Source organism: Pseudomonas sp. BJa3, assembly GCF_026343815.1.
GTDB classification, from domain to species: Bacteria; Pseudomonadota; Gammaproteobacteria; order Pseudomonadales; family Pseudomonadaceae; genus Aquipseudomonas; species Aquipseudomonas soli.
The window spans coordinates 168,001-394,755 of the sequence record NZ_JAOXMC010000001.1 but is presented as its reverse complement, the minus strand read 5'-3'; the positions used below and the strand labels follow the sequence as shown (position 1 = coordinate 394,755).

Annotated in this window: 207 protein-coding genes and 2 pseudogenes (1 of these 209 only partly in view); 113 read left to right on the top strand and 96 right to left on the bottom strand. The window is 63.1% G+C overall.

Going from position 1 to position 226,755, the window contains the following annotated elements; all coding sequences use genetic code 11:
* Positions 1 to 425 precede the first annotated feature (425 nt).
* Both OH705_RS01825 and OH705_RS01820 read right to left on the bottom strand, forming a co-directional pair.
* Complete coding sequence (locus OH705_RS01825; RefSeq protein WP_094010762.1) at positions 426 to 1,646, bottom strand: CaiB/BaiF CoA transferase family protein; 1,221 nt, start codon at positions 1,644 to 1,646, stop codon at positions 426 to 428.
* Positions 1,647 to 1,661: 15 nt separating this feature from the next.
* Positions 1,662 to 2,843 carry an acyl-CoA dehydrogenase gene (locus OH705_RS01820; RefSeq protein WP_023630017.1) on the bottom strand — a complete coding sequence of 394 codons (1,182 nt, stop codon included), beginning with the start codon at positions 2,841 to 2,843 and terminating at the stop codon, positions 1,662 to 1,664.
* A gap of 163 nt (positions 2,844 to 3,006) precedes the next feature.
* On the opposite strand from OH705_RS01820, the gene OH705_RS01815 reads away from it, so the two are divergent.
* The 5 genes from OH705_RS01815 to OH705_RS01795 all read left to right on the top strand — a co-directional run bounded on the left by OH705_RS01815 (position 3,007) and on the right by OH705_RS01795 (position 8,918).
* Entirely contained in the window at positions 3,007 to 3,906 is a 900-nt protein-coding gene (locus OH705_RS01815) for a LysR family transcriptional regulator (RefSeq protein WP_104444640.1), read from the top strand.
* Positions 3,907 to 4,344: 438 nt separating this feature from the next.
* Positions 4,345 to 5,466, top strand: a complete 1,122-nt coding sequence (locus OH705_RS01810) for a Re/Si-specific NAD(P)(+) transhydrogenase subunit alpha (protein WP_104444641.1) — start codon at positions 4,345 to 4,347, stop codon at positions 5,464 to 5,466.
* 11 nt (positions 5,467 to 5,477) lie between these two features.
* The gene (locus OH705_RS01805; protein WP_023631272.1) at positions 5,478 to 5,792 is read left to right on the top strand and encodes an NAD(P) transhydrogenase subunit alpha; all 315 of its coding nucleotides are present in this window, start codon (positions 5,478 to 5,480) and stop codon (positions 5,790 to 5,792) included.
* Positions 5,793 to 5,794: 2 nt separating this feature from the next.
* A complete protein-coding gene (locus OH705_RS01800) occupies positions 5,795 to 7,231 on the top strand; it encodes an NAD(P)(+) transhydrogenase (Re/Si-specific) subunit beta (RefSeq protein WP_023631271.1) in 1,437 nt (478 codons plus the stop codon).
* A gap of 193 nt (positions 7,232 to 7,424) precedes the next feature.
* Entirely contained in the window at positions 7,425 to 8,918 is a 1,494-nt protein-coding gene (locus OH705_RS01795; RefSeq protein ID WP_023631270.1) for an acetyl-CoA hydrolase/transferase family protein, read from the top strand.
* Between the two features lie 101 nt (positions 8,919 to 9,019).
* Here OH705_RS01795 and OH705_RS01790 read toward each other — a convergent pair whose 3' ends face one another.
* Positions 9,020 to 10,687, bottom strand: a complete 1,668-nt coding sequence (locus OH705_RS01790; RefSeq protein ID WP_267300726.1) for a putative bifunctional diguanylate cyclase/phosphodiesterase — start codon at positions 10,685 to 10,687, stop codon at positions 9,020 to 9,022.
* A 256-nt stretch (positions 10,688 to 10,943) separates the two neighbouring features.
* Between OH705_RS01790 and rep the strand changes: the two genes are divergently transcribed.
* Both rep and OH705_RS01780 read left to right on the top strand, forming a co-directional pair.
* Positions 10,944 to 12,953 carry a DNA helicase Rep gene (rep, locus tag OH705_RS01785; protein ID WP_023629135.1) on the top strand — a complete coding sequence of 670 codons (2,010 nt, stop codon included), beginning with the start codon at positions 10,944 to 10,946 and terminating at the stop codon, positions 12,951 to 12,953.
* Between the two features lie 221 nt (positions 12,954 to 13,174).
* Positions 13,175 to 13,747: a xanthine phosphoribosyltransferase gene (locus tag OH705_RS01780; protein WP_011536381.1), complete on the top strand. Its 573-nt coding sequence runs from the start codon at positions 13,175 to 13,177 to the stop codon at positions 13,745 to 13,747.
* A 39-nt stretch (positions 13,748 to 13,786) separates the two neighbouring features.
* Here OH705_RS01780 and OH705_RS01775 read toward each other — a convergent pair whose 3' ends face one another.
* The 5 genes from OH705_RS01775 to dadA all read right to left on the bottom strand — a co-directional run bounded on the left by OH705_RS01775 (position 13,787) and on the right by dadA (position 19,550).
* On the bottom strand, positions 13,787 to 15,649 hold the full coding sequence (locus OH705_RS01775; protein WP_094010768.1) for an acetyl-CoA hydrolase/transferase C-terminal domain-containing protein: 1,863 nt from the start codon (positions 15,647 to 15,649) through the stop codon (positions 13,787 to 13,789).
* A gap of 145 nt (positions 15,650 to 15,794) precedes the next feature.
* Entirely contained in the window at positions 15,795 to 16,199 is a 405-nt protein-coding gene (locus tag OH705_RS01770) for a c-type cytochrome (protein WP_038707641.1), read from the bottom strand.
* A 154-nt stretch (positions 16,200 to 16,353) separates the two neighbouring features.
* On the bottom strand, positions 16,354 to 16,902 hold the full coding sequence (locus OH705_RS01765) for a cupin domain-containing protein (protein ID WP_023629132.1): 549 nt from the start codon (positions 16,900 to 16,902) through the stop codon (positions 16,354 to 16,356).
* A 108-nt stretch (positions 16,903 to 17,010) separates the two neighbouring features.
* Positions 17,011 to 18,084, bottom strand: a complete 1,074-nt coding sequence (gene alr / locus OH705_RS01760; protein ID WP_038707133.1) for an alanine racemase — start codon at positions 18,082 to 18,084, stop codon at positions 17,011 to 17,013.
* Between the two features lie 164 nt (positions 18,085 to 18,248).
* Positions 18,249 to 19,550: a D-amino acid dehydrogenase gene (gene dadA, locus OH705_RS01755; RefSeq protein WP_094010769.1), complete on the bottom strand. Its 1,302-nt coding sequence runs from the start codon at positions 19,548 to 19,550 to the stop codon at positions 18,249 to 18,251.
* Positions 19,551 to 19,706: 156 nt separating this feature from the next.
* Between dadA and OH705_RS01750 the strand changes: the two genes are divergently transcribed.
* Positions 19,707 to 20,195: an Lrp/AsnC ligand binding domain-containing protein gene (locus OH705_RS01750; RefSeq protein ID WP_267300724.1), complete on the top strand. Its 489-nt coding sequence runs from the start codon at positions 19,707 to 19,709 to the stop codon at positions 20,193 to 20,195.
* Between the two features lie 4 nt (positions 20,196 to 20,199).
* Here OH705_RS01750 and OH705_RS01745 read toward each other — a convergent pair whose 3' ends face one another.
* The gene (locus OH705_RS01745) at positions 20,200 to 20,553 is read right to left on the bottom strand and encodes a YkgJ family cysteine cluster protein (RefSeq protein ID WP_023630241.1); all 354 of its coding nucleotides are present in this window, start codon (positions 20,551 to 20,553) and stop codon (positions 20,200 to 20,202) included.
* A gap of 117 nt (positions 20,554 to 20,670) precedes the next feature.
* Here OH705_RS01745 and OH705_RS01740 point away from each other — a divergent pair, with 117 nt between their 5' ends.
* Positions 20,671 to 21,963 carry an NAD(P)/FAD-dependent oxidoreductase gene (locus OH705_RS01740; RefSeq protein ID WP_267300723.1) on the top strand — a complete coding sequence of 431 codons (1,293 nt, stop codon included), beginning with the start codon at positions 20,671 to 20,673 and terminating at the stop codon, positions 21,961 to 21,963.
* On the opposite strand, the gene OH705_RS01735 is transcribed toward OH705_RS01740, so the two are convergent.
* Positions 21,960 to 22,190, bottom strand: coding sequence for a DUF1127 domain-containing protein (locus OH705_RS01735; protein WP_031314941.1), 231 nt, complete (start codon positions 22,188 to 22,190; stop codon positions 21,960 to 21,962). The genes OH705_RS01740 and OH705_RS01735 overlap by 4 nt on opposite strands.
* 176 nt (positions 22,191 to 22,366) lie before the next feature.
* Between OH705_RS01735 and OH705_RS01730 the strand changes: the two genes are divergently transcribed.
* From OH705_RS01730 to OH705_RS01720, 3 genes are all read left to right on the top strand, one after another.
* Positions 22,367 to 23,797 (top strand): PLP-dependent aminotransferase family protein, encoded by a 1,431-nt coding sequence (locus tag OH705_RS01730; RefSeq protein WP_023630244.1) that lies wholly within the window; start codon positions 22,367 to 22,369, stop codon positions 23,795 to 23,797.
* A gap of 60 nt (positions 23,798 to 23,857) precedes the next feature.
* On the top strand, positions 23,858 to 25,408 hold the full coding sequence (locus tag OH705_RS01725; protein WP_031314943.1) for a phospholipase D family protein: 1,551 nt from the start codon (positions 23,858 to 23,860) through the stop codon (positions 25,406 to 25,408).
* A gap of 204 nt (positions 25,409 to 25,612) precedes the next feature.
* A complete protein-coding gene (locus OH705_RS01720) occupies positions 25,613 to 26,524 on the top strand; it encodes a LysR substrate-binding domain-containing protein (protein WP_023630246.1) in 912 nt (303 codons plus the stop codon).
* Positions 26,525 to 26,608: 84 nt separating this feature from the next.
* On the opposite strand, the gene OH705_RS01715 is transcribed toward OH705_RS01720, so the two are convergent.
* From OH705_RS01715 to ycaC, 3 genes are all read right to left on the bottom strand, one after another.
* Complete coding sequence (locus OH705_RS01715; RefSeq protein WP_267300722.1) at positions 26,609 to 28,579, bottom strand: amidohydrolase; 1,971 nt, start codon at positions 28,577 to 28,579, stop codon at positions 26,609 to 26,611.
* Positions 28,580 to 28,789: 210 nt separating this feature from the next.
* Entirely contained in the window at positions 28,790 to 29,341 is a 552-nt protein-coding gene (locus tag OH705_RS01710) for an antibiotic biosynthesis monooxygenase (RefSeq protein WP_038707131.1), read from the bottom strand.
* Positions 29,342 to 29,398: 57 nt separating this feature from the next.
* Complete coding sequence (gene ycaC, locus OH705_RS01705; protein ID WP_046853656.1) at positions 29,399 to 30,028, bottom strand: isochorismate family cysteine hydrolase YcaC; 630 nt, start codon at positions 30,026 to 30,028, stop codon at positions 29,399 to 29,401.
* 242 nt (positions 30,029 to 30,270) lie between these two features.
* On the opposite strand from ycaC, the gene OH705_RS01700 reads away from it, so the two are divergent.
* On the top strand, positions 30,271 to 31,698 hold the full coding sequence (locus OH705_RS01700) for a mechanosensitive ion channel family protein (RefSeq protein ID WP_267300721.1): 1,428 nt from the start codon (positions 30,271 to 30,273) through the stop codon (positions 31,696 to 31,698).
* A 123-nt stretch (positions 31,699 to 31,821) separates the two neighbouring features.
* Here OH705_RS01700 and OH705_RS01695 read toward each other — a convergent pair whose 3' ends face one another.
* Both OH705_RS01695 and OH705_RS01690 read right to left on the bottom strand, forming a co-directional pair.
* Positions 31,822 to 33,108 (bottom strand): NAD(P)/FAD-dependent oxidoreductase, encoded by a 1,287-nt coding sequence (locus OH705_RS01695; RefSeq protein WP_267300720.1) that lies wholly within the window; start codon positions 33,106 to 33,108, stop codon positions 31,822 to 31,824.
* 143 nt (positions 33,109 to 33,251) lie between these two features.
* On the bottom strand, positions 33,252 to 34,742 hold the full coding sequence (locus OH705_RS01690; protein ID WP_094010773.1) for an aldehyde dehydrogenase family protein: 1,491 nt from the start codon (positions 34,740 to 34,742) through the stop codon (positions 33,252 to 33,254).
* 136 nt (positions 34,743 to 34,878) lie between these two features.
* Here OH705_RS01690 and OH705_RS01685 point away from each other — a divergent pair, with 136 nt between their 5' ends.
* Both OH705_RS01685 and OH705_RS01680 read left to right on the top strand, forming a co-directional pair.
* Positions 34,879 to 35,778 (top strand): LysR family transcriptional regulator, encoded by a 900-nt coding sequence (locus OH705_RS01685; RefSeq protein WP_094010774.1) that lies wholly within the window; start codon positions 34,879 to 34,881, stop codon positions 35,776 to 35,778.
* Positions 35,779 to 35,923: 145 nt separating this feature from the next.
* Positions 35,924 to 37,309 carry a VOC family protein gene (locus tag OH705_RS01680; RefSeq protein ID WP_267300719.1) on the top strand — a complete coding sequence of 462 codons (1,386 nt, stop codon included), beginning with the start codon at positions 35,924 to 35,926 and terminating at the stop codon, positions 37,307 to 37,309.
* Positions 37,310 to 37,370: 61 nt separating this feature from the next.
* On the opposite strand, the gene OH705_RS29180 is transcribed toward OH705_RS01680, so the two are convergent.
* The 3 genes and pseudogenes from OH705_RS29180 to OH705_RS01670 form a co-directional block, all read right to left on the bottom strand.
* A complete protein-coding gene (locus tag OH705_RS29180; RefSeq protein WP_371041516.1) occupies positions 37,371 to 38,102 on the bottom strand; it encodes a methyl-accepting chemotaxis protein in 732 nt (243 codons plus the stop codon).
* Between the two features lie 135 nt (positions 38,103 to 38,237).
* A pseudogene (locus tag OH705_RS29175) lies at positions 38,238 to 39,350 on the bottom strand (Cache 3/Cache 2 fusion domain-containing protein); the annotation flags it as partial.
* Between the two features lie 182 nt (positions 39,351 to 39,532).
* Positions 39,533 to 40,462, bottom strand: coding sequence for a LysR substrate-binding domain-containing protein (locus OH705_RS01670; protein ID WP_267300718.1), 930 nt, complete (start codon positions 40,460 to 40,462; stop codon positions 39,533 to 39,535).
* 155 nt (positions 40,463 to 40,617) lie between these two features.
* On the opposite strand from OH705_RS01670, the gene OH705_RS01665 reads away from it, so the two are divergent.
* The 6 genes from OH705_RS01665 (at position 40,618) to OH705_RS01640 (ending at position 45,878) form a co-directional block, all read left to right on the top strand.
* On the top strand, positions 40,618 to 42,006 hold the full coding sequence (locus OH705_RS01665) for a NorM family multidrug efflux MATE transporter (RefSeq protein ID WP_094010777.1): 1,389 nt from the start codon (positions 40,618 to 40,620) through the stop codon (positions 42,004 to 42,006).
* A 353-nt stretch (positions 42,007 to 42,359) separates the two neighbouring features.
* The gene (locus tag OH705_RS01660) at positions 42,360 to 42,572 is read left to right on the top strand and encodes a DUF1127 domain-containing protein (protein WP_011531561.1); all 213 of its coding nucleotides are present in this window, start codon (positions 42,360 to 42,362) and stop codon (positions 42,570 to 42,572) included.
* A 297-nt stretch (positions 42,573 to 42,869) separates the two neighbouring features.
* Positions 42,870 to 43,187, top strand: a complete 318-nt coding sequence (locus OH705_RS01655) for a DUF2388 domain-containing protein (protein WP_046853647.1) — start codon at positions 42,870 to 42,872, stop codon at positions 43,185 to 43,187.
* A gap of 86 nt (positions 43,188 to 43,273) precedes the next feature.
* Complete coding sequence (locus OH705_RS01650; protein ID WP_110604057.1) at positions 43,274 to 43,567, top strand: DUF2388 domain-containing protein; 294 nt, start codon at positions 43,274 to 43,276, stop codon at positions 43,565 to 43,567.
* 35 nt (positions 43,568 to 43,602) lie between these two features.
* A complete protein-coding gene (locus OH705_RS01645; protein WP_038707122.1) occupies positions 43,603 to 43,923 on the top strand; it encodes a DUF2388 domain-containing protein in 321 nt (106 codons plus the stop codon).
* Positions 43,920 to 45,878 (top strand): DUF4105 domain-containing protein, encoded by a 1,959-nt coding sequence (locus tag OH705_RS01640; RefSeq protein ID WP_267300717.1) that lies wholly within the window; start codon positions 43,920 to 43,922, stop codon positions 45,876 to 45,878. The genes OH705_RS01645 and OH705_RS01640 overlap by 4 nt, the downstream gene beginning before the upstream one ends.
* 37 nt (positions 45,879 to 45,915) lie before the next feature.
* Here the strand turns inward: OH705_RS01640 and OH705_RS01635 are convergent, their stop codons facing one another.
* Positions 45,916 to 46,317, bottom strand: a complete 402-nt coding sequence (locus tag OH705_RS01635) for a GFA family protein (RefSeq protein WP_267300716.1) — start codon at positions 46,315 to 46,317, stop codon at positions 45,916 to 45,918.
* A 269-nt stretch (positions 46,318 to 46,586) separates the two neighbouring features.
* Between OH705_RS01635 and OH705_RS01630 the strand changes: the two genes are divergently transcribed.
* From OH705_RS01630 to OH705_RS01590, 9 genes are all read left to right on the top strand, one after another.
* Entirely contained in the window at positions 46,587 to 47,894 is a 1,308-nt protein-coding gene (locus OH705_RS01630) for a CitMHS family transporter (RefSeq protein ID WP_094010781.1), read from the top strand.
* A gap of 72 nt (positions 47,895 to 47,966) precedes the next feature.
* A complete protein-coding gene (locus tag OH705_RS01625) occupies positions 47,967 to 48,737 on the top strand; it encodes a TerC family protein (RefSeq protein ID WP_023629725.1) in 771 nt (256 codons plus the stop codon).
* Positions 48,738 to 48,962: 225 nt separating this feature from the next.
* Positions 48,963 to 50,621: a Na/Pi cotransporter family protein gene (locus tag OH705_RS01620; RefSeq protein WP_267300712.1), complete on the top strand. Its 1,659-nt coding sequence runs from the start codon at positions 48,963 to 48,965 to the stop codon at positions 50,619 to 50,621.
* Positions 50,622 to 50,652: 31 nt separating this feature from the next.
* Positions 50,653 to 52,056 (top strand): M16 family metallopeptidase, encoded by a 1,404-nt coding sequence (locus tag OH705_RS01615; protein WP_267300710.1) that lies wholly within the window; start codon positions 50,653 to 50,655, stop codon positions 52,054 to 52,056.
* A gap of 136 nt (positions 52,057 to 52,192) precedes the next feature.
* On the top strand, positions 52,193 to 53,203 hold the full coding sequence (locus tag OH705_RS01610; protein ID WP_023631340.1) for a DUF5924 family protein: 1,011 nt from the start codon (positions 52,193 to 52,195) through the stop codon (positions 53,201 to 53,203).
* 109 nt (positions 53,204 to 53,312) lie between these two features.
* Positions 53,313 to 54,437, top strand: coding sequence for an ABC transporter permease (locus OH705_RS01605; protein ID WP_094010785.1), 1,125 nt, complete (start codon positions 53,313 to 53,315; stop codon positions 54,435 to 54,437).
* Positions 54,434 to 55,219 carry an ABC transporter ATP-binding protein gene (locus OH705_RS01600; protein WP_094010786.1) on the top strand — a complete coding sequence of 262 codons (786 nt, stop codon included), beginning with the start codon at positions 54,434 to 54,436 and terminating at the stop codon, positions 55,217 to 55,219. Before OH705_RS01605 ends, OH705_RS01600 begins: the two co-directional genes overlap by 4 nt.
* Before the next feature lie 3 nt (positions 55,220 to 55,222).
* A complete protein-coding gene (locus OH705_RS01595; protein ID WP_023632377.1) occupies positions 55,223 to 56,161 on the top strand; it encodes an MlaD family protein in 939 nt (312 codons plus the stop codon).
* Positions 56,158 to 56,772, top strand: coding sequence for an ABC-type transport auxiliary lipoprotein family protein (locus OH705_RS01590; RefSeq protein ID WP_267300704.1), 615 nt, complete (start codon positions 56,158 to 56,160; stop codon positions 56,770 to 56,772). Before OH705_RS01595 ends, OH705_RS01590 begins: the two co-directional genes overlap by 4 nt.
* Here the strand turns inward: OH705_RS01590 and OH705_RS01585 are convergent.
* The 6 genes from OH705_RS01585 to OH705_RS01560 all read right to left on the bottom strand — a co-directional run bounded on the left by OH705_RS01585 (position 56,754) and on the right by OH705_RS01560 (position 62,234).
* Entirely contained in the window at positions 56,754 to 57,983 is a 1,230-nt protein-coding gene (locus OH705_RS01585) for a nucleoside recognition domain-containing protein (protein ID WP_267300702.1), read from the bottom strand. The genes OH705_RS01590 and OH705_RS01585 overlap by 19 nt on opposite strands.
* 229 nt (positions 57,984 to 58,212) lie before the next feature.
* Positions 58,213 to 59,547: a glutamate/aspartate:proton symporter GltP gene (gene gltP / locus OH705_RS01580; protein ID WP_023629390.1), complete on the bottom strand. Its 1,335-nt coding sequence runs from the start codon at positions 59,545 to 59,547 to the stop codon at positions 58,213 to 58,215.
* Positions 59,548 to 60,274: 727 nt separating this feature from the next.
* Positions 60,275 to 60,745 (bottom strand): inhibitor of vertebrate lysozyme family protein, encoded by a 471-nt coding sequence (locus OH705_RS01575; protein ID WP_031314662.1) that lies wholly within the window; start codon positions 60,743 to 60,745, stop codon positions 60,275 to 60,277.
* Positions 60,746 to 60,750: 5 nt separating this feature from the next.
* Positions 60,751 to 60,912 (bottom strand): DUF1328 domain-containing protein, encoded by a 162-nt coding sequence (locus tag OH705_RS01570; protein ID WP_008092060.1) that lies wholly within the window; start codon positions 60,910 to 60,912, stop codon positions 60,751 to 60,753.
* A gap of 39 nt (positions 60,913 to 60,951) precedes the next feature.
* A complete protein-coding gene (locus OH705_RS01565; RefSeq protein WP_267300695.1) occupies positions 60,952 to 61,239 on the bottom strand; it encodes a hypothetical protein in 288 nt (95 codons plus the stop codon).
* A 173-nt stretch (positions 61,240 to 61,412) separates the two neighbouring features.
* A complete protein-coding gene (locus OH705_RS01560; RefSeq protein WP_023629393.1) occupies positions 61,413 to 62,234 on the bottom strand; it encodes a BON domain-containing protein in 822 nt (273 codons plus the stop codon).
* A 210-nt stretch (positions 62,235 to 62,444) separates the two neighbouring features.
* Here OH705_RS01560 and algB point away from each other — a divergent pair, with 210 nt between their 5' ends.
* Both algB and OH705_RS01550 read left to right on the top strand, forming a co-directional pair.
* Positions 62,445 to 63,791, top strand: a complete 1,347-nt coding sequence (gene algB, locus OH705_RS01555) for a sigma-54-dependent response regulator transcription factor AlgB (protein ID WP_267300694.1) — start codon at positions 62,445 to 62,447, stop codon at positions 63,789 to 63,791.
* Complete coding sequence (locus OH705_RS01550; RefSeq protein WP_267300692.1) at positions 63,788 to 65,566, top strand: KinB sensor domain-containing domain; 1,779 nt, start codon at positions 63,788 to 63,790, stop codon at positions 65,564 to 65,566. Before algB ends, OH705_RS01550 begins: the two co-directional genes overlap by 4 nt.
* Positions 65,567 to 65,592: 26 nt before the next feature.
* Here the strand turns inward: OH705_RS01550 and OH705_RS01545 are convergent, their stop codons facing one another.
* The 8 genes from OH705_RS01545 to OH705_RS01510 form a co-directional block, all read right to left on the bottom strand.
* Positions 65,593 to 67,221, bottom strand: coding sequence for an EAL domain-containing protein (locus OH705_RS01545; protein WP_416383561.1), 1,629 nt, complete (start codon positions 67,219 to 67,221; stop codon positions 65,593 to 65,595).
* A gap of 99 nt (positions 67,222 to 67,320) precedes the next feature.
* Positions 67,321 to 68,097 carry an N-acetylmuramoyl-L-alanine amidase gene (locus tag OH705_RS01540; protein WP_267300688.1) on the bottom strand — a complete coding sequence of 259 codons (777 nt, stop codon included), beginning with the start codon at positions 68,095 to 68,097 and terminating at the stop codon, positions 67,321 to 67,323.
* Positions 68,098 to 68,168: 71 nt separating this feature from the next.
* Positions 68,169 to 68,564, bottom strand: coding sequence for a hypothetical protein (locus OH705_RS01535; RefSeq protein WP_267300687.1), 396 nt, complete (start codon positions 68,562 to 68,564; stop codon positions 68,169 to 68,171).
* Positions 68,565 to 68,661: 97 nt separating this feature from the next.
* Positions 68,662 to 70,653, bottom strand: a complete 1,992-nt coding sequence (locus OH705_RS01530; RefSeq protein ID WP_267300686.1) for a diguanylate cyclase — start codon at positions 70,651 to 70,653, stop codon at positions 68,662 to 68,664.
* Positions 70,654 to 70,749: 96 nt separating this feature from the next.
* Positions 70,750 to 71,604, bottom strand: a complete 855-nt coding sequence (locus OH705_RS01525; protein ID WP_023629399.1) for an endonuclease/exonuclease/phosphatase family protein — start codon at positions 71,602 to 71,604, stop codon at positions 70,750 to 70,752.
* A gap of 12 nt (positions 71,605 to 71,616) precedes the next feature.
* Positions 71,617 to 72,252: a thiol:disulfide interchange protein DsbA gene (gene dsbA, locus OH705_RS01520; protein ID WP_023629400.1), complete on the bottom strand. Its 636-nt coding sequence runs from the start codon at positions 72,250 to 72,252 to the stop codon at positions 71,617 to 71,619.
* A 165-nt stretch (positions 72,253 to 72,417) separates the two neighbouring features.
* Positions 72,418 to 73,035, bottom strand: coding sequence for a c-type cytochrome (locus OH705_RS01515; protein WP_023629401.1), 618 nt, complete (start codon positions 73,033 to 73,035; stop codon positions 72,418 to 72,420).
* A gap of 31 nt (positions 73,036 to 73,066) precedes the next feature.
* Positions 73,067 to 73,369 (bottom strand): c-type cytochrome, encoded by a 303-nt coding sequence (locus tag OH705_RS01510; protein ID WP_031314666.1) that lies wholly within the window; start codon positions 73,367 to 73,369, stop codon positions 73,067 to 73,069.
* A gap of 208 nt (positions 73,370 to 73,577) precedes the next feature.
* Between OH705_RS01510 and yihA the strand changes: the two genes are divergently transcribed.
* Entirely contained in the window at positions 73,578 to 74,210 is a 633-nt protein-coding gene (gene yihA / locus OH705_RS01505) for a ribosome biogenesis GTP-binding protein YihA/YsxC (RefSeq protein ID WP_046853620.1), read from the top strand.
* A gap of 382 nt (positions 74,211 to 74,592) precedes the next feature.
* Here yihA and polA read toward each other — a convergent pair whose 3' ends face one another.
* A complete protein-coding gene (gene polA, locus OH705_RS01500; RefSeq protein ID WP_267300682.1) occupies positions 74,593 to 77,343 on the bottom strand; it encodes a DNA polymerase I in 2,751 nt (916 codons plus the stop codon).
* Positions 77,344 to 77,417: 74 nt separating this feature from the next.
* Here polA and OH705_RS01495 point away from each other — a divergent pair, with 74 nt between their 5' ends.
* The gene (locus tag OH705_RS01495; protein WP_023629405.1) at positions 77,418 to 77,705 is read left to right on the top strand and encodes a DUF2782 domain-containing protein; all 288 of its coding nucleotides are present in this window, start codon (positions 77,418 to 77,420) and stop codon (positions 77,703 to 77,705) included.
* A 71-nt stretch (positions 77,706 to 77,776) separates the two neighbouring features.
* Complete coding sequence (locus OH705_RS01490) at positions 77,777 to 78,727, top strand: homoserine kinase (RefSeq protein WP_267300681.1); 951 nt, start codon at positions 77,777 to 77,779, stop codon at positions 78,725 to 78,727.
* A gap of 75 nt (positions 78,728 to 78,802) precedes the next feature.
* On the opposite strand, the gene OH705_RS01485 is transcribed toward OH705_RS01490, so the two are convergent.
* A complete protein-coding gene (locus tag OH705_RS01485; protein ID WP_267300680.1) occupies positions 78,803 to 79,759 on the bottom strand; it encodes a zinc ABC transporter substrate-binding protein in 957 nt (318 codons plus the stop codon).
* Between the two features lie 18 nt (positions 79,760 to 79,777).
* On the opposite strand from OH705_RS01485, the gene zur reads away from it, so the two are divergent.
* The 4 genes from zur to OH705_RS01465 all read left to right on the top strand — a co-directional run bounded on the left by zur (position 79,778) and on the right by OH705_RS01465 (position 82,645).
* Positions 79,778 to 80,263 (top strand): zinc uptake transcriptional repressor Zur, encoded by a 486-nt coding sequence (gene zur / locus OH705_RS01480; protein WP_046853615.1) that lies wholly within the window; start codon positions 79,778 to 79,780, stop codon positions 80,261 to 80,263.
* Positions 80,260 to 81,033, top strand: a complete 774-nt coding sequence (znuC, locus tag OH705_RS01475) for a zinc ABC transporter ATP-binding protein ZnuC (RefSeq protein ID WP_023633007.1) — start codon at positions 80,260 to 80,262, stop codon at positions 81,031 to 81,033. Before zur ends, znuC begins: the two co-directional genes overlap by 4 nt.
* A complete protein-coding gene (gene znuB, locus OH705_RS01470; protein ID WP_267300678.1) occupies positions 81,026 to 81,808 on the top strand; it encodes a zinc ABC transporter permease subunit ZnuB in 783 nt (260 codons plus the stop codon). Before znuC ends, znuB begins: the two co-directional genes overlap by 8 nt.
* A 129-nt stretch (positions 81,809 to 81,937) precedes the next feature.
* Positions 81,938 to 82,645, top strand: a complete 708-nt coding sequence (locus tag OH705_RS01465; RefSeq protein WP_094010794.1) for a PA5502 family lipoprotein — start codon at positions 81,938 to 81,940, stop codon at positions 82,643 to 82,645.
* Positions 82,646 to 82,758: 113 nt separating this feature from the next.
* Here OH705_RS01465 and katE read toward each other — a convergent pair whose 3' ends face one another.
* On the bottom strand, positions 82,759 to 84,903 hold the full coding sequence (katE, locus tag OH705_RS01460; protein WP_267300677.1) for a catalase HPII: 2,145 nt from the start codon (positions 84,901 to 84,903) through the stop codon (positions 82,759 to 82,761).
* Between the two features lie 222 nt (positions 84,904 to 85,125).
* Here katE and OH705_RS01455 point away from each other — a divergent pair, with 222 nt between their 5' ends.
* From OH705_RS01455 to OH705_RS01445, 3 genes are all read left to right on the top strand, one after another.
* Positions 85,126 to 86,133 (top strand): methionine ABC transporter ATP-binding protein, encoded by a 1,008-nt coding sequence (locus OH705_RS01455; RefSeq protein WP_094010796.1) that lies wholly within the window; start codon positions 85,126 to 85,128, stop codon positions 86,131 to 86,133.
* On the top strand, positions 86,133 to 86,804 hold the full coding sequence (locus tag OH705_RS01450) for a methionine ABC transporter permease (protein ID WP_023632566.1): 672 nt from the start codon (positions 86,133 to 86,135) through the stop codon (positions 86,802 to 86,804). Before OH705_RS01455 ends, OH705_RS01450 begins: the two co-directional genes overlap by 1 nt.
* A gap of 64 nt (positions 86,805 to 86,868) precedes the next feature.
* The gene (locus OH705_RS01445) at positions 86,869 to 87,639 is read left to right on the top strand and encodes a MetQ/NlpA family ABC transporter substrate-binding protein (protein ID WP_023632565.1); all 771 of its coding nucleotides are present in this window, start codon (positions 86,869 to 86,871) and stop codon (positions 87,637 to 87,639) included.
* Between the two features lie 129 nt (positions 87,640 to 87,768).
* On the opposite strand, the gene OH705_RS29170 is transcribed toward OH705_RS01445, so the two are convergent.
* From OH705_RS29170 to OH705_RS01415, 6 genes are all read right to left on the bottom strand, one after another.
* Positions 87,769 to 88,533 carry an RHS repeat-associated core domain-containing protein gene (locus tag OH705_RS29170; RefSeq protein ID WP_416383560.1) on the bottom strand — a complete coding sequence of 255 codons (765 nt, stop codon included), beginning with the start codon at positions 88,531 to 88,533 and terminating at the stop codon, positions 87,769 to 87,771.
* A gap of 315 nt (positions 88,534 to 88,848) precedes the next feature.
* Positions 88,849 to 89,481: an SCO family protein gene (locus tag OH705_RS01435; RefSeq protein WP_094010798.1), complete on the bottom strand. Its 633-nt coding sequence runs from the start codon at positions 89,479 to 89,481 to the stop codon at positions 88,849 to 88,851.
* Positions 89,478 to 90,377, bottom strand: a complete 900-nt coding sequence (gene cyoE, locus OH705_RS01430) for a heme o synthase (protein WP_263159660.1) — start codon at positions 90,375 to 90,377, stop codon at positions 89,478 to 89,480. The genes OH705_RS01435 and cyoE overlap by 4 nt, the downstream gene beginning before the upstream one ends.
* Entirely contained in the window at positions 90,362 to 91,435 is a 1,074-nt protein-coding gene (locus OH705_RS01425; RefSeq protein ID WP_267300670.1) for a COX15/CtaA family protein, read from the bottom strand. The genes cyoE and OH705_RS01425 overlap by 16 nt, the downstream gene beginning before the upstream one ends.
* Positions 91,436 to 91,444: 9 nt before the next feature.
* Entirely contained in the window at positions 91,445 to 92,023 is a 579-nt protein-coding gene (locus OH705_RS01420; RefSeq protein WP_046853607.1) for a hypothetical protein, read from the bottom strand.
* Positions 91,989 to 92,732, bottom strand: coding sequence for an SURF1 family protein (locus OH705_RS01415; protein ID WP_267300667.1), 744 nt, complete (start codon positions 92,730 to 92,732; stop codon positions 91,989 to 91,991). Before OH705_RS01415 ends, OH705_RS01420 begins: the two co-directional genes overlap by 35 nt.
* A 62-nt stretch (positions 92,733 to 92,794) precedes the next feature.
* On the opposite strand from OH705_RS01415, the gene OH705_RS01410 reads away from it, so the two are divergent.
* On the top strand, positions 92,795 to 92,998 hold the full coding sequence (locus OH705_RS01410) for a twin transmembrane helix small protein (RefSeq protein ID WP_023628968.1): 204 nt from the start codon (positions 92,795 to 92,797) through the stop codon (positions 92,996 to 92,998).
* A 15-nt stretch (positions 92,999 to 93,013) separates the two neighbouring features.
* On the opposite strand, the gene OH705_RS01405 is transcribed toward OH705_RS01410, so the two are convergent.
* Genes OH705_RS01405 through coxB form a run of 4 tightly spaced genes read right to left on the bottom strand, consistent with a single transcriptional unit; the run spans position 93,014 to position 97,246 of the window.
* Positions 93,014 to 93,901 (bottom strand): cytochrome c oxidase subunit 3, encoded by an 888-nt coding sequence (locus OH705_RS01405; protein ID WP_031314487.1) that lies wholly within the window; start codon positions 93,899 to 93,901, stop codon positions 93,014 to 93,016.
* Positions 93,902 to 93,917: 16 nt separating this feature from the next.
* Entirely contained in the window at positions 93,918 to 94,475 is a 558-nt protein-coding gene (locus OH705_RS01400; RefSeq protein ID WP_038707108.1) for a cytochrome c oxidase assembly protein, read from the bottom strand.
* Between the two features lie 10 nt (positions 94,476 to 94,485).
* Positions 94,486 to 96,075: a cytochrome c oxidase subunit I gene (gene ctaD, locus OH705_RS01395; protein WP_023628965.1), complete on the bottom strand. Its 1,590-nt coding sequence runs from the start codon at positions 96,073 to 96,075 to the stop codon at positions 94,486 to 94,488.
* 43 nt (positions 96,076 to 96,118) lie between these two features.
* Positions 96,119 to 97,246 (bottom strand): cytochrome c oxidase subunit II, encoded by a 1,128-nt coding sequence (gene coxB, locus OH705_RS01390; protein WP_023628964.1) that lies wholly within the window; start codon positions 97,244 to 97,246, stop codon positions 96,119 to 96,121.
* A gap of 381 nt (positions 97,247 to 97,627) precedes the next feature.
* Here coxB and OH705_RS01385 point away from each other — a divergent pair, with 381 nt between their 5' ends.
* Positions 97,628 to 98,269 carry a hypothetical protein gene (locus OH705_RS01385; RefSeq protein ID WP_023628963.1) on the top strand — a complete coding sequence of 214 codons (642 nt, stop codon included), beginning with the start codon at positions 97,628 to 97,630 and terminating at the stop codon, positions 98,267 to 98,269.
* Positions 98,270 to 98,365: 96 nt separating this feature from the next.
* Here the strand turns inward: OH705_RS01385 and OH705_RS01380 are convergent, their stop codons facing one another.
* From OH705_RS01380 to prlC, 6 genes are all read right to left on the bottom strand, one after another.
* Positions 98,366 to 99,901: a SulP family inorganic anion transporter gene (locus OH705_RS01380; RefSeq protein WP_023628962.1), complete on the bottom strand. Its 1,536-nt coding sequence runs from the start codon at positions 99,899 to 99,901 to the stop codon at positions 98,366 to 98,368.
* A 188-nt stretch (positions 99,902 to 100,089) separates the two neighbouring features.
* The gene (locus OH705_RS01375; protein WP_023628961.1) at positions 100,090 to 100,809 is read right to left on the bottom strand and encodes a carbonic anhydrase; all 720 of its coding nucleotides are present in this window, start codon (positions 100,807 to 100,809) and stop codon (positions 100,090 to 100,092) included.
* Positions 100,810 to 101,113: 304 nt separating this feature from the next.
* Positions 101,114 to 102,169: a PA0069 family radical SAM protein gene (locus OH705_RS01370; RefSeq protein ID WP_267300666.1), complete on the bottom strand. Its 1,056-nt coding sequence runs from the start codon at positions 102,167 to 102,169 to the stop codon at positions 101,114 to 101,116.
* A 63-nt stretch (positions 102,170 to 102,232) separates the two neighbouring features.
* On the bottom strand, positions 102,233 to 104,227 hold the full coding sequence (locus OH705_RS01365; RefSeq protein WP_267300665.1) for a M3 family metallopeptidase: 1,995 nt from the start codon (positions 104,225 to 104,227) through the stop codon (positions 102,233 to 102,235).
* Between the two features lie 113 nt (positions 104,228 to 104,340).
* Positions 104,341 to 104,622 (bottom strand): YheV family putative zinc ribbon protein, encoded by a 282-nt coding sequence (locus OH705_RS01360; RefSeq protein WP_023628738.1) that lies wholly within the window; start codon positions 104,620 to 104,622, stop codon positions 104,341 to 104,343.
* Positions 104,619 to 106,706, bottom strand: coding sequence for an oligopeptidase A (gene prlC, locus OH705_RS01355; protein ID WP_267300664.1), 2,088 nt, complete (start codon positions 106,704 to 106,706; stop codon positions 104,619 to 104,621). The genes OH705_RS01360 and prlC overlap by 4 nt, the downstream gene beginning before the upstream one ends.
* A 66-nt stretch (positions 106,707 to 106,772) precedes the next feature.
* Between prlC and OH705_RS01350 the strand changes: the two genes are divergently transcribed.
* A complete protein-coding gene (locus OH705_RS01350) occupies positions 106,773 to 107,321 on the top strand; it encodes a gamma carbonic anhydrase family protein (RefSeq protein WP_023628737.1) in 549 nt (182 codons plus the stop codon).
* Between the two features lie 20 nt (positions 107,322 to 107,341).
* Positions 107,342 to 107,989, top strand: coding sequence for an HAD family hydrolase (locus OH705_RS01345; protein WP_267300733.1), 648 nt, complete (start codon positions 107,342 to 107,344; stop codon positions 107,987 to 107,989).
* A 7-nt stretch (positions 107,990 to 107,996) separates the two neighbouring features.
* On the opposite strand, the gene OH705_RS01340 is transcribed toward OH705_RS01345, so the two are convergent.
* Complete coding sequence (locus OH705_RS01340; RefSeq protein WP_267300663.1) at positions 107,997 to 109,115, bottom strand: aminopeptidase; 1,119 nt, start codon at positions 109,113 to 109,115, stop codon at positions 107,997 to 107,999.
* Between the two features lie 88 nt (positions 109,116 to 109,203).
* Here OH705_RS01340 and OH705_RS01335 point away from each other — a divergent pair, with 88 nt between their 5' ends.
* Together OH705_RS01335 and OH705_RS01330 are read left to right on the top strand one after the other, a co-directional pair.
* Positions 109,204 to 109,617 carry a hypothetical protein gene (locus OH705_RS01335; protein WP_023628734.1) on the top strand — a complete coding sequence of 138 codons (414 nt, stop codon included), beginning with the start codon at positions 109,204 to 109,206 and terminating at the stop codon, positions 109,615 to 109,617.
* Between the two features lie 55 nt (positions 109,618 to 109,672).
* Positions 109,673 to 110,086: a hypothetical protein gene (locus tag OH705_RS01330; protein WP_023628733.1), complete on the top strand. Its 414-nt coding sequence runs from the start codon at positions 109,673 to 109,675 to the stop codon at positions 110,084 to 110,086.
* 39 nt (positions 110,087 to 110,125) lie between these two features.
* On the opposite strand, the gene OH705_RS01325 is transcribed toward OH705_RS01330, so the two are convergent.
* On the bottom strand, positions 110,126 to 110,359 hold the full coding sequence (locus OH705_RS01325) for a DUF1161 domain-containing protein (RefSeq protein ID WP_023628732.1): 234 nt from the start codon (positions 110,357 to 110,359) through the stop codon (positions 110,126 to 110,128).
* A gap of 75 nt (positions 110,360 to 110,434) precedes the next feature.
* Positions 110,435 to 110,860: an OsmC family protein gene (locus tag OH705_RS01320; RefSeq protein ID WP_028688713.1), complete on the bottom strand. Its 426-nt coding sequence runs from the start codon at positions 110,858 to 110,860 to the stop codon at positions 110,435 to 110,437.
* A gap of 153 nt (positions 110,861 to 111,013) precedes the next feature.
* Here OH705_RS01320 and OH705_RS01315 point away from each other — a divergent pair, with 153 nt between their 5' ends.
* Complete coding sequence (locus OH705_RS01315; RefSeq protein ID WP_038707101.1) at positions 111,014 to 112,018, top strand: LLM class flavin-dependent oxidoreductase; 1,005 nt, start codon at positions 111,014 to 111,016, stop codon at positions 112,016 to 112,018.
* Between the two features lie 50 nt (positions 112,019 to 112,068).
* Here the strand turns inward: OH705_RS01315 and OH705_RS01310 are convergent, their stop codons facing one another.
* Together OH705_RS01310 and OH705_RS01305 are read right to left on the bottom strand one after the other, a co-directional pair.
* Positions 112,069 to 112,284, bottom strand: a complete 216-nt coding sequence (locus tag OH705_RS01310; protein ID WP_267300662.1) for a DUF1161 domain-containing protein — start codon at positions 112,282 to 112,284, stop codon at positions 112,069 to 112,071.
* A gap of 102 nt (positions 112,285 to 112,386) precedes the next feature.
* The gene (locus tag OH705_RS01305; protein WP_023632599.1) at positions 112,387 to 112,602 is read right to left on the bottom strand and encodes a dodecin; all 216 of its coding nucleotides are present in this window, start codon (positions 112,600 to 112,602) and stop codon (positions 112,387 to 112,389) included.
* Positions 112,603 to 112,751: 149 nt separating this feature from the next.
* On the opposite strand from OH705_RS01305, the gene OH705_RS01300 reads away from it, so the two are divergent.
* Positions 112,752 to 113,075, top strand: a complete 324-nt coding sequence (locus OH705_RS01300; protein WP_023632598.1) for a DUF883 family protein — start codon at positions 112,752 to 112,754, stop codon at positions 113,073 to 113,075.
* Here the strand turns inward: OH705_RS01300 and OH705_RS01295 are convergent.
* Positions 113,072 to 113,968 (bottom strand): LysR family transcriptional regulator, encoded by an 897-nt coding sequence (locus OH705_RS01295; protein ID WP_046853594.1) that lies wholly within the window; start codon positions 113,966 to 113,968, stop codon positions 113,072 to 113,074. The genes OH705_RS01300 and OH705_RS01295 overlap by 4 nt on opposite strands.
* Positions 113,969 to 114,079: 111 nt before the next feature.
* On the opposite strand from OH705_RS01295, the gene trpB reads away from it, so the two are divergent.
* Positions 114,080 to 115,297, top strand: a complete 1,218-nt coding sequence (trpB, locus tag OH705_RS01290) for a tryptophan synthase subunit beta (RefSeq protein ID WP_267300661.1) — start codon at positions 114,080 to 114,082, stop codon at positions 115,295 to 115,297.
* A complete protein-coding gene (gene trpA / locus OH705_RS01285) occupies positions 115,294 to 116,103 on the top strand; it encodes a tryptophan synthase subunit alpha (protein WP_104444667.1) in 810 nt (269 codons plus the stop codon). Before trpB ends, trpA begins: the two co-directional genes overlap by 4 nt.
* Before the next feature lie 74 nt (positions 116,104 to 116,177).
* Here trpA and OH705_RS01280 read toward each other — a convergent pair whose 3' ends face one another.
* Positions 116,178 to 116,510 carry a DOPA 4,5-dioxygenase family protein gene (locus OH705_RS01280; protein ID WP_023631190.1) on the bottom strand — a complete coding sequence of 111 codons (333 nt, stop codon included), beginning with the start codon at positions 116,508 to 116,510 and terminating at the stop codon, positions 116,178 to 116,180.
* A gap of 51 nt (positions 116,511 to 116,561) precedes the next feature.
* Positions 116,562 to 117,458 carry a choline sulfate utilization transcriptional regulator gene (locus OH705_RS01275; protein WP_267300657.1) on the bottom strand — a complete coding sequence of 299 codons (897 nt, stop codon included), beginning with the start codon at positions 117,456 to 117,458 and terminating at the stop codon, positions 116,562 to 116,564.
* A 109-nt stretch (positions 117,459 to 117,567) separates the two neighbouring features.
* Between OH705_RS01275 and betC the strand changes: the two genes are divergently transcribed.
* From betC to OH705_RS01260, 3 genes are all read left to right on the top strand, one after another.
* Positions 117,568 to 119,085, top strand: coding sequence for a choline-sulfatase (betC, locus tag OH705_RS01270; RefSeq protein WP_038707098.1), 1,518 nt, complete (start codon positions 117,568 to 117,570; stop codon positions 119,083 to 119,085).
* Between the two features lie 14 nt (positions 119,086 to 119,099).
* Positions 119,100 to 120,023, top strand: coding sequence for a choline ABC transporter substrate-binding protein (choX, locus tag OH705_RS01265; RefSeq protein ID WP_104444668.1), 924 nt, complete (start codon positions 119,100 to 119,102; stop codon positions 120,021 to 120,023).
* A 132-nt stretch (positions 120,024 to 120,155) separates the two neighbouring features.
* Positions 120,156 to 121,721, top strand: coding sequence for a SulP family inorganic anion transporter (locus OH705_RS01260; protein ID WP_267300656.1), 1,566 nt, complete (start codon positions 120,156 to 120,158; stop codon positions 121,719 to 121,721).
* Between the two features lie 33 nt (positions 121,722 to 121,754).
* On the opposite strand, the gene aroE is transcribed toward OH705_RS01260, so the two are convergent.
* A complete protein-coding gene (gene aroE, locus OH705_RS01255) occupies positions 121,755 to 122,579 on the bottom strand; it encodes a shikimate dehydrogenase (protein ID WP_104444669.1) in 825 nt (274 codons plus the stop codon).
* A gap of 25 nt (positions 122,580 to 122,604) precedes the next feature.
* Positions 122,605 to 123,516 carry an oxygen-dependent coproporphyrinogen oxidase gene (gene hemF, locus OH705_RS01250; protein WP_267300654.1) on the bottom strand — a complete coding sequence of 304 codons (912 nt, stop codon included), beginning with the start codon at positions 123,514 to 123,516 and terminating at the stop codon, positions 122,605 to 122,607.
* A gap of 289 nt (positions 123,517 to 123,805) precedes the next feature.
* On the opposite strand from hemF, the gene OH705_RS01245 reads away from it, so the two are divergent.
* The gene (locus tag OH705_RS01245; protein ID WP_267300653.1) at positions 123,806 to 124,783 is read left to right on the top strand and encodes an NADPH:quinone reductase; all 978 of its coding nucleotides are present in this window, start codon (positions 123,806 to 123,808) and stop codon (positions 124,781 to 124,783) included.
* Positions 124,784 to 124,909: 126 nt separating this feature from the next.
* Here the strand turns inward: OH705_RS01245 and OH705_RS01240 are convergent, their stop codons facing one another.
* Positions 124,910 to 125,227, bottom strand: coding sequence for a hypothetical protein (locus tag OH705_RS01240; protein WP_094010813.1), 318 nt, complete (start codon positions 125,225 to 125,227; stop codon positions 124,910 to 124,912).
* Between the two features lie 406 nt (positions 125,228 to 125,633).
* On the opposite strand from OH705_RS01240, the gene OH705_RS01235 reads away from it, so the two are divergent.
* Positions 125,634 to 126,629, top strand: a complete 996-nt coding sequence (locus tag OH705_RS01235) for a type II toxin-antitoxin system PemK/MazF family toxin (protein WP_267300652.1) — start codon at positions 125,634 to 125,636, stop codon at positions 126,627 to 126,629.
* 215 nt (positions 126,630 to 126,844) lie between these two features.
* Here OH705_RS01235 and OH705_RS01230 read toward each other — a convergent pair whose 3' ends face one another.
* Positions 126,845 to 127,402, bottom strand: a complete 558-nt coding sequence (locus tag OH705_RS01230) for an L-threonylcarbamoyladenylate synthase (protein ID WP_094010815.1) — start codon at positions 127,400 to 127,402, stop codon at positions 126,845 to 126,847.
* Between the two features lie 38 nt (positions 127,403 to 127,440).
* Entirely contained in the window at positions 127,441 to 128,538 is a 1,098-nt protein-coding gene (gene dprA / locus OH705_RS01225) for a DNA-processing protein DprA (protein WP_267300651.1), read from the bottom strand.
* A 209-nt stretch (positions 128,539 to 128,747) separates the two neighbouring features.
* Here dprA and def point away from each other — a divergent pair, with 209 nt between their 5' ends.
* From def to OH705_RS01200, 5 genes are all read left to right on the top strand, one after another.
* Positions 128,748 to 129,254 (top strand): peptide deformylase, encoded by a 507-nt coding sequence (gene def, locus OH705_RS01220; protein ID WP_038707094.1) that lies wholly within the window; start codon positions 128,748 to 128,750, stop codon positions 129,252 to 129,254.
* A 62-nt stretch (positions 129,255 to 129,316) separates the two neighbouring features.
* The gene (fmt, locus tag OH705_RS01215; protein WP_038707093.1) at positions 129,317 to 130,249 is read left to right on the top strand and encodes a methionyl-tRNA formyltransferase; all 933 of its coding nucleotides are present in this window, start codon (positions 129,317 to 129,319) and stop codon (positions 130,247 to 130,249) included.
* A complete protein-coding gene (gene rsmB / locus OH705_RS01210) occupies positions 130,246 to 131,553 on the top strand; it encodes a 16S rRNA (cytosine(967)-C(5))-methyltransferase RsmB (RefSeq protein ID WP_267300650.1) in 1,308 nt (435 codons plus the stop codon). Before fmt ends, rsmB begins: the two co-directional genes overlap by 4 nt.
* A 24-nt stretch (positions 131,554 to 131,577) precedes the next feature.
* Entirely contained in the window at positions 131,578 to 132,951 is a 1,374-nt protein-coding gene (gene trkA, locus OH705_RS01205; protein WP_023629849.1) for a Trk system potassium transporter TrkA, read from the top strand.
* An 11-nt stretch (positions 132,952 to 132,962) separates the two neighbouring features.
* Complete coding sequence (locus tag OH705_RS01200) at positions 132,963 to 133,271, top strand: tetratricopeptide repeat protein (RefSeq protein WP_023629850.1); 309 nt, start codon at positions 132,963 to 132,965, stop codon at positions 133,269 to 133,271.
* Between the two features lie 34 nt (positions 133,272 to 133,305).
* On the opposite strand, the gene OH705_RS01195 is transcribed toward OH705_RS01200, so the two are convergent.
* The gene (locus OH705_RS01195) at positions 133,306 to 134,193 is read right to left on the bottom strand and encodes a lysophospholipid acyltransferase (RefSeq protein WP_267300648.1); all 888 of its coding nucleotides are present in this window, start codon (positions 134,191 to 134,193) and stop codon (positions 133,306 to 133,308) included.
* 41 nt (positions 134,194 to 134,234) lie between these two features.
* Positions 134,235 to 134,786, bottom strand: coding sequence for a DNA-3-methyladenine glycosylase I (locus OH705_RS01190; protein ID WP_038707091.1), 552 nt, complete (start codon positions 134,784 to 134,786; stop codon positions 134,235 to 134,237).
* Positions 134,787 to 134,869: 83 nt separating this feature from the next.
* On the opposite strand from OH705_RS01190, the gene glyQ reads away from it, so the two are divergent.
* The 4 genes from glyQ (at position 134,870) to OH705_RS01170 (ending at position 139,233) form a co-directional block, all read left to right on the top strand.
* On the top strand, positions 134,870 to 135,817 hold the full coding sequence (gene glyQ / locus OH705_RS01185; RefSeq protein WP_023629852.1) for a glycine--tRNA ligase subunit alpha: 948 nt from the start codon (positions 134,870 to 134,872) through the stop codon (positions 135,815 to 135,817).
* Positions 135,814 to 137,865 carry a glycine--tRNA ligase subunit beta gene (gene glyS, locus OH705_RS01180; RefSeq protein ID WP_094010818.1) on the top strand — a complete coding sequence of 684 codons (2,052 nt, stop codon included), beginning with the start codon at positions 135,814 to 135,816 and terminating at the stop codon, positions 137,863 to 137,865. Before glyQ ends, glyS begins: the two co-directional genes overlap by 4 nt.
* A 4-nt stretch (positions 137,866 to 137,869) precedes the next feature.
* Entirely contained in the window at positions 137,870 to 138,397 is a 528-nt protein-coding gene (gmhB, locus tag OH705_RS01175) for a D-glycero-beta-D-manno-heptose 1,7-bisphosphate 7-phosphatase (RefSeq protein WP_038707089.1), read from the top strand.
* Between the two features lie 65 nt (positions 138,398 to 138,462).
* The gene (locus OH705_RS01170; RefSeq protein WP_094010819.1) at positions 138,463 to 139,233 is read left to right on the top strand and encodes a lysophospholipid acyltransferase family protein; all 771 of its coding nucleotides are present in this window, start codon (positions 138,463 to 138,465) and stop codon (positions 139,231 to 139,233) included.
* Positions 139,234 to 139,438: 205 nt separating this feature from the next.
* Here the strand turns inward: OH705_RS01170 and OH705_RS01165 are convergent, their stop codons facing one another.
* Both OH705_RS01165 and OH705_RS01160 read right to left on the bottom strand, forming a co-directional pair.
* On the bottom strand, positions 139,439 to 141,058 hold the full coding sequence (locus OH705_RS01165; protein ID WP_023630523.1) for an MFS transporter: 1,620 nt from the start codon (positions 141,056 to 141,058) through the stop codon (positions 139,439 to 139,441).
* Positions 141,059 to 141,154: 96 nt separating this feature from the next.
* The gene (locus tag OH705_RS01160) at positions 141,155 to 142,804 is read right to left on the bottom strand and encodes a GMC family oxidoreductase (RefSeq protein ID WP_267300645.1); all 1,650 of its coding nucleotides are present in this window, start codon (positions 142,802 to 142,804) and stop codon (positions 141,155 to 141,157) included.
* Positions 142,805 to 142,978: 174 nt separating this feature from the next.
* Between OH705_RS01160 and OH705_RS01155 the strand changes: the two genes are divergently transcribed.
* Positions 142,979 to 143,866, top strand: coding sequence for a LysR family transcriptional regulator (locus tag OH705_RS01155; RefSeq protein WP_023629882.1), 888 nt, complete (start codon positions 142,979 to 142,981; stop codon positions 143,864 to 143,866).
* On the opposite strand, the gene OH705_RS01150 is transcribed toward OH705_RS01155, so the two are convergent.
* From OH705_RS01150 to OH705_RS01140, 3 genes are read right to left on the bottom strand one after another with little or no spacing between them, the layout of a single operon-like run.
* A complete protein-coding gene (locus tag OH705_RS01150; RefSeq protein ID WP_038707087.1) occupies positions 143,855 to 144,673 on the bottom strand; it encodes a sulfite exporter TauE/SafE family protein in 819 nt (272 codons plus the stop codon). The genes OH705_RS01155 and OH705_RS01150 overlap by 12 nt on opposite strands.
* Positions 144,670 to 145,947 (bottom strand): NAD(P)/FAD-dependent oxidoreductase, encoded by a 1,278-nt coding sequence (locus OH705_RS01145; protein ID WP_094010824.1) that lies wholly within the window; start codon positions 145,945 to 145,947, stop codon positions 144,670 to 144,672. Before OH705_RS01145 ends, OH705_RS01150 begins: the two co-directional genes overlap by 4 nt.
* 41 nt (positions 145,948 to 145,988) lie before the next feature.
* Entirely contained in the window at positions 145,989 to 146,873 is an 885-nt protein-coding gene (locus OH705_RS01140; protein ID WP_023629230.1) for an MBL fold metallo-hydrolase, read from the bottom strand.
* A 244-nt stretch (positions 146,874 to 147,117) separates the two neighbouring features.
* Between OH705_RS01140 and OH705_RS01135 the strand changes: the two genes are divergently transcribed.
* Positions 147,118 to 148,416 (top strand): sigma-54 interaction domain-containing protein, encoded by a 1,299-nt coding sequence (locus tag OH705_RS01135; protein WP_267300641.1) that lies wholly within the window; start codon positions 147,118 to 147,120, stop codon positions 148,414 to 148,416.
* 104 nt (positions 148,417 to 148,520) lie between these two features.
* A complete protein-coding gene (locus OH705_RS01130; protein ID WP_146229499.1) occupies positions 148,521 to 149,189 on the top strand; it encodes a hypothetical protein in 669 nt (222 codons plus the stop codon).
* A gap of 83 nt (positions 149,190 to 149,272) precedes the next feature.
* Here OH705_RS01130 and gyrB read toward each other — a convergent pair whose 3' ends face one another.
* The 4 genes from gyrB to dnaA are packed head-to-tail and all read right to left on the bottom strand — an operon-like array spanning position 149,273 to position 155,490.
* Positions 149,273 to 151,693 (bottom strand): DNA topoisomerase (ATP-hydrolyzing) subunit B, encoded by a 2,421-nt coding sequence (gyrB, locus tag OH705_RS01125; RefSeq protein WP_023628552.1) that lies wholly within the window; start codon positions 151,691 to 151,693, stop codon positions 149,273 to 149,275.
* 4 nt (positions 151,694 to 151,697) lie between these two features.
* Positions 151,698 to 152,801: a DNA replication/repair protein RecF gene (gene recF, locus OH705_RS01120; RefSeq protein WP_094010826.1), complete on the bottom strand. Its 1,104-nt coding sequence runs from the start codon at positions 152,799 to 152,801 to the stop codon at positions 151,698 to 151,700.
* Positions 152,802 to 152,816: 15 nt separating this feature from the next.
* On the bottom strand, positions 152,817 to 153,920 hold the full coding sequence (gene dnaN, locus OH705_RS01115) for a DNA polymerase III subunit beta (RefSeq protein WP_038707084.1): 1,104 nt from the start codon (positions 153,918 to 153,920) through the stop codon (positions 152,817 to 152,819).
* A 43-nt stretch (positions 153,921 to 153,963) separates the two neighbouring features.
* Positions 153,964 to 155,490 carry a chromosomal replication initiator protein DnaA gene (gene dnaA / locus OH705_RS01110; RefSeq protein ID WP_023628553.1) on the bottom strand — a complete coding sequence of 509 codons (1,527 nt, stop codon included), beginning with the start codon at positions 155,488 to 155,490 and terminating at the stop codon, positions 153,964 to 153,966.
* Between the two features lie 594 nt (positions 155,491 to 156,084).
* On the opposite strand from dnaA, the gene rpmH reads away from it, so the two are divergent.
* The 26 genes and pseudogenes from rpmH (at position 156,085) to hcnC (ending at position 185,877) form a co-directional block, all read left to right on the top strand.
* A complete protein-coding gene (rpmH, locus tag OH705_RS01105; protein ID WP_003253163.1) occupies positions 156,085 to 156,219 on the top strand; it encodes a 50S ribosomal protein L34 in 135 nt (44 codons plus the stop codon).
* 13 nt (positions 156,220 to 156,232) lie between these two features.
* Entirely contained in the window at positions 156,233 to 156,634 is a 402-nt protein-coding gene (gene rnpA, locus OH705_RS01100) for a ribonuclease P protein component (RefSeq protein ID WP_031314399.1), read from the top strand.
* Entirely contained in the window at positions 156,627 to 156,872 is a 246-nt protein-coding gene (gene yidD / locus OH705_RS01095) for a membrane protein insertion efficiency factor YidD (RefSeq protein WP_011536514.1), read from the top strand. Before rnpA ends, yidD begins: the two co-directional genes overlap by 8 nt.
* A 2-nt stretch (positions 156,873 to 156,874) precedes the next feature.
* The gene (gene yidC / locus OH705_RS01090; protein WP_038707083.1) at positions 156,875 to 158,557 is read left to right on the top strand and encodes a membrane protein insertase YidC; all 1,683 of its coding nucleotides are present in this window, start codon (positions 156,875 to 156,877) and stop codon (positions 158,555 to 158,557) included.
* Positions 158,558 to 158,640: 83 nt separating this feature from the next.
* Positions 158,641 to 160,014, top strand: a complete 1,374-nt coding sequence (gene mnmE / locus OH705_RS01085; protein WP_023628555.1) for a tRNA uridine-5-carboxymethylaminomethyl(34) synthesis GTPase MnmE — start codon at positions 158,641 to 158,643, stop codon at positions 160,012 to 160,014.
* A gap of 537 nt (positions 160,015 to 160,551) precedes the next feature.
* On the top strand, positions 160,552 to 162,444 hold the full coding sequence (gene mnmG, locus OH705_RS01080; protein ID WP_267300629.1) for a tRNA uridine-5-carboxymethylaminomethyl(34) synthesis enzyme MnmG: 1,893 nt from the start codon (positions 160,552 to 160,554) through the stop codon (positions 162,442 to 162,444).
* Positions 162,441 to 163,091, top strand: coding sequence for a 16S rRNA (guanine(527)-N(7))-methyltransferase RsmG (rsmG, locus tag OH705_RS01075; RefSeq protein WP_023628557.1), 651 nt, complete (start codon positions 162,441 to 162,443; stop codon positions 163,089 to 163,091). The genes mnmG and rsmG overlap by 4 nt, the downstream gene beginning before the upstream one ends.
* Positions 163,092 to 163,109: 18 nt before the next feature.
* Positions 163,110 to 163,901: a ParA family protein gene (locus OH705_RS01070; protein WP_023628558.1), complete on the top strand. Its 792-nt coding sequence runs from the start codon at positions 163,110 to 163,112 to the stop codon at positions 163,899 to 163,901.
* Between the two features lie 9 nt (positions 163,902 to 163,910).
* Positions 163,911 to 164,783, top strand: a complete 873-nt coding sequence (locus OH705_RS01065) for a ParB/RepB/Spo0J family partition protein (protein WP_023628559.1) — start codon at positions 163,911 to 163,913, stop codon at positions 164,781 to 164,783.
* 149 nt (positions 164,784 to 164,932) lie between these two features.
* A complete protein-coding gene (locus OH705_RS01060) occupies positions 164,933 to 165,340 on the top strand; it encodes a F0F1 ATP synthase subunit I (RefSeq protein WP_011536507.1) in 408 nt (135 codons plus the stop codon).
* A gap of 16 nt (positions 165,341 to 165,356) precedes the next feature.
* Positions 165,357 to 166,226, top strand: a complete 870-nt coding sequence (gene atpB, locus OH705_RS01055) for a F0F1 ATP synthase subunit A (protein ID WP_023628560.1) — start codon at positions 165,357 to 165,359, stop codon at positions 166,224 to 166,226.
* A gap of 144 nt (positions 166,227 to 166,370) precedes the next feature.
* Positions 166,371 to 166,628, top strand: coding sequence for a F0F1 ATP synthase subunit C (gene atpE / locus OH705_RS01050; RefSeq protein ID WP_003097235.1), 258 nt, complete (start codon positions 166,371 to 166,373; stop codon positions 166,626 to 166,628).
* A 57-nt stretch (positions 166,629 to 166,685) separates the two neighbouring features.
* A complete protein-coding gene (locus tag OH705_RS01045) occupies positions 166,686 to 167,156 on the top strand; it encodes a F0F1 ATP synthase subunit B (protein ID WP_023383136.1) in 471 nt (156 codons plus the stop codon).
* A gap of 12 nt (positions 167,157 to 167,168) precedes the next feature.
* Positions 167,169 to 167,705, top strand: a complete 537-nt coding sequence (locus OH705_RS01040; RefSeq protein WP_023628561.1) for a F0F1 ATP synthase subunit delta — start codon at positions 167,169 to 167,171, stop codon at positions 167,703 to 167,705.
* A gap of 21 nt (positions 167,706 to 167,726) precedes the next feature.
* Positions 167,727 to 169,271 (top strand): F0F1 ATP synthase subunit alpha, encoded by a 1,545-nt coding sequence (gene atpA / locus OH705_RS01035; RefSeq protein WP_038707082.1) that lies wholly within the window; start codon positions 167,727 to 167,729, stop codon positions 169,269 to 169,271.
* Positions 169,272 to 169,319: 48 nt separating this feature from the next.
* On the top strand, positions 169,320 to 170,180 hold the full coding sequence (atpG, locus tag OH705_RS01030) for a F0F1 ATP synthase subunit gamma (RefSeq protein WP_023628562.1): 861 nt from the start codon (positions 169,320 to 169,322) through the stop codon (positions 170,178 to 170,180).
* Between the two features lie 27 nt (positions 170,181 to 170,207).
* Positions 170,208 to 171,584 carry a F0F1 ATP synthase subunit beta gene (gene atpD / locus OH705_RS01025; RefSeq protein ID WP_023628563.1) on the top strand — a complete coding sequence of 459 codons (1,377 nt, stop codon included), beginning with the start codon at positions 170,208 to 170,210 and terminating at the stop codon, positions 171,582 to 171,584.
* A 44-nt stretch (positions 171,585 to 171,628) separates the two neighbouring features.
* On the top strand, positions 171,629 to 172,048 hold the full coding sequence (locus tag OH705_RS01020; RefSeq protein ID WP_011536500.1) for a F0F1 ATP synthase subunit epsilon: 420 nt from the start codon (positions 171,629 to 171,631) through the stop codon (positions 172,046 to 172,048).
* 121 nt (positions 172,049 to 172,169) lie between these two features.
* On the top strand, positions 172,170 to 173,537 hold the full coding sequence (gene glmU, locus OH705_RS01015) for a bifunctional UDP-N-acetylglucosamine diphosphorylase/glucosamine-1-phosphate N-acetyltransferase GlmU (protein WP_267300621.1): 1,368 nt from the start codon (positions 172,170 to 172,172) through the stop codon (positions 173,535 to 173,537).
* 143 nt (positions 173,538 to 173,680) lie between these two features.
* Positions 173,681 to 174,448 carry a DeoR/GlpR family DNA-binding transcription regulator gene (locus OH705_RS01010; RefSeq protein WP_046857650.1) on the top strand — a complete coding sequence of 256 codons (768 nt, stop codon included), beginning with the start codon at positions 173,681 to 173,683 and terminating at the stop codon, positions 174,446 to 174,448.
* Between the two features lie 12 nt (positions 174,449 to 174,460).
* A complete protein-coding gene (gene glmS / locus OH705_RS01005; protein WP_267300620.1) occupies positions 174,461 to 176,296 on the top strand; it encodes a glutamine--fructose-6-phosphate transaminase (isomerizing) in 1,836 nt (611 codons plus the stop codon).
* A 262-nt stretch (positions 176,297 to 176,558) separates the two neighbouring features.
* A complete protein-coding gene (locus OH705_RS01000) occupies positions 176,559 to 179,558 on the top strand; it encodes an autotransporter domain-containing protein (protein ID WP_267300618.1) in 3,000 nt (999 codons plus the stop codon).
* A gap of 149 nt (positions 179,559 to 179,707) precedes the next feature.
* Positions 179,708 to 182,707: pseudogene (locus OH705_RS00995) on the top strand (autotransporter domain-containing protein).
* 211 nt (positions 182,708 to 182,918) lie between these two features.
* Complete coding sequence (gene hcnA / locus OH705_RS00990) at positions 182,919 to 183,233, top strand: cyanide-forming glycine dehydrogenase subunit HcnA (protein ID WP_023629670.1); 315 nt, start codon at positions 182,919 to 182,921, stop codon at positions 183,231 to 183,233.
* Positions 183,230 to 184,624 (top strand): cyanide-forming glycine dehydrogenase subunit HcnB, encoded by a 1,395-nt coding sequence (hcnB, locus tag OH705_RS00985; protein WP_046857637.1) that lies wholly within the window; start codon positions 183,230 to 183,232, stop codon positions 184,622 to 184,624. Before hcnA ends, hcnB begins: the two co-directional genes overlap by 4 nt.
* Positions 184,625 to 184,626: 2 nt before the next feature.
* The gene (hcnC, locus tag OH705_RS00980) at positions 184,627 to 185,877 is read left to right on the top strand and encodes a cyanide-forming glycine dehydrogenase subunit HcnC (protein ID WP_267300617.1); all 1,251 of its coding nucleotides are present in this window, start codon (positions 184,627 to 184,629) and stop codon (positions 185,875 to 185,877) included.
* 85 nt (positions 185,878 to 185,962) lie between these two features.
* Here the strand turns inward: hcnC and lpdA are convergent, their stop codons facing one another.
* Positions 185,963 to 187,363 (bottom strand): dihydrolipoyl dehydrogenase, encoded by a 1,401-nt coding sequence (gene lpdA, locus OH705_RS00975; protein WP_023629673.1) that lies wholly within the window; start codon positions 187,361 to 187,363, stop codon positions 185,963 to 185,965.
* Positions 187,364 to 187,578: 215 nt separating this feature from the next.
* Here lpdA and cfaB point away from each other — a divergent pair, with 215 nt between their 5' ends.
* A complete protein-coding gene (cfaB, locus tag OH705_RS00970; RefSeq protein WP_263159710.1) occupies positions 187,579 to 188,763 on the top strand; it encodes a C17 cyclopropane fatty acid synthase CfaB in 1,185 nt (394 codons plus the stop codon).
* A 39-nt stretch (positions 188,764 to 188,802) separates the two neighbouring features.
* On the opposite strand, the gene cls is transcribed toward cfaB, so the two are convergent.
* Positions 188,803 to 190,242, bottom strand: coding sequence for a cardiolipin synthase (cls, locus tag OH705_RS00965; protein ID WP_038707076.1), 1,440 nt, complete (start codon positions 190,240 to 190,242; stop codon positions 188,803 to 188,805).
* 129 nt (positions 190,243 to 190,371) lie between these two features.
* Between cls and OH705_RS00960 the strand changes: the two genes are divergently transcribed.
* Positions 190,372 to 190,899 carry a DUF3617 domain-containing protein gene (locus OH705_RS00960; RefSeq protein ID WP_023629675.1) on the top strand — a complete coding sequence of 176 codons (528 nt, stop codon included), beginning with the start codon at positions 190,372 to 190,374 and terminating at the stop codon, positions 190,897 to 190,899.
* Between the two features lie 8 nt (positions 190,900 to 190,907).
* On the opposite strand, the gene folE2 is transcribed toward OH705_RS00960, so the two are convergent.
* Positions 190,908 to 191,789 carry a GTP cyclohydrolase FolE2 gene (gene folE2, locus OH705_RS00955; protein ID WP_267300615.1) on the bottom strand — a complete coding sequence of 294 codons (882 nt, stop codon included), beginning with the start codon at positions 191,787 to 191,789 and terminating at the stop codon, positions 190,908 to 190,910.
* Positions 191,790 to 191,813: 24 nt separating this feature from the next.
* Positions 191,814 to 192,191, bottom strand: a complete 378-nt coding sequence (locus OH705_RS00950) for a hypothetical protein (protein WP_023629677.1) — start codon at positions 192,189 to 192,191, stop codon at positions 191,814 to 191,816.
* Between the two features lie 109 nt (positions 192,192 to 192,300).
* Here OH705_RS00950 and zigA point away from each other — a divergent pair, with 109 nt between their 5' ends.
* From zigA to OH705_RS00935, 3 genes are read left to right on the top strand one after another with little or no spacing between them, the layout of a single operon-like run.
* Positions 192,301 to 193,509 carry a zinc metallochaperone GTPase ZigA gene (zigA, locus tag OH705_RS00945; protein ID WP_023629678.1) on the top strand — a complete coding sequence of 403 codons (1,209 nt, stop codon included), beginning with the start codon at positions 192,301 to 192,303 and terminating at the stop codon, positions 193,507 to 193,509.
* Positions 193,506 to 194,123, top strand: a complete 618-nt coding sequence (locus OH705_RS00940; protein ID WP_094010882.1) for a DUF1826 domain-containing protein — start codon at positions 193,506 to 193,508, stop codon at positions 194,121 to 194,123. The genes zigA and OH705_RS00940 overlap by 4 nt, the downstream gene beginning before the upstream one ends.
* A 52-nt stretch (positions 194,124 to 194,175) precedes the next feature.
* On the top strand, positions 194,176 to 195,153 hold the full coding sequence (locus OH705_RS00935; RefSeq protein ID WP_038707075.1) for a CobW family GTP-binding protein: 978 nt from the start codon (positions 194,176 to 194,178) through the stop codon (positions 195,151 to 195,153).
* On the opposite strand, the gene OH705_RS00930 is transcribed toward OH705_RS00935, so the two are convergent.
* The gene (locus OH705_RS00930; protein WP_023629680.1) at positions 195,154 to 195,546 is read right to left on the bottom strand and encodes a DUF3301 domain-containing protein; all 393 of its coding nucleotides are present in this window, start codon (positions 195,544 to 195,546) and stop codon (positions 195,154 to 195,156) included.
* A gap of 120 nt (positions 195,547 to 195,666) precedes the next feature.
* Between OH705_RS00930 and pdxY the strand changes: the two genes are divergently transcribed.
* Positions 195,667 to 196,539 carry a pyridoxal kinase PdxY gene (gene pdxY, locus OH705_RS00925; protein WP_023629681.1) on the top strand — a complete coding sequence of 291 codons (873 nt, stop codon included), beginning with the start codon at positions 195,667 to 195,669 and terminating at the stop codon, positions 196,537 to 196,539.
* Here the strand turns inward: pdxY and OH705_RS00920 are convergent.
* A complete protein-coding gene (locus tag OH705_RS00920; RefSeq protein WP_023629682.1) occupies positions 196,536 to 197,021 on the bottom strand; it encodes an acyl-CoA thioesterase in 486 nt (161 codons plus the stop codon). The two genes, pdxY and OH705_RS00920, sit on opposite strands and share 4 nt — an antisense overlap.
* Positions 197,022 to 197,347: 326 nt before the next feature.
* On the opposite strand from OH705_RS00920, the gene OH705_RS00915 reads away from it, so the two are divergent.
* Positions 197,348 to 199,108 (top strand): cation:proton antiporter, encoded by a 1,761-nt coding sequence (locus OH705_RS00915; protein WP_023629683.1) that lies wholly within the window; start codon positions 197,348 to 197,350, stop codon positions 199,106 to 199,108.
* Positions 199,109 to 199,251: 143 nt separating this feature from the next.
* Here the strand turns inward: OH705_RS00915 and OH705_RS00910 are convergent, their stop codons facing one another.
* The 3 genes from OH705_RS00910 to uvrD all read right to left on the bottom strand — a co-directional run bounded on the left by OH705_RS00910 (position 199,252) and on the right by uvrD (position 202,966).
* Positions 199,252 to 199,659, bottom strand: a complete 408-nt coding sequence (locus OH705_RS00910; protein WP_023629684.1) for an SMI1/KNR4 family protein — start codon at positions 199,657 to 199,659, stop codon at positions 199,252 to 199,254.
* Between the two features lie 113 nt (positions 199,660 to 199,772).
* Positions 199,773 to 200,621: a Tim44 domain-containing protein gene (locus OH705_RS00905; protein ID WP_038707074.1), complete on the bottom strand. Its 849-nt coding sequence runs from the start codon at positions 200,619 to 200,621 to the stop codon at positions 199,773 to 199,775.
* Positions 200,622 to 200,782: 161 nt separating this feature from the next.
* On the bottom strand, positions 200,783 to 202,966 hold the full coding sequence (gene uvrD, locus OH705_RS00900) for a DNA helicase II (RefSeq protein WP_038707073.1): 2,184 nt from the start codon (positions 202,964 to 202,966) through the stop codon (positions 200,783 to 200,785).
* A 253-nt stretch (positions 202,967 to 203,219) separates the two neighbouring features.
* On the opposite strand from uvrD, the gene OH705_RS00895 reads away from it, so the two are divergent.
* Positions 203,220 to 206,081 carry a putative bifunctional diguanylate cyclase/phosphodiesterase gene (locus OH705_RS00895; RefSeq protein ID WP_267300605.1) on the top strand — a complete coding sequence of 954 codons (2,862 nt, stop codon included), beginning with the start codon at positions 203,220 to 203,222 and terminating at the stop codon, positions 206,079 to 206,081.
* Here the strand turns inward: OH705_RS00895 and zwf are convergent.
* Positions 206,078 to 207,520, bottom strand: a complete 1,443-nt coding sequence (gene zwf / locus OH705_RS00890; protein WP_217867708.1) for a glucose-6-phosphate dehydrogenase — start codon at positions 207,518 to 207,520, stop codon at positions 206,078 to 206,080. The genes OH705_RS00895 and zwf overlap by 4 nt on opposite strands.
* Positions 207,521 to 207,623: 103 nt before the next feature.
* On the opposite strand from zwf, the gene hexR reads away from it, so the two are divergent.
* Positions 207,624 to 208,490: a transcriptional regulator HexR gene (gene hexR, locus OH705_RS00885; RefSeq protein WP_023630201.1), complete on the top strand. Its 867-nt coding sequence runs from the start codon at positions 207,624 to 207,626 to the stop codon at positions 208,488 to 208,490.
* A gap of 136 nt (positions 208,491 to 208,626) precedes the next feature.
* Positions 208,627 to 208,845: a PA3496 family putative envelope integrity protein gene (locus tag OH705_RS00880; RefSeq protein WP_081941302.1), complete on the top strand. Its 219-nt coding sequence runs from the start codon at positions 208,627 to 208,629 to the stop codon at positions 208,843 to 208,845.
* Here the strand turns inward: OH705_RS00880 and OH705_RS00875 are convergent.
* The gene (locus OH705_RS00875; RefSeq protein ID WP_267300602.1) at positions 208,787 to 209,734 is read right to left on the bottom strand and encodes a LysR family transcriptional regulator; all 948 of its coding nucleotides are present in this window, start codon (positions 209,732 to 209,734) and stop codon (positions 208,787 to 208,789) included. The genes OH705_RS00880 and OH705_RS00875 overlap by 59 nt on opposite strands.
* Before the next feature lie 204 nt (positions 209,735 to 209,938).
* Between OH705_RS00875 and OH705_RS00870 the strand changes: the two genes are divergently transcribed.
* A complete protein-coding gene (locus OH705_RS00870) occupies positions 209,939 to 211,354 on the top strand; it encodes an acetyl-CoA carboxylase biotin carboxylase subunit (protein ID WP_023630199.1) in 1,416 nt (471 codons plus the stop codon).
* Positions 211,355 to 211,365: 11 nt separating this feature from the next.
* On the top strand, positions 211,366 to 213,174 hold the full coding sequence (oadA, locus tag OH705_RS00865; protein WP_102685427.1) for a sodium-extruding oxaloacetate decarboxylase subunit alpha: 1,809 nt from the start codon (positions 211,366 to 211,368) through the stop codon (positions 213,172 to 213,174).
* Positions 213,175 to 213,242: 68 nt separating this feature from the next.
* Here oadA and OH705_RS00860 read toward each other — a convergent pair whose 3' ends face one another.
* Genes OH705_RS00860 through OH705_RS00850 form a run of 3 tightly spaced genes read right to left on the bottom strand, consistent with a single transcriptional unit; the run spans position 213,243 to position 215,009 of the window.
* Positions 213,243 to 213,914 (bottom strand): GNAT family N-acetyltransferase, encoded by a 672-nt coding sequence (locus OH705_RS00860; RefSeq protein WP_267300600.1) that lies wholly within the window; start codon positions 213,912 to 213,914, stop codon positions 213,243 to 213,245.
* A gap of 7 nt (positions 213,915 to 213,921) precedes the next feature.
* Entirely contained in the window at positions 213,922 to 214,368 is a 447-nt protein-coding gene (locus tag OH705_RS00855) for a GNAT family N-acetyltransferase (RefSeq protein ID WP_023630196.1), read from the bottom strand.
* 11 nt (positions 214,369 to 214,379) lie between these two features.
* Positions 214,380 to 215,009: an FMN-binding negative transcriptional regulator gene (locus OH705_RS00850; RefSeq protein ID WP_267300599.1), complete on the bottom strand. Its 630-nt coding sequence runs from the start codon at positions 215,007 to 215,009 to the stop codon at positions 214,380 to 214,382.
* A gap of 90 nt (positions 215,010 to 215,099) precedes the next feature.
* Here OH705_RS00850 and OH705_RS00845 point away from each other — a divergent pair, with 90 nt between their 5' ends.
* Positions 215,100 to 216,629 (top strand): PLP-dependent aminotransferase family protein, encoded by a 1,530-nt coding sequence (locus OH705_RS00845; protein ID WP_267300598.1) that lies wholly within the window; start codon positions 215,100 to 215,102, stop codon positions 216,627 to 216,629.
* A gap of 28 nt (positions 216,630 to 216,657) precedes the next feature.
* Here the strand turns inward: OH705_RS00845 and OH705_RS00840 are convergent, their stop codons facing one another.
* The 4 genes from OH705_RS00840 to aspA all read right to left on the bottom strand — a co-directional run bounded on the left by OH705_RS00840 (position 216,658) and on the right by aspA (position 221,598).
* On the bottom strand, positions 216,658 to 217,761 hold the full coding sequence (locus OH705_RS00840) for an extracellular solute-binding protein (RefSeq protein ID WP_110604100.1): 1,104 nt from the start codon (positions 217,759 to 217,761) through the stop codon (positions 216,658 to 216,660).
* A 2-nt stretch (positions 217,762 to 217,763) separates the two neighbouring features.
* Positions 217,764 to 218,804, bottom strand: coding sequence for a histone deacetylase family protein (locus OH705_RS00835; protein WP_267300597.1), 1,041 nt, complete (start codon positions 218,802 to 218,804; stop codon positions 217,764 to 217,766).
* A 113-nt stretch (positions 218,805 to 218,917) separates the two neighbouring features.
* Positions 218,918 to 219,910 (bottom strand): AraC family transcriptional regulator, encoded by a 993-nt coding sequence (locus OH705_RS00830; RefSeq protein WP_023629862.1) that lies wholly within the window; start codon positions 219,908 to 219,910, stop codon positions 218,918 to 218,920.
* A 263-nt stretch (positions 219,911 to 220,173) separates the two neighbouring features.
* Positions 220,174 to 221,598: an aspartate ammonia-lyase gene (gene aspA, locus OH705_RS00825; protein ID WP_031314847.1), complete on the bottom strand. Its 1,425-nt coding sequence runs from the start codon at positions 221,596 to 221,598 to the stop codon at positions 220,174 to 220,176.
* A 181-nt stretch (positions 221,599 to 221,779) separates the two neighbouring features.
* Between aspA and OH705_RS00820 the strand changes: the two genes are divergently transcribed.
* From OH705_RS00820 to OH705_RS00800, 5 genes are all read left to right on the top strand, one after another.
* On the top strand, positions 221,780 to 222,709 hold the full coding sequence (locus tag OH705_RS00820; protein WP_023629864.1) for a LysR substrate-binding domain-containing protein: 930 nt from the start codon (positions 221,780 to 221,782) through the stop codon (positions 222,707 to 222,709).
* A 172-nt stretch (positions 222,710 to 222,881) separates the two neighbouring features.
* Positions 222,882 to 223,373 carry a 5-(carboxyamino)imidazole ribonucleotide mutase gene (gene purE, locus OH705_RS00815; protein WP_031314848.1) on the top strand — a complete coding sequence of 164 codons (492 nt, stop codon included), beginning with the start codon at positions 222,882 to 222,884 and terminating at the stop codon, positions 223,371 to 223,373.
* Positions 223,374 to 223,384: 11 nt separating this feature from the next.
* On the top strand, positions 223,385 to 224,467 hold the full coding sequence (locus OH705_RS00810; protein WP_023629865.1) for a 5-(carboxyamino)imidazole ribonucleotide synthase: 1,083 nt from the start codon (positions 223,385 to 223,387) through the stop codon (positions 224,465 to 224,467).
* 96 nt (positions 224,468 to 224,563) lie between these two features.
* Positions 224,564 to 224,809 (top strand): GlsB/YeaQ/YmgE family stress response membrane protein, encoded by a 246-nt coding sequence (locus tag OH705_RS00805; protein WP_023629866.1) that lies wholly within the window; start codon positions 224,564 to 224,566, stop codon positions 224,807 to 224,809.
* Positions 224,810 to 224,858: 49 nt separating this feature from the next.
* Positions 224,859 to 225,392 (top strand): DUF3299 domain-containing protein, encoded by a 534-nt coding sequence (locus OH705_RS00800; RefSeq protein WP_267300592.1) that lies wholly within the window; start codon positions 224,859 to 224,861, stop codon positions 225,390 to 225,392.
* 51 nt (positions 225,393 to 225,443) lie between these two features.
* On the opposite strand, the gene OH705_RS00795 is transcribed toward OH705_RS00800, so the two are convergent.
* Together OH705_RS00795 and OH705_RS00790 are read right to left on the bottom strand one after the other, a co-directional pair.
* Positions 225,444 to 226,340: a D-hexose-6-phosphate mutarotase gene (locus tag OH705_RS00795; RefSeq protein WP_023629868.1), complete on the bottom strand. Its 897-nt coding sequence runs from the start codon at positions 226,338 to 226,340 to the stop codon at positions 225,444 to 225,446.
* 73 nt (positions 226,341 to 226,413) lie between these two features.
* Positions 226,414 to 226,755, bottom strand: partial view of an acyl-CoA thioesterase gene (locus OH705_RS00790; RefSeq protein WP_003253317.1) — the 3' portion only. The gene runs 57 nt beyond the window's last position; 342 of the gene's 399 nt are visible here — the last part of the coding sequence; its start codon lies off the right edge, out of view — the gene reads right to left on this strand; its stop codon occupies positions 226,414 to 226,416.

The following is a 226,755-nucleotide window of genomic DNA, read 5'->3' as shown; positions in this document are numbered from 1 at the left end:
TGATTCAATTTGTTAAAGAGCGTTTGGTTAAGAGCGTTTCGTCTCAACCGAGGCGCGCATTCTACGCTTTCCTCATTGGCTGTCAAGCGTTTATTTTGAAGTATTTTGCGAGAAACCCGTTCAACTTCAAACACTTGACTCGCTGCGATCTCTCGTAGCGGGAGGCGAATCATACAGCGTTACAACCTGCTGTCAACTGCCTTTTTCACCGCTGCCGATCTGACGACCGAAGCACCTCCGCAACCCTCTTGATCGATCAACTCATTGATATTCAAGGAGTTTTTCGTTCCGATGTCGCTGGAAGTGGGCGCATTATAAGGGGATCTGAAAGCCCGTCAACCTTTATTTCACAAAACCTTCAGATTGTTGAAAAGCAAAGCGGGGCGGCCTGCCGGCCGCCCCGCTTCTTACATCTATAGCGCGTATTACAGCACCCCTGCGCCCCGAAGGCTCTGCACCGCTTCCCCGCTCAGCCCCAGCACATCCATGAGCACCGCCTCGGTGTGCTCCCCCAGCAATGGAGGCGCATGCCGATACTCCACCGGCGTCTCCGACAACCGAATGGGGCTGGCCACCTGCGGCACGCTGCCCGCCAGCGGATGTGGAACATTCACCGCCAGCCCACGCGCCAATACCTGTGGGTCCTGGAACATCTGCGCCAGGTCATTGATCGGCCCGCATGGAACACCTGCCTTCTCCAGCTCAGTGACCCATTCAGCCGTGGTCTTGAACACCGTAGCCTGGCGAATCAACGGAATCAGCTCCGCACGATTGGCTACCCGCTGCTTATTAGTAGAGAACCGCGGGTCATCCGCCCACTGTGCCTGCCCCGCCACTTCAGCAAACTTGCGGAACTGCCCGTCATTACCCACGGTGAGAATGAAATTGCCATCCGCCGTCGGGAAGTCCTGGTAGGGCACGATATTGGGGTGCGCATTGCCCAACCGCCGGGGTGGGTTGCCTGTGGTGAGGTAGTTCATCGCCTGATTGGCCAGGCAGGCAACCTGCACATCCAGCAACGCCATGTCGATATGCTGGCCTGTGCCCGCCTGATCACGATGCGCCAAGGCCGCAAGAATCGCCACGGTGGAATACAGCCCGGTCAGGATGTCAGTGAGCGCCACCCCAACCTTCATCGGCCCCGCACCCTCCTCCCCCTCCGGGCGCCCGGTCAGGCTCATCAGCCCGCCCAACCCCTGGATCATGAAGTCATAGCCGGCACGCTTGGCATACGGCCCGGTCTGACCAAAACCGGTGATCGAGCAATAGATAAGCTTCGGATTGATGGCCTTCAGGCTTTGGTAATCCAACCCGTATGCCGCCAACCCTCCCACCTTGAAGTTCTCAATGACGATATCCGACTTCGCCGCCAACTCACGCACCAGGCGCTGGCCTTCGGGCTGAGTGAAGTCGATGGTCACCGAGCGCTTGTTGCGGTTGGCCGACAGGTAGTAGGCCGCCTCGCTGGTATTCTCGCCCTGGGCATCGCGCAAGAAAGGCGGCCCCCAGGAGCGGGTGTCGTCACCTGCGCCGGGGCGCTCCACCTTGATTACATCCGCTCCAAGGTCGGCAAGGATCTGGCCGGACCAGGGGCCGGCCAATACCCGGGAAAGATCCAGCACCCGCAGATGGGAAAGCGCGCCCATGGCCTGGCTCCTCTATTAATAGAACGCCTGGATGCCGGTCTGCGCACGCCCAAGGATCAGCGCATGCACGTCGTGAGTACCTTCATAGGTGTTGACTACCTCGAGGTTGACCAGGTGGCGGGCGACGCCGAACTCGTCGGAAATACCATTGCCACCCAGCATGTCCCGCGCCAGGCGAGCGATGTCCAGGGCCTTGCCGCAGGAGTTGCGCTTCATGATCGAGGTGATCTCGACCGCCGCGGTCCCTTCGTCCTTCATCCGGCCCAGGCGCAGGCAGCCTTGCAGGGCCAGGGTGATCTCGGTCTGCATGTCGGCCAGCTTCTTCTGGATCAACTGGTTGGCAGCCAGCGGGCGGCCAAACTGCTGACGATCCAGGGTGTATTGGCGAGCGGTGTGCCAGCAGGCCTCGGCGGCCCCCAGCGCACCCCAGGAGATGCCGTAGCGGGCCGAGTTCAGGCAGGTGAACGGGCCTTTGAGGCCGCGCACGTCGGGGAAGATGTTCTCTTCCGGCACAAACACGTTATCCATGACGATCTCGCCGGTGATCGAAGCGCGCAGGCCGACCTTGCCATGGATGGCCGGAGCACTGAGGCCGTCCCAGCCTTTCTCCAGCACGAAGCCGCGGATATCGCCGGCATCGTCCTTGGCCCAGACCACGAATACATCGGCGATCGGGCTGTTGGTGATCCACATCTTGCTGCCGCTCAGGCGATAACCACCGTCGACCTTGCGGGCGCGGGTGATCATCGAGCCAGGGTCGGAACCATGGTTGGGCTCGGTCAGGCCGAAGCAGCCAATCCATTCGCCACTGGCCAGCTTTGGCAGGTACTTCTGCTTCTGTGCCTCGGTACCAAACTCGTTGATCGGCACCATGACCAGCGATGATTGCACGCTCATCATCGAGCGGTAGCCGGAGTCGATACGCTCCACCTCGCGGGCGATCAGGCCGTAGCAGACGTAATTCAGGCCGCTGCCGCCGTACTGCTCGGGAATGGTCGCGCCGAGCAGGCCGACTTCGCCCATCTCACGGAAGATCGCCGGATCCGTCTGCTCGTGACGGAACGCCTCCAGCACACGGGGTGCCAGCTTGTCCTGGGCGAACTGATAGGCGCTGTCACGGACCATGCGCTCTTCTTCAGTGAGCTGCTGATCCAGCAGCAGCGGGTCGATCCAGTTGAAGCTTGCCTTGCCAGCCATGTGCGGATTCCTCGAAAGATGGGAACGAATTGTTGTGCTGGATTGATCCTAGGCCTGTTTGGCGTGAGGGACAAACGAGGATTGCGCACCGTTTAGTGATATTTTCTCACTTCGTAATCATCAAAATGCCCTGCTCAACGCCTGACATGTGAGGTTCACGTACATGCGCCGCAAGATTCCCAGCACCACTGCCCTGGTCTGCTTCGAGGCGGCCGCACGTCACGAGAGCTTCACCAAGGCCGCTCAGGAACTGGCCCTGACCCAGGGTGCCGTCTGTCGGCAGATCGGCAGCCTGGAGACCTTCCTCAATGTCGAACTGTTCCGCCGTTCGCGCCGGGGCGTGAAAATGACCGAAGCCGGGCTCTCCTATAGCCGCCAGGTAGCCGCACAGCTGGATGCGGTGGAGCGCGACACGCTTTCGGTGATGCGCCAGCAAGGCGCCAATGTGATCGAACTGGCGGTGGTGCCGACCTTCGGCACCCAGTGGTTGCTGCCGCGCCTGAAGGACTTCCAGCAGCGTCACCCCGAGGTCACGGTCAACCTGACCAACCGCACCCGCCCCTTCCTGTTTGCCGACACGCCCTTCGATGCCGCCATTTACTTCGGCGACGCCGACTGGTCGGGCACCCAGTCCCACCGACTGATGGGCGAGAACCCCATGCCGGTGTGCAGCCCTTCCCTGCTGGAAGGGCAAGCCAGCCTCGACGCCCAGCGCATTGCCGGCTTGCCGCTGCTGCAGCAGACCACCCGCCCCTATGCCTGGAGACAATGGTTCGACGGCTTGGGGATGAGCGTCGAACGCGACATGACCGGCCCGCGCTACGAGCTGTTTTCGATGCTGGCCCAGGCCGCCATGCATGACATGGGCATTGCGCTGATTCCACCGTTCCTGATCCAGCGTGAGCTGCAGGAGGGCCGACTGGTGGTCGCTAACAGGCATGCCCTCTCCAGCGACAAGGCCTACCATCTGATGATCCCCGAGCGGAAGGTCGAGTCCGCCTCGCTACGGGCGTTCCGCGACTGGCTGGTGGCGCAGGCGCAACAGTACACCGCCACGGAATAGGGTGAAACGGCCAAAGCTGACCCCGTAGTCAATTATTTTGAACACCTACAGATATATGGATTTGTCGCAAATCCGTAATCTGTTCCGTTCACCCTGAAAAACCTAGCAACCCTAGTTACTGCGCGGGTTTGCAGCTAATTTTGCGACATTCAGCAAACTGAGAACGAAAATAGCGGAATTTTTTTCAAATTTTCTCCTAAGCTCCGCATAGCGCGTGCTTGACGGGTCGAGGGCAGGTCGTTGCGACATACGGTCACAGGGTGACTTGTAGTTTTAACTTCGTTTCGCTTCAGAACCGGTTGAAGGCCCTCGGGTTCGTCTGCAAAATGCCTCCCCCGCCCCGGATCCGGCGGGGTCGTGCTCTACGACCACCCAGCCGCACCACCCGAAGTGCGCTGGTTCCTATAAAGACAAAAGGTCACCGCAGGAGACAAAGTCGTGCACATTGGTGTTCCTCTCGAGACGCAGACGGGTGAGACAAGGGTCGCCGCGACCCCGGAAACCATCAAGAAATTGGTTGGCCAGGGCCATCAGGTCACCGTGCAACGGGGGGCAGGGCTCAAGGCCAGCATTCCGGACAGTGCCTATGAGGCCGTTGGCGCCAACTTGGGCGAAGCCGCCGACGCCTTCGGCGCTCAGCTGGTGCTCAAGGTGGTCGCGCCGAGTGATCAGGAACTGACGCTGATCAACAGCGGCAGCCTGCTGGCAGGCATGCTCAACCCGTTCAACAACGAACTGATCGCCAAGATGGCCGAGCGCGGCATCACCGCCTTCGCCCTGGAGGCTGCACCGCGCACCTCACGCGCGCAAAGCCTCGACGTGCTGTCGTCGCAAGCCAACATCGCCGGCTACAAGGCCGTGCTGCTGGCAGCCCACCACTACCCGCGCTTCATGCCCATGCTGATGACCGCCGCCGGCACCGTGAAAGCCGCCCGTGTGCTGATCCTCGGTGCCGGTGTGGCCGGCCTGCAGGCCATCGCCACGGCCAAGCGCCTGGGCGCGGTGATCGAGGCGTCCGACGTGCGCCCGGCAGTGAAGGAGCAGATCGAGTCGCTCGGCGCCAAGTTCATCGACGTGCCCTACGAGACCGACGAGGAACGTGAGTGCGCCGAAGGTGTGGGCGGCTACGCCCGGCCAATGCCGGCCAGCTGGATGCAGCGCCAGGCCCAGGCCGTGCACGAGCGTGCCAAGCAGGCTGACATCGTCATCACCACCGCACTGATCCCCGGACGCAAGGCACCGACCCTGCTCAGCGCCGAGACCGTGGCGCAGATGAAACCCGGTTCGGTGGTCATCGACCTGGCCGCGGCCCAAGGCGGCAACTGCCCGCTGACCGTGGCCGACCAGGTGGTGATGGCGCACGGCGTGACCCTCGTCGGCCCGACCAACCTGCCGGCCCAGGTCGGTGCCGACGCCTCGGCGCTGTACGCGCGCAACCTGCTGGACTTCATGAAGCTGCTGTTCGACAAGGACGGCAACCTGGTCATCAACCTCGAAGACGACATCGTCGCCGCGTGCCTGATGTGCCGCGACGGCCAGGTCGTGCGCAAGAACGGCTGAGGAGCACGACAATGGAAGACATGCTGATTTCCCACGGCATCTACAACCTGATTATCTTCGTGCTGGCCATCTACGTGGGCTACCACGTGGTGTGGAACGTCACCCCGGCCCTGCACACGCCGTTGATGGCAGTCACCAACGCCATTTCCGCGATCGTCATCGTCGGTGCCATGCTGGCTGCCGCGCTGACCGTCACCCCGGCCGGCAAGGTCATGGGCACCCTGGCGGTGGCGCTGGCCGCGGTCAACGTGTTCGGTGGCTTCCTGGTCACCCGCCGCATGCTTGAGATGTTCAAGAAGAAAACCAAGAACGAGGGGCAGAAGTAAGCATGAGCATGAATCTGGTAACGCTCCTCTACCTCGTCGCCTCGGTGTGCTTCATCCAGGCGCTCAAGGGCCTGTCGCACCCGACCACTTCGCGGCGCGGCAACCTGTTCGGCATGATCGGCATGGGCATCGCCATCCTCACCACGGTTGGCCTCATCTATAAGCTTGGCGCCGAGCTTGCGACTGCGGGTATCGGCTACGTGATCGTCGGCCTGTTGGTCGGTGGTACTGCCGGTTCGATCATGGCCAAGCGTGTCGAGATGACCAAGATGCCGGAGCTGGTCGCCTTCATGCACAGCATGATCGGCCTGGCCGCGGTATTCATTGCCATCGCCGCCGTGCTCGAACCACAGTCGCTGGGCATCGTCGCCGCCATCAGCGACCCGATCCCCACCGGCAACCGCCTCGAGCTGTTCCTTGGCGCGGCCATTGGCGCCGTCACCTTCTCAGGTTCCGTGATCGCCTTCGGCAAGCTGTCGGGCAAGTACAAGTTCCGCCTGTTCCAGGGCGCACCGGTACAGTTCGCCGGCCAGCACAAGTTGAACCTGATCTTGGGCCTGGCGACCATCGCCCTGGGGCTGCTGTTCACCTTCACCGGCCACTACAGCGCCTTCACCCTGATGCTGGCCCTGGCCTTCGTCATGGGCGTGCTGATCATCATCCCGATCGGCGGCGCCGACATGCCGGTAGTGGTGTCGATGCTCAACAGCTATTCGGGTTGGGCAGCAGCCGGTATCGGCTTCTCGCTGAACAACTCGATGTTGATCATCGCCGGCTCCCTGGTCGGCTCCAGCGGTGCGATCCTCTCGTACATCATGTGCAAGGCGATGAACCGTTCGTTCTTCAATGTGATCCTCGGTGGCTTCGGTGCCGACGTCGATGCCGGTGCCGCGACGGGTTCGAAAGAGCAGCGCCCGGTGAAATCCGGCTCGGCCGACGACGCTACCTTCCTGCTGAGCAACGCCGACAGCGTGATCATCGTCCCGGGCTACGGCCTGGCGGTGGCCCGCGCCCAGCACGCGCTCAAGGAACTGACCGAGAAGCTGACCCACAACGGCGTGACCGTGAAGTATGCGATCCACCCGGTAGCGGGGCGCATGCCCGGGCACATGAACGTGCTGCTGGCCGAGGCCGAGGTGCCGTACGACCAGGTGTTCGAGATGGAGGACATCAACGCCGAGTTCGGCCAGGCCGACGTGGTGCTGGTGCTGGGCGCCAACGACGTGGTCAACCCGGCAGCGAAGAATGATCCGAAGTCGCCGATCGCCGGCATGCCGATCCTCGAGGCCTTCAAGGCCAAGACCATCATCGTCAACAAGCGCTCCATGGCCAGCGGCTATGCCGGCCTGGACAACGAGTTGTTCTACCTGGACAAGACCATGATGGTGTTCGGTGACGCGAAGAAGGTCATCGAGGACATGGTCAAGGCTGTGGAATAGGTCCAAGGACCGCATCACGACCGCTTGTACAAGACAAACCCCGGGAAGCCATTTCCGGGGTTTGTCGCATTTGCCTGATCCAGATCAACGGCTCTATTTCCGGGCCGCTCATACGACCATGGTCGCGGGACGGCACCGGGCGAAATCTCTAGACTGCGCTTCCAGTAGCTTCAGTAGCCTGAGATAACAATCCATGTACCGTGATCGTATCCGCTTGTCCTCGCTGCACAGCAAGGTAATGAGTGCGGCTGACGCCGCTGGCCTGATCGAGGATGGCATGACCGTCGGCATGAGCGGCTTTACCCGCGCCGGTGAAGCCAAGGCCGTGCCCCACGCACTGGCCGAGCGCGCCAAGCAGTCGCCGCTGAAGATCAGCCTGATGACCGGCGCCAGCCTGGGCAACGACCTGGACAAGCAACTGACCGAAGCCGGCGTACTCGCCCGGCGCATGCCGTTCCAGGTCGACAGCACCCTGCGCAAGGCCATCAACGACGGCAAGGTAATGTTCATCGACCAGCACCTGTCGGAAACCGTCGAGCAGTTGCGCAACAAGCAACTGACCCTGCCGGACATCGCGGTCATCGAGGCAGTGGCGATCACCGAGCAAGGCCATATCGTGCCGACCACCTCGGTGGGCAACTCGGCCAGCTTCGCGATCTTCGCCAAGCAGGTCATCGTCGAGATCAACCTGTCGCACAACGCCAACCTCGAAGGCCTGCACGACATCTACATCCCGACCTACCGTCCGACCCGCACGCCGATCCCGCTGGTGAAGGTCGACGACCGCATCGGCAGCACTGCGATCCCGATCGACCCTGCGAAGATCGTTGGCATCGTCATCAGCGACCAGCCAGACTCGCCGTCCACCGTGCTGCCGCCGGATCACGAGACCCAAGGCATCGCCGACCACCTGATCGCCTTCCTCAAGGGCGAGGTGGACGCCGGCCGCATGAGCAACAACCTCGGCCCGCTGCAGGCCGGCATCGGCAGCATCGCCAACGCGGTGATGTGCGGCCTGATCGAGTCGCCGTTCGAAAACCTGACCATGTACTCCGAAGTGCTGCAGGATTCGACCTTCGACCTGATCGACGCCGGCAAGCTGAGCTTTGCCTCGGGCAGCTCGATCACCCTGTCGAGCCGACGCAATGCCGATGTGTTCGGCAATCTGGAGCGCTACAAGGACAAGCTGGTGCTGCGTCCGCAGGAGATTTCCAACCACCCTGAAGTCGTGCGTCGATTAGGCATCATCGGCATCAACACGGCGCTGGAGTTCGACATCTACGGCAACGTCAACTCCACCCACGTCTGCGGCACCAAGATGATGAACGGCATCGGCGGCTCGGGCGACTTCGCCCGCAACGCCCACCTGGCGATCTTCGTCACCAAGTCAATCGCCAAGGGCGGCGCGATTTCCAGCGTGGTGCCGATGGTCAGTCACGTCGACCATACCGAGCACGACGTGGACATCCTGGTGACCGAGGTGGGCCTGGCCGACCTGCGCGGCCTTGCGCCACGCGAGCGCGCCCGGGTGATCATCGACAACTGCGTGCACCCGGACTACCGCGCCGCGCTGAACGATTACTTCGAGCGCGCCTGCCAGCGTGGCGGGCATACCCCGCATATCCTGCGCGAGGCGCTGAGCTGGCACGAGAACCTGGAGGAGACCGGGCGCATGCTCGCCGGTTGATCCAAAGGCGACAGGCGCCGCTGACGCGGCGCATCGCCGGCAAGCCACCTCCCACAAGGACGGCACAAAACCTATGGGAGCCGGCTTGCCGGCGATGGGGGCTAAAGGGTCTGCACCAGGCCCGGAGCCGGCACCTGCAACAGGTACTCGATCAACGCCTCCACCGGCAACGGCCGACTGACCAGGAAGCCCTGCACCTGGTCGCAACCGAACGCCCGCAGCAGCGCCAGCTGCTCCTCACTCTCCACACCTTCTGCCACCACCTCCAGGTTGAGGTTGTGCGCCAGGTTGATCATCGCGTGGACCAGCTTGGCGTTCTCTTCGCGTTGCTCCATGCCGCCGACGAAGCTGCGATCGACCTTCAGCAAGGTGATCGGCAAGCTGTTCAGGTGCACGAACGATGAAAAGCCGGTGCCGAAGTCATCCAGCGAGAAACGCACCCCCAGCCGCCCGAGGGCATCCATGGTCTGGCGCACCAACTCGTTGCGCCGCATCACGGCGGTCTCGGTCAGCTCGAACTCCAGCCAGCGCGCATCGACCCCGTGCTCGACGATCAGCCGGCTCAGGGTTGCCAGCAACTGACTGTCCTGGAACTGGCGAAAGCTCAGGTTCACCGCCATGTGCAGCGGTGCCAGGCCACGTTCGCGCAGGGCCTGCATATCGCTCAGGGCCCGCGAGATCACCCAGTAACCCAGTGGCACGATCAACCCGCTCTGCTCGGCCAGCGGCACGAACTCGCTGGGCGCCAGCAGGCCGCGCTCGGGATGGTTCCAGCGCACCAGCGCCTCGAGCCCGACGATACGGCCGTCGGCGAGGTTGAGCCGCGGCTGGTAGTGCAGCTCCAGCTCGTCGCGGCGCAGGGCGCGGCGCAACTCGCTTTCCAGGTCGGCGAGGCTGCGGGCGTTGCGATTGATACGCTCATTGAATACGTGGAAGGTGCAGCCCTGGCTGCCCTTGGCCTGGCGCATGGCGATGTGGGCGTGCCACATCAGCGGGTCGGCGCCGGCCTGGGCGCGGGCATGGGCGATCCCGAGGCTGCAACCGAGCAGCAGGCTCTCGCCGTCGATCCAGTAGGGCTCGGTGAGCGCCTCGGTGATGCGCTCGGCCATCCACTCGGCGCGGTTGGGATCACGCCGGGTGTCGATCAACAACGCGAACTCGTCGCTGCCCAGACGCGCCAGTTGGTCGCTTGCCTCCAGCTGGTGCTTCAGGCGGGCGACCACCTGCAGGATCAGGCGATCGCCCCCCTGGTGGCCGAGGGCGTCGTTGACGTGGCGGAAGTTGTCCAGGTCGAGGTGGCCGAGGGCCAGGCCACGCCCTTCGTTCTCGGCCAAACGTGCGGTCAGCAAGGCCTGGAAGCCCTGGCGGTTGGCGATGCCGGTCAGCGGGTCTTGTTCGGCCAGGCGCTGCAGGGTGGCCACCAGCACGCCGCGCTCACGCACGTGACGCAGCGACCGACGCAGCGTGTCGGTGGTCAGTTGCGCCAGCACCAGCCAGTCGCTGGCGCCCAGCGGCGCGCTGGCCGGTTCCTGCTCGAGCAGCAGGATCGTCGGCAGCTCGCAACGCCCCGGCGCGGGCTGCAGCTCGGGCGTCGCCAGCACCACGGCCTGACGGTCGTTGGCGAACAGGCTGTCCACCGCCGCCCAGTTCGGCGCGGTCAGCAGCACGACGCTGCCACCCATCGGTTGCAGGCATTCGCGCAGGTGCACGGCCCACTCCGGCTCATCAGCCAACAGCAGCAAACGCAGGGGTTCGACAGGCGTGGACAAGCGGGCTCCTTAGATGTGGGCGGTGGAACGGCGAGCGCGGGCAATCCTACCCGATTAATTGGAAATGATTTTCACTTTTAGTCGTTGCCTGTCCCTGGCCGCCATCCCGACGCAATCTGACGTGCATCCTGCGCGAAAGTAGCAGATGCGGCAAATCCGATTCGCGCCCTGCATCACAACGTCAGACGGTCGCGCATTAACCAGCCCATGCCTGCTAGAATGCGCGGCTATTTTCTGGTTACCCCCGGTTTCTAGCATGTCCCGACTCAATCCCCGGCAACAGGAAGCCCGCGACTACGTCGGCGGCCCTCTTTTGGTGCTCGCCGGTGCAGGCTCCGGCAAGACCAGCGTGATCACGCGCAAGATTGCCCACCTCATCCAGAACTGCGGCATCCGTGCCCAGTACATCGTCGCCATGACCTTTACCAACAAGGCCGCGCGCGAGATGAAGGAGCGAGTCGCCACCCTGCTGCGTCCGGGGGAAGGCCGTGGCCTGACCGTGTGCACCTTCCACAACCTGGGCCTGAACATCATCCGCAAGGAGCATGACCGCCTGGGCTACAAGCCGGGGTTCTCGATCTTCGACGAGTCCGACATCAAGGCATTGCTGTCGGACATCATGCAGAAGGAATACTCCGGCGACGACGGCATCGACGAGATCAAGAACATGATCGGTGCCTGGAAGAACGACCTGATCCTGCCGCCCGAGGCCCTGGAAAAGGCGCGCAACCCGCGCGAGCAGACCGCGGCCATCGTCTACACCCACTACCAGCGCACGCTCAAGGCCTTCAACGCGGTGGACTTCGACGACCTGATCCTGCAGCCGGTGAAGCTGTTCCAGGAACACCCCGACGTGCTCGAACGCTGGCAGAACCGCGTGCGCTACCTGCTGGTGGACGAATACCAGGACACCAACGCCAGCCAGTACCTGCTGGTGAAGATGCTGATCGGCATGCGCAACCAGTTCACCGTGGTCGGCGACGACGACCAGTCGATCTACGCCTGGCGTGGCGCCCGCCCCGAGAACCTGATGCTGCTCAAGGAGGACTACCCCTCCCTGAAGATCGTCATGCTCGAGCAAAACTACCGCTCCACCAGCCGCATCCTGCGCTGCGCCAACGTGCTGATCGCCAACAACCCGCATGCCTTCGAAAAGCAGCTGTGGAGCGAGATGGGCATCGGCGACGAGATCCGCGTGATCCGCTGCAAGAACGAGGAAGCCGAGGCCGAACGCGTGGCCATGGAAATCCTCACCCTGCACCTGCGCACCAACCGCCCGTACAGCGACTTCGCCATCCTCTACCGCGGCAACTACCAGGCCAAGCTGATCGAATTGAAGCTGCAGCACCACCAGGTGCCGTATCGCCTGTCCGGCGGCAACAGCTTCTTCGGCCGCCAGGAGGTCAAGGACCTGATGGCCTACCTGCGCCTGCTGGTGAACCCCGACGACGACAATGCCTACCTGCGCGTGATCAACGTGCCGCGCCGCGAAATCGGCTCGACCACGCTGGAAAAGCTCGGTAACTATTCCACCGAGCGCGGCATCTCGATGTACGCCGCCAGCGAGGAGATGGGCCTGGGCGAGCACCTCGACGCCCGCTACACCGAGCGCCTGCAGCGCTTCAAGCACTGGCTCGACGGGGTACGCCACAAAGTCGCCCTGGACGACCCGATCGCCGCGCTGCACGAGATGATCCGCGACATCGACTACGAGAACTGGATCCGCCAGCAGACCGCCAGCGACAAGGCCGCGGAGTTCCGCATCAGCAACGTCTGGTTCCTGGTCGAAGCGCTGAAGAACACCCTCGAGAAGGACGAAGAGGGTGACATGACCATCGAGGACGCCATCGGCAAGCTGGTACTGCGCGACATGCTCGAGCGCCAGCAGGAAGAGGAAGAAAACGCCGAGGGCGTGCAGATGATGACCCTGCACGCCTCCAAGGGCCTGGAATTCCCTTACGTGTTCATCATGGGCATGGAGGAGGAGATCCTCCCCCACCGCTCGAGCATCGAGGCCGACACCATCGAGGAAGAACGCCGTCTGGCCTACGTGGGCATCACCCGCGCGCGCCAGACCCTGGCCTTCACCTTCGCCGCCAAGCGCAAGCAGTACGGCGAAATCATCGATTGCACACCGAGCCGGTTCCTGGATGAACTGCCGCCGGACGACCTGGCCTGGGAAGGCCTGGACGATGCGCCCGTGGAAGTGAAAGCCGCGCGCGGCAACAACGCCCTGGCCGATATCCGGGCAATGCTCAAACGCTGATCAACCATTATTCTTAAACTTTGCCGCTATTTGCGGCCACGGTGGCTTGTATGGCCGATTTGTGAGTTCAAATTCGAGTGCCAGGGTTCGGCACACAAGGCGACACGACGAGTCGTAGCCCAGCTACGGCGAGGAGTGGCAACGCAGTGTGACGAAGTCTGGCGCCGAAGTTGGACTTACAAATCGGCCATACAGGCCACTCATTACATCGGAGACACACAGTGGAAGCACTGCAGCAGAAGATTCGCGAAGAAGGCATCGTGCTTTCCGACCAGGTACTCAAAGTCGATGCGTTTCTCAACCACCAGATCGACCCGGCGCTGATGCAGCTGATCGGTGACGAGTTCGCCCGCCTGTTCGCCGACTCCGGCGTGACCAAGATCGTCACCATCGAAGCCTCGGGAATTGCCCCGGCGGTGATGACCGGCCTGAAGCTCGGCGTGCCGGTGATCTTCGCCCGCAAGCACCAGTCGCTGACCTTGACCGAGAACCTGCTGACTGCCTCGGTGTATTCCTTCACCAAGCAGACCGAGAACACCGTGGCCATCTCGCCGCGCCACCTCAACAGCAGCGACCGCGTGCTGGTGATCGATGACTTCCTGGCCAACGGCAAGGCGTCCCAGGCGCTGATCTCGATCATCAAGCAAGCCGGCGCCACCGTGGCCGGCCTGGGCATCGTCATCGAGAAGTCGTTCCAGGGCGGCCGCGCCGAGCTGGACAGCCAGGGCTACCGCGTCGAATCGCTGGCCCGGGTGAAGTCGCTGGAAGGTGGCGTGGTCACCTTCATCGAGTGATGGATCCGTGGGAGCGGGCTTGCCCGCTCCCACGTAGCCTCACGGCTTGGTAGCCTGAAGCCCCGCCAGCAGCAGCCGCTGGTACAACTCCTCCTTCAGCCCCTGTGGCTCCCCCAGCCCCATGCGCGCCAACTGCGCTGCATAGGCCTCGGGCGCCGGCGCATCCAGCGCCGCCTTGCCCAGCTCCAGCACCTCGCTCAGCTTGAACTTGCTCTTGAGCCAATTCAGCGCCCGCAACAAGTCACGCTCCTCGGCCGTGAAATCGCTGCCCAGCGGATATTCCGGAAACAATCGCGCATGCCGCGCGCGGGTTGCCTCCAGGCGCTCGGGAGTGTTGTCGGTATAGCGCGCATCCAGCACGAAGTCCTTCGCCAGCTTGCCCGCCGACTTGGCCCGCTCCATCAGCTCGCGCTGAAAACGAGAATCACTGATCGCCAGCAGCCGCGCAATCACCTCGCTGTCGGTCTGCCCGCGCAGGTCGGCGATGCCGTATTCGGTGATCACGATGTCTCGCAAGTGCCGGGGTATGGTGCAGTGGCCGTAGGTCCAGTAAAGGTTGGAGGTCACCTCACCACCGGCCTCGCGCCAGCTACGCAGCAACAGGATCGAGCGACCGCCCTCCAGCGCATGGCCCTGGGCGACGAAGTTGTACTGCCCGCCCACGCCGCTGAGCACCCGGCCATCTTCGAGCTGGTCGGCGACACCGGCCCCCAGCAAGGTCATGCCGAATACCGTATTAATGAAACGCGCATCTCGGCGCTGACGGCGCTTGCGCTCTTCCTGGCCGTACAGCTCGTTGATGTAGCTGATGGCGGTCATCGCGAAGCGTGCGCGCTGCTCCAGCGGCGTCTCGCGTAGGCGCTGGTAGAACGCCCGTGGGCCAAGGAAAAAGCCGCCATGCACCAGCACGCCGTGCTCGTCCGCGGGGCGGCGCACTACCCCGGCTTCGGCCAGGGCCAGCAACCCGTTGACGAACATTTCGCTGCAGCCATATAGCCCCTGGGCGAAGGTATCCAGCCCCCCTTCCCGCTCGATCAGAGCCTGCCATGGGCCCACATCCAGCTCATCGAGCAGCGCACGATAGCCTTCGTTGTCGCCCTGGCGTGCCAGCAGCGCCGCCGCCACCGCATCGCCCATGGCGCCGATGCCGATCTGCAGGGTACCGCCGTCGCGCACCAGGGTGCTGGCATGCAGGCCGATGCAATGGTCCTGGGTGTTCACCGGCATGTTTGGCGTTGAGAACAACCGGCGACTTTCGGGCTGGTCGATCAACAGGTCGAACTGCTCCAGGCCCAGTTCCGCGTCCCCTGGCATGTAGGGCAGTTCGTCATGGACCTGGCCAAGCACCAGGATGGTCTCGCCCTCAGCACGGCGCCGGGCGATCATCGGCAGCAGGTCCAGGGTGATATCGGGATTGCAGGCCAGGCTCAGGTGATCGGGCCGCTCGGGCGTGGCCGCCACTAGCTGCGCGATCAGGTTCAACCCCTTGGCGTTGATATCCCGTGCTGCGTGGCTGTAGTTGCTGCTGACGTAGTCCTGCTGGGCCGTATCGCTGTGCAGCAGGCTGCCGGGCTGCATGAAGAACTGCTCGACACGGATGTTCGGCGGGAGCTTGTCGCCACGCAGGTCGGCCAGGTATGCGAGCTCCTCATAGTCGGCGAATACACGCTCGATGAAAGGCTCAAGGAAGCGCCGTTGCAAGCCATCGCCCAACGGCGGGCGGCCAAGTGACAGGGCGGTGTAAAGGGTCAGACGACGCTCGGGCAACTCGCTGATGCGGGTGTACAGCGCGTTGACGAAGGCATTGGGTTTGCCCAGGCCAAGCGGTAGGCCCATGTGAATATGGCTGGGCAGTCGGGCCAGGGCCTGTTCGACAGCCTGGTCGATGGAGCAGCGATACATCTGGGCCTCCTGAGTCATCCGTGGGTTCAGGGGTTGGACACAAGGCACAGCGGGTTGGTTGCCTGTCCCGTCCTCGCAATAGGGCTATCGGCCCAAAAACAAAAGCCCGCCATCAGAGGCGGGCTTTATACAAGTCAGGCCTGGCTCACAGCCCGGACATCTTCTTGATCGCACCCTTCAGGTCATCATCCGAGCAATCGGCGCAGGTGCCCTTCGGTGGCATGGCGTTGATACCTGTGATGGCCTTGGCCAGGATGCCATCGAGTCCGCCCTGGTGGTCGGCACGCTCTTTCCACGCGGCGGTATCACCGATCTTCGGCGCGTTCAGCAGGCCGGTGCCATGGCAGGCATTGCAATGCTTGGCGATGATCTCGTCTGGCGTCTTGGCACCGCCGCCACCGGCGCTGGCGGCCACTTCCATGCCCTTGCATTCCTGGCCCTGGACGCACACCTGGCCGACCGGCTCGAGACGCTTGGCGATGTCGTCGTTGGTTGCAGCGGTTGCGCTCATTGCCCAAAGGGCGAATACGGCTGCTGGTACGGCCAGCATCTTCTTGATTTGGTTCACGCGAACACCCTCATGGTGGCTAATCACGCCCGCGGCCACGGAATTGCGAGCGTTGAAAAGTATAGCGGGAACCTGGAAGGCGTGAAACGACCACACTCAGGGAAAGGGTATTGACCCGTCAATGCACTGCGCTGGATCAAAAGTTCGACGGGGTGGCGGCGCTGATCAGCCGGGCCGGCTCCTCGAACGGGTTGCGGAAGCGGTGCGGGCGGGTGCTTTCGAAGTAGTAGCTGTCGCCGGCCTCGAGGATGAAGATCTCGGTGCCGACCACCAGTTCCAGGCGGCCTTCGAGAAGAATGCCGGTCTCTTCGCCATCGTGGGTGAGCATTTCCGCCCCCGTGTCGGCGCCCGGTGGGTAGACCTCGGTCAGAAACGCGATGGCGCGATTGGGGTGCGACTTGCCGACCAGCTTCATGGTGACCGCGCCGTCGGAAATGTCGATGAGCTCGTGGGCCTTGTAGACGATCTGGGTCGGGCTTTCCGGGGCCAGCTCCACCGAGAAGAACTCGACCATGGACATGGGGATACCGCTGAGCACCTTGCGCAGGGAGCTGATCGAAGGGCTCACGCTGTTCTTCTCGATCATCGAGATGGTGCTGTTGGTCACCCCCGCGCGCTTGGCGAGTTCGCGCTGGGACAAGCCCTTGAGCTTGCGGATGGCTTGCAGTCGTTCACCGACGTCCAAAGCTTGCGCCTCCAGAAACGGTCGAGGTTGGGGGAGTGTGAACGATATGATGGCAATGCCGTTCAGTATTTACAACACACAGCCCCGCAGCCTGTCCGCTTTGGCGCTTTATTCGCCGATATAGTCCAGCGGCACGCGCTTGAGATTGCAGAAGATCTGGTACGGGATGGTCCCGGCCTGCATGGCCACGTCGCTGGCCAGTACTTGCTTGCCCCACAACTCGACCGGGCTGCCGACAGTGGCTTCGGGCACGTCTGTCAGGTCGACGCAGAGCATGTCCATCGACACGCGGCCAATCAGCTGGGTGCGTTTGCCGGCCACCACCACTGGCGTGCCGGTAGGTGCCTGGCGCGGGTAGCCGTCGGCATAGCCCATGGCGACCACGCCGACCCGGGTCGGGCGCGGACTAACGAATTTGGCCCCGTAGCCCACCGGCTCGCCGGCCGGCAATTCCCGTACGCTGATGATACGCGATTGCAGGGTCATCACCGGCTGCAGGCGAGCTGCTTCGGCCTGCTCCACCTCGAACGGGGTGGCGCCGTAGAGCATGATGCCCGGGCGAACCCAGTCGCTCTTGATGCTCGGCCAGCCCAGCACGGCCGGCGAGTTGCGCAGGCTGCACTCGGCGGCCAGGCCCTGGCGAGCAGCCTCGAACACAGCGACCTGCTGTGCGGTGGCGGCGGCATCGAGCTCGTCGGCGCGGGCGAAGTGGCTCATCAGCACAATGCGCGAGACCTTGCCGCTGGCCAGCAGGCGCTGGTAGGCATCGGCGTAGTCCTTGGGGTGCACGCCGACACGGTGCATGCCGGTGTCCATCTTCAACCAGACGGTCAGCGGCTTGTGCACCGAGGTCTTCTCGATCGCTTCCAACTGCCATGGCGAATGCACCACGCACCACAGATCATGTTCGGCGATCAGCGAAAGCTCGCTGGCCTCGAAGAAGCCTTCGAGCAACAGAACGGGTGCCTTGATGCCTGCCGCGCGCAGCTCCAGGGCCTCCTCGATGCAGGCCACGGCAAAACCGTCGGCCTCGGCCTCGAGCGCCAGGGCGCACCGCACCGCGCCATGACCGTAGGCGTCGGCCTTGACCACGGCCAGGGCCTTGGCGCCGGTCAGCTCACGGGCGAGGCGGTAGTTGTGTCGGAGGGCTTGGAGGTCGATCAAGGCACGGGCGGGACGCATGGCGGCAGCCTTCTGGCAGTTCTGGTTATCGATAAAGCCCCGGCGCGGCAGATGGGGGTAGGTACCCACCGCGCCGGGGTGAGGGAACAGGTCAATCGGTTTCGGGCCTCATCGTGGGGCAAGTCGCATCGGCGCACCACGATGAGGCCAACAGCATCGAATGCTTACTGGTGCGCAGGCGCCGGCTGTCCGTGCTTGGCAGTCTCGCGGCTATTGCCATAACGCGAGATGTCCAGGCCTTCGGCACTGATCTGTGGCTTCTTGCGCGCGATCAGGTCGGCCAGCAGGCGACCGGAACCGCATGCCATGGTCCAGCCCAGGGTGCCGTGACCGGTGTTGAGGAACAGGTTACGGAACTTGGTCGCCCCGACGATCGGGGTACCGTCCGGGGTGGCCGGGCGCAGGCCGGTCCAGAAGCTCGCCTGGCTCAGGTCGCCGCCGCGAGGATAAAGGTCGTTGACGATCATCTCCAGCGTTTCGCGTCGACGCGGGTTCAGCGACAGGTCAAAACCGGCGATCTCAGCCATGCCGCCGACACGGATGCGGTTGTCGAAACGGGTAATCGCGACCTTGTAGGTCTCGTCCAGGATGGTCGAGGTCGGCGCCATGTCGCCGTTGGTGATCGGCACGGTCAACGAATAGCCCTTGAGCGGGTAGACCGGGGCCTTGATGCCCAGCGGCTTGAGCAACTGCGGCGAGTAGCTGCCCAGCGCCAGCACGTAGCGGTCGGCGGTTTCCAGCTTGCCGTCGATCCATACGCCGTTGATGCGGTCACCGGCGACGTCCAGGCGCTGGATATCCTGGCCGAAGCGGAACTCGACACCCAGCTTGATGGCCATCTCGGCGAGCTTGGTGGTGAACATCTGGCAGTCACCAGTCTGGTCGTTGGGCAGGCGCAGGGCGCCAGCGAGGATACCCTTCACGCTCTCCAGGGCCGGTTCGACCCGGGCAATACCGTCACGGTCGAGCAGCTCGTACGGTACACCAGACTGTTCCAGCACTGCGATGTCCTTGGCCGCGGCGTCCAGCTGCGCCTGGGTGCGGAACAACTGCGTGGTGCCCAGGCTGCGGCTTTCGTAGGCAATGCCGGTTTCGGCGCGCAACTCGTCGAGGCAATCGCGGCTGTACTCGGACAGGCGCACCATGCGCTCCTTGTTCACCGCGTAACGGCTGGCGGTGCAGTTGCGCAGCATCTGCGCCATCCACAGGTACTGGTCGACGTCGCCGGTCAGCTTGATGGCCAGGGGCGCGTGGCGCTCCAGCAGCCACTTGATGGCTTTCAGCGGCACGCCCGGGGCGGCCCAGGGCGAGGCATAGCCGGGCGAGATCTGGCCTGCGTTGGCGAAGCTGGTTTCCATGGCCACCGCTGGCTGGCGATCGACCACCGTCACCTCGAAACCTTGCCGGGCCAGATAGTAGGCACTGGCGGTACCGATCACACCGCTACCAAGTACCAGAACTCGCATTGTTGTATCCCTCGCACGCGGCTTGCCGCAGTCTTTTGTTGAAATGGCATGGATGCGCGCAGTATAAGAATCTCCGACCAGTGCTATTCACTATATAAGCAGCTATATTTGGCGAGAATTGTCGGCAAAATTGCCTTTCACGGAGGGGCATCCCCTATGAGAACCCATCACCAGAGCAAGCGTGAGCTGGACAAGATCGACCGCAACATCCTGCGGATCCTGCAGAATGACGGGCGCATCTCCTTCACCGAACTGGGCGAGAAGGTCGGGCTGTCCACCACCCCGTGCACCGAACGGGTGCGGCGCCTGGAGCGCGAGGGGATCATCATGGGCTACAACGCCCGGCTCAACCCGCAGCACCTGAAGGGCAGCTTGCTGGTGTTCGTCGAGATCAGCCTGGACTACAAGTCCGGCGACACCTTCGAGGAGTTCCGCCGCGCCGTACTCAAGCTGCCCCATGTACTGGAATGTCACCTGGTATCGGGCGATTTCGACTACCTGGTGAAAGCGCGGATCTCGGAGATGGCGTCGTATCGCAAGCTGCTCGGCGACATCCTGCTCAAGCTGCCCCATGTGCGCGAGTCGAAGAGCTACATCGTGATGGAAGAAGTGAAAGAGAGCCTGTGCCTGCCGATTCCGGACTGAAGCCTTACACCAGCACCTGGCGGGTACTGGCTATATAGGTGTGAACCAGCTGCTCGGCCGCCGGGTCGATAGGCTGCTCCGGGCCCCGCCCCCTGGGGCAGGCCAGGCGCGGTGTGGTGCCGAACAGGCGGCAGATCATCGGGCGCTCTTCATACACGGTGCAGCCGTTCGGGCCCAGGTGCACGCAGTCCAGGCGCTCCAGCGCGGCGTCCTGCTCGGCCTGGGTCTTGCGCGGCAGGCGGGCCATTTCCTCGGCCGAGGTGGTGACCGGGCCGCAGCAATCATGGCAGCCGGGCTCGCACTCGAACGAAGGGATGAGCTCGCGCAGGAAATGGATCTTGTGGCGGTTGCAGGACATAAGCGGCGCATCTTGAACATTAGTGCTGGATTATAAGGCAATCGCGGGAACGGGCTTGCCCCGCGATTGGCCGGTTGCCTATCCTCGCCTTTTCGCCTTGCCCCCAGGAAACGACACATGGTCTACAGCGCGCAACACGCCGCCTCCTACTACGCCGCCAGCAGCGCGCCACACCCTGACCAGCCATTCCTGCAAGGCGAGCACAGCGCCGACGTATGCATCGTCGGCGGTGGCTACTCGGGCTTGAACACCGCTATCGAACTGGCCGAACGCGGACTGTCAGTGATCCTTCTGGAAGCACGCAAGCTCGGCTGGGGCGCCAGCGGCCGCAACGGCGGCCAGCTCATCCGGGGCGTCGGCCACGGTCTGGAGCAATTTCTACCGGTGATCGGTGAAGAAGGCGTGCGCAGCATGAAGCTGATGGGCCTGGAGGCGGTGGAGATCGTCCGCGAGCGCGTCGAGCGCCATGGCATCGACTGCGACCTGACCTGGGGCTACTGCGACCTGGCCAACAAGCCCGCCGAACTGGAAGGCTTCGCCGAGGACGCCGAGGAACTGCGCAGCCTGGGTTATCGTCACGAACTGCGCCTGGTGCAGCCCGGCGACATGCACTCGGTAGTAGGTTCTGATCGCTATGTCGGCGGCCTGATCGACATGGGTTCCGGTCATCTGCACCCACTCAACCTGGCGCTGGGCGAAGCCGCCGTGGCCAGGCGCCTGGGTGTCGGCTTGTACGAGCAGTCGGAAGTGACCCGCATCGAGTACGGCCCGCAAGTGAAGGTGCATACCGCCCAAGGCCGGGTGCGCGCCAAGACGCTGGTGCTGTGCTGCAACGCCTACCACAACGACCTCAACCGCGAACTGGGCGGCAAGGTGCTGCCCGCCGGCAGCTACATCATCGCCACCGAGCCCTTGGGTGAGGAACGCGCCCGCCAGTTGCTGCCGCAGAACATGGCGGTATGCGACCAGCGCGTGGCACTGGATTACTATCGCCTCTCTGCCGACAACCGCCTGCTGTTCGGCGGCGCCTGCCACTATTCCGGGCGCGATCCGCAGGACATCGCTGCCTACATGCGCCCGAAAATGCTCAAGGTGTTCCCGCAACTGGCCGATGTGCGCATTGATTACCAATGGGGCGGCATGATCGGCATCGGGGCCAACCGCCTGCCGCAGATCGGCCGCCTGGCCAGCCAGCCCAACGTCTACTATGCGCAGGCCTACTCCGGACATGGCGTCAACGCCACCCACCTCGCCGGACGTCTGCTCGGCGAGGCCATCAGCGGCCAGCAGAGCGGGCGCTTCGATCTGTTCGCCAAGGTCCCGCATACCACCTTCCCCGGCGGCAAATTGCTGCGTTCGCCGCTGCTGGCACTGGGAATGCTCTGGTATCGACTCAAAGAGCTGGCCTAGTCACGCCAGAAGGGCTTGCTCGCCTCATGCCGAGCCTGCTCCCAGCTGATGCCGATATCGCGCAGTTGGTAATCCTCCAACTGCAACAGGGCCCTGCGGGTGCGCCAGCGATGCAGCATCAGGCCCCAACGACCCATGCCTTGAGGCGCGCTGAAGACCCGGGGACGCTGCTCCGACTCCAGCTCACTGGCCAACAGTTGCAAGCGCACATCGCTCATGCCACCCATCACCACGTCCTCCGTTAAGTACCTGACGTAGAGACAGCATGCGGGTATGCCTCGCACCAATACAGAGCCAAAATCGACTTATTATTCCCATACAGAATTGGCGAAAATAGGGCTGCATGCAGTATTTTTCGCCTATCTGTACCGGTCCTTGGTCATCAGCTGAGCAGGAGTATGCAGTGACCCTCTATTTCAACCTCGCCGAACTGCTCGGTTCACGCATCGAGCAGGGCCTGTATCGCCCCGGCCAGCGCCTGCCGTCAGTGCGCGCCCTGAGTGTGGAGCACGGCGTCAGCCTGAGCACCGTGCAGCAGGCTTACCGCCTTCTGGAGGACAACGGCCTGGTCTCGCCGCGCCCCAAGTCCGGCTACTTCGTCGCCGAGGACCGCCAGCTACCAGCCCTGCCAGCCATCAGCCGCCCCGCACAACGCCCTGTGGATATCTCCCAGTGGGAACAGGTGCTGGAGCTGGTGCGCGCCACCCCTCGCCCGGATGTGATCCAGCTTGGCCGTGGCATGCCCGATGTCGACAGCCCCACGCTCAAGCCGCTGCTGCGTAGCTTGGCGCAGATCAGCCGGCGCATGGATATGCCCGGCCTGTACTACGACAACATCCACGGCAACGCCCTGCTGCGCGAACAGATCGCCCGGCTGATGCTCGACTCCGGGTGTCGTCTGGGCCCGGCGGACCTGGTGGTGACCACCGGTTGCCACGAGGCGCTGTCGTGCACCATTCGCGCGGTATGCGAGCCCGGCGACATCGTCGCGGTCGATTCACCCAGTTTCCACGGTGCCATGCAGACGTTGAAAGGCCTGGGCATGAAGGCCCTGGAAATCCCCACCGACCCCATCACCGGGATCAGCCTGGAAGCCCTCGAACTGGCCCTCGAGCAATGGCCGATCAAGCTCATCCAGATCACCCCAAGCTGCAACAACCCGATGGGCTACATCATGCCCGAGGCGCGCAAGAAGGCCCTGCTCACCCTGGCGCAGCGCTACGACGTGGCGATCCTCGAGGACGACGTGTACGGCGACCTGGCCTACACCTACCCGCGCCCGCGCACCATCAAGTCGTTCGACGACGATGGCCGCGTGCTGCTCTGCAGTTCGTTTTCCAAGACCCTGGCGCCAGGCCTGCGGGTCGGCTGGGTGGCTCCGGGGCGCTATCTGGAGCGGGTACTGCACATGAAATACATCAGCACCGGCAGCACCGCCTGCCAGCCGCAGCTGGCAATCGCCGACTTCATTGCGCAAGGCCACTACCAGCCCCACCTGCGCCGGATGCGCAGCCAGTACCAACGCGGCCGCGACCAGATGTGCGATTGGGTAACCCGACATTTTCCGTCAGGCACCCGCGCCAGCCGCCCCCAGGGTGGTTTCATGCTGTGGGTGGAATTGCCGGAAAGTTTCGATACGCTGCGCCTGAACCGCGCTTTACTCGAACAGGGTGTGCAGATCGCGGTGGGCAGCATCTTTTCTGCCTCGGGCAAGTACCGCAACTGCCTGCGCATGAATTTCGCCGCGCGGCCCACCGCGCAGATCGAAGGCGCCGTACGCAGCGTCGGTGAAACCGCCCTTCGTCTACTGGATGCCGAACACGCTGGCGAGTAACTTTGCCCCGCCTGCCACGGTCCAACCTCTTAAGCCCTTGCCGCACAGGACGATTCACCCTTGAGACCCCAGCGAGCCTTGCCCCTGCTGCTGGCGCTGCTGCTTGGCCTATCGGGCTGTACCAGCGTCGTCACACCGCGTGAAGTCAGCCACGCACTGCCAGCAGCCGACTCGGCCTTTGGCCGTTCGGTACAACGCCAGGCCGCCCCGTACGAGGGGCGCTCGGGCTTTCGACTTCTGCCCAACAGCAACGAGGCCTTTCGTGCCCGCGCCGAACTGATCCGCAACGCCCAGGCCAGCATCGACCTGCAGTACTACATCGTCCATGACGGCCTCAGCACCCGTGCCTTGGTACACGAACTGCTGCGCGCCGCCGACCGCGGCGTGCGTGTACGCATCCTGCTTGACGACACGACCAGCGATGGCCTCGACGACCTCATGGGCACCCTCGCTGCCCACCCGAACATCCAGATCCGCGTATTCAATCCGCTGCACCTGGGACGCAGTACCGGGCCAACTCGCGCGGTAGGTCGGCTGTTCAACCTGTCGCGCCAGCACCGACGCATGCACAACAAGTTGTTCCTGGTGGACAACAGCATGGCCATTGTCGGCGGTCGCAACCTGGGTGACGAGTATTTCGACGCCGAGCCCAACCTCAATTTCACCGACATAGACCTGCTGGGCGTGGGGCCCGTGGCCGAGCAGTTGGGGCACAGCTTCGACCAATACTGGAACAGTGCCCTGAGCCGCCCCATCGGCGACTTCCTCTGGCGCAAGCCCGACGCCGACGACCTGTTTATCAGCCGTCAGCGCCTGGAGGTTTCCCTGGCCGAGGCCCGGTTCAAGCGCAAGGCGCTATACGACCGGCTGATGGCCTATCAGTCGCAGCCGCGCCTGGACGTCTGGCGCAATGAGCTGATCTGGGCCCACAGCCAGGCTTTGTGGGACGCCCCGAGCAAAGTCCTCGCGGACGGCGAACCAGACCCACAACTGCTCTTGACCCAACAACTGGCCCCCGACCTGAACCACGTGCACAAGGAGTTGATCCTGGTGTCCGCCTACTTCGTACCCGGCGAGCCCGGCCTGCTGTATCTGACCAGTCGGGCCGACGCCGGCACCTCCGTCAAACTGCTGACCAACTCCTTGGAAGCCACCGATGTTCCGGCGGTTCATGGCGGTTACGCGCCTTACCGCCGAGCCCTGCTGGAGCATGGCGTGCAGTTGTACGAGTTGCGTCGCCAACCTGGAGACCCACGGCCACGGTTGGGCTTCCACGGCAGCTCCGACTCAAGCCTGCACAGCAAGGCGATGGTGTTCGACCAACGCAAGACGTTCATCGGCTCGTTCAACTTCGACCCGCGCTCGGTGCTGTGGAATACCGAGGTCGGCGTGATGGTCGATAGCCCGGAGCTGGCCGAGTATACCCGTGTGCTGGCGCTGCAGGGCATGGCGCCTGCACTGAGCTACCAGGTGAAGCTGCTGGAGGGGAAAATGGTCTGGGCGACCGAGGACAACGGCCAGCGCCATATATTGGTAACCGAACCTGGCGGCATATGGCGGCGGTTCAATGCCTGGATCAGCAAGGCCGTCGGATTGGAGAAGATGCTCTAGCCAACGATTCTCGCTTGATGGGTGTCGCTCACCAGGGATTTGCCGCACGAGCGGCGCTCGATCTCACAAGCGCTGCAAAACTGTCGTGGAATACGTGGCCGCCCTCGCACGATAGCCGTCAAGACCTTAAAAGCTCCTGCAAACTTATCGTAAATACCGCCACCCGGTAGACTGCGCCCCCTGCACCGCTGCGGAGATCGCCATTTGGAAGACCTCAACTCCCTCTACTACTTTACCCAGGTGGTCGAGCACGGTGGCTTCGCCCCGGCCGGACGCGCGCTGGACATGCCGAAGTCCAAGCTCAGCCGGCGCATCGCCGACCTGGAGGAGCGCCTCGGCGTACGGCTGCTGCATCGCACCAGCCGGCATTGCTCGCTGACCGAGATCGGCCAGGCCTACTACAACCGCTGCCTAGCCATGCGCGTCGAGGCCGAGGGTGCCGCCGAGATCATCGAGCGCAACCGCAGCGAGCCGAGGGGGCTGGTGCGCATCAGTTGCCCGACCACCCTGCTCAACTCCTGGGTCGGTCCGATGCTCACCCGCTACATGCTCAAGTACCCGCAGGTGGAGCTGTTCATCGAGAGCACCAACCGCCGCGTCGACCTGCTGCACGAGGGTTTCGACGTGGCGCTGCGGGTGCGCTTCCCGCCGCTGGAGAACACCGACATGGTGATGAAGGTGCTGAGCAACAGCACCCAGTGCCTGGTCGGGCATCCGTCGTTTCTCGAACAGCTTGCCGAAGGCTTCGACCCGCAACAGCTCAGTGAGCTGCCCAGCGTCCATTGGGGCAGCGCCCAGCGTGAATACCAGTGGGAGCTTTTTCAGGGCGAGGACATGAGTCGCAGCCTGGTGATCCCGCACAGGCCGCGAATGGTCACCGATGATCTGTTTGCCTTGCGGCACTTCGTGGTGGCGGGCGTGGGGATCGCGCACCTGCCAAGGGTGGCGGTGCGTGAGGACCTGGCGGCGGGGCGCCTGGTGGAGATTCTGCCGGACTGGCACCCGCGTTGCGGCATCGTGCATGCGATCTTCCCGTCGCGGCGCGGGCTGCTGCCATCGGTGCGGTCGTTGATCGATCATCTGGCGGAAGAGTTCGCGGTCAGCGACATGGCGTAGCACGCCATCGCCGCTCCCACGAAGGTCAGTTACCTTGCGTGGGAGCGGCGATGCGGCGACCCGACCTGCTCCGCGATCAGGCCATCAGAAGGCGAAGCAGGAACAGCCCAATGCGCCCCAGAAGCCCTGGTAATCGCTCACCGGCACACTGGAGTGCCGCGCTTTCTCATGGCTGTGAGCATGCACCCCGCACGGCCCCACGCACTGGTGCAGGGCCGCCGCCATCGGTGCCCCGGCGCGCCAGTGCCCCGGAACCTTGGCCACCGGCGACCACTCGGGCAACACCGGCACCTGCGCCGGGCCCAGCGTGTTGAACTCGGCGGCGCCGTACACCACCTTGCCGTCGACAACAGTGAGCACCGACTCGATGCCCTTGATCGCCTCTTCATCGACGCTGAAGAAGTCCAACGACAACGCCGCCAGGTCCGCCAGCTGGCCGACCTTGATCTGCCCCTTCTTGCCCTGCTCGCTGGAGAACCAGGCGCTGCCGTGGGTGAACAGCTGCAGCGCGGTCTCGCGGCTCAAGCCCTCCGGGTACAGCTCCAGGCCACCGACAGTCTTGCCGCTGACCATCCAGTACAGCGACGTCCACGGGTTGTAGCTGGACACCCGGGTCGCGTCGGTACCGGCACCCACCGGCACGCCCATGTCGAGCATGCGCTTGATCGGTGGGGTGTGCTCGGCGGCCTTGGCGCCGTAGCGATCGACGAAGTATTCACCCTGGAAGGCCATGCGGTCCTGGATGGCGATACCGCCGCCCAGCGCCCGCACCCGCTCGATGTTCTGCGGGGTGATGGTCTCGGCATGGTCGAAGAACCATGGCAGGCCATTGAACGGAATGTCGCGGTTGACCTTCTCGAACACGTCGAGCATGCGCGAGATCGACTCGTCGTAGGTGGCGTGCAGGCGGAACGGCCAGCGCTGCTCGACCAGGTGGCGCACCACCGGCTCCAGCTCCTGCTCCATGGTCTGCGGCAGGTCCGGGCGCGGCTCGAGGAAGTCCTCGAAGTCGGCGGCGGAGAACACCAGCATCTCGCCGGCACCGTTGTGGCGGAAGAAGTCGTTGCCGTCGCCCGGCTTGACCTTCTGCGTCCAGTTCTTGAAGTCGGTGAGCTCTTCCTTGGGCTTCTGGGTGAACAGGTTGTAGGCAATGCGCACGGTCAGCTGGTCGTTGTCGGCCAGCTCCTGGATCACCTGGTAGTCGTCCGGGTAGTTCTGGTAGCCGCCGCCGGCATCGATGGCGCTGGTCAGGCCGAGGCGGTTGAGCTCGCGCATGAACTGGCGGGTGGAGTTGACCTGGTACTCCAATGGCAGCTTCGGTCCCTTGGCCAGGGTGGCGTAGAGGATCGTGGCATTGGGCCTTGCGATGAGCATGCCGGTGGGGTTGCCGAACTTGTCACGCTGGATCTCGCCACCCGGCGGATTCGGCGTGTCCTTGGTGTAGCCCACGGCCTTGAGCGCGGCGCGGTTGAGCAAGGCGCGATCGTACAGGTGCAGCAGGAATACCGGGGTGTCCGGCGCGGCCTGGTTGATCTCTTGCAAGCTGGGCATGCGCTTTTCGGCGAACTGGAATTCGTTCCAGCCACCAACCACGCGCACCCACTGCGGGCTCGGCGTGCGCTCGGCCTGGTCCTTGAGCATGCGCAGGGCGTCGGCCAGGGACGGTACGCCTTCCCATCGCAGTTCGAGGTTGTAGTTCAGGCCGCCGCGGATCAGGTGCAGGTGCGAGTCGTTCAGGCCCGGGATGACCGTGCGCTGTTTGAGGTCGATGATCTGAGTAGCGGCGCCCTTGTGGGCCATGGCTTCGGCATCGCTGCCCACTGCGAGGAACTTGCCGTCCTTGATGGCGACGGCGCTGGCGGTGGGTTTCTCGCGGTCAACGGTGTGCAACTTGCCATTGAACAAAATGAGGTCGGCGTTCATGGGATCTCCTGAAAGGGCGGCATGGGCGGAATCGGTGAACGGCAATGCGCTCCACAGCGCGCCGGCGGCACCGAGCACGGTGCTGGTGGCAAGGAACTTGCGGCGGCTCTGGTCGGTAGGGTCCTGACTCATGGTGCTTTCCGTCCGGGTGGGTGATCGGCAGGCGGTTGAAGGATAGGCTTTGTACGAAAAGTGCCTGCGCGACGATCATGCGGCGTTGAAAACAGGCTCGGAATGCTCATTTGCAACCAGCAAACTCCGCTTCCTCGCCTGTTTTCGCCTTACCTGATCGCCGCTCGGCGACTTTTCGTACAAACCCTAGCAATGGATCACGGCGGGTGCTCAGCGGCGCAGCCAGCCGGCACAGCGGCGGGTCACCCAAGGCATGATGTAGAACACCACGGGCAGGATGACGAACAGGTTGGTGATCAAGTTGCCGGTGATCTGGCCACCCAACAGCGGATAGCGGGCAAACAGCGGCGCCAGTAATTGCGGAATGACCAGGGTCATCGGGCAGATCACCAGGTAAGTGAGCACAGCCTGCTTCCAACGCGGTGGCTGCGAAGCGCCTGTAGCGCTTGGGGTGAACCAGAACTCCGGATCGTCATGCACCTGGGTCTGATCGCCCTCCTCCAGCAGCGGCAGCACTTCGGCCACCAGCGCTTGGCGCTCGGTGGAGTCGACCCAGGCCTGCAGCTGGCTGGCCTCGGCAAAGCGCACCACGGTGGTGAACTGGCGACCACCGTCGTCAGGGCGAATCACGTTGACGTCCAGATGGCCCGGTTGCCGACGGGCCACGCCGACGGTGTGGCGCAGCCAGGTTTCATAGCGTGCCAGGGCTTCGGCGCGGACCTTGTGCTGGATGACCAGCGTGACCACGGTGCTGTCGTTCATCGCGGCGTACCTGAAAGGGGTGGGGCCAGGCACCGGGCCGGTGCCTGGCGGAGCGGCTTACTTGCCGGCGGTCAGGGCGTTGTAGCTGGTGATCAGGTTGCGGTAATCAGGGATGTGGTTGGAGAACAGCGCCGCCAGCCCTTCGACATCGTTGCGCCAGTCGCGGTGCAGCTCACAGGCCACGCCGAACCAGGTCATCAGCTGGGCACCGGCCTGGCTCATGCGGTCGTGGGCAGCGTCGCGGGTCATTTCGTTGAAGGTGCCGGAGGCGTCGGTGACCACGAACACATCGAACTCTTCTTCAAGGGCCGCCAGGGCCGGGAAGGCCACGCACACTTCGGTCACCACGCCGGCAATGATCAGCTGCTTCTTGCCGGTGGCCTTCACTGCCTTGACGAAATCTTCGTTGTCCCAGGCGTTGATCTGGCCGGGGCGGGCAATGTACGGGGCATCCGGGAACAGCTCTTTGAGTTCCGGCACCAGCGGGCCGTTGGGGCCTTGCTCGAAGCTGGTGGTGAGGATGGTCGGCAGGTTGAAGTACTTGGCCAGGTCGGCCAGGGCCAGTACGTTGTTCTTGAAGCGGTCCGGCTCGATGTCGCGGACCAGGGACAGCAGGCCGGCCTGGTGGTCGACCAGCAGTACGGCGGCGTCGTCTTTGTTCAGGCGGTTGTATTTGAAGTTGTTCATTGCCGGTACTCCTTGGGTTTCGATCTTCAGTGGTTTAGGTGTTTCGCGTTGATGGGAGAAGATTAAAACCAGGACCTTTTTGGCGGTAGATAGTGAAATTTGGCTTTAGCGTTCTATTTTACGAACGATAGATTGGCATTGCCTGTTCTGGCCTTATCGCGGGGCAAGTCGCATCCAGTCATTGCCCGCCACCCCAACCTGCTCTATTACTACCCACAGCCCTCCCCTGCACCGAGACCACCATGCTGGCGTTCATCCAGTCGTACCCGCTGTTGCTCGGCACCTTGCTGATCTTCTTCGACTTGTTGCTCTGGCAGCTGATCCCGCTGCAGCACAGGTTCTGGCGCATCGCCACGCGGCTGGTGATCTTCCTGTTGTTCAGCGCGGTGTTGCTGACGGCCGGCATGAGCCCGCTGCAACCGCCACCCTGGGCCGACGACGTGTCACGCAACCTGATGGCCACGGTGCTGGCGATCGGCTGGTGGCTGTTCGGCGCGCGCACGGTGACCGTGGTGTTCGGCCAAATGCTGGTGGCCCGCGGCAGTCACGGTGGGCGCCTGCTGCAGGATGTGCTGGGGGCATTGATCTTCCTCGCCGCGGTGGTGGCTGCAGCGGCCTATGTGATGCAACTGCCAGTCAAGGGGCTGCTGGCCACCTCAGGGGTCATGGCCATCGTCATCGGCCTGGCGCTGCAGAGCACCCTGGCCGACGTATTCTCGGGGATCGTGCTGAACACCACGCGGCCCTACCAGATCGGCGACGCGATCTCCATCGACGGCACCGAGGGCAAGGTGGTCGATATCGACTGGCGGGCCACCCGGCTGATCACTGGCAACAGCAGCCTGGCGGTGATCCCCAACTCGGTGGCGGCCAAGGCCAAGATCCTCAACTTCAGCCGCCCGGCCGAGGTGCACGGGGTGTCGATCAGCGTGGTGGTGCCGGCCAAGGTGCGCCCGCAACGGGTGTTCGACGCGCTGGAGAAAACCCTGCAAGGCACCAGCATCCTGCTGGACAAGCCGGCGCCCAAGGTCACGGTAAAGGCTTCGACACTGGAGTCAGTGGAGTACGAGGCCAGCGGCTTCATCGCCGAGATGTCGCGCAAGACCGAAGTGCGCAACCAGTTGTTCGACCTCGCCCACCGCCACCTGGAAGCCAGCGGCGTGACCTGGAACACCGAGCTGGGCGCCCCGGTGCGCAGCCGCCAGCGCGAGCTGCTGGACGAAGTGCGGGTGTTCCGTTCGCTGAGCAACGAAGAGCGCGACGCCCTGAGCCAGCGCATGACCACGGTGGAATACCTCGCTGACCAGGTGATCCTCGACATCGGCGAGCGCTCGGAGCATGTGCTGCTGATCAGCCGCGGCGTGGTGCTGGCGTCGGTTCGCGATGGCGAGCGGCTTATCGAGGGTGGCCGCATGGGGCCCGGCGAGGTGCTCGGGCTCGAGGGCCTGGTGGATGACGAAGCCTCGCCTGTCGAGTTTCGTGCCTTGAGTGGCTGCATGCTGTATCGCATCGACAAGGAACAGGTGCGTGGGTGTCTGGCCGAAAGCGGCGATGTGAAGTCGGCACTGACCAAACTGCAGCGGTTTCGGCGGCAGAAGCGCGAGTCGCTGTTGTTGCAGAAACCGGCGGTTGTGAAGAAGGGTGGGTTCCTCAGCTGGTTACACAAATGACCTAGCTTCGTCGCCCGCACGGGCCCTATCGCCGGCAAGCCGGCTCCCACAGGGCACGTGGAAAAGCCTGTGGGAGCTGCGGTTCGCCGCCGCGATTTGCCGGCGATGAGGCCGGAACAGGAATTACAGCACCACCCGCAGGCACTGCCCGGCGTGATACAGCGAGAACCCCGACTCGTAGAACGCCGTGCGCAACGATGGCGCGCTCACCGGCCTCATCGGCGAGAACGGAATCGGCAGGCTGTCCGGGTCATCCTTGAGCAGAAATTCCGCAAAGGCCCGGCCGATCACCGTCCCGGTGGTGTTGCCCCGCCCGTTGTAGCCGGTGACCGCCACCAGCCCCGGCGCCGGTTCGAACAGGCGCATCAGGTGGTCCGGAGTGAAGTCGATGCAGCCGGTCCAGTGCATCTCCCATTCGACCTTGCCCAGCGCCGGGTAGTAGTGGCTCTGGATGCGGTCGGCCCAGCTGCGCACGAACCAGGCTGGCTTGTTGTCGACCCGGCCGAGGCTGCCGAGCAGCAGCCGGCCCTGTTCGTCGCGGCGGATGCTGCTGAGCACCGTGCGGGTGTCCCACGAGCCCTGGCCATGGGGCAGGACCTGGTCGGCGGCGGCGCCGTGCAACGGCTTGGAAGCGACCTGGTAGTAGTAGCCGCGGAAGAAGTGCTTCTGCAGGTTGCTCCAATCGCCTTCGGTGTAGGCACCGGTGGAGATCACCACCTTGTCGGCACGCACTGCGCCCTGTGCTGTGCGCACCCGCCAGGCATCGCCATCGCGCGCCAGGCCTTCGACCGCGGACTGCTGGAACAGCTTGCCGCCCAGCCGGGTCACGGCAGCGGCCAGGCCCTGGGTGTAACCCATGGGGTTGATGGTGCCGGCGCGGCGGTCGAGCAGCGCGGCGGAAATCTTGTCGGTACCGCAGTATTCCTGGCATTGCGCGCCGGTCAGCAGCTCGACGTCGGCGCCGCGCCGGGTCCACTGCTGGTGGCGGGCTTCGAGGTCGGCGATGCCGGTGGCATTGTGTGCCATGTGCAGCGTGCCCTGGTGCCGGGCCTGGCAGTCGATACCCAGGCGCTCGATCATGGCGAACACTTCGCCCGGCGCCTCACCGAGCACCTTGTTCAGGCGTCCGCCCTGCTTGTGCCCGAGGGTGGCCTCGACGTCGTCGGGGCGGATCCAGGTGCCGGCGTTGACCAGGCCGACGTTGCGCCCGGAGCCGCCATGGCCGATTTTCCAGGCCTCCAGCAGGATCACCGACTTGCCCTGCTCCAGCAGATGGATGGCCGCCGACAGGCCGGTGATGCCGCCGCCGATCACGCAGACATCGGCCTTGTGCTCGCCGGCCAGGGCCTGGGCGGCAACGGTCGGCTGGGTGACGTGTTCCCACAAGCATTCTTGACGCAGTTCGGACATGACCGGCTCCAGCAGATTTTATTCTTGTTGCGGCCCATCGTCGCGGTTCGTCGCCACGACAAGCCGGCTCCCACAGAGATCGACGCGGTCGCTGTGGGAGCCGGCTTGCCGGCGAAACGGGGGCAAAGCCCCCGCGACGATCATCAGTCGAACACGATCCCTTGCGCCAGCGGCAATTCGCGAGAGTAGTTCACGGTGTTGGTCTGACGGCGCATGTAGCCTTTCCAGGCATCCGAACCAGACTCACGGCCACCGCCGGTTTCCTTCTCGCCACCGAACGCCCCGCCGATCTCCGCGCCGCTGGTACCGATGTTGACGTTGGCGATGCCGCAGTCGCTGCCCGCGGCGCTCTGGAAACGTTCGGCCTCGCGCAGGTCGGTGGTGAAGATGCACGACGACAGGCCTTGCGGCACTTCGTTGTTGAGGCGCAGGGCCTCTTCGAAGTCGTCGTAGGCCAGCACGTAGAGGATCGGCGCGAAGGTCTCGTGGCGCACCACCTCGCTCTGGGCCGGCATCTCGGCAATGGCCGGCGACACGTAGTAGGCGTTCGGGTACTGCTCGGCGAGCTGGCGCTCGCCACCGAATACCTGCCCACCTTCGTCGCGGGCCTTGGCCAGCGCGCCCTGCATGGCATCGAACGACTGCTTGTCGATCAGCGGGCCGACCAGGTTGTCCTTGCGCGGGTCACCGATGCGCACCTTGCCGTAGGCGGCTTTGACACGGGCGACCACGTCGTCCTTGATCGAACGGTGCACGATCAGCCGGCGCAGGGTGGTGCAGCGCTGGCCAGCGGTGCCCACGGCAGAGAACAGGATGCCGCGCACGGCCAGGTCGAGGTCGGCGCTCGGAGCCAGGATCATCGCGTTGTTGCCACCCAGTTCGAGGATGCTGCGGCCGAAACGCGCCGCCACACGGGGGCCCACTTCGCGGCCCATGCGGGTGCTGCCGGTGGCACTGACCAAGGCCACGCGTGAATCGTCGACCAGAGCTTCGCCGGCGTCACGGCCACCGATCACCAGTTGCGCTATGCCTGCAGGGGCATCGCCGAAGGCTTTCAGCGCTTTGTCGAACAGCGCCTGGCACGCCAACGCGGTGAGCGGGGTCTTCTCGGACGGCTTCCACACCACCGCGTTACCCGCCACCAGCGCCAGCGCGGTATTCCACGCCCACACCGCCACCGGGAAGTTGAAGGCGCTGATCACCCCGACCACGCCCAGCGGGTGCCAGGTTTCACGCATATGGTGGCCCGGACGTTCGGAGGCGATGGTCAGGCCGTACAGCTGGCGCGACAGGCCGACGGCGAAGTCGCAGATATCGATCATTTCCTGCACTTCGCCCAGGCCTTCCTGGGTGATCTTGCCTGCTTCGATGGACACCAGCTCGCCGAGGTCGGCCTTGTGCTCGCGCAGCACCTCGCCGAACAGGCGCACCAGCTCGCCACGACGAGGGGCCGGCACGCTGCGCCAGGCTTCGAAGGCCTGTTGCGCCTGGTCGATGCGGGCAACGGTGTCGGCCTTGCCGAGCAACTTCACCGAGGCGATCTGGCTGCCGTCGATGGGGGTATGGACAGGGTAATCGCCCTGGGTGTGAGCCGCGGCGGCAACGCCAAGGCGCTCGAGCAATCCAGCAACCATCGTGCTTCTCCTTACATCGGGTGAAGGGGTTGAAAATGTCGTGGGTCAGTATTAATCCGATTACTCGGGTGCAACAAACGACCTTTATTCCGCATATCATTCCACCAGGTAATGATTTCAGCCGCCGAGACCGCTTATGTCCAAACGCCTGGTACCGTCCATGACCGCCCTGCAGTGCTTCGAGGCCGCAGCCCGTCACCTGAGCTTCACCCGCGCCGCCGAGGAACTGCACCTGACGCAGAGCGCGGTGAGCAAGCAAGTGGCGCAGCTAGAGGAGATGCTGCGCCATCACCTGTTCCTGCGCATCCGCCGCCGCCTGCAACTGACGCCGGCCGGCAGCCTGTACCTGGCCGAGGTGAACAAGATCCTCACCCAGGTGGATATGTCCAGCCGCTATGTCCTGAGCTACGGCTCGCAGACCGAAGTATTGAAGGTAGCCACTCAACCGAGTTTCGGCGTGCGCTGGCTGATCCCGCACCTCAAGGGCTTCGGCAAGCGCCACCCCAACCTGCACCTGGACATCCGCAACGAGATGGAACCTTTCGCCCTGCTGCAGGGCTCGGCCGACGTGGTGTTCTTCTATGGCCAGGGCACCTGGCCCGGGGCGACCTGCATCGAGCTGTTCGGCGAAGAAGTGGTGCCGGTGTGCGCGCCGGAGCTGTTGCAAGGGCGCACGCTGCCTGACGCCGGCGCGGTGGCGGAGCTGGTGCTGCTGCAGAGCACCTCGCGACCGCAGGCATGGCACGAATGGTTCCTGGAGCAAGGGCTGCATACCGACAACAGCTATCATGGGCCGCGCTTCGATACCTTCTACATGGCGTTGAGCGCGGCGCAGGCCGGCTGCGGGGTGGCATTGGTGCCCAGTTACCTGGTGGCCAAAGAGCTGGCCGAGGGCGCCCTGGTGCTGGCCTGGGACCATGCGATGAAAAGCAATGGCGCGCATTACCTGGCGTATGCCGAACATGCGGCGGAAGTGCCCAAGGTGCGGGCGTTGGTGGAGTGGGTTGCCGAGCAGATCCAGCGGCGCGAACACTGACGCCATCGTGAGAGCGGGCTTGCCCCGCTATGGAGTCGTCAAGGTCGATCAAAAAAGGAATGAAACCCGCACTTTTTTTCGCTTGTACGGCATCTCCATTCCCAGCTTTCATGTAAGTGTCCTCCACTCACCCAGGAAGCTTGCGATGCCCGCCCACGATTTCGTCAGCCCCGACAGCATCCGTGCGCAGTTCTCTGCCGCCATGTCGCTCATGTACAAGCAGGAAGTCCCCCTGTACGGCACGCTGCTTGAACTGGTGAGCGAAACCAACCGGCAGGTCATGGCCGCGCAGCCCAAGGTGGCTGAGGCCCTGCGCTGGACCGGCGAGATCGAACGCCTCGACCAGGAGCGCCATGGCGCCATCCGCGTGGGCACCGCCGAGGAGCTCGCCACCATCGCCCGGCTGTTCGCGGTCATGGGCATGGCGCCGGTCGGCTACTACGACCTGAGCTCGGCCGGCGTACCGGTACATTCCACCGCGTTCCGCGCCGTGCATGAGCAGTCGCTGCATGTCAGCCCGTTTCGGGTGTTCACTTCGCTGCTGCGCCTGGAACTTATCCACAACCCGCAACTGCGCAAACTGGCCCAGGGCATTCTCGACAAGCGGCAGATCTTCACCTCCCGTGTGCTGGAAATGATCGTCCAATGCGAACGCGATGGTGGCCTGAACGCGAGCGATGCCGAGACCTTCGTCCAGGAAGCGCTGCACACATTCCGCTGGCACCAGGACGCCACCGTCACTGCCGAGCAGTACCAGCAACTGCACGACCAACACCGCCTGATCGCTGATGTGGTGGCGTTCAAAGGCCCCCACATCAACCACCTGACCCCGCGCACCCTGGACATCGACGCCATCCAGCTCGGCATGCCGGCCAAGGGCATCCCACCCAAGGCCGTGGTCGAGGGGCCGCCCACCCGTCGCCAGCCGATCCTGCTGCGCCAGACCAGCTTCAAGGCCCTGCAGGAAAAGGTCGCTTTCAGCGATGCCCAGGGCAGCCACACGGCGCGCTTCGGCGAGATCGAACAACGCGGCGCGGCGCTGACACCCAAGGGGCGCCAGCTGTACGACCGTCTGCTGGACGCGACCCGCGCGGCCCTCGGCGGCGCGCCGGCCGAGGCCAATGCCGAACGCTACATGACCCTGCTCGCCGAGCATTTCGCCGAATTTCCGGACGACCTGGGGCAGATGCGCGAACAAGGGCTGGCCTACTTCCGCTATTTCGCCACCGACAAGGGGCTGGCGGCGCGCGGGCAGCCCGGCCGCCCCACTACCCTGCAAGGGCTGATCGACGCCGGGCATGTGCATTACGAGGCGCTGGTGTACGAAGACTTCCTGCCGGTGAGTGCGGCGGGGATTTTCCAGTCCAACCTGGGAGATGATGGCCAGGCCGACTACGGCAGCAATGCCAACCGCGAGGCCTTCGAGCAGGCGCTGGGGCTGAAGGTGCAGGATGAATTGGCGCTGTATGCGCAAAGCGAGCGTAGGTCGTTGCAGGCGTGTGCGCAGGCGTTGGGGCTGTCGGCGCTATAAACGTCATCGCGAGCAAGCCCGTTCCCACAGGGTCGGTGGGAGCAGGCTTGCCGCGTAAGTCTTAGCGGCCCACTCGGAACCGATCCACTTCCTGGCGCAACTGCCCCGCCAGTCCTTCCAGTTCGCGGGCCGTCGTGGCCAGCTCATTGGCCACATCTCGCTGCTCGCTGTTGGCCTGGGCGATGCTTTGCAGATTGCGGCTGAGCACCGTCGCGGTGCTGCTCTGCTCCTGGGTCGCGGTGCTGATCACCGCGAACTGCTCGCCCGCGACCCGGCTCTGCTCGTCGATGCGCGCCAGGGCTTCGGCCACCTTGTCGTTGCGCGCCAGGCCTTCCTGCATCAGCTGGTTACCCTGCTCCAGCGTGCTGATGGCATGGCCGGTCTGCTGCTGGATGCTGGCGATCATGCCCGAGATCTCGTCGGTGGCCTGGCGGGTGCGCGCGGCCAGGCCGCGCACCTCGTCGGCGACCACGGCGAAACCCCGGCCCTGCTCGCCAGCCCTGGCCGCTTCGATGGCGGCATTAAGCGCCAGGAGGTTGGTCTGCTCGGCAATCGAGGTGATCACGCCGACTATGCCGCCGATCTCCTGCGAGCGAGCGCCCAAGGTGTCCATCACACTGGCGGTTCCACCCAGTGCTTCGGCGATCTGCCGCAGGGAAACCGAGGCTTCGTCCATGGCGCTGCGACCGATTCGGGTCTGCTGGGCGTTGTCGCGGGCCATGCGCTCGGTCCCGGCCATGTTGTCGGCAATGTTCATCGAGGTGGCGCTGAACTCCTCCACCGCGCCGGCCATGCTGGTGATCTCGCCGGACTGCTGGTCCATGCCCTCGCAGGCGCCGGACGACAGACCCGACAGCGAGCGGGCGCGGCCACTGACCTGGTCGGAGGCGCTGCGGATATGCTCGACCATGGTCGCCAGCGCATCGCCCATCTGGTTGAAGCTGCGGGCGAGCTGGCCGATCTCGTCATGGCTGGTGACGCTCAGGCGGGCGTTGAGGTCGCCGGCACCCAGTGCCTCTGCCTGGCGCACCAGATCGCCGAGCGGGCGCAGTTTGCGGCGCAGCAGCCAGAGAGTCGCGGCCACGGCCAGCAACATCGCCAGCAGGCTGCCAATGGCCAGGCGCAGGCCGACGCTCCAGGTCACTTCGCGGATTTCGCCCTCGGGCATGCTTGCCACCACGGTCCAAGGGCCTTCGGCGAACGGCTCGGTGACACTGAACAGTTGCTCGCCGGCACTGCTCCAGAACCGCCCTGCCCCCGGCGTGATCGCCTTGATCGCCTGGGCCGCCGCCTCGCCGTCACGCACCTCGGCCGGTGGCACCAGCCACTTGCCCTGCTCGTCCAGCAACGCCAGCGAGCCGGTCTGGCCAATGCGGAAACGCTTGAGGTTGGCGAACTGGGCATTCTGCGCGTCGGTGTAGTCGAAGCCGACGAACAGCACCGCGATCACCCGGCCACTGCCATCGCGCACCGGCACGTAGCGGGTCATGTAGTTGCGGTCGAACAACACGGCGCGGCCGACGTAGGTCTGCCCGGCCATCAGTTTCGGATAGGCCGGATGCTGGCGGTCGAGCTGGGTGCCGATGGCGCGGCTGCCGTCCTGCTTGGTCAGGCTGGTGCTGATGCGCACGAAGTCGTCGCCGCTGCGCACGAACAGGGTCGCGACGCCGGCGGTCATCTGCTGGAACTCGTCGACCTGGTGGAAATCGTTGTTCAGCAGGTGATCACCCAGGTACAACGCGGGCGTCGCGGCGCCTGCGACGCTGACCGTTTCCCCCGCGTGCAGCGCCAGGCCGGTGGCGAACCGGCGCTCGAACAGGCCGCTCAAACGCTGGGTGTTGTCCTTGAGCGAGCCATGAAAGGTGTCGAGCTGGTCGGCCAGCAGCCGCGCCTCGCTGGCCAGGTGCGCCTGACGGGTGGTGAGGTTGGCGTCGTCCAGCGAACGCAGGGCGAACAGGGTACTACCGGTGATCACCAGCGCCAGCACTATGGCGAGGGCGATCCCGAGTTGCGAAGCGATTCGGGCACGCGGTTGAGACATGGCAAGGCTCCTGGCAAGAGGCCGGGATCGTCCTGATCACGCTGACCGCCCGCTTCCTATCAACGGGGAATCGCGTCCTCTTCCGGGACGCTGGTGCAAGTTGATCGGCGTCTGTAGGAAATACTTGAGTGTGGGGCCGGGATATTCGCAAACGTTTTCTTTCCGTGGCTTTTCGAACATTGCTAGCCCTGCGGCGAAAGGATCTGCACAGCCGGCAAATCCATCGCCTCCGCCTCCTCCTGCAGAAATACGCTGAGCCTGCGCAAGCGCTCCCCGCCCGGCCGGGTCCGTGGCCACACCAGGTAGTAGTCCATGCCACTGGCCACCGCGGTCGGCCAGGGCAGGCTCAACCGCCGCTGCGCCACATCCTCGGCCACCATCAGCAGGTCGCCCATAGAGATCCCGTAGCCCCGCGCGGCGGCGATCATGCCCAGCTCCAAGGTGTCGAACACCTGCCCGCCCTTGAGCGAGACCTTGTCGGTCAGGCCCATGCGCGCCAGCCAAGCCCGCCAGTCGCGCTTGTCCGGTGTGGGGTGCAGCAACTCGATGCCGGCCAGGCGCCGTTCGTCCAAAGGCGCGTCATCGAGCAGGTCCGGCGCACCTACCGGAATCAGCAACTCGGAAAACAACCGACGCACTTCCCAGTCCGCCGGGAAGCTGCCATCACTGAGCAGCACCGCGCAGTCGAACGGCTCCTGGTTGAAGTCGACATGATCGACATCCATCCAGGCGCTGGTCAGTTGCACCTCGTTGCCCGGCTGCAGATGGCGGAAGCGACTCAGGCGCGCCAGCAGCCAGCGCATGGTCAGGGTCGAGGGGGCTTTCATGCGCAGGATGTCATCTTCACCGCGCAAGGTTTCGCAGGCCCGCTCCAGGGAAGCAAAACCATCACGCACACCGGGCAGCAACATGCGCGCGGCTTCGGTCAGCTGCAGGCTGCGACCATTGCGCACGAACAGGCGGCAGGCGAAATGCTCCTCCAGGGTGCGGATATGCCGGCTGACCGCGCTCTGGGTAATCGCCAGCTCTTCGCCGGCACGGGTAAACGAGCTCAGCCGAGCAGCGGCTTCAAATGCGCGCAGCGCATAGAGCGGAGGCAGTTGGCGGATCATGATGCACCTGTCATACGGGAGCTGGGCCGGTGCAGAGGATCATACAGGCATGAGCCATACTCATGGCACTGATCGCATTTATCCTTTTGTGCAAAGCTGACCGAAGCCTCAGAATCGACGGCTCGCTTCCAGAATCACCAACAAGGACCGCCCCCATGCACGTCGCGCCCACCACCGAACTCAAGGCTTTGCTGCGCCTGGCCGGGCCGCTGATCGCCTCGCAGTTGGCGCACATGCTGATGGTGCTCACCGACACCCTGATGATGGCCCGCATCAGCCCGCAGGCCCTGGCCGGTGGTGGCCTTGGCGCGGCAAGTTATTCGTTCGTGTCGATCTTCTGCCTGGGCGTGATCGCCGCGGTCGGCACGCTGGTGGCCATCCGCAAGGGCGCCAACGACATCGAGGGCGTCACCCGCCTGGCGCAGAGCGGCCTGTGGCTGGCCTGGGGCCTGGCGCTGGTCTCGGCGCTGGTGATGTGGAACCTCAAGCCGGTGCTACTGCTGTTCGGCCAGAAACCGGAGAACGTCGACTCGGCGATGCAGTTGCTGACCCTGCTGCCGCTTGCCCTGCCCGGCTACATGACGTTCATGGCCCTGCGCGGTTTTACCAGCGCCCTGGGCCACTCCACACCGGTGATGGTCATCAGCCTGGTGGGCACGGTGTTCAACTACCTGTTCAACCACGCCCTGATCGAGGGCATGTTCGGCCTGCCCAAGCTGGGCCTGATGGGGATCGGCCTGGTCACGGCGGTGGTGACCCTGGGCATGGCTATCGCGCTCGCACTGTATATCCGCTTGCACAAGGCCTATGCCGCCTACCCGCTGCGCAAGGGCCTGCTGCGCCCTTCCCTGCCGGCACTGCGCGAGCTGTGGCGGCTGGGCCTGCCGATCGGCGGCACCTATATGGTCGAAGTGGGCTTGTTCGCCTTTGCCGCCCTGTGCATGGGCGTGCTCGGCAGCACGGAGCTGGCGGCGCACCAGATCGCCCTTCAGATCGTCTCCACCGCGTTCATGGTGCCGACGGGCCTTTCCTATGCGGTGACCATGCGCGTTGGCCTTTACTACGGCGCCGGCAACTTGCTGGCGGCCCGTAGCGCCGGGCGCGTGGGCATTGGCTTTGGCGCATCGCTGATGTTCGCCTTCGCCGCACTGTTCTGGTTGCTGCCGGATGCCCTGGTCGGGCTGTTCATCGACCGCAACGACCCGGCCTTCGCCGCTATCTTCATGCTGGCAGTGCAATTGGTGATGGTGGCGGCGTGGTTCGAACTGTTCGATGGCGTGCAGACCATTGCCATGGGTTCGATCCGCGGGCTGAAGGACGCCAAGACCACGTTCCTGATTGGCCTGGTGTGCTACTGGCTTGTGGGTGCGCCAAGTGCCTGGCTATTCGCCTTCACCTTCGGTGGCGGTGCACAGGGTATCTGGTGGGGGCTGGCCCTGGGTCTGGCCTGCGCGGCGGTGGCGCTGACGTTCGGCTTCGAATGGCGGATGAAGCGGCTGCTGGGCAAGGCTGAGCGTGCACGGCGGGCAGCATTGTCGGTCTGATACACCCGAAGCCGCTGCGCGCGCCATAGCCGCGCGGGCGGCGCTCGATATCACAAGCGCCGCAACTGTATCGCTGAACACTTTGAACCCAGCACCCATCAAAAACTGTACTACTGTACTGCTATATACCTCACTTCCTGCCGACCATTTCCCTGCCGACACCACAAAACCGCACCAAAAAAGTGCGCACCAGTACAGTTCCCTCAATAACCGGTGCAACAGTCGCTTTCAACAGTTAACTGGCCCATCACATTACACCTGAACTGTACCTACTGTTCTGGACGAGAGAGGAGGAAGATGGGCACCAGTTAAATCACTCCCTAATGCCGCCACAAGCGGAAGGATGACACATCATGGAACGTACCCTCAGTTCCGACCTGGTTTTTGAAAACGCCCAAGCTTCCAACGCCGCCCTGCCGCTGCGCGTCCTGTCCACCCTGGTACTGTGGCAGCGCCGCATGGCCAGCCGCCGCCAGCTGGCGCGCCTGGACTCCCGCCTGCTGGCCGATGCCGGTATCAGCGAGTCGCAGCGCTACGAAGAGCTGAGCAAGCCTTTCTGGCGCTAAGCGCCGGCCGCCGGCCCAGGCCGGCACCGTGAATTCTCAAGAACCCGCCGCAGGCAACTGCGGCGGGTTTTTTGTTTTAAGCCGCGCAGTAGAGCACTTGTGCACGCAAGCGTAACAGTTTTATAGAACTCAAATTCTATAGATACAGTTACGATTTGATCTGTTTTTCGCGCCCAGGCGTCAGAACCGCCGCGTGTTACGCTTGTCTTACGCGCCTGGCATATAAAGTACCGTGACGAGCCAAGCGAGCGTCCGATAACCAGAACCACCCTTGACCCTGTGCAGGAGTCCACCAACATGTCCCGTTATCACCTGATTGGCGCCGCCTTGCTGCTGTCCCTCGCCGGTGCCGCAAACGCCACCAGCTTCGTCGTCACCACCGACGCCGTCGTCGGCGCCGTAGCCGCCTCGACCGACGCCACGTCCGATATCTCCTCCTCGTTCCGCGACGACAAGATCGTCAAGGCCGCCCGTGACGATGCCGCCAGCTTCGTCGGTAGCGATGGCGCCATCCGCGGCGCCAAGCTGGAAAGCGCATTCGTGCACATCCGCCAGCAGCTGCCGGCCCTGCAAGCCAGCGATGCGCAGCTGGCCCGCGCCATCCTCGCCATCTGACCCTGCCCTTGCCCCGGATTCACTGGCCCCGAACCGTGCATCCGGGGTAGCCTTCGCAGCCCGAGACAATCGCCACTTCAAAGCCCATGCGTTACCTATTGCTTTCCCTTGTCGCCCTGACCTGTATGAACAGCGCCCATGCGATGGATGCCACCACCCAGAGCCTGGTCATCACGGGCTACGTCACCAGCCAGGTGACGGCCGCCCCCTTCGACCGCAAACGGATCGTCGCGGCCCGTGACGATGCCGCCGTGTTCGTCGCCAGCGACGGCCTGATCCGTGGCGCGCGCCTCGAGGCGGCGTTCGACGCCCTGCGCCACGGCTGCGCCCGACACTCTGTCGGCGACCGTGAACTGGCCGAGGCGATACTCGTCCAATAACTACACCCGCTCCCTTGTATTTCCGGAGATGCTCCATGCGTAAACCGCTGATCGCCGCCACCCTCGGTATGCTGCTGCTAGCCGACTTGGCCCAGGCACACACCCTGGTGGCCACCAGCAATATCATCGTCCGCGCCTTTGGCCGGTCGATCGACTTCACCTCCGACACCACCACCTCGATCCGTGATTCGAAATTGGTGCGTGAAGCCCACGACGACGCCGCCAGCTTCGTAGCCAGCAATGGCGACATCCGCGGCGCGCAGCTCGAAGCCGCCTTCGACACCCTGCGCGCCCGCGTGCCCGAAGCCCGCGACGCCAGCGACCAGGTACTGGCCGAAGCCATCCTCGCCCTGTGAAGCGCATGCGTGCCTGGCTGCTGGGCTGCGCCCTGACGCTGCTTGGCACGCCCGCCCTGGCCGATCTGCAGCTGGTGCTGCAGACCGACGGCCTCGACCCTTCGCAACAGCAGGCCAGCCAACTGCTGCTCGACGAAGCCATGGCCAAGTTGCCACCGCGTTTCAAGCAGCAGCTCGACCGGCAGATCCTGGTCAGCTGGACCTCGCGCATGCCCGAGGATGCCTACGGCCAGGCTTCGCCGGTCGCCAGCCTTGATCTCAACCGGCACCTGCTGCCGGGCCTCGTAGACGGCAGCGCCGCCCGCGAGAAGACCAACCGCCCCCATGGCACGGTCCGCGAAGAACTGCTCGCCACCGTGCTCCACGAGCTGACCCATATCTATGACCGCGCCCGCCTGTGGCCGCAGGCCGAACGCCAGCTGATCAGCCGCTGCAAGCGCCAGCAGGGCGCGCTTGGCAAGGTCGGCCTGCCGCAGGATTGTCGCGGCCAGGCCGAACGCCGCTTCACCTTGAGCGACGACCCCCGCCTGCTGGACCTGGCCGGCTGGCCGCAGTACGTCGGCCGGCGCGGCGAGCGCGAGCAGCACAATGGCCAGCTGGTGCGCAGCCCGGATCCCTACGAGCTGAGCAGCCCGAAGGAGTTTGTCGCGGTCAACATGGAGTACTTCCTCCTCGACCCCAGCTACGCCTGTCGCCGCCCGGCGTTGAACCAGTACCTGCGCGACCACTTCGACTGGGCGCCGCAACAAGATGCCTGCGCCAAGGGCCTGCCGTTCCTCAACGCCGGCAACGACTTCGCCCGCCAACCCTTGGGCGAGATCGACCCGGAGCGAGTCTACGAGGTCGACTACCTGCTGGCCGAAGCCAACCAGAACTGGGTCAGCCGCTGGGGCCATAGCATGCTGCGCCTGGTGATCTGCGCCCCGGGCCGTCCACGCGGGCCGGCCTGTCGCCTGGACCTCGACCAGAGCCTGGTGCTGTCATACCGCGCCTTCGTCAACGATGTGCAGCTGTCCAGCTGGGACGGCCTGGTCGGCGCCTACCCGTCGAGGCTGTTCGTGCTGCCGTTGGGGCAGGTGATCGACGAGTACACCAAGACCGAGCTGCGCAGCCTGGCCTCGGTGCCGCTCAGGCTCAGCCGCGCCGAGATCGAAAACCTGGTGCGCCAGGCCGCGGAGATGCACTGGAGCTACGACGGCAACTACTACTTCCTGTCCAACAACTGCGCGGTGGAGTCGCTCAAGCTGCTGCGCAGCGGCACCGGTAATGCACGCCTGAACGACTTGGACAGCATCATGCCCAACGGGCTGCTCGAGGTCATGAAGGGCAGGGGACTGGCTGATACCAGCGTGCTCGACGACCCACGCGAAGCGCTGCGCCTGGGCTATCGCTTCGACTCTTACCGCGACCGCTACCAGGCGATGTTCGAGGTACTGCGCAAGCAGCTACCAATCAAACAGACGACGGTGGAAGACTGGTTGGCGCTGGACGCCGAGCAGCGCCGCCAGTGGTTCGACCGCGCCGACCTGCGCACCAGCGCGGCCTTGCTGCTGCTCGAACAGGCCGGGCTACGGCGCCAGCTGCTGCTGGCCCAGGATGAGGTCAAGCAACGCTACCTGAACGGGCGGGCGCTCAAGGACGGCAGCTTCGACAAAGCCAACGAAACCTTGCAGGCGATGCTGGCCAACAGCGGCTTCCTCAGCCGCCCGGCGGAGTTGCTCGGGGCAGGGGGCTACGGCCTGCCGCAGCCGGACGAGCGCAAGCAACTGGAGCAGGTGAGCAGCGAGCGCCAGGGGCAGCTGCTGCGCCTGAGTACCGACCTCGACCAGCAGGTGAGGGCGCTGCTGGGGCCCGAGCGGGGCAGGGAGATCAAAGCCGTGGAGGCCAATATCAAGCAGGTGGGCGAGCACCTTCGGGCGTTGCACAAGGCGGCCGGGGGGTTGCAGTTGCCCTAGTACATGGCGATAGGGCCAGAAGAGGCAGCACAATGCCCTACAGGTTTTCCTCGTCTTCCTCCGGCAACCCTTGATCCACCTGCAACCACGGCAAGCGGCTCCCCACCCAGATATGCCGATTGGCCGGCACCCGCTCCGGGTGATCCAGCGTCGCCACGGTTACGTCGATCGAATCCGGGCTATGGGCCGTCACCAGTGCCACGTGCGCCCCGCAATTGCCACAGAAGTACCGACTGCAGGTTTCCGGCGCCATGTAGCGCTGCGGTGAGCCCGCCAGCCACTGGAAAGCCTCGAAGGGCAGGGTGACCCAGGTTACCAGAGTGCCCCCGCTGACCCGCCGGCAGATCGAGCAATGGCAATGGGCGACATCGCCCAGGGCGCCCGACAAGCGATAACGCAGGGCACCGCAATGGCACCCGCCTTCTTCGACATCCACCATCGAAACGACCTCCCGTCGCCTGGCACCAGCCGAAAGCTGGCTGAAAGCTTGCCCACATAGGATAGCGCCACCACCGGCAGCAGACCGGCCAGCCAGGGCACCCGGAAACTTCCGCGCCCTGGCCCAATCAACAACAACAATGGTGATTCTGATGTTTTCCTGTGCCCGCCTTTTCGCAGTCCCTCTCCGCCAGCTCCTCGCGCAGCGCCTGACGCGCTGATCCGCCCGAATCGTCCTTCCTTTCGCCGCGCCACGCCTGGAGTACCGCCATGCTGACCTTCCTCGGCTTCGCCATGGTCATCACCTTCATGTACCTGATAATGACCAAGCGCCTGTCGGCCTTGATCGCGCTGATCCTGGTACCGATTTTGTTCGCCCTGTTCGGCGGCTTCTACAGCGACATCGGCCCGATGATGCTGCAGGGCATCAGCAAGCTCGCGCCCACTGGCGTGATGCTGATGTTCGCCATTCTCTACTTCGCCCTGATGATCGACTCCGGCCTGTTCGACCCGGCCGTGCGCAAGATCCTCAAGCTGGTCAAGGGCGACCCGCTGAAAGTCTCGATCGGCACCGCGGTGCTGGCCCTGGTGGTGTCCCTGGACGGGGACGGCGCCACCACCTACATGATCTGCTGCGCCGCCATGCTGCCGATGTACAGCCGCCTGGGGATGAGCCCGCGAATCATGGCTGGCCTGATCATCCTCGCCGGCGGGGTGATGAACATGACCCCATGGGGAGGGCCGACGGCGCGCGCCGCCAGCGCCTTGCACGTTGACCCTTCGGACATCTTCGTGCCGATGATTCCGGCCATGGCATTCGGCGTGGTGGCGATCCTGGCCATCGCCTACTGGTATGGCCTGCGTGAACGTGCCCGCCTCGGTGAACTGCACCTGCCGACCGACGACCTCGACCACAGCGAAATCAGCGTGTCGCAGTTCCCGGAAGCCCGCAGGCCCAAGCTGCTGTGGTTCAACGGCGCCCTGACCGCCGCGCTGATGGTCGCGCTGATCGCCGGCGTGCTGCCACTGCCGGTGCTGTTCATGATCGCCTTCAGCATCGCCATGATCGTCAACTACCCGTGCCTGCAGCAGCAGAAGGACCGCATCGCCGCCCACGCCTCCAGCGTGCTGGCCGTGAGCGGGCTGATCTTCGCCGCGGGCATCTTCACCGGCATCCTGTCGGGTACCGGCATGGTCGATGCCATGTCCAAGAGCCTGCTGGCGGTAATCCCGGAAGCGTTCGGCCCCTACATGGCGGTGATCACCGCCCTGGTCAGCATGCCGTTCACCTTCTTCATGTCCAACGACGCCTTCTACTACGGCGTGCTGCCGGTACTCTCGGAGTTCGCCAGCCATTACGGCGTCACCCCGGTGGAAATGGCCCGTGCGTCGATCGTCGGGCAACCGGTACACCTGCTCAGCCCGCTGGTACCCTCCACCTACCTGCTGGTGGCCCTGGCCGGCATCGAGTTCGGCGATCACCAGCGCTTCACCCTCAAGTGGGCAGTGCTGGTATGCCTGTGCATAATGGCCGGCGCGCTGGCGCTGGGGACTTTCCCGCTGTTCAGCAGTCTGTAATACAAGCGCCTCATCCAACCGCAAAGCGCCCGTCACCAGGGCGCTTTGCCTTTACCGCTCGAAGGAATACACATGGAATGGCTGACCAGCCCGGAAATCTGGGTTGCCTTTTTTACCCTCACCGCGCTTGAGATCGTGCTCGGGATCGACAACATCATCATGATCTCGATCTTGGTCAGCCGCATGCCCAAGCACATGCAACCGCGCACGCGGATCTTCGGCCTGGCCCTGGCCATGGTCACGCGGATCATGCTGCTGCTGTCGATCACCTGGGTCATGCGCCTGACCGACGACCTGTTCCATGTACTGGGCGAGGGTATCTCCGGGCGCGACCTGATCCTGTTCTTCGGCGGCCTGTTCCTCCTGTGGAAAAGCTCTCAGGAGATCTACCACGGCCTGGAAGGCGAGGACGAGAACCCCGACGAGCCGAAAGGGGCAGGTGGCAAGTTCTTCTACACCATCATCCAGATTGCCATCATCGACATCGTGTTCTCGCTGGACTCGGTGATCACCGCGGTGGGCATGGTCTCCCACGTGCCGGTGATGATCGCCGCGATCATCGTCGCGGTACTGGTGATGATGCTCTGCGCCGGCACCATCAGCGATTTCATCGACAAGCACCCATCGCTGAAGATGCTCGCGCTTTCGTTCCTGATCGTCGTAGGCACCGTGCTGATCGCCGAATCTTTCGATGTGCATGTGCCGAAAGGCTACGTCTACTTCGCTATGGCTTTCTCGCTGGCGGTGGAGGCGATCAACATCCGCATGCGCACGGCGATGGCACGCAAGAAGGGCAAGGAGCACGATCCAGTGAAACTGCGCAAGGACATCCCGGGTCAATAAGCCCAGGAAGCGCGGTAGCGAAAGGGCCCTTCGGGGCCTTTTTTGTTGCCGACGATGAGGCCAGAGCATGTTTCAAATACGTTTCACCCATGCCAAGCTGGCACCAGCCAGGCAAAACAACTAAAGCTTCAGTGAGCACTGGGAAAAACAGCCCACCCCCGGGCCAGGCTCACCGCTGCACCCATTGGCCCCGCCCAGGGGCATAGAAGAAAAGGGGGCCCGACCATGCTGACCCTGCTCAATCTGCTCTCCGCCGTGGCGTTGCTGGTGTGGGGCACCCATATCGTGCGTACCGGCATCCTGCGGGTCTATGGCTCGAACCTGCGCCGCGTGCTCGGCCAGAACATGGACAAGCGCCCGCTGGCCTTCATTGCCGGGATCCTGGTCACCGCCATGGTGCAGAGCAGCAACGCCACCGCCATGCTGGTCACCTCGTTCGTCGGCCAGGGCCTGATGGCCATGACCCCGGCCCTGGCGATCATGCTCGGCGCCGACGTCGGGACCGCGCTGATGGCGCGGGTGCTGACCTTCGACCTGTCCTGGCTGTCGCCGCTGCTGATCTTCCTCGGGGTGATCTTCTTCCTCTCGCGCAAGCAGACCCGCGCCGGCCAGCTGGGCCGCGTCGGCATCGGCCTGGGCCTGATCATCCTGGCGCTGCAACTGATCGTCCACGCCGCCGCGCCGATCACCCACGCCCAAGGGGTGAAGGTGCTGTTCGCCTCGCTCACCGGCGATATCCTCCTCGACGCCCTGATCGGCGCGCTATTCGCCATGATTTCCTACTCCAGCCTGGCCGCCGTGCTGCTCACCGCCACCCTGGCGGGCGCCGAAGTGATCAGCCTGCCGGTGGCCATCGGCCTGGTGATTGGCGCCAACATCGGCAGCGGCCTGCTGGCCTTCCTCACCACCAGCCTGCAAAACAGCGCCGGTCGCCGGGTGGCGCTGGGCAGCCTGTTGTACAAGGTGGTCGGCCTGCTACTGATCATCCCGGTGCTGCACCCGCTGGTGGCTTGGATGGACAGCCTGAGCTTCAGCCCGCAAGAGCTGGTGATCGGCTTCCACCTGCTCTACAACACCTTGCGCTGCCTGCTGATGCTGCCGACGGTCAAACCCATGGGCCGCCTGTGCAGCTACCTGCTGCCCGAACGCGACAACGGCAATGGCCGCCACCAGCCACGCCACCTGGACCCGACGGCGTTGAACACCCCCAGCCTGGCGCTGGTCAACGCCGTGCGCGAGACCCTGCGCCTGGGCGATATCGTCGACAGCCTGCTCGAGGCCATGCTTGGCGCCCTGCGCGGCACCCAGACAGCCTTGCCGCAACAGGTTAGGGCCCTCGGGGAGGATGCCGAGGCGCTGTACAACGCCATCAAGCTTTACCTGGCGCAGATGCCCCGTGAAGACCTCGCCGAGCAGGACAACCGGCGCTGGGCAGAGATCATCGAGGTGGCGATCAACCTCAAGCTGGCCAGCGACCTGATCGAACGCATGCTGCGCAAGGTGCAGCAGCAGAAGACCTCGCAGCGTCGGGAGTTCTCCCAGGTTGACTTGGAGGAGCTGACTGGCCTGCAGGAACAATTGCTGGCCAACCTGCGCCTGGGCCTGTCAGTGTTCCTCAGCGCCGACCCGCAGAGCGCGCAGCAGTTGCTGCGCGAGAAACGTCGTTTCCGCGCCCAGGAGCGGCGCCTGGCCCACGCCCATGTCAGCCGCCTGCAACGTAAAGTGGTGCAGAGTATCGAGACCAGTTCGCTACACTTGGAGCTCATTGCCGACATGAAGCGTTTGAACTCTTTGTTCTGCAGCAGTGCCTATGTGGTACTGGGCGGCACCGACACCGGCGGGCTGATGCTCGACAGCGTGCCGGACGAAGCCCGTCAGCCTTGAGCCAAGACACTCCGGAGACCTGAGCTCGCCTATGCGTTGCCTGTTGTTCGTTTGCCTGCTGATTTGTAGCCTGCCCACGCTTGCCCTCGACCGCTCGCGGGTCGAGGGCTACCTGTTGCCCAACGGCCTGCAGGTCATCCTCAAGTCCGGCTATGAGCGTGATCATGTGTCGATCCGCCTGGTGGTGGGCGTGGGCCTGGACGACTTCGACTGTGACCAGCGCGAGCTGCCGCACCTGCTCGAGCACCTGCTGTTCAGCGGTATCGACGAGACGGGCGAGGGCGGCCTGGAGGAGCGCATCCAGGCCCTGGGCGGGGAGTGGAACGCCTTCACCAGCAGCGCCGACACCACCTTCGTCATCGAAGCCCCGGCGCGCAACCAGCGCAAGGTGCTCGACCTGCTGCTGGCGGTGGTCCGCGATACTCAAATCGACACGAAGGCGCTGGCCACCGCGAAAAAGATCATCGAGCGCGAGGACGGTGGCCATTACGGCCGACTGCAGCGCTGGCTGGACCGTCAGGACATCGGCCACCCAGCCAGCGACCAGCTGGCTACCGAGCTGGGCCTGAAATGTCCCGAGCGCTCCAACTTCGACGACATGACCCTGGAACAGGTCCAGCAGTTGCGCGAGCACTGGTATGTGGCCAACAACATGTCGCTGATCGTCGTCGGCGGCCTCGACCGCCTGCTGCCAGCCTACCTGGAACGCACTTTTGGCGAGCTGCCGGCGACCGAGCCCGAAGAACGCCGCAACCTCGAAAGCATCAGCCAGCAGGCCGAGCAGCGCCGCGACCTGACCCGCGGCTGGCTGGGCGACAGCGTCAAGTTGCACTGGCTGTTCATCGAGCCGACCCTGGAGGAGGGGCACGACCAGACCCTCGAGCTGCTGTCGCGCTACCTGGACTGGGCGCTGTACGACCAGTTGCGCCTGCGGCACGGGTTGTCCTACGGGCCGTCGGTACAACGCGAGAGCTTCGGCGACAGCGGGCTGCTCACCCTGAATGCCGACCTCGAGCGCCAGGACCTCGACAAGGCACTGAAGGTACTCGAGCAGTTGTTCGACCATCTGCGCAAGCATGGCCTGGACCCGGACACCTTCGCCCGCATCAAGGAGGCGACGATCGCCCGGGAGAGCTGGACCACCCAGGGCAACGCAGCGCTCGCCGACTACTACTGGGGGGCGCTCAACGCCTACGAGGACGGACGTTTCACCGATCCGGTGCGAGAACTTCGCCAAGTCAGCCTGAAACAGGCCGATGCGGCGCTGCGCGAGCTGCTCAAGGAGCCGGGGTACCTGCGCATCGAGAAGCCGTTGCTGGGGTATGACGAGCTGTATGGGTTGGTGGCCTTGTTGCTGGGGTTGGTCCTGGCAGTCGGGCTGATCCGCCGCCGCGGGCCTCGCGCCAAGCCCAGCGGTGCTACACGGGCGCCCTGATTCGGCGGTATCCTGTAAGCCTTTCGCTAGCACTCATCGCGGGGCAAGCCCGCTCCCACGACGATTCATGCGTGGGAGCGGGCTTGCCCCGCGATGAAGCCGGCACAGCCATCCACCGCTCCCTGTTGCTTGCCTCATGCCCCCAATCCCCAGCTTCATCCTGCGCATCATCGAGCTGCTCAAGCGCTACCCCGGCATCATCGCGCTCTACGGTTTCCTCTCGGGCATCGGCAGCTTCATCCTGGTCGACCGCCAGGCCGGCCTGGCAAGGTGGATCGCCATCGCGATGCTGGTCAGCTGGGTCTGGCTGATGCTGGAGAACACCCTCACCGAGCTGTTCGCCCGCACCTTCAAGCGCGAGATCCCGCAACCGTTGCTGCGCTTCGCGACACAGATGATCCACCAGGAAAGCCTGTTCTTCGTCCTGCCGTTCTTCTTCATCACCACCACCTGGAACAGCGGCCAGCTAATATTCACCGGCCTGCTCGGTGCCGCGGGGCTGATCTCGATCATCGACCCGCTGTACCACAAGTGGCTGGCGCCGCGGCGCTGGCTGTTCCTGGCGCTGCACACCCTGACACTGTTCGCGGCCATGCTCACGGCATTGCCAATCATCCTGCATCTGACCACCGCGCAAAGCTTCAAGCTGGCACTGATCGCCGCCATGGCGCTGTCGTTCCCGAGCCTGGCCAGCAGCTTCCCGATCAACAGCTGGCGCCGTGGCGTGGCCCTGGTGCTGGTGACCCTGGCGGTGGGGGGCGGCGGGTGGCTGCTGCGCTCGTGGGTGCCGCCGGCCACACTGTGGATGACCGACGTGGCGATCAGTACCGAGGTGCTCAACCGCCAGCCAGGCGAATCACTGGACGAAGTGGCGGCCAGCCGTATCCGCAGTGGTGGGCTGTATGCCTACACCGCCATTAACGCACCGCGCGGTCTGAACGAGCGCATCTACCATGTGTGGCAGCTCGATGGCAAAGAGGTCGACCGTATCGCCTTGGACATTCACGGCGGACGCAAGGAAGGCTACCGGGCCTGGACCCACAAGCAGAACTTCCCACCCAATCCCGTAGGCAAGTGGCAGGTGAGGGTGCTGACCGAGGACGGGCAGGTGATCGGGGTTCTGCGCTTCAAGGTGGTGGAATCCTGACAAGGATCGCGGGGCACGCCCGCAACCATCATCGTGGTGGGGAAGCGGGCCGGCCCCGCGATGGGCTATGATCTGACTCGCCGATTCGCCAGTCAGATGCAGGGAGCCTATGACCGCCCCGAGCGCCACCTTGGACACCCGGCAGCAGCCCACTCGCCTGCGCATCGCCGGAGACTGGACCCTTGCCCACTACGCCAGCCTCAAGCGCGAGTGCGAGCGACTGCGCGACCAGTACGGTGACGAAACCCTCGCCGACCTCAGCCAGCTGGGCCGCCTGGACACCGCCGGCGCCTCGCTGCTGGCCGAACTGCTGGGCTCCGAACGCCTGTCGCGCTGCAGCGACGAACTCCCCGATGCCAGCCGGGCCTTGCTGAAGAACGTCTACTGCTCGGTGCAGGACTACTGCATCCCGGTCAAGGAACCGGAGCAGCCAGTGCTGCTGCTCCTGCTGGCGCGCATCGGCCGCGCCGTCGACCAGCTGTGGCAGGACACCACCCAGGTGCTGGGTTTCATCGGACTGATCCTGCAGACCTTGTTCCTGCGGCTGTTCCAGCCGCATCGCTGGCGGGTCACCCCGGTGGTCGCGCACCTCGAGCAGACCGGCCTGGACGCCGCGCCCATCGTCGCCTTGCTGACCTTTCTGGTCGGCGCTGTGGTGGCCTTCCTTGGCGCTACGGTGCTGGCTGACTTCGGCGCAACGATCTTCACCGTCGACCTGGTAGCGTTCTCCTTCCTGCGCGAGTTCGCCGTGCTGCTGACCGCCATCCTCATGGCCGGGCGCACCGCCAGCGCGTTCACCGCGCAGATCGGCTCGATGAAGGCCAACGAAGAGATCGACGCCATTCGCACCCTGGGCCTCAACCCGATCGAGCTGCTGGTTGTGCCCCGAGTGCTGGCACTGTTGATAGCATTGCCATTGCTGACCTTCGTCGCGATGCTCTGCGGCATGATCGGCGGCGCGGTGGTCTGTGCCCTGACCCTGGACATCTCGCCGGCCATGTTCCTCTCGCTGCTGCAGAGTGACATCGGCGTGCAGCATTTCCTGGTGGGCATGGCAAAGGCGCCGTTCTTCGCTTTCCTGATCGCCGCCATCGGCTGCCTGGAAGGCTTCAAGGTCAGCGGCAGCGCCGAGTCGGTGGGTGCCCACACCACCTCCGCCGTGGTGCAATCGATCTTCGTGGTCATCGTGCTGGACGCGGTCGCCGCGCTGTTCTTCATGGAGATGGGCTGGTGACTGAAGCCGTGATCGAAGCCCGGGGGCTGTGCAACCGCTTCGGCAGCCAGAGCGTGCACGAGAATCTCGACCTGGACCTGTACCGCGGTGAAATCCTCGCCGTGGTCGGCGGTTCGGGCAGCGGCAAATCGGTGCTGCTGCGCAGCATCATCGGCCTGCGCCGGCCCAATGAAGGCACGGTCAAGGTATTCGGCCAGGACCTGGCCACGCTCGACGAAAACCAGCGCTCGCTGGTCGAACGCCGCTTCGGCGTGCTGTTCCAGAAGGGCGCGCTGTTCTCCTCGCTGACCGTTACCGAGAACGTCGCCCTGCCGCTGATCGAGCATGCCGGGCTGTCGCGGGCCGACGCCGAGCACCTGGCCGGGGTCAAGCTGGCGTTGGCCGGGCTGCCGATCAGCGCTGCCGACAAGTACCCGGCCTCGCTGTCCGGCGGCATGATCAAGCGCGCCGCCCTGGCCCGCGCCCTGGCCCTGGACCCGGACATCCTGTTCCTCGACGAGCCCACCGCCGGCCTCGACCCGATCGGCGCCGCCGCCTTCGACCAGTTGATCCTTACCCTGCGCGACGCCCTGGGCCTGTCGGTGTTCCTCATCACCCACGACCTGGACACCCTCTACACCATTACCGACCGGGTGGCGGTGCTGTCGCAGAAGAAGGTGCTGGTAGCCGGGCCCCTGGCCGAGGTCGAGCAGACCGTTGATCCCTGGATTCACGAATACTTTCACGGCCCGCGTGGCCGGGCGGCCGAAGACGCCGCCCTGCGCGCCCGCCAGGAGCGCTGAACGATGGAAACCCGAGCTCATCATGTCCTGATCGGCCTGGTCACCGTGCTGGTGGTGGCGGGCGCCATGCTATTCGGCCTGTGGCTGACCAAGTCCAGTGTCGACGATGCTTTCAAGGACTACGAAGTGGTGTTCAACGAGGCGGTGTCGGGCCTGTCCCGCGGCAGCCCGGTGCAGTACAACGGCATCAAGGTCGGTGATGTCAGCAACCTGCGCCTGGACCCGAAGGACCCGCGTCGGGTCCTGGCTCGCGTGCGCCTTAGCGGCGACACGCCGGTCAAGGAGGACACCCAGGCCAAGCTGACCCTGGCGGGAGTGACCGGCAACTCGTTCATCCAGCTCAGCGGCGGCACGCCGCAAAGCCCGGAACTCAAGGGCAAGGACGGCAAGCTGCCGGTGATCGTCGCCTCGCCATCGCCAATCTCGCGCCTGCTCAACGACAGCAGCGACCTGGTGACCAACATCAACCTGCTGCTGCACAACGCCAACCAGATGTTCTCTTCGAGCAATATCGAGCGCCTCAGCAATACCTTGGCCAACCTCGAGCAGACCACCGGCGCCTTCGCCAACCAGAAGGGCGGGATTTCCGAGGCCATCGAACAGCTGGCTCAGGTCGGCAAGCAGGCCAATGCCACCCTGGCCGAGACCCAGGCCCTGATGCGCAATGCCAACGGCCTGCTGGGCACCCAGGGCAAGCAGGCCATCGGCAGCGCCGAGCAGGCCATGCAGTCGCTGGCCGAAAGCACCGCGACCATCAACAGCCTGTTGCAGGACAACCGCCAGTCCTTGGACGATGGTGCCCAGGGCCTGAACCAGATCGCCCCGGCAATCCGCGAACTGCGCGAGACCCTCAACTCGCTCAAGGGCATCTCCCGGCGCCTGGAAGCCGACCCCAGCGGCTACCTGCTGGGCCGCGACAACAACAAGGAGTTCCAGCCATGAAGCTGTCGCTGCGCCTGGCCGCACTCGCTACCGCCCTGAGCCTGGCTACGGCCTGCTCGATCCTGCCGCAGTCCGAGCCTGTGGATATCTACCGCCTGCCGGTGAGCCAGACCGCCCGCAGTGCCGCGCCGCTGGACTGGTCGCTGCGCCTGAACAAGCCACTGGCCAGCGAAGCCCTGGCCGGGCCGCGTATCGCGGTCATTCCCCAGGGGGATGTGATCAGCAGCTACAAGGGCGCCCGCTGGAGCGACCCGACGCCAATGCTGGTGCGCAATCGCCTGCTCGACGGCTTCCAGCGCGATGGCCGGGTGCAGCGCCTGAGTGCCGACGACAGCAACCTGCAGGCGGACTACGAGCTGGGTGGCGAACTGCAGGCGTTCCAGAGCGAGTACCGCTCAGGCGGGGCTGTGGAGGTGGTGATTCGCTACGATGCACGGCTGGTGCAGGGCCGCAGCCAGCGCATCCTCGCGAGTAAACGCTTCGAGGTACGCCAGCCGCTACGCAGCCAGCAAGTGCCGGCAGTGGTCGCCGGCTTCGGTACGGCCAGCGACCAGCTGGCGCGCCAGGTAATCGACTGGACCGTCAGTCAGGCTCAGGCAAAGAACCAGTAGCAGACGAAGATCGCCGCGATCACCCCGGACAGCTCGGCCAACAACGCGCAGCCCACCGCATGGCGCACGCGCTGGATACCCACCGCGCCGAAGTACACCGCCAGCACGTAGAAGGTGGTTTCGGTGCTGCCCTGGATCGTCGCCGCCACCAGCGCCGGGAAGCTGTCCACGCCCTGGGTCTGCATGGTCTCGATCAGCATCGCCCGCGCCGCGCTGCCGGAGAACGGCTTGACCAGCGCCGTGGGCAGGCCCTCGACGAAGCGCGTATCCAGGCCCATCCAGGTCACCGCTTGACGGATGCCGTCCAGGGCCAGCTCCAGGGCGCCGGAGGCACGCAACACGCCCACGGCCACCAGCATCGCCACCAGGTAGGGCAGCAGCCCCTTGGCCACGTCGAAACCTTCCTTGGCGCCCTCGACGAAGGCCTCGTACACCTGCACCCGCCGCAACGCGCCGATCACCAGGAACAGGATGATCACGCCGAACAGCGTCAGGTTGCCCAGGATCGAGGACAGGCTGGCCAGCGCGGCCGCCGACAGCGTGCCGAGAAAAGCCATGAAGCCACCCAGCAACAGCGCGCCGGGGATCAGGTAGGCAAGCACCACCGGATCCCACAGGCGCAGGCGCTGCATCACCGCCACCGACAGCAGGCCGACCAGGGTCGAGCAACTGGTGGCCAGCAGGATCGGCAGGAACACCATGGTCGGGTCAGGTGCGCCTTGCTGGGCGCGGTACATGAAGATGGTCACCGGCAGCAGGGTCAGCGATGACGCATTGAGCACCAGGAACAGAATCTGCGCGTTGCTCGCCGTGGTGCTGCTGGGGTTGAGCTCCTGCAGCGAGCGCATGGCCTTCAGGCCGATGGGCGTGGCGGCGTTGTCCAGGCCCAGGCCGTTGGCGGCGAAGTTCATGGTGATCAGGCCCAGGGCAGGGTGGCCCGGCGGTACCTCCGGCATCAGCCGGGCAAACAGCGGCCCGAGGACCTTGGCCAGCCATTCGACGATACCGGCCTTCTCGGCAATCTTGAGAAAACCCAGCCACAGGGTCAGGGTACCGAACAGCAGGACCATCACCTCTACCGAGAGCTTGGCCATGGCGAAGATGCTCTCGACCATCGCGGCGAAGATACCGGCATTGCCGCCCACCAGCCATTGGCCCAGGGCGCTGATGGCCGCAATCAGGAAAAAGCCGAGCCAGAGGCCGTTGAGCATCCGTGTGTTCCCCCGTGAAAAAATGCCCGAATGATAGCGCAATCAACCGGCGCGCTGTTGGGGGCGCTTCGCACCCCATCGCCGGCAAGACGGCTCCCAAAGGGATTTGCGATACCCGTGTGGGAGCCGGCTTGCCGGCGATGGGGCCAGTGTGGGTAACACGACCGCGGTCAGCTTTCAGACAGCAAAAAGCCCCGACAAGTCGGGGCTCTTCGTTTAGCTCAGCGGCTTACTGGTTGACGGTCTTGCCCGCCACCACGGCCTCTTTCTTGCCTTTTTCCAGCACCAGCGACTTGTAGTACGCCTCGCCTTTCTCGGCGTCGTACATGCCCTGCCACTTGGCGATGACCACTGCGGCCAAGGCGTTGCCGACCACGTTCAGCGCGGTACGAGCCATGTCCATGATGCGGTCGACACCGGCGATGAAGGCCAGGCCTTCCAGCGGGATGCCCACGCTGCCCAGGGTGGCGAGCAGTACCACGAACGATACACCCGGCACGCCGGCGATACCCTTGGAGGTGACCATCAGGGTCAGCACCAGCAGCAACTGCTGGCTCCAGGACAGGTCGATGCCATACAGCTGGGCGATGAAGATCGCCGCGATGCTCTGGTACAGGGTCGAGCCGTCAAGGTTGAACGAGTAGCCGGTCGGAACCACGAATGAGCAGATCGACTTCGGCGCACCGTACTTCTCCATTTTCTCGATCACGCGCGGCAGCACGGTCTCGGAGCTGGAGGTGGAGTAGGCGAGGATCAGCTCATCTTTCATGATGCGCATGATCTTGATCACCGAGAAGCCGAACAGGCGAGCCACCAGGCCCAGCACCATGAAGGCGAAGAAGGCGATGGCGAAGTACACCAGCAGCACCAGCTTGGCCAGCGGCAGCAGCGAGCTGAAGCCGAAGTTGGCGACAGTCACGGCGATCAGGGCGAACACACCGATCGGCGCGTAGTTCATGATCATGTGGGTGACCTTGAACATGGTCTCCGACACGCCCTGGAAGGTACGCACCAGCGGCTCGCGCAGATCGGCGTTGAGGCTCGACAAGCCCATGCCGAACATCACCGAGAAGAAGATGATCGGCAGCATCTCGCCACGCATCAGCGCCGCGAAGATATTCGACGGGATCAGGTTGAGCAGGGTCTCGATGAACGCATGCTCATGCTGCACCTCGGCTGCGGTGGCCTGGTACTTGGAGATGTCGACGGTGCCCAGGGTGCTCATGTCGATGCCGGCGCCCGGGTGGAACACGTTGGCCAAGACCAGGCCGACCACGATGGCGATGGTGGTCACCACCTCGAAGTAGATGATGGTCTTCAGGCCGATACTGCCCAGTTTCTTCGCGTCGCCTACCCCGGCGATGCCCACGATCAGCGACGAAATCACGATCGGGACGACGATCATCTTGATCAGGCGAATGAAGATATCGCCGGCTGGCTGGAGGACGTTGCTGATCCACCATGCCTTTTCTGCACTGAAATGATTCAGTAGCGCGCCGACTGCAACGCCCAGCAACAGACCGATGACGATCTGCCAGGCGAGGCTCAGTTTTGCCTTCTTCATGTCATTACCCTTTGTTGTAGTGGTCACGGGCACCTGACGGAAAGTCGCTTTCCAGAGCGCTTCAAAGCTGCTGGGCGGCTGCGTGTTCCGTTCCGGGCCCCTCTGTAAGGACACCGCGAGCGAGCATTTCTGGCGCTCGGGCCAAGGAAAAAGGCGGCAACTATTGCGACGTGGGCAGGGGCAGTCTAATGCCGGAAACGAATACCATATGCCGAATCGGCATGATACCAGAAGGCCAAATCGAGCATCGCCAAAGCCTTGATTTTCAACGTTCGGATTTCCGAACAAGGCCAATGCGCCATTTTTCGGCAGATTTGCAGGTATGACAGAAGGGAGTTTGATGGCGTGTTCGACAATCCGAATGGCTGAAATGCCACACGGGCTGACCTGTCGGACAACTAAAAAAATTTCGATATACGGTAGCGACAAAATGTGTCTGAAGTGAAAAGTCGCTCGTATGGATAGACAAATCCCTACAGGCGCTTCGGAAGCCAGATCGATCACGTCCTCAACTCGACCTGATCGACCTGCAACTTCCGATGCCACCCTCTCCTGACCCGGCCCATGATGGAGGCACTCCCTGTACCCCTAGGCCACTCCGACCCTGCAACAGTCAGAACGGCCCGGCCCCCTGGTCATGCGCCGCCCCTCCTCGGGGCGGCGCATCATAGAAGCCTGAAAGATAAAAAGGTTCAGCTTCTATAGCGTTACAGTGCGCGACCGCTGGTCAGTACCAATTCGGGTCACGCTTGAGCTGCTCCTGCAGCAAAGCTTTCATGCCTTCGTCCGGCTTGCCCAACCAGCGGTAGTCCGCATGGCGTGTCGGCGACTTGTCCGCAGGCAGGCCCTCAGGCACTTCCACGAGCATGCCGTAGGCTTCGTCCTTGTCCCAGCTGAAGGCCACGACCAGGCGCTTGTAGGTGCAGTTGCCCTCGGATTCGCAGAGCGGACCAACCAGATACTGGTCGCCGTCCTCGGTCACCGCCGACATCTGCTGTGCCGAACTGCCGCTGAGGTTGATCACCCATTCGGGCAAGCGCTCTTCTTTCTTTATCGTCTTCTGCCAGGTCTTCTGGTATTCAGGGTCCGAGCCAAGCAATTGGTTGACCCGGACCTGGCCGTCATTGGCGGCCAGCGCCGACGCACCACTGCCCAGCAGCAGTGCGACGGCCAAGGCTTTCGGGAGCATCCTGCTCATGGTCGTCAACCCCTACCGCGGCCGAAGAAGAAGGAGGCAACGAACAGCACCAGGAAGACGATGAACAGGATCTTCGCGATACCGGTCGCAGCGCCGGCGATACCACCAAAGCCCAGGACTGCGGCGATAATGGCGATGATGAGGAAAGTGATAGCCCAACTCAGCATGATGTTTCTCCTTTTCTTGTACGAAATCGGTTAACAGTGTCAGAACACCCAACGTTCCTGGGGCTCGACACGTTCAAGAACAGCAGGAGCGTTTTCAGCACTAGCCAGTGGCTCTGCAGCCTTGACCAAGGTGCTGGCGTGAGGCGTTGCCCGCAGTTGCGTCAACAGCGCGGTCTGCGCGGCCACTTGATCGGCCAGCCGAGCGGTCTGCCAGCTGTGGTGGAACAAGCCCACCGCCAAGGTCAGGAGCAGAGCCATGCCGAGGAACAGCAGTTGCTGCATAGGTACTACAGCGCTCTGCGTGCGATTGACATTGTGGCGATTCATGCCGGCTCCTCCTGCGAACTTGTTATTCGTGCTTGGAAACATCAGTGCAGCCTGCATGCCAGTCGTAAGCCTACAAAAAAATCCTTTTAAATCAATAACATATGAAATTTAGAAACCTTTACCTGGTGCGTATACTGCACGATACCCGTTATAGGGTCGTGCGATTTGCACGATTAGCCCTCCACCTTGGTAGCGATCTTGAGCAGGTCGGCGTCGACGCCACGTACCCCGACAATTTGCCTCGCGACTTCCACGGCAATCGTTTTCTGCTCACTACTGACCACCTCACCCGACAACCTGACCAGCCCCTCATCACTGGCTACCTTGATGTTCAATCCGTCAAGGTTGCGGCTGAATCGGTAGCTGGCCTGAATCTTGTCGACGATCCAGCTATCGCTGGGCTGCGGTCCTGCTGGCGCATCAAGGGGTTTTTCCCGGGCCTTGGCAAGGGCAGTGCTGTCCAGGCTGACAAGGTTGTTGACCAGATGCACTCCATCGGTTGTGCGCGCCAGCACCCCTGCTAGCTCCTTGGCTTCGGGGCTGTCTACTTTGCCCCGCAGAGTCACCACACCTTCGCGGCTTTCCACCTCAATGAACGCTTTCTCGGTGATTCGGCTCCACAGCAAGCGTGCGCGCACCACCGCGCCGAGGGTGGCGTCTTCCAGGCGCTGGGCGTAGGCGCGCAACTCCAGGGGCCTGTCCACCAGGCGGGGATCGATCCGCAGTTGATTGTCGACCCGCTCGATACCTTTGGTGGCCAGAGCCACCTGCTCGGCCAGCGCCTGCTCCACCGGATTCTCAACATCCCCGGAGAGTCTCGCCTGCTGGCCATCGACTTCCACCTTTATAGAAAACGGGTTGAGCATGGGATTGAGGGACAAGGCTGTCTGCAACGCCCCTTCCAGACGAGCATCCTGCACGGGGTCGGCCTGGGCCGGCGCGATCATCGAAAGGGCACAGGCAGCAAGTACAACCATTCGAGGGTAGGTGGACATAAGAGAATCTCCTTGCGCATAGCTCAACCAATCAAACTGGCAACCGTCGTGCCAGCCATTTGATGACAATGAACTTCATATTTTTCAGTCACTTAGACATCATTAAGGCATGCGGCTAGCATGCATGGCGCAGAATCAATCAGAATTGACCATGCAACTTGCCCGATTTTTCCGACACTAATTGAGATCAATCCCAAAGGAGCGCAGGAAATGGAATCAGCCCAGGACAACCAAGGCCGCATTCTGCTGGTGGACGATGAGTCCGCCATCCTGCGTACTTTCCGCTACTGCCTTGAGGACGAAGGCTATACCGTGGCAACCGCCAACAGCGCCGCACAGGCTGAGACTCTGCTGCAACGCCAGGTGTTCGACCTATGCTTCCTCGACCTGCGCCTTGGCGAGGACAATGGCCTGGACGTACTGGCGCAGATGCGCATTCAGGCGCCGTGGATGCGGGTGGTCATCGTCACCGCCCATTCCGCCATCGATACCGCGGTTGACGCTATCCAGGCTGGCGCCGCCGATTACCTGGTCAAACCCTGCAGCCCTGACCAACTGCGCCTGGCCACGGCCAAGCAACTGGAAGTGCGCCAGCTGTCGGCGCGACTGGAGGCACTGGAAGGTGAAGTACGCAAGCCCAAGGACGGGCTGGACTCCCACAGCCCGGCAATGATGGCCGTGCTGGAAACCGCCCGCCAGGTGGCAACCACCGATGCCAACATTCTAATCCTCGGCGAATCCGGTACCGGCAAAGGCGAATTGGCCCGCGCCATCCATGGCTGGAGCAAGCGAGCACGCAAGGCCTGCGTGACCATCAACTGCCCGTCGTTGAATGCTGAGCTGATGGAAAGTGAATTGTTCGGCCACACCCGCGGCGCTTTTACGGGTGCTAGCGAGAGCACCCTGGGACGGGTCAGCCAAGCCGATGGCGGAACGCTGTTCCTCGATGAGATCGGCGATTTTCCTCTCACACTGCAACCGAAGCTGCTGCGTTTCATCCAGGACAAGGAATATGAGCGGGTCGGTGACCCGGTCACGCGCAGGGCGGATGTGCGAATCCTGGCAGCCACCAACCTGAACCTGGACGAGATGGTGCGTGAGAACCGTTTCCGTGAAGACCTGCTGTACAGGCTGAACGTCATCACCTTGCACCTGCCCCCTCTGCGCGAACGCAGCGAAGATATCCTGACCCTGGCCGACCGTTTCCTGGCGCGCTTCGTCAAGGAGTACTCGCGCCCGGCGCGTGGCTTCAGCGAAGAAGCCCGCGCCGCGCTGCTCAACTACCGCTGGCCGGGCAACATCCGTGAACTGCGCAATGTGATCGAGCGCGCCAGCATCATCTGCCCGCAGGAGCGCGTGGAGATCAGCCACCTGGGCATGGCCGAGCAACCCACCGGCAACGCACCCCGTGTCGGCGCGGCGCTGAGCCTGGACGAGTTGGAGCGTGCCCATATCGGCGCGGTACTGGCCACCAGCGAAACCCTCGACCAAGCCGCCAAGACGCTGGGCATCGACGCCTCCACCCTGTATCGCAAGCGCAAGCAGTACAACCTATGAAATGGCCGATGAAGCTGCGTACGCGACTGTTCCTGAGTATCTCGGCGCTGGTAACCGTGGCCTTGCTGGGGTTGCTGCTCGGGCTGTTCAGCGTGCTGCAGATGGCGGCCCTGCAGCAGCGAGTCGTACAGGACACTACCCAGACCCTGGAACTGGCCCTCAAGCTGCGCCAGAACCTGGGCGAGCAGCTCAACCTCATCCTCGACGAGGACACCGCCCCCAGCAACCTCGTCACACTGCAGGATCAGTTCCAGATACTGCTCAAACAGGGGCTGGAACAAGGTGGCGAGCGTACCGGTTTCAGCAAGGCTGCCAGCAACTACCAGGCATTTGTCCAGGCCTACCGGCAGAGCCCGATGCCCGCTCGCAGCATGGGCGTGGACCAACCCCTCGGCGCTGCTTTCAACCAGGTACGCACCGACCTGCTCGACTCGCACCGCCAGGCTCTGGAACACATTACCCGCAGCGAGGAGACATCGCGCGCGCACGCCTTGCTCATCAGCGGCTTGCTCGGCCTGATGGGCCTTATCGTGCTGGTACTCGGTTTCATCACCGCGCACAACATCGCGCGCCGCTTTGGCCAGCCAATCGAGGCACTGGCCAAGGCCGCCGATCAGGTCAGCCAAGGCAACTTCGACGTCACCCTGCCGGTGACCCAGGCCACCGAGCTCAATCTGTTGACCCGTCGCTTCGGCCTGATGGCTGACGCTCTGCGCAAGCACCAGGCCACCAATGTCGATGAGTTGCAGGCTGGCCAGCAGCGCCTTCAGGCGGTACTGGACAGCATCGACGATGGCCTGCTGATCATCGACCGTCAAGGGCGCCTGGAGCACCTCAATCCGGTGGCCCAGCGCCAGCTGGGCTGGGACCCAAGCCGCCTGGGCGTAAGCCTGGCCGAAGCCTTGCACCGCCCCGAACTGGAACAACAGCTGCGTCAAGTGCTGCGCGGAGGCAGCCTGGACCGACTGCCTGAAGACCTGAGCCTGGAGGTGGATGAAGAGACCAGGCTGCTGACCTATAGCCTGACCCCGGTCAGCCACCCCGAAGGCCCCATCCTTGGCGCGGTGATGGTGTTGCACGATGTCACCGAGCAACGCGCTTTCGAGCGGGTACGCAGCGAGTTCGTATTACGTGCCTCCCACGAACTGCGCACCCCCGTCACGGGGATGCACATGGCATTTGGGCTGTTGCGCGAACGTATCAGCTTTCCCCCAGATGCACGGGAGAACGACCTGCTCGAAACCATTGCCGAAGAAATGCAGCGCCTCACTCAATTGATCAACGATCTGCTCAACTTTTCCCGCTATCAAAGCGGTTTGCAGAAGCTGGAATTGGCCCCCTGCTCATTGGAGGAACTGTTCGAGCGCGCCCAGGCGCGTTTCATCGAACAAGCCTCGGGCAAGCAGATCGAGATCATCCGCGAGCTGGAGCCACCACTGCCACGCATCCAGGCCGATGTCGCCCAACTCGAGCGCGTGCTGGACAACCTGCTGCACAACGCCATTCGCCACACCGGCTCCGGCGGGCGTATCCGCCTGCATGCAAGGCGGCATGCCGAGCGGGTGATCATCAGCGTCGAGGATAACGGCGAAGGTATCGCTTATGGTCAGCAGGGGCGGATCTTCGAGCCTTTCGTGCAGGTCGGGCGCAAGAAGGGCGGGGCCGGGCTGGGATTGGCGCTGTGCAAGGAAATCGTGCAACTGCATGGCGGGCGGATGGGCGTGTTCTCACGGCCGGGTCAGGGGACACAGTTCTACATGGCACTGCCGGTTTGACCTGTTCACCCTCAACGCGCCCAGCCTCAAGGCTCATCATCGATCCGCCGCCCTGCCACACGCCGCCCACGAGTGATCAACTCGACAAACTGGCTGGCATTCAGCGGATGGGCGAACAGCCAGCCCTGTCCGTAGTTAACCCCCTCGCTGTTGAGCAGCTGCGCCTGGTCCTCGCACTCGATCCCCTCGGCGATTACCCGCAGGTGCAGGTCGTGGGCCATGCGAATGATGTGCGGCGCCACGCCGCTGCTGGCGGCGTCATGGCCCAAGGCATCGATAAACGACTTGTCAATTTTCAGGCAGTCCACCGGCAGGGTCTGCAAGTAAGCCAAGCTGCAATAGCCCGTGCCGAAATCATCAATCAGCACTTGGTGTCCGACGGCACGCAGTGCTTGCAGATTGTCTCGCGCCACGACTACATCAATCAGGCCACGCTCGGTCACCTCGAAGGCGATCTGGCTGGGTGCAACACGATGATGCGCCAGTAAGCGCGCCGCCACCCTTCCGATCCGCGGTGCCATGACATCGCAGGCCGCCAGGTTGACCGAGATATAGAGCTGGCGGTTGGCCCGCAGCAACTGGCCCAGTTGCTCGAGGACCCGTTGCAGAACAAAGTCGGTGATCTGTCGAATCTGGCCGGTATTTTCAGCCAGCGGAATGAACAGCTCCGGGCTGGTCAGGCTGCCGTCCGGGCGGCGCCAGCGCACCAGTGCCTCGGCACCGACGCAGCGACGGCTGTCCAGTTCGAAGATCGGCTGGTACAGCACCTGCAGCTCGCCACGGCGCAGCGCATGCTGCAGCTCAGAGCTCATCGAGCGACGTTGCAGGATCAGTTGCAGTACCAGCCAGCCGATGCAGCCGGCCAACACCAGGCTTCCAGGGAACAGCAACCAGAGCAGGCCATTGAGCTTCAATGGCAGGCTCGCCCTCGGCGCGATCAGCACCAACTGGTAGTCCGGGGATTTGGTGGACATGCGATAGACCAGGCGATCAGGCAGCTCGATCAACGATTTGCCCTGGGCGGGCGGCCATTCGGTGGTCGGAGGCCAGGGTTGCGTCGGGCCAAGCACGGGGATGGCACGGGTACCGCGATCGAGCACCACCAGCAGGCTGCCACCGGGCGGCAGGTCGACGACGTCTGTGAGGTGGCCACGGGAGGTGGAGACCACGAAGCGGCCACGGCCCAGCATCAGGGCCGCGAGGTTCTCGTTGGGCTCGGTGGTGGTATTGAGCCAGTAGCTGTAGGTCGGCCCTTGGATATCAGGGCTGCGCAAGGGCTCGATGATCCGCTCGTCGCCGCGGTTGGAACAGGCCCGCGTACCCTCCACATAGGACGCTTCGTAGATGAAACGCGACTTCAGCGCTACCTGTTGCAGCTGTGTCAGCATCAACGGATCGCAGCCGCGCAGAGGCTGCGCCTGCAGCTGGTCCACCGCCTCGCGCAACTGGCCGAACACCTGCTCCAGACGTTCGAGGAAACGCTCGCCCTGGGCATTCATCTGCGCGCTTTCACTTTGTTTCATCTGTTGCAGGGCAACGTTGACGCTGATTGCAAGCAACAGCCCCGCGCTGGCAAGCGCCGCAAGCGCGGCCAACAGCCAGGGACGGTGGAAAAATTGACGCACCGTAGCGAAGAGGGCGGGCATGCGTGGCATCCAGTTGAATACCAAAGGTATAGCAACGGATTTAAAGCTTGGCGCTGCCACTGGGCGTGTGGATTGGCCCGCACCCGCACCAAGCGCCCGAAAACCGGATCAGCGCTTGCGGTTGAGCACCTGCAGCATCGCGGCGGTCTGCGCATCCGGCGTGCCATCGAACAGCCGCGGGCGGAAACGCATCTGGAAGGCCGCGATCACATGCCGGGTAGCTACGTCCAGATCACCGGTCTGGTCGACGGCATAGCCAAAGTGCGCCAATTGCTGCTGATACCAGCTGATGCTTGGCGGGTTGACCTCAAAAAAGGCCTGTTGCCGCGCTACCGCAACGCTATTAGGCCACACCCCCAGGCCCGCGTCGGCCAGACGTTTCCAGGGAAACAGAGGGCCAGGGTCGAGCTTGCGCAGCGGGGCGATATCGCTATGGCCAATGATGTGGCGCGGGTCGATGTTGTTGCGCTTGACGATGTCTTTGAGCAAGGCAATCAGCGCTTGCACCTGGGCCTCACTGTAAGGGTGCCAAACTCGCCCGGTCGGCGTGTCCGTGTAGCCCTCGTTGACGATCTCGATACCGATGGAGCTTGAATTGAGCCAGGTGCGGCCCTGCCACTGACTATCCCCGGCGTGCCAGGCGCGGCGGTTTTCGTCCACTAGCTGGTAGACCTTGGCCGGGCCATCTCCGATGAGGTAATGGCTGCTGACCTCGCCATGGGTCAGCAGGGCGAGGGAGCGCTCCAACGACGCGTTGGTGTAGTGCACCACGACGAACTGAATGCGACTGTCCTGATTGGCCGAGGGGTGGCTGCGGTCGATGCGCAGGCCACTGGAACAGCCTGCCAAGGCCAACAGGAGCAGAGCGGTAAAAAGTCTTTTCATTGCGGGGAGCACGTCATTGAGTAGGCGAGACAAGCGCTACAGTATAACGTGCTCTTGCGGCATCGTTGCGTTCAGCGTACGCACAGCACCAGAAATTCCAGCGAGTTGTCAGCGCTGGCGCTTTTCATGTCCACCAACTGGGTCATCACGCTCAGATGCTCGACCAATGGTTTACCGATCACTTTGGCCTGGCCGTGCATCTGCCGGTCGTAGCTGCTGACGTCGATCGACGACACCGAGCAGAAACCTGGAGCCTGATGCACGATACGTGGATTGAGCTTCAGCTTGTACTGGGAGAAGTAGTTGGCCTGCACCTCGCGCTCCACGTGGCTGATCCATTCCGGCCACTGGCGCAGTACCTTGCCGTCTGCTCCCACATGCGCGGTGAAAATCATGTCCTTGCCCGCGGCACTGGCCTGGAAGGCCAGGCCGAGCACGGCCAACATCAACCATCTAGTTACATTCATCCTCAACTCCTTTCACAATCGATCTATCGGCGATGCGCTGAAGAGTCAGCGCTGCGAAAAGTGTCGATTGGTCGGGGGGCTGGGGGGCGTTAACTATCTATGCCTGCTCGACACGATTGCGCCCATCGGCCTTGGCTCGATACAGCGCTTCGTCGGCCCGCTTGAGTACCTGGTCGCTACGCTCGCCGGAGCGGAAAGCGCTGATACCGATGGACGTGGTAATCACCACGCGCTCACCCTTGAAATGGAAGGGGCACGCCTCGATCGCCGCACGCAGCGTCTGCGCTACCTGGACAGCCGCCGGCGGCGAGGTCTGCGGCAGCAGCATGACGAATTCCTCACCACCGAAACGGGCGATGAAGTCGCGCCCGCGCAGGCGCTTACGCAGTTGATCGGCAACGATCTTCAGCACCTTGTCGCCTGCCAGGTGACCATAGCCATCGTTGATGCGCTTGAAATGGTCCAGGTCGAGGATGGCCATGGCCAGGTGGCCACCGTTTTCCTGCCAGTCGAGCACCTCGCGCTCGACCTGTTCACTCCAGGCCGCTCGGTTGGGCAGGCCGGTGAGCGGATCGATCATCGCTTTTTGCCGCTGCTCCTCGAGATGCTCACGATAGCCCAGGGCCTCCTGCTCCATGCTCGCCACACGCTCGGCCAAGCCTTGCAGGCGGCTGGCCATATCATGCTCGCGGCGATCGCGCTCGTGCTGGTGATCATCCATCGTCACAAGCAGGCCTTCGAGGCGGCTCTCCAAGATATGCTTGAGGCTGTCAACATCAACAGCCCCCTGCACACTGCTCTGCAAACCATCAACCTGCTCGCGCAGCTGGCTGTCGAGCTCCCGGGCGGCGAAGCTGTTATCGGCGTGGCCGGCGCTGGCTTCGTGAAGGTGGCTCTGGAAGGTTTCCAGGCGCTCGTTGAGTTGCTGCAGGTAGGCCTCGAACTCGTGCTGGCCGCTGTCGGTAATCGCCAGCATGAGCACGGCCAGGTCATCCAGCACAGGGATCAGTTCGTACCAGTTCAGCCCCCGGGAAACCCGCTCACGCATTTCCAGAGCCTGTGCCTTATGGCGCTCAGGCAAGCTCAGGTCGTCGAGCAGGCCGATCAGGGTCTGCTCGATATGGGCGGCAACCTGGCTGTAGGGCGGCTCCACCGCATCGGGCAGGGCATAGGGGCCATCATCGTCGGCGTCCAGTTCTGCCACTGTATCCGGCTCAGCCGTTGCGCCTTGCTCCGTCTCGATGACGGTCGATGGCTCGAGTACAGGCTCGGCAACCGGCGGTTCGAGTTCGGGGCGGGGATCGGCAACGACTGACGGCGTGGTTTCAACCAGCGCCGGGCCAGCCAGTTCCACTTGCGCGCCAGCGAGATCGACGGGCACCGTTTCATTCACGGCCTGTGCCGCCTCGGGCAAGGCTTGAGGCGCAGGTTCCAGGGCGTGCAGCTCGTCGACATCCCCATGGTGTGGCTCAGCTGCGATGCCTGGGCCTGCAGCGGCCGGCTGCGGCGCAGGCGATGCCGCCTCGACCGCAACGGGTGCGGGCGTCAATTCGTCCATGGGCTCGTCACGGCCCCCGAACAGGCGCTGCAGAAACCCGGGACGGGTTTCATCATCGGGCTTTTGCACGGCGTTGAGGGCGCGCCCCTGCAAACCACTGAGCTCGCCCAGCAAGGGCGGCAACTCCCGGGACTGGCTGACGCCACCGTCGAGCTTTTTCGCCAGTTTTTTCAACGGACGGGCCACATCGCCCGGCAGCGGCAAGGTCTGCAACTGGGTAACCAGCGCGGTCAGCGCCTCGCTGACCTGATTCATGCGGGTTTCGCGGCGCTGCTCGGAGTCGAGCACGGCTTTTTCCAGGCGCGGAATCAACCCAGCGAGGCCGGCGTCCATGTTGTCGCTGCGGATGACCTCGCGCATCTCCTTCATGCACTGGTCCACGATCTTGTCACTACCTTCGGCCGCCAAGGTGCTGCGCACCAGGCCACGACGCAGCAAGTCGAGACGGGCTTCCCAGCGCCGCTCGAGCTTTTCCTGCTGCTCGATGCTCTTGAGGTATTTTTCTTTCCAGCGCTCGGCTTCTTCGGTCATGCCTGGATCCGCAACGGGTAGTGGCATCTAGTCCTGCAATCACTGGATTTCGGCGGAAAAGCCCAACACTTGAGTGCAGGATTCGCCCAGGCAGGACTAACTCAGGACCGGCAGGGTATCCACAGTCAGGGCGTCAGGCAATCGGATCTCGACGGCGACGGGCAGGTGATCGGAAATTGGCTGTGCCAGCACCTCGACGCGCTCCAGTGTAAGACTCGGGCTGAGCAGGATGTGGTCAAGACAGCGTTGGGGGCGCCAGCTGGGAAAAGTGGCCTCGACCTGGGGCGCGATGAGACCTAGATCACGCAAGGGCGAATGATCGAGCAGGTCGTTGGCGTGGGTGTTCATGTCACCCATGAGGATCTGGTGACGATAGCCGCCGATCAGCTCGCGGATGTAGGCCAACTGCCGGGCGCGCGTCTTGGAGCCGAGCGCCAGGTGCATCATCACCACGATCAGGGCGTCGGCACCTTCGCCGAAACGCACGAGGATCGCCCCTCGCCCAGACGGGCCAGGCAGGGGATGGTCTTCCAGGTGCTGGGGCTTCAGACGGCTGAGCACGCCGTTGCTGTGCTGGGCGAAACGCCCCAGATTGCGGTTGAGCTGCTGGTACCAATAGGGGAAGGCCCCCAGTTGGGCGAGATGCTCCACCTGGTTGACGAAGCCGGAGCGCAGGCTGCCTCCGTCGGCTTCCTGCAAGGCCACCAGGTCGAAGTCGTTGAGCAGGTCACCGATCTTCTGCAGGTTACCGGCGCGCCCGTTGTGCGGCAGCAGGTGTTGCCAACTGCGGGTCACGTAGTGGCGGTAGCGCTCGGTACTGATACCGACCTGGATATTGAAACTGAGCAGCCGCAGGCGACCATCGGCCGGCAGGCCGCTGGCCTGCAGGTGATGTTCGTTGACCTGCGGCTGGTGCAGGCCGACGCTTCGGGTTGAGCGAAAGCGGCCCATGGCATTCGCCGCTTACTTAGCGGCGCGCTCCTTGGCGATCAGCTGGTCGGCGACGTTCAGCACGCCTTCCGGACCACCGGCAGTGCCCAGGTCGAAGCGATACTTGCCGTTGACGACCATGCTCGGAACGCCGGTGATTTCGTACTTCTTGGCCAGTTCCTTGGCCTGGTTGACCTGGCCCTTGATGGCGAAGGAGTTGAAGGTGGCCAGGAACTTGTCCTTGTCCACGCCCTGAGTGGCCAGGAAGTCGGCCATGTCGTTCGGGTCAGTCAGGCGCTTGCGCTGATTCTGGATGGCGTCGAATACCGCGGCGTGAACCTTGTGCTCCACGCCCATGGCTTCGAGGGTCAGGAACATCTGGCCATGGGCATCCCATGGGCCGCCGAACATGGCCGGGATGCGTTTGAAGTTGACGTCCTTCGGCAGTTTTTCAGCCCAGGGGTTTATGACCGGTTCGAAGTGGTAGCAGTGCGGGCAGCCGTACCAGAACAGCTCGACGACTTCGATCTTGCCAGGCACCGACACCTGAACGGGGTTGCTCAGCTCGATATATTCCTTACCAGCGGTTGCAGGCTCCGCAGCCTGTACGGCGGCCATACCGAACACGCTGGCGGCGACCAGCGCGGCGCTGAGAATCAGTTTACGCATGCTTTACTCCTGAGCAGTCTTTGGTCGCCTCGACGCGACCTGTGTAGGACAGGTCGGGAAGGGCTCGAGTTCTGTAGTGTAACGGCTACGGACAGAAAAAAGGGCAGCGTGGGCTGCCCTTTTCATCTTTAGCGCTGAAGCATTAACCGAGTGTTAACGCGTAATTCAGTGCAGGCCCTGGATGTAGCTGGACAGCGCTTCGATGTCCTTGTTGCTGAGCTTGCCGGCGATGGTGCGCATGGTCATGGCGTCGCCGTCGTTGGTGCGGTTGCCTTCGCGGAAGTCGGTCAGCTGCTTGCTGACGTACTGCGCGTGCTGGCCGCTGAGGTGCGGGAACTTCGCCAGGGCGATGCCTGCACCATTGGGGGAGTGACAACCGGTGCAGGCCGGCATGCCTTTCTCCAGGTTGCCGCCGTTGAACAAGGCACGACCATGCTCGACGAGCTTCGGATCGGCGGCACCTACGCTGCCTTTCTGGCTGGCGAAGTAAGCGGCGATGTCGGCCAGGTCCTGGTCGTTGAAATTGGCCAGCATGCCGGTCATCTCAAGCACGGTACGCTTGCCGTCCTTGATGTCGTGCAGCTGCTTGTTCAGGTAGGGCTCACCTTGGCCGGCGAGTTTCGGGAAGTTCGGTGCCAGGCTGTTGCCGTCCGGGTTGTGACAGGCCCCACAGACAGCTGTCTTGGCCTGACCGGCGGCGGCATCGCCTTTGATGGGTCCCGCAGCAGTTGCCGCACCTGCGACCCCCATGGTCAACAGCAGACTCACGACTAGTTTGTTCATCAGCTAATCCAACACGGCTAAGGGTGAAATGTTATGTATCGGGACTGCCGCTCATCCAAAGGATGACCAAACGGTAGTCCTCGGCACTGCAGTCCATGCACAATCCACGCGGCGGCATAGCCTTGAAACCCTGTGTAACATGTACCACCAGTTGCGCCATGCCTTGCGCCAGCCTTGGCTCCCAGGCCGCCCGGTCACCGCTTCTGGGTGCCTGAGGCAGTTGTCCGGCGTGACAGGCCGCGCACGTGCGGTTGTACAACGCCTCGGGATCCTGTGTAGCCTGTGCGCTGAAAAACGGCAGGAACATACCGACAGCAAGCAGCCATTTCGCCATGCGAAACGACCTGACAGGGTTGGGGGCCGCGCTGCGTTCTGTTGCGCGAGCTATTGTTCGACACCCCATGCTCAATTGCCTTCGCTGGGCGAATGAGCACACAAAAACTGGGGCATTATATACTTCCGCCAGCCAAACGGAAACGACACCGCTTGCCAGGCCTGGTCCTACGCCTCCAGCGCTGGGCAACACCCACATCGGAAATCCCATGCAAGTCAAGAACCCCATCCTCGGCCTCTGCCAGAAAGCCAAATTCGCCCTCAGCGCCGCCAAGGTCGAACAATGCCCCGAAGACCAGGGTTACGAAGTGGCTTTCGCCGGCCGTTCCAACGCCGGTAAATCCAGCGCCCTCAACACCCTGACCCACGCCAGCCTGGCGCGTACCTCGAAGACCCCCGGCCGCACCCAGCTGCTGAATTTCTTCAGTCTGGACGATGAACGGCGTTTGGTCGACCTGCCGGGCTACGGTTATGCAAAAGTGCCGATTCCGCTCAAGCAGCACTGGCAGAAACACCTGGAGGCCTACCTGGGCAGCCGCGAGTGCCTGCGCGGGATCATCCTGATGATGGACACCCGCCATCCGATGACCGACTTCGACAAGATGATGCTCGACTGGGCCAAGGCCAGCGGCATGCCGATGCACATCCTGCTGACCAAGGCCGACAAGCTGACCCACGGCGCGGGCAAGAACACCTTGCTCAAGGTGCAGTCGGAGATTCGCAAGGGCTGGGGCGATACCGCGACCATCCAGCTGTTCTCGGCGCCCAAGCGCCTGGGCCTGGAAGAGGCCTATCGCGTGCTGGCGGACTGGATGGAGCTGGAAGACAAGCCGGTGGCCTGAGGTCGAGTGAGGCTTTCGTGGGAGCGGGCTTGCCCCGCGATGGCCCTGGCGCAGGGCCAACCCGTGCCCACGAGCCCAGGCAGACATGACGCCGAATTGCGGGCAAAAAAAACCCCGGACTTCGTATGGGGAGGGGGAAGTTCGGGGTCCAAGTCCGGACCGCTAGGGCGGGGTCCAGATATCTGCCAACACTTAACACAACATAGGAGCATCGAAAGGCTTCACCAGCCATTCAGTACCTCTGAGTGGCGGTTCACCGGTTTAGTTCCGAGCCCCTGGAAACTATTTGCGATAGTTTCATGAAACTCTCGATCTAAGGCCCGAGGCCTGCACCGGATCCGCGACACTACGCCGCAGATCCTACACAGCTTTCACGCGGAGTTTAGTGAGCTTCGTCCCAATTCGAGCCAACGCCCGCTTCCACCAGCAACGGCACATCCAGTTGCGCCGCGCCGCTCATGTGGACCCGAATCTCGGCTTTCACCTGTTCGACCAGGTCTTCGCGCACCTCGAGCACCAGTTCGTCGTGCACCTGCAGGATCACCCGCGCATCCAGCCCGCTCTCGGTCAGCCAGTTGTCCACCGCCACCATGGCGCGCTTGATGATGTCCGCCGCGGTGCCCTGCATCGGCGCGTTGATCGCGGTGCGCTCGGCGCCTTTGCGCAAGGCCGGGTTCTTGGCGTTGATGTCCGGCAGGTACAGGCGACGCCCAAACAGGGTTTCGACGAAGCCCTTTTCAGCGGCCTGGGCGCGGGTGCGCTCCATATAGGCCAGCACGCCTGGGTAACGGGCGAAATAGCGGTCGATGTAGTCCTGCGACTGCTTGCGATCGACGCCGATCTGCTTGGCCAGGCCGAATGCGCTCATGCCATAGATCAGGCCGAAGTTGATCGCCTTGGCGCTGCGGCGCTGGTCGGTGGTGACCTCTTCGAGGGCGACACCGAACACTTCCGCGGCAGTGGCGCGGTGCACGTCCAGGTCGTTGCGGAAGGCGTGCAGCAGCCCTTCGTCCTTGGCCAGGTGGGCCATGATGCGCAGCTCGATCTGCGAATAGTCCGCCGCCAGCAATTTGTAGCCGGGGCTGGCGACGAAAGCCTGGCGAATGCGCCGGCCCTCGGCGGTGCGGATCGGGATGTTCTGCAGGTTCGGGTCGCTGGACGACAGGCGACCGGTGGCAGCCACAGCCTGCTGATACGAGGTATGGATGCGGCCGGTACGCGGGTTGATCTGCCCCGGCAGCTTGTCGGTATAGGTGCTCTTGAGCTTGCTCAGGCTGCGGTACTGCATCAGCACCTTGGGCAGCGGGTAGCCCTGCTCGGCAAGGTCATCCAGGACCGCCTCGGCGGTGGACGGCTGGCCCTTGGCGGTCTTGCTCAGCACCGGCATGCCCAGCTTGTCGTAGAGGATCGCGCCGAGCTGCTTGGGCGAGCCCAGGTTGAATTCCTCGCCGGCAAGCGCATATGCCTCACGCTCCAGCTCGACCAGCTTCGCCCCCAGCTCGCCACTCTGCACGCCGAGCAGCCTGGCGTCGACCAGCGCGCCCTGGCGCTCGATCTTCGCCAGTACCGGCACCAGCGGCATCTCGATATCCATCAGCACCGGCAGCACGCTGGGCGTCTGGGCCAGGCGCGTCTGCAGCGCATGGTGCAGACGCAGGGTGATATCGGCATCCTCGGCGGCGTAGGGGCCGGCCTTTTCCAGCGAGATCTGGTTGAAGGTCAGCTGCTTGGCGCCCTTGCCGGCGATATCCTCGAAGGCGATGGTAGTGTGGTCCAGGTACTTCTGCGCCAAGCTATCCATGTCGTGACGGGTGGCGGTGGAGTCGAGCACGTAGGACTCGAGCATGGTGTCGTAGGCCACGCCGCGCATGTGGATGGCCGGGCTGCCATTGGCCAGGATGCTGATGTCGTACTTGGCGTTCTGGCCGATCTTGCCCTTGGCCGGATCCTCCAGCAGCGGTTTGAGCGCCAGCAGCACGCGCTCGCGGTCCAGCTGGGCCGGAGCGCCTTCGTAGTCGTGAGTCAGGGGCACATAGGCGGCTTCATGGGGCTCGACGGCGAACGACAGGCCGACGATCTGTGCCTGCTGGGCATCCAGGCCAGTGGTTTCCGTATCGAAGGCGAACAGCGGCGCCTGACGCAGCTTTTCCAGCCAGGCGTCGAAGCGAGCCTGGTCGAGGATGGTTTCGTACTTTGGCTCGACCTTCTCAGCCACAGGAGACTCGGCGGCAGCGGCGCCATCACCGGCCTGGGGCGCGCTGCGCTGGACTTCGGCGACCCAGCTCTTGAACTCCATCTCGGTGTACAGCGCCAGCAGTGCTTCACGGTCCGGCTCGCCGCAGACCAGGGCGTCCACCTCGACATCCAGCTCGACATCGCACTTGATGGTGGCCAGCTCGTAGGAGAGGAAGGCCGCGTCGCGGTGCTCCTCGAGTTTGACGGCGAGGGTCTTGGCACCTCGAATCGCCAGGCCCGGCACCTTGTCCAGGTTCTGGTACACATCGCTCAGGCCACCACCGATACCGGTCAACAAGCCGACCGCGGTCTTCTCGCCAACGCCCGGCACGCCGGGAATGTTGTCGACCTTGTCGCCCATCAGGGCGAGAAAATCGATGATGTGTTCGGGACCTACGCCAAACTTCTCGTGCACGCCAGCGACGTCGAGCACGCTACCGGTCATGGTATTGACGAGGGTAACGTGGCCGTCCACCAGCTGGGCCATGTCCTTGTCGCCGGTCGAGATGATCACCGGGCGGCCGGCGGCGGCGCTGCTGCGCGCCAGGGTGCCGATCACGTCGTCGGCCTCCACGCCTTCGATGCACAGCAGCGGGTAGCCCAGGGCGCGGACGCTGGCGTGCAGCGGTTCCACCTGCACCCGCAGGTCGTCGGGCATGCTCGGGCGGTTGGCCTTGTACTCGGCGAACATGGCATCGCGGAAGGTCCCGCCCTTGGCATCGAAGACCACTGCGAACAGGCTGTCCGGATACTGCTTGCGCAGGCTCTTGAGCATGTTCAGCACGCCCTTGACCGCGCCGGTGGGCATGCCTTTGGAGGTGGTCAGCGGCGGCAGCGCGTGAAAGGCGCGGTAGAGGTAGGACGAACCGTCCACCAGGACGAGGGGCGCTTGGCTCATGAGGAGAATCAACCTTTTCGACGGGTCCGGCGCTAGAATAACCGGATCAATGACGACAAAAGGACTAGGTTATCATGCGCACACTCAATCGCCTGTTACTGCTCGGTCTGCTGGCCACCATGCCAGTCGTCACCCAGGCGGCGGACGAAGCCCCATCGGCCGATCCCGATGTAACCATTCGCACGGAAGGCGATAAGACCATCCAGGAGTACCGTCAAAACGGCTTCCTGTATGCGATCAAGATCACGCCGAAGAACGGCAAACCTTATTTCCTGGTACGCGCCGATGGCTCCGAAGGCAATTTCATTCGTTCCGACCAGCCGGATATGCTGATTCCGTCCTGGAAGATCTTCGAGTGGTGAGCTAGTAACGCGTATCGTTCTTATCAACCAGGCACTTCCGGCGGAAGTGCCCGCATGGGCAATTCTTCAACATGTCAGTCTTCACCCCTGTGTCCCGGCCTGAGCTGGAAACCTTTCTGGCGCCATACGAGCTGGGCCGCCTGCTCGACTTCCAGGGCATCGCCGCCGGTACCGAGAACAGCAATTTCTTCGTCAGCCTGGAAAAAGGGGAGTTCGTCCTCACACTGATCGAGCGTGGGCCGGCTGAAGACATGCCGTTCTTCATCGAACTGCTCGACGTGCTGCACGATGCCGACATGCCCGTGCCCTATGCCCTGCGCGACCGCGAAGGGCATGGCCTGCGCGAACTGTGCGGCAAGCCTGCGCTGCTGCAACCGCGACTGTCGGGCAAGCACATCAAGCTGCCGAACAACCAGCACTGTGCCCAGGTCGGCGAGCTGCTGGCGCACATTCACCTGGCCACCCGCGAGCGCATCATCGAGCGCCGCACCGACCGGGGCCTGGACTGGATGCTGGAATCGGGCGCCGAACTGCTGCCGAGCCTGAACCAGGCGCAAACCGCGCTGCTGCAACCGGCGCTGGCGGAAATCACCGCGCACAAGCCGCAGATCCTCGCCCTGCCCAAGGCCAACCTGCACGCCGACCTGTTCCGTGACAACGTGATGTTCGAAGGCACTCACCTGACCGGGCTGATCGACTTCTACAACGCCTGCTCCGGGCCAATGCTGTATGACATCGCCATCACCGTGAACGACTGGTGCCTGGACGAACAGGGGGGTATCGACCTGCCGCGGGCCCAGGCCTTGCTGGGCGCCTACGCGGCACTGCGACCGTTCACCGCTGCTGAAGCGGAGCTGTGGCCGGTGATGCTGCGGGTGGCTTGCGTGCGCTTCTGGCTGTCGCGCCTGATCGCGGCGCAGGCGTTCGCCGGGATGGACGTGATGATCCATGACCCCAGCGAGTTCGAAGTGCGTCTGGCGCAACGCCAGCAGGTGGCGCTGAAGCTGCCGTTCGCGCTCTGAAGGGCGATAACACCGCGATCACCCGCGGCGCGGGTGCCACACAACGTGGCGCCCGTTTCGCGGCTGAAGCCGCTCCTACAGCTGCTCCAAGCAGCCGACCAGGTCGCCACCGAGCTTCTCCAGCAAGCGCTCATAGCCCTTGCCATCCGCCTTGTCGGTGCCACCCAGCGCATCCAACTCGGCCAACCGCACCGGCAACCCGGCCGTCAGCGTCTCGGCCAGGCGCGGCCTCAGCGGCGGCTCGCTGAACACGCAGGTCTTGCCCACCGCCTGCAAGCGCTTGCGCATGGCGGCAACGTGCTGCGCGCCCGGCTGCACCTCGGAGGCCACGCTGAACACGCCGGTGTGCTTCAGGCCATAGGCGGCCTCGAAGTAGTCGAACGCCTCGTGAAACACGAAGTAAGGCTTGCCGGCGATCCCCGCCACACGCTGCTTGATGCGCGCATCAAGGGCATCCAGGCGCTCGACGAACTGCTTGAGGTTGGCCTGGTAGCGCGGGGCATTGGCCGGGTCGGCCGCTGCCAGGTCGCCGGCCATCTTCGTCGCGATCACCCGGGCATTCAGCGACGACAGCCACAGGTGTGCATCGAGACTGCCCGGGCGGTGGTCGTGGTCATGGTCGTCGTGGTCTTCCTCATCATGGGAGTGGCTGTCCTCGCCGAAATGACGCAACTGCATGCCCGGCAGCGACTGCACGGCCACGGTCGGCTTGGCGCGGCTCTTCAGCACGCGGGGCAGGAAACCTTCCATGTCCGGGCCGATCCAGTACAGCAGGTCGGCATCGGCGACCTTGCGCACGTCGGAGGGGCGCAGTGCGTAGTTGTGCGGGGAGGCGCCCGGTGGCAGCAGCACATCGGGGCTGCCGACACCGTCCTGGACGGCGGCGGCGATCTGCTGCAGGGGCTTGATGCTGGTCAGCACACGCACGTCGGCGTGCGCCGAAAAAGCGATGAAAGCGACAAAGAGGGCAAGGATTCGGGACACGGTGGATACTCGGGTCGTCAGAAACAGGTAACATAATAACGTCTCCATCCTGAACCGTCGCTGCCCATGTCCATCACGCCGCTGGCCCACCGTCCCCACGATCACTCCCATTGCGTCCACAGTGCGCTGGCCGAGGCCGACGCGCTGTGCAACCGTCAGGGCCTGCGCCTGACCGCCCTGCGCCGCCGCGTGCTGGAGCTGGTGTGGCAGAGCCACAAGCCGCTGGGCGCCTACGATATCCTCGCCGTGCTCAGCGAACAGGACGGCCGCCGCGCTGCGCCACCGACCGTCTATCGCGCCCTGGACTTCCTTCTGGAAAACGGCCTGGTGCACCGCATCGCCTCGCTCAATGCCTTTATCGGCTGCAGCCATCCCGAGCACGCGCACCAGGGACAGTTCCTCATCTGCCGCGAATGTCACGTGGCCATCGAGCTGGAGCAGAACAGCATCAGCGACGCCATCGTCAGCAGCGCCAATGCCGTGGGTTTCGCGGTCGAGACGCAAACCGTCGAAGTGGTCGGCCTGTGCGGCAACTGCCGGGGCAAGGCATGAGCGATGCCCTGATCCGCCTCGAGCAGGTCGGCGTCAGCTTCGCTGGCGAAGCGGTGCTCGACAGCATCGACCTGGCGGTGGCGCCGGGCCAGATCGTTACCCTGATCGGTCCCAACGGCGCCGGCAAGACCACCCTGGTGCGCGCCGTGCTGGGTCTGCTCAAGCCGCATCGCGGCAAGGTGTGGCGCAAGCCCAGGCTGCGCATCGGCTATATGCCGCAGAAGATCCAGGTAGACGCCACATTGCCCTTGTCGGTGCTGCGCTTCCTGCGCCTGGTGCCCGGTGTAGACCGTGCGGCAGCCTTGGCGGCGTTGCAGGAAGTCGGCGCCGAGCAAGTGATCGACAGCCCGATCCAGACCATCTCCGGTGGCGAGATGCAGCGCGTGCTGCTGGCCCGCGCGCTGCTGCGCGAGCCCGAGCTGCTGGTACTCGACGAACCGGTGCAGGGGGTCGACGTGGTTGGCCAGACCGAGCTGTACAACCTGATCACCCGCCTGCGCGACCGCCACGGCTGCGGCGTGCTGATGGTCAGCCACGACTTGCACCTGGTCATGAGTGCCACCGACCAGGTGGTCTGCCTCAACCGCCACGTGTGCTGCTCGGGCCACCCGGAGCAGGTCAGCAACGATCCGGCCTTCGTCGAGCTGTTCGGCCAGAACGCCCCGAGCCTGGCCATCTACCACCACCATCACGATCACAGCCACGACCTGCACGGTTCGGTGATCGCCCCCGGCGCCCATGTTCACGGAGAGCACTGCAAGCATGGCTGATTTTCTTCTCTACGCCCTGCTTGCCGGTGTATCGCTGGCGCTGGTCGCCGGCCCCCTGGGCTCGTTCGTGGTGTGGCGGCGCATGGCCTATTTCGGCGACACCCTTTCCCATGCCGCGCTGCTCGGCGTGGCCCTGGGCTTCGCCCTGGATGTCAGCCCGGCGCTGGCAGTGACCGTTGGCTGCCTGCTGCTGGCGATCCTGCTGGTGACCCTGCAGCAGCGCCAGCCCCTGGCCTCGGACACCCTGCTCGGCATCCTCGCCCCCAGCACGCTGTCGCTGGGGCTGGTGGTGCTGAGCTTCATGCACGATGTGCGCATCGACCTGATGGCCTACCTGTTCGGCGACCTGTTGGCGATCAGCCCAACCGACCTGGCCTGGATCCTCGGTGGCAGCACCTTGGTGCTGGTGCTGCTGGCGATGTTCTGGCGCCCCTTGTTGGCGGTGACCGTGCACGAGGAACTGGCGATGGTCGAAGGCTTGCCGGTGACCGGCCTGCGCCTGGCGCTGATGCTGCTGATCGCCGTGGTGATTGCGGTGGCGATGAAGATAGTCGGTGTGCTGCTGATCACCTCGCTGCTGATCATCCCGGCCGCCGCGGCACAGCGTCACGCCCGCTCACCGGAGCAGATGGCCCTGGGCGCCAGTCTGCTGGGGGTTGCCGCGGTCTCCGGGGGCCTGGCGCTGTCCTGGTTCAAGGACACCCCGGCCGGGCCTTCGATCGTGGTCTGTGCGGCAGTGCTATTCTTGCTGAGCCTGGCGTTGCCGAAACGCTGAATTTTCAGGGTGCGCGCAGGCGCATCCTGCAACCTTTTCGCAGCTTTCGAGTCTGAGAAGACCAGTTTTCGAGCGTGCGCACCTGGGTGTAGACTTGCTCGCTTTTTGCGCAAATAGAGAGTCGCAGGAATGAAGCCGTTCGCCTCACGTTATCTGCTTGTTGCCGCGTTTTCCCTGTTCCTGGCTGCCTGCTCCAGCAAGCCGGCCGAACAGCCGGTGGCGCCTGCCCAGCCCGATGCCTGGCAGCAGCTCGAGCAAAGCATCGCCAGCAACGAGCTGGCCACCGCCGAGGATCAACTGGTCGCCTTGCAGGGCCAGGCGCCGGATGATGCCCGCCTCGAACCGCATCAGCGTCAGCTGGCCGAGGCCTACCTGCGCCGTAGCCAGATCGTCCTGCAGAAGGGCGATGTGAATGCCGCTGCCACGGCATTGGCCCGCGCCCGCGCGCTGATGCCGCAAGCCCCGGCCCTGACCGGCGGCGATGCCGTGGCCCAGGCCCGCAAGGCCGAACTGGAAAAGGCCGAAGCGGCGCTCAAGGCTGCCGAGTCCAAGCCCAAGGCCCGGGTGATCGACCCCACCGCGCCGACCACCGTCGTGGCACTTAAAACCACCGATAGCCGCGCCATGCGTCGCCAACTGGACGATATCGCGGCGGACGTGGTGAGTTATCAGTGCGATGTAGTGTTCCAGGTGCCGCGCACCGAGGATGCGCCTTGGCTCAAGACCCTTCTGCAGAAGCGGGTGCGCAAGCTCGACAGTGGATTCGAGCTGAAGCAGAAGCATGAGATCCAGCGTTCATTGCCGGCGCAGGTGGTGTTGATTCCCCATCAGCAATAAACCTGTCCGGGCCTCATCGCCGACAAGCCGGCTCCCACAGGGAACGCCTACAATCTGTGGGAGCCGGCTTGTCGTGGACGGACCGCGGCGATAGGCTGCAGAGCAGCCCTCGATTAAGCAGGAATAGCTTCGGCAGCCGCCTCCCGCGCCCACACCCGGTGCCCCTCGACTGCTTTGAAGAAGGCCTCGAACGCCTTCTGGTCATCGCCCAGTAGCAGCCCCGCATCCTCCTTGAGCCCCAGCTTGTTCAGCAGCAGCTTGCCTTCACTGGCTACGCCCATGGGCTTGAGATGCTTGTAGGCCTCGAGCAGGAAGTGCTTGGCCACGCCGCTGTTTTCCAGCGCCTCCAGCGAAGCCTTGCCCGCCGGCACCCACACGCCGTCGAACATCACCGACGGCATCCCCTCCATCGACGCATCCACCGGCAGCTGCTTGCCACCGGCAGTCTTGACCGGTGCCGAGGTCGCCCCCAGCAGCATCGGACGCGCACGCTGTGCCTCCAGCGCCTTTACCACCTTGTCGACGCTCGTATCGTCCACGCCGTCAGCCATCAGGATGGCAATCTTGCGCCCACTGATACCGATGTCACCGGGGTGATTCATCTGGCTCAGTGCCTCGGATTGCGCCGGCTTGCTGGTCTTGACCGTAACCGTCCCGGCCTTCGGCGCCGGCAAGCCGAGGTTGGCCGCCACGGCAGCTGCCAGCTTGAGGTCGATATTGGCCAGGATCTCGTTCACCTCCCGCGCCCGGATCGTCTCGCGCTCCACCTTGCCCAGCTCGAAGCTGTAGGCCTTGATGATGTGCTGCTGTTCGGTGGGGCTCATGCTCTGGAAGAAAAGCCGCGCCTGGGAGAAATGATCGCCGAACGACTCGCTGCGCTGGCGGATCTTATGAGCGTCGATGCGCTCTTGATAACTTTCGAAACCGCCATCCTGCGCGGCGGGGGGCGTTTCCTTCGGCCAGCCGCCATCGATCGAGTTGGGCTCGTAGGACGCCCGACCCTTGTCGATGGTCATTCGATGCATCGCATCGCGCTGGCCGCTGTGGTTGGGCGCAACAGGACGGTTGATCGGGATCTCATGGAAGTTCGGCCCACCCAGACGGCTGATCTGGGTATCGGTGTAAGAAAACAGCCGGCCCTGCAATAACGGATCGTTGCTGAAATCGATGCCCGGCACGATATGCCCGGGGCAGAAGGCGATCTGCTCCACCTCGGCAAAGAAGTTGTCTGGGTTGCGGTCGAGGACCATTTTGCCCAGCGGGGTTACCGGCACCAGCTCCTCGGGAATGATCTTGGTCGGGTCGAGCAAGTCGAAGTCGAACTTGTGCTCGTCCGCCTCCGGCACAATCTGCACGCCCAGCTCCCATTCCGGGTAATGACCGGTCTCGATCGCTTCCCACAGGTCGCGGCGGTGGTAGTCGGTGTCCTTGCCGGCAAGCTTCTGGGCTTCGTCCCACAGCACAGAGTGCACGCCCTGGCGCGGCTTCCAGTGGAACTTGACGAAGCTGGCCACGCCTTGGGCATTGATCAACCGGAAGGTATGCACGCCAAAGCCTTCCATCATGCGCAGGCTGCGCGGAATGGCCCGGTCGGACATCGCCCACATGACCATGTGCGCGGATTCCGGCACCAGCGAAACGAAGTCCCAGAAGGTGTCGTGGGCAGAGCCACCGGTGGGCATCTCGTTGTGCGGTTCGGGTTTGACCGCGTGGACGAAGTCGGGGAACTTGATCGCGTCCTGGATGAAGAACACCGGCATGTTGTTGCCGACCAGATCGAAGTTGCCTTCATCGGTGTAGAACTTCACCGCAAAGCCGCGCACGTCGCGCACCGTGTCGCCCGACCCGCGTGGACCCTGCACGGTGGAAAAGCGCACGAACACCGGGGTGATTTTCTCGGGATCTTGCAGGAAACCGGCCTTGGTCAGTTCGGCATGGCAGCCGTAGCTCTGGAAGTAGCCATGGGCGCCGGTCCCGCGGGCATGGACGATGCGCTCGGGTATGCGCTCATGGTCGAAGTGGGTGATCTTCTCGCGCATGATGAAGTCTTCGAGCAGCGAAGGCCCGCGAGCTCCAGCCTTAAGGCTGTTCTGGTTGTCGGCGATCTTCACCCCCTGGTTGGTACGCAACGCCTGGCCGCTGGCGTCACTGCGAAACGCTTCCAAGCTCTGCAGTTTGGCGTTGGTGTTGGCCTTGTCCGGGGTGTCGGTGCCGGCGACCGTGCTCGGCTGCGGCGCCAGGGGCTTCTTGCTGGGCATCTTCGGCTCTCCTCATCAGTCTTCAGGCTGCCCATTCGGGCTAGTTGAAGTAGTGACTGGGCCGCCCTTGAATGCGTTCAATCGGATTGCCGACCGTCGCGTTATGCCGATTGGATTGGAGCGTGACGAAATAAATGCTAAGAACACGCAGGGGAAAAGGCTAAAATGCGCGCCCCGGCTAACCGCTGACCCAAATTCCATGCGCCCCACAAGGTTCGCTCAGTGATCGAGTTTCAAAATGTCCACAAGACCTACCGCGTCGCCGGTAGGGATATCCCGGCCCTGAACCCGACCAGCCTGACCATCGAAGATGGCCAGGTGTTCGGCCTGATCGGCCACTCCGGTGCCGGCAAGAGCACCATGCTGCGCCTTATCAACCGCCTCGAGGAGCCGTCCGGCGGCAAGATCGTGGTCGACGGTGAAGACGTCACCGCCTTCGACTCGAACCAGCTGCGGCGCTTCCGCCAGCAGGTCGGCATGATCTTCCAGCACTTCAACCTGCTGGCCTCCAAGACCGTCGCCGACAATGTCGCCCTGCCGCTGGTGCTGGCGGGCGAGCTGTCGCGTGGCGAGATCGACAAGCGCGTCACCGAGCTGCTGGCCCGTGTCGGCCTTTCCGAGCATGCCCGCAAGTACCCGGCGCAACTGTCGGGTGGGCAGAAGCAGCGCGTCGGCATCGCCCGCGCCCTGTCCACCAACCCCAAGATCCTGCTGTGCGACGAGGCCACCAGCGCCCTGGACCCGCAGACCACGGCCTCGGTCCTGCAATTGCTGGCCGAGATCAACCGCGAGCTGAAGCTGACCATCGTGCTGATCACCCACGAGATGGACGTGATTCGCAGGGTCTGCGACCGCGTGGCGGTGATGGATGCCGGGCAGATCGTCGAGCTGGGCCCGGTGGCCGACGTGTTCCTGCACCCGCAGCACGCCACCACCAAGCGTTTCGTCCAGGAAGACGAGCAGGTCGACGAGAACGAACAACGCGACGATTTCGCCCATGTGCCGGGGCGCATCGTGCGCCTGACCTTCCAGGGCTGCGCCACCTACGCGCCGCTGCTGGGCACCGTGGCCCGCGAAACCGGCGTGGACTACAGCATCCTTGCCGGGCGCATCGACCGCATCAAGGACATTCCCTATGGCCAGCTGACCCTTGCCCTGATCGGTGGAGACATGGAGGCGGCATTCGCCCGCTTCACTGCAGCTGACGTACATATGGAGGTACTGCGTTGATGGACATCCTCAGCTATTTCGCCAACGTCGACTGGGTCGAGATCTGGCAGGCGACCAACGACACCATGGTCATGCTGTTCATCTCTCTGGCCTTCATCATCCTGCTGGGCCTGCCACTGGGTGTCGTGCTGTTCCTGTTCAGCCCACGGCAGATGTTCGAGCACAAGAAGGTCTACGCCGTGCTGGCGACCATCGTCAACATCGTGCGTTCGGTGCCGTTCATCATCCTGCTGATCGTGATGATCCCGATCACGGTGCTGATCACCGGCACCTCGCTGGGCGTTGCCGGTGCCATCCCGCCGCTGGTGGTGGGGACCACGCCGTTCTTCGCGCGGCTGGTGGAAACCGCCCTGCGTGAGGTGGACCGCGGCATCATCGAGGCGACCCAGTCGATGGGCGCCACCACCCGCCAGATCATCTTCAAGGCCGTGCTGCCTGAAGCGATGCCGGGCATCATCGCCGCCATCACCGTGACCGCCATCACCTTGGTGTCCTACACCGCCATGGCCGGCGTGGTCGGGGCCGGTGGCCTGGGTGACTTGTCGATCCGTTTCGGCTATCAACGCTTCCAGACCGACGTGATGATCGTCACCGTGGTGCTGCTGGTCATTCTGGTCCAGGTACTGCAAATGATCGGCGACAAGCTAGTCGTGCATTTTTCCCGTAAGTAACCCCAATGGGGTCGGCCCAGCCGACCCGTTCGGGGGCCATCGCGGCCCTCACAAGGAGTGATCAATGAAGAAGCTGCTTGCTGTTGTCGCCGCGGTAGCGGCCTTCTCGGCCCACGCCGAGACCCTGACGGTCGCCGCCACCCCGGTGCCGCACGCCGAAATCCTCAACTTCGTCAAGCCGCAGCTGGCGAAGGAAGGCGTGGAACTGAAGGTCAAGGAGTTCACCGACTACATCCAGCCGAACGTGCAGGTGTCGGAAAAGCGCCTGGACGCCAACTTCTTCCAGCACCAGCCGTACCTGGATGAGTTCAACAAGGCCAAGGGCACTCACTTGGTAAGCGTCGCCGGCGTGCACATCGAGCCGCTGGGTGTGTACTCGACCAAGGTCAAGGAGCTCGACAAACTGCCTTCCGGCGCCGCCGTGGTCATTCCCAACGACGCCACCAACGGCGGCCGCGCCCTGCTGCTGCTGGACAAGGCCGGAGTGATCAAGCTCAAGGACAACACGAACATCCTGTCGACCATCAAGGACATCGCCGAGAACCCGAAGAACCTGAAGTTCCGGGAGCTGGAAGCCGCGACCATCCCGCGTGTGCTGACCCAGGTCGATGCCGCCCTGATCAACACCAACTACGCGCTGGAAGCCAAGCTCAACCCGGAAAAAGACGCCCTGGCCATCGAAGGCAAGGACTCTCCGTACGTGAACATCCTGGTGACCCGCGAGGACAACAAGGACGCGGACGCGGTGAAGAAGCTGGTACAGGCCCTGCACTCGCCTGAGGTGAAGCAGTTCATTACCGAGAAGTACAAGGGCGCTGTGGTTCCTGCGTTCTAAGCTGAAATTCCCAGGGCCGCTCCCACAGTTGCAGTGCCAGCTCAACCCTAGCACTGCAACTGTGGGAGTGGGCTTGCCCGCGATGCATCTACAAAGGCTGGACTGCGTTTTGTCACCTGATAACTCAGCCTAGTTGTCTGTTCCACCGCGCAACACCGCCAAAGCGTCCAGGTAATTGTTGTACGTCAAACCCTGGGCCGGATCTGCGAAAGAACCAGTAACACCGCCCAAAGCCACTGAAGTTCTCCTGAGTTCAACCATAACTGCCTGCGCACGGGCTGGATTCACTTCAATGGGTATCGCCGTTGCCGTCGTGAGCCTCTGCTCCACTGCCGCCTTCATGGACGCTTTGATTGATTCCCTATTGGGACGTGGTGCCGAACTACTTGGTCCGGTTACTGTGTTTGGAGAGCTTGCTCCATGTACTGCGTGTTGTGGCTGTAGAGCGGTATTGGTGTCAGGGAGTGGTAGCTGATCAAAGTGGGCCATCATTCCCTCCAGCACCTGGGAAGGTGACATCCCGCTTTCAGAAATTCGTCTAGCAGTGTTACCCGCTCCTGAATGACGGCCGGGCGAAGAGGATCTGAGCATATGGCCAGTCGGGTCGCTGAAATTCACAGGATCGCCATTGCAGTAGACATAACAATTGATGCCGCCCTCCAAGAAAGGGCTCAGCGAATCTGGTGAATGGAAGCGCATGAATGTCGTGCTGTACAAGCGGTACCCATTTCCGAGCAAGTAGCCTTGTAGCTCGGTGGACCTCAACTGGCCCGTGAAGCCCAGGCGCGATTGCAATACAGTTTCCAGCCCGTAGGGCGTGTAGGCTCCAACACGTCTACCGTTCATATCAGTTTCGCAAAGCGGCGAAGCTTGCTGATTGGTACTAAGCAGCATTGTCAGCGCCTGGGGGCGATGTGTACTGCCCTGCGCCAAAGATCTGGTGTTGCAAACTCGGCTTTTGTCCGTAGATGGCATTTCGGGCACTCCGAACTAATGGTTCGGGCGCTAGCCTGTAAGGGATGAGACATTCGTTCAACTGGTAGAATTACCAGGTCTGATAGCCTGCGTGCTACTTCGGAACTGCTGGGGACGCTCTGCGGCTCTTTCGCAGCTGGCCCAAGGATTGAATGCCAATCGCGGGGCAAGCCCGCTCCAACGCAAGTTATGTCCGGCGTGGGAGCGGGCTTGCCCCGCGACTCATTTCAACGGTCAGTCGCGCTTCACAAGCCCCGGCAACTGCGCCACCAGCTTCTGGTTGTTGAACGGCGCACGGATGAACCCGCGCTGACGCCCGTCAGGCCCGACCACCGCCAGGTTGCCGCTGTGATCCACGGTATACCCCGGCTTGCTGGTATCGGCCGGGATGAACGGGATGCTCAAGGCGTTGGCCAGCTTCTGGGTGTCCTCGATCGACCCCGCCACCCCGACGAAATCCTTGTCGAAATAGCCCAGGTACTGCTTGAGCTGGTTCGGCGTGTCGCGGTTCGGGTCGACGCTCACCAGCACCACCTGCAGACGCTCCAGCGCCTCCTTGGGCAGCTCGCTCTTCACCTGGCGCAACTGGGCCAGGGTGGTCGGGCAGATGTCCGGGCAGTAGGTGTAGCCGAAGAACAGCAATGACCACTTGCCCTTGAGCTGGTCCAGCACCAGCGGCTGGCCGTCCTGGTCGGTCATGGTCACGTCCGGCACGGTACGGCTCTGCGGCAGCAGGATGATGCCGGCATCGATCAGTTCGGTGGGGTTCAACTGACCACGGTCGTTGAGCACCTTGTTGACGGTCAGGCCCATGATCAGCGCGACCAGGGCAACGAGGATGAAGACGGTTTTCTGGGTTCGGGTCATAGGTTCAGCAACAGGTAGTGGTCTACGAGCAACGCGATGAACAGGGCGAACAGGTAGCCGATAGAGTACTTGAACGTCTTGATCGCCGCGTGCGGCCGGGTGCCACGGTACAACACCCAGGCCCAGTGCAGGAAGCGCAGGCCCAGCACCAGGGCACAGGCCAGGTACAGCGGGCCGCTCATGTGAATGGCGTAGGGCAACAGGCTCACGGCCAGCAATATCAAGGTGTAGAGCAGGATATGCAGGGCCGTGTAACGCTCGCCATGGGTAACGGGTAGCATGGGAATATCAGCTTTTGCGTACTCCTCCTTGCGATGAATCGCAAGGGCCCAGAAGTGCGGCGGTGTCCAGGCGAAGATGATCAGCACCAGCAGCAGGGGCTCGGCGCCCAGGTGCCCGCTGACCGCCACCCAGCCCAGCAATGGCGGTGCTGCCCCGGCCAGGCCGCCGATCACGATGTTCTGCGGCGTGGCTCGCTTGAGAAAGCCGGTGTAGAGCACCGCGTATCCCAGCAGCGAGGCCAGGGTCAGCCAGGCGGTGAGGGGGTTGGTGAACGCCAGCAGCAAAACCATACCTGCCACGGCCAGCAGCAAGGCGAACAGCAGTGCCGGCAAGGGCGCGACCCGGCCCTGGGCCAGTGGGCGCTTATGGGTGCGGGCCATCAGCGCATCGACGCGGCGATCGACCACGTGGTTGACCGCCGCCGCCGCCCCCGCGCACAAGCCAATCCCCAGGTTGCCGAACAGCAGGACGCTCCAGGCCACCCCTGCGCGGGTGGCGAGAAACATCCCCACCAGCGAGGTGATCAGCATCAGCACCACCACCTTCGGCTTGGTCAGTTCCAGATAGTCGCGCCACCCGGCGCGCTGGCGCTCCGTGCTCAGAACCGTCGCCACGAATCGTTCCTCATGTGATGAGTGAGTTGCCCCCCGACCACCGGTGTCAGGCGCCAGCCATGGCCCACGCGAACCTTGTCGACCACGCGGATACGGTAGTTCACCAGCACCATGCTCAGCAGCAGCAGCACACCGCCGGCGTTGTGGGCAACAGCCACGCCCAGCGGCAGGTGGAACAATACGTTGCTGATGCCCAGGCCCAACTGCAGCGCCAGCGCCAGCAATACCAGGCGCGCCAGGCCGCTCAGGCCATGGCGGTGCAGCTTCCAGCCGAGCATCGATAGAACCGCCAGCACCAGCATTGCGCCGAGCCGGTGGCTGACATGGATCGCCGTGCGCGCATCGCTGTCCAGTTGCCCGCCCAGGTAATTGGGGCCGACATGCTGGGTCAGGTGGAAGCCGTTGCTGAAGTCCGCCGCCGGCCACCACTGGCCATGGCAGGTAGGCAGGTCGATGCAGGCCACCGCCGCGTAGTTGGCGCTGACCCAACCCCCCAGGGCGATCTGGCCGATCACCACCAGCAGCGCCAACGCCGCGATCCGCCGTAGGCTAAGCGGCAGTTTCGGCAAGGGCGCAAAGGCCCGGGATAGACGCAGGGATAGCAGGAAAAGCAGGCTCACCGTGGTGAAACCGCCAAGCAGGTGCGCGGTCACCACCTGGGGCCACAGTTTCAGTGTCACGGTCCACATGCCGAACGCCGCCTGGGCCAGCACCACCCCCAGCAGCAACACCGGCAGGCGGTAGGGCTGGCCGTCATGGGCATGCCGACGTACAGCCTGGAAGGCAAGCAGTGCGATCACCAGCGCCAGGGTGCCGGCGAAATAACGATGAACCATCTCCGCCCAGCCCTTGGCTTCTTCCACCGGGTGCTCAGGGAAGTGCAGCTCGGCATGGGCCAGTTGGGCATCGGTCTTGGGCACGCTGATGAAGCCGTAGCACCCCGGCCAGTCGGGGCAGCCAAGACCGGCGTGAGTCAGGCGAGTGTAGGCGCCGAGCAGCACGACCAGCAGCGCCAGCAGCGTGGCGAACACAGCAAGGCGGAATCCGGGTCTGGCCATGGCAGCCTCCTAGCCGATGTTGGACAGCTTGAGCAGGTGGCGCAGGTCGTCCAGCACATGCTTGCCCTTGACCTTGGCGTCGTAGCGCAGCACCAGGTTGCCGTGAGGATCGACGATCCACAGTTGCGGGGCAGTGTCGCCGACCTTCTGGATATAGCGCTGGGCATCCAGCGGGTAGCGTTGCAACTGCGGGTACTCGCGGCCCAGCAGCGCCTGGTAGTCGGCGGCCAGCGGCTGGGCCGCCGCCAGGGCATGGCTGGCGCGACTGGCATCACGACCCAGGCCGACCTGAATCTGCCGGGCCAGGTACACCAGTTGCTGGCATTCCTCGACACAGGCGCCCGGAGCGCTGACCAACAGCTGCCAACGCTCGTCCTGGGCATCGATGCCGATATCGGCCCGGCCCTCGCCATTGCCGATCATCACACCGTGATAGCTGCGACCTTCCGGTACCCAGAACTTGAGCTTGTACATGCTGGTGGCAAGGATCATCGGTCCGAGCACGACGAACAGGATCAACAGCAGTTGCAAGCGCCCGCGGGGCTTGCGGCGGTCAGGCACGTCCAGTGGACTCGTGGCGGCGGCCATGGCGGTTCTCCTTGTCGTTGTGATGCCAGCCGAAATACAGGTAGAGCAGGACCAGCGCGCTGGCCAGGGCGAACCACTGCACGGCGTAGCCCTGGTGCTTTTCCGGGCCCATGGCGACCACCGGCCAGTCCAGGCGGTAGGCGGCAGGGCCTGGCTGCAGGCGTAGTTCCTGAGCAAAGCCGTCACGGCCCAGCTGCTGCCAGAGCCCGGCCGGTTCGATTGCCGTCAGCAGTTGCGGCCACTGTCCGTCGGGGTTGTCCGGGTGCAGTTGGAAGGTCTTGCCCGGCGGCACGTAGACCGTGGCGTCCAGCGCCAGCGCCTGGCTCGGCGTGTCGAAGCGCACCGGCACGCGGCGGTCGGGCCACGGCAGCCAGCCGCGATTGACCAGCAACCACAGGCCGCTGGCCTGGTCGTGGAAGGGCTGCAACAGCTCGACGCCGGCCTTGCCGTCGCGCATCTGGTTGTCCAGCAGCAGGCTGTGACCGGCATCGAACCGGCCATACAGGTGCACGGGGTAGAACGCCGGGTCCGGCAGCTGGCGCAACCGGTCAGCGGTGACCGGCGCCTCGATCTGGCGCTCGGTGTAGGTAGCCAGCAGGTCACGCTTTTCGTCGGCGCGCCGCAGTTGCCAGCAGCCGAGCGCGATCAACCCCGGCAGCAGCGCAAGCACCACCAGGGTCGGTACCAGGCCTGGGCGAAAAGGCTTCACCAGGGCCTCGTGAGGTCGAGCGCTATACTTGTATCCATCACCGCATCCCCCGGAGTTTCGCCATGCTCAAGGCCGCAATTGTCCTGATGCTGCTGGCCACCATCGCCAGCCTGTTCAGTGGCCTGGTGTTCCTGGTCAAGGACGACGACCAGTCGACCCGCCTGCTCAAGGCCCTTACCGTGCGCGTCGCCCTCGCCACCCTGACCATCGCCCTGGTGGCCTGGGGCCTGATCAGTGGGCAACTGGTGTCGCACGCACCTTTCTAAGTGTTCCCACCGTGTTCAAAGCACATACACGAAGATGAACAGCCCCACCCACACCACATCGACGAAGTGCCAGTACCAGCTCGCCGCCTCGAAACCGAAGTGTTTGTCCGGCTCGAAGTGCCCGCGCAACACCCGGCAGAACATCACGAACAGGATCAGCGTGCCCAACGTCACGTGCGCGCCATGGAACCCGGTCAGCATGAAGAACGTCGCGCCATAGATGCCCGAGCCCAGGGTCAGCCCGAGTTTGTTGTAGGCCTCGTGGTACTCGTAGGCCTGCAGGGCGAGGAACGCCAGCCCCAGCAGGATCGTCAGCCCCAGCCACAGCTTCAGCGTGCCGCGGTGCCCCTTGCGCAGGGCGTGGTGTGCGATGGTCACGGTCACACTGGAGCTCACCAGCAGGATGGTATTGATCAGCGGCAGGTGCCACGGATCTATAACCTCCTTGGGCGGTGGGAACAGTTTCGGGTCCGGTGTGTGCAGCAGCGGCCAGACGAACTCGAAGTTGGGCCAGAGCATGTGCGTCACACCCTTGGCCCCGTCGCCCCCCAGCCACGGCCCGGCCAGCACCCGCACGTAGAACAGCGCGCCGAAGAAAGCCAGGAAGAACATCACCTCGGAGAAGATGAACCAGCTCATGCCCCAGCGGAACGAGCGGTCCATCTGCGCGCTGTAGAGCCCGGCGTGGCTTTCCTTGACCACCGCGCCGAACCAGCCGAACAGCATGTAGGCCAGGAAAAGCGCGCCGACGAAGAAGATCAGCGGCCCATGGGACTCCGGGTGGCCGGCCTTGAGGTCGTTGAACCAGGTGCCGAGCCCGAACACGGTGATGAACATGCCGATCGTGGCAATGATCGGCCACTTGCTCTGCGCCGGTACGTAGTAATGCTCGTGGCTTGCCATGATGTATCTCCTTCCCTCAGCGGGCGCCCTCGGTCGCGGCGTGGGCGACCGGGGGGTGGCGAGCGGTGATGTCGAACAGGGTGTAGGCCAGGGTCAGGTGTTTCACCGACTCCGGCAGGTCGCGGTCGACGATGAAGCGCACCGGCATCTCGATGCGCTCGCCCGGCTGCAGGACCTGCTGGGTGAAACAGAAGCACTCGGTCTTGTGAAAGTACGCCGCGGCCTCGGCAGGGGTGATGCTGGGGATGGCCTGGGCGCTCATGGGCTGGTTGGTCGGGTTGCGGGCCACGAAGATCATCTGGTTCACCGCCCCCGGGTTGACCTCGATCTGGTCGGCGGTGGAGTGGAACTCCCAGCTCATGTCGCCGGCATTGGTCGACATGAACTGCACCCGCACCGAACGGGTCGGGTCGCTCACCTGGGTGCCCGCGTACTGCCCGCCGGTCTTGCCATTGATACCGAAGGCCTTGCACATCACGTCGTAGATCGGCACCAGGGCAAAGCCGAAGGCGAACATCACCACGGTCAGCATCAGCAGGCGACTGACCAGGCGCTTGAGCGACAAGCCGTCCATGGGCAGGCTCCTACTTCACTTCCGGCGGTGTCTGGAAGGTGTGGTAAGGCGCTGGTGAAGGGATCGACCACTCGAGCCCCTCGGCGCCGTCCCAGGGTTTGGCTGGTGCCGGTGCGCCACCGCGAATGCACTTGATGACGATGAACAGGAAGAAGATCTGCGTGGCGCCGAACATGAAGGCGCCGATCGACGAGACCATGTTGAAGTCGGCGAACTGCAGGTTGTAGTCGGGGATGCGCCGGGGCATGCCGGCCAGGCCGACGAAATGCATGGGGAAGAAGGCCAGGTTCATGCCGACGAACGACAGCCAGAAGTGCAGCTTGCCCAAGGTTTCGTCGTACATGTGCCCGGTCCATTTCGGCAGCCAGTAGTAGGCTGAGGCAAAGATGCCGAAGATCGCCCCGGGCACCAGCACGTAGTGGAAGTGCGCCACCACGAAGTAGGTGTCGTGGTACTGGAAGTCCGCAGGCGCGATGGCCAGCATCAGCCCGGAGAAGCCGCCGATGGTGAACAGGATGACGAAGGCGATGGCGAACAGCATCGGCGTCTCGAAGGTCAGCGAGCCTTCCCACATGGTGCTGACCCAGTTGAATACCTTCACCCCGGTGGGTACGGCGATCAGCATGGTGGCGTACATGAAGAACAGCTCGCCCACCACCGGGATGCCGACCACGAACATGTGGTGGGCCCAGACGATGAACGACAGGAAGGCGATGGCTCCGGTGGCGTAGACCATCGAGGTGTAGCCGAACAGCGGCTTGCGCGAAAACGCCGGGATGATCGAGCTGACCGCGCCGAAGGCCGGCAGGATCATGATGTAAACCTCGGGGTGACCGAAGAACCAGAACACATGCTGGAACAACACCGGGTCACCGCCGCCGGCGGCGCTGAAGAAGCTGGTGCCGAAATGGATGTCCATCAGCATCATGGTCACCACGCCGGCCAGTACCGGCATCACCGCGATCAGCAGGAACGCGGTGATCAGCCAGGTCCAGACGAACAGCGGCATTTTCATCAAGGTCATGCCGGGGGCGCGCAGGTTGAGGATGGTGGCGATCACGTTGATCGCGCCCATGATCGAGCTGATACCCATCAGGTGGATGGCGAAAATGAAGAAGGTCACGCTGGCCGGGGCGTAAGTGGTCGACAGCGGGGCATAGAAGGTCCAGCCGAAGTTCGGCCCGCCACCGGGGCTGAACAGGGTCGAGACCAGCAGCAGGAACGCCGCTGGCAGCAGCCAGAAGCTGAAGTTGTTCATCCGCGGCAGGGCCATGTCGGGCGCGCCGATCATCAGCGGGATCATCCAGTTGGCCAGGCCGACGAAGGCCGGCATCACCGCGCCGAACACCATGATCAGCCCGTGCATGGTGGTCATCTGGTTGAAGAATGCCGGCTCGACGATCTGCAGGCCGGGCTGGAACAGCTCGGCGCGGATCACCATGGCGAACGAGCCGCCAAGCAGGAACATGGTGAAGGCGAACCACAGGTACATCGTGCCGATGTCCTTGTGGTTGGTGGTCAGCACCCAGCGCATCAGGCCCTTGGCCGGGCCGTGGGCATGTTCATGACCGTGGGCGTGGTCGTCGATCACTGCACTCATGTCCTGTCTCCTGCAATCCACTGACTGCCGCGGGTAGCCCGGCTCATTGCGCTTCGGCCTGCTTGAGCGCCAGCACGTCCTTCGGCGTGACCATGTCGCCCTTGTTGTTGCCCCAGGCGTTGCGCTCGTAGGTGACCACCGCGGCGATATCGACTTCCGAAAGCTGCTTGCCGAATGCCGCCATGGCGGTGCCCGGCTTGCCGTGGAAGACGATGCCCAGGTGCGCTTCCTTGGGCCCGGTGGCGATCTTCGAGCCCTTGAGGGCAGGGAACATCGGCGGCAACCCCTGGCCTTCGGCCTGGTGACAGGCCACGCAGGTGGTGTGGTAGACCTTGTCGCCACGCGCCACCAGCTCTTCGAGGGTCCATTCCTTGCTGGTCAGCTCCTTGAGCTTGGCCGCCTCGGCCTTGCGCTCGCCGAGCCAGGTGTCGTAGTCGGCCTTGGATTTCACTTCGACCACCACCGGCATGAAGCCGTGGTCCTTGCCGCACAGTTCGGTGCACTGGCCACGGTAGATCCCGGGCTTCTCGACCCGGGTCCAGGCTTCGTTGACGAAGCCGGGGATGGCATCACGCTTGACCGCGAAGGCCGGCACCCACCAGGAATGGATGACGTCGGCGGCGGTCACCAGGAAGCGCACCTTGGCGCCCACCGGCAGCACCAGCGGCTGGTCGACTTCGAGCAGGTAGTGCTCGTCCTTCGGTGAATTGTTGTGGATCTGCTCGGCGGGGGTGGCCAGGTTGCTGAAGAACTCGACGTCCTGGCCCAGGTACTTGTAGTGCCACTTCCACTGGTAGCCGGTGACCTGGATATCGATGTCCGAGTCGCTGGCGTCGTAGATGTCGATCAGGGTCTTGGTGGCCGGGATGGCCATGGCCACGAGGATCAGGAAGGGCACGACGGTCCAGAGGATCTCGACCCAGGTATGCTCGTGGAAGTGCGCGGCCTGCTGCCCGGTGGAACGGCGGTGGACGACCATCGACCAGAACATCGCGCCGAACACCACGATGCCAATGATCACGCAGATCCAGAAGATGGTCATGTGCAGGTCGAACACCGCGTGGGAGACTTCCGTCGCCCCGGGCGCCATGTTCACCGTCCATGCTGCCTGTGCCTGACCAAACAATGACCACAGCAACAGGCCCATCCAGACATGTGGATGTCGCATCATTGCGGGTTCCCCTTATCGTTCTTGTAGTCCCGGAGGCGTGGACGACCTGCTACGACAAAGGGGGGAACGGTGGCCAAGACTGCCTGGCTTCGACGACCGAGCCCCCTGCTTAAGGCAGTCGGGCCTCATCAACGAATCACGTTTCAAGCGGAGTATAGACACCGACGAATGGGGCGCAACGCAGGGACTGAAATGATCTTCACGCAACCAAACGTTTGCGCTGAAAGGCCCATGGATACTGGGCCGGGACACAATAATGGCACATTGATATAGCCAATTTCCTACACGTGCCTCAGAGATATAACAAATGCGTCTTAGCGATTCTCGTAAGCAAGCTAACTTAGTGTCTTCCGTTTGTAACGCCTTGTCCCTGGAGTTGTCATGAACATCGCTGCTGTACGCGAGCAGATCGAAAACGCCCATCAACATGAGAGCCGCACAGGCCAACTGAAAAACCGTCTCGAGAAGCAACTGCCACACCTGCACCCTTCGATTCACCTACCCCAGCAGGACGCCCAGGGTACTTTGGCCCGCTTCGTCGGCGCCTATATCAACGAGGTTCCAGAACTGCTCGAAGCCGCGCACACCGTGGCCCTCGAGGCCGGCATCGAATCGCAGATCAAGCCAGTGCTGAAGATTGCCGAGGCCTATTTCCTGCAGCCACCGAGCGTGATGGCGGGGCAGGTCGGGCTGGACTGCCTGTTGGACGAGGCCTACCTGGCGCATCGCTTGGTCGAGGAGGTCAACGACCTGTATATCCGCCATTTCCAGCAGCCGCTGATTCCGGTGGATACCACGGTCGCCAACCTGATCGCCCACCAGCTGATCGGCGAGACCTTCGCCAACCAGCTGGATGAGGTGGTGCATCACTCGGTGGACGAGATGCTCGATGACGAGAGCTTTGCCGTGGAGTCAGTCGAGCACTATCGCGACAAGCTGTCGAACCCGGAAACCGGAGAGGCCTGGAAACGCTGGCCATGCCTGTCGCGCCAGCTGGGCGTGGAGTTGAGCCAGTCGGCCTGAGTTGACCTGATCCGACCCTATCACGGGGCAAGCCCGCTCTCACGAACTCGATCATGGGAGTGGGCTTGCCCCACGATAGGCCGCTACAGACTTACCCTAAGCGCCAACCCCCGCCGTAGTCCGCAACCTTCCCTCGACCCGCCGCTTCAGACGCCGCTGCTCCAGCACCAGCCGCGAGCCCTTGGCCGCGCCGCTGCGGCCCCAGTCCTCCAGCAGTTCCAGGCAGGAATGGTCGATATAGCTCAGGTTGCCGAGCGGCACGTGCAGCGTGGTTCCCTCCGGCACGGAATCCAGCACCTGGGTCAGCGCCGGCACCTTGAGGAAGGTGGCCGCGCCGCCAAGGCGAAGCTCCATGTGCCCCGGCTCGTCCAGCGCCACCAGGTTGATCTTCAACCGCGCCGCCTTCAGCGCCAGTTTCAGCAGGGTCAGGGCAAAGCCCAGCAGCACGCCGGTCAGCAAGTCGGTAAAGATGATTGCCAGGGCCGTCGCCGCATAGGTGAACATCGGCATCCGCCCGTAGCGGCCCAGGCCGCGGAACGCCTTGAAGTCCACCAGTTTCACGCCGGTGTAGACCAACACCCCGGCCAGGCTGGCCACCGGGATCTGCTGCAGCACACTGCTCAGCGCCACGACGAACGCCAACAACCACAGGCCATGCAGGATCGCCGAGGCGCGGGTCTGCGCACCGGCCTGGACATTGGCCGAACTGCGTACGATCACACCGGTCATCGGCAATGCGCCGAGCACGCCGCAGAGCATGTTGCCGATACCCTGCGCCGACAGCTCTCGGTCGAAATCCGAGCGCTGGCCACTGTGCATGCGATCGACTGCCGCCGCGGACAACAAGGTCTCGGCGCTGGCGATGAAGGCCAGGGCGAAGGCCGCCACCAATAGGGTCGGGTCGGCCAGCTTGAGCAGGTCGTCGGGGCGCAGCCAGTCAATGGCCTCGGACAGGTCCGCAGGTACCTGCACGCGGTTGACCGGCAGAGCCAGCCACAAGCTGACAGCGGTCATTGCCGCCACACCGAGCAAGGCACCGGGAATGAAGCGCAGGCGTTGCGGGCGCCAGCGCTCCCAGCCCCACATGATGGCGATGGTGCCCAGGCCCAACGCGCCGGCCTGCCAACCGGCGCCTGCGCTTTCCAGCGGCAGGGCCGAGGCCAGCGTCGCCGGGAAGCCCAGCAGGTTGTCCACGCCCGATGGCTGGGGCGCCGTGTCGAACATCACGTGCACTTGGGACAGCACGATCAGCACGCCGATCCCGGCAAGCATGCCGTATACCACCGCTGGTGCGGTGACCCGGAACCAGCAGCCCAGGCGCAAGCGCCCGGCCAGCAGTTGCAGCAGGCCGGCCAACAGCAGGATCGGCCCGAGCATGGCCACGCCATGCTGGCGCACCAGCTCGAACACCAGCACCGCCAGGCCCGCCGCCGGGCCGCTCACCTGCAACGGAGAACCGGCGAGGAAGCCCACGACGATGCCACCGATGATCCCGGTGATCAGCCCTTTTGCGGGCGGCATGCCCGAGGCGATGGCGATACCCATGCACAAGGGCAGGGCTACCAGGAAGACCACCACCGAAGCCAGCAACTCACGCGGCATGGCCGCCTTTATCTGTGTCATGTTCACCATGTAGCTCCTTTCTAGATTCACGGCCATTCCGCTGGCCGCTAGCACGGGGAAGCCTGAACGACGCGCAGGCGTGGGCCGCCAGCGGGTCTGCCGGCACGGCATTCAGGAAGATTCAAGGCAGGCGAAGGCCGCGCCGCACCCATCGGGTGCAGCCGGCAATCAAGGCTTGTTCAGCGTGTTGGGGTCGCTTAGTAGCGGCCTCTCGGTGTGGCAGAAGGGATCGACTCGCCTGCGGTCAGCGGCAGGAAGCGGTCGCTGGCGGCATCGTAGGCTTCGATCTGGCTGGTTTCGATGTCGTAGATCCAGCCATGGATGTGCAACTGGCCGGCCGCCAGGCGCGAGGCGACCGAAGGATGGGTGCGCAGGTGGTGCAGCTGGGCGATGACGTTTTCCTTGGTCAGCAGCTGCATGCTTTCGTGCTCGCTGCCGCAGGAGCAGTTGTCTTCGATCACGGTCCGAGCCACTTCGGCATGGCGCAGCCAGGCGGAGACGGTCGGCATCTTGGCCAGCGATTGCGGGTTGAGCACCGCGCGCATGGCGCCGCAGTCGGAGTGACCGCAGACGATGATGTGGTGCACGCCCAGGGCCAGCACCGCGTACTCGATGGCGCTCGACACACCGCCGTTCATCTGCCCGTACGGCGGTACTACGTTACCGACGTTACGGGTGACGAACAGATCGCCGGGCGAGCTCTGGGTGATCAGCTCAGGGACGATGCGCGAATCGGCGCAGGTGATGAACATGGCCCGCGGCTTCTGCGCGGTGGCCAGTTTCTTGAACAGCTCTTGCTGCTCGGGGAAGACTTCGGTGTGGAACCGCAGGAAGCCGTCGACGATATGCTTGAGGGCGGCATCGGCGCTTTCGGCGGGTGCGGCCGGGACAACCTTGGATGGGTCCTTGACGGGCATGATTCATCCTCTGGACGGTTTGAAAGTGAATTCCATGTTACCGGGGAAAGATCAGGGTGACGCGGGGATTTAGATGACGCGCACGGGTAAATAATCACAGTCACCGCTGACTCATGACTCACGCTAGCGTAGGAAACTTAACTGAAACTTAATTGCGCAGGCTCTAGAACGGGCGTTCTGGATAGGAGAGGGGAGAACTGGATAATAGCAAAAAAGCATCAGATGCCAAGCTGCATGAGTGAAATTGTTGGGTTGCTTTAGTTGTACTTATAGAGCTCGACTTCCCGATTGAACGAGCCGCTGGCTAGAACAGCGCCATCTGAGCACCGGGAGGACAGAATGCGCTGCAGTCCAGCGCCAACTCCTCACGCCCTTCGAACCCCAGCCGCCTGGCCGCCTTGCGAAAGCGCTGCTCCAGCAAGTCCGCGAATACCCCTTCACCGCGCATCCGCGCACCGAAGCGGCTGTCGTACAGTTCACCGCCCCGGCTCTGACGAATCAGGCTCAGCACATGCGCGGCCCGCTGTGGGTAGTGATCGTGCAGCCACTGCTCGAACAACGGCGCCACCTCCAGCGGCAAGCGCAGCATCATGTACGCCGCGCTCTGCGCGCCGGCTTCCTTCGCCGCCTGCAACAGGTGCTCCAGTTCGCTGTCATTGATCATCGGGATCATCGGCGAGCACAGCACGCCCACCGGCACACCGGCCTCACGCAGCACGCGAATAGCGCGCAGGCGCGCCTTTGGAGCGGCCGCACGTGGTTCGAGGGTGCGCTTGAGCTCATCGTCCAGGGTGGTGAGGCTGATCATCACCCGCGCCAGGCGCTGGCTGGCCAGCTCGCTCAACAGGTCCAGGTCGCGCAGCACCAGCGAGCCCTTGGTGACAATGGTCACTGGGTGGCGGTAGCGCAGCAGAACTTCGAGCAGGCGCCGGGTCAGCTGTTGTTCGCGCTCGATGGGCTGATAAGGGTCAGTGTTGGACCCCAGGTTGATCGGCGCACAGACGTAGCCAGGCTTGCTCAACTGCTGCTCGAGCACCTCGGCGGCGTTGGTCTTGGCGATCAGCTTGGTTTCGAAGTCCAGGCCGGGGGAGAGGTCCCAGTAGGCGTGGCTGGGACGGGCGTAACAGTAGATGCAGCCATGCTCGCAACCGCGATACGGATTTATGGAGCGGTCGAAGGGCAGGTCAGGGGAGGTATTGCGGGCGATGATGGTCTTCGCCACCCCGATCCGTACCTCGGTGCCCTGGGTTATCGGCACCTCCTGGTACCACCCGTCATCCTCGGCCACCGCACGACTCGGGGCGAAACGGTTGTGCGGGTTGCTGGCGGTGCCGCGGCCGCGGATGGGAGGAGTAGACATGACGACAACCCATTTACTGTATTTTTGTACAGTACAATGAGTCGTCATCGATAACCAGTACCGTCAGGCAGGCTGATGCCAGTCACGGTATGCTGCCAGGGAAAGCCCCCTGCCGACAAACGCGTTGAATGAAGCGGAAAGCCCGCGCAAAGCAATCTTGGTCATGAGTTCCCGCCGCATTATCCGCGCGACCTCCCGCTGATCGACACCTTGTTCCTCGAAGCGGGTGAACGCATCGATGGCATGCGCCTGGGCCCATTTGTAGCTGTAGTACCCGGCCTCATAACCTGTCACCAGATAATCGAAAGACTCGACGAAACGCTCCTGCGCGAACGCCGCAGTGAGCCCGACCAGATGGCTGGCCTGGCGCGCCAGGTCTTGCAGGTCGAGACGTGCATCCCTATCGCGATGCGCGATGAAATCGAACCAGGCACGACGCAGCTTCTCGGCCTCGGCCACGCCTCGCAGCCGCCGTCGGCTCGCCAGCCAGCGCCGCAAGGCTTCCAGGGGAACCGGGGCAGTATCCGCCATGAGGGCAGTGACGCCTTGCAGAGCCGGTGCGGACCAGCACCATTGCTCGAACAGGATGCCAACGAACTCACAGCTGTCCGGGCCGAGCATCGCCGGCAAGGTGCGATTGAGGCGACGGTGACGATGGGTCACGAGAATCTGGTGCAGCGCATGGCCGAACTCATGGTGGAGCTTGCACAAATCGCTGTGGCCAAGGTGCGACGTAAACCCATCGGGGCCGTGTGCGAAGGAGCACGACAGCAGTGTGGTTGGCAATGTCATCGCACCGTCGGCATCGACATGGCGCTGACGCATGGGGTAGCAGTACGGCCAGGACAATTTGCCAGGACGCGCGTGAAGGTCGAGGTAGATGTACCCCAGGACGCTACCCTGTTCGCGTACCTCCAGCACTTGCACATCTGCGTGCCAGACCGCGACGGCACGCGGCACCATGCGGATATCGAACAATCGTTCGTGCAGCTCGCGCAAAGCGGTCAGGGCTGTATCGAGTGGGAAGCGATCACGCAGTTGCAGCCCGGCGACAGCATCGTCCCTGAGTTGCCTGGTCAGATAAGCGATATCCGAAGGCTCAAGCGTCCCCATACCCAATTGGTCAGCCCGCTCCTGCAGTTCCTCGAGGTCGGCCTGCAGCCTGGGACGGTTCTCTTCGATCAGACCCTTGATGAATGCTTCGACCTCGCTTGTGGTACGAGCAGCTTTCAGCTCGAGCCCGAACTCGGCAGCGTTGGACAAGCCCAGCAGCTGGGCCCGCTCGTGTCGCAAACGCAACAGCGCTTGCATTACCTGGGCATTGTCGTGGTCAGGGTCCGTCGCCAGTGACCGGGAAGCACGGTAGATCCAGGCACGCAGCGAGCGATCATCAGCCGATTCGAGAATCGCCTCGACGGTCGTTTCCCCCAGGTCGATCAGCCAGCCATCCAGCTCCTCTTCCCGGGCTTTGTCACTCAGGCGCTGCCGTTGGGGTCCGTCAAGGCCACTCAATTGCGATTCATCGGACAACAAACGTGCACCGGCACTTCGGGCGCCGCTGAGATTGTCCATGAACTGCCGTTCGAGCCCGCTTATGGCGGCTTCGGTCGCGCGCAATTGGGCTCGTTCAGCGCCACCCAGTTGAAAGCCACCCAGGCGAAAGTCCCTGAGAATCCTCGACAGCACCACACGTTGCTCAGTGTCGAGTGTCGCCTCGTCGATGCGTTGATAGGCCTGCAACAGCCCCGGATATTCATGCTTAGACCGCTTCCAGCCGCCGAGCAAACCATGGCAGGCATGCACGGCATCGGCCCAATCCTCGCCCTCGTAAGCGAGGGGGACCAGTGAGTGAAAAGTGTCCTCCAGCCGCTGGTCGAGCCGCTCGATTGCCAGGACCAGGTCATTCCATCCAGGAAAATGCGCCTGATCGGCAACGATCCGCTCAAGCGCTACCAGGTTGGCATCATGAATCTGACGAACAGCCGGTTCGAGCTGCTCGGGCCGCAACGACGCGTAATCAAGCAGCCCGCCAGGAAGAAAAACAAATGGATGGGTCATCGTGCATCTCGGTGCGGGTCAAAGGACCTACACCTTAGTGACCCACCCAAGCGGGACAGGCAGCAATATCTACCCTGCCCCCAAAGAGCGTCCCGAGGGCGCCCGAAAGGTCGTTATTCCGAAGGCTTCTTCAGCTTCGGATTGGGGAAGAACTGCACGGTCTGCACCTTGGCCGGCGGCGCTTTCGGCGCCAGGTGATTGACCCGGGTGCCGAGCTCGCTGGGTACCGACAGGCCTTGTTCGTTCAGGGTGTCAGTGAACCCGCAGGCCACGCACTCACGGTGCGGCACGCCGTCCTCGTTCCACATCATCAGCTTGTCCATCTCGCTGCATGCCGGGCATACCGCCCCGGCGATGAAGCGTCGCTTGCTCTTGCTCAAGGCTACCTCACTCATGCCACAGCGTCCTCGGTGAGGCCGCTGTGGCGCAACAATGCATCGATGGAAGGCTCGCGGCCACGGAAGTCGACGAACAGCACCATCGGCTCTCGGGAACCGCCAAGGGCCAGGATGGCTTCGCGGAAGGCGCGACCGGTCTCGGCGTTGAGCACACCTTCTTCCTCAAAGCGCGAGAAGGCGTCGGCCGACAGCACTTCGGCCCACTTGTAGCTGTAGTAACCCGCCGCATAACCGCCGGCGAAGATGTGCGCGAAGCTGTTGGGGAAGCGGTTGTAGGCCGGCGGACGCATCACCGAGACCTCGTCACGCACGCCCTCGAGCACCTGCAGCACGCTGCGGCCGTCGCCATGGGTGGCGTGCAGCTCGAAGTCGAACAGCGAGAACTCCAGCTGGCGCACCATCATCATGCCGGACTGGAAGTTCTTCGCCGCGAGCATCTTGTCCAGCAGGTCCTGGGGCAATGCCTCACCGGTCTCGTAGTGGCCGGAGATCAGCGCCAGGCCCTCGGGCTCCCAGCACCAGTTCTCCATGAACTGGCTCGGCAGCTCCACCGCATCCCAGGCCACGCCGTTGATGCCGGACACGCCGGCATGCTCGATACGGGTCAGCAGGTGGTGCAGGCCGTGACCGAACTCGTGGAACAGGGTGGTGACTTCGTCGTGGGTGAGCAGCGCGGGCTTGCCGGGCGTGGCCGGGGTGAAGTTGCACACCAGGTTGGCCACCGGGCTCTGCAGGCTGCCATTGGCGGTGCGGCGATGGTCGCGGGCGCCATCCATCCAGGCACCGCCACGCTTGTTGGCGCGGGCATAGAGGTCGAAGAAAAAACGGCCGACGTGCTGGCCGTTTTCCTTGATCTCGAACAGGCGCACGTCCGGGTGCCAGCTGTCGAAGCCCTTGAGCTCGTTGATCTCGATGCCGTACAGGCGTTGCACGATGACGAACAGGCCGGACAGCACCTTGTCGATCGGGAAGTAGGCGCGCAACGCTTCCTGGGACACGCTGTAGCGCTGCTCGCGCAGCTTCTCGCCGAAGTACCCGGCGTCCCAGCTGGCCAGCTCGGCGGTGCCCTGCTCGGCGGCATAGGCCTTGAGCTGCTCCAGGTCCTGGGCGGCGAATGGCTTGGAACGCTTGGCCAGGTCGCGCAGGAAACTCAGCACCTGGTCGCTGGACTCGGCCATCTTGGTGGCCAGGCTCAGCTCGGCGAAGTTCTTGTAACCCAGCAGCCCGGCCAGCTCCTGGCGCAGGTCGAGGATCTCTTCCATCACCGGGCCATTGTCGAACTGGCCGGCGTTCGGGCCCTGGTCGGAGGCACGGGTGCAGTAGGCGGCATACACCTCTTCGCGCAGTGCGCGGTCGCTGGCGTAGGTCATCACTGCGTAGTAGCTGGGGAACTCCAGGGTGATCAGCCAGCCGTCCAGGCCCTTGGCCTGCGCTGCGGCGGCCATCTGCGCCTTGGCCGAGTCGGTCAGGCCGGCCAGCGCGGCTTCGTCGGTGACGTGCTTGGTCCAGGCCTGGGTGGCGTCGAGCAGTTGGTTGGAGAAGCGGCTGCCCAGTTCGCTGAGCTTGCTCTGCACCTCGGCGTAGCGCTGCTGCTTGTCGGCCGGCAAGTCGATGCCCGACAGGCGGAAATCGCGCAGGGCGTGGTCGATGATGGTTTTCTGCGCCACGTCGAAGCTGGCGGCTTCAGGGCTGGCGGCCAGGGCTTCATAAGCTTCGAACAGGGCACGGTTCTGGCCCAGTTCGGTGGAATAGGCGCTCAGGGCCGGCAGGCACGACTCGTAGGCCTCGCGCAGTTCCTGGCTGTTGCACACCGCGTTGAGGTGGCTGACCGGGCTCCAGGCGGCGCCCAGGCGGTCGTTGAGTTCGTCCATTGCCAGCACCAGGCCGGCCCAGGTCGGGTTCTTGCCCTGCTTCTCAAGGATCTCGGCGATGGCCTTGCGGTTGTCGGCGAGGATCTGCTCGATCGCCGGCAGCACATGCTCGGCGCGGATCGCCGAGAAGGGCGGCAGATCATGGGACTGCAGCAGCGGGTTGTTCGCACTCACGGTTCGGGTACCTTGGCAGGAGAAACACGGGACCATCTTAATTACAATCGACGCCGACCGCAGCAGGCAGCCTGCCTATCGGCATTGCAGAGGAACACTATCATGGCCATCCGCACGTTTCGGGAACACACGCCGAAAGTGGGACCACGGGCCTTCGTCGACCGTTCGGCGGTGGTCATCGGCGACGTCGAGATCGGCGAGGACAGCTCGATCTGGCCGTTGACCGTAGTACGCGGCGACATGCACCGGATCCGTATCGGCGCGCGTACCAGCGTGCAGGACGGCAGCGTGCTGCACATCACACACGCCGGGCCGTTCAACCCCGATGGCTACCCACTGATCATAGGCGACGAGGTGACCATCGGTCACAAAGTCATGCTGCATGGCTGTACCCTGGGCAATCGCATCCTGGTCGGCATGGGCAGCACCATCATGGACGGCGCCATCGTCGAGGACGAAGTGATCATCGGCGCCGGCAGCCTGGTGCCACCCGGCAAACGCCTGGTCAGCGGCTACCTGTACATGGGCAGCCCGGTGAAGCAGGTGCGCCTGCTGAGCGAGCAGGAACACGCGTTCTTCCCCTACAGCGCCGGCAACTACGTCAAGCTCAAGGACCAGCACCTGGCCGAAGGCTACGACCTCCCGGAATGAATCCGACTGCAGAGAACACCATGCACCAGCAGAACATCCTCTTCGACCTCGACGGCACCCTGACCGACCCGCGCCAGGGCATCACCCGCTCGATCCAGTACGCCCTGGCCAAGCTGGGCATCGACGAGCCAGACCTTACCCGCCTTGAGCACTTCATCGGCCCGCCCTTGCTGCAGGCGTTCATGCAGTTCTATGCCTTCGACGAGGCCAAGGCCTGGGAAGCGGTGAACTTCTACCGCGAGCGCTTCAAGGTAACCGGGCTGTACGAAAACCTGGTGTTCGACGGCGTGCCCGAGTTGCTGCAAGCGCTCAATGGCCAGGGCCGCACCCTGTACATCGCCACCTCCAAACCTTGGGAGTTCGCCCGTGAAATCGCCCGGCATTTCGCCTTCGACCATCACTTCAAGGTGATCTACGGCAGTGAGCTCGATGGCACGCGGACCAACAAGGTGGAACTGATTCGCCACCTACTGGACGAGGAGGGGCTGGATCCGACGCAGACCTTGATGATCGGGGATCGCAAGCATGACCTGATCGGTGCGCGCAGCAACGGTTTGCAGGCCGTCGCGGTGGGCTATGGGTTCGGCAGCCGGGAAGAACTCGAGGCCGAGGCGCCGGCGTTCCACTTCGAGACGCTGGCCGAGTTGCACCAGGCATTCGTGCGCTGATCCCGCTTTATCGCGGATCAGGCCCGCACCCACGCGCTGTCGTGGCAGCGGGCTTGCCCCGTGATGAGGCCAGCGCTGCCAACGCCAATTTGCGCTGCTCGATCGGCAATTTTCCAAGCGCTTCCACCCGCTCATAAAACCGCAGCCAATCCCCACCAACCTCTTTGAACAACTGCGAAAAAGCCGGCACCCACTGATCATACAGGCCAAATGGCAACAACTTCGCATTGGTCATCGGCCCGTACATCCAGGCATCGAAACGCCGATCCCCAGCCCAATCCCGAACCCGCACCTCTCGGTATTCGCGCCGCAACCGTTCGAACTCCGCCTGCTTGGCCGCCCGCTTGCCCGCTGCATCCAGCGGCCCGGCATAGATCGCCTGCAGACGCTCGCGGCTGGCGAGCACCAGGCGTATGAAGGCGTCGCGTTGCCCGGCGCCATGCTCCTCGACCGCCGCCAACCCGCGCGCCGCGCGCCATTGCCGGGTGCCTTCCTGCTCGACAAACGACGCGAACGATTCGTTGAACTCGGTATCGTCCTGTACGTAGAAGCGTTGATGCGCCAACTCGTGGAAAATCACCGTGGCCAGGCGCTCCTCGCCCCAGCCGGTCATGGTCGAAAGAATCGGGTCGTCGAACCAGCCCAGGGTGGAGTAGGCCTCCACGCCCCCGACATAGACATCCAGCCCGTCCTGGCGCATCAGCGCCGCCGCTCCGCGGGCGGCACCCTGGCGGTAGTAACCGCGATAGGCCACGCAACCGGCGATGGGGAAACAATGGGTCACCGGCTGCAATGACAGCTCCGGGGTGGCGAACACGTTCCACACCACGTATGGCCGGCCGAGATCGGCATACACCCGATAACTGCCGTTGTCCGGCAACTTCAGTTGCGCGCTGGCGAAGGCCCGGGCTTTTTCGGCGAACAGCAGGCGCTGCCGCAAGGCCGGGTTGGTGGCAGGGTCTGCAATCACCCGATCCAGCGGCTGGCGTGCCCGCAACAGCTGCCATTGCCCCTCGGCCAGCTGACCGTAATAGCCCACGCTGGAGCAACCGCTCAGCAGGACAGCCAGCGTCACGGGAACAAACCGGGTGAAAACGCGGTCGAGAGCCCGACGGCTGCAGCTCATGAAAAGAAAAAGTCCAAACATCGAGGCTGTCTATCTCGCTCGTCGGCCGAATGCGACCAAGACTATCTCGCCAAGGGGAAGCTTTGCCATGCGTACACTGTTTGCGGTCGGCACGCTCGTGCTGTTGTCCGGGTGTTCCACCTTGCCCGACCCGGACCCGAATCAAGCCTGGGTAGACCTGGCACCGGGTGACAACGATTCGCTGCACGCCCTGCAAGTGGATGAACGCGACTGGGCTGACAGCCGCTATTTCGAGGTACAGCCCGGCAACCATGAACTGACCGTGCGCTACCAGTTCGCCGTGACGCCCAGCAACATCGGCCCGGTAGAGGAGCCGCTGTGGCGCGACTGCCAGCTCAACCTCACCTTCAAGGACTTCACCGCCGGCCAGCGCTACCAGATGCAAGCCGGCAGCATCGGCTTCCGGCCGTGGATCAAACTCTACGACCAGCGCCAGAAGCTGATCGGCCAGGGCGAACCGGCAGGCTGCCAGCGCACCTGAACACCGCGAACGGCGCTATGCTTGTAGCCTGTGAACCGCGAGCGGGAGTTTCACCATGCGCCAGCCCATGATGCTGATGGCCCTCAGTGCTTTGGGGGCTTGCGCCAGCCCCTTGCCCCCCGCCGACCCCGGCAAGGCCTGGATCGACATGTACACCATCACCCCTGGTCGCACCCTCATGGCCGACCGCCTGGACGGCAAGCGCCTCGACGACGGCCGCTATTTCCAGGTGACGCCGGGCCGGCATGAACTGGTGGTGCGCTTCGACTACGAGATCTACGCCGGTGGCTTCAGTACCGACCCGACCGAGCGGACCTGCTACCTGACCGTGCGCTACAACGATTTCAAGGCGGGCGAGCGTTACCGCCTGGAGGCCCGGGCTCCGGCGATGCAGCCGCAGGTGTTGCTGTACGATGCCAGCCGAAAGGTGGTGGTGAACGAACCGAGCAACGTCACCTGCATTCCTTGATCGATGGTGGGGCTGCTGTGCAGCCCCGACTGTCGAGCCTTACCGATCATTCTTCTGGTAGATGATCTTCTTCGTGCCGCCATCGCAGCTGCCAACGATCATATTGGGGTCACTGACCTCGCCATTGGGCACGACCTCCAGCGTGTAGGAGGAAACCTTGTTCGCCTGGATCTTCGCTTCGATCTCGGCCTTCAGTTCCTCGCACGGCTTGGGCGCGGCCAGGGCGGCGGTGGCCAGCAGGGAAGCCAGCACACCAAATGCTACGCGGATCATGGAACGGCTCCTGAGGCAGGGCAGACGAGCTGCCAACGCTGGTTAGACTACAGGAAACCGCCGCCGTTGCGCCGCCTAGGAAAGCAGCGTGGCATCAAGGCTGATAGTTGCGTTCAGCACCTTGGACACCGGGCAGCCAGCCTTGGCCTTGTTGGCGATCTCCTGGAACTGCGCCTCGCTGGCCCCAGGCACGGTGGCCTTGAGGGTCAGGTGAACGGCGGTGATGGCAAAGCCATCAGCCTGCTTGTCCAAGCTTACCTCGGCGTGAGTGTCGATCCGTTCAGGCGTGAATCCCGCCTCGCCCAACATCATCGACAACGCCATGGAGAAGCAGCCGGCATGGGCAGCGCCGATCAGCTCCTCCGGGTTGGTCCCGGGCGTGCCTTCGAAACGGGTGTTGAAGCCGTAGGGCGCTTGCTTGAGCGCGCCGCTTTCAGTGGAGATCTGGCCCTTGCCATCCTTCAGGCCACCTTGCCAGACCGCCGATGCTGTCTTCTTCATGCTGCCTCCTGTCACAGGGTTGGGGTGTCTAAGGTTCTGAGGACCAGGCCCACGCCAAGTTCAGATCAATCTGCAAGAAGGCATTGAATCCAGCGAATATGCCCATACAGAGTCCAGAAGGCCCATGGCCAACCACCTGTAGCGGAGGCTCCAATGACGCACCTGCGAGACCTGAAGATTTCCACCCTCGACCTGGTGCCCGTACGCGCCGACGGCAGCCCGGCGCAATCGCTGCGCAATTCGCTGGACCTGGCGCAACACGTCGAGGGTTTCGGCTACAACCGCTTCTGGGTCGCCGAGCATCACAACATGGACGGTATCGCCAGCTCGGCCACCGCCGTGCTGATCGGTTACCTCGCCGGGGGTACCTCGACCATCCGCATCGGTTCTGGCGGGGTGATGCTGCCCAACCACGCACCGCTGGTAATCGCCGAACAATTCGGCACCCTCGCCAGCCTGTACCCAGGCCGCATCGACCTGGGCCTGGGCCGCGCCCCGGGCTCCGACCAGATGACCGCCCGCGCCTTGCGCCGCGAGCGCTCCGGCAGCGCCGACGACTTTCCGGACGATGTCGAGGAACTGTCACGCTACCTGGGCCCGCGCACCGACGACCAGAAGGTCATCGCCGTACCCGGCCACGACACCGAGGTACCCATGTGGCTGCTCGGCTCCAGCCTGTTCAGCGCCCAGCTCGCCGGCATGCGCGGCATGCCCTACGCCTTCGCTTCGCATTTCGCGCCGCGCTACATGCACGAGGCGATCCGCATCTATCGCGACCATTTCAAACCGTCGACGACGCTGGACAAGCCTTACGTGATGCTGGGCATTCCGATGGTGGTGGCTGAAACCGACGAAAAGGCCGAATACCTGGCCACCTCGGTGTACCAGCGCATCCTCGCGCTGATCCGTGGCCAGAGCCTGATGCAGCGTCCGCCCGTCGAGAGCATGAATGGCCTTTGGCTGCCCCATGAACGTGATGCGGTGAGCAGCTTCCTGGGCCTGGCGATGATCGGCAGCCCGCAGAAGGTGCGGGCGAAGGTCGAGGTGTTGCTGGAGCAGACGGGGGCGGACGAGCTGATCTTTACCAGTGACCTGTATGAGCACGCGGACCGGATCAAGTCCTATGAGCTGATGGCGCAGGCACTCAAGGCCGAGTGAACTCAATCGCGGGGCAAGCCGCTGCGACTTGCCGCGCGATAAGGATTCGATCAGCCGCGGCGGTAGACGATTTCCTTGGTCCCGCCCTCGCAGCTGCCGATTACCTTGCCGGCCGGCTCGCCCTTGTTGACGATCTCCAGCGAGTACCCCTTCACCCCTTTGGCATCGAGCTTCGCCGCAATCTCAGCCTTGAGTTCCTCGCACGGCTTGCCCGCCGCCATCGCACCGCCAGCCATCAGCCCCACGGCCAGAATCAATTTCTTCATCGATCGCTTTCCTTGTACAGATCAAAGACAAAAAGGGCGCGAAGCACGCGCCCTGCAACCTTGATACCCCAACACGCCGGGCGAGCCTAGCCCAGCTTGGTTTCAGCTGTTGGCGATGCGGAACCCAACCTTCAGCGTCACCTGGAAATGCGCGGCTTTGTTGTCACGGATATGCCCGCGGGTATCGATCACTTCGAACCATTCCAGGTGCTTGATGCTCTTGCCGGCCTCGGCCAGGGCATTGTTGATCGCTTCTTCGATGCTGGTGGGCGAAGACCCGACCAGCTCGATCTTCTTGTAGGTGTGATGATCCGACATGAGCGCTCTCCTTGAGTGGTAGTGGCTTGAGCCTAGCAGCACAGGCCCGGTTTACCTGCGAGCGATCGCCGCAGGGGAAAGTTCGATCGCACTTTCACCCAGCTGCGCAGTCGCAACCTGTACATCCCCACTCAGCAAGGAGAGTCGACATGGCACGCAATGCGTTGCGCAAAACCTCACTGGAAAGCATGGAAGCCGAGATCGAAAGCCTCCTCAAGACTCTGGAAGGCCTCAAGCACGATGCGTCGGAAGAAACGCAGAAGACCATGAAGACGCTGCGCGGCAACGCCGAAAGCGCCCTCAAGCACTCACGCAGCCTGCTCAGCGATGCCTACGAGGAAGTGAAGACCCGCACCCGCGAAACCGGCGTAGCCACCCGCGACTATGCCCAGGAACACCCTTGGACCACCGCAGGTGTCGCGGTAGGCGCCCTGGGCCTGCTGGCCGCCTACCTGATGTGCCGCCGTAACTAACCCGTCTGTCGCTGCAGCTCCTGGCGCAGCCATTGCGCCAGTTGCTCGGCGCGCCCGTCTGCGGCGCGCCGGGGTACCCACAAGGCCAGTGCCGCATTGGTGGGGGAAAAGCCCCATGGCGCGGCCAGCCGCCCGGCCTTAAGGTCGTCCGCCACCAGCGGTTGCGGGGCGATGGCCACACCCAGCCCGGCCACCGCTGCTTCCAGCAAGTAGTAGAGATGCTCGAAGGCTTGCCCGTAACTCAGCGCCTCGGGCGCCAGCCCATGCTGTCGCGCCCAGGTAGGCCAAGCCTGCGGCCGCGAAGTCGTATGGAGTACGGCAACATGCTGCAAAGCCACGGCCGGCAAGGCTTTCAAACGATCGAAAGCGTCAAAGCGCGGGCTCATCACCGGGCCGATGCGCTCCTCGGCGAGCACATGTACCTGCATGTCCGCCGGCCACGGTGGCTCTGCGTAGACCAGCAGTGCGTCCAGCCCCGGGCGTCGCGGATCAAGGTCACCTTCGCCCGCTGACAGGTGCAGGCGCAGCTCCGGCAGGTCGGCTTTCAGGCGCCCCAGGCGGGGGATGAACCAACGCGCCAGCAAGCTGCCGGAGCAACCGAGCACGAACGGCGCTTCGTCGGCATCGCGGGAAAGCTCGGCGCAGACACCGCGCAGCCGGTCGAAGGCCTCGAAGCTGGCATCGCGCAGACGCACACCGGCATCTGTGAGTTTGACGCCACGCCCATCCTTGACGAACAAGGCTACCCCAAGATGCTCCTCAAGCACCTTGATCTGCCGGCTGACCGCGCCATGGGTGACATGAAGCGCTTCTGCTGCCTGGCTGACGCTGTTCAGCCGGGCTGTCGCCTCGAAGGCCCGCAACGCATTGAGGGGAGGAAGGTCCTGAGCCATCTTACTTGTGAGTTTTCCTGACAGGTTTGCGCAATCTTATCGGTTTTCAGCCGACCACGTCGTGGTTAGAGTAAAGCTCATCGAATCTCTACTTCGCCTACGGAGCGCCCCATGACCCAGACCCAATACCGCCCCGGCCCCGACGCCAACGGCCTGTTCGGCTCGTTCGGCGGCCGCTACGTGGCCGAAACCCTGATGCCGCTGGTACTCGACCTTGCCCGCGAATACGACGCCGCCAAGGCCGACCCCAAGTTCCTTGAAGAGCTGGCCTACTTCCAGCGCGACTACATCGGCCGGCCCAACCCGCTGTACTTCGCCGAGCGCCTGACCGAGCACTGCGGCGGCGCCAAGATCTTCTTCAAGCGTGAAGAACTCAACCACACCGGCGCGCACAAGGTGAACAACTGTATCGGCCAGGTGCTGCTGGCCAAGCGCATGGGCAAGAAACGCCTGATCGCCGAGACCGGCGCCGGCATGCACGGCGTGGCCACCGCCACCGTCGCCGCGCGCTTCGGCCTGCCCTGCGTGATCTACATGGGCGCCACCGACATCGAGCGCCAGCAGGCCAACGTGTTCCGCATGAAGTTGCTGGGCGCCGAGATCGTTCCGGTCACCGCTGGCACCGGCACGCTCAAGGACGCCATGAACGAAGCCCTGCGCGACTGGGTGACCAACGTCGATGACACCTTCTACCTGATCGGCACCGTGGCAGGTCCCCACCCGTACCCGGCGATGGTCCGCGACTTCCAGTCGATCATTGGCAAAGAGACCCGCGCCCAGTTGCACGAGAAGGAAGGGCGACTGCCCGACAGCCTGATCGCCTGCGTCGGCGGCGGCTCCAACGCCATGGGCCTGTTCCACGAGTTCCTCGAAGAGCCCAGCGTCAAGATCATCGGCGTCGAGGCCGGCGGCCACGGCGTGCACACCGACAAGCACGCGGCCAGCCTGAACGGCGGCGTACCAGGCGTGCTGCACGGCAACCGCACCTACCTGCTGCAGGACGACGACGGCCAGATCACCGACGCCCACTCGATTTCCGCAGGCCTGGACTACCCCGGCATCGGCCCGGAGCACGCTTACCTGCACGAAGTGAAGCGCGTGGAATACGTCAGCATCACCGACGACGAAGCCCTCGACGCCTTCCACACCAGCTGCCGCCTGGAAGGCATCATCCCGGCGCTGGAAAGCTCCCACGCCCTGGCCGAGGCGATCAAGCGCGCCCCGACCCTGCCCAAGGACCACTTGATGGTGATCTGCCTGTCCGGTCGTGGCGACAAAGACATGCAAACCGTGATGAACCACATGGCCGCCCAGGAGAAACAGGTATGAGCCGTCTCGAACAACGCTTCGCCGATCTCAAGGCCGAAGGCCGCTCGGCACTGGTCACCTTCGTTACCGCTGGCGACCCCGGCTACGATGCCTCGCTGCAAATCCTCAAGGGCCTGCCGGCCGCCGGTGCCGACGTGATCGAGCTGGGCATGCCGTTCACCGATCCGATGGCCGATGGCGTGGCGATCCAGCTCGCCACCCTGCGCGCCCTGGAAGCCGGCCAGACCCTGGCCAAGACCTTGCAGATGGTGCGTGAATTCCGCGTGGATAACCAAACCACTCCGATCGTGCTGATGGGTTACTACAACCCGATCCATCGCTTCGGCGTGGAGCAGTTCGTCGCCGAAGCCAAGGAAGCTGGTGTCGATGGCCTGATCATCGTCGACCTGCCGCCCGAGCATGACGCCGAGCTGGCCACACCGGCCCAGGCCGCGGGCATCGACTTCATCCGCCTGACCACCCCGACCACCGACGACGCGCGCCTGCCACGCGTGCTGGAGCGCAGTTCCGGATTCGTCTACTACGTCTCGGTGGCCGGTGTGACCGGTGCGGGCTCGGCGACCACCGAGCATGTGACCGAGGCCATTGCGCGCCTGCGTCGGCATACCGACCTGCCGATCAGCGTTGGTTTCGGTATTCGCACGCCGGAGCAGGCTGCGGCTATCGCCCGCCTGGCCGATGGCGTGGTGGTGGGCTCGGCGCTGGTCGACAAGATCGCCCAGGCCAAGGGTGCCGAGCAGGCCGTGACTGATGTGCTGAGCCTGTGCTCGGCGCTGGCCGAAGGTGTGCGCGCGGCACGCAACTAAGCGCGAGGGCTCCGCCCTCGATCGCCGGCAAGCCGGCTCCCACACGACTCGTGGGAGCTTGCCGGCCCAAGCAACTAGCCTTCGAAAATCGACAGGTCCAACGGCCTGATTGCCCCCATCCAGATCGCATGATCGCGGTGATCCGCCAGTTCATCCCCGGTTTCCGGGTGCAGGAACACCACCAGCCCCTTGCGATACAGCGCCAGCCACGGCAGTACCACCCCCACGACCTCCGGCCCGAACGCCAGCTGGCAGCTCCAGTCCGGGTGCGGCCCGACCGGCTTCTGGTGCATGCGACCCATGGTCACGGGAAACAGCCGCGTCGCCTCCTCGCAGAGTTCACGGGCCTGTTGCATGGTCGATGCGTCGTAGTACACGTGGGCGTGATAGCCCTTGATCCTTTGCACGGTGGCTCCTGATTGCAGTAATGCGAACATCTTGAAGTCTACGCCATCTCATTACAGGCGCTCCTGCTCCAGCCAATCCACAAACCGCTCGATCAACGCCCCACGCCGCTTGCGTGGCGGCAGCACCACGTAATACCCCCGCTTCGAGCGCAAACTGCCTTCCAGCGGCCGGCACAGCAGCCCCTGCTCGACCAGCCCATCCACCAGGTGCGCCCAGCCGATCGCCACGCCCTGGCCGGCAATCGCGGCCTGAATCAGCAGGGTGTAGTTGTCGAACCGCAGTTGACCGGACGGAGGAGGGCTGTCCACACCAAGACCACGGAAAACTCCGGCCCAATCGAACCAGCGACTGGCCTGCTCGCCCTTCAGATGCAGCAATGGCAATCTCTGCAAAGCCACGGCTGACAAGGGTTTGCCATGAATCAGCCGAGGGCTGCACACCGGAAAAACTTCCTCATCGAACAGCCAGCGGCTCTCGCCCTGATGGAATCGCTCATCACCGAACAGCACCGCCACATCGATGTCCGGACGCAGCATCGCCTGGCTGCGCTCGCCGGTCACCAGGCTCACGTCCACCTGTGGATAAGCCTCGTGGAAACGCTGCAGGCGTGGCATCAGCCAGAACGCCGCAAAGGCGAAGTCGGTAGCTACCTGCAGCACCTCGCGCTGGCCGCGCCCACTGGCTTGGGCAACGCCATCGTCCATCGCCTGCAAGCCCTGGTGCACCTGCTCGAACAACAGCAACCCCGCCTCGGTCAGCTCGATACCGCGGTAGATCCGGTCGAACAACCGCGTGCCCAGCTGCGCCTCCAGGCGCTTCATCTGCTGGCTGACCGCCGGCTGGGTCGTGCCCAGCTCCACGGCGGCAGCGGTGAAACTGCGCAGGCGGGCGGCGGCCTCGAACACGCGCAAGGTGTCGAGGGGCAGGTCGGCAAGGTGCTCAAACATAAGCTTGGCTAATCCCAGTCATTGCCCGGCATGGGCTTTACCACTGTTATCCGCAGCCGCATGCTGGATTGCAAGCGGTACCCATAACTCTCGACGATGGAAGGCTCCCATGAAGCGACCCAACATCCTGTTCATCATGGCCGATCAGATGGCCGCGCCCTTGCTGCCCATCTACAATCCATCGCCGATCAAGATGCCCCACCTGGCTCGCCTCGCCGAAAAGGCCGTGGTGTTCGACAGTGCCTACTGCAACAGCCCCCTGTGTGCGCCGTCGCGCTTCACCCTGGTCAGCGGTCAGTTACCCAGCCGTATCGGCGCCTACGACAACGCTGCCGATTTCCCCGCCGACGCGCCCACCTACGCCCACTACCTGCGCCGCCTCGGCTACCGCACAGCGCTATCGGGCAAGATGCACTTCTGCGGCCCGGACCAACTGCACGGCTACGAAGAACGCCTGACCAGCGATATCTACCCGGCAGACTACGGCTGGGCGGTGAACTGGGATGAACCGGAGGTGCGCCCGAGCTGGTACCACAACATGTCCTCGGTGTTGCAGGCCGGGCCCTGCGTGCGCACCAACCAGCTGGATTTCGATGAAGAGGTGGTGTTCAAGGCGCGCCAGTACCTCTATGACCATGTGCGCGAGGACGACGGCCGGCCGTTCTGCCTGACCGTCTCCATGACCCACCCCCACGACCCCTACACCATTCCCAAGCACTACTGGGACATGTACGAGGATGTGGATATCCCCCTGCCGCAGGACGAGATCGCTCAGGGCGAGCAGGACCCGCACTCGCAACGGCTGCTCAAGGTCTACGACCTGTGGAACAAGCCACTACCTGTGGACAAGATCCGCGACGCCCGCCGCGCCTATTTCGGTGCCTGCAGCTACATCGACGACAACATCGGCAAGCTCCTGCAGACCCTTGAGGAGTGCGGCCTGGCCGACGACACCCTGATCGTGTTCTCGGGCGATCACGGCGACATGCTTGGCGAGCGCGGACTCTGGTACAAGATGCACTGGTTCGAGATGTCGGCGCGGGTACCGTTGCTGATCCACGCGCCCAAGCGCTTCGGGCCAGCTCGCGTCAGCGCCAGCGTTTCCACCTGCGACCTGTTGCCGACCCTGGTCGAACTGGCCGGCGGCGCTGTGGATAACCACCTGCACCTGGACGGCCGCTCGCTGCTCGGCCACCTGCAAGGGCAGGGCGGGCATGACGAGGTAATAGGCGAGTACATGGCCGAAGGCACGGTCGGCCCGCTGATGATGATCCGCCGTGGCCCCTACAAGTTCGTGTACAGCGAAGACGACCCATGGCTACTCTACGACCTGAGCCGCGACCCGCACGAGCGGGAGAACCTCACCGGCAGCCCGGACCACCAGGCGCTGCTGCAGGCATTTGCCGATGAAGCCAGGCAGCGCTGGGATATCCCGGCCCTGCGCCAGCAGGTGCTGGCCAGCCAACGGCGCCGCCGCCTGGTGGCCGAGGCACTGGCCATCGGCAAGCTGAAAAGCTGGGACCACCAACCGTTGGTGGACGCCAGCCAACAGTACATGCGCAACCATATCGATCTCGACGACCTCGAGCGCAAGGCACGTTATCCACAGCCCGCACCCCTGGATTGAGAAGAGAGGCCGCCATGCAGAAGTTCTCCACCGCCGTGCTCACCCTGGCCCTGAGCCTGGGCACGGCCCACGCCGCCGACAACGACGCGCAATGCAGCACCGTGAAGATGGCCGACCCCGGCTGGAGCGATATCGCCAGCACCAACGCCGTGGCCCGGCTGCTCCTGGAAAGCCTGGGGTACCAGGTGAAGATCGACAGCCTGGCCGTGCCGATTATCTATGGCGGCCTGAAAGATGGCCGGGTGGATGCTTTCCTCGGCAATTGGATGCCGGCGCAGCAGGGCTTCCATGACAAGTTCATCGCCAATGGCGATGTGCAGCAACTGGCGAAAAACCTGGAAGGCACCGAGTTCACCCTGGCGGTGCCCGATTACGTATGGAACGCGGGCGTGAAAGACTTCGCCGACCTGCACAAGCACGCTGCGCAGTTCGACAAGAAGCTCTACGGCATTGGTTCAGGCGCACCGGCCAACTTGTCGCTGAAAGAGATCATCGACAAGAATGAGTTCGACCTGGGCCAGTGGAAACTGGTCGAGTCCAGCGAGCAGGCGATGCTCGCTCAAGTGGACCGGGCAGTGAAGAAGCAGCAGTTCATCACCTTCCTGGGCTGGACTCCGCATCCGATGAACGTGAAGCTGAAGATGCATTACCTTACGGGCGGGGAGAAATGGTTCGGCAGCAAGGGCGATGTCTACACCCTGACCCGCAAAGGTTATCCACAAGCCTGCCCGAATGCGGCGAAGCTGCTGGGGAACTTGAAGTTCTCGCTGGAGATGGAGAACAGCATCATGGCCGAGGTTGTGGATAAGAAGGTGAGCTTCGATGAGGCGGCCAAGGCTTGGGTGAAAGCGCATCCGCAGTTGTTGGAAGGGTGGTTGGCTGGAGTGACCACCAAAGCCGGTGGTGACGCGCTAGAGGCTATAAAGGCCAAACTATGACTTAACAAGCGACACAACACCTGTAGGAGCGGCTTTAGCCGCGATTACCCGCGCAGTGGGTACCAGACACCGCGTTGCCTGCATCGCGGCTGAAGCCGCTCCTACAGCGATCATGCACCTCAAGGACACCCCATGCCCCGCCTGACCCACCTGCTGCCCTTCCTCACCTGGCTGCCCCGCCAATCGGGCCGCAGCCTGCGCCAGGACCTGCTGGTGGGCCTGAGCGGCGCCATCCTCGCCCTGCCGCAGTCAATTGCCTACGCCCTGATCGCCGGGCTGCCCGCCGAGTACGGCCTGTACGCCGCCATCGTCCCCGTGCTGATCGCCTGTCTGTGGGGCTCGTCCTGGCACCTGATCTGCGGGCCCACGGCCGCCATCTCCATCGTCCTCTACGCCAGCATCAGCCCCCTGGCCGTGGCCGGCAGCGCCGACTATGTAACTCTGGTACTGCTGCTGACCTTCCTTGGCGGCATCTTCCAGCTGCTGCTGGGGCTGTTGCGCTTCGGTGCGCTGGTCAATTTCGTTTCCCACTCGGTGGTGCTGGGCTTCACCCTCGGCGCCGCCATCGTCATCGCCCTTGGGCAGTTACCGAACCTCCTGGGGATGGACCTGCCGAGCCAGGCCACGGCGTTGAAGACTGTGCAGGACCTGGCTGGACACATGGGCGAAGTTGATCTGTCATCGCTGGCCCTGGGCCTGGCCACGCTGGTCATCGGTATTGCCCTGAAGCTGTGGCGCCCGCGCTGGCCGAGCCTGTTGATAAGCCTGCTGCTGGTCAGCCTGGTGGCTTGGCTATTTCCCAGCGTGTTCGGCCATGTGTCCAGGGTGGCTGCGTTCACCGGGCAACTCCCGCCCTTCAGCCCGCTGCCTCTGCTGGATGTGGAACTGATGCTGCGGCTGCTGCCCAGCGCTGTGGCGGTGGGCATGCTAGGGCTGGTCACCAGCCTGTCGATTGCCCGCTCGTTGTCGGCACGTTCGGAGCAACTGATAGATCCTGACCAGGAAATCCGTGCACAGGGCCTGTCTAATATCGGCGGCGCGTTTTTCTCCGGTTATCTGTCCGCAGGTTCCTTCACTCGCTCGGGCCTGAGCTACGATGCCGGCGCCCGCTCGCCACTGGCCGGGGTGTTCTCAGCGCTGTGGGTCGCACTGTTCGCGGTGACCGGCGCCGGGCTGATCGCCCACCTGCCGGTCCCGGCGATGGCAGGGAGCATCCTGCTGATCTGCTGGGGACTGGTAGACCATCGCGGCATTCGCGCGCTGTTCCGGGTCAGCCGCTCGGAGTTCCTGGTGATGGCACTGACGGCGACGGCGACGCTGCTGCTGGAGTTGCAGACGGCGATTTATGCCGGGGTGCTGGCCTCATTGTTCTTCTACCTCAAGCGCACCTCGAGGCCACGGGTGCAGCAAAGCCGGGAAGGGGAGGCGGACGTATTGCGGGTGGGTGGGTCGATCTTCTTTGGCGCGGCGCATTACCTTCAGGTGCGCCTTCAGCGCTGCCAGGGACCACACGTGGTGATCGATGCAAGGCAGGTGAATTTCATCGATTACTCAGGTGTGGATATGTTGCACCGTGAGGCGCGGCGGTTGATGCGCAGTGGCGGGAGCCTGACGTTGCAACGGGCACGACCGCAGGTGGTGGAGGAGTTGCAGAAGCTGGAGGGGGTTGAACTGTGCCCCATTCGCTTTGAGGAATGACTGGGGCTGCTTCGCAGCCCCAAAATTGCAGCCTCAGCCGCGAGCCAATTGCCGACGCAGCTCATCCAGCACCGGCCCGGTCTCAGGCCGAACCCCACGCCAGATAAAGAACGCCTCGGCCGCCTGTTCCGCCAGCATCCCCAATCCATCCAGCACCTTGGCCGCGCCCAGCTTGCTCGCCCACTGGCAGAACGGCGTCGGTTCCTTGCCGTACATCATGTCGTAGCAAACGGTACGCCTCGCCTCGACCAGGCTGTCGGCAATCGGCGGCAGCTCGCCGGACAGGCTCGCCGAGGTGGCGTTGATGATCACGTCAACCGGCTCCTGCAACCAGGCAAAACCGCTGGCCACAACCGGCCCCAGCTCATCGAACTCACGGGCCAGCTGCTCGGCCTTCTCCACCGTGCGATTGGCGATCACCAGCGACTGCGGCTTGTGCGCCAGGATCGGCTCCAGCACGCCACGCACCGCCCCCCCGGCACCGAGGATGAGGATGCGCTTGCCGGCCAGCTCGACCCCGGCGTTGATGGTGAGGTCGCGTACCAGCCCGGCGCCATCGGTATTGTCACCTTGCAACGTACCGTCGGCCAGCTTGCTCAAGGTGTTCACCGCGCCGGCACGCTTGGCACGTGGGGTGAGGCTGTCGCACAGGCGGTAGGCCTCTTCCTTGAACGGCACGGTGACGTTGGCGCCGCAGCCTTGCTTGAAGAAGCCACGGGCGCAGTCGCTGAACTCGTCCAGCGGCGCCAGCAGGGTGGCGTACTCCAGGTCCTCGCCGGTCTGGTCGGCGAACAGACGGTGGATCAGCGGTGATTTGCTGTGGCCGATGGGGTTACCGAAAACGACGTACTGGTCCATGGGTGATCCTCAGGTTTCCACAGGCTTACTGGGCAAGCCAGTCGCGGTCTTGCAGGAAGTACTCGGTCAGGCGCGCTTCTTCGCTGCCTGGTTCGGCTTTCCAATCGTAGCCCCAGCGCACTTGCGGTGGCAGCGACATCAGGATCGATTCGGTGCGGCCACCGGACTGCAGGCCGAACAGGGTGCCACGGTCATAGACCAGGTTGAACTCCACGTAGCGGCCACGGCGGTATTCCTGGAATTCGCGCTGGGCGGGGGTGTACGGGGTGTCCTTGCGGCGCTGGACGATCGGCAGGTAGGCCTCGACATAGGCGTCACCGATGGCGCGGATGAAGGCGAAGCAGGTGTTGAAGTCCCACTCGTTCAGGTCGTCGAAGAACAGGCCGCCGATGCCCCGTGGCTCGCCACGGTGCTTGAGATGGAAGTAGCGGTCGCACCAGGCCTTGTAGCGCGGGTACACGTCGGCGCCGAACGGCGCGCAGGCCTGCTCGGCCACGCGGTGCCAGTGCACGCAATCTTCTTCATTGCCGTAGTAGGGGGTCAGGTCGAAGCCGCCGCCGAACCACCATACAGCCTCTTCACCCTCTTTTTCGGCGATGAAGAACCGCACGTTGGCGTGGGAAGTCGGCACATGCGGGTTGTGCGGGTGGATCACCAACGACACGCCTAGCGCCTCGAACCCACGGCCCGCCAGCTCGGGACGGTGGGCACTGGCCGACGGCGGCAATCCGCTGCCAAACACGTGGGAGAAGTTCACGCCGCCTTTCTCGATCACCTTGCCGTCGCCGATCACCCGCGTGCGACCGCCGCCGCCGGCATCACGCACCCAGGCATCCTCGACGAAGCGGGCGCCGCCGTCTTCGTTCTCGAGGGCAGTGCAGATGCGGTCTTGCAGGTCGAGCAGGTAGGCTTTCACGGCCTCGGTGCGGCTGGTCATCGGGTCACCTGGAAGGAGCGGGGAAAATTCGCCGCGTAGCATACCACCGGCAAACCCCGCGCCGCAGTTGACGGCGATCAAGCAAAGGCGTCCGATAGAAGGCCTTTAAGGTTTGTACGAAAAGTCGCCGAGCGGCGATCAGGCAAGGCGAAAACAGGCGAGGAACGGTCGGAGTCGCGTTCGACTTTGCTGGTTGCAAATGAGCATTCCGAGCCTGTTTTCAACGCAGCATGATCGTCGCGCAGGCACTTTTCGTGCAAACCGAGCGACCCAAAGACAGGAGTGTGTGATGGCCAAGCATATTCAGTTCAGCCAGCATGGCGGCCCGGAAGTGTTGCAGTTGGTAGAGTTCGACCCGGCCCCGCCCGGCCCGCAGCAAGTGCGCGTGCGCAACCATGCGATCGGCCTGAACTTCATCGACACCTATTTCCGTGGCGGGCTGTATGCGCCGCCGTCGCTGCCTTCCGGGCTGGGTACCGAAGCGGCGGGGGTGGTCGAGGCAGTGGGCGAGGGCGTCAGCCGGATCAAGGTCGGCGACCGCGTGGCCTATGCCGGCGGGCCGCTGGGGGCCTACAGCGAGGTGCATACACTGCCGGAGGCCAACCTGGTCAAGCTGCCGGATGCGATCAGCTTCGAGCAGGCGGCGGCGGTGATGCTCAAGGGGCTGACCACGCAGTACCTGCTCAAGCAGACCTATGCTGTGCAGCCGGGGGATTTCGTGCTGTTCCATGCGGCTGCCGGTGGGGTGGGTTCGCTGGCTTGCCAATGGGCCAAGGCGCTGGGGGCCAAGCTGATCGGCACTGTCAGCTCCGCCGAGAAGGCCGAACGGGCCAAGGCGCTCGGGGCCTGGGCGACCATTGACTACAGCCATGAAGACGTGGCTAAACGCGTGCTGGAGCTGACCGACGGTCAAAAGTGCGCGGTGGTGTATGACGGCGTGGGGGCCGATACCTGGCTGACTTCGCTGGATTGCCTGAGGCCGCGAGGGTTGATGGTGAGTTTCGGCAATGCCTCCGGCGCGGTAAGCGGGGTCAACTTGGGGATCCTGTCGCAGAAGGGGTCGTTGTATGTCACCCGGCCGACGCTGGGGAGCTACGCCAACAATGCCGAGAACACCCAGGCCATGGCCGATGACCTGTTCGCGATGATCGCCAGTGGCAAGCTGGTTGTGGATATCCAACAGCGGTATCCATTGAGTGAGGCGGCCAAGGCGCAGGCGGAGTTGTCGGCGCGGCGGACCGTTGGCTCGACGGTATTGCTGCCTTGAGGGTCAGCCCTGCGTGGTGTTCGCCGCAAGCGTTGCAGCGCCTATGAAATCGAGCGCCGCGCGGGCGGCGCTCGATCTCAAGAGCACTGCAAAACTATCGCCCTGCACTTGCCCGCCAACACGCGATCAACCGCCCTGCCGGGGCCTCCCAGGTGCTGGCGCCGACTCGATGCCATCGAGCATCGCCTCCACCAACCCCTCCGCCATTTCCAGCGAATGCAGACTCGACCAGTACATGCCACGCCCCTCGTCGCGTAGATGGTCAAGGGCCTTGATGCCGGTGTCATAGGCACAGCGCAGGTAGAGCGCGACGTGTACCAGGGCATCATGGGCTTCGATGTTGGGGTTTACGGTGAAGAGCGGTGGGTGACCGGCATCGCAGCGGCCGAAGGGGTGGGTGGTGGTGTTTGGGAGGGGGGGATCGGGGACAATCTTCTTGGTCATGGCAACCTCTACCAGAGTAGGGCTGACACCTCGTCCGTTACCACACGAATGGGTGGCAGCTGTACACGGGGTGGTAAACCGGGGAGGTACCAGACCCGGCAGGCTCGAAAGCCTCCCGCGCACAGCCGCCATAGACGACTCTGATACCTTCCTGTTACCGGGTTACCACACCCGATCGCCAAGTTATTCGGCGACGGTCTGGAGCCTAGAGGCAGGAGTTCCCACTGAGAAGGTAATGGCAGTCGACAATCTGCGTAGGATATTTCTCTGAATAGAAAACTCCAGCTATTTCAATATTTTTCAGAAAAGTCCTGCAAAACAGTCTCGAGAGAACAAACAAGCGAACGCTCTAAGCTACTAACCCCGCCCCCCTGTGTACGCCGATGCTTGAGGGACCAAGACATTAATGATTATTCAATATTTCGAGTTATCGAGTGATAGGCCTGATCAGCCTCACATGCTGGGATTCGAATCCTATTCAGGTATCCAAGAAACGCTAATAGCATTAGAGCCTAACCTCAGCGCAAGTAAATCACTCTACCCTGTATTTCTTACCAAACGCTTTGAGCTTCGGGCCAGTCATGTCTGGAGACTTCATGCAACCGAACGTATTTCCCCGCAGCTACCTTCGCCCGCTATCTTTAAAATCTATCTCTGGCCTCATGATGTAACGCGAGAAGAATTCTTATTCAAAACACTGAGAAAGAATCCCTGTGTAAAAATTCACAAGCTCATTCGACAAGGAACTCTCGTAAAGGTTGATTTTGGCTTTGTGCAGCAGGTAGCACGTGCAAGCTCCGAGGTTAGAAGCAACAAGCGATACATGGACACAGTTCTTTTCGGAGAGATGCATAAGCGACGCCTGGCAGTCGTGACCAAAGTAATATCTAAACATATTGTCCAAGTCGCACCTGTCACGTCTTCCGAGCTCCCCGAAAAAGACAAAAGCAGTTTCATGATAAATCGCAATTTGTTAAGCGAGATGCCAAGGTACAAGCACAGCGAAAAAAACTGCACTGTGCTTTGCAGTATGCTTCAAAGCGTTTCAACACAGCGCGTACTTCCACCAATGAGCATTCATCGCGGAAGTGTCGGCCGAAATCCAAATTACGCCATCGTCCTGAAGGGCTCCGATAAAAGCGCTTTGAAAGAAGCATTGGTGCATGCAGTGGGCTCGGCCAACTACATCCCCGCCCAAGATCTCATGGATCTGAAAAAAGCGTTTTCCGAAGCTGAAACATCAATACTGACTCAGTCGGCTGCACTGAATGCATACAAATCGAAAGTCCGTGATTTCGATACGCTCCAACGCCTAGCACAGCGCTGGGCCGAGAGCATGGGCTTGACTCTGAGCGAGGAGATTGCGTTTCAAGAGGCCTTGGATGCTGAAAATGGACTCTGACCCGCCCTGGAAACAGGAGCCGGTCAAAGCAATCTTTTACAGCGTTTTGCATGAGGCATGCCGTTTATTGACGAGGTGGCCATGCAGGCATAGCATGCAGCCTACATGACCTGGCGAAGAGAGCAGAACTCTACCCAGGCGACAGGGCTGAAACCCTCTTCTGCATCAAAAAACCGCCAGCATGGCGGTTTTTTTTGGTCGGTCAAAATAGAGAGTCACCCCGGACGCACAACCTCACCGGTCGCCAAATCCCGAATCACACTCGGATTCTTCCTCCCACCCAACGCCCCACCCAGCACCATGTCCAGCTGCTTGTGGAAATACTGCTCCACCCGCAACCGGCTCTTTGCCGCCGGGCGCCCGGCCGGGTTGCAGGACGTGGAAATCAATGGGCCCACCAGCGCGCACAGCTCCCGCACCTGTGGATGATCGCTGACCCGCAGCGCCACGCTGTCATGCTGCCCGGTCACCCACTCGGGCAGCAGGTCCTGGTGCGGCACCAGCCAAGTGTTCGGCCCCGGCCAGGTGGCGGCCATGCGGTCGATCCAGTCCTGGGGGAAGTCTTCGAACAGGAAATCGAACTGGTGGATGCTGTCGGCGACCAGGATCAGGCCTTTATCCACAGGCCGCGACTTGAGCGCCAGCAGGCGATACACCGCGTCCTCGTTCCACGGGTCGCAGCCCAGGCCCCAGACCGCTTCCGTCGGATAGGCGATCACCGCACCCGCCTTCACCTCACGCGCGGCTTGTTGCACACGCCAACTGCTCACCATTTCCGTCTCTCCGCATAAACGCCGTGTGCGCAGTGTACTTAGCCGGAACGGGCAAACCAACGCCCGGCTTCATTGCTGACCCGGCCCTCGAGCTCCAGCTCGGTGAGGCTGGCCAATACCTGGGCCAAAGGCTGACCGCTGCTGTGCGCCAGGCCCTCGCTGGTGTGGGGTGCGGCGTGGAGCAAGGCGAGCAGGGGATGGTCGGCTTTGCCCATAGGCGCGCCCGGCAGGTTCTGCCAACCGCGCAGGCTGTCGAGGATCTGTTCCACGCTTTCCACCAACAGCGCACCGTCGCGAATCAGTTGGTGGCAGCCCTTGGCGCCGGGGTGGTGGATCGAACCCGGAATGGCATACACCTCGCGCCCTTGCTCCGCGGCAAGGCGCGCGGTGATCAATGAGCCGCTGGCGATGCTCGCCTCGACCACCAGCACGCCGAGCGACAGCCCGCTGATGATGCGGTTGCGCCTGGGGAAGTTACCGGCCAGCGGCCCGGCATCCAGCGGGTACTCGGAGACCAGCGCGCTGCCACTGTCGAGCATCGCCCGGGCAAGGTCACGGTGGCGCTGTGGATAAAGTTTTTGCAACCCCGTGCCGAGCACTCCAATGGTCTGCCCTCCGGCTTTCAGCGCGGCCCGATGAGCGGCACCGTCAACGCCCAGCGCCAGCCCGCTGGTGATGGTGAACCCGGCTTGCGCCAGGCAGCGCGAAAACGCAGCCGCAGTATCCAGCGCCGGTGGTGAAGCACGCCTGCTACCCACAATCGCCAGCTGCGGATGCTCCAGCAAAGCGGGGTCACCGGCGACGAACAGCAGGGGTGGCGGGTCGTCGATTTCACTCAGCAATGCGGGGTAGCCAGGCCCGTCCCACATCAGCAAATGCTGGCCAGGGCGCTCTATCCAGGCCATTTCAGCCAATGCGCCGTCGCGCACTTCAGGGCTGCGACGGGCATCGATACTGGCGGCTGGCAACCCCAGCGCACGCCAGGCACTGGCCGGCGCACTGAGTGCCGATGAGGCATTGCCAAAGGCTTCGAACAGGGTAAGAAAGCGGCGCAGGCCGATGTCGGGGAGGCGATGCAGACGCAGCCGCGCCTCCAGTTCGGCAGGCGAGCAAGGCGAAGAACGGAGTGTGCTCATGGGTGATCCTCCTCGATCGACAGGGGGCCATCGGCGTGGCACAGCCTGTGGATAACTTTGTGGGTAATACTTTGAAAAGCTGTCCATTAAATGGCAGCTATCAAGCCCATAAAGACCCTAGCCGAGCTTTCACAGGTGCCTTGTCCACCGTTTCCCTTTATTATGTGTGCTCAGTTTTCAACCGACCGCACAGTGACTGCCTGACCGCCATGGCCATTTTGAACATTCTCGAATTTCCCGATCCGCGCCTGCGTACCATTGCCAAACCGGTAACGGTGTTTGACGACGCCTTGCGCCAGCTGATCGACGACATGTTCGAAACCATGTACGAGGCCCCGGGCATCGGCCTGGCGGCCACCCAGGTCAACGTGCACCAGCAAGTCGTGGTGATGGACCTGAGCGAAGATCGCAGCGAGCCGCGCGTCTTCATCAACCCCAGCGTCGAAGAGCTGACCCACGACATGGGCCAGTACCAGGAAGGCTGCCTGTCGGTGCCGGGCTTCTACGAAAACGTCGACCGCCCACTGCGCGTCCGGGTCAAGGCCCAGGACCGCGACGGCAAGCCGTACGAGCTGGAATGCGAGGGCCTGCTGGCGGTGTGCGTGCAGCACGAGTTCGATCACCTCAACGGCAAGCTGTTCGTCGACTACCTGTCGCAGCTCAAACGTGACCGGATCAAGAAGAAGCTGGAAAAGCAGCACCGCCAGCAAGCCTGATCCCCACCTTCCAGAAGGCTTGCTCCGGCAAGCCTTTTTCTTTTTCAAGAAGCGAGAACTCCATGCGCATCGTCTTCGCAGGCACCCCAGAGTTTGCCGCCGAACACCTCAAGGCTTTGCTCGACAGCCCGTACGAGATCGTGGCCGTCTACACCCAGCCCGACCGCCCGGCCGGGCGTGGCCAGAAGCTCATGCCAAGCGCGGTCAAGGCGCTGGCCGTGGCCCATGACATCCCGGTGTACCAGCCGCAGACCCTGCGCAACGCCGACGCCCAGGCCGAACTCGCCGCACTGAAGCCGGACCTGATGGTGGTGGTCGCCTACGGCCTGATCCTGCCGCAAGCTGTGCTGGATATCCCACGCCTGGGCTGCATCAACAGCCACGCCTCGCTGCTGCCGCGCTGGCGTGGTGCGGCGCCGATCCAGCGCGCCGTTGAAGCCGGTGACGCCGAGAGCGGTGTGACCGTGATGCGCATGGAAGCAGGTCTGGACACCGGCCCGATGCTGCTCAAGGTGGTCACCCCGATCAGCGCCGAGGACACCGGCGGTACCCTGCACGACCGCCTCGCCGCCATGGGCCCGGGCGCCGTGGTGCAGGCCATCGCCGGCTTGGCCGATGGCAGCCTGCAAGGTGAAGTGCAGGACGATGCCCTGGCCACCTACGCCCACAAGCTGAACAAGGACGAAGCGCGCATCGACTGGAGCCGCCCGGCCGTGGAGCTTGAGCGCCTGATCCGCGCCTTCAACCCCTGGCCGGTGTGCCACAGCACCCTGGACGGCGAAAGCGTGAAGGTGCTGGCCGCCAACTTGTCCACAGCCCAGGGCGCCCCCGGCGAAATCCTGTCGGCCAGCAAAGATGGCCTGGTGGTCGCCTGCGGTGACCAGGCCCTGAGCCTTACCCGCCTGCAACTGCCGGGTGGCAAGGCCCTCAACTTCGCCGACCTGTTCAACAGCCGCCGCGAGAAATTCGCCAGTGGCAAGGTGCTCGGCCAATGAACCCACGCCTGGCTGCCGCCCGTGCCTTGGCCGCTGTGCTCAGCGGCAAGGCTTCGCTGAACAGCTCGCTGCCGGCGCAACTGGACAAGGTCGAGGAACGCGACCGTGGCCTGACCCAGGACCTTGCCTTCGGCACCGCCCGCTGGCAGCCGCGCCTGGACCTGCTGGCCGCGCAACTGTTGCAGAAGCCGTTCAAGGCTGCCGACGCCGATGTGCAGGCGCTGCTGCTGGTCGGCCTGTATCAACTGTTCTACACCCGCATCCCAGCCCACGCCGCCATCGGCGAAACCGTCGGCTGTGCCGACAAGCTGAAGAAGCCGTGGGCCAAGGCCCTGCTCAATGCCGTGCTGCGCCGCGCCCAGCGCGAAGGCGAGGCACTGCTGGCCGGCATGGAGCGCGATCCGGTAGTGCGCACCGCCCATCCGCGCTGGCTGCAAAAGGCGCTCAAGGCCTTCTGGCCGGAGCAGTGGGAAGCCATCTGCGCCGCCAACAACGCCCACCCGCCGATGATCCTGCGCATCAACCGCCGCCACCACGGCCGCGACGCTTACCTCGCGCTGCTGGCCGAGGCCGGTATCGGCGCCAGCGCCTGCCAGTACAGCCGTGACGGCATCGTCCTGGCCGAGGCTTGCGACGTGCGCGGCCTGCCAGGCTTCGCCGACGGCTGGGTGAGCGTGCAGGACGAAGCCGCGCAGCTGTCCGCCGACCTGCTGGAACTGGCCCCCGGCCAGCGCGTGCTCGACGCCTGCTGCGCCCCGGGCGGCAAGACCTGCCACCTGCTTGAAGCCGAACCGGGCTTGGCACACATGGTCGCCATCGACCTCGAGGCCAAGCGCCTGACGCGCGTGCGCGAGAACCTCGACCGCCTCAAGCTCGATGCCGAGCTGATCGCCTGCGACGCCCGCGACACCGCCAACTGGTGGGACGGCAAGCCCTTCCAGCGCATCCTGCTCGACGCCCCCTGCTCGGCCACTGGGGTGATCCGCCGCCACCCGGACATCAAGCTGACCCGCCAGGCCGACGACATCCCGGCCCTGGCCGCGCTGCAAGGCGAGCTGCTCGACGCCCTGTGGCCGACCCTGGAAGTGGGCGGCATGCTGCTGTACGCCACCTGCTCGAGCCTGCCGACCGAGAACACCGAAGTGATCGACGCCTTCCTCGCCCGCACCCCCGGTGCCCGCGAGCTGGACCTGGCCACCGAGGCCGGTCTGCGCCAGCCCCACGGGCGCCAGCTGCTGGCCCAGGAAGGCGGCCACGACGGCTTCTACTATGCCAAGCTGATCAAGATCGCCGCCTCGCGGTAAGCACAAGAATGTAGGGAGTAGTGGATGAAGATCATCATCCTCGGCGCAGGGCAGGTGGGCGGCACGCTGGCGGAACACCTGGCCAGCGAAGCCAATGACATCACCGTGGTCGATACCGATGGCGAGCGCCTGCGCGACCTCGGCGACCGCCTCGACATCCGCACCGTGCAAGGCCGCGCCTCGTTGCCGACGGTGTTGCGCCAGGCCGGCGCCGACGATGCCGACATGCTGGTGGCGGTGACCAACAGCGACGAGACCAACATGGTCGCCTGCCAGGTGGCGTACTCGTTGTTCCACACCCCGACCAAGATCGCCCGGGTGCGCGAGTCGGCCTACCTGACCCGCGAAGAACTGTTCGACAACGACCATATTCCGGTGGATGTGCTGATCAGCCCCGAGCAGGTGGTGACCAACTACATCAAGCGCCTGATCGAACACCCCGGCTCCCTGCAGGTGATCGACTTCGCCGAGGGCAAGGCCCAGCTGGTGGCGGTCCGGGCCTACTACGGCGGGCCGCTGGTGGGCCAGCAACTGCGCCAGATCCGCGCCCACATGCCCAACGTCGACACCCGCGTGGCGGCCATCTTCCGGCGCGACCGGCCGATCACCCCACAGGGTGACACGGTGATCGAAGCTGACGACGAGGTGTTCTTCATCGCAGCGAAAAAGGACATCCGCGCGGTGATGGGCGAACTGCGCCGTATCGACGAGAGCAACAAGCGCGTGGTCATCGCCGGTGGCGGGCAGATCGGCGAGCGCCTGGCCGAGGCCATCGAGAGCCGCTACCAGGTGAAGATCATCGAGATGAACCCGGCCCGTTGCCGCCAGCTCTCCGATACCCTGGAAAGCACCGTGGTGCTGCAGGGCAGCGCATCGGACAAGGACCTGATGCTCGAAGAGAACATCGCCGACGCCGACATCTTCCTGGCCCTGACCAACGACGACGAGGCCAACATCATGGCGTCGCTGCTGGCCAAGCGCCTGGGCGCGCGCAAGGTGATGACCATCATCAACAACCCGGCCTATGTCGACTTGGTGCAGGGTGGCGACATCGACATCGCCATCAGCCCGCAATTGGCCACCATCGGTACCCTGCTGGCCCACGTGCGCCGTGGCGATATCGTCAGCGTGCATTCGCTGCGCCGCGGCGCGGCCGAGGCCATCGAAGCCGTGGCCCATGGCGATTCGAAGTCGAGCAAGGTGGTCGGCAAGGCCATCGAGGACATCAACCTGCCGCCAGGCACCACCATCGGCGCAATCATCCGCGAGGACGAAGTGATGATTGCCCACGACGACACGGTGATCGAGTCGGGCGACCATGTGATCCTGTTCGTTGTGGATAAAAAGCATATTCGGGACGTGGAGAAGCTGTTCCACGTGGGCTTGAGTTTCTTCTAGGAGGGAAGGGCATGCGTGAATCGCTGGAGAAGATGCTGGCCAAGGGTGTGGATAACCCGCTGCTGCGCTTTGGCCTGGGCAAGGCCTGGCTGGACGAGGGCAATGGCGCTGAGGCGGCGGTGCACCTGGCCAGCTGCGTGAAGCAGGACCCCAAGTATTCGGCGGCATGGAAGCTGCTGGGCAAGGCGTATCAGCTCAGCGGAGATCTGGCTGGCGCGCGCAAGGCCTGGGAAGAGGGGATCGAGGCGGCGCAGGCCCATGGGGACAAGCAGGCCGAGAAAGAGATGACGGTGTTCCTGAAAAAGTTGAACAAGGTCTGAGAATGCCGGGGCTGCTTTGCAGCCCCCAAAAATCTCAGTACCAGCGCGCCTCACCCGCCGGGCGCTTCTTGAAGCGCTTCATGCTCCACATGTACTGGCTCGGGTACTCGCGCACGTAACGCTCGACCACCTTGCTCATGGCTGCCGCCGATTCATTCACATCGGTGCTGTACATGGCCTCTGGCGCCGCTTCCAGGAATACCTTGAAGCCTGAACCATCCGGCAGGCGCAGCGCATGCAGGAACACCCCGACAGCCTTGCCACCGGCGAGCATGTTCGGCACGAACTTGCTGGTCAGCGCCTGGGTACCCAGGAACGGCACGAACACCCCGGCCGACTCGGCCGGCTCCGGGTCGGCGGGAATCCCCACCTGGCCACCCCGGCGCACTTCCTTGATCACGCTGAGAATGCCTTCCTTGGTCGAAGGCGCCACGCGGTTGCCCATCTGCACCCGCTGCTCACGCAGCAGGTCATCCACCGCCTTCAACTTCGGCGGGCGATAGAAGATGATCGGTTTGCACTGGTTGCAATAGAAGTGGTTGAGCACCTCCCAGTTGCCCAGGTGGCTGGTGATGCCGACCACGCCCTTGCCCGAGGCCAGGGCCTGCTCCAGCACTTCCAGGCCGTGCACTTCCTTGACCAGGTCGAGCGAGCGTTGCGGCGGCCAGATCCAGGCACAGGCACTTTCGACGAAAGACTTGCCGATGTCCTTGAGCGCGCGACCGACCAATTGCTCACGCTCGGCCGGGTCCATCTCCGGGAAGCACTTGGCCAGGTTGATGCGCACGACATTGCGCGAGCCGTTGGGGATTTTCCACATCAGCCAGCCGATAACGGCGCCGACGCGCTGCACGGCGCCCCAGGGCAGCTTGGCAAACAGGCGCAGCACCCCGACCATCAGGGCGCCCTTGAACTTTTCCACAGGCGAATTCCTTATTTCAGCAAGGCGCGCATTGTACCCCGTCAGCGCACCAGCGCGGCGTAGCGATCGCAGTCGGTGGTATGGTCCATGACCATGCCGGTGGCCTGCATGAAGGCGTAGCAGATGGTCGGCCCGACGAAAGTGAAGCCAGCCTTCTGCAAGGCCTTGCTCATCGCCTTGGCCTCGTCGGTGACCGCCGGCACGTCGCCACGGCCCTGGAAATGGTTGATCTTCGGCGCGCCGCCGACGAACGACCATAGCCACTCGGCGGGGTTATCCACAGCCAGCCAGGCTTGGGCATTGCGGCGCACGGCCTTGAGCTTGAGGCGGTTGCGGATGATGCCAGCATCCAGCATAAGCTCCTCGATGCGTTCATCGCTGAGCTGCGACAGTTTCAGCGGATCGAAGCCGTCCAGCACCTCGCGATAGCGCTCGCGCTTCTTCAATACCGTGATCCACGACAACCCCGCCTGGAACCCTTCGAGCAAAAGCATCTCGAAGAGCAACGCCGGGTCGCGCTGCGGCGTTCCCCACTCGTGGTCGTGATAGGCCTGATACAACGGATCGTCGGAACACCAAAAGCAGCGTGGCATAAGGCTCCAATAACGTAGAGGGCGAGGCGAATCGGGTATACTCCCGCTCTTTACATCCGCATCCCCAGATACAGGTGAATTTCGTGAGCCAGCCTACGCCAGCCGTGCGTACCTTCCAAGACCTGATCCTCGCCCTGCAGAACTACTGGGCAGCTCAAGGTTGTGTGGTGCTTCAGCCCTACGATATGGAAGTAGGCGCCGGCACTTTCCACACCGCTACCTTCCTGCGTGCCGTGGGCCCGGAGACCTGGAACGCCGCCTATGTGCAGCCCAGCCGTCGCCCAGCCGACGGGCGGTATGGCGAAAACCCCAACCGCCTGCAGCACTACTATCAGTTCCAGGTGGTGCTCAAGCCAAACCCGGCGAACTTCCAGGAGCTGTACCTCGGCTCGCTGAAGGCCATCGGCATCGACCCGCTGGTTCACGACATTCGCTTCGTCGAAGACAACTGGGAATCGCCAACCCTCGGCGCCTGGGGCCTTGGCTGGGAAATCTGGCTGAACGGCATGGAGGTGACTCAGTTCACCTACTTCCAGCAAGTCGGCGGTATCGAGTGCTACCCGGTCACTGGTGAAATCACCTACGGCCTGGAGCGCCTGGCCATGTACATCCAGGGCGTGGACTCGGTCTACGACCTGGTATGGGCCGACGGCCCGTTCGGCAAGGTTACCTACGGCGACGTGTTCCACCAGAACGAGGTGGAGCAGTCGACCTACAACTTCGAGCACGCCAACGTCGAGAAGCTGTTCGAACTGTTCGACTTCTACGAAAGCGAAGCGAACCGTCTGATCAAGCTGGACCTGCCGCTGCCCACCTACGAAATGGTCCTGAAGGCCTCACACACCTTCAACCTGCTGGACGCCCGCCGCGCCATCTCGGTGACCGAGCGCCAGCGCTACATCCTGCGCGTACGTACCCTGGCCCGGGACGTGGCGCAAAGCTATCTGCAAGCTCGCGCACGCCTGGGCTTCCCGATGGCCACCCCTGAACTGCGTGACGAAGTGTTGGCTAAGCTGGAGGCTGCACAATGAGTGCTCAAGATTTCCTGGTTGAACTGGGCACCGAAGAGCTGCCACCCAAGGCCCTCGCCACGCTGGGCGACGCTTTCCTCGCCGGCATCGAGAAAGGCCTGCAGGCCGCCGGCCTGAACTACACCGGCAAGCAGGTCTACGCCGCGCCGCGCCGCCTGGCCGTGCTGATCCGCCAGCTGGATGTGCAGCAGCCAGACCGCAGCATCAACATCGACGGCCCGCCCGTGCAGGCTGCCTTCAAAGACGGCGAACCTACCCAGGCCGCCCTGGGCTTCGCCAAGAAGTGCGGCGTCGAGCTGTCGGACATCGACCAGAGCGGCCCGAAGCTGCGCTTCTCCCAGCACATTCCGGGCAAGGCCACTACCAGCCTGCTGCCAACCATCGTCGAGGATTCGCTCAACGACCTGCCGATCCCCAAGCGCATGCACTGGGGCGCCAGCCGTGAAGAGTTCGTGCGCCCGACCCAGTGGCTGGTGATGTTGCTCGGCGATCAGGTCGTCGACTGCACCATCCTGGCCCAGAAAGCCGGCCGTGAATCCCGTGGCCACCGCTTCCACCACCCGGAAAACGTACTCATCACCACCCCGGCAAACTACGTCGAGGACCTGCGCAAGGCCCACGTGCTGGCTGACTTTGCCGAGCGTCGCGAGCTGATCAGCAAGCGCACCGCAGAGCTGGCCATGCAGCAGGAAGGCACGGCCATCGTGCCGCCGGCGCTGCTGGACGAAGTAACCGCCCTGGTCGAGTGGCCGGTGCCGCTGGTGTGCTCGTTCGAGGAGCGTTTCCTCGAGGTGCCGCAGGAAGCGCTGATCACCACCATGCAGGACAACCAGAAGTACTTCTGCCTGCTGGACAGCGAAGGCAAGCTGCTACCGCGCTTCATCACCGTGGCCAACGTCGAGAGCCGTGATCCCAAGCAGATCGTGCAGGGCAACGAGAAGGTCGTGCGCCCGCGCCTGACCGACGCCGAGTTCTTCTTCAAGCAGGACAAGAAGCAGCCCCTGGAAAGCTTCAACGAACGCCTGAAGAACGTGGTGTTCCAGGCTCAGCTGGGGACCGTGTTCGAAAAGGCCGAGCGCGTCTCCAAGCTGGCCGCCTTCATTGCCCCGTACATCGGTGGCAGCGCCGCCAATGCTGGTCGTGCCGGTCTGCTGTCGAAGTGCGACCTGGCCTCGGAAATGGTCGGCGAATTCCCTGAAATGCAGGGTATTGCCGGCTACTACTACGCCCTCAACGACGGCGAGCCGCAAGACGTCGCCCTGGCGCTGAACGAGCAGTACATGCCGCGCGGCGCTGGCGCCGAGCTGCCGCAGACCCTCACCGGTGCCGCCGTGGCCATTGCCGACAAGCTAGACACCCTGGTCGGCATCTTCGGCATCGGCATGCTGCCCACCGGCAGCAAGGACCCATACGCCCTGCGCCGTGCTGCCCTGGGCGTGCTGCGTATCCTGATCGAGAAGCAGCTTGATCTGGACCTGAATGTCGCGGTCGAGTTCGCGGTCAAGCAGTTCGGTGCCAACGTCAAGGCCGCCGGCCTGTCCGAGCAGGTGCTGGAGTTCGTCTTCGACCGCCTGCGCGCGCGCTACGAGGATGAAGGCATCGACGTCTCCACCTACCTGGCGGTGCGTGCCCTGAAGCCCGGCTCGGCGCTGGACTTCGACCAACGCGTACAGGCCGTGCAGGCCTTCCGCAAGCTGCCGGAAGCCGACGCGCTGGCTGCAGCGAACAAGCGCGTGTCGAACCTGCTGGGCAAGGCCGAAGGCGCCATCGCCGATCAGGTCGAACCCAAGTACTTCGACAACGCCAACGAGTTCTCCCTGTACTCGGCCATCCAGCAGGCCGACCAGGCTGTGCAACCGATGGCCGCGGCGCGTCAGTACAGCGAAGCCCTGGCCCGTCTGGCCGCCCTGCGAGACCCGGTCGACGCCTTCTTCGAGGCGGTGATGGTCAACGCCGAGGACGCCAAGGTACGCGCCAACCGTTATGCCCTGCTCAGCCGCCTGCGCGGTCTGTTCCTGGGCGTGGCCGATATCTCGCTGCTGGGGTAAGTCGTTGAAACTGCTGATTCTTGATCGAGACGGAGTGATCAACCACGACTCCGACGCCTACATCAAGTCGCTGGAGGAGTGGATCCCCATTCCCGGCTCGATCGAGGCCATCGCGCAGTTGAGCAAGGCGGGCTGGACGGTGGCCGTGGCCACCAACCAGTCCGGCATCGCCCGCGGCTACTACCCGCTGCAAACCCTCGAGGCCATGCATGCGCGCCTGCGCGCTCTGGTGGCCGAGCAGGGCGGCGAGGTCGGCCTGATCGTGCATTGCCCGCACGGCCCGGACGAGGGCTGCGAATGCCGCAAGCCCAAGCCCGGCATGCTGCGGACCATTGCCGAGCATTACCAGGTGTCCCTGGCCGGCGTGTGGTTCGTCGGTGACAGCAAAGGTGACCTGGAGGCGGCCCTGGCCGTCGATGCACAACCCGTGTTGGTAAAAACCGGCAAGGGCGAGAGGACCCTGGAAAAAGGCGTCCCGCAAACTACACTGATTTTCGACGATCTGGCGGCTATCGCCAGAGAACTTATTTAAATGAGTGCGCCAGAAACGGCGCACTTTTCATTAGGCGGGCACGCCCCGCAACGGTACATGCCACTATGTCGATCCTGCAGGCGATCAGAATCTTTCTTTTTTACCTGCTGTTGGGCACCAGTTCACTGCTGTGGTGCTCGCTGAGCTTCTTCGTCGCGCCCTTCCTGCCGTTCCCCAAGCGCTACAAGTTCATCAACGTGTACTGGTGCCGCTGTGCGTTGTTCCTGGCCCGCACGATCCTGCGCATCGACTACAAGATCACCGGTGCCGAGAACGTACCGAAAGTACCTTGCGTGATCCTGTCGAACCACCAGAGCACCTGGGAAACCTTCCTGCTCTCCGCGTATTTCTCGCCGCTTAGCCAGGTGCTCAAGCGCGAACTGCTGTACGTGCCGTTCTTCGGCTGGGCCATGGCCATGCTGCGGCCGATCGCCATCGATCGCAAGAATCCCAAGGAAGCGCTGCGCCAGGTCGCTAGCCAGGGCGACGAGCTGCTCAAGCAAGGCACCTGGGTGCTGATCTTCCCCGAAGGCACCCGCGTGCCTCATGGCCAGATCGGCAAGTTCTCCCGTGGCGGTACCGCCCTGGCGGTCAACGCCGGCCTGCCGGTACTGCCGATTGCCCACAACGCCGGCAAGTTTTGGCCGCGAGAAGGCTGGGGCAAACGCCCGGGCACCATCGAGGTGGTGATCGGTGAACCAATGTATGCCGTGGGCACTGGCCCACGCGCCATCGCCGAGCTGAACGACCGCGCCCAGGCCTGGAACGAAGCGACCCAGCGGGCCATGGGTTCGCTGCCGCCGCTGGCGGAAAACCCGGAGCAGCAGCCAGCCTGACGATCTGTGGATAACTTGTTAGCAAGTTTTGCATGGATGATCGTGAAGACATGCTAAGTGATTGAATTAGCTGTTTATTTCAATGTATGACGTTTTTTCGAAAATCGTGCATAAGTTTTTTCGCGCTATAAAAAAACCGGCTTTTACGCCGGTTTTTTTGTGCCCTTCTCAGACGCGTGGGAGCGGGCTTGCCCGAGAGCAATCCTCACACCTTATCGATATCCACGTCCTTGGTCTCTTTCAGGCAGAAGATCCCCACCACTAGGCTCACCCCGGTGATCAGCACCGGATACCACAGTCCATAGAAGATATCCCCGGTGTACACCACCAACGCGAACGATACCGTTGGCAGGAAGCCACCGAACCAGCCGTTACCGATATGGTAGGGCAGGGACATCGAGGTATAGCGGATCCGCGTCGGGAACAGCTCGACCATGACCGCCGCCAGTGGCCCGTAAGTCATGGTGGCGATCAGGATCATGGCAACGATCAGCACCACCACCATCACCTGGTTCACATGCGCCGGGTCGGCCTTGGCCGGATAGCCAGCCGCTTCGATGGCGCTGCGCATGGCCGCCTCGTCGAAGCCGTTGATGGTCTCGTCACCGATGCTCACCTGCACTTCGCTACCGGCAGCCTCGACCGAGCTGTAGGGCAGGCCTTGTTTGACCAGGAAGGTCTTTACCTTGTCGCAAGGGCTGTCGAAACGGGCCTTGCCCACCGGGTCGAACTGGAAGGTGCAGCCTTGCGGGTTGGCGCTGACGACGATGGGCGCTTCCCGGCTGGCGGCGTCGATCTGCGGGTTGGCGTAATGGCTCAGCGCCTTGAACATCGGGAAGTAGCACACGGTGGCCAGCAACAGCCCAACCATGAGGATTGGCTTACGTCCGATACGGTCCGACAGCCAGCCGAAGAACACGAAGAACGGCGCGCCGATCACCACGCTGATGATCAACAGGGTATTGGCCTGGGCCGGGTCCATCTTGAGCATCTGGGTCATGAAGAACAGCACATAGAACTGTGCGGTGTAGAAGGTCACCGCTTGTCCGGCGTTGATGCTGAACAGCGCGGTCAGGACCACCTTGAGGTTTGGCCAGGAGGTGAACGATTCGCGGATCGGCGACTTGCTGATCTTGCCCTGGGCTTTCATTTTCACGAATGCCGGCGACTCGTGCATGCTCATGCGGATCCAGGTGGAGATCGCCAGCAGGACGATCGACAGCAGGAACGGCAGGCGCCAGCCCCAGGTCTCGAACTCATCGCCACTGATGTAGCGACTGGCCAGGACCACGATCAACGACAACAGCAGGCCGAGCGTGGCGGTGGACTGGATGAAGCCAGTATGGAAACCGCGCTTGCCGGGCGGAGCGTGTTCGGCCACGTAAGTAGCAGCACCGCCGTATTCGCCACCCAATGCCAGTCCCTGGAGCATGCGCAGTATGACGAGGATAATCGGCGCGGCGATACCGATGCTGGCATAGGTGGGAAGCAGACCGACGGCAAAGGTCGAGAGGCCCATCAGTACGATGGTCACCAGGAAGGTGTACTTGCGCCCGATCATGTCCCCCAGACGGCCGAACACCAAGGCGCCGAACGGGCGCACCAGGAAACCGGCGGCGAAGGCCATCAAGGCGAAGATGAAGGCGGTGGTGTCGTTGACGCCAGCAAAGAACTGCTTGCTGATGACCGCCGCCAAGGCGCCATAGAGAAAGAAGTCATACCACTCGAACACTGTCCCGAGGGATGACGCGAAAATGATCTTGCGTTCCTCACGGCGGCTCGGGCTGCTCGCCACCGCACCCTGTTCCTGGATGTAATCCGACATCGTTGCTGTCCTCGGCCCTTGGGGCCACAGTGATTATTCTTGTTGTTCCACTGCCGGCAGCCGCTGACCGCGCTGCCGCTGTTGCACACACCCGGGTCAGGGCGTCGGTATCGCGTTGCTGTCGCTGAGGTTGGTCTGGGTGTTGGCCCCCTTGAGGATCAGTTGTGCCGCCTTTTCGGCAATCATCAACGTGGGTGAACAGGTATTGCCGGAGACTATCTGCGGCATGATCGAGGCATCCGCCACACGTAGGCCCGGAATGCCATGCACGCGCAGCTGGTTATCCACAACATCGAGCACACCACTGCCCATGCGACAGGTACCCACCGGGTGGAAGATGGTGGTGCCGATCTGACCGGCGGCCTGGTGCAGGTCTTCTTCGCTCTGCAGGGCAGGGCCTGGCAGGTACTCGCGGGGTTCGAAGGCGGCCAGGGCAGGGGCATGGACGATGCGCCGGGTAAGGCGGATGGCGTCGGCGGCCACGCGCAGGTCCTCGGGGGCGCTGAGGTAGTTGGGGTCTATCAGCGGCGCGGCGTTCATGTCCGCCGAGCGGATATCGATTCGACCTCGACTGGCCGGGCGCAGGTTACATACCGACGCGGTGAAGGCCGGGAACCGGTGCAGCGGCTCGCCGAAGCGCTCCAGCGACAAGGGCTGGACGTGATACTGAAGATTGGCGGTCTCTTGCTCTGGGCTCGAACGGGCGAAGGCGCCCAACTGACTCGGCGCCATGGCCAGTGGTCCACTTCGGTCGTATGCATAGCGCAGGCCCATGCCCAGCTTGCCCCACAGGCTGTTGGCCATCTGGTTGAGGGTGCGCGTGTTCTGGATCTGGTAGATCAACCGCAGCTGCAGATGGTCCTGCAGGTTGCCGCCGACACCAGGCATATCGTGGCGCACGGCGATGCCCAACCCTTCGAGCAGTTTGCGTGGGCCAATCCCCGAGCGCTGCAGGATACCGGGCGAACCGACCGAACCTGCACAGAGAATAATCTCCCGGCGTGCCGCGAACTCATGCCATGCACCTTGCCACTGCGCCCTTACAGCCCGGGCGCGGGTGTTGCCGAGCAACACCTGGTCGACCTGCACGCCGGTAAGCACGGTCAGGTTCGGGCGCTTGAGAATGGGCCTGAGAAATGCCTTGGCCGAGTTCCAGCGCACACCGCTGCGCTGGTTGACCTGAAAATATCCACAGCCGGCGTTGTCGCCCGTATTGAAGTCGTCGATCCTGGCGATGCCGCTCTGTTCGGCCGCATCGCGAAAGGCATCGAGGATCGGCCAGCTGTAGCGCTGCTGCTCGACCCGCCACTCACCGTCGGCGCCATGGCTGTCGCTGGCACCGGCATAGTGGCTCTCGCTGGCCTTGAACAGCGGCAGCACATCCTTCCATGCCCAGCCCTCGTTGCCTTGCTCGGCCCAACGGTCATAGTCGGCGGCTTGGCCGCGCATGTAGATCATGCCGTTGATGGACGAACAGCCACCCAGCACCTTGCCCCGCGGATAACCCAGGGCACGCCCGTTCAGCCCAGGCTGGGCCTCGGTCTTCATGCACCAATCGGTGCGTGGATTGCCGATGCAGTAGAGGTAACCGACGGGGATATGAATCCAGGGATAGTTGTCACGACCACCCGCCTCGAGCAGCAACACGCGGCAGGATGGATCGGCGGACAAGCGATTGGCCAGTAGGCAACCGGCGGGACCGGCACCCACGACCACGTAGTCGTAGACAGAATCGGCTGATGGCATGTGCAACCTCGCGCCTGATTATTATTCTTGTCCCGATCCATCTTATTGATTAATTTCGCGGAGGAAACACGAGATTTCGCGCAGCCGTTGTGCGTTTTAGCACAGCGACTATCCGACTGTGAGAGCGGGTTCATCCCGCGGTGGCTTCAACAGCCAGCACATCCAAGGACGCCCATGTTCGACTGGAACGATCTGCGGTTTTTCCTCGAGTTGCAGCGCAGCGGCCGCCTGCTCAGCGCCGCCAAGCGCCTCAACACTACCCACAGCACCGTCGCCCGGCATATCGAGAGCATCGAGAAGCACCTGGGCACCGCGCTGTTCGTCCAGCACGCTCAGGGTTACGAGCTCACCCCCTCGGGCCAGGCCCTGCTCAAGCATGCCGAAGCCATGGAGAACGTCGCCTTGCTGGCGCAGGAAGAGATCACCCAGGCCATCACACCACTGGGCAAGATCCGCCTTGGCGTGACCGAGGGTATCGGCATCATGTTCTTTACTCCACGCATGAAGGCACTGTTCCAACGTTACCCGGGGCTGGAAGTGGAACTGGTGGCGGTGCCTCGGTTCGTGAGTATCCTCAACCGCGAAGCCGAGATCAGCATCCACCTGGAACGACCCAACGCTGACCTGCTGATCACCCGCAAGCTCACCGACTACCGTCTGGCCCTGTACGCCAGCCAGGAATACCTGAATCAAGCGCCACCGCTCGACACTCGTGAAGATCTGGCCCGGCACAACTGGATCGGTTATGTCGACGACCTGCTGTTCAGCCAGGAACTGCTGTTCCTCAACAGCTTCTGCCGAGCGCCGAACGTGGTGTTCCGCAGCACCAGCGTGATCGCCCAGCAGCACGCCGCCCAGGCCGGGCTGGGTATCGCCGTGCTGCCCAACTATATGGCCCGGCACGATCCGAAGCTGGTACGCGTGCTGCCCGGCGAGACCATCCAGCGCAGCTACTGGATCTGCACTCGCCGCGAGCTGCACAAGTCGGTGCGCCTGCGCGTGGTGTGGGACTACCTGCTGGCGCTGTGCGCCGCCGAACAGGAAGAGTTGCTAGCCGAGTAGCGCCTTGCCGACGAGCAGCACGGCAGCGCCGCAGCCCACTGCGGCGAACAGCTGCTGAAGACGCGGACCGGCAAGCTTGCTAGCCAACGGCCGCGCCAGCAGCAAGCCCAGCACCGCCCCTGCGGCGAATGGTGCGCCGACCCACCAATGCATCACACCCGCCACGCTGGCGCTGACCACACTGCCAGTGGACACCAGGGCGATCACCGCCAGCGAGGTGGCGACGATACTTTGCATGTTCAGGTTGGTGTAGCGGTTCAAAGCAGGAATGATCACGAAGCCGCCACCGACGCCCAGCAGGCCAGACAGCAACCCCGACAGCATCCCGGTGAACGCCAGTGCCCGGGCGCAGGGCAGGGTCCAGCGCAAGCGCCCCTGCAGCGGGTTGAGCACGCAGGGCATGATCTCCCGTTCGCCGCAGGGTGACTCGCCACGCAGCTCACGTGCTGCCTTGCGCCATATCCGCAAACAGGCGTACACCAGCACCCCGGCGAAGACCAAGGCCAACGGTGTATTCGGCACACGGTGAGCGAGCATCAAGCCGAACGGCGCACAGGCAATCCCGATCAGCGCGATGAACAGTGCCGCCCGATAACGCACCAGCCCCTGGCGCAGGCCGAGCACCGCACCGACTGCCGCCGCCAACCCCACGGCCAGCAGGCCGATCGGAGCCGCCTCGACCATGCTCAGACCCAAGCCGAACACCAGCAGCGGCACCGCGAGGATGCCGCCACCGGCGCCGGTCAGCGCCAACACCGCACCAATGATCGCACCAAGCCCGGCGCCCAGCAGTTGGTGCTCGATCACTGTTGCGCCTCGACCACCAGAGGTTGCGGCCGGGCCAGCCACTCGCGGCCCTTGAGCATGGCTTTCCAGTACAGCGGCGGCAGGATCTGCGCCTTGAGCAGCCAGGCCAGGCGGGTTGGCTTGCGGCCATCGAGCAGCCAACGCGGGAAGCTCGGTGCCAGCTTGCCGCCGTAGGTGAACTCGGCCAGGACGATCTTGCCCCGCTCCACTGTCAGCGGGCAGGAGCCATAGCCATCGTATTGCGCGAGGGTCGCGAGTCGACCAAGCGCCACCAGCACATTGTTGGCCACCACCGGTGCCTGCTTGCGGGCGGCGGCGGCGGTCTTGGCGTTGGTGGTGTTGGCCACGTCGCCCAAGGCATGGATATTGCCAAACTGGCGATGGCGCAAGGTTTGCGGGTCGACGTCCACCCAACCCGCCGCATCAGCTAGCGGGCTCTGGCGGATGAAATCAGGCGCCACCTGGGGCGGAACCACATGCAGCATATCGAAGGCCTCGACGCGGGTCTCGGTAGTGCCGTCGGGGAGGGTGCGCACAAACGTAGCGCGCTTGTTCGCGCCATCTACTGCCGTCAGGCGATGCTGATAGTTCAGGTCGACGCCGTACTTGTCGATGTAGCTCATCAGCGCCGGTACATAGTCCGGCACGCCGAACAGCACCGCGCCGGCATTGAAGAAGCTGGCCCTCACGTTGCCCAGTTGGCCGCTGCGCAGCCAGTGGTCACATGACAGGTACAGCGCCTTCTGCGGCGCCCCGGCGCACTTGATCGGCATCGGCGGCTGGGTGAAAAGGGCGCGCCCCTGCTTGAGGTTCTGTACCAGTTGCCAGGTATAGGGCGCCAGGTCATAGCGGTAGTTGGAGGTGACGCCGTTGCGCCCGAGGGTCTCACTCAAGCCTTCGATGGCATTCCAATCGAGCTTCAAACCCGGGCAGACCACCAGCTGTTCATAACTGACAGCGCGACCACCCTCGAGCAGCACCAGTTGGCCCTGGGGATCGAAGCCGTCCACCCGCGTCTTGATCCAGCGCACACCGCGCGGCAGGGTGGCGGCCATGGTGTGGGCGGTACTCGACGCCTTGAACACACCGGCACCGACCATGGTCCAGCCTGGCTGGTAGTAGTGCACATCGGCGGGGTCGATCAGGGCAATATCCAGCGAAGGATCACGGGCGATCAGGCTGGAGGCGGTAGCGATACCGGCGGCACCGGCGCCGACGATCACCACCTTGTGGTGGTCGGCACGGGATGAATCGGCAGGGGACAGGGCAGGCATGGCGGTGTTCCTTGGAAATCTCGTTATGGGTAAAGCGTGACTTACAGCTTGTTCAGCGGGATCTTCAGGTAGCTCACACCGTTTTCTTCAGGTTCGGGGAATTGCCCGCTGCGCATGTTGATCTGCACCGAGGGCAAGATCAGCACGGGCATGTCGAGGGTCTTGTCACGGGCTTCGCGCATCTGCACGAAGCTGTCTTCGCTGACCCCTTGATGAATATGGATGTTGTCGGCGCGTTGCTCGGCCACGGTGGTGACGAAGCACAGCTCACGGCCACCAGGCAGGTAGTCGTGGCACATGAACAGCCGGGTCTGGTCCGGGAAGGCGAGCAGGCGACGGATCGACTTGTACAGGGTTCTTGCGCTGGCGCCCGGGAAGTCGCAACGAGCCGTGCCATAGTCGGGAGTGAACAAGGTGTCGCCGACGAACACGGCGGTCTCACCAGCATCCTCGATCATATAGCTCATGCACGCCGGGGTATGCCCAGGGGTGTGCAGGGCACGGGCATGCAGGTTGCCAATGCGGAATCCTTCTTCATCTTCGAACAGCACGTCGAACTGACTGCCGTCCCGAGCAAAGCCCGGTTCGGCGTTGAACAGGGAGCCGAAGACTTTCTGTACCTGGGTGATCTGCGCACCGATCGCGATGCTGCCGCCCAGCCGGGATTTGAGGTAGGCCGCCGCGGACAGATGGTCGGCGTGCACATGGGTATCCAGGATCCATTGCACCTTGGCATCCAGCTCCTCGACGCGAGCGATCAGCTTGTCCGCCGAATCGGTACAGGTACGCCCGGACTTGGGGTCGTAATCCAGCACGCTGTCGATCAACGCGCATTGTCGCGTCTCGCCATCCATGACCAGGTAGCTGATGGTCCAGGTCGCCTTGTCGAAAAACTCTTCGACGTGAAGGTTGTTGCCGATGATCATTGCACTCTCCAGTTGTCCCAAGCCTCCTTGAAGGCATAGGCAGTGGGAGGTGCTTTATCAAGATACATGCCAGCCTTTCAGATAGACGCCTTCCCCCTGCAGGAACGGTCTCGTGCCGCGAAGGACGCGCAGCAGCCGTCATTCCAGCAACCCAAAGGTGACAGTTCCTGGCAGTCGACTGTCAGTCGATGGCAGTGTTTGGCAGTCCTTGCTACGCTCGCAAGGTCCTTCCTCTGGTGCTGTCATGCTAGCCGCTTCCCATCCCGCGATCATCGCACTGGTGTCATACCTTGAACACGATGTGCTGCCCAGCATCGTGCTGGACACCGACTACAACATCCTCGCCGCCAACGCCGCCTACCGTCGCCAGTTCGGCAATGAGGAGCACGCGCCAATCGGCGATAAGTGCCATCGGGTTTCCCATCACTATGCCGTTCCCTGCGACCAGGCGGGTGAACACTGCCCGCTGCGCAAGTCGCTGGACAGCAAGGTGCCCGAGCGTGTGCTGCACATTCATCACACTCCACGCGGGCCTGAACATGTGGATGTAGAACTGCGTCCGATCCTCGACGACGAGGGCAGTGTGGTGGCGTTCGTCGAGCGGCTGACCAGTGTCACCCTGGCATCGGCACAACCTCAACAACAGGGTTTGGTTGGCCGGGCTCCGTCCTTCAAGAGCGCCGTTTCCAGTCTGCAGCGTGCCGCCCCCGCGCAGATCCCGGTCTTGCTCCAGGGTGAATCCGGGACGGGCAAGGAGCTGTTCGCCCGGGCGTTGCACCTGGGTAGCCCACGAGCCAATGGCCCCTTAGTGGTGGTGGACTGCACCGGGCTGACCGAGTCGCTGTTCGAAAGTGAACTATTCGGTTATGAGAAGGGCGCCTTCACCGGCGCGATCCAGCGCAAGATCGGCCTGGCAGAAGCGGCTCACGGTGGAACCTTGTTCCTCGACGAGATCGGTGAGGTGCCGCTGGCCATGCAGGTGAAGTTGCTACGCCTGATCGAGTCCGGAAGCTTCCGTCCGGTCGGCAGCACTCGCACGGTCCATTCAGACTTCCGTCTGATCTCGGCAACGCATAAGCCATTGAAAGAGATGGCCGCCGAAGGGACGTTCCGCGAAGACCTGTATTACCGCATCAGCGGATTCCCGATTCGCCTGCCGTCACTACGTGAGCGAGTCGAGGATTTACCGTTACTCTGTGAGAGCCTGCTGCAACGCATGGCCGGCAAGCATGCGCCCAAGGTTACCGCCGAAGCCCTTGAGCGCCTCAACCTGCATACCTTCCCAGGCAACATTCGCGAGCTCAGGAACATCCTGGAACGGGCCCGGCTGTTTGCCGATGATGGTTTCATTCGTCCGGAACATCTGCCCGAAGACATCCATCCACTATCAGATCAGAGTCATTTCGGCCGTCGCGGACGTAATGAAATGGCCGAGCTGGCGCATGCCTTGGAGACCTTCAAAGGATCACGTAATGAGCTGGCAGCACATCTGGGCATGAGTGAGCGGACTCTCTATCGCCGTCTCAAATCACTAGGGCTTTGAGCGTTCCACGTGGAACATTCAACGAGAACACTGCTGAATGGTATTGTTTTGATATCGCCGCTCAAGGAAGATTGCGAGCTTTGCCCTGGGTCACGGAGAGAGTGTTGAAAAAGATCATCGGTTTGACCTTAGTTGCAGCAGGCCTGCATGGCTGCAGCTTCTACGAAAAAACCAACATTCGAAATGAGGCCGAGACGGCCAAGTACGACCCCGCTACCACGGCTCGCATTCGCGCCTTTACGTCTCCTGAGATCACCGGGTCCTATCAGGCCAATGCAACCTGTGAACAGTATCGCCCTCTCCAAACCAAGGAAGGTACACCGCTCACTGTAACGTTCAAAGATCGAACCTCTACCAAGCAGTACATGCTTTGGAGAAGGGTTGATCTGTTAGGTATGGTTGAAGAAGATTACATCAACCGCACCATTGGTGTTCCTGCTTCGACAACGACAGAAGAGCTGAAGAACGACCGGGTAGGTTACAACGAGCATGTGATCCCGGCTGGTAAACCCATCGTCCTGAGCTTGGGTTTCCACGCTGTATCTGATCAGGGCAAGGCCTGGTGTTACCCAAAACCCGTCTACTTGGTACCACAAGCAGGGAAGGACTATGAGGTCAGATACATCACAGTAAAGGAAAGCTTCATGTCCTCTTCTTGCAAAGTCGCAGTCAGCGAGCTGACTGGCAATGGTCCGGTCAAGACGCCCCAGCCTGTGAAAACCGGAGTCTGTGTGCCGGACAAAGGCTACCTGTACAGAACCGTAGGGCCGTGACGTAACAGTCGATCACCATCAGACGGGCAAAAAAAAGCCAATACTTACGTATTGGCTTTTTCTATTGCGTATCGCCTGAGTAATCAGAAGTCCAGGTTGGACACCGACAACGCGTTGCTTTCGATGAAGTCGCGACGTGGCTCGACCGCATCACCCATAAGGGTGTTGAACAGTTGGTCGGCGGCGATAGCGTCCTCGATGGTTACCTTGAGCATGCGGCGCACGGTCGGGTCCATGGTGGTTTCCCACAGCTGGTCCGGGTTCATCTCACCCAGCCCTTTATATCGCTGGATGGTGTGGCGCTTGGTGCTCTCGTTCATCAGCCAGTCGAGGGCTTCCTTGAACTCGGTGACCGCCTTGCGACGCTCACCGCGCTGAACGTAGGCACCTTCGCCCAACAACGTACCGAGGTTTTCGCCGAGGGCGACGACACTGCGGTAGTCATTGCTACCGAAGAAATCACGGTTGAAGGTGACGTAGCTGGCCAAGCCGTGAGAGGTGGTTTCCACCACCGGCAACCAGATATTACGTTCCTTGTCCTCGTGCAAGGCAGCCTTGTAGGTCAAACCAGAACGCTGGCTGTTGTCCAGGCGCTGCTGGAACGCTTTGAGCCAATCATCCATCTGCGCCTTGTCAGCCAATTGCTCGACAGTAACTTTAGGCAAGTAGATGAAGTTCTCGGTCAGCTCTTCCGGATACAGGCGTGACAGACGCTTCAGCGTTTTCATCACTCCGCGGAACTCGTTTACCAGTGCTTGTAGCTGGACACCAGATACTGCTGGCGCTGCCTCATCCAGGTGCAGGCTGGCATCTTCCAGGGCCGATTGGGTCATGTATTCTTCCATGGCCTCGTCGTCCTTGATGTACTGCTCCTGCTTGCCTTTCTTCACCTTGTACAGTGGTGGCTGGGCGATGTAGATGTAGCCGCGCTCGACCAGCTCCGGCAGCTGACGGAAGAAGAAGGTCAGCAGCAGGGTACGGATGTGCGAACCGTCGACGTCAGCATCGGTCATGATGATGATGTTGTGATAGCGCAACTTGTCGATGTTGTACTCTTCGCGGCCGATGCCACAGCCCAGTGCGGTGATCAACGTGCCGACCTCCTGCGAGGAGATCATCTTGTCGAAGCGTGCTTTCTCGACGTTGAGGATCTTGCCCTTCAGCGGCAAGATAGCCTGGGTGCGACGGTTGCGGCCTTGCTTGGCCGAGCCACCCGCGGAGTCACCCTCCACCAGGTACAGTTCGGAAAGGGCAGGGTCCTTCTCCTGGCAGTCGGCCAGTTTACCTGGCAGGCCAGCGATATCCAGGGCGCCTTTGCGACGAGTCATCTCGCGCGCTTTACGCGCCGCTTCACGGGCACGTGCGGCATCGATCATCTTGCCGACTACGGCCTTGGCTTCGTTGGGGTTCTCCAACAGGAAGTCGGCGAAGTATTTGTTCATCTCCTGTTCCACGGCGGTCTTCACCTCCGAGGAAACCAGCTTGTCCTTGGTCTGCGAGCTGAACTTCGGATCCGGCACCTTGACCGAAATGATCGCAGTCAAGCCTTCACGGGCGTCGTCACCGGTGGTGGCAACCTTGTTCTTTTTCGCCAGGCCTTCCTGCTCGATATAGCTGTTCAGGCTACGGGTAAGCGAGGAACGGAAGCCGACCAGGTGGGTACCACCATCGCGCTGGGGAATGTTGTTGGTGAAGCACAGCAGGTTTTCGTTGAAGCTGTCGTTCCACTGCAGGGCAATCTCAACGCCCACGCCATCTTCACGCTGGACATTGAAGTGGAATACCTGGGAGTTGACCGGAGTCTTGTTGGTATTCAGGTACTCAACAAATGCACGCAGGCCACCCTCGTACTTGAAGAACTCTTCCTTGCCGCTGCGCTCATCCTTCAACAGGATACCGACGCCGGAGTTCAGGAACGACAGCTCGCGGATACGCTTGGCGAGGATGTCCCAGCTGAAGTGGATGTTCTTGAAAGTTTCAGCCGAAGGCTTGAAGTGAATGTGGGTACCGGTGGTTTCGCTGTCACCCACGACCGCCATCGGCGCTTGGGGCACGCCATGGACGTAGGTCTGTTCCCAGATCTTGCCGCTACGACGAACGGTGAGCACTAGCTGTTCCGACAGGGCATTCACAACCGATACACCTACACCGTGCAGACCGCCGGACACCTTGTAGGAGTTATCGTCGAACTTACCGCCGGCGTGCAGCACGGTCATGATGACCTCGGCTGCAGAAACGCCTTCTTCTTTATGCACATCGACCGGAATACCACGGCCGTTGTCACGGACGCTGATAGATTCGTCCGGGTGAATGATGACGGTGATGTCATCGCAATGTCCGGCCAGGGCTTCGTCGATCGAGTTGTCGACCACCTCGAATACCATGTGGTGCAGGCCGCTGCCGTCATCGGTGTCGCCAATGTACATGCCGGGACGTTTGCGTACGGCATCCAGCCCTTTCAGCACTTTGATGCTGGAGGAGTCGTACGTTTGATTTTCGCTCATGCCTTCACTCCCGATGGTCGTGGGTCTGGGTGATACGGCCTTGTTCCACGTGGAACAAGGCAACTGGCGTTTCCGTTTGCCAGCCTTCCCTCAGAAATTCGTGGTCTACACAGGTGATGAACACCTGGCAGTTCAATTCTTCAAGCAAGCGGCACAGGGCGCGGCGATGCTGCTCGTCCAGCTCGGACGGCAAGTCATCCACCAGATAAATACACTGACCGCGACGAACCTGGCTAACCAGGTGCCCCTGTGCAATGCGCAGGGCGCAGACCACCAACTTCTGCTGCCCACGCGAAAGAATGTCGGCCGCATTGTTCGCGCCCAATCGAAGGCGCAGATCAGCACGCTGTGGCCCGGCCTGGGTGTGGCCCATCTGCTGATCACGAAGGAGGGAGGCGGCGAGAACTTCATTGAGTTCCCGGTCCTTGTCCCAGCCTCGGTAATAGCTCAGGGTCAGCCCGTCCAGTTCGACCAGTTCGCTCAGGGTCTGCTCGAAGACAGGCTTCAAGGCCTTGATATAGTTGCGACGGTATTCATCTATCTCCGCACTGGCGAGACATAACTCTCGATCCCAGGCGGCTTGCGAAACGGCGTCCAGTGTACCATGCCGCAGCCATGAGTTCCGCTGCCGCAGGGCCTTCTGCAGGCGCTGCCAGGTAGCCATGAAGCGGGGTTCCACGTGGAACACGCCCCAATCGAGGAACTGCCGACGCACTTTAGGAGCACCTTCGAGCAGCCGGAAACTGTCCGGATTGATCAACTGCAACGGCAGCATCTCTGCCAGTTGCGCGGCGCTGCGCGCGTTCTGTCCATCGATGCGAATGGTGAAATCCCCCTGGCGCTCCCGCGACACACCAAGGTTGCTCATACCGCCCTCAGCCAATTCGACCTGGCCGAACACCGTGCAGGTCGGCTGATCGTACTGGATCACCGGGTTTAACCGGGTGCTGCGGAACGAGCGCGCAAGACCGAGCAGGTGCACAGCTTCGAGCACGCTAGTCTTGCCGCTGCCGTTGGCGCCGTAAAGGATGTTGATGCGAGGGGAGGGTGAGAGGGTCACCGGGTGCAGGTTGCGCACCGCGGTGACCGAGAGACGTCGAAGGGACATGTCGCCTGCTACGGGTTACAGACGCATCGGCATGACAACGTAGGACGAGTCGTCATTGCCGGCTTCCTGCAACAGGGCGCTGCTGTTGGAGTCCGACAGAATCAGGCGCACCTGCTCTGTAGTCATGACACCCAGCACGTCCAGCAGGTAGCTGACGTTGAAACCGATCTCCAACGAGCTGCCGCTGTAGTCAACGCTGATCTCTTCTTCCGCCTCTTCCTGTTCCGGGTTATTGGCCTGGATCTTCAGCTGACCAGCGGCCAGTTGCAGGCGGATGCCGCGGTATTTCTCGTTGGACAGGATCGCGGTGCGGCTGAACGCTTCGCGCAGTGCCTGACGATCACCGACCACCAGCTTGTCGCCACCTTTAGGCAGAACGCGCTCGTAGTCCGGGAACTTGCCGTCCACCAGCTTGGAGGTGAAAGTGAATTCACCGGTGGTGGCACGGATGTGGTGCTGGCCCAGAACGATGCTGACCATGCCTTCTGGGTCTGTCAGCAGGCGCGCCAGCTCCAGGATACCTTTGCGCGGCACGATGACCTGATGACGATCAGCTTGGTCGATCGGTGCCTGCATGGCACACAGCGCCAGGCGATGGCCATCGGTGGCCACGGCACGCAAGGTGCCGGGGGATACTTCCAGCAGCATGCCGTTGAGGTAGTAGCGCACGTCCTGTTGGGCCATGGCGAAGCTGGTGCGCTCGATCAGGCGGCGCAATTTGCTCTGCTCAAGCTGGCAGGTCAGCGAGCCCGGCCCTTCTTCCACAGTCGGGAAATCATTGGCAGGCAAGGTGGAAAGGGTGAAACGGCTGCGCCCGGCCTTGACCAGCAACTTCTGCTCGTCGACCTTGATGTCGATCAGCACATCGCTGGGTAGGCTTTTGCAGATGTCCATCAGCTTGCGCGCTGGGACGGTGATCTCGCCCGGTTCAGCCGGTTCTTCCAGCTGGACGCGGCCAACCAGTTCGACTTCCAGGTCGGTACCGGTCAACGACAGCTGCTGGCCTTGCACGACCAGCAGGACGTTGGACAGAACCGGCAAGGTCTGGCGGCGCTCGACGACGCCTGCGACCAGTTGCAGAGGTTTCAACAGGGCTTCGCGTTGAATGGTGAAATGCATGGTCTAGTCCCTTGCCTTCAAATAGCTGCGCAGACGACGGTCATCAAGTCGTCAGCGTACGCAGCAGGTTCTTGTAGTCCTCGCGGATATCCGCGTCGGATTCCTTCAATTCGTTGATCTTCCGGCAAGCGTGCAGGACGGTGGTGTGGTCACGGCCGCCAAACATATCGCCAATCTCCGGCAGACTGTGGTTGGTCAACTCTTTCGACAACGCCATCGCCACCTGCCGAGGCCGCGCCACCGAGCGCGAGCGACGCTTGGACAGCAGATCCGAAATCTTGATCTTGTAGTACTCGGCCACCGTGCGCTGGATGTTATCCACACTGACCAGTTTGTCCTGTAGGGCCAACAAGTCCTTGAGCGACTCGCGAATCAGCTCGATGGTGATATCGCGGCCCATGAAGTGCGAGTGGGCAATCACTCGTTTCAGTGCACCTTCCAGTTCACGCACGTTGGAGCGAATGCGCTGGGCGATGAAGAAGGCAGCATCGTGTGGTAACTCGACCTTGGCCTGGTCGGCTTTCTTCATCAGGATCGCAACACGAGTTTCCAGCTCTGGCGGCTCGACGGCGACCGTCAGACCCCAACCAAAGCGCGACTTCAGTCGCTCCTCCAGGCCTTCGATTTCCTTCGGGTAGCGGTCACTGGTGAGGATCACCTGCTGGCCGCCTTCAAGCAGGGCATTGAAGGTGTGGAAAAACTCCTCCTGGGAGCGCTCCTTGCGGGCAAAGAACTGAATGTCATCGATGAGAAGCGCGTCGACCGAGCGGTAGAAACGCTTGAACTCATTGATGGCGTTCAACTGCAGCGCCTTGACCATATCGGCCACAAAGCGCTCGGAATGCAGGTAGACCACCTTGGCATTCGGGTTCTTCTTCAGCAGGTGGTTACCCACAGCGTGCATCAAGTGAGTCTTACCCAGACCTACGCCGCCATAAAGGAAGAGCGGATTGTAGCCATGCTTTGGGTTGTCGGCGACCTGCCAAGCCGCGGCGCGGGCCAGTTGGTTGGATTTACCCTCGACGAAAGTCTCGAAGGTAAAGGTTCGATTCAGGTAACTGGTGTGCTTCAACGCACCTTCGACCTGAACCGTGCGCTGCTCGGTGCGCCCACCGGCCTTCGGCGGCGTGATGGTGTCGCTCATGCTGTCGAAGCTATCACGACTCGATGGCTCCTCGACCTCGGCAACCTCCGCCAGCTCGACCACAGGGGCATTCGTATGCTGGACCGCCGCCACCGGAGGCTGCACTTGGCTCTGTTGAGCAAGGGTCGCGGCAACGGCAGCGCTGACAGGTGCGTTGGGGGCAGCACGCGCCGCGGAGCTGCGACGGCTACCTATCAACAAGGAAAGCGCAGGGGCAATGCCGCTGCCCTGTTCACCCAGCAGTTCGAGCAGGCGGCCAAGGTACTTCTCGTTGACCCAATCAAGCACGAAGCGGTTGGGCGCATAGACGCGCAACTCGTCGCCTTCGGCTTCGACCTGTAGCGGACGGATCCAGGTGTTGAATTGCTGGGCAGGCAGTTCATCGCGCAGAAGCTCCACGCACTGCTGCCAAAGTTCCACTGACACGGATATCCCCTGAGTTGAAAGCCGGATGAGGCAAAACAAACCGCCATTGTACCGGGCAGACGGTCAGTTATCCACACGTGGTGGCGACCGCGATCACGGTAAAACCGCCAAAAACTGACGCTTACATCACTCAAGCGGTGTTGATAAGCCCTGTGGATAACGACACCTGTGGGCTATGCACAACCCCGGGCTGAGCTCTGTGGATAAAAGCCCTGTGGATAAACACCCATTCAGCCCACAGGTTGTCCTCATGGCCCGCACAGACAGAGCACCCTTTACCGACAAGGTTGTGAAGCTCTGTACAGCCTGTAAAACGTGGCCTTGAATGGCTTATCCACAGAACGTTGTCCAGCTAAGATCTATAAGTTCTTCAAAAAAGCTTTTTATATGCCTCTTTGTTTTTTCTGTTTGCCTGCGTTTTGTCCACGCGGGCAAACGGTCATCATTCGAGGGAGATTCGATCTACCCTGATTCGACCTTCCATAAGGAATGGCTGGTTGGAAATTGACCTATTGCCTTGCTTTCTCTAGAATCGCCGATCTCTTAAAAAGGGGGCCCTTCCGGCCCGTTGTCGACCAACCCAGGTAACACGCCATGAAACGTACTTTCCAACCAAGCACCATCAAGCGCGCCCGCACCCACGGTTTCCGTGCCCGTATGGCTACCAAGAACGGCCGTGCCGTTCTGTCGCGTCGCCGTGCCAAAGGCCGTAAGCGTCTGGCAATTTGATTTTTCGGCACAGGTGGTGAGTCAGGACTTCAGTCGGGAAAAGCGACTGCTTACACCCCGGCATTTCAAAGCGGTCTTCGACTCCCCAACCGGCAAGGTTCCAGGGAAAAACCTGCTTATCCTTGCCCGCGAGAACGGCCTCGATCATCCGCGCCTAGGCCTGGTGATCGGCAAGAAGAGCGTCAAGCTCGCCGTTCAACGCAATCGCCTGAAACGCCTGATGCGCGATTCGTTTCGCCTGAACCAGCAGCTGTTGGCTGGCCTGGACATCGTGATCGTCGCGCGCAAGGGGTTGGGCGAAGTGGAAAACCCAGAATTGCACCAACACTTTGGCAAGCTCTGGAAGCGACTGGTCCGCAGTCGGCCCTCTCCAGCGGTCGCCAATTCCGCAGGGGTAGACAGTCACAATGCGTAAACTGGCCCTCGTTCCGATCCAGTTTTACCGTTACGCCATCAGTCCACTGATGGCCAGTCACTGTCGTTTCTATCCCAGCTGTTCCTGTTACGCCTATGAAGCCATTGAAAACCATGGCCTCTTGCGTGGTGGGTGGCTGGCCGTTCGTCGCCTGGGGCGTTGTCATCCGTGGAACGACGGCGGTTTCGATCCCGTTCCACCTGCTCCTTCCTCCCGAACTTCTTCGATAGCCGAGTAATCATGGATATTAAACGCACGATCCTGATCGTCGCCCTGGCAATCGTGTCCTATGTCATGGTCCTCAAGTGGAACCAGGACTACGGCCAGGCTGCCCTGCCGACTCAGAATGCTGCTGCCAGCAATGCTGCCCCGGCCCTGCCGGACACCGTGCCGGCCGGCAACTCCGGTGCAAGTGCCGATGTGCCGAGCGCCAATGCTGAATCCAGCCCAGCCGAACTGGCGCCAGTGGCGCTCAGCAAGGACCTGATCCGGATCAAGACCGACGTCCTGGACCTGGCTATCGACCCGGTCGGTGGTGACATCGTCCAACTGACCCTGCCGAAGTACCCTCGTCGCCAGGATCATCCGGATATTCCGTTCCAGCTGTTCGATAACGGTGGCGAACGTGTGTATCTGGCCCAGAGCGGCCTGACCGGCGCCAACGGTCCGGACGCCCGTTCCACGGGTCGTCCGCTGTACGCCGCAGAGCAGAAGAGCTTCCAGCTGGCCGACGGCCAGGACCAACTGTCGGTCGACCTGAAGTTCAGCGAGAACGGCGTCAACTACATCAAGCGCTTCAGCTTCAAGCGCGGTGAGTATGACCTGACTGTCAGCTACCTGATCGACAACCAGAGCAGCCAGGCCTGGACCGGCAACATGTTTGCCCAGCTCAAGCGTGACGCCAGCTCCGACCCGTCGTCGAGCACCGCCACCGGTACCGCCACCTACCTGGGCGCGGCCCTGTGGACAGCTTCCGAGCCGTACAAGAAAGTGTCGATGAAAGACATCGACAAAGGTAGTTTGAAAGAAAATGTGACCGGCGGCTGGGTCGCCTGGCTGCAGCACTACTTCGTGACCGCCTGGATCCCGACCCACTCGGACAACAACGCCGTCCAGACCCGCAAGGACAGCCAGGGCAACTACATCATCGGCTATACCGGCCCGGCGCTTAACGTCCCTGCCGGCGGCAAGGTCGAAACCAGCGCCATGCTGTATGCCGGCCCGAAGATCCAGTCCAAGCTCAAAGAGTTGTCCCCAGGCCTGGAACTGACCGTCGACTACGGCTTCCTGTGGTTCATCGCCCAGCCGATCTTCTGGCTGCTGCAACATATCCACAGCTTGCTGGGCAACTGGGGCTGGTCGATCATCGTCCTGACCATGTTGATCAAGGGCCTTTTCTTCCCGCTGTCGGCCGCCAGCTACCGTTCGATGGCGCGCATGCGTGCCGTGGCGCCAAAACTGGCCCAGCTGAAGGAACGCTTCGGTGATGATCGCCAGAAGATGTCCCAGGCGATGATGGAGCTGTACAAGAAAGAGAAGATCAACCCGCTGGGCGGCTGCCTGCCGATCCTGGTGCAGATGCCGGTGTTCCTGGCCCTGTACTGGGTACTTCTGGAAAGCGTCGAGATGCGCCAGGCCCCGTGGATGCTGTGGATCACCGACCTGTCGATCAAGGATCCGTTCTTCATCCTGCCGATCATCATGGGCGCCACCATGTTCATCCAGCAGCGCCTGAACCCGACCCCGCCCGATCCGATGCAGGCGAAGGTAATGAAAATGATGCCGATCATCTTCACCTTCTTCTTCCTGTGGTTCCCGGCTGGTCTGGTGCTGTACTGGGTTGTGAACAACTGCCTGTCGATCGGACAGCAGTGGTACATCACTCGCCGTATCGAGGCTGCGACCAAGAACGCAGCCGCTTGACGGGCTGCTACGCTAGCCTGTGAACAAAAACGCCCCCCTGGGGCGTTTTTGCTATCTGTCGTATTCGTTGTAGAGGTTCGAGCATGAACACAGTGCGTGAAACCATTGCCGCCATCGCCACCGCCCAGGGCCGTGGCGGGGTAGGCATCGTCAGATTGTCCGGCCCGCTGGCCCGCCAGGCCGGGCAAGTCATCACCGGGCGCAATACGCTGACCCCGCGGCATGCCCATTACGGCCCGTTCCGCGATGACGATGGCCTGGTGCTGGATGAAGGGATCGCGCTGTTCTTCCCCGGGCCAAACTCGTTCACCGGCGAAGATGTGCTGGAGCTGCAGGGCCATGGCGGTCCGGTAGTCATGGACATGCTGCTGCAACGTTGCCTGCAGCTCGGTTGCCGGCTGGCACGTCCAGGCGAATTCAGCGAGCGAGCGTTCCTCAACGACAAGCTCGACCTGGCCCAGGCCGAGGCAATCGCCGACCTGATCGAAGCCAGCTCCACACAGGCTGCGCGCAATGCCCTGCGTTCCCTGCAAGGGGCATTCTCCAAGCGTGTGCATGGCCTTACCGAAGCTCTGATCGCCCTGCGCATCTATGTCGAAGCCGCCATCGACTTCCCAGAGGAAGAGATCGATTTTCTTGCCGATGGCCATGTGCTGCGCATGCTCGATGAAGTACGTGACACGTTATCCACAGTTCAGCGCGAAGCAGGGCAAGGCGCATTGCTTCGCGACGGCATGACCGTGGTTATCGCAGGCCGGCCGAACGCCGGCAAGTCGAGCCTGCTCAACCAGTTGGCCGGGCGTGAAGCGGCAATCGTCACCGATATCGCCGGCACCACCCGGGATATCCTTCGCGAACATATCCACATCGACGGCATGCCCCTGCATGTGGTCGACACCGCAGGCTTGCGCGACACCGATGACCATGTGGAAAAGATCGGTGTGGAACGGGCGCTCAAGGCCATCGGCGAGGCCGACCGTGTGCTCCTGGTAGTCGATTCGACGGCACCGGAAGCCAGTGATCCGTTTGCCTTGTGGCCAGAGTTTCTCGATCAGCGCCCCGACGTGGCCAAGGTCACCCTAATTCGCAACAAGGCGGACCTCAGTGGTGAGGTCGTAGGCCTGGAGCAAAGCGACGATGGGCACGTCACCATCACCCTCAGCGCCCGGGACAACGACATGGGCCTGGATCTGCTGCGTGAGCATCTCAAGGCTTGCATGGGCTATGAACAAACCGCCGAAAGCAGCTTCAGCGCTCGTCGCCGGCACCTGGAGGCGCTACGCCAGGCCAGTGCCCACCTCGAGCATGGCCGTGCGCAGCTGACCCTCGCCGGTGCCGGTGAGCTGCTGGCAGAGGATCTGCGCCAGGCACAGCAAGTGCTGGGTGAAATTACCGGAGCGTTCAGTTCGGATGACCTGCTGGGGCGGATCTTCTCCAGCTTCTGCATTGGCAAGTGATCCCACAGGGTTCGATTCGCAACAAAGCCGCTCTCTGGAGCGGCTTTTTTTTGCCTGCGATTCGCGTGGGTACGGGTCATTGCAAGCAGGCCATCGACCACGGACGACAAGCGCTGCGGAAAATATTTCATCAACAGCGTTCCGAACGCCTGGCTAAGCTCTGTGGAAAACTTAGCCTCAGCTCCGTTGATAACCAGGCTTTTTTTCTGAGGACAAACCTGCCTGTGGATAACAGCACGATTCATCCACAGGTTAAACAGCGGTATCCAGAGCCCCCAGGCCTACCTGGACACAGGGTTATGATTCTCTGTACACATTGGAATACATGGGCTGTATGGACTTATGCACAGACAGTTGGGTGCCTAAACATAAACATAAAAACAAAGCTTTTTTAAATTTTTCCTCTTTGTTTTCTTTTACCTGCCACTCATCCACAGCCTGGTCAAATTTTGCTCAGAAGGTTTCTTTGGTGGGTGGGAAGTCCCTATACTTGTCCGCTTACCTTCTCTATTCGCAAAAACAGGCACGAGGTGCGTGGTGGATTTCCCTTCCCGTTTTGAAGTGATCGTCATCGGCGGCGGCCATGCCGGTACCGAGGCTGCGCTTGCGTCCGCACGCATGGGTGTGAAAACCCTGCTGCTGACTCATAACGTGGAAACCCTCGGTCACATGAGCTGCAACCCGGCCATCGGTGGCATTGGCAAGAGCCACCTGGTCAAGGAAATCGATGCGCTCGGCGGCGCGATGGCACTGGCCACCGACAAGAGCGGCATCCAGTTCCGCGTTCTGAACAACCGCAAAGGCCCGGCGGTACGCGCCACCCGTGCACAGGCGGACCGCGCCATCTACAAGGCCGTGGTACGTCAAATCCTGGAAAACCAGCCCAACCTGTGGATATTCCAGCAGTCGTGCGATGACCTGATCGTCGAGCAGGACCAGGTCAAGGGCGTGGTTACCCAAATGGGCCTGCGGTTCTTCGCCGACTCCGTGGTACTGACCAGCGGGACTTTCCTCGGTGGACTTATCCACATCGGTTTGCAGAACTATTCCGGTGGCCGCGCCGGCGATCCGCCCGCCAATGCCCTGGCCAACCGCATGCGTGAATTGCCGCTGCGTGTCGGCCGGTTGAAAACCGGTACCCCGCCGCGCATCGATGGCCGTTCGGTGGACTTCTCGGTGATGACCGAGCAACCGGGCGATACGCCGATCCCGGTAATGTCGTTCATGGGCAATGCCGACATGCATCCGCGCCAGGTGAGCTGCTGGATTACCCACACCAACGCCCGCACCCACGAGATCATTGCCTCGAACCTCGACCGTTCGCCGATGTATTCGGGGGTGATCGAAGGCATCGGCCCGCGTTATTGCCCGTCGATCGAGGACAAGATCCACCGCTTCGCCGACAAGGAAAGCCACCAGGTGTTCATCGAGCCGGAAGGCCTGACCACCCATGAGCTGTATCCCAACGGCATTTCCACATCGTTGCCGTTCGACGTGCAGCTCGAGATCGTCCGCTCGATCCGCGGCATGGAGAACGCGCACATCGTGCGCCCGGGCTATGCCATCGAGTACGACTACTTCGATCCGCGCGACCTGAAGTACAGTCTCGAGACCAAGGTCATCGGCGGCCTGTTCTTCGCAGGCCAGATCAACGGCACCACCGGCTACGAAGAAGCCGGTGCCCAAGGCCTGCTGGCCGGGACCAACGCGGCTCTGCGCGCCCAGGGCCGTGAAAGCTGGTGCCCGCGCCGCGACGAGGCGTACATCGGCGTGCTGGTCGACGACCTGATCACCCTCGGCACCCAAGAGCCGTACCGCATGTTCACTTCGCGAGCCGAGTACCGGCTGATCCTGCGCGAAGACAACGCCGACCTGCGCCTGACCGAGAAAGGCCGCGAACTCGGCTTGATCGACGATGAGCGCTGGGCGGCGTTCAGCGCCAAGCGCGAAGGCATCGAGCGTGAAGAGCAGCGCCTGAAGAGCACATGGGTGCGCCCGAACACGCCGCAAGGCCAGGCCATTGTGGATAAGTTCGGCACGCCATTGGCGCATGAGTACAGCCTGCTCAACCTGCTTGCCCGCCCTGAAATCGACTACGCTGGCCTGATCGAGGCAACCGGTGGCGAGAATATCGATCCACAGGTCGCCGAACAGGTCGAGATCAGGACCAAGTACGCCGGCTACATCGACCGCCAGCAGGAAGAAATTGCCCGCCTGCGCGCCAGTGAAGACACACGTCTGCCTGTGGATATCGACTACACGACCATTTCCGGGCTGTCCAAGGAGATCCAGGGCAAGCTCGGCGACACCCGGCCAGAGACCCTGGGCCAGGCTTCGCGTATTCCCGGCGTCACCCCGGCGGCGATTTCCCTGTTGCTGATTCACTTGAAAAAACGCGGCGCAGGCCGCGAATTGGAGCAAAGCGCTTGAGTTCCCCGGTCACCCCGCAACATGCCGAAGAGTTGTCCACAGGTGCGCGCCAGCTTGGTGTCGAGCTGACCGCGCAGCAGCACGAACTGCTGCTGGGCTACCTGGCCCTGTTGATCAAATGGAACAAGGCCTACAACCTGACCGCCGTGCGCGACCCCGACGAGATGGTCTCGCGTCATTTGCTCGACAGCCTCAGCGTCATGCCGTTTATCCACAACGACACCCAGCGTTGGCTGGATGTCGGCAGCGGCGGCGGCATGCCGGGCATTCCGCTGGCCATCCTGCACCCGCACAAGCAGGTGACGGTGCTCGACAGCAACGGCAAGAAGACGCGCTTCCTCACCCAGGTGAAGATGGAGCTGAAACTGGACAACCTCAGGGTTATCCACAGCCGGGTGGAAGAGGTCCAGCCTGAGCAGCCGTTCTGCGGGATCGTCTCCCGGGCCTTCAGCAGCATGGAGAATTTCACCAACTGGACCCGCCACCTGGGTGACAGCCGCACGCAATGGCTTGCAATGAAGGGGCTGCATCCTGCCGATGAACTGGTAGCATTGCCCGCAGACTTCACAGTGGAAAGCGAGCAGGCCCTGACCGTTCCAGGTTGCCAGGGCCAGCGCCATCTGCTGATACTGCGCCGCAAGGCATGACTGGGAACACGAGCAACAATGGCTAAGGTATTCGCAATCGCGAACCAGAAGGGTGGTGTGGGCAAGACCACCACCTGCATCAATCTCGCCGCATCGCTGGCCGCGACCAAGCGTCGCGTGCTGCTGATCGACCTCGATCCACAGGGCAACGCGACCATGGGCAGCGGTGTGGATAAGCACGAGCTCGAGCATTCGGTGTACGACCTGCTGATCGGGGAATGCGACCTGGCCCAGGCCATGCACTACTCCGAGCACGGTGGTTACCAGCTGTTGCCGGCCAACCGCGACCTGACCGCCGCCGAAGTGGTCCTGCTGGAAATGCAGATGAAGGAGAGCCGCCTGCGCAACGCGTTGGCGCCGATCCGCGAGAACTACGACTACATCCTCATCGACTGCCCGCCGTCGCTGTCGATGCTGACGCTCAATGCGCTGGTCGCCTCCGATGGCGTGATCATCCCCATGCAGTGCGAGTACTACGCGCTGGAAGGGTTGAGCGACCTTGTGGATAACATCAAGCGCATCGCCGCCCGGTTGAATCCGGAGCTGAAGATCGAAGGCCTGTTGCGGACCATGTACGACCCGCGCCTGAGCCTGAACAACGATGTTTCGGCGCAGCTCAAGGAACACTTTGGCGAGCAGCTGTACGATACGGTGATCCCGCGCAACATCCGCCTGGCGGAGGCGCCGAGCTTCGGCATGCCGGCACTGGCCTACGACAAGCAATCCCGTGGCGCGCTGGCCTACCTGGCGTTGGCCGGGGAACTGGTTCGTCGTCAACGCCGTCCATCACGCATTGCACAAACAACTTAAGGAATCCGCATGGCCATCAAGAAACGCGGTCTCGGACGTGGGTTGGATGCACTGCTCAGTGGTCCTTCCGTCAGCGCGCTCGAAGCGCAGGCTGTCAAGATCGACCAGAAGGAACTGCAACACCTGCCGGTCGAGCTGATCCAGCGCGGCAAGTACCAGCCGCGTCGCGACATGGATCCCGAGGCGCTGGAAGAACTGGCGCACTCGATCCGCACCCATGGCGTCATGCAGCCGATCGTGGTTCGCCCGATCGGTGACAACCGCTACGAGATCATCGCCGGTGAGCGCCGCTGGCGCGCCACCCAGCAGGCTGGCCTGGATACCGTTCCGGCCATGGTCCGCGAAGTACCCGACGAAGCCGCCATTGCCATGGCGCTGATCGAGAACATCCAGCGCGAGGACCTCAACCCGCTGGAAGAGGCGCTCGCCCTGCAGCGTCTGCAGCAGGAGTTCGAACTGACCCAGCAGCAGGTGGCTGATGCCGTCGGCAAGTCGCGGGTCACCGTGGCCAACCTGTTGCGCCTGATCTCGCTGCCCGAGGCGATCAAGACCATGCTCGCCCATGGCGACCTGGAGATGGGCCACGCCCGCGCCTTGCTCGGCCTCGAGGAAGATCGACAGGAAGAAGGGGCGCGTCATGTTGTCGCACGCGGCCTCACCGTGCGCCAGACCGAGGCACTGGTGCGTCAGTGGCTCAGTGGCAAACCTGAGCCGGTCGAGGCGAGCAAACCTGATCCGGATATCACGCGTCTTGAACAGCGTCTGGCAGAGCGCCTGGGCTCGGCGGTACAAATTCGCCATGGCAACAAGGGCAAAGGCCAGTTGGTTATTCGCTACAACTCCCTTGACGAGTTGCAAGGCGTGCTTGCTCACATCCGCTGAAACAATTCCTGTTGTAGCGCGCAGTCGGAAATCACTACCCAAGAGTTGAATAGGGGTTAATCCACCCCTATACTCTGCGCGCATTTTGTCGGCACAAATTATGCCAAGTCATTGTTGACGAGGCGGTCGACTTTCGAGGAGCAGTTGTGATGGAAATCCGCACGCCAAACCGCCTGCCTTTCCATCGCTGGGCGGTTTTTCCGGTACTGCTGGCTCAATTTGTCGTACTGCTGCTGGCAACGCTGGTGTTGTGGCAGTGGAAAGGGGTAGTCAGTGGATATTCAGGCCTTTGCGGAGGTTTGATTGCCTGGCTGCCCAATGTGTATTTCGCCTGGAAGGCTTTTCGCTTCAGCGGAGCCCGGGCGGCGCAGGCCATCGTCAAGTCGTTTTACGCGGGCGAGGCAGGCAAGATGATTTTGACGGCAGTGTTGTTTGCACTGACCTTCGCAGGAGTGAAGCCATTGGCGCCGTTGGCAGTATTCGGCGTCTTCGTGCTGACCCTTTTGGTCAGCTGGTTCGCGCCCCTGCTGATGAATAAAAGACTTTCGAGACCTTAGGGCGTTTGAGGCAACCATGGCAGCAGAAACCGCTTCGGGCTATATCCAGCACCACTTGCAGAACCTGACCTACGGTCAACTACCAGACGGCAGCTGGGGCTTGGCCCATTCGGCTGCAGAAGCCAAGGCAATGGGCTTCTGGGCGTTCCACCTGGACACCCTGGGCTGGTCCGTTGCGCTGGGTCTGATCTTCCTGTTCATCTTCCGCATGGCGGCTAAAAAGGCCACTTCCGGCCAGCCTGGCGCCTTGCAGAACTTCGTAGAAGTGCTGGTGGACTTCGTCCACGGCAGCGTGAAGGATTCCTTCCACGGCCGCAGCCCGGTGATCGCCCCGCTGGCGCTGACCATCTTCGTCTGGGTATTCCTGATGAACGCCATCGACCTGGTACCGGTCGACTGGATTCCTCAACTGGCCATCCTGATCTCCGGTGATCCGCACATTCCGTTCCGCGCGGTGTCGACCACCGACCCGAACGCCACCCTGGGCATGGCCCTGAGCGTGTTCGCGCTGATCATCTTCTACAGCATCAAGGTCAAGGGCATCGGCGGCTTCATCGGCGAGCTCACCCTGCACCCGTTCGGCAGCAAGAACATCTTCGTGCAGATCCTGCTGATCCCGGTGAACTTCCTGCTCGAGTTCGTCACCCTGATCGCCAAGCCGATCTCGCTGGCGCTGCGTCTGTTCGGCAACATGTACGCCGGCGAGCTGGTGTTCATCCTGATCGCGGTGATGTTCGGCGCCGGCATCCTCTGGCTCAGCGGCCTGGGTGTGGTGCTGCAGTGGGCGTGGGCTGTGTTCCACATCCTGATCATCACCCTGCAAGCTTTCATCTTCATGATGCTGACCATCGTCTACCTGTCGATGGCTCACGAAGATAACCATTAAGACCGCCTGGCGTGTCTGATAGCCTTCCCCGCCGGTTTGGGGGGAGGGCTTAAAAAGTCCGCAAGGGCATGCTGTACCAAACGATTTGTTTTACCGCTTCAAACTAAAAACCTAACCAATACGACGTAAAAGTCGGGAGGAAAGATGGAAACTGTAGTTGGTCTGACCGCTATCGCTGTTGCTCTGCTGATCGGCCTGGGTGCTCTGGGTACCGCCATTGGTTTCGGCCTGCTGGGCGGCAAGTTCCTGGAAGGCGCTGCTCGCCAGCCAGAAATGGTTCCGATGCTGCAGGTCAAAATGTTCATCGTTGCCGGTCTGCTCGACGCCGTAACCATGATCGGTGTTGGTATCGCTCTGTTCTTCACCTTCGCGAACCCCTTCGTTGGTCAGATCGCCGGCTAATCACTCGTTCCTACGAGTTGATTGGTGTGATGGACAAAGACCGAGCGAGGTGTTGGCGTGAACATTAATGCAACCCTGATTGGCCAATCCGTTGCTTTTCTGATTTTTGTACTCTTCTGCATGAAGTACGTATGGCCTCCGGTCATCACTGCCCTGCAAGAGCGCCAAAAGAAGATTGCCGACGGTTTGGACGCTGCCAACCGCGCAGCTCGCGACCTGGAGCTGGCCCAAGAGAAAGCGGGTCAGCAACTGCGTGAAGCGAAGGCACAGGCAGCCGAAATCATTGAGCAAAGCAAGAAACGCGCTGCTCAGCTTGTCGAGGAAGCCCGTGAACAGGCTCGCGTCGAAGCTGACCGTGTGAAGGCTCAGGCTCAAGCCGAGATCGAACAGGAACTGAACAGCGTCAAAGACGCCCTGCGTGCCCAAGTGGGTGCCCTGGCTGTTGGCGGTGCTGAAAAGATCCTTGGCGCCACAATCGATCAAAACGCGCATGCGGAGCTGGTTAACAAACTGGCCGCTGAAATTTAAGCGAGGGCGATCATGGCAGAACTGACCACGTTGGCCCGACCTTACGCTAAGGCTGCCTTCGAGCATGCCCAGGCCCATCAGCAACTGGCCAATTGGTCAGCCATGCTCGGCCTGGCTGCTGCGGTGTCGCAAGACGACACCATGCAGCGCCTGCTCAAGGCCCCGCAACTGACTAGCGCAGAAAAGGCCGCCGCATTCATTGAAGTGTGCGGTGACAAGTTTGACGCCAAGGCACAGAATTTCATTCATGTTGCCGCGGAAAACGAACGTCTCCTGCTTCTGCCGGAGATTTCGACTCTGTTCGACCTGTACAAGGCCGAGCAAGAGAAGTCCGTGGACGTGGAAGTCACCAGTGCTTTTGCGTTGAACCAAGAACAGCAAGACAAACTCGCCAAGGTTCTCAGTGCACGGTTAGGCCAGGAAGTGCGCCTGCACGCGTCGGAGGATGCCAGCCTGATCGGCGGCGTCGTCATCCGCGCTGGCGACCTGGTAATCGACGGTTCGGTTCGCGGGAAAATCGCGAAACTGGCCGAAGCCTTGAAATCTTGAGTTTGAAGGGGCAGCAGAGCAATGCAGCAACTCAATCCTTCCGAAATTAGTGAAATCATCAAGGGCCGCATCGACAACCTCGATGTCGGCTCCCAAGCCCGTAACGAAGGTACCGTCGTTTCGGTTTCCGACGGCATCGTGCGGATCCACGGTCTGGCCGACGTCATGTACGGCGAAATGATCGAGTTCCCTGGCAGCGTATTCGGCATGGCCCTGAACCTGGAGCAAGACTCCGTAGGTGCAGTGATCCTGGGTGCCTATGACACCCTCGCCGAAGGCATGAGCGCCAAGTGCACCGGCCGCATCCTGGAAGTTCCGGTTGGTAAGGAACTGCTGGGTCGCGTCGTCGACGCACTGGGTAACCCGATCGACGGCAAAGGTCCTCTGGGCAACACCCAGACCGACGCGGTCGAGAAAGTAGCTCCAGGCGTGATCTGGCGTAAGTCGGTAGACCAGCCTGTACAGACTGGCTACAAGTCCGTCGACGCCATGATCCCTGTCGGCCGTGGCCAGCGTGAGCTGATCATCGGTGACCGTCAGATCGGCAAGACCGCCATGGCCATCGACGCCATCATCAACCAGAAAGACTCCGGTATTTTCTGTGTTTATGTTGCAGTCGGCCAGAAGCGTTCCACCGTTGCCAACATCGTTCGCAAGCTGGAAGAAGCCGGCGCCCTGGCCAACACCATCGTGGTCGTTGCCAGTGCTTCGGAATCCGCCGCACTGCAGTTCCTGGCGCCTTACGCCGGCTGCACCATGGGCGAGTTCTTCCGTGACCGCGGTGAAGACGCCCTGATCGTTTACGATGACCTGTCCAAGCAGGCCGTTGCCTACCGTCAGATCTCCCTGCTGCTGCGCCGTCCACCAGGACGTGAAGCGTACCCAGGCGACGTGTTCTATCTCCACTCCCGTCTGCTGGAGCGTGCATCGCGCGTTTCCGAAGAGTACGTCGAGAAGTTCACCAACGGTGCCGTAACTGGCAAGACTGGCTCGCTGACCGCTCTGCCGATCATCGAAACCCAGGCTGGCGACGTTTCCGCGTTCGTTCCGACCAACGTGATCTCGATCACCGACGGTCAGATCTTCCTGGAATCGGCCATGTTCAACGCAGGCATCCGTCCTGCCGTTAACGCCGGTGTGTCGGTATCCCGTGTTGGTGGTGCCGCCCAGACCAAGATCATCAAGAAGCTGTCCGGTGGTATCCGTACCGCCCTGGCCCAGTACCGTGAACTGGCGGCCTTCGCCCAGTTCGCTTCGGATCTGGACGAGGCTACCCGCAAGCAGCTGGAGCATGGTCAGCGCGTTACCGAGCTGATGAAGCAGAAGCAGTACGCGCCAATGTCGATCGCCGACATGGCCCTGTCGCTGTACGCCGCTGAGCGTGGTTTCCTGACCGACGTAGAAGTCTCCAAGGTTGGCAGCTTCGAGCAAGCTCTGATTGCCTACTTCAACCGTGATCACGCCGAACTGATGGCCAAGATCAACGTGAAGGGTGACTTCAACGACGAAATCGACGCTGGCATGAAAGCCGGTATCGAGAAGTTCAAGGCCACCCAGACCTGGTAAGCCGCAGCGGGGGCTCCGGCCCCCGCTTGCTAACCTGATAGGTGATACATGGCAGGCGCAAAAGAGATTCGCAGTAAGATTGCGAGCATCAAAAGCACGCAAAAAATTACCAGCGCCATGGAGAAAGTGGCGGTCAGCAAGATGCGCAAGGCACAAATGCGCATGGCTGCTAGCCGTCCTTACGCGGAGCGTATCCGCCAGGTGATCGGTCATCTGGCCAACGCCAACCCGGAATACCGCCACCCGTTCATGATCGAGCGCCCTGTAAAGCGCGCTGGTTATATCGTGGTGAGCAGTGACCGTGGTCTGTGCGGTGGCTTGAACACCAACCTGTTCAAGGCCCTGGTCAAGGACATGGGCGAAAACCGCGAACAGGGCGTTGAAATCGACCTGTGCGTGATCGGCAGCAAGGGTGCGACTTTCTTCCGCATCTTTGGCGGCAACGTCGTAGCCGCGATCAGCCACCTGGGCGAAGAGCCATCGATCAACGATCTGATCGGCTCCGTCAAAGTGATGCTGGACGCCTACCTCGACGGCCGTATCGATCGCCTCTCGGTGGTTTCGAACAAGTTCATCAACACCATGACCCAAAAACCGACGGTCGAGCAATTGGTACCGTTGGTGGCAACCCCGGATCAGGAACTCAAGCACCACTGGGACTACCTGTACGAACCCGACGCAAAAGAGCTGCTGGACGGCTTGATGGTGCGTTACGTGGAGTCGCAGGTGTACCAGGCGGTGGTCGAGAACAACGCTGCTGAACAAGCGGCCCGGATGATCGCCATGAAGAACGCCACAGACAACGCCGGTGATTTGATCAAAGAGCTTCAGTTGATCTACAACAAGGCGCGTCAGGCTGCGATCACCCAGGAGATCTCGGAAATCGTCGGCGGCGCTGCCGCGGTTTAACGGTTCAAAAATTCAGAGGATCCAGCTATGAGTAGCGGACGTATCGTTCAAATCATCGGCGCCGTCATCGACGTGGAATTCCCACGTGACGCCGTGCCGAGTGTTTACAACGCGCTGAAAGTACAAGGCGCGGAAACCACCCTGGAAGTTCAGCAGCAGCTGGGCGACGGCGTGGTTCGTACCATTGCGATGGGCTCGACCGAAGGTCTGAAGCGCGGTCTGGATGTCGTCGACACCAAGGCTGCCATCTCGGTACCTGTTGGCAAGGCAACCCTGGGCCGTATCATGGACGTCCTGGGCAACCCGATCGACGAAGCCGGCCCGATCGGCGAAGAAGAGCGTCGCGGTATCCACCAGCCAGCGCCTTCGTTCGCTGACCAGGCAGGCGGCAACGACCTGCTGGAAACCGGCATCAAGGTTATCGACCTGGTCTGCCCGTTCGCCAAGGGTGGTAAGGTTGGTCTGTTCGGTGGTGCCGGCGTCGGCAAGACCGTCAACATGATGGAACTGATCCGTAACATCGCCATGGAACACAGCGGTTACTCCGTGTTCGCTGGTGTGGGTGAGCGTACTCGTGAGGGTAACGACTTCTACCACGAGATGAAGGACTCCAACGTTCTCGACAAGGTAGCGCTGGTCTACGGTCAGATGAACGAGCCACCAGGAAACCGTCTGCGCGTAGCGCTGACCGGCCTGACCATGGCTGAGAAGTTCCGTGACGAAGGTAACGACGTTCTGCTGTTCGTCGACAACATCTATCGTTACACCCTGGCCGGTACCGAAGTATCCGCACTGCTGGGCCGTATGCCTTCGGCAGTAGGTTACCAGCCGACCCTGGCCGAAGAGATGGGCGTTCTGCAAGAGCGTATCACTTCGACCAAGGAAGGTTCGATCACCTCCGTCCAGGCCGTATACGTACCTGCGGACGACCTGACCGACCCGTCGCCAGCGACCACCTTCGCCCACTTGGACGCCACCGTCGTTCTGTCCCGTGACATCGCTTCCCTGGGTATCTACCCAGCGGTCGATCCACTGGACTCGACTTCGCGCCAGCTGGACCCGAACGTGATCGGCACCGAGCACTACGACACCGCACGTGGCGTTCAGTATGTTCTGCAGCGCTACAAAGAGCTGAAGGACATCATCGCGATCCTGGGTATGGACGAACTGTCCGAAGCCGACAAGCAACTGGTTGCCCGCGCTCGTAAGATCCAGCGCTTCCTGTCGCAGCCGTTCTTCGTGGCCGAAGTCTTCACCGGCTCGCCAGGCAAGTACGTTTCGCTCAAGGACACCATCGCTGGCTTCAGCGGCATCCTCAAAGGTGACTACGACCACCTGCCAGAACAAGCGTTCTACATGGTCGGCAGCATCGACGAAGCGATCGAGAAAGCCAAGAAACTGTAATCCCGGCGCCCCGCAAGGGGCGCTAATCAGGTTGAGGCAAGCAGATGGCTATGACAGTCCATTGCGATATCGTCAGCGCGGAAGGAGAGATCTTCTCCGGCCTGGTCGAGATGGTAGTAGCGCACGGCAACCTGGGCGATCTGGGTATCGCTCCAGGCCACGCGCCGCTGATCACCAATCTCAAGCCTGGTCCGATCACGCTGACCAAGCAAGGTGGTGATCGTGAGGTGTTCTACATCTCCGGTGGCTTCCTCGAAGTGCAGCCGAACATGGTCAAGGTTCTTGCCGACACCGTGCAGCGCGCTGCCGACCTGGACGAAGCTCAGGCTCAGGAAGCCCTCAAGGCTGCTGAGAACGCGCTGAACGCGAAAAGCTCGGACTTCGACTACGGTGCTGCTGCCGCACGTCTGGCCGAAGCTGCAGCTCAGCTGCGTACCGTCCAGCAATTGCGCAAGGGCAAGTAACCTGGCCTTGGCCGGTCACTTCCAATGCGATTGAGTTAAAGGGTAGCCTCGGCTACCCTTTTTCTTTTCTGAATTTCCCCTTTGGTCACGTCCCTGACCGCCCAGGATTGGTAGCCAGTCAATGTCCCTCGATATCGTCATTCTCGCCGCAGGCCAAGGCACCCGCATGCGCTCCGCGCTGCCCAAGGTGCTGCATCCGGTTGCCGGCAACTCCATGCTCGGCCACGTTATCCACAGCGCTCGCCAATTGCAGCCAAAAGGTATTCACGTGGTGATCGGCCACAGTGCGGAGCTGGTGCGCGAACGCCTGGCGGCCGACGATCTGAACTTCGTCATGCAGGACAAGCAACTGGGCACCGGCCATGCCGTGGCCCAGGCGTTGCCGGCGATCACCGCCGACACCGTGCTGGTGCTTTACGGCGATGTGCCGTTGATCGAGGTCGAGACCCTGCAGCGCTTGCTGGCCAAGGTCAGCGAACAACAGTTGGGCCTGCTGACCGTAACCTTGCAAGATCCGACCGGCTACGGTCGCATTGTGCGTGACGCCGCGGGCAAGGTGACCGCGATCGTCGAGCACAAGGACGCCAGCGAAGCGCAGAAGGCGATCAAGGAAGGCAACACCGGTATCCTCGCCATGCCGGCCGCACGCCTGGCCGACTGGATGGGCCGCCTGTCCAACAACAACGCCCAGGGCGAGTACTACCTCACCGACGTGATCGCCATGGCCGTGGACGATGGCCTGGTGGTCGCCACCGAACAGCCCCACGACCCGATGGAAGTGCAGGGCGCCAACGATCGCCGCCAGCTTTCGGAACTCGAGCGTCACTACCAGCTGCGCGAAGGCCGTCGCCTGATGGCCCAGGGCGTCACCCTGCGCGATCCGGCGCGCTTCGATGTACGTGGTGAAGTGACCGTCGGCCGCGATGTGCTGATCGACATCAACGTCATTCTCGAAGGCCGGGTAGTCATCGAGGACGACGTGCAGATCGGCCCGAACTGTGTGATCAAGGACAGCACCCTGCGCAAGGGCGTGGTCATCAAGGCCAACAGTCATATCGAAGGCGCGGTGATGGGCGAGGGCAGCGATGCCGGCCCGTTTGCCCGCTTGCGTCCAGGCAGCGTGCTGGAGGCCAAGGCGCATGTGGGTAACTTCGTCGAGCTGAAGAACGCCCACCTGGGCGAGGGCGCCAAGGCCGGCCACCTGACCTACCTGGGCGACGCCGAGATCGGCGCCCGCAGCAACATCGGCGCAGGCACCATCACCTGCAACTATGACGGTGCCAACAAGTTCCGCACGGTGATGGGTGAGGACGTGTTCATTGGCTCCAACAACTCCCTGGTTGCCCCTGTGGAAATCCAGGCCGGAGCCACTACCGCAGCGGGCTCGACCATTACCCAGATGGTTGAAGCGGGACAGTTGGGCGTTGCGCGTGCACGCCAGCGCAATATCGAAGGCTGGAAACGGCCGGAGAAGATCAAGAAGAGCTGAGTTATCCACAGCGCTTTTTGCACAGGGCCGGCTTATGTGAATAAGTCGGCCTTTTTGTTTGCCGGTTGATGCCCTACTTGACGAATCGATTGACTTAGGTTTTGATTGCAACACTTATCTTTCGAATCGAAACTTAAATCGACATGTCGAAACGAAATACCCCTCAACGGCGCCACAATATCCTGGCCTTGCTCAATGAGCAGGGCGAGGTCAGTGTCGACGCCTTGGCCAAGCGTTTCGAAACCTCCGAAGTGACCATCCGCAAGGATCTGCATGCCCTGGAGGCCAACGGCCTGCTGCTGCGCCGCTACGGCGGTGCGGTGACCATGCCCCAGGAGCTGCTGGGCGACACGGTCCAGCCGGTGTCCCTCTACAAGCAGGCCATTGCCCGTGCTGCGGTGGAACGCATCCGCGAACACGCGCGCATCATCATCGACAGCGGCAGCACCACGGCGGCGATGATCCCGCAGCTCGGGCGCCAGCCAGGCCTGGTGGTGATGACCAACTCGCTCAATGTGGCCCGGGCTATCAGCGAACAAGAGCATGAACCCGTGCTGCTGATGACCGGTGGTACCTGGGACCCGCACTCGGAGTCCTTCCAGGGCCAGGTGGCCGAGCAGGTACTACGCTCATACGACTTCGACCAGCTGTTCATCGGTGCCGACGGCATCGACCTGGAACGTGGCACAACGACCTTCAACGAACTGCTGGGATTGAGCCGGGTCATGGCCGAAGTGGCCCGCGAGGTGATCGTCATGGTCGAGTCGGACAAGGTCGGCCGCAAGATCCCCAACCTCGAGCTGCCCTGGGGCAGCGTGAATACCCTGATTACTGATGATCGCCTGCCCGCCGAGGCACGCGACCGGATTCAAGCCCGCGGCATCACCCTTATCTGCGCCGCTATCAGCTAGGAGCAACATCTTATGTGTGGAATCGTCGGTGCCGTTGCTGAGCGCAATATCACAGCCATTCTCATCGAAGGCCTCAAGCGTCTGGAGTACCGTGGTTATGACAGCGCCGGCTTGGCCGTCCTGACCCAGCAAGGCGCGCTCGAGCGTCGCCGCCGCATCGGCAAGGTCAGCGAACTGGAAGGCGCGGTTGCCGCCGACCCGCTGGCTGGCCAACTGGGTATCGCCCACACCCGTTGGGCCACCCATGGCGCGCCTACCGAGCACAATGCCCACCCGCACTTCTCTGGCCATGAAGTAGCGGTGGTGCACAACGGCATCATCGAGAATCACGAGGAACTGCGCGAAGAGCTCAAGGGCCTGGGCTACACCTTTGTCTCGCAGACCGACACCGAGGTGATCGTGCACCTCATCCACCATCTGCTCAAGACCATCCCCGACCTCACCGATGCGCTCAAGGCCGCGGTAAAGCGCCTGCATGGCGCCTATGGCTTGGCCGTGATCAGCGCCAGCCAGCCTGACCGTCTGGTGGCTGCCCGCAGTGGCAGCCCCCTGGTGATCGGCCTGGGCCTCGGTGAAAACTTCCTGGCCTCGGATCAACTGGCCCTGCGCCAGGTCACCGACCGTTTCATGTACCTGGAAGAGGGCGATATCGCCGAGATTCGTCGCACTCAGGTGCAGATCTGGGACCAGGCCGGCCAGCCGGTCCAGCGTGAGACGGTGCAGTATCACGAAGGTGCGGAAGCCGCCGAGAAGGGCAACTACCGCCACTTCATGCTCAAGGAGATCCACGAGCAACCCGGCGTGGTGCAGCGTACGCTGGAAGGTCGCCTGGGCAATGACCATGTGATGGTGCAGGCCTTCGGTCCCCAGGCCGCCGAGCTGTTCGGCAAAGTGCGCAATGTGCAGATCGTCGCTTGCGGTACCAGCTACCACGCCGGCATGGTCGCCCGTTACTGGCTCGAAAGCCTTGCCGGCATCCCTTGCCAGGTGGAAGTCGCCAGTGAGTTCCGCTATCGCAAGGTGGTGGTGCAGCCGGACACCCTGTTCGTCTCCATCTCGCAATCCGGCGAGACCGCCGACACCCTGGCGGCCCTGCGCTATGCCAAGGAATTGGGCTTCCTCGGCAGCCTGGCCATCTGCAACAAGGGCATCAGCTCGCTGGTGCGTGAATCCGACTTGACCCTGCTGACCCTGGCCGGGCCGGAGATCGGCGTCGCCTCGACCAAGGCCTTCACCACCCAGCTGGTCTCGCTGATGCTGCTGACCCTGGCCCTCGGCCAGGTGCGCGGTACCCTCGAGGCCGGTGTCGAAGCCGAGCTGGTGGACGAGCTGCGCCGCCTGCCGGCACGCCTGAGCGAAGCGCTGGCGATGGATGGCGTGGTCGAGAAGATCGCCGAGCTGTTCGCCGACAAGCACCACACCCTGTTCCTTGGCCGCGGTGCCCAGTACCCGGTGGCCATGGAAGGCGCGCTCAAGCTCAAGGAAATCTCCTATATCCACGCCGAAGCCTACCCGGCCGGTGAGCTCAAGCATGGTCCTCTGGCGTTGGTGGACAACGATATGCCCGTGGTGACCGTGGCTCCTAACAACGAGCTGCTGGAAAAGCTCAAGTCGAACCTGCAGGAAGTTCGCGCCCGTGGTGGTGAGCTGGTGGTCTTTGCCGACGAGCAGGCCGGCATGAGCAATGGCGAAGGCACCCATGTGATCAACGTCCCGCACATCAACGATGCGCTGGCACCGATCCTCTACACCATCCCGCTGCAACTGCTGTCCTACTACGTCGCCGTGCTCAAGGGCACCGACGTCGACCAGCCGCGCAACCTGGCCAAGTCGGTGACGGTGGAGTAACGCTACTGTTGTTGCAAAGGGAGGGCGCCGCACGGGCGCCCTCCCTTTATGCTGTCTTCCTTCCTCTCAAAGCCTCCCCCGCAACCTGTCCGAGCAGGTAAAAACGCATATTGGATATGCAGCGCTGACGCATCGCGCAATCGAGAAACGTCATATCCTTCTGCTGCTCGATGAAGCCGTGCCTTGCGGCCTAGCGATGCAGCAACACACTGGTCGACCCAGGATGGGCGATCCGACAACAAGAACAAGAGAAGTCATCGACATGGATGTGAGATGTGATCAGCTCAAGACGCTGACGGGCACGCTGTGCCTGGCGTTTGCCACCGGCCTGCCGCTGTCGGCTGCGGCGGCCTATCAGGACACTGGCCGCCTGGGCGACCCTGCCAGCTGGCGCTCGGTCGAATACCAGCAGGACTGGGGCCTGGAGCGCATGCAGGCGAGCCAGGCCTATGCCGCCGGGTTCACAGGTGCCGGGGTCAGCATCGGCGCCCTGGACTCGGGATTCGATCCCGCCCATCCCGAAGCCAGCCCCGGGCGTTTCCACGCGGTCACCGCCACCGGCCAGTACCTCGACGGTACTTCGTTCAGTGTGTCCGGGGTGCTCAATGGCGCCAACGACAGCCATGGTACCCATGTCACCGGCACCATGGGCGCGGCCCGTGATGGCGTGGGCATGCACGGCGTGGCCTTCAATGCCCAGGTATACGTGGGCAACACCAACAAGAATGACAAGTTCCTGTTTGGCACCGATCCCGATCCGCGGTATTTCAAGGCGGTCTACGACGCCCTGGTGGATGCCGGGGCGAGGGCGATCAACAACAGTTGGGGCAGCCAGCCCAAGGATGTCAGCTACCAGACCCTCGGCGACCTGCGCACGGCCTACGCCCAGCATTTCCAGCAGGCCACCTGGCTCGATGCCGCTGGCGATGTGGCGCGTCGGGGTGTGATCAATGTGTTCAGCGCCGGCAACAGCGGCTATGCCAATGCCAGCGTGCGCTCGGCGCTGCCGTACTTCCAGCCGGAACTGGAAGGCCACTGGTTAGCGGTATCGGGCCTGGACAAGAACAACCAGCAGAAATACAACCAGTGCGGCATCGCCAAATACTGGTGCCTGGCGACCCCCGGGGCGGCAATCACCAGTACCGTGCCCGGTGGCGGCTATGCCACCTACAACGGCACCTCAATGGCCGCGCCCCATGCCACCGGGGCCCTGGCCCTGGTCATGGAGCGTTATCCCTATCTGAACAACCAGCAGGCCTTGCAAGTGCTGCTGACCACTTCGCGCCAGCTCGATGGCTCGCCGACCCAGGCGCCCAGCGAGCGGGTGGGCTGGGGCGTTCCGGACCTAGGCCGGGCCTTGCATGGCCCAGGGCAGTTGTTGGGGGAGTTCAACGTCAACCTGGAGCGTGGGCAGGGCGATAGCTGGAGCAACGGCATTTCCGACCAGGCACTGGTGCAGCGTCAGGCCGAGGACGTCGCGGAACGCCAGGCCTGGCAGCAGACCCTCAAGGATCGCGGGTGGGAGCAAGGCCTGGCAGCGGGCGCCAGCCAGCAGGACCGCAGCGACTATGCCCTGGGCATGGCCCGTGACGCAGCGGCTGCGCAGCGGGTTTACCAAGGCAGCCTAGTCAAGTCCGGGGCCGGTTGGCTGGTGCTCTCGGGTGACAGCAGCTACCGCGGCCCGACCCGCGTCGATGGCGGGTTGCTGGCGGTCAACGGCAGCCTGCAATCAGCGGTGACGGTCAATGCTGGCGGTACAGTGGGCGGCAATGGTCGGGTCGGTGCCCTGATTGCCAACGCTGGGGGCGTGGTGGCCCCGGGTAACTCCATCGGTACCTTGAATGTCGCCGGTAACCTGGACTTGCAGCCGGGTTCGACCTATCAGGTGGAGCTGTCGCCCACGGCCAGTGATCGACTCGTGGTGGATGGTCAGGCCAGCGTCGCTGGCGCCAATCTCGATCTGGTGCCCCAGGCTCGGCCGAACCTGCTGGCCGGTGGCCCGGTCACCAGCCTGGTGGGGCGCCAGTTCGACATCCTGCAGGCGGCAGGCGGCGTCGATGGGCGCTTCGCCCAGGTTCAACCCGGCTACTTGTTCCTTGGGACCGTGCTCGACTATTCGGCCAACGGTGTGCAGTTGGACGTGACGCGCAGCGCCGCAACGTTCGACAGCGTCGCGGCCACGCCCAACCAGCTCGCCAGCGGCGCCGCCGTGGAGCGCCTGGGGCCGGGCAATCCGGTGTATGAAAGCCTTCTGCTCTCGACCTCGGCGGACCAGGTCCGGGACGGCCTGCGCCAGCTAGCCGGGGAGATCTATCCGGCGCTGGACTCGATGCTGCTCAGCCAGGGCTCGGTGTTGCGTGATGCCTTGGGCGAGCGTGTGCAAGGCGCCGCACTGCCAGCCAATGCGCCTGGCACGACGGCGCCCGAGACCGGCTCGACCCAGCTCTGGCTCAAAGGCCTGGGCAGTTGGGGGCGCATCGAGGGCGTGCAGGGCAGTGAGTCCTATACCAGCTCCTTGGGCGGCATGCTGCTGGGCCTGGACCGGGACTTCGACGAGCAGACCCGCGCCGGTCTGGCTGCCGGCTACAGCGACAGCTCCCTGGGCATGGGCGGCAGCCACTCCCGGGCCACGGTCGACAGCTATCACTTGGGCGCCTATGTCCGTCACGACGTCGACCAGCTGCGCTTGAGCCTGGGCGGCAGCTACAGCTGGCACCGCGCCGAAGTTCGTCGCGACCTGGCCTATGCCGAGGTGTCCGGCCGCCAGCGCGCGCGGATCGATGCCCGCAGCCAGCAGCTGTTTGCCGAGGCGGCCTATCGCCTGGCGTTGCCGGCGGTGCAGTTGGAGCCGTTCGCCAACCTGACCTACCAGCACCTGGACCGTGATGGCTTCCATGAGAAGGGCGATGCCGCAGCGTTGCAGGCGGGCGACGAGCAGCGTGATGCCTGGTTAAGCACCTTGGGCCTGCGTGGGCGCCAGCAATGGCAAGTGGGCCCGCAGCAGGACCTGCAACTGGCGGCAAGCCTGGGCTGGCAGCACCGGCTGAGCGGAACCCAGGACCGCGAGCACCTGGCCTTTGCCGACAGTGACCTGCCGTTCCGGGTGGAGACGGCGCCAGCCCTGCGCGATGCCGCGCTGGTCGGGCTCCAGGCACGGGTGGGCCTGACCCGCGACCTGGACCTGAGCCTGGACTACCAGGGGCGTCTGGCCAGTCGTGAACAACAGCATGGCGCGGGGCTCAACCTGCAATGGCGTTTCTGAGGCGTCATGGCGCCAGTTGTTGCAATACGGAGTTCGACCAACGCGGTATTCAATCCATACAACTAAGGAAGGTCGTAGTGAAGCGAGTCAGACAGGATGACAGCGCACTTGGGCAGGGCTGGGCCCTGGCGCCGCTGGGGCGGGTATTGATGGGCTGGGCGGCGTTGATGGGCACGGCCCAGGCCGCGCCCTATGTGGAGAGTGGCCGCCTCGGCGACGCCAGCAGCTGGCGCAGCAGCGAATTCAAGGCCGATTGGGGGCTGGGGGCGATCCACGCCGACAGCGCCTATGCCGCCGGCTACAGCGGCAAGGGGGTGAAGCTGGGGATCTTCGACCAGCCGGTGTACGCCGCGCACCCTGAGTTCGCCGGCAAGGACAAGATCGTGACCCTGGTCACCAGTGGCATTCGCCAGTACACCGACCCCTATATTCCGGTGAAAGCCGGCGATGCCTTCCGCTACGACGGCAGCCCGTCGGTAGGTTCGGATGGAAAGCTCGGCTCCCATGGCACCCACGTCGGCGGGATCGCCGCCGGCAACCGTGACGGCGTGGAGATGCATGGCGTGGCCTTCAATGCGCAGATCATCAGCGCCGACAACGGCGACCCCGGCCCCGAGGATGGCATCGTCCTGGGCAACGATGGCGCGGTGTACAAGGCCGGCTGGGACAGCCTGGTGGCCAGCGGCGCGCGGATCATCAACAACAGCTGGGGCATCGGCATCACCGACCGCTTCGCCAAGGGCGGGCGCAATCCGGACTTCCCGCATTTCACCGTGAACGATGCCCGGGCGCAGTTCGCGCAAATCCAGCCGCTGCTGGGCACCTTGCCCGGTGGCGCCTATGACGGGGCCATCGCCGCCGCCCGCAGCGGGGTCCTGACGATCTTTGCCGCCGGCAACGACTACAACCTGAACAACCCCGATGCGATTGCCGGGCTGGGCTATTTCGTACCGGAGATCGCCCCCAACTGGATGACCGTGGCGGCGTTGCAGCAGAACCCCGACACCAGCAGCGCCAACCCGTACGTGATCAGCACGTTCTCTTCGCGCTGCGGCTATACCGCAAGCTTCTGCGTATCGGCCCCCGGCACCCGCATCTACAGCGCGGTGATTGGCGGTACCAGCCTGGAGGACCTGACCCAGGGTTACGCCAACTAGAACGGTACCTCCATGGCCGCGCCCCATGCCGCTGGCGCAGCGGCGGTGCTGATGGAGCGTTTCCCCTACATGAGCGGCGCGCAGATCGCCAGCGTGCTGCGCACCACTGCCACCGACATGGGCGCGCCCGGCATCGATTCCTTGTATGGCTGGGGCATGATCAACCTGGACAAGGGTATCCGCGGCCCCGGCATGCTGGTTACCGAGCAGGACATTCCCGAGGAGTTGCGGATCGCCGGCGGCTACGGCCCGAGCCAGTTCGTCGCTGATCTGCCGGGTGTCGGCGCCCTGGTGGATGCTGGCAGGCCCACCGAAAGGCGCTGCAACGATCTGAGCTGTGTGCTGGATCTGTGGAGCAACGATATTTCCGGGCATGGCGGCCTGACCAAGCAGGGCATCGGCACCCTGGTGCTCAGCGGGAACAACACTTACGCCGGTCCGACGCTGGTCAACCAGGGGCGGCTGGCGGTCAATGGTTCGCTGCAATCGACCGTGACGGTCAACGACGGGGGCGTGCTGGGCGGCAATGGCCGGATCGGCGCGCTGGTGGTCAACCGCGGCGGCGTGGTGGCGCCTGGCAACTCCATTGGCACCTTGCGCGTCAGTAATGACGTGACCTTCCAGCCTGGCTCGACCTATGCGGTGGAGGTAGACAGCACTGGCAGCGACCGTCTGGTCAGCGATGGCCAGATAGCCGTGGGCGGTGCGAACCTGGCCCTGGACCTGCAGAACCCTGGCGTTTCGCTGCAGTCCCAGCAAGCCACCAGCCTGGTGGGGCGGCAGTTCGACATCCTGGATGCCGCAGGTGGCGTGCAAGGCAGTTTTGCCCAAGTGCAGTCCAACGCGTTGTTCCTCGGTGGTGGCTTGGCGTATACCGGCAGTGGGGTACGGCTGGCGGTGCAGCGTAATGCCACCTCGTTCGCCAGTGTCGGCCTGACCGCCAACCAGCGTTCGGTGGCCGCGGCGGCCGATCGGCTCGGCGCGGGCAACCCGGTCTACGAGAGCCTGCTGTTGTCGGCCGATGCCGCCAGCGCCCAGCAGGCATTCGATCAGCTGTCCGGCGAAATCCACCCGGCGGTGGGTAACTTGCTGCTCAACGACAGCCGCCAGTTGCGCGACGCCGTAGGCGAGCGTACCCGGCTGCAGGGTGTGGAAGGCCAGGACAACGGCCTGTGGGTCAAGGCCCTGGGCGCCTGGGGCAAGGCCGACGGTGACTCCGGACATGCGCGCTATAGCAGTTCGATTGGCGGCATGCTGCTGGGGGGCGACGGGCAGATGAGCGAGGACACCCGTGTCGGCGTCTTTACCGGCTACAGCGACAGCTCGCTGAGCATGGGCGATGGCCGTCATTCCTCGGCCAGCGTCGACAGCTACCACTTGGGCGCCTATGCCGGCAAGGAACTGGAGCAGCTGCGCCTGAGCGTGGGCGCCAGCCACAGCTGGCACCGTATCGAGACCAAGCGCGAACTGCAGTACAACGAGGTCAGCGATCGCCAGAAGAGCAAGCGCGATGCCCAGAGCACCCAGGTGTTCGGCGAGGCGGCCTGGAAGGTCGAACTGCCGAGCGTGGCGCTGGAGCCGTTCGCCAATCTGGCCTACGTGCATATCGCCAGCGACAGCTTCAGTGAGCATGGCGGCGCTGCCGCGCTCAAGGGGGGGCAGGATAATCGCGATGCCTGGCTCTCGACCTTGGGCATGCGCGCCGGCAAGCAACTGCAGTTGTCCAGCGGCCAGGCGGTTGAGCTTGCCGCCACTCTGGGTTGGCAGCACAACCTGAGTTCCACCGGGGCCGACCAGCACCTGGCGTTCGCGGGCCAGGGCGATACCTACAAGGTTCAGGCGCTGTCACTGGACCGTGATGCGGCGGTGGTCGGTGCACGGGTGGGGATCGCCCTGAGCCGCGAGGCCCGGGTCAACCTGGACTACAACGGATTGCTGGGTAGTCGCGATAAGAGCCACGGGGTCGGCCTGACCCTGGATTGGGCATTCTGACAGTAAGGTCTCAGTGCTTTGTAGTCAAAAGGCCCCTGCATTCGCGGGGGCTTTTAAGTTCTGCAGGTAAGCATTTTCGGAGCAATGTGAAATCCGTAGCAGTTCGTCGTTGTCGGACGTTTCTACAACCAGCGTCTGGCATGGATCAATGTTTTCTCTCCGGGTTTGCCCTAACGTCCCCCGACCCATCAGTCATCAAGGACGACAGGAAATGCAGACGCTGCAACGAAAGCACGATATCCAGCCATTGGAAGGCAATGAAATGACCCTCCTGGTCAATGGGTTGCCCGCAGTCGCCAGTGCCGGCGAGACTGTACTCAGCGTGCTCAACGCCGTTGGCCTGCGCCAGCTGGCGCGTAACGATCATGGCCAGCTCAGCGGTGCCTACTGCGGCATGGGCGTCTGCCATTGCTGCCTGGTGCAGATCGACGGTCGTCCCAAGCGTCGCGCTTGCCAGACCATCGTCAAACCGGGCATGCACATCGAGACCGAGGTCAACCGCGTGCACGAGGAGGCCCATCCATGAGCCTTCGTCCTGTGATCGTCGGTGGCGGCTCGGCCGGCATGGGCGCGGCCATCGAGCTGGCCGAACATGGCGTGGATTGCCTACTGTTCGACGAAGCCTCGCGCCCCGGTGGCGTGGTCTATCGTGGCCCGTTGCGCGCCGGCGTCGACCTGGGCTACCTGGGCCCGCGCTACACCAAGGCCCTGACCAAGCTGCACGAAGATTTCGCCGCCTGCGCCGAGCGCATCGACCTGCGTCTGAACCATCGCGTGGTGGGCGGTGACGACCAGCGGCTGATGGTCCTCGATGGCGACGAGCGCCTGCACGAGATCGACTATTCCCATCTGCTGCTGGCCGCCGGTTGCCATGAACGCAACGTGCCGTTCCCTGGTTGGACCTTGCCGGGCGTGATCCTGCTCGGTGGTTTGCAACTGCAGATCAAGAGCGGTGTGGTCAAGCCACTGGGCAGTACCCTGATTGCGGGTACCGGGCCTTTGCTGCCACTGGTCGCCTGCCAGCTGCACGCCGCCGGTGCCAAGGTCGCGGGGGTGTACGAGGCCTGCTCGTTCAACCGCATCGCCAAGGAAAGCCTGGCGCTAATGAACAAGCCACAGCTGTTCCTCGACGGCCTGAGCATGCTCGCCTACATGAAGCTCAACGGCATCCCCATGCATTACGGCTGGGGCGTGGTGGGCGCCACGGGGGAGGGCGAACTGCAGGAAGTCGAGGTCGCACCCTATACCCAGGACTGGCAACCGGACATGAGCCGTGTCCAGCGCGAGCAGGTGCGCACCCTGGCAGTGGGCTATGGCTTCATCCCGCGTACCCAGCTCAGCCAGCAACTGGGCCTGGCCCATGGTTTCAGCGAGGACGGCTACCTGCGCGCCGAATGCAACGTGTGGCAGCAAAGCAGCCAGCCGAACATTCACCTGGCGGGCGACATGGCCGGGATCCGCGGTGGCGAGGCGGCCATGCTGACCGGGCGCATCGCCGCGGTTTCGATGCTCCAGCAGATGGGCAAGCTCGATGCCGAGCAGGCGATCGAGCGCCGTGAGCGCTACCTGGGCAAGCTGGCTGCGATCAAGCGCTTCCGTTCCGGGGTTGAGCGCTACACCGCCCGTGGCGCCGCACAGGTCGCACTGCCACAGGCCGACACGGTGATCTGCCGTTGCGAACACGTGACTCGCGAGCAGATCGATCTGGCCCTGGAGCAGGGTGTGCAAGACATGGCCAGCCTGAAGATGCGCACCCGGGTGAGCATGGGCGACTGCCAGGGGCGCATGTGCGTCGGTTACTGCAGCGACCGTCTGCGCAGCGCCACCGGGCGCAAGGACGTGGGTTGGCTGCGCCCGCGCTTCCCGGTGGACCCGATCCCGTTTTCCGCATTCGAACAACTCGGCACGGAGGCCTGAACATGAAAAAGCACTACGACATCATCATCGCCGGTGGTGGAGTGATCGGCGCGTCCTGCGCCTACCAGCTGTCCAAGCGCAGCAACCTGAAGATCGCCTTGATCGACTGCAAGCGCCCGGGCAATGCCACCCGCGCCTCGGCCGGCGGCCTGTGGGCCATCGGCGAATCGGTGGGGCTGGGTTGCGGGGTGATCTTCTTTCGCATGATGTCCTCGCGCAGCAAGCGCGAGGCCAATGGCGCGGCGGTGGTGGTCGATTCGAGCACACCGCACATCCTGCCGGAATGCTTCTTCGACTTCGCCTTGCAGTCCAACGCGATTTATCCACAGCTGCACCAGGAACTGATCGAACGCCACGGCATGGACTTCAAGTTCGAGCGCACCGGGCTCAAGTACATCATCCAGGATGAAGAAGACCAGTTATACGCCGAGCACATCGTCAAGCAGATCCCGCACTTGGCCGACCAAGTTCGTTGGCTCGACCGCGACGCGCTGCGCGCTTCGGAACCGGCGGTAACGCTCAAGGCCAATGGCGCGCTGGAGTTTCTCTGCGATCACCAGGTCAGTCCGTTTCGCCTGGGCGATGCGTTCATGGAGGCGGCGCGGCAGAACGGCGTCGACCTGTACCCGAACGTCAACATCACCGGCGTGCTGCATGAAGGCTCACGGATCAAGGGCGTGCGCACCGCCGAAGCCGGTGAGTTCCATTGCGGCACATTGATCAATGCCGCTGGCGCCTGGGCGGCGGAACTGAGCGAGTGGGCCACCGGGGAGAGCATTCCGGTCAAGCCGGTGAAAGGCCAGATCGTGCTGACCGAGCGTCTGCCCAAGCTGCTCGATGGCTGCATCACCACCAGCGATTGCTACATGGCACAGAAAGACAACGGCGAGATCCTGATCGGCAGTACCACCGAGGAGAAGGGCTTTGATGTCAGCAATACCTTCCCGGAGATCAACGGCTTGGTACAGGGGGCGATCCGCTGCGTGCCACAGCTGGCGCAGGTGAACCTCAAGCGCACCTGGGCCGGCCTGCGGCCTGGGTCACCGGATGAGCTGCCGATTCTCGGGCCTGTGGATAATGTCCCGGGGTATTTCAACGCCTGTGGACATTTCCGTACCGGGATTCTGACCTCGGCGATTACCGGCGTGCTGCTGGACAAGGTTGTCCACAATGAGGCGCTGCCGCTGGATATCACGCCATTCCTGGCGTCGCGCTTCCACAGGGCTGGGGATAAACAGCGGGCCCATGGCTAAGTGGGCTTTGCCCTGCGATTGCGTTGGCAGGCATGACGCAATCGCGGGGCAAGTCCGCTCCCACGGGCGGTGCTGAAAGGTCCGGTCAGATCTGCATCGCCATCCCTTGCACATTCATCGCCGCCTGGCGCAGGGCCTCGGAGCGGGTCGGGTGCGGGTGGCAAGTGAGGGCGATGTCCTCGGCCGAGGCCGAGAACTCCATTGCCACGCAGAACTCGCCGATCATCTCGCTCACGCTTGGGCCGACCAGGTGCACGCCCAGCACCTCATCGGTCTCGGCATCGGCGATGACTTTGGCGAAGCCTTCGGTCTCATGGTTGATCTTGGCGCGGCTGTTGGCGGTGAAGGGGAACTTGCCAACCTTGTAGGCACGGCCTTCGGCCTTGAGCTGCTCTTCGGTCTTGCCGACGCTGGCCAGTTCCGGGCGGGTATAGATGACGCCCGGGATGAGGTTGTAGTTGACCTCGTGGGCCTTGCCGGCGATGCGCTCGATGCACGACACCGCTTCGTCTTCGGCCTTGTGCGCCAGCATCGGGCCGGAGGTGACGTCGCCGATCACCCAGATGCCTGGCACCGCGCTGCGGTGATGGTCGTTGGCGAGCATGCCGCGCTTGTCGGTTTGCAGCCCTGCGCTTTCCAGGTTCAGGCCTTGGGTATAAGGACGGCGGCCGATGGCTACCAGCACGTAGTCGGCCTGCAGGGTTTCGGCGGTACCACCGGCGGCGGGTTCCAGGGTCAGTGTGACGCCGTCGGCCGCGGCCGTGGCCTGGGTCACCTTGCTGCCCAGCTTGAAGGTCATGCCTTGCTTGGCCAGGGCTTTCTGCAGGGTCTTGGCGGTTTCTTCGTCGGTGCCAGGGCAGATGCGGTCCAGGTATTCGATCACCGTCACTTCGGCACCCAGGCGACGCCATACCGAACCCAGCTCCAGGCCGATCACCCCGGCGCCGATGACGATCAGATGCTTGGGCACCTGGGGCAGCGACAGGGCACCGGTGGAGTCGATGATGCGCTGGTTGTCGATGGTCACGCCGGGCAGCGGCGTGGGCTCCGAGCCGGTGGCAATGACGATGTCCTTGGCCTGCAGGGTGGTTTCACTGCCGTCCTCGGCCTTGACGATCACCTTGCCAACCCCGTCCAGGCGGCCCCAGCCCTTGACCCAGTCGACCTTGTTCTTGCGGAACAGGTATTCGATGCCCTTGGTCAGGCCAGTCACGCTTTCATCTTTCTGCTTCATCATCTGGCCCAGGTTGAGGGTCGGCTTGACCTCGATCCCCAGATGGGCGAACTCATCGCCACTGGCTGCCTCATACAACTCGGAAGCGTGCAGCAACGCCTTGGAAGGCATGCAACCGACGTTCAGGCAGGTGCCGCCCAAGGTCGAGCGACCCTCGACACAGGCCACGCTCAGGCCCAGCTGGCCCGCGCGGATCGCTGCGTTGTAGCCGCCGGGGCCGCCGCCGATGATCACCACGTCATAGGATTTCATGGGTTTCGTTACTCCGAGAGTGTGAGGAAGCGAAGAGGGCACAAGGTTAATCTGAGCGGAGAGGATTGTATACAATCTGCTGAATAGGCTGCGCCAGATAGTTCTAGACTATGGTCGTGATTACCGGAAACTTCGTACGAATGAACTACCCTGATGCGGTGACGTCCGACACATTAAGGCGTGGCGTCCCATATCAACGAAAGGGAGGGTCATGAATGCTTGCGCAACTTCCACCTGCGTTGCAGAGCTTGCACTTACCTTTGCGCGTCAAACTGTGGGACGGCAACCAGTTCGATCTGGGGCCGAGCCCGCAAGTCACCATCGTGGTCAAGGAACCCCAGCTCATTACCCAGCTCACCCATCCCAACCTCAATGAGCTGGGATCGGCCTTCGTCGAGGGCAAGCTGGAGCTGGAAGGCGATATAGGCGAAGTCATCCGGGTTTGCGACGAACTCAGCGATGCGTTGCTGCAGGATGAAGATGAGGTATTGCCGGCACGCACTGCCCATGACAAGACCACCGATGCCGAAGCCATTTCCTATCACTACGACCTGTCCAACGAGTTCTACCAACTGTGGCTCGACCCGGACATGGTCTATTCCTGTGCCTATTTCAAGGAGCCGGACAACACGCTGGCCCAGGCTCAACAGGACAAGTTCGACCATCTGTGCCGCAAACTGCGCCTGCAGGCTGGCGATTATCTGCTGGATGTCGGTTGTGGCTGGGGTGGGCTGGCGCGCTTCGCCGCCCGTGAGTATGGCGCCAAGGTGTTTGGCATCACCCTGAGCAAGGAGCAGCTGAAGCTGGGCCGCCAGCGGGTCAAGGAGGAAGGCCTGGCTGACAAGGTCGACCTGCAGATCCTCGACTACCGTGATCTGCCCCAGGATGGTCGCTTCGACAAGGTGGTCAGCGTCGGCATGTTCGAGCATGTCGGCCACGCCAACCTCGAGCTTTACTGCCAACGGCTGTTCGGTGCCGTGCGCGAAGGTGGCCTGGTGATGAACCATGGCATCACGGCCAAACATGTCGATGGCCGCCCCGTCGGCCGAGGTGCGGGCGACTTCATCGACCGTTACGTGTTCCCCCATGGCGAGCTGCCGCATATCTCGATGATCACTGCACGGATTTGCGAAGCGGGCCTGGAGGTGGTCGACATCGAGAGCCTGCGCCTGCACTACGCCAAGACCCTCAACCACTGGAGCGAGAACCTCGAGAACCAGCTGCATCGCGCCGCCGCGCTGGTGCCGGAGAAGACCTTGCGTATCTGGCGCCTGTACCTGGCCGGTTGTGCCTACGCCTTCACCAAGGGCTGGATCAACCTCCATCAGATTCTCGCAGTGAAGCCTTACGCCGATGGTCACCACGACCTGCCATGGACCCGTGAGGACCTTTATCGCTGACCTGTACAGCGGCGTGCTCGTCCGGCACGCCGCTGCGCGCTACAGGATTGGTGAAATCAGGCGTGCGATGCGCATTCCCAGCTGTTGCAGACGATGGGTGTCGCGGCTGTCTTCAGCGGTGATCTCCCTGGCCTGCTCGAAATCATTCACCAGCATGAGCTCGACCTGATCGGCAAAGGCACGATCCACAGTGAGCAAGGTGATCTCGAAATTCAGCCGGAACGAACGATTGTCGAGGTTGGCGCTGCCGATGGCGCTGACCTCGTCATCCACCAGCACGACTTTCTGGTGCAGGAACCCCGGTTGATAGCGGAACATGCGCACCCCGGCGCGCACCGCTTCGAAGGCGAACAGGCTGGAGGCGGCGTAGACGATGCGGTGGTCGGGGCGCGAGGGAATCAGGATGCGTACATCGACGCCCCTCAGTACCGCCAGGCGCAGGGCGGCGAAGATGGCTTCGTCAGGAATGAAGTAGGGGCTGGTGATCCATACCCGGCTGCTCGCCGAGTGAATCGCTTCGAGAAAGAACAGCGCGCAGGTTTCCTGGGGATCGGCCGGGCCGCTGGCCAGCGCCTGGCACAACACGCCATCCTCGGGGTAGGCATCAGGCAGGATCAGCGGCGGGAGCTGGCGCGTGGCCCAGTACCAGTCCTCGGCGAAGGACTCCTGCAGGCAGGCCAGCACCGGGCCGCTTATCTGTACGTGGGTATCGCGCCAGGGCGAGAGCTTGGGGTGTGCACCGAGGTATTCGTCTCCCACGTTGTGGCCACCGAGAAAACCTTGCAGACCATCAACCACCACGATCTTGCGATGATTGCGGAAGTTGACCTGAAAGCGGTTGAACCAGCCGCGGCGCGTGGCGAAGGCCTCAATCTGCACTCCACCGTCACGCAGTACCTGGCTGTAGCTGGCCGGCAGCGCATGGCTGCCGACGCGGTCGTAAAGCACGAAAATTCGGACACCTTCGGCGGCCTTGCGCAGCAATAGCTGCTGCAGTTCCTTGCCCAGGGCATCGTCATGGATGATGAAGAACTGCACCAGGACGGTGTCCCGCGCCATGCGGATGGCCGAGAAGATCGCCTCGAATGTGGCAGCGCCGTCGACCAGCAGTTTCACTTCGTTGTTGGCCAGGCATGGCATGCGCCCGAGCTTGGGCATGGCGCGCAGGGCGGCATAGCTGTCCGACTCGCGGGCGGTCAGCGCTTCCTCCACCCATGGGCGCCAGTTCAGGTTGGCCATGGCCACATGCATTTCCTGGTTGGCCTGGCGCCGCGCCTGGATGTACGCATAGAAGGAGCGGGCGCCGAACACCAGGTAGGGGATGAGCGTGAGGTAGGGGATGAACAGCAGCGACATGGCCCAGGCGATCGCACCTTGGGCGGTGCGCACGGTGAACACCGCATGCAGCGCGGCGGCCAGGCCGAGCAGGTGAATCAGACCGAGCACGTAACCGAAAAAGTAGGGGCTGTGGTAATCCATACGCATCCTGCTTGCCGAGAGTACTGCTGCTAACAGACCACGTTCGAGGGGACCACTGCAACCCACAGGCGAATTCGACGTCTAAAGGCTCAGTCCGGCCGGAGCCGGTATTTCGAGGAGCTTTCATCCATGAAGATTCGTCTGCCATTGCTCGCCCTGGCACTGGGGTTGGGCAGCCCGCTGGTCCACGCGCAGATGTTGCAACCCGGCTTGTGGGAGCTGACCACCAGCAATATGCAGGTCGATGGCAAGCCGTTGCCAGACATGGAGTTCATGCTCGGCCAGTTGAAGAACCTGCCGCCTGAGCAACGGGCGATGATGGAAGGTGCCCTGGCCAAGCAGGGCATCACCGTGGGCGGCAAGGGTGTGCGCTCGTGCCTGACCGCCGAGCAGGTCAAGACCAACGACATCCCCCTGCAGGACCCGCAATCGGGCTGCACGCAGAAGATCACCGAGCGCAATGGCAATGTCTGGAAGTTCCAGTTCAACTGCCCGAAAGCCCAGGGTACCGGCCAGGCCACCTTCCTCAGCGACCGTGAGTTCCTGACCAAGGTCAACGGCACGTTCAATGCCTCCGGTGTCCAGCAACAGGGAAGCATGGATACCCGGGCGGTCTGGCTGGGCAACGACTGTGGAACAGTGAAGCCACGCAGTTGAAGTAGCGCTCACCACCGATGTTGAGTCACCGCAACCGCGTCGTGGGCATGCAGGCTCTCTGCATGCTCCACGCGTACGCTGAACCCCAACACCTCTTCAATCTGCATCAATGCCAGGTGCAGGCGCCGGGCAGCATCCTCGCAGAACATCAGGTTCTGTCCATTGGCCAGGGCAAAAGCCTGCTCGTCGGCGCGCTTCACTGCGGTCTGCACTGCGGTGCCCAGCGCGGCTTCCGCCGCATCGATCAGCCCTGTCAGGTTCAGCGCTTCCCCTGCAAGGCGTACCTGAAGCCTGGCCATGCTCCGTTGGCTATGGGGCGTGGCGACGATCCCGTCACTACTGCCCAGCCATTGGCGAATGGCGCAGCGGTCCAATGGCCGGTGGGCGAAGTCCCTGTCGAACTGCTCCTGGATCAACTGCCTTGCTAGTGCTGCCGAGCATGGGCATGTCGACGAGTACGGCACATTCACTGATAGTTCCACGTGGAACATTTCATCTTCAAGCTTGGCATCCACGGTTACCGGGTAGCGCTTCCAGCCAGCCAACGGACTGATCAGTGCCGACCGTTTGAGCAGATGATCAAAGGTCAGGCGCAGATAAGCATTGTTGGACAGGCCGGTGTGGCTAAGCAGAAATGACCGCAGTATATGGCGTAGAAGCGGGGGTGACAGGGGTTGTTGCTCCAGCGCCTCCAATGCCAGGTACAGCCGGGACATGTGGATGCCGCGTGAGGCGCCATCGTCGAGGCTCACTCCGGCATCGGCAAATGCGGTGACGGTGCGCCCGTCGAGTTGCAGCGCAACGGCGATACCATTCATGCCCACCCAGTCCAGCGGCAGTGCCTGTTGGTTGCTTTGGGCGGCGACATCGGGAAGGGATAGGCTGGTCATGGAAGGGATCCTGAACGGTTAAAGTCACTGGCAACCGCCGATGAGGCTGCAATGCAGGTTGAAGCGTTGGCCGCTGGAGCTGGAAACACGATTCAGCGTGGTCCAGCCAATACGCCGGCTGTAGCCGACCCAAGCCTCGCCGTCGCTGGCCAGGCCGGTAAAGAACGTCAATGCGCCGTGGCGGCTGTTGGTTTGCGCCCAAAGCCGCTTGCTCGCAACTTCATACCCGCGCAAGTAAAAGGTGCTGCCCTCGGTTCGCACGCTGTAGTAGTTGCCCTTGCTGTCCTGGCAGGCCAGCAAGGTTGCGCTGCGGGTGCACCGTGCAAGGTCGGTAGTGGGCATGGCAAAGAGCTGCTCTGGATGAACGAGCAGCAGCAGGGCGATGACGCCAGGTAGTTTCATGACGCTCTCCAGACAACCGTTCGGCGATACGGCTTGGCGAAATTGTATTGTTATAATATAACATTGTGCAATGCATCGTTTCGAATGCGCCTGCCCGATGAGGTTCGTCATGCCCAACCGTCTTCCTGTCACCGTGCTGTCCGGCTTCCTGGGTGCCGGCAAGAGCACGTTGCTCAACCATGTCCTGCGTAACCGCGACAATTTGCGCGTGGCCGTGATCGTCAACGACATGAGTGAAATCAACATCGATGCCAGTGAGGTGCAACGCAATGTCAGCCTCAACCGCGCTGAGGAAAAGCTGGTTGAGATGAGCAACGGCTGCATCTGCTGCACACTGCGTGAGGACCTGCTGGAGGAGGTGGCCCGGTTGGCGGGCGAGGGTCGCTTCGATTACCTGCTGATCGAGTCCACGGGTATATCCGAGCCGCTTCCGGTCGCCGAGACGTTCACCTTTCGCGATGAGCAGGGCCGCAGTCTCTCCGACATGGCACGCCTCGACACCATGGTCACCGTTGTCGATGGGCTGAACTTCCTTCGCGATTATCAGGCAGCCGAAAGCCTGGCCAGTCGGGGCGAGACCTTGGGCGAAGGTGACGAACGTTCGATCAGTGACTTGCTGATCGAGCAGGTTGAGTTCGCCGATGTGTTGCTGCTGAGCAAGATCGACCTGATCAGCCAGCATGAGCGCGAAGAATTGACCGCCATCCTGCGCAGCCTCAATGCGCGGGCGCAGATCGTGCCGATGGTGATGGGCCAGGTGCCTTTGGCGCGCATCCTCGATACCGGCCTGTTCGATTTCGACCAGGCCGCGCAGGCGCCGGGCTGGCTGCAGGAGCTGCGTGGCGAACATGTGCCGGAAACCGAGGAGTATGGTATTGCCGCGACCACCTGGCAGGCGCGCCGGCCATTCCATCCGCAGCGTTTCTTCGACTTTATCCACAAGCCTTGGAGCAACGGCCGCTTGCTGCGCTCCAAAGGGTTCTTCTGGCTGGCTAGCAAGTTCCAGGAGGCCGGTAGCTGGTCGCAGGCCGGCGGCATGATGCGCCATGGCCTGGCTGGTCGTTGGTGGCGTTTCGTGCCGCGCGAACAATGGCCGCAGGATGAAGAGAACACCGCGGCGATCCTCAAGCAGTGGTCCGCGGAAGCGGGCGACTGCCGACAGGAACTGGTGTTCATCGGGCAGAACATCGACTTTGTTCGGTTATCCACAGAGCTGGAAGCCTGCCTGCTCGATGATGAGGAAATGGAGTTGGGGCCGATGGGCTGGCTGCGCCTGCCGGACCCCTTTGGTGAGTGGCATGAGGACGCTGCGGCATGACTGTGGATATCCGCCAGGTCTTCGGTGAGTCACCCCAGGTGATGACGGAGATTCTCCAGGATGGGGTCAACCTCGCGGTCTGGCAGCGCCGCCTGCCGGCCCAGGTCGAGGACTTCGCCAACCTGGTGCTGAGCCTGGGCCAGCCATTGGCCGATGAGCGCGTGATCGAGGTGGATGAACGCCAGCCGCCAGCGTTGCCCGGGCTGCTCAGAGAAACCGCCGATCTGCATGGCTACGATGGCTTCGTCGCCGATGTGGCCTGGCTGGTGGCGGCCTATACCTGCCTGCTGGGCGCTCGGCGCCTAGGGGTGCGGCTGCGGGTGCTTGAGGGGGCGATGTGCCCGCGCATGCATGTGGATCATGTGCCATTGCGCCTGCTCAGTACCTACGCCGGCGCAGGTAGCGAATGGCTGCCAGAGGGTGCCATCGACCGTACCCGGTTGCAGCTGGCGCCGCCGCCTGTGGATAACGTCCGGCGATTGGTGGCGGGAGAGGTAGCCCTGCTCAAGGGTGAGAAGTGGCTGGGGAACGAGGGTGCGGGCTTGGTCCACCGGTCCCCGCAGACACCCGCCGGGGAGCGTCGCTTGCTGTTGAGCCTGGACTGGTTGGCATGAATTGCCGGACGCCCCGGTATAGACTGCCATCAAGCCCTTGCGATACCGAGCCATGTTGCAGAACATCCCCACCCATGTGATCGCCGGCCCGCTAGGCGCCGGCAAGACCAGCCTGATCCGTCACTTGCTGGAGCAACGACCAACTGGTGAGCGTTGGGCCGTGCTGGTCAACGAATTTGGCCAGATCGGCCTGGATGCCGCCTTGCTCAGCCGTGATGAGGCGGGCATCGCCATCGCAGAGGTGGCGGGAGGCTGTCTGTGCTGCGTCAATGGCGCACCGTTCCAGGTGGGGCTCGGCCGCCTGCTGCGCAAGGCGCGCCCGGATCGCCTGTTCATCGAACCGTCCGGCCTCGGTCACCCACTCGAATTGCTGGAGCAACTGGGGCGGGCGCCTTGGACCGGTGTCCTGTCGGTCCAGCCACTGTTGATGGTGCTGGATGCCGCGGCCCTTTCCCGGGGCACTGGCTTGCCAGAGGCACAGAACATGGCATTGGCGAAGGCGGGGTTGCTGCTGTTCAACAAGGCGAGCTCCATGGATGCTGCCACCCGCCTGTTGATAACTGCATCATTGCCTGAAGTCCCGGCGTTGTGGACGGATCATGGCGCGCTAGCCCTCGCTGAGTTGCCTGTATCGCCCGCGGCGCCAGCAGCGGGCTCACTCGACCTTTCCAGTTTGCCTGTGGATAACGGCCCCGTCCCACGGCCCACCTTGTGGGTGGATCCGCGGCAACCGATCTGTCAGTCCCGGCTGGCGGACGAGGGCTGGAGCGTAGGTTGGCGCTGGCATCCGGGCCAGTTCTTCGATGAAATGGCGCTACGTGGCGTTCTTGAGCAATGGTCGTGGTGCCGGGCGAAAGGGGTTATCCACAGCGCGGCGGGGTGGCAGTCGTTCAATGGCCTGGAACGTGGGGCGCTGGAATGGCGCCCCAGCGAATGGCGCAGGGACTCGCGCATCGAGCTGATCTTCGATCAGCCACAACCAGTGCAGGTGCTCCAGGCGGCCATCGCCAGCTGTTACGTTGCTGGCTGATCAATTGCGCCAGCGGTTATGTTCCTGGCGCCATTGCTGCATTTCGATGACGTTGTCGGTGCGTGGCGGGGTCTTGATCTCGAACGGGTAGGGTGCAAGTTCGATCTGCATGGTGTGGGCGCCGAACTGGGTGACAGTGCCGGGGTGACGTTGTTCGCCGGTAACGGTGAACTCGAAATTGTAGATGCGCGCCAGGCGCTTTCGGCCATTGGCGTCGCGCACGAAAGCGATGCGCTTGAGCGCCACGGCGTCGTCGAGCAGTTCCAGGTCGAGCTTGGCGCAATGCTGCTTGACCCGAGCCAGGGCCTTCTCGCGAAGCCCGTGGTTGTGCCACAGCCAGGCGCCTGCGGTCGCCACCAGCATCAGGACGAAAAGGTTTTCCAGGGTCAGCATTTGCGTAAGCTCCAGACAGGTCGATTCAGCTTAACTGCGTCTCTGGCCTGTCGTACAGATGGCAATCAGGTTCATACTGCGGGCCGCACATTTCTTCACATAGTTTCGGAAGCGCCCTGCATGAAACGTACACCGCACCTGCTCGCCATTCAGTCCCACGTGGTCTTTGGACACGCCGGCAACAGCGCCGCGGTGTTTCCCATGCAGCGGGTTGGGGTCAACGTCTGGCCACTCAACACGGTGCAGTTCTCCAACCACACTCAGTATGGCCAGTGGGCGGGGGAAGTGCTTGCGCCAGCGCAAATTCCCGCGTTGGTGGAAGGCATTTCCAATATCGGCGAATTGGGCCACTGCGATGCGGTGCTGTCGGGTTACCTGGGCAGTGCCGAGCAGGGGCGGGCGATCCTGGCTGGCGTCGAGCGGATCAAGGCGGTCAATCCCAGGGCTTTGTACCTGTGCGACCCGGTCATGGGCCATGCCGAGAAAGGTTGCATCGTGCCGGCCGAGGTAAGTGAATTCCTGCTCGAGCAGGCCGTGGCCAAGGCCGATATCCTGTGCCCCAACCAGCTTGAGCTGGACAGTTTCTGTGGCCGCCGCGCGCAGTCGCTGGAGGATTGCGTGGGCATGGCGCGCGGGTTGTTGGAGCGTGGGCCGCAGGTAGTGCTGGTCAAGCACCTGAATTATCCACAGCGCGCGGACGATGCCTTCGAGATGCTCCTGGTGACCCGCGAAGCCAGCTGGCACCTGCGTCGGCCACTGCTGGCGTTCCCGCGTCAGCCGGTAGGGGTGGGCGACCTGACGTCAGGGTTGTTCCTCGCCCGGGTGCTGCTTGGCGATAACTGGCTGCAAGCCTTCGAGTTCACCGCCGCTGCCGTGCATGAGGTGCTGCTGGAAACCCAGGCCTGCGCCAGCTATGAACTGCAGCTGGTGCGGGCCCAGGATCGCATCGCCCACCCACGGGTGCGCTTCGAGGCGCAGCGCCTGAACGGCTAGATCGAATCGGTCTTCAGGTTCTGATAGCGCTGCTCTAGCTCCTGGCGGATCTGTCGGCGCTGCTGACCCTGCAGGAAGCGGCGCTTCTCTTCGCTGCTCTGCGGCTGGCGTGGTGGTACCTTCACCGGGCGCCGGTCATCGTCGACAGCCACCATGGTGAAGAAGCAGCTGTTGGAGTGGCGTACAGAGCGCTCGCGGATATTCTCCGTGACAACCTTGATGCCCACCTCCATCGAGGTGTTGCCGGTGTAGTTGACCGACGCCAGGAAGGTCACCAGTTCGCCGACGTGCACCGGCTCGCGGAAGATCACCTGGTCCACCGACAGGGTCACCACATAGGTACCGGCATAGCGGCTGGCGCAGGCATAGGCGACTTCGTCGAGGTACTTGAGCAGGGTGCCGCCGTGTACGTTGCCAGAGAAGTTGGCCATGTCCGGTGTCATCAGGACGGTCATGGTCAGCTGGGCGTTTCCAGGTTCCATAGAGAGCTCACGGTGAATTTGCACGGTATCGGGGCGGGTATCTGCAGACACTTCTGTTTCCCCTCTTTGAGGTTTCCCATCCTGGTACGGGACGTCGGCTGACGCTCCATCGTCACGCCAATATTGCCATCGGCGGTGTCGAATCTGCCGATCTGTTTCTGCATATTGCATTGGCAATTTGCGGCAAGGCGCGATGTTAACCTGACGACGCCCATGCAACGTGGGCTTTCGCGTCAATCACAACAGTATGTGCCTGCTCCGCGCCCAGGGTCTTCCCAGCAGAGGAGCGGTTCGCCCCCAGCATCGAAAACAAGGAGTAACACGCCATGCATGCCATCAGCTTCATCCAGGATCTGGCGGTGATCATGCTGGTTGCCGGGGTGGTCACCATTCTCTTTCATCGCCTCAAGCAGCCCGTGGTGCTGGGCTACATCGTCGCCGGCTTCATCATCGGGCCGCACACGCCGCCGTTCGGGCTGATACACGACGAAGACACCATCAAGACCCTGGCTGAACTGGGAGTGATCTTCCTGATGTTCTGCCTGGGCCTGGAGTTCAGCCTGCGCAAGCTGTTCAAGGTCGGTGCCACGGCGTTCATCGCCGCCTTCCTGGAAATCGTCCTGATGATCTGGATCGGTTTCGAGATAGGTCGCTGGTTCGGCTGGAACACCATGGATTCGCTGTTCCTCGGGGCGATCCTGGCGATTTCCTCGACCACCATCATCGTCAAGGCGCTCAACGACCTGAAGATGAAGAACGAGCGCTTTGCCCAACTGATCTTCGGCGTGCTGATCGTCGAGGATATTCTCGGCATCGGTATCATCGCGCTGCTGTCGGGCATCGCCGTCAGCGGTACGGTGAGCTCCGGCGAGGTGTTCTCGACCGTGGGCAAGTTGTCGCTGTTCATGATCGTCGCGCTGGTCATCGGCATCTTGCTGGTGCCGCGGCTGCTGGCCTATGTGGCCAAGTTCGAAAGCAACGAAATGCTGCTGATTACCGTGCTGGGCCTGTGTTTCGGCTTCTGCCTGCTGGTGGTCAAGCTCGAGTACAGCATGGTGCTGGGTGCCTTCCTGATCGGCGCAATCATGGCCGAGTCGCGCGAGCTGCTGAAGATCGAGCGCCTGATCGAGCCGGTGCGCGACTTGTTCAGTGCCATCTTCTTCGTGGCCATCGGCCTGATGATCGACCCGTCGATCCTGCTCGAATACGCTTGGCCGATCGTGGTCATCACCCTGGCGGTGGTACTGGGCAAGATGCTTTCCTGCGGCATGGGGGCGTTCATTGCCGGCAATGATGGACGCACTTCGCTGCGTGTGGGGATGGGGCTTTCGCAGATCGGCGAATTCTCCTTCATCATCGCTGCCCTGGGCATGACCCTGCAGGTCACCAGCGACTTCCTCTACCCGGTCGCGGTGGCGGTATCGGCCATCACCACCCTGCTCACGCCCTACCTGATCCGCGCTGCCGACCCGTTGTCGATCAAGCTGGGCAATGTGGTACCCAGCCGCCTGGCGCGGGTGCTTTCGCTGTACGGCGAGTGGTTGCGCAGCATCCAGCCCCAGGGCGAGGGGGCCATGCTGGCGGCGATGATCCGGCGCATCCTGTTGCAGGTCGGGGTCAACCTGGCGCTGGTGATCGCGATCTTCTTCAGTGGCGGCTATTTCGCCGGGCGTATCGGCGTCTGGCTCAGCGAATGGGTGACGGACGCCGGTCAGCAGAAGGCGCTGATCTGGGGCGCGGCGCTGCTGCTGTCGTTGCCGTTCCTGATTGCCGCGTACCGCAAGCTCAAGGCACTGTCGATGTTGCTGGCAGAGATGGGCGTCAAGCCGGAGATGGCGGGGCGACATACCCAGCGCGTAAGACGGGTGATCGCCGAGGTGATTCCGCTGCTGTCACTGCTGGTGATCTTCCTGCTGCTGTCAGCCTTGTCGGCGAGCATTCTGCCCACCAGCGAACTGCTGCTGATCATCGCGGTAGTGGCGGCGGTGGTGGTGGCACTGCTGTGGCGCTGGCTGATCCGTGTGCATACGCGAATGCAGGTGGCGTTGCTGGAGACGCTAGAGAACAGCCGCGATCATTCGCACTGAGGGAGCGGTTAACGCTTTCTGCGCAAGATTTCACCGTCGTCCGAGGGGATGGAGCGGTAGCAGTGTCGCCAGGCGCAGAGAGCCTGGCGATTCTACGAGTGATTGGTAGCTATAAGCCATCACTTTGTGCGGGTATTTCTCATTCAGCTTTCCAGCCAGACATCCCGCGCCCAGTGCCAGACCGATTCCCAGCTTTCCTCGGTGACGATTTCCTCTTCACCGGACCACAGCACCACGGTGCCGTCCTCTTCGACGCAGTAGAAATCGTCTCCGTCCTGGCAGATCGGGATGAGGTCGCGGGGCACGCCGGCGTCCCAGGCATTGGCCGCCACCTCCGGCAGGTAGGTGTGGGATTGCGGGTCGGTCACGGTGACCGGCTCGAGGCTGCCGTACACCACGTCACTGACGGTCAGCAGGTATTCCTTGAACACGAAGGGGATGTTGATGAACAGCTCTTCCTCGATCTCGACCAGCTGATCCTCGTCCGGCAGTTCCAGCGGCACCGGTACCGGCTCGTTGGCTTCACGGAGTTGTTCGATCACTTCTTCCACGGTTCACATCCTCTGACCTTATGACAACGCTGCGCGTTATACCCTAGTAGGCCGCTCTGGCAAAAGCAAAAACCCCGGGACAGGCCCGGGGTTTTTTCTGCAACGTGCGACGGTTAACCGTTTTGGCGGATACCGGCCAGCAGCCAAGGCTGGTTTTCGCCCTGGGCGCGAACCATGTGCCAGCTTTCGCTGAACACTTCGCCCTGGTCGAAGCGCGAAGTCTTCGACACGCCACGGAAGGTAAGGGTGGCGTCGGTCTGGTCGGCGCGGTCGTCTACGCCGTCCAGTTGCACATCGAGGTCGTCGATGTAGGTGGACTGGAAGCCTTCACCTTGTTCCGCGCGCTCACGCTTGAGGAACTCGAGCATCTGCGGGGTGACGAACTCGGCGATCTTGTCCATCTCGTTGGCGTCCCAGTGCTGCTGCAGCGACTGGAAGTGCGAACGTGCGGCGGCCAGGAAGCTGGCTTCGTTGAACCAGGCCGGGGCGTTGATCGCAGGCGCGGCAACCGGTGCGGCGGAACCGCCGAAGATCGACTGCGGGGCGGCCTGCGGCTGGGCTTCGCGCTGGTACGGGGCATGGCCGGCTGCAGCGTGTTGCGGCTGCTGCTGGCGGCGGCGCGCGGCGATGAAGCGGAAGACCAGGAAGGCGATCAGGCCCATGATCAGGAAATCGAGGATCTGCATGCCATCGAAGCCATCGCCCATGAACATGGAGGCCAGCAGGCCACCGGCGGCGAGGCCGGCCAGCGGGCCCAGCCAGCGCGAGGCGCCGCTGGCGGCAGCGGGTGCGCGGCCTGGCGCGGTCGGGGCGGCGGCAGGGGTGGTCGGGGTAGCCTGGCGGGTTTGGTGGATAGGCGCGGAGCCCGAGCTCTTGCCGCCACCGAAGCGCTTGGCGTTGGCGTCGAGGCTCAGCGTCAGGCCGACGCAGAGCGCCAGAGCGATGCTAAGAAAACGTTGCATAAGTTGGGGGTTCCCGTTTGTGTGGATTGCACGCGCGTCATGGTGCACATGAACCAGCAGACATAGCCAGCGACAACATGTTTCGAGCTTTTGCCTGATAGTCGGGAATGCAGACGGGCGTTGTCTGAAAGGTCATCGCGGGGCAAGCCCCGCGATTGGGTTCAGATGGCTTCCAGCTTGGCGTAACCAAGCATCAGCCATTTGCTGCCTTCGGAGAAGTTCACCTGCACCCGCGCCTGGGCACCGGAGCCCTCGAAGTTGAGGATCACGCCTTCGCCGAACACCGCATGCTGCACCCGCTGGCCAAGGCTGAAGGCGGTCTGCGGGATGCTGGCGTTGGCGAACAGGCTGCTCGCGGGCGTCTTCGCGCCGCCGAACGGGCGGCTGACGGTGTTCGACAGGCGCACTTCCTGCACCAGCCCGGCCGGAATCTCGCGGACGAAACGCGACACCTTGTTGTAGGTTTCGCTGCCGTACAGGCGACGGGTCTCGGCGTAGGTCATGACCAGCTGGCGCATCGCCCGGGTGATGCCCACGTAGGCCAGGCGCCGTTCTTCTTCGAGGCGGCCGGGTTCTTCGAGGCTCATCTTGTGTGGGAACAGGCCTTCCTCCATGCCCACCAGGAACACGTAGGGGAACTCCAGGCCCTTGGCGCTGTGCAGGGTCATCAGCTGGATGCTGTCCTCGTGCTCGTCGGCCTGGGTGTCGCCGGCCTCCAGCGAGGCATGGCCGAGGAACGCCGACAGTGGCGACAGGTCGGCGTCGTCGTCGCTGGTCTCGAAGTTGCGGGCCGCGCTGACCAGTTCCTCAAGGTTTTCCACCCGGGCCTGGCCTTTCTCGCCCTTTTCTTCCTGGTGGTAGATGATCAGGCCGGACTGTTCGATGACGGTCTGGGTCATCAGGTGCAGCGGCATGTCCAGCACCTTGGCGGCGAGGTTCTCGAGCAGCTCGATGAAGGCGCCCAGCGCACTGGCGGCGCGGCCCTTGAGGGCCTTGGCGGCCAGCAGCTGGCACATGGCGTCCCACATCGACAGCTGGCTGTGACGGGCGTGTTCGCGGATGGCCTCGACGGTCTTCTCGCCGATGCCGCGTGGCGGCACATTGATCACCCGCTCCAGCGCCGCGTCGTTGCCGCGGCCTTCGAGCAGGCGCAGGTAGGCCATGGCGTTCTTGATCTCGGCGCGTTCGAAGAAGCGCTGGCCGCCATAGATGCGGTAGGGGATGCGTTCGCGCAGCAGGGCCTCTTCCAGCACCCGCGACTGGGCGTTGGAACGGTAGAGGATGGCGATCTCGTCGCGAGCGTTGCCCTGCTTGATGAGACTTTCGATGGTCTCGACCACGTAGCGCGCTTCGTCGTGCTCGTTGTACGCGGCGTAGAGCGTGAGCGGTTCGCCCTCGCCCATGTCGGTCCACAGTTCCTTGCCCAGGCGTCCGCTGTTGTTGGCGATCAGCGCGTTGGCGGCCTTGAGGATGCCGCCGGTGGAACGGTAGTTCTGCTCCAGGCGAATCAACTCGGCGTCGGGGAAGTCGGCGGTGTACTGGTGGATGTTCTCTATCTTGGCGCCGCGCCAGCCGTAGATCGACTGGTCGTCGTCACCCACCGCCATCAGGCTGTCGCCACCGGAGGCCAGCAGGCGCAGCCAGGCGTACTGCACGGCGTTGGTGTCCTGGAACTCGTCCACCAGCAGGTGGCGGAAGCGGCGCTGGTAATGCTTGAGCAGGTCCGGGTGGTCGCGCCACAGGTCGAGGGCGCGCAGCAGCAGCTCGGAGAAGTCGATGACCCCGGCGCGGTCGCAAGCCTGTTCATAGGCGACATAGATGTCGCGCATGGTGGCCAGGAACAGGTCGCCGCTGGCCTGGATATGCCGTGGGCGCAGGCCCTCGTCCTTCTGGCCGTTGATGAACCACTGGACCTGGCGTGCCGGCCATTTCTGCTCGTCCAGGCCCATTTCGCGGATCACCCGCTTGACCAGGCGTTGCTGGTCGTCGCTGTCGAGGATCTGGAAGTTCTGCGCCAGCCCTGCCTCCTGCCAGTGCGCCCGCAACAGGCGGTGGGCCAGGCCGTGGAAAGTGCCGACCCACATGCCGGCCGGGTTGATGCCCAGCAGTTGCTCGATACGCTGGCGCATTTCCGCCGCGGCCTTGTTGGTGAAGGTCACCGACAGGATCGAGTGCGGCGAGGCCTGCTCGACCTGGATCAGCCAGGCGATACGGTGCACCAGCACGCGGGTCTTGCCCGAGCCGGCGCCGGCCAGCACCAGTTGGCGCCCGACGGAGGCCGCCACGGCCTGGCGCTGGGCGTCGTTGAGGGAGTTCAGCAGGAGGGAGAGGTCGTCATTATGCATGCGGGCATTCTATGGCCGCGCGCAGGCAGGGGCAAACGCCCGCGCTGCAAATCACCGCACAGGCCATCTACCGTTCATCGGCGCTGCTGGCAGCGCCGCGTGGTTGAGCGGTCAGACCTGGACGGACGAGACATTTTCCAAATCATGACGTAGAGCAGTTTGGTCTGACGCGACGCTTGTGTATTCTCCCTGCACATTTGTGGTCAGCCATAACAAGAACTCAAAAGAATCCAGCCATATGACCCAGGATTGCATGGCGATCGGAGCATCGCCGGAGACGACACGGAGCGTTCGCAGGCAATTCGCCACCCAGCTGTCGATCGAGCGGACTCGCCTGCTGTACCAGGGCTCTCTGCTGCCCACCCTGTTCATGCTGCTCAACGGCCTGCTCAGCGCCTGGCTGCTGTGGAGCCCTGGGCGCTATCTGCTGGTTGGTGTGTGGTTGGCCTGGCTGCTGGCACTGGTGGTGCTGCGGGTGATCCAGGTGGCGGCCTTCGAATCGGCGACACCGGTTCGCCAGGCCAAGCCAGCCTGGCGGAGGATGTTCCTGCTCGGTTCGGCGTTCAGCGGCCTGACCTTGGCCAGTGCGGTGATCGCCCTGGCGCCGGCGGACAACTTCGTGCAGCAGGCCTGGGTATTCGGCCTGCTCGGGGCAGCGGCGTTGTCGGCCAGTGTCGCCTACGCGGTCAGCCTGCCGGCGTTTCTCAGCTTCGCGGTGCCGTGCCTGCTGCCGCCGATCGCGTTTCTCTTCGTCTATGACGCCGGGCACCAGCGTGGCTGGGGCTGGCTGGGGCTGATCCTGCTGGTAGCGCTGATGGTGGTGGCCTGGCAGGTCAATCGCCTGATCGAGCGTGGCTTGCTGCGCCGCTTCCAGAACCAGGCGCTGATCGAGCATCTGCAGTGCGCCCAGCGCCACAGCGAGGGTCTGAACCGCAAGCTCAGCGCCGAAATCGCCCAGCGCCGTCAGGCCGAGGACGACCTGCGCCAGGCCCATGCCGGCCTTGAACAGCGCGTGGCCGAACGTAGCCATGAGCTGGACCAGGCCAACCAGGCCCTGAGCAAGAGCGAGCAGCGCCTGGCCCTGGCCCTGCAGGCCAGCGAGCTGGGGCTGTGGGACTGGAACCTGGAGACCGACGAAGTCCATCACACACAACTGCATGCCCTGTTCGGCCTCGATGCCGACCAGGTGCGTTCGGTACGCGCCGACCTCAAGCCGCGGCTGCACCCCGATGATTTGCCGGTGCTGCGGCGCACGCTGGTCGAACATCTCAAGGGGCGCACCGAGGACTACCGGGTCGAGTACCGGGTGCGTCACGCCCAAGGCCACTGGTGCTGGATCGAGGACCGTGGGCGGGCGGTGGAATCCGATGCCCAGGGCAAGGTCCTGCGCATGCTGGGCACCCGCCGTGACATCACCGCACAGAAGGAGCAGGAGGAGCAGCAGCGGCTCGCCGCGACGGTGTTCGAGGCAGCCAGCGAGGGGATCGCCATTCTCGATGCCGACTTCCAGCTGCTGGCGGTCAACCAGGCTTTCTGCGATGTCACCGGCTACGGCCGGGCCGAGTTGATCGCCCGCAACGCCCTGGAGCTACCCTGCAGCCGCGACGCCCGGCGCCACAGCCAGGCCATCGACCAGGCGCTGGACCAGCAGGGGCGCTGGCAGGGTGAGTTGGTCGAGGCGCGCAAGAGCGGCGAGCTCTATCCCCAATGGTTGCAGCTCAACAGCGTGAGCGATGTGCGGGGGCGTATCGTCAATATCGTCGGCTTCTTCACCGACCTGTCGGCGCGCCGCGAATCCGAGGAGCGCCTGCGCTATCTGGCGCACTACGATGACCTCACCGGCCTTGCCAACCGTGCGCTGTTCCGCCTGCGTCTGCACGAGGCGGCGCAACGCATGCGTCTGAATGGCCGCAGCCTGGCGCTGCTGCATGTTGACCTGGACCGCTTCAAGCTGCTCAACGAGAGCCTGGGTCATGAGCTGGCCGACCAGTTGCTGAAGAAGATGGCCCAGCGCCTGGCCAACGCGGTGCCCGAAGCCGATACCGTGGCGCGCCTATCCGGCGACGAGTTCGCGGTGCTGTTCGACGGCTATACCAACTTATCCAGCCTGGTGCGCGTCACTACCCGGTTGCTGGACAAACTGCGAGTGCCCCAGCGTGTGGGCGGGCACGAGGTGGTGATCAGCGCCTCGGTGGGTATCAGCCTGCTGTCCGATGCCAGCCTGGACCTCAATGCCCTGGTAAGCCAGGCCGACATGGCCAAGCAGCATGCCAAGCATCTGGGCGGCGACAGCTTCCAGTTCTATACCGAGAGCCTGCGTGCCAGCACCCTTGAGCGCCTGCAGCTGGAGAATCAGTTGCGCAAGGCCATAGACGAAGGCCAGCTGCTGGTCTACTACCAGCCCAAGCTGTGCCTGCGCACCGGTCAGCTGCACGCGGCCGAGGCCTTGGTACGCTGGCAGCACCCGCAATGGGGCATGGTGCCACCCAGCGAGTTCATTGGCCTGGCGGAGGAAACCGGATTGATCGCGCCCATGGGCGAGTTCGTGCTGCGCCAGGCCTGTTGGCAAGCCTGCGAGTGGTTGCGCCAGGGCCTGGAGGTGCGTGTTTCGGTCAACCTGTCGGTGTACCAGTTGCGCCAGGGCAAGCTGGTCAGCCTGGTGCGCCAGGTCCTGCAGGAGTCCGGCCTGGCGCCGCACCTGCTGGAGCTGGAACTGACCGAAAGCCAGTTGCTGGACAGTGTCGAGCACATCATCGCCACCTTCGAGCAGCTACACGCGCTGGGGGTTAAGCTGGCCATCGACGATTTCGGCACTGGCTACTCGTCACTGAGCTACCTCAAGCGCTTCCCGGTCGACTACGTAAAGATCGACCAGGCGTTCATCCGCGGGCTGCTTGAAGGCACGCAAGATGCGGCCATTACCCGGGCGATCATCGCCATGGCGCAGAGCCTGCAATTGAAGGTGGTGGCCGAAGGGGTGGAAACCCGTGAACAGTTGCAGTTCCTGCGCGAGCACGGCTGTGACGAGGTGCAGGGCTACCTGATCAGCCGGCCGGTCGATGCCGCGTCGTTCAAAGCGCTGCTAGGGCTTTCGACCGCCGACCTGTTGGGCTAGGCGTGCCAGGCCTGGCCCTGGCGCGCCAACAGGCTGTTGGCCTGTTCCGGGCCATTGCTGCCGGCGGGGTAAGGGCGCGGCGCCTGGAAGTGCTCCTCCCAGCCCTGCAGGATCGGGTCGATCCAGGCCCACGCGGCCTCGACCTCGTCGCGGCGCATGAACAGCGTCGAATCGCCTTCGAGTACATCCAGCAACAGCCGTTCGTAGGCCTCCCAGCGGCGGGTCTGGGCGAAGGCCTGGGCCAGGTTGAGGTCCAGCTCGACCGGCGCCAGGCGCATGCCTTTGCCCGGGCTCTTGGTCATCATGCGCAAGCTGATGTGCTCATCCGGTTGTAGCTGGATCAGCAGCTGGTTGACCTGGCCGCCGCTGAATAGCTCGTGCGGCACGGGCTTGAACTGGATGACGATCTGCGACGAGCGCCGCGCCATGCGCTTGCCGGTACGCAGGTAGAACGGCACGCCGGCCCAGCGCCAGTTGTCGATGTGCGCCTGGACCGCGACGAAGGTTTCGGTGTCGCTGTCGTTGTCCACGTCCTTCTCGAAATAGTAGGCCGGCACTTCCTGGCCGCCGATCTTGCCGGCGCCGTATTGGCCGCGCACGGTCTTGTCCTGCACGTCCTGGCCGGTGATGGGCTTGAGGGCGCGGAGGATCTTCACCTTCTCGTCGCGTACCGCTTCGGCCTCGAACTGCGAGGGGGGCTCCATGGCCACCAGGCAGAGCAGTTGCAGCAGGTGGTTCTGCAGCATGTCGCGGGTAGCGCCGGCACGGTCGTAGTAGGCGCCGCGGTTTTCCACGCCGAGGGTTTCACAGACGCTGATCTGCACATGGTCGACCTGGCCGTTGCGCCATACCGGCTCGAGCAAGGCGTTGGCAAAGCGCAGGGCCATGAGGTTCTGCACGGTTTCCTTGCCCAGGTAGTGGTCGATGCGAAAGACCTGGGACTCGTCGAACACCGCGCCGATCGCTTCGTTGATCGCGGTGGCCGACTCAAGCGAGTGGCCGATGGGCTTTTCCAGCACGATGCGCGCTTCGCTGTCGGCCAGGCCGGCGATGCGCAGGTGAGTGGCGATCGGCACGAACAGCTTGGGCGCGGTGGCCAGGTAGAAGATCCGCGTCAGGCCGCCGGGCTCACCCAGGTAGCGTGCCAGGCGGCCGAAGTCAGCGCTCTGCGCCGCGTCCATGGGGAAGTAGTCGAGCCGCGCCGAAAAGCGCTGCCAGACGTCTTCGTCGAAGTCCTGGCGGGCGACCTGCGCCCGGCAATGGCGCTCGGCAAGCTTGACGTAGTCGTTGCGCGGCAGGTTGCGTCGGGCCAGGGCGATAATCCGCACGGCGGTGTGCAGGCGGGCTTCGCGATACAGGTGGTAGAGCGCCGGGAGCAGTTTGTGCAGGGCCAGGTCGCCCGTGCCGCCGAAGACCAGGATGTCGCAAGGAATCGTCAAACCACCACTCTCCACGTTCGATTAGCTGGGCGGGTTGGCAAGCATGTAGTATAACTACAAGAAAGCTACATCCCGGCACGCCGATCATAACCGAGTCCAGCCCGTGAATCTGTTGCAACATATCGACCAATCGCGGCACCTGCTGCGCAAATCGGAACTCAAAGTGGCCGACCATGTGCTGCTCGATCCGGCTGCCGTCATGCACAGCTCCATGGCCGATCTGGCGCACAGCGTGGGTATCAGCGAACCGACCATCGTGCGCTTCTGCCGGGCGATCGGTTGCTCGGGCTTCCAGGATCTCAAGCTCAAGCTGGCGCAAAGCCTGGCTGCCGGTGCCAGCTTCGGTCAATTTGCCATCCATGAAGACGACTCGGTCGCCGACTACAGCCTGAAAATCTTCGACACCACCCTGCATACCTTGATGGAAGTACGCGAGCACCTCGACCCGCAAGCCTTGCAGCAGGCGGTGACGGCCATGGCCCAGGCCCAGCGCGTGGAGTTCTATGGTTTTGGCGCCTCGGGCGCGGTCGCGGCGGATGCGCAGCACAAGTTCTTCCGCCTGCTGCTCAGCGCGGCGGCCTATTCCGATCCGCACATGCAGGCAATGTCGGCTGTCACGCTCAAGCCGGGCGATGTGGCGGTGTGCATTTCCCAGTCGGGGCGCTCGAAGGACCTGCTGATCACCGCCAACCTGGTGCGCGAGAGCGGTGCCAACCTGATCACCCTGTGCCCGAGCCAGACGCCGCTGGCCGAGCTGTCGACGGTCAACCTGGCCATCGACGTGCATGAGGACACCGAAATCTACACGCCGCTGACCTCGCGCATCGCCCACTTAGTTGTGATCGACGTGCTGGCCATGGGCGTGGCAATGGCCCGCGGGCCGAGCCTGGTCAACCACCTCAAGAGCGTGAAGCGCAGCTTGCGCAGCCTGCGCCTGTCGCCCAAGTCGATCAAGGCGACCGACGACTGATTCAAGGCTGTGCTCGCATGGGATCGGGCTGGCCCGCGCCCATGCAGGTTTCATCATTTCGTCACCAATCCACCGCCAAACCGTAAACCACCGAGGCCAGTCTGAAACTCCCCGCATCCTTTCTGGGAGACAGGCAATGGCACGTGATCACGACGGTGTGTACCAACCCAACGCCAAGGCTCGCAAGCAGCAGGAAAAGGATCAGCGCCGCATGGAGTACCGCCGCGCGATCGAATGCTACTGCGACCAACGCCAGTTGCTGCGCGAACTGGCCGACTACCCCGACCTGCAGGACCTCACGGTGTGGCAGGTATCGGCGGCAACTTCCCCGAGAAACGCTCAACAAGCCCGCTGATCATTGCACGTTCGCTGCGGATGAACGCTTGAAACGCCAGGGCCACCGGCGATTGCCGCTTGCTCCGGGACTGCACCAGGCACCAGCTGCGGTACAACGGCAGTTCTTCCACCGGCAACTCCCTGAGCATGCCGGTGGCCAGTTCCATGTTGACCGCATGACGGGTCAGCAGGGCGATGCCCAGCCCGGCCACCACGCATTCGCGCTGGGCATCGGTGGAGGCCACCTCGAGGGTCTGGGTGAAATGCACGCGCTTGTCCTTGAAAAACTCCTCGCAGGCCTTGCGGGTGCCCGAACCCTGTTCACGGACCAGCAAGGTGTGCGGCTCGAGATCCTGCAGGCGCAGGCTGTCCGGCTTGCACAACGGGTGTTGCGGCGGTGCCACGGCGACGATCGGGTTGTTCAGGAAGGGCAGGAACTCGAGGCCCATGTCCTGGGGCACCATGGACATGATGACCAGGTCGTCGCGGTTGTCCGACAGGCGCCTGATCGCCTGGGCACGGTTGACCACCGTCAAGGTGAGGTTGACCTCCGGGTGGCGCTGCTTGAAGGCGGCGAACAGGTGTGGCACGAAGTACTTGGCGCTGGATTCGATCGCCAGTTTCAGCTGCCCCTGCAGTGAGCCCTGCATGTCCGACAGCTGCATGTCGAGGTTCTCCAGGCGCCCGAAGATATCCCGGCTGGCGCGTTGCAGCGCTTCGGCGGCCTCGGTCAGGTAGAGCTTCTTGCCGACATACTCGAACAGCGGCTGGCCAACCAGCTCTTCGAGCTGGCGGATCTGTAGACTAACGGCGGGTTGCGTCAGCGCCATCTCTTCGGCCGCCCGGCTGTAGGAGCGCAAATCACACACTTCGTTGAAGACCTGCAGCTGACGTAAAGTCATACGCATCAATGACTTGCGCATTTTTTGCGGTGCTCCGGCAAAACCTTGTTACCCAACTATAAGCTTTTGCTTATGCTGCCTCTAACAAATATTGATTTTTGTTTATCGACCTTCAGCGCTAGGGTGGATATGCGACTGGCCAGCGACGTTTGGTCACGCGCCGACCGGTAGAACCGGATCGTCTGTTCCTACGGCTTTGGGAAGACTCCAGTGATAACAAAAATCCTGATCGCCAACCGGGGTGAGATTGCAGTACGGATCGTGCGTGCCTGCGCCGAGATGGGCATTCGCTCCGTGGCGATCTACTCCGACGCCGACCGCCACGCCTTGCACGTCAAGCGCGCCGACGAGGCCTACAGCATCGGTGCCGAGCCCCTGGCCGGCTACCTGAACCCGCGCAAGCTGGTGAACCTTGCTGTCGAGACCGGCTGCGATGCCTTGCATCCCGGCTACGGTTTCCTGTCGGAAAACGCCGAACTGGCGGAGATCTGCGCTGAACGCGGGATCAAGTTCATCGGCCCGGCTGCCGACGTCATTCGCCGCATGGGTGACAAGACCGAAGCGCGCCGCACCATGATCGCGGCCGGCGTGCCGGTCACCCCCGGCACCGAAGGCAACGTCGCCGATATTCATGAAGCCCTGCAGGAAGGCGACCGCATCGGTTACCCGGTGATGCTCAAGGCCACCTCCGGTGGCGGCGGGCGCGGCATTCGCCGCTGCAACAGCCGCGAGGAACTGGAACAGAACTTCCCCCGGGTAATTTCCGAGGCCACCAAGGCCTTCGGCTCGGCGGAAGTGTTCCTGGAAAAGTGCATCGTCAACCCCAAGCATATCGAGGCGCAGATTCTCGGTGACAGCTTCGGCAACGTGGTGCACCTGTTCGAGCGCGACTGCTCGATCCAGCGCCGCAACCAGAAACTCATCGAGATCGCCCCGAGCCCGCAGCTGACCCCTGAGCAGCGTGCCTACATCGGCGACCTGGCCGTGCGCGCGGCCAAGGCGGTGGACTACGAGAATGCCGGTACCGTGGAGTTCCTGCTCGCCGATGGCGAGGTGTACTTCATGGAGATGAACACCCGGGTGCAGGTGGAACACACCATCACCGAGGAAATCACCGGCATCGACATCGTTCGCGAGCAGATCCGCATCGCCTCCGGCCTGCCGCTGTCGATCAAGCAGGAAGACATTCAGCACCGCGGCTTTGCCTTGCAGTTTCGCATCAACGCCGAAGACCCGAAGAACAACTTCCTGCCCAGCTTCGGCAAGATCACCCGCTACTACGCCCCGGGCGGCCCGGGTGTGCGTACCGACACGGCGATCTACACGGGCTACACCATTCCCCCGTTCTACGACTCCATGTGCCTGAAACTGGTGGTCTGGGCGTTGACCTGGGAAGAAGCCATGGACCGCGGCCTGCGGGCCCTGGACGACATGCGCCTGCAGGGGGTCAAGACCACTGCCGCGTACTACCAGGAAATCCTGCGCAACCCGGAATTCCGTAGCGGCCAGTTCAACACCAGCTTCGTCGAAAGCCACCCTGAACTGACCAACTACTCGATCAAGCGCAAACCCGAAGAGCTGGCCCTGGCCATCGCCGCCGCCATCGCCGCCCACGCAGGCCTGTGAGGAACCGAATAATGTCCAAGAAAATCTTTGTTACCGACACGATCCTGCGCGACGCTCACCAGTCCCTGCTGGCCACCCGCATGCGCACCGAAGACATGCTGCCGATCTGCGACAAGCTCGACAAGGTCGGCTACTGGTCGCTGGAAGTCTGGGGCGGCGCCACCTTCGACGCCTGCGTGCGCTTCCTCAAGGAAGACCCGTGGGAGCGCCTGCGCAAGCTGCGTGCCGCGCTGCCCAACACCCGCCTGCAGATGCTCCTGCGCGGGCAGAACCTGCTGGGCTACCGCCATTACAGCGACGATGTGGTCAAGGCCTTCGTGGCCAAGGCCGCGGTCAACGGCATCGACGTGTTCCGCATCTTCGACGCCATGAACGATGTGCGTAACCTGCGCGTGGCCATCGAGGCGGTGAAAGCCGCCGGCAAGCACGCCCAGGGCACCATCGCCTACACCACCAGCCCGGTGCATACCGTCGATGCCTTCGTTCAGCAGGCCAAGCAGATGGAAGCCATGGGTTGCGACTCGGTGGCGATCAAGGACATGGCTGGCCTGTTGACCCCGTTCGCCACCGGCGAGTTGGTCAAGGCACTGAAAGCCGAGCAGTCATTGCCGGTGTTCATCCACTCCCACGACACTGCCGGCCTGGCCGCGATGTGTCAGCTCAAGGCCGTCGAGAACGGCGTCGACCATATCGACACCGCGATCTCCAGCTTCGCCTGGGGTACCAGCCACCCGGGCACCGAGTCGATGGTCGCCGCGCTAAAGGGCAGCGAGTTCGACACCGGGCTGGACCTCGAGCTGCTGCAGGAGATCGGCCTGTACTTCTACGCCGTGCGCAAGAAGTACCACCAGTTCGAAAGCGAGTTCACCGCCGTGGATACCCGCGTGCAGGTCAACCAGGTACCGGGCGGGATGATTTCCAACCTGGCCAACCAGCTGAAGGAGCAGGGCGCGCTCAACCGCATGAACGAAGTGCTGGCAGAGATCCCGCGGGTGCGCGAAGACTTGGGCTTCCCGCCGCTGGTGACCCCGACCTCGCAGATCGTCGGCACCCAGGCGTTCTTCAACGTGCTGGCCGGCGAGCGCTACAAGACCATCACCAATGAAGTGAAGCTGTACCTGCAAGGCGGCTACGGCAAAGCCCCCGGTGTGGTCAACGAGCAGCTGCGGCGCCAGGCGATCGGCAGCGAGGACGTGATCGACGTGCGCCCGGCCGACCTGCTCAAGCCGGAGATGGCCAAGCTGCGCGCCGACATCGGCAGCCTCGCGCACTCCGAGGAGGACGTGCTGACCTTCGCCATGTTCCCCGACATCGGCCGCAAGTTCCTCGAGGAGCGTGAAGCCGGCACCCTCAAGCCAGAAGCCTTGCTGCCGATTCCGGAAGCTGGCGCGGTGGGGGCGGTGGGCGGTGAAGGCGTGCCGACCGAGTTCGTCATCGATGTCCACGGTGAAACCTACCGCGTCGATATCACCGGTGTCGGCGTGAAGGCCGAAGGCAAGCGCCACTTCTACCTGTCCATCGACGGCATGCCGGAAGAAGTGGTGTTCGAGCCGCTCAACGAATTCGTCGGCGGTGGCGGCAGCAAGCGCAAGCAGGCCAGCGCGCCGGGCCACGTCAGCACCAGCATGCCGGGCAACATCGTCGATGTGCTGGTCAAGGAAGGCGACGTGGTCAAGGCCGGCCAGGCGGTGCTGATCACCGAGGCGATGAAGATGGAGACCGAAGTCCAGGCAGCGATCGCCGGCAAGGTCGTGGCCATTCACGTGGCCAAGGGCGACCGGGTGACCCCAGGCGAAATCCTGATCGAGATCGAGGGCTGACAGAAGCCTTCATCTACAAGCGGTTAACCTCTGGGGAGCGGATGCTCCCCTTTTTTTGTCTGGATAAATCAGCCCACGCGGCACGCTTCCAGCGTGCGGACTTGTCCCTCAGGCTGCTGGTTTTCCTCACTCAACCAACGCTCGAACCCCGCCGCCACGGTAGGCCATTCGGTATCGGTAATCGAATACCACGTTGTATCGCGATTACGGTCCTTGACCACCATGTGGTTGCGGAACACGCCCTCGAACACAAAACCGAACCGTTCGGCCGCGCGCTTGGAGCGGGCATTGGCGTCGTTGCACTTCCATTCCAGCCGGCGATTGCCCAGCTCGAAGCCCAGTTTGCTCAAAAGGTAAACCGCCTCGGTGCCCTTGGGTGTGCGTTGCATGGCGGCGCCGAAGGCGATGTGGCCAATCTCGAAGCGGCCGTGTTCGGGGACGATCGACATGTAGCTGAGGATGCCCTGAACCTGGCCGTTGGCGCGGTCGATCACACTGTAGAACAGCGGGTCGCGGCTGGCGGCGTTGCCTTCCAGCCAGCGGTCGAAGCTGGCGCGCTCAGCAAACGGGCCGTAGGGCAGATAGTCCCATAGCGCTGGGTCCGAGCCCGGACCTTGCAGTACTTCCCAAAGGTCGTTGCCATGGCGCGCCGGGTCAAGCTTCTCCAGGCTGATGAAACGGCCTTCGATGGGTTCGGCCTTGGGCGTACCGGCGGGTTTCCAGTTCAATGCGTCGTTCATGGGCGGCCTACAGTGCTTTGCGGAATTGGATGAAGCCCGGCCGCTCGGCGACCTGCTCGTACAAGCTGATGGCGGTGGCGTTGGTCTCGTGGGTCAGCCAGTGCACCTTGATGCAGCCGGCGGCCTTGGCCGTGGCGTAGACATGCTCGATGAGCTGCCGACCGATGCCCAGGCCACGCACTTCACTGTCCACGTAGAGGTCCTGCAGGTAGCAGGAGTTCTCGATGCTCCAGTTGGAACGATGGTAGATGAAGTTGACCATCCCCACCGCCTTGCCATCGACCCAGGCCAACGCCGAGTGGGTGGGCTCGTTCGCATCGAGCAGGCGTTGCCAGGTGCTGGTGTTGACTGCGTCGGGCAGTTCGGCCTGGTAGAAGCGCAGGTAGGCCTGCCACAAGGGTAGCCAGGCGGCGTGGTCGTTGGCGCCCACCGGGCGCAGGGTGATGCTGGTCATGGGCTTTTCCTTCAGAGGTCGCGCATGTGCGCGGCGAGTTGGTTATCCACAGGGTCGGCGCTGGCGGCCAGGCCTGCGCGGACCCCGGCGATGTCTTGCGCCGAACGGTTCTGACTGAGCTTGCGTGCGCCCTGCAGGCGGGCGATCGGCAGGCGGATACCGATGATGGCGCGGAGCATGCCGTCAAGGTAGTCAGCCGGAGCATCGGCGACGCTCCACGGTGCTGCGCGGCCTTGCTCATGGCGGTCGGTCAGGCGGCTGACGATGTCCAGCAATTGCGTCGGTGCGTGGATCACCTCCACCGGGCCCCAGGCATGCACCGCCATGTAGTTCCAGGTGGGCACCACCTTGGGGTTGTCCGTCTTGCTCGGGTAGTAGCCAGGGCTGACATAGGCGTCGGCGCCGGGGAATACCAGCAAGGCCTCAGCGCCGTGTGCCAGGTCCTGCCATTGCTGGTTGGCCCTGGCGAGGTGGCCGTAGACCGTGCCGAATTCGCCCTCGCCAGTGGCGACCAGCACGGGCAGATGGGTGGCCAGCAGCCCGTGCTCACCGTGGCTGACCAGCGTTGCCAGGCGGGTGTGCTGCATGTGCTGGTGCAGGCGGGCAAGGTCATGTTCCTGATGCGGTTTGCTGTTGTACATGCCGGTGTTCCTTGTGCTGTGGCTTCATGCTAGGCAGGCTATTGGCTCTGTGTAAGAGCCATTCATGACTGTTTTGATAGGTCCAATGCCATGAGCGAACCTACCCACGCGTTGCCTTTCGATCCGGCAGGAATCGTCCTGGATCGCCGTCGCGGGCTCAGCCAGCAGCTCTATCAGGCCTTGCGCGCGCGCGTGCTGGATGGGCGCCTGGAAGGCGGCACTCGGCTGCCGGCCACCCGTGACCTTGCGGCGGTTCTCGCGTTGTCGCGCAACAGCGTGGTGCGTGCCTATGACCAGTTGTATGCCGAGGGCTTTATCGAAAGCCGGGTAGGCGATGGCACCTATGTAAGCCGCCTGGGAAAACTATCCACACAACTGTCCACAGGGTTATCCCTGGTGTTATCAACAGACTTATCCACATTTGAGGAGTCTGATACTGAGGATTTATCCAGTTTTGCGCTGTGCAGCGAGCCGTTGTTGCGTCTGAAAAAGCACCATCTGCCGCCGCCAAAAGGCGATGCGCCGAGGGCTTTCAGGGTTGGCCTGCCAGCCTTCGACCTGTTTCCTTTCGAGGTCTGGGCCAAGCTGCAAGCGGGTTTCTGGCGAAATCCCGACCCGGCGCTGCTCGGCTATGGCGACCCGGCAGGGGAGCTGCCGTTGCGTGATTTGATTGCCACCTATCTGCGTCGATCGCGAGGGCTTTCCTGCAGTGCTGAACAAATTGTGATCACCAGTGGTGCGCAGCAGGCGATCAGCCTTTGTGCACAGTTGCTGTTGCAGCCTGGTGACGGGGTGGCTGTGGAAAACCCGGGCTACCGCGCTGCCGGGCACGCCTTCGCCCTGGCGGGGGCAAGAGTCAGCGGCGTGCCGGTAGACGAAGAGGGCATGGACTGTGCGCGCCTGGCCGAGCTGCCGGATTGCCGGCTGGCTTACGTGACCCCGGCTCACCAGTACCCCACCGGTGTGACCATGAGCCTGGCCCGGCGCCTGGCGTTGCTGGCCTGGGCCGAGCGCCAGGACGGTTGGGTCGTCGAGGACGATTACGATGGTGAGTACCGCTACAGCGGTGCGCCTTTGGCACCGCTGGCGGCACTGGATCGGCAGGGCCGGGTGCTGTACGTCGGAACGTTCGGCAAGATCGCATTTCCGGCTTTGCGGCTGGGTTACCTGGTGCTGCCCGGACGCCTGGTGCGGGCATTCAGCCAGGCCAAGGCGCTGGCGGTGCGTCACTCGGAAGTCGGCACGCAATGTGTCATGGCGCAGTTCATGGCCCAAGGGCATTTCCAGCGGCATATCCGCCGTATGCGCCGGGCGGCGCTGGCCCGCAGGAATGTGCTGAAGGCCGGTTGGCCCGTGGATGTACCGGGGCTGGGGGCAATGCCAGACGTCGCAGCAGGGCTGCATGTGAAGGTGGCTGTGGATAACTTGGCGCGGGAGCAGGAGTTGGTGGCGCGGGCGGAGGCGGTGGGGGTGGAGGTCACTCCGCTGAGCAGCTACTGGCTGGAGGACAGCGCGGAACCTGCGGATACGAGGGCAGGGCTGGTACTGGGATTCGCGGCAGTGCCAGAAGGGGAGATTGCGCAGGCTTTGATGCGCCTGCGCAAGGCCTGGCGAGATTGAATGGGGCCGCTCTGCAGCCCCAAAAACATCAGGTCCCCGACTTGATCTTGGTCCAGGCCCGCGTCCGCGCCCGCTCGGCATCCCGTGGCAACGGCTTGAGCGTGTACAACTTGGCCATTGCCTCCGCCGTCGGGTACAGGTTTGGATTGTTGCGGATCGCCGGGCTGACCTTGTCGGTCGCATCCTTGTTCGGATTCGGGTAGCCGACGAAGTCGCTGATCGGTGCGATCACTTCTGGTCGCAACAGGTAATTGATGAATGTGTGGGCATCTTCCGGGTTGGCGGCGTTCTTGGGGATCGCCAGCATGTCGAACCAGATCGGCGCGCCTTCCTTCGGCAGGCGCATGTCCACCACCACGCCGTTCTTCGCTTCACGAGCCCGATTCGCGGCCTGGGAGAAGCTGCCCGAGTAGCCCACCGCCACACAGATATCACCATTGGCGATGTCGGCCATGTACTTGGACGAGTGGAAGTAGGTTACATGCGGGCGGATCTTCAGCAGCAGGTCCTGGGCTTTCTGATAGTCGGCCGGCTTGCCGCTGTTGGGGTCCAGGCCCAGGTACGACAGCGCCAGCGGCAGGATCTCCGACGGCGAATCAAGCAGCGCCACGCCACACTGCTTGAGCTTGGCGATGTTCTCTTCCTTGAAGATCAGGTCCCAGCTGTCCACCGGTGCGTCGTCGCCGAGCACCGCCTTGACCTTGGCCGGGTTGAAGCCGATCAGCACCGTGCCGTACATGTAAGGCACGGCAAACTTGTTGCCGGGGTCATTGGCCTCGATCAGCTTCATCAGTGCCGGGTCAAGGTGTTGCCAGTTGGGCAGCTTCGCCCGATCGAGGGGCTGGAACACGCCGGCTTCTATCTGCTTGGCGAGGAACACGTTGGACGGCACCACCACGTCATAGCCGGAGTTGCCGGTGAGCAGCTTGGCTTCCAGTGCTTCATTGGTGTCGAAGATGTCGTAGATCAGCTTGACCCCGCTGTCCTTCTGGAAGTCGACCAGGGTTTGCGGGGTGATGTAGTCGAACCAGTTGTATACCCGCAGGGTACGCTGTTCGGCGTGTGCCTGCAGTGCGCCAGCGAACAGGCCGGCGGCGACGAGCGGGGCGAGCAGACGTTTGAGTCGGGTCATGTTCACGCTCCTGGCTGGGCCTGCTGGAAGCCTTCCAGCACATTGACCGCGTTGATGCCGATTTCCTCCACAGCGTAGCCGCCCTCCATCACGAACAAGGTCGGCTTGCCCAGCTGGGCGATGCGCTTGCCCATCGCCAGGTAGTCGGGACTGTCGAGCTTGAACTGGGAGATGGGGTCGTCCTTGAAGGTATCCACGCCAAGGGAGATCACCAGCACATCGGCATCGAAGGTGGCGATGCGCTGGCAGGCGTCTTCGAGGGCTGCGCTCCAGGCTGCCCAGTCGCTGCCGGCAGGCAGCGGGTAGTTGATGTTGCAGCCTTCGCCGGCACCTTCGCCGATCTCGTCGGCGTAGCCGAGGAAGAACGGGAACTCGTCCTGCGGGTCGCCGTGGATCGAGGCGAAGAACACGTCGTTGCGGGTGTAGAAAATGTCCTGCGTACCGTTGCCGTGGTGATAGTCGACGTCGAGGATGGCTACCTTGCGCCGGCCGTGGTCGATGAAGGCCTGGGCGGCAATGGCTGCGTTGTTGAGGTAGCAGTAACCCCCCATCACTTCGCCTGCGGCGTGGTGCCCTGGTGGCCGGCACAGGGCGAATGCGGCATGGGCGCCTTGCTGGATCGCGGCCTGGGCGGTCAGGGCGACCTGGGCGGCGCTGTAGGCGGCCTGCCAGGTGCCGGCGGTGATCGGTGCGCCGGCGTCGAAGCTGTAATAACCGAGCTCGCCGTGCAGGCCGCTGGGTTTGACCTGGCGCAGGGTGCGCGCCGGCCAGGTGAACGGCAGCAGGTCACCTTCCTGGCCAAGTGCGGCCCAACGGGCCCAGGCGCCTTCGAAGAAATTCAGGTAGTCGGCGCTGTGGATGCGCTGCAGCGGCGCGCGGCCAAAGTCGGCGGGGCCTTGCACGGGCCCGAGGTTGCGCTGCTTGACGCGCTCCAGGACGTGGTCGGCGCGCGACGGCATTTCGAAACAGGGCATCAGCTTGCCGTCGATGAGCTCGCAGCGGCCATGGTGCAGGCGGTGATCATCGGAATAGATCGTCAGCACGTTGTTGTTCTCCGTATTCACTGGCGTGGAGCCATTTTTACGGACTGCCCGGTACTGGAGAACGTCGCAAACGGCCAAAAGGGGATCGATGTGGCCAAGCCGTCCGTAACCGGTCAACCGCGAAAATGGCTTGGCGCCACGCCGCTCCAGCGCTGGAAGGCATGTCGGAAGCTCGCGGTCTCGCTGAACCCCAATGTTTCGGCAATGCGGTAGATCGGCATCTGGTCCTCGGCCAGCAACTGCTTGGCCCGCTCGAAGCGCAGCTCGTCGAGGAGCTGTTGATAACTGCTGCCCAGCGCCTGCAAATGCCGGCGCAGTGTGCGCGACGAGCAGTTCATCTGCCGTGCCAAGCCTTCCAGCCCAGGCGCGGCATCCAGTTGTCGCAGAAGCAGCTGGCGGATCCGCCCCAGCCAAGCTTGGCGGCCGGTGAACTCCAGGTTGAGGCGCCGGCAGCGTTCGCCCATCGCCTTGTGGGTGATCGGGTCGGCCAGGGGCAGGGGCATGTCCAGCCAGTGTCGTTCGAAAGCGAAGGCATTGTCGCTGGCGCCGAAGCCGAGTGGGCACTGGAATGCAGGGTCATAGAGCGCGTGGTAGCCCGGGCGCGGGTGTTCGAAACGCGCCGCCAGCAACGGTAGTTGGCGGCCGAGCAGGTCATCGCAGATCACTTTCAGCGACAGCAGGCAGAATTCGGCATTGAAGGCGGCCAGCCCAGGCGCGTCGTAATGGTCGCTGGCGCTGAGCCACACGCGCTGGCCATCGTCCACCAGGCGCAGCTGAAAGACTGTTCCCAGCAGTGCCGGAAAGGTCAGCGCCAGGCGCAGGGCGTCACCCAAAGTGGCACTTGAGAGCAGGGCGTAACCGAGCATGCCGTAGCACGACACGTGCATGCGCCGGCCGAGTTCCAGGCCGATGTCCTGGCGCCGGGCCACGGCGTTGGCGCAGACCTGCAGTTCCTGCTGGGTGGTGATGCGCGCATCGGCGTGGCCCAGGTCTGCGGGGCCTATGCCGCTGCCGGCGAGCATGTGCTGCGCGTCCACGCCGTCTTCCTGGAACACCTGGAGGATCAGCGAAACGGCGTTGAGGGTGGTGAGGTGGCTGTGCAGCATGCTCGGCATCCCGTTGAGCTGGGGAGCATTACCGAGCAAGTTGTGTGCCGGGTACGCGGCGTGGCGTGGGAGCAGGCTTGCCCCGCGATGGCGTAGTTGAGGCCCGCATCAATATCGCGGGGCAAGCCCGCTCCCACGGCCGCTCCCCTATCAACAGCATTTCGCAGGCATAAAAAAAGGGCCCGTAGCATGCGCTCGGGCCCTTGAAAGGTTGAGAGGTGTCTAGTCCCTCGACCTGGTGAGACTGTTTGCAGCGGTCTGGGTTAAGCCTTCAGCGGAACCAGACGGGGAGCGATCATGTTTTCCGGACGCAGGATGTCGTTGAGCATCTCTTCGTCCAGCAGCTTCTCTTCGCGCACCAGTTCCAGCACGCCGCGGCCGGTTTCCAGGGCGACGCGGGCGATACGGGTGGCGTTTTCGTAGCCGATGTATGGGTTCAGGGCGGTGACCAGGCCGATCGAGTGCTCGACCAGTTCACGGCAGCGCTGTTCGTTGGCGGTGATGCCGACGATGCAGTGCTCGCGCAGCATGTCCATGGCGCGTTGCAGCAGGCGGATCGAGTCGAAGATCTTGTAGGCGATCAGCGGTTCCATCACGTTCAGCTGCAGCTGGCCACCTTCGGCGGCGACGGTCAGGGCCAGGTCGTTGCCCATGATGGCGAACGCGACTTGGTTGACGGCTTCCGGGATAACCGGGTTGACCTTGCCTGGCATGATCGAGCTGCCTGGCTGGCGCGCCGGCAGGTTGATCTCGTTGATGCCGGTGCGTGGGCCGCTGGACAGCAGGCGCAGGTCGTTGCAGATCTTCGACAGCTTGACCGCGGTGCGCTTGAGCATGCCGGAGAACAGCACGAAGGCGCCCATGTCGGAGGTGGCTTCGATCAGGTCGGCAGCCGGTACCAGCGGCTGGCCGCTGATGATCGCCAGGCGCTGGACGGCCAGCATCTGGTAGCCCGGGTCGGCGTTGATGCCGGTACCGATGGCGGTGCCGCCCAGGTTGATTTCGGTCAGCAGTTCCGGAGCCAGCGAGCGCAGGCGCTGCAGGTCTTCGGTCATGGTGGTGGCGAAGGCGCGGAATTCCTGGCCCAGGGTCATCGGCACGGCGTCTTGCAGCTGGGTACGGCCCATCTTCAGAACGTGGTCGAACTCTTTACCTTTGGCAGCGAAGGCCTGGATCAGGCTGTCGAGGCTAGCCAGCAGGGCGTCGTGGCCCAGCAGCAGACCCAGACGAATCGCGGTCGGGTAGGCGTCGTTGGTCGACTGCGCCATGTTCACATCGTTGTTCGGGTGCAGGTACTGGTACTCACCCTTCTGGTGACCCATGGCCTCCAGCGCGATGTTGGCGATGACTTCGTTGGCGTTCATGTTGGTGGAAGTACCAGCACCGCCTTGAATCATGTCCACCACGAACTGCTCGTGATAGTCGCCTTTGATCAGTCGTGCGCAGGCTGCGCTGATCGCGGCGTGCTTGGCATCGCTCAGGTGCCCCAGCTCACGGTTGGCGTCAGCAGCTGCCTGCTTGACCATCGCCAGGCCGACTACCAGTTTCGGGTAGTGCGACAGCGGAACACCGGAGAGGTGGAAGTTGTTGGCAGCGCGCAGAGTCTGGATGCCGTAGTAGGCATCGGCAGGGACTTCAAGGGTACCAAGCAGATCTTTTTCGACGCGGAACGATGCAGCGGAGGACATGATGGATATCATCTCGATTTTGACCCGGCACCTGCCGGAATGGCGCCAATGCTAGGGCTGCCCAGATTTTGCGGCCAATGCTGTTGCACGCTAACCTATGCGCAAACGGCATACGGTTTGATGTGACGCCGATTGACAATCGAGCGTGTTCCATTTTGGTGCACGCAGTGCGGAGTAGTCGATGAACCTCGAAAGCAAATGGCTGGAGGACTTCAGTGCCCTGGCCTCGACCCGCAGTTTCTCGCAAGCGGCCGAGCGCCGGTTCGTTACCCAGCCAGCGTTCAGCCGACGCATACGCAGCTTGGAAGCGGCGCTTGGGTTGACCTTGGTGAATCGTTCCCGCACACCCATCGAACTGACCGAGGCCGGGCAGCTGTTTCTCGTCACTGCACGCACCGTTGTCGACCAGTTGAGCGAAGTTCTCCGCCATTTACATCACCTTGAAGGCGGTCAGGGCGAAGTGATCCAGGTCTCGGCCGCGCACTCCTTGGCATCGGGCTTTTTCCCCCGCTGGGTGGCGCAATTGCGCAACGATGGCCTGAACATCGCCACGCGCCTGGTCGCCACCAACGTCGGTGATGCGGTGCATGCATTACGCGAAGGCGGCTGCGACCTGATGCTGGCCTTCTATGACCCGGACGCGGCGCTGCAGATGGACGCCGAGATCTTCCCGTCGCTGCACATGGGCAATACCGAAATGCTTCCGGTGTGTGCCGTGGGCCCCGACGGCAAGCCGCTGTTCGACCTGGAGGGGGAGGCCAGCGTGCCCTTGCTGGCCTACAGCGCCGGCGCCTTCCTCGGTCGGTCGGTCAACCTGCTGCTGCGCCAGCGCAACCTGCGCTATACCACTGTCTATGAAACGGCCATGGCCGACAGTCTCAAGAGCATGGCGCTCGAAGGCATGGGCATCGCCTGGGTCCCGAAGCTGTCGATGCGCGGTGAACTGGAGCGTGGCGAGCTGGCGATCTGCGGTGGCAGCCAGTGGCATGTGCCACTGGAAATCCGCCTGTATCGCTGCGCCTTGGTGCGCAAGGCCAACGTGCGCTTGCTGTGGCGCAAGCTGGAGGGCGGTTCAGTTGACCCAAAAGTCAGCCAAACCCCCGAAAAATAAGGCCGACAGTTGGTCGCCGGGGGTGCCGTGACCGCGCAACGTTACGCTATACTGCGCGGCCCCTCGACCGGATAGATTCCGGTCATGATCAGCAAACAAGCCACGCCGGTCGTCCCGCGTGGCTTGTTGTTTTTTGACGCGCCTGCGGGCGCACAAGCGAAGAGGCTCGACGATGAGTGCACTGGTTGGCGTGATCATGGGCTCCAAGTCCGATTGGTCCACCCTTAGCCACACCGCCGATATGCTGGAAAAACTCGGCATTCCCTACGAAGTGAAGGTGGTTTCCGCCCACCGCACCCCGGACCTGCTGTTCCAGTACGCCGATGAGGCCGAAGGCCGCGGCATCGAAGTGATCATCGCCGGCGCCGGCGGCGCCGCCCACCTGCCGGGCATGTGCGCCGCCAAGACCCATCTGCCGGTGCTCGGTGTGCCGGTGCAATCGTCGATGCTCTCGGGTGTTGATTCGCTGCTGTCGATCGTACAGATGCCTGCTGGCGTCCCGGTCGCCACCCTGGCCATCGGCAAGGCCGGCGCGATCAACGCAGCCTTGTTGTCGGCGAGCATCCTCGGGGCCAAGCACCCGCAGTTCCACGCGGCGCTCAAGCAGTTCCGCACCGAGCAGACCGACACCGTGCTGGATAATCCAGACCCGCGTCAGGCTTGAGGCTGAAACCCATGAAGATCGGTGTAATCGGTGGTGGCCAACTGGGCCGCATGCTGGCCTTGGCGGGCACCCCGCTGGGCATGAACTTCGCTTTCCTCGACCCGGCACCAGACGCCTGCGCCGCGCCGCTGGGCGAGCACCTGCGTGCCGACTACGGTGACCAGGACCATCTGCGCCAGCTGGCCGACGAAGTCGACCTGGTGACCTTCGAGTTCGAAAGCGTGCCGGCCGAGACCGTGGCCTTTCTCTCGCAGTTCGTCCCGGTCTATCCGAGCGCCGAGGCCCTGCGCATCGCCCGTGATCGCCTGTTCGAGAAGAGCATGTTCCGCGATCTGGGGATTCCCACCCCGGCCTTTGCCGACATCCTCTCGCAGGCGGACCTCGATGCCGCGGTGGCAAGCATTGGCCTGCCGGCCGTGCTCAAGACCCGCACCCTGGGTTACGACGGCAAGGGCCAGAAGGTCCTGCGCAAGCCCGAAGACGTGGTCGACACTTTTGCCGAACTGGGCAGCGTGCCGTGCCTGCTGGAAGGCTTCGTGCCGTTCACCGGGGAAGTGTCGCTGGTGGCCGTGCGCGCCCGCGACGGTGAAACCCGCTTCTACCCGCTGGTGCACAACACCCATGACAGCGGCATCCTGCGCCTGTCGGTGGCCAGCGAGGCGCACCCGTTGCAGGCCCTGGCCGAAGACTACGTTGGCCGCGTGCTGCAGAAACTCGACTACGTGGGCGTTATGGCCTTCGAGTTCTTCGAAGTGGACGGTGGCCTGAAGGCCAACGAAATCGCCCCGCGTGTGCACAACTCCGGGCACTGGACCATCGAAGGCAGTGAGTGCAGCCAGTTCGAGAACCACCTGCGCGCCGTGGCCGGCCTGCCGCTGGGCTCGACCGCCAAGGTCGGCGAAAGCGCCATGCTCAACTTCATCGGCGAAGTGCCAGCAGTGGAGAAAGTCGTCGCCATCGATGACTGCCACCTGCACCACTACGGCAAGGCATTCAAGGTCGGGCGCAAGGTTGGCCACGCCACCCTGCGCTGCCAGGACATGGCCACCTTGAAGGCCAAGATTGCCGAAGTAGAGGCGTTGATCGCCGGCTGATCGAACTTCTGCCGGGCATTGCCGCTCTGAGATGGCAACATGCCAAAGCGCTGACTAGGCTTTGGCATGTCTCATGTTCATCACAGAGGGATTGCCATGGGCATCATTGGAACCATCTTCATCGGCCTGATCGTCGGCCTGCTGGCGCGTTTCCTGAAACCGGGTGACGACAGCATGGGCTGGATCATGACCATTCTCCTCGGCATCGCCGGTTCCCTGGCCGCCACCTACGGCGGACAAGCCCTGGGCATCTACCAGGCCGGGCAGGCCGCGGGCTTCTTCGGGGCCCTGGTCGGCGCGATCATCCTGCTGGTGATCTACGGCTTCATCAAGAAACGCTGAATTCCCGCTAGAATGCCCGGCAATTCATCCTGAGTTGCCGAGCATTTCCATGCGTGCGTTATCCCTCATTCCCCTGTTGCTGGCCAGCGCCCTGGCCCATGCCGAACTGCCCGAGACCGACTGGCTGGAACTGATGCCCAAGTCGGACCAGAAGGCGCTCGAGCAAATGCCCGAGATCGACCACAACTCCCCGGAAGCCCTGGGCACCTTCACCGCCAAGGGTGGGCTGAAGCAGAGCAAGGGCCTGCCGGCAGTGATGTACTCGACCAAGACCGTGGCCGCCATGAACGGCAGGCAGATCCGCCTGGGTGGTTATCCGGTGCCGCTGGAGAGCGATGCCAAAGGCAACAGCACGCTGTTTTTCCTGGTGCCTTACCCAGGGGCGTGCATCCATGTACCGCCGCCGCCACCGAACCAGCTGGTGCTGGTGCGGTATCCGAAAGGGCTGAAGATCGACGACATCTACACGCCGCTGTGGGTGACCGGCACCTTGAAGGTGGAGAAAGTCAGCAATGACTTGGCGGATGCGGCCTATGCACTGGAGGCGGGGCAGGTGAGGGTGGTGGAGGATGCGGACCTCTGAGCCTGGCAGAGCGTATCGCGGGGCAAGTCGGGCCGCCCCGCGATAGCGATTTCAGAGCGCTTCGCTACCGATTGCCACGCTCATCGCATGAGTCGCCCCTGGCTTGAGCACCACCACGTCATCCATCACATTCGCCGTCTCGATGCACAGCATGCGCTGCCAGCCATCGTCGGCCATGTCCGGCAGGTCGCGGGCGCGGTCGGTCCAGGGGTTCCAGATCACCGCGGTGCTTGAGCCGCCAGCAGTAAGGGTGATGCGTCGGTTCCAGTGCGGATCGACAATCGCCAGTCGATCGGGCGCGTTCAGGTAGATGCGATCAGTCTCGCCCGCGAAACCCAGGTTGCCCTGCTGTTTGCGCTGTTCCCAATTGGCCAGTGTTTCGATGTAGGCCAGCCCGTCCACGCCTTCCACTTGCACCTGGCGCACATCGCTCACGGCGAAGTAGCTGTGCAGCGCCTGGCTCAGGGTGACATCGGTATTGCCGAGGTTGTAGCTGGTGAGGGTGAGCTTCAGCTGGTCACCCAGCTCTACCAGGAGCTTGAGCTGGACCTCATGAGGCCAACCCGGCAGGTCACCCTGGGCTTCGGGCAATTCGAACTCGACCTGCAGGTGGTCGCCGTGTTCCTCGGCGCGCAACAACTGCCAGTCACGGCCACGCACCAGGCCGTGGGCGGGCGGCTGCTCGCCCTTGAACATGGCTTTGACCGTATCGGGATTGCGCTCGAAGATACCGAACCACGGCCAGCACACGGGAGCGCCGGCACGCACCGACTTGCCCTGGCGGAAGATGGCCTGGTCGCTCAGCCACAGCAGCGGAGGCTCGCCCAGGCGCTGATAGCTCAGAACCTGGGCGCCCTGCTGGGCAATCAGTAGTTCGGCATGATCGCTGGTGATGCGCCAGCAGTTGAGTTCGCCGTGCAGCTCGGTCTCGACCGTGAAGTTAGCCATTGCGTTCGTCTCATTGATTGTCTGTCAGGCCGTTGGACCCGGTGACGTGCAATGAGTTTACCGCTGGCCAGGCTCAGCGACGAGGTACGGAGCGGGTGCGACCACTGCCATCGATGGCGACGAACACGAACACCGCCTCGGTAACCTTGCGCCATTCGCTGGACAGCGGGTCGTCGCTCCATACCTCGACCATCATCTGGATCGAGCTGCGGCCGATTTCCAGGGTCTGGGTATAGAAGGACAACTGCGCGCCCACGGCCACCGGGACCAGGAACGCCATGCGATCGATGGCTACCGTGGCCACTCGGCCTCCGGCGACGCGGCTGGCCATGGCGGTACCGGCCAGGTCCATCTGGGCGACCAGCCAGCCGCCGAAGATATCGCCGAAACCATTGGTTTCGCGCGGCAGCGCGGT

Bases quoted from the DNA above. Each gene is read 5' to 3' on its own strand.
- OH705_RS01330 (WP_023628733.1), top strand. From the start codon at position 109,673: ATGCGCCAGCCCATGATGCTGATGGCCCTCAGTGCTTTGGGGGCTTGC.
- cfaB (WP_263159710.1), top strand. From the start codon at position 187,579: ATGCTTGCGCAACTTCCACCTGCGTTGCAGAGCTTGCACTTACCTTTG.
- OH705_RS01410 (WP_023628968.1), top strand. From the start codon at position 92,795: ATGCTCAAGGCCGCAATTGTCCTGATGCTGCTGGCCACCATCGCCAGC.
- OH705_RS01510 (WP_031314666.1), bottom strand. From the start codon at position 73,369: ATGGCGAAATGGCTGCTTGCTGTCGGTATGTTCCTGCCGTTTTTCAGC.
- OH705_RS01260 (WP_267300656.1), top strand. From the start codon at position 120,156: ATGCCCCGCCTGACCCACCTGCTGCCCTTCCTCACCTGGCTGCCCCGC.
- OH705_RS01445 (WP_023632565.1), top strand. From the start codon at position 86,869: ATGAAGAAGCTGCTTGCTGTTGTCGCCGCGGTAGCGGCCTTCTCGGCC.
- zigA (WP_023629678.1), top strand. From the start codon at position 192,301: ATGCCCAACCGTCTTCCTGTCACCGTGCTGTCCGGCTTCCTGGGTGCC.
- OH705_RS01300 (WP_023632598.1), top strand. From the start codon at position 112,752: ATGGCACGCAATGCGTTGCGCAAAACCTCACTGGAAAGCATGGAAGCC.
- OH705_RS01235 (WP_267300652.1), top strand. From the start codon at position 125,634: ATGATTATTCAATATTTCGAGTTATCGAGTGATAGGCCTGATCAGCCT.
- trkA (WP_023629849.1), top strand. From the start codon at position 131,578: ATGAAGATCATCATCCTCGGCGCAGGGCAGGTGGGCGGCACGCTGGCG.
- OH705_RS00810 (WP_023629865.1), top strand. From the start codon at position 223,385: ATGAAGATCGGTGTAATCGGTGGTGGCCAACTGGGCCGCATGCTGGCC.
- OH705_RS00960 (WP_023629675.1), top strand. From the start codon at position 190,372: ATGAAGATTCGTCTGCCATTGCTCGCCCTGGCACTGGGGTTGGGCAGC.
- mnmE (WP_023628555.1), top strand. From the start codon at position 158,641: ATGAACACAGTGCGTGAAACCATTGCCGCCATCGCCACCGCCCAGGGC.
- atpE (WP_003097235.1), top strand. From the start codon at position 166,371: ATGGAAACTGTAGTTGGTCTGACCGCTATCGCTGTTGCTCTGCTGATC.
- hcnA (WP_023629670.1), top strand. From the start codon at position 182,919: ATGCAGACGCTGCAACGAAAGCACGATATCCAGCCATTGGAAGGCAAT.
- OH705_RS01040 (WP_023628561.1), top strand. From the start codon at position 167,169: ATGGCAGAACTGACCACGTTGGCCCGACCTTACGCTAAGGCTGCCTTC.
- pdxY (WP_023629681.1), top strand. From the start codon at position 195,667: ATGAAACGTACACCGCACCTGCTCGCCATTCAGTCCCACGTGGTCTTT.
- OH705_RS00950 (WP_023629677.1), bottom strand. From the start codon at position 192,191: ATGAAACTACCTGGCGTCATCGCCCTGCTGCTGCTCGTTCATCCAGAG.
- OH705_RS01525 (WP_023629399.1), bottom strand. From the start codon at position 71,604: ATGGGCCGCTTTCGCTCAACCCGAAGCGTCGGCCTGCACCAGCCGCAG.
- ycaC (WP_046853656.1), bottom strand. From the start codon at position 30,028: ATGAACAACTTCAAATACAACCGCCTGAACAAAGACGACGCCGCCGTA.
- OH705_RS01305 (WP_023632599.1), bottom strand. From the start codon at position 112,602: ATGTCGGATCATCACACCTACAAGAAGATCGAGCTGGTCGGGTCTTCG.
- OH705_RS00905 (WP_038707074.1), bottom strand. From the start codon at position 200,621: ATGCAACGTTTTCTTAGCATCGCTCTGGCGCTCTGCGTCGGCCTGACG.
- OH705_RS01670 (WP_267300718.1), bottom strand. From the start codon at position 40,462: ATGATCCGCCAACTGCCTCCGCTCTATGCGCTGCGCGCATTTGAAGCC.
- OH705_RS00880 (WP_081941302.1), top strand. From the start codon at position 208,627: ATGGCACGTGATCACGACGGTGTGTACCAACCCAACGCCAAGGCTCGC.
- OH705_RS00875 (WP_267300602.1), bottom strand. From the start codon at position 209,734: ATGCGTATGACTTTACGTCAGCTGCAGGTCTTCAACGAAGTGTGTGAT.
- rep (WP_023629135.1), top strand. From the start codon at position 10,944: ATGTCCCGACTCAATCCCCGGCAACAGGAAGCCCGCGACTACGTCGGC.
- OH705_RS01365 (WP_267300665.1), bottom strand. From the start codon at position 104,227: ATGACCCATCCATTTGTTTTTCTTCCTGGCGGGCTGCTTGATTACGCG.
- dadA (WP_094010769.1), bottom strand. From the start codon at position 19,550: ATGCGAGTTCTGGTACTTGGTAGCGGTGTGATCGGTACCGCCAGTGCC.
- OH705_RS00895 (WP_267300605.1), top strand. From the start codon at position 203,220: ATGGCGATCGGAGCATCGCCGGAGACGACACGGAGCGTTCGCAGGCAA.
- OH705_RS01560 (WP_023629393.1), bottom strand. From the start codon at position 62,234: ATGTCCACCTACCCTCGAATGGTTGTACTTGCTGCCTGTGCCCTTTCG.
- OH705_RS01160 (WP_267300645.1), bottom strand. From the start codon at position 142,804: ATGCCATCAGCCGATTCTGTCTACGACTACGTGGTCGTGGGTGCCGGT.
- OH705_RS01325 (WP_023628732.1), bottom strand. From the start codon at position 110,359: ATGATCCGCGTAGCATTTGGTGTGCTGGCTTCCCTGCTGGCCACCGCC.
- OH705_RS01405 (WP_031314487.1), bottom strand. From the start codon at position 93,901: ATGGCAAGCCACGAGCATTACTACGTACCGGCGCAGAGCAAGTGGCCG.
- gltP (WP_023629390.1), bottom strand. From the start codon at position 59,547: ATGAAGAAGGCAAAACTGAGCCTCGCCTGGCAGATCGTCATCGGTCTG.
- OH705_RS01240 (WP_094010813.1), bottom strand. From the start codon at position 125,227: ATGACCAAGAAGATTGTCCCCGATCCCCCCCTCCCAAACACCACCACC.
- OH705_RS01245 (WP_267300653.1), top strand. From the start codon at position 123,806: ATGGCCAAGCATATTCAGTTCAGCCAGCATGGCGGCCCGGAAGTGTTG.
- OH705_RS01515 (WP_023629401.1), bottom strand. From the start codon at position 73,035: ATGAACAAACTAGTCGTGAGTCTGCTGTTGACCATGGGGGTCGCAGGT.
- OH705_RS01070 (WP_023628558.1), top strand. From the start codon at position 163,110: ATGGCTAAGGTATTCGCAATCGCGAACCAGAAGGGTGGTGTGGGCAAG.
- purE (WP_031314848.1), top strand. From the start codon at position 222,882: ATGAGTGCACTGGTTGGCGTGATCATGGGCTCCAAGTCCGATTGGTCC.
- OH705_RS01575 (WP_031314662.1), bottom strand. From the start codon at position 60,745: ATGAGCAGGATGCTCCCGAAAGCCTTGGCCGTCGCACTGCTGCTGGGC.
- OH705_RS01605 (WP_094010785.1), top strand. From the start codon at position 53,313: ATGACCGCCCCGAGCGCCACCTTGGACACCCGGCAGCAGCCCACTCGC.
- atpG (WP_023628562.1), top strand. From the start codon at position 169,320: ATGGCAGGCGCAAAAGAGATTCGCAGTAAGATTGCGAGCATCAAAAGC.
- recF (WP_094010826.1), bottom strand. From the start codon at position 152,801: ATGTCCCTTCGACGTCTCTCGGTCACCGCGGTGCGCAACCTGCACCCG.
- OH705_RS01550 (WP_267300692.1), top strand. From the start codon at position 63,788: ATGAAATGGCCGATGAAGCTGCGTACGCGACTGTTCCTGAGTATCTCG.
- def (WP_038707094.1), top strand. From the start codon at position 128,748: ATGGCCATTTTGAACATTCTCGAATTTCCCGATCCGCGCCTGCGTACC.
- znuC (WP_023633007.1), top strand. From the start codon at position 80,260: ATGAGCGATGCCCTGATCCGCCTCGAGCAGGTCGGCGTCAGCTTCGCT.
- dnaN (WP_038707084.1), bottom strand. From the start codon at position 153,920: ATGCATTTCACCATTCAACGCGAAGCCCTGTTGAAACCTCTGCAACTG.
- OH705_RS01165 (WP_023630523.1), bottom strand. From the start codon at position 141,058: ATGTCGGATTACATCCAGGAACAGGGTGCGGTGGCGAGCAGCCCGAGC.
- OH705_RS01275 (WP_267300657.1), bottom strand. From the start codon at position 117,458: ATGTTTGAGCACCTTGCCGACCTGCCCCTCGACACCTTGCGCGTGTTC.
- OH705_RS01485 (WP_267300680.1), bottom strand. From the start codon at position 79,759: ATGGAGACGTTATTATGTTACCTGTTTCTGACGACCCGAGTATCCACC.
- OH705_RS01385 (WP_023628963.1), top strand. From the start codon at position 97,628: ATGAACATCGCTGCTGTACGCGAGCAGATCGAAAACGCCCATCAACAT.
- OH705_RS01200 (WP_023629850.1), top strand. From the start codon at position 132,963: ATGCGTGAATCGCTGGAGAAGATGCTGGCCAAGGGTGTGGATAACCCG.
- prlC (WP_267300664.1), bottom strand. From the start codon at position 106,706: ATGGTCCCGTGTTTCTCCTGCCAAGGTACCCGAACCGTGAGTGCGAAC.
- OH705_RS01310 (WP_267300662.1), bottom strand. From the start codon at position 112,284: ATGAAGAAATTGATTCTGGCCGTGGGGCTGATGGCTGGCGGTGCGATG.
- OH705_RS01815 (WP_104444640.1), top strand. From the start codon at position 3,007: ATGCGCCGCAAGATTCCCAGCACCACTGCCCTGGTCTGCTTCGAGGCG.
- OH705_RS01535 (WP_267300687.1), bottom strand. From the start codon at position 68,564: ATGAATGTAACTAGATGGTTGATGTTGGCCGTGCTCGGCCTGGCCTTC.
- OH705_RS01315 (WP_038707101.1), top strand. From the start codon at position 111,014: ATGACGCACCTGCGAGACCTGAAGATTTCCACCCTCGACCTGGTGCCC.
- yidC (WP_038707083.1), top strand. From the start codon at position 156,875: ATGGATATTAAACGCACGATCCTGATCGTCGCCCTGGCAATCGTGTCC.
- glmS (WP_267300620.1), top strand. From the start codon at position 174,461: ATGTGTGGAATCGTCGGTGCCGTTGCTGAGCGCAATATCACAGCCATT.
- OH705_RS01435 (WP_094010798.1), bottom strand. From the start codon at position 89,481: ATGACCCGAACCCAGAAAACCGTCTTCATCCTCGTTGCCCTGGTCGCG.
- OH705_RS01345 (WP_267300733.1), top strand. From the start codon at position 107,342: ATGCACCAGCAGAACATCCTCTTCGACCTCGACGGCACCCTGACCGAC.
- OH705_RS01625 (WP_023629725.1), top strand. From the start codon at position 47,967: ATGGAATGGCTGACCAGCCCGGAAATCTGGGTTGCCTTTTTTACCCTC.
- glmU (WP_267300621.1), top strand. From the start codon at position 172,170: ATGTCCCTCGATATCGTCATTCTCGCCGCAGGCCAAGGCACCCGCATG.
- OH705_RS01770 (WP_038707641.1), bottom strand. From the start codon at position 16,199: ATGCTGGCCGTACCAGCAGCCGTATTCGCCCTTTGGGCAATGAGCGCA.
- OH705_RS01425 (WP_267300670.1), bottom strand. From the start codon at position 91,435: ATGGCCAGACCCGGATTCCGCCTTGCTGTGTTCGCCACGCTGCTGGCG.
- OH705_RS01135 (WP_267300641.1), top strand. From the start codon at position 147,118: ATGCTAGCCGCTTCCCATCCCGCGATCATCGCACTGGTGTCATACCTT.
- OH705_RS01690 (WP_094010773.1), bottom strand. From the start codon at position 34,742: ATGGTTGCTGGATTGCTCGAGCGCCTTGGCGTTGCCGCCGCGGCTCAC.
- OH705_RS00855 (WP_023630196.1), bottom strand. From the start codon at position 214,368: ATGACCAGCATCACCCTGCGCCCGGTGGGCGCCAACGACCACGCCGCC.
- OH705_RS01680 (WP_267300719.1), top strand. From the start codon at position 35,924: ATGCCCGCCCACGATTTCGTCAGCCCCGACAGCATCCGTGCGCAGTTC.
- OH705_RS00920 (WP_023629682.1), bottom strand. From the start codon at position 197,021: ATGGAACCTGGAAACGCCCAGCTGACCATGACCGTCCTGATGACACCG.
- trpB (WP_267300661.1), top strand. From the start codon at position 114,080: ATGACCCAGACCCAATACCGCCCCGGCCCCGACGCCAACGGCCTGTTC.
- OH705_RS01380 (WP_023628962.1), bottom strand. From the start codon at position 99,901: ATGGTGAACATGACACAGATAAAGGCGGCCATGCCGCGTGAGTTGCTG.
- OH705_RS00930 (WP_023629680.1), bottom strand. From the start codon at position 195,546: ATGCTGACCCTGGAAAACCTTTTCGTCCTGATGCTGGTGGCGACCGCA.
- OH705_RS01610 (WP_023631340.1), top strand. From the start codon at position 52,193: ATGCCCCCAATCCCCAGCTTCATCCTGCGCATCATCGAGCTGCTCAAG.
- OH705_RS01465 (WP_094010794.1), top strand. From the start codon at position 81,938: ATGAAGCCGTTCGCCTCACGTTATCTGCTTGTTGCCGCGTTTTCCCTG.
- OH705_RS01400 (WP_038707108.1), bottom strand. From the start codon at position 94,475: ATGGACGGCTTGTCGCTCAAGCGCCTGGTCAGTCGCCTGCTGATGCTG.
- oadA (WP_102685427.1), top strand. From the start codon at position 211,366: ATGTCCAAGAAAATCTTTGTTACCGACACGATCCTGCGCGACGCTCAC.
- fmt (WP_038707093.1), top strand. From the start codon at position 129,317: ATGCGCATCGTCTTCGCAGGCACCCCAGAGTTTGCCGCCGAACACCTC.
- OH705_RS01360 (WP_023628738.1), bottom strand. From the start codon at position 104,622: ATGAGTGAGGTAGCCTTGAGCAAGAGCAAGCGACGCTTCATCGCCGGG.
- OH705_RS01020 (WP_011536500.1), top strand. From the start codon at position 171,629: ATGGCTATGACAGTCCATTGCGATATCGTCAGCGCGGAAGGAGAGATC.
- folE2 (WP_267300615.1), bottom strand. From the start codon at position 191,789: ATGACCAGCCTATCCCTTCCCGATGTCGCCGCCCAAAGCAACCAACAG.
- OH705_RS01775 (WP_094010768.1), bottom strand. From the start codon at position 15,649: ATGTATCGCTGCTCCATCGACCAGGCTGTCGAACAGGCCCTGGCCCGA.
- OH705_RS01230 (WP_094010815.1), bottom strand. From the start codon at position 127,402: ATGGTGAGCAGTTGGCGTGTGCAACAAGCCGCGCGTGAGGTGAAGGCG.
- OH705_RS00915 (WP_023629683.1), top strand. From the start codon at position 197,348: ATGCATGCCATCAGCTTCATCCAGGATCTGGCGGTGATCATGCTGGTT.
- OH705_RS01320 (WP_028688713.1), bottom strand. From the start codon at position 110,860: ATGAAGAAGACAGCATCGGCGGTCTGGCAAGGTGGCCTGAAGGATGGC.
- OH705_RS00820 (WP_023629864.1), top strand. From the start codon at position 221,780: ATGAACCTCGAAAGCAAATGGCTGGAGGACTTCAGTGCCCTGGCCTCG.
- atpB (WP_023628560.1), top strand. From the start codon at position 165,357: ATGGCAGCAGAAACCGCTTCGGGCTATATCCAGCACCACTTGCAGAAC.
- OH705_RS01335 (WP_023628734.1), top strand. From the start codon at position 109,204: ATGCGTACACTGTTTGCGGTCGGCACGCTCGTGCTGTTGTCCGGGTGT.
- OH705_RS00935 (WP_038707075.1), top strand. From the start codon at position 194,176: ATGTTGCAGAACATCCCCACCCATGTGATCGCCGGCCCGCTAGGCGCC.
- OH705_RS01715 (WP_267300722.1), bottom strand. From the start codon at position 28,579: ATGAGTCAGGACCCTACCGACCAGAGCCGCCGCAAGTTCCTTGCCACC.
- cls (WP_038707076.1), bottom strand. From the start codon at position 190,242: ATGGATTACCACAGCCCCTACTTTTTCGGTTACGTGCTCGGTCTGATT.
- OH705_RS01825 (WP_094010762.1), bottom strand. From the start codon at position 1,646: ATGGGCGCGCTTTCCCATCTGCGGGTGCTGGATCTTTCCCGGGTATTG.
- rsmB (WP_267300650.1), top strand. From the start codon at position 130,246: ATGAACCCACGCCTGGCTGCCGCCCGTGCCTTGGCCGCTGTGCTCAGC.
- OH705_RS01060 (WP_011536507.1), top strand. From the start codon at position 164,933: ATGGAAATCCGCACGCCAAACCGCCTGCCTTTCCATCGCTGGGCGGTT.
- OH705_RS01655 (WP_046853647.1), top strand. From the start codon at position 42,870: ATGTCCCGTTATCACCTGATTGGCGCCGCCTTGCTGCTGTCCCTCGCC.
- OH705_RS01170 (WP_094010819.1), top strand. From the start codon at position 138,463: ATGTCGATCCTGCAGGCGATCAGAATCTTTCTTTTTTACCTGCTGTTG.
- gyrB (WP_023628552.1), bottom strand. From the start codon at position 151,693: ATGAGCGAAAATCAAACGTACGACTCCTCCAGCATCAAAGTGCTGAAA.
- lpdA (WP_023629673.1), bottom strand. From the start codon at position 187,363: ATGAAATCCTATGACGTGGTGATCATCGGCGGCGGCCCCGGCGGCTAC.
- OH705_RS01750 (WP_267300724.1), top strand. From the start codon at position 19,707: ATGAGAACCCATCACCAGAGCAAGCGTGAGCTGGACAAGATCGACCGC.
- OH705_RS01545 (WP_416383561.1), bottom strand. From the start codon at position 67,221: ATGCCACGCATGCCCGCCCTCTTCGCTACGGTGCGTCAATTTTTCCAC.
- OH705_RS00800 (WP_267300592.1), top strand. From the start codon at position 224,859: ATGCGTGCGTTATCCCTCATTCCCCTGTTGCTGGCCAGCGCCCTGGCC.
- atpD (WP_023628563.1), top strand. From the start codon at position 170,208: ATGAGTAGCGGACGTATCGTTCAAATCATCGGCGCCGTCATCGACGTG.
- OH705_RS01540 (WP_267300688.1), bottom strand. From the start codon at position 68,097: ATGAAAAGACTTTTTACCGCTCTGCTCCTGTTGGCCTTGGCAGGCTGT.
- OH705_RS01340 (WP_267300663.1), bottom strand. From the start codon at position 109,115: ATGAGCTGCAGCCGTCGGGCTCTCGACCGCGTTTTCACCCGGTTTGTT.
- OH705_RS01295 (WP_046853594.1), bottom strand. From the start codon at position 113,968: ATGGCTCAGGACCTTCCTCCCCTCAATGCGTTGCGGGCCTTCGAGGCG.
- OH705_RS01620 (WP_267300712.1), top strand. From the start codon at position 48,963: ATGCTGACCCTGCTCAATCTGCTCTCCGCCGTGGCGTTGCTGGTGTGG.
- aspA (WP_031314847.1), bottom strand. From the start codon at position 221,598: ATGTCCTCCGCTGCATCGTTCCGCGTCGAAAAAGATCTGCTTGGTACC.
- uvrD (WP_038707073.1), bottom strand. From the start codon at position 202,966: ATGCATAATGACGACCTCTCCCTCCTGCTGAACTCCCTCAACGACGCC.
- OH705_RS01710 (WP_038707131.1), bottom strand. From the start codon at position 29,341: ATGAACGACAGCACCGTGGTCACGCTGGTCATCCAGCACAAGGTCCGC.
- OH705_RS01585 (WP_267300702.1), bottom strand. From the start codon at position 57,983: ATGCTCAACGGCCTCTGGCTCGGCTTTTTCCTGATTGCGGCCATCAGC.
- OH705_RS01590 (WP_267300704.1), top strand. From the start codon at position 56,158: ATGAAGCTGTCGCTGCGCCTGGCCGCACTCGCTACCGCCCTGAGCCTG.
- OH705_RS00830 (WP_023629862.1), bottom strand. From the start codon at position 219,910: ATGCTGCACAGCCACCTCACCACCCTCAACGCCGTTTCGCTGATCCTC.
- trpA (WP_104444667.1), top strand. From the start codon at position 115,294: ATGAGCCGTCTCGAACAACGCTTCGCCGATCTCAAGGCCGAAGGCCGC.
- OH705_RS01010 (WP_046857650.1), top strand. From the start codon at position 173,681: ATGTCGAAACGAAATACCCCTCAACGGCGCCACAATATCCTGGCCTTG.
- OH705_RS01800 (WP_023631271.1), top strand. From the start codon at position 5,795: ATGAGCATGAATCTGGTAACGCTCCTCTACCTCGTCGCCTCGGTGTGC.
- atpA (WP_038707082.1), top strand. From the start codon at position 167,727: ATGCAGCAACTCAATCCTTCCGAAATTAGTGAAATCATCAAGGGCCGC.
- OH705_RS01350 (WP_023628737.1), top strand. From the start codon at position 106,773: ATGGCCATCCGCACGTTTCGGGAACACACGCCGAAAGTGGGACCACGG.
- alr (WP_038707133.1), bottom strand. From the start codon at position 18,084: ATGCGTCCCGCCCGTGCCTTGATCGACCTCCAAGCCCTCCGACACAAC.
- OH705_RS01370 (WP_267300666.1), bottom strand. From the start codon at position 102,169: ATGTCTACTCCTCCCATCCGCGGCCGCGGCACCGCCAGCAACCCGCAC.
- OH705_RS01065 (WP_023628559.1), top strand. From the start codon at position 163,911: ATGGCCATCAAGAAACGCGGTCTCGGACGTGGGTTGGATGCACTGCTC.
- OH705_RS01795 (WP_023631270.1), top strand. From the start codon at position 7,425: ATGTACCGTGATCGTATCCGCTTGTCCTCGCTGCACAGCAAGGTAATG.
- OH705_RS29170 (WP_416383560.1), bottom strand. From the start codon at position 88,533: ATGCTGCTTAGTACCAATCAGCAAGCTTCGCCGCTTTGCGAAACTGAT.
- OH705_RS01615 (WP_267300710.1), top strand. From the start codon at position 50,653: ATGCGTTGCCTGTTGTTCGTTTGCCTGCTGATTTGTAGCCTGCCCACG.
- OH705_RS01665 (WP_094010777.1), top strand. From the start codon at position 40,618: ATGCACGTCGCGCCCACCACCGAACTCAAGGCTTTGCTGCGCCTGGCC.
- aroE (WP_104444669.1), bottom strand. From the start codon at position 122,579: ATGGACCAGTACGTCGTTTTCGGTAACCCCATCGGCCACAGCAAATCA.
- OH705_RS01695 (WP_267300720.1), bottom strand. From the start codon at position 33,108: ATGTCCGAACTGCGTCAAGAATGCTTGTGGGAACACGTCACCCAGCCG.
- glyS (WP_094010818.1), top strand. From the start codon at position 135,814: ATGAGTGCTCAAGATTTCCTGGTTGAACTGGGCACCGAAGAGCTGCCA.
- OH705_RS01805 (WP_023631272.1), top strand. From the start codon at position 5,478: ATGGAAGACATGCTGATTTCCCACGGCATCTACAACCTGATTATCTTC.
- znuB (WP_267300678.1), top strand. From the start codon at position 81,026: ATGGCTGATTTTCTTCTCTACGCCCTGCTTGCCGGTGTATCGCTGGCG.
- OH705_RS01685 (WP_094010774.1), top strand. From the start codon at position 34,879: ATGTCCAAACGCCTGGTACCGTCCATGACCGCCCTGCAGTGCTTCGAG.
- OH705_RS01595 (WP_023632377.1), top strand. From the start codon at position 55,223: ATGGAAACCCGAGCTCATCATGTCCTGATCGGCCTGGTCACCGTGCTG.
- OH705_RS01820 (WP_023630017.1), bottom strand. From the start codon at position 2,843: ATGGCTGGCAAGGCAAGCTTCAACTGGATCGACCCGCTGCTGCTGGAT.
- OH705_RS01145 (WP_094010824.1), bottom strand. From the start codon at position 145,947: ATGCCTGCCCTGTCCCCTGCCGATTCATCCCGTGCCGACCACCACAAG.
- OH705_RS29180 (WP_371041516.1), bottom strand. From the start codon at position 38,102: ATGGCCGGCGCGGTGGAGGAGTTCAGCGCCACCTCGATGAACATTGCC.
- coxB (WP_023628964.1), bottom strand. From the start codon at position 97,246: ATGATGCGACATCCACATGTCTGGATGGGCCTGTTGCTGTGGTCATTG.
- OH705_RS01635 (WP_267300716.1), bottom strand. From the start codon at position 46,317: ATGGTGGATGTCGAAGAAGGCGGGTGCCATTGCGGTGCCCTGCGTTAT.
- zur (WP_046853615.1), top strand. From the start codon at position 79,778: ATGTCCATCACGCCGCTGGCCCACCGTCCCCACGATCACTCCCATTGC.
- hcnC (WP_267300617.1), top strand. From the start codon at position 184,627: ATGAAAAAGCACTACGACATCATCATCGCCGGTGGTGGAGTGATCGGC.
- OH705_RS01190 (WP_038707091.1), bottom strand. From the start codon at position 134,786: ATGCCACGCTGCTTTTGGTGTTCCGACGATCCGTTGTATCAGGCCTAT.
- OH705_RS01000 (WP_267300618.1), top strand. From the start codon at position 176,559: ATGGATGTGAGATGTGATCAGCTCAAGACGCTGACGGGCACGCTGTGC.
- algB (WP_267300694.1), top strand. From the start codon at position 62,445: ATGGAATCAGCCCAGGACAACCAAGGCCGCATTCTGCTGGTGGACGAT.
- OH705_RS01450 (WP_023632566.1), top strand. From the start codon at position 86,133: ATGGACATCCTCAGCTATTTCGCCAACGTCGACTGGGTCGAGATCTGG.
- OH705_RS00805 (WP_023629866.1), top strand. From the start codon at position 224,564: ATGGGCATCATTGGAACCATCTTCATCGGCCTGATCGTCGGCCTGCTG.
- choX (WP_104444668.1), top strand. From the start codon at position 119,100: ATGCAGAAGTTCTCCACCGCCGTGCTCACCCTGGCCCTGAGCCTGGGC.
- dprA (WP_267300651.1), bottom strand. From the start codon at position 128,538: ATGAGCACACTCCGTTCTTCGCCTTGCTCGCCTGCCGAACTGGAGGCG.
- katE (WP_267300677.1), bottom strand. From the start codon at position 84,903: ATGCCCAGCAAGAAGCCCCTGGCGCCGCAGCCGAGCACGGTCGCCGGC.
- OH705_RS01740 (WP_267300723.1), top strand. From the start codon at position 20,671: ATGGTCTACAGCGCGCAACACGCCGCCTCCTACTACGCCGCCAGCAGC.
- OH705_RS01660 (WP_011531561.1), top strand. From the start codon at position 42,360: ATGGAACGTACCCTCAGTTCCGACCTGGTTTTTGAAAACGCCCAAGCT.
- OH705_RS00850 (WP_267300599.1), bottom strand. From the start codon at position 215,009: ATGTACAACAGCAAACCGCATCAGGAACATGACCTTGCCCGCCTGCAC.
- OH705_RS01645 (WP_038707122.1), top strand. From the start codon at position 43,603: ATGCGTAAACCGCTGATCGCCGCCACCCTCGGTATGCTGCTGCTAGCC.
- OH705_RS01565 (WP_267300695.1), bottom strand. From the start codon at position 61,239: ATGAATCGCCACAATGTCAATCGCACGCAGAGCGCTGTAGTACCTATG.
- OH705_RS01735 (WP_031314941.1), bottom strand. From the start codon at position 22,190: ATGGGTGGCATGAGCGATGTGCGCTTGCAACTGTTGGCCAGTGAGCTG.
- OH705_RS00940 (WP_094010882.1), top strand. From the start codon at position 193,506: ATGACTGTGGATATCCGCCAGGTCTTCGGTGAGTCACCCCAGGTGATG.
- OH705_RS01495 (WP_023629405.1), top strand. From the start codon at position 77,418: ATGCGCACACTCAATCGCCTGTTACTGCTCGGTCTGCTGGCCACCATG.
- OH705_RS01155 (WP_023629882.1), top strand. From the start codon at position 142,979: ATGTTCGACTGGAACGATCTGCGGTTTTTCCTCGAGTTGCAGCGCAGC.
- OH705_RS01140 (WP_023629230.1), bottom strand. From the start codon at position 146,873: ATGATCATCGGCAACAACCTTCACGTCGAAGAGTTTTTCGACAAGGCG.
- betC (WP_038707098.1), top strand. From the start codon at position 117,568: ATGAAGCGACCCAACATCCTGTTCATCATGGCCGATCAGATGGCCGCG.
- OH705_RS00795 (WP_023629868.1), bottom strand. From the start codon at position 226,340: ATGGCTAACTTCACGGTCGAGACCGAGCTGCACGGCGAACTCAACTGC.
- OH705_RS01700 (WP_267300721.1), top strand. From the start codon at position 30,271: ATGCTGGCGTTCATCCAGTCGTACCCGCTGTTGCTCGGCACCTTGCTG.
- OH705_RS00840 (WP_110604100.1), bottom strand. From the start codon at position 217,761: ATGACCCGACTCAAACGTCTGCTCGCCCCGCTCGTCGCCGCCGGCCTG.
- hemF (WP_267300654.1), bottom strand. From the start codon at position 123,516: ATGACCAGCCGCACCGAGGCCGTGAAAGCCTACCTGCTCGACCTGCAA.
- yidD (WP_011536514.1), top strand. From the start codon at position 156,627: ATGCGTAAACTGGCCCTCGTTCCGATCCAGTTTTACCGTTACGCCATC.
- OH705_RS01490 (WP_267300681.1), top strand. From the start codon at position 77,777: ATGTCAGTCTTCACCCCTGTGTCCCGGCCTGAGCTGGAAACCTTTCTG.
- ctaD (WP_023628965.1), bottom strand. From the start codon at position 96,075: ATGAGTGCAGTGATCGACGACCACGCCCACGGTCATGAACATGCCCAC.
- OH705_RS01375 (WP_023628961.1), bottom strand. From the start codon at position 100,809: ATGCCCGTCAAGGACCCATCCAAGGTTGTCCCGGCCGCACCCGCCGAA.
- polA (WP_267300682.1), bottom strand. From the start codon at position 77,343: ATGAGCCAAGCGCCCCTCGTCCTGGTGGACGGTTCGTCCTACCTCTAC.
- rpmH (WP_003253163.1), top strand. From the start codon at position 156,085: ATGAAACGTACTTTCCAACCAAGCACCATCAAGCGCGCCCGCACCCAC.
- OH705_RS01570 (WP_008092060.1), bottom strand. From the start codon at position 60,912: ATGCTGAGTTGGGCTATCACTTTCCTCATCATCGCCATTATCGCCGCA.
- OH705_RS00860 (WP_267300600.1), bottom strand. From the start codon at position 213,914: ATGAACGACGCATTGAACTGGAAACCCGCCGGTACGCCCAAGGCCGAA.
- yihA (WP_046853620.1), top strand. From the start codon at position 73,578: ATGCAAGTCAAGAACCCCATCCTCGGCCTCTGCCAGAAAGCCAAATTC.
- OH705_RS01420 (WP_046853607.1), bottom strand. From the start codon at position 92,023: ATGGCCGCCGCCACGAGTCCACTGGACGTGCCTGACCGCCGCAAGCCC.
- OH705_RS00845 (WP_267300598.1), top strand. From the start codon at position 215,100: ATGAGCGAACCTACCCACGCGTTGCCTTTCGATCCGGCAGGAATCGTC.
- OH705_RS01650 (WP_110604057.1), top strand. From the start codon at position 43,274: ATGCGTTACCTATTGCTTTCCCTTGTCGCCCTGACCTGTATGAACAGC.
- OH705_RS01530 (WP_267300686.1), bottom strand. From the start codon at position 70,653: ATGACCGAAGAAGCCGAGCGCTGGAAAGAAAAATACCTCAAGAGCATC.
- OH705_RS01630 (WP_094010781.1), top strand. From the start codon at position 46,587: ATGCTGACCTTCCTCGGCTTCGCCATGGTCATCACCTTCATGTACCTG.
- hcnB (WP_046857637.1), top strand. From the start codon at position 183,230: ATGAGCCTTCGTCCTGTGATCGTCGGTGGCGGCTCGGCCGGCATGGGC.
- OH705_RS01745 (WP_023630241.1), bottom strand. From the start codon at position 20,553: ATGTCCTGCAACCGCCACAAGATCCATTTCCTGCGCGAGCTCATCCCT.
- dsbA (WP_023629400.1), bottom strand. From the start codon at position 72,252: ATGCGTAAACTGATTCTCAGCGCCGCGCTGGTCGCCGCCAGCGTGTTC.